Annotated in this window: 230 protein-coding genes (2 of these 230 cut by a window edge); 110 read left to right on the forward strand and 120 right to left on the reverse strand. The window is 64.3% G+C overall.

Going from position 1 to position 222,917, the window contains the following annotated elements:
- On the forward strand, positions 1 to 166 hold the 3' end of the coding sequence (locus BLT08_RS18350; protein WP_090310883.1) for a heavy metal translocating P-type ATPase. It extends 2,543 nt beyond the left edge of the window; 166 of the gene's 2,709 nt are visible here — the last part of the coding sequence; its start codon lies beyond the left edge, outside the window; the stop codon is at positions 164 to 166.
- A 417-nt stretch (positions 167 to 583) separates the two neighbouring features.
- A complete protein-coding gene (locus BLT08_RS18355) occupies positions 584 to 1,123 on the forward strand; it encodes a flavodoxin domain-containing protein (RefSeq protein ID WP_090310884.1) in 540 nt (179 codons plus the stop codon).
- Between the two features lie 291 nt (positions 1,124 to 1,414).
- Here the strand turns inward: BLT08_RS18355 and BLT08_RS18360 are convergent, their stop codons facing one another.
- Positions 1,415 to 2,776: a restriction endonuclease gene (locus BLT08_RS18360; RefSeq protein ID WP_090311341.1), complete on the reverse strand. Its 1,362-nt coding sequence runs from the start codon at positions 2,774 to 2,776 to the stop codon at positions 1,415 to 1,417.
- Positions 2,777 to 2,897: 121 nt separating this feature from the next.
- Here BLT08_RS18360 and BLT08_RS18365 point away from each other — a divergent pair, with 121 nt between their 5' ends.
- Positions 2,898 to 3,299, forward strand: coding sequence for a hypothetical protein (locus BLT08_RS18365; protein WP_090310885.1), 402 nt, complete (start codon positions 2,898 to 2,900; stop codon positions 3,297 to 3,299).
- A gap of 115 nt (positions 3,300 to 3,414) precedes the next feature.
- A complete protein-coding gene (locus tag BLT08_RS18370; protein WP_090311343.1) occupies positions 3,415 to 4,353 on the forward strand; it encodes a hypothetical protein in 939 nt (312 codons plus the stop codon).
- A gap of 30 nt (positions 4,354 to 4,383) precedes the next feature.
- Here BLT08_RS18370 and BLT08_RS18375 read toward each other — a convergent pair whose 3' ends face one another.
- The 3 genes from BLT08_RS18375 to BLT08_RS18385 all read right to left on the reverse strand — a co-directional run bounded on the left by BLT08_RS18375 (position 4,384) and on the right by BLT08_RS18385 (position 8,685).
- Positions 4,384 to 5,307 (reverse strand): LLM class oxidoreductase, encoded by a 924-nt coding sequence (locus tag BLT08_RS18375; protein WP_090310887.1) that lies wholly within the window; start codon positions 5,305 to 5,307, stop codon positions 4,384 to 4,386.
- Between the two features lie 249 nt (positions 5,308 to 5,556).
- Entirely contained in the window at positions 5,557 to 6,618 is a 1,062-nt protein-coding gene (locus tag BLT08_RS18380; protein ID WP_090310890.1) for a zinc-binding metallopeptidase family protein, read from the reverse strand.
- A 96-nt stretch (positions 6,619 to 6,714) separates the two neighbouring features.
- A complete protein-coding gene (locus BLT08_RS18385; RefSeq protein ID WP_090310892.1) occupies positions 6,715 to 8,685 on the reverse strand; it encodes an aconitate hydratase in 1,971 nt (656 codons plus the stop codon).
- A gap of 363 nt (positions 8,686 to 9,048) precedes the next feature.
- Here BLT08_RS18385 and BLT08_RS18395 point away from each other — a divergent pair, with 363 nt between their 5' ends.
- Positions 9,049 to 9,531 carry a deoxyuridine 5'-triphosphate nucleotidohydrolase gene (locus BLT08_RS18395; RefSeq protein ID WP_090310895.1) on the forward strand — a complete coding sequence of 161 codons (483 nt, stop codon included), beginning with the start codon at positions 9,049 to 9,051 and terminating at the stop codon, positions 9,529 to 9,531.
- 22 nt (positions 9,532 to 9,553) lie between these two features.
- On the opposite strand, the gene BLT08_RS18400 is transcribed toward BLT08_RS18395, so the two are convergent.
- The gene (locus BLT08_RS18400; RefSeq protein WP_217636387.1) at positions 9,554 to 11,758 is read right to left on the reverse strand and encodes a hypothetical protein; all 2,205 of its coding nucleotides are present in this window, start codon (positions 11,756 to 11,758) and stop codon (positions 9,554 to 9,556) included.
- A 187-nt stretch (positions 11,759 to 11,945) separates the two neighbouring features.
- Here BLT08_RS18400 and BLT08_RS18405 point away from each other — a divergent pair, with 187 nt between their 5' ends.
- From BLT08_RS18405 to BLT08_RS18425, 5 genes are all read left to right on the forward strand, one after another.
- A complete protein-coding gene (locus tag BLT08_RS18405) occupies positions 11,946 to 12,500 on the forward strand; it encodes a hypothetical protein (protein ID WP_090310897.1) in 555 nt (184 codons plus the stop codon).
- Between the two features lie 75 nt (positions 12,501 to 12,575).
- Positions 12,576 to 13,040 carry a CopD family protein gene (locus tag BLT08_RS18410; protein WP_090310899.1) on the forward strand — a complete coding sequence of 155 codons (465 nt, stop codon included), beginning with the start codon at positions 12,576 to 12,578 and terminating at the stop codon, positions 13,038 to 13,040.
- Positions 13,041 to 13,236: 196 nt separating this feature from the next.
- On the forward strand, positions 13,237 to 13,674 hold the full coding sequence (locus BLT08_RS18415) for a hypothetical protein (RefSeq protein WP_090310901.1): 438 nt from the start codon (positions 13,237 to 13,239) through the stop codon (positions 13,672 to 13,674).
- Between the two features lie 272 nt (positions 13,675 to 13,946).
- Entirely contained in the window at positions 13,947 to 14,846 is a 900-nt protein-coding gene (gene gnd / locus BLT08_RS18420) for a phosphogluconate dehydrogenase (NAD(+)-dependent, decarboxylating) (RefSeq protein ID WP_090310902.1), read from the forward strand.
- Positions 14,847 to 15,014: 168 nt separating this feature from the next.
- Positions 15,015 to 15,326 (forward strand): HalOD1 output domain-containing protein, encoded by a 312-nt coding sequence (locus tag BLT08_RS18425; protein ID WP_175529378.1) that lies wholly within the window; start codon positions 15,015 to 15,017, stop codon positions 15,324 to 15,326.
- Positions 15,327 to 15,382: 56 nt separating this feature from the next.
- On the opposite strand, the gene BLT08_RS18430 is transcribed toward BLT08_RS18425, so the two are convergent.
- Positions 15,383 to 15,796 carry a hypothetical protein gene (locus BLT08_RS18430; RefSeq protein WP_090310904.1) on the reverse strand — a complete coding sequence of 138 codons (414 nt, stop codon included), beginning with the start codon at positions 15,794 to 15,796 and terminating at the stop codon, positions 15,383 to 15,385.
- Positions 15,797 to 16,050: 254 nt separating this feature from the next.
- On the opposite strand from BLT08_RS18430, the gene BLT08_RS18435 reads away from it, so the two are divergent.
- Positions 16,051 to 17,535, forward strand: a complete 1,485-nt coding sequence (locus BLT08_RS18435; RefSeq protein WP_090310905.1) for an HNH endonuclease — start codon at positions 16,051 to 16,053, stop codon at positions 17,533 to 17,535.
- 16 nt (positions 17,536 to 17,551) lie between these two features.
- Here BLT08_RS18435 and BLT08_RS18440 read toward each other — a convergent pair whose 3' ends face one another.
- Positions 17,552 to 18,799 (reverse strand): hypothetical protein, encoded by a 1,248-nt coding sequence (locus BLT08_RS18440; protein WP_090310906.1) that lies wholly within the window; start codon positions 18,797 to 18,799, stop codon positions 17,552 to 17,554.
- A 208-nt stretch (positions 18,800 to 19,007) separates the two neighbouring features.
- Here BLT08_RS18440 and BLT08_RS18445 point away from each other — a divergent pair, with 208 nt between their 5' ends.
- Together BLT08_RS18445 and BLT08_RS18450 are read left to right on the forward strand one after the other, a co-directional pair.
- A complete protein-coding gene (locus tag BLT08_RS18445; protein ID WP_245724275.1) occupies positions 19,008 to 20,690 on the forward strand; it encodes an FAD-binding oxidoreductase in 1,683 nt (560 codons plus the stop codon).
- A gap of 158 nt (positions 20,691 to 20,848) precedes the next feature.
- Complete coding sequence (locus BLT08_RS18450; RefSeq protein WP_090310908.1) at positions 20,849 to 21,244, forward strand: thiol-disulfide oxidoreductase DCC family protein; 396 nt, start codon at positions 20,849 to 20,851, stop codon at positions 21,242 to 21,244.
- 235 nt (positions 21,245 to 21,479) lie between these two features.
- On the opposite strand, the gene BLT08_RS18455 is transcribed toward BLT08_RS18450, so the two are convergent.
- A complete protein-coding gene (locus BLT08_RS18455; protein ID WP_090310911.1) occupies positions 21,480 to 22,271 on the reverse strand; it encodes an HpcH/HpaI aldolase family protein in 792 nt (263 codons plus the stop codon).
- A 92-nt stretch (positions 22,272 to 22,363) separates the two neighbouring features.
- Between BLT08_RS18455 and BLT08_RS18460 the strand changes: the two genes are divergently transcribed.
- On the forward strand, positions 22,364 to 22,885 hold the full coding sequence (locus tag BLT08_RS18460; protein WP_090310913.1) for a cupin domain-containing protein: 522 nt from the start codon (positions 22,364 to 22,366) through the stop codon (positions 22,883 to 22,885).
- A 28-nt stretch (positions 22,886 to 22,913) separates the two neighbouring features.
- Here the strand turns inward: BLT08_RS18460 and BLT08_RS18465 are convergent, their stop codons facing one another.
- From BLT08_RS18465 to BLT08_RS18480, 4 genes are all read right to left on the reverse strand, one after another.
- Positions 22,914 to 23,327 carry a PIN domain-containing protein gene (locus tag BLT08_RS18465; RefSeq protein WP_090310916.1) on the reverse strand — a complete coding sequence of 138 codons (414 nt, stop codon included), beginning with the start codon at positions 23,325 to 23,327 and terminating at the stop codon, positions 22,914 to 22,916.
- Position 23,328: 1 nt separating this feature from the next.
- Positions 23,329 to 23,589, reverse strand: a complete 261-nt coding sequence (locus tag BLT08_RS18470) for an AbrB/MazE/SpoVT family DNA-binding domain-containing protein (protein ID WP_090310919.1) — start codon at positions 23,587 to 23,589, stop codon at positions 23,329 to 23,331.
- Between the two features lie 40 nt (positions 23,590 to 23,629).
- Complete coding sequence (locus tag BLT08_RS18475) at positions 23,630 to 24,844, reverse strand: MFS transporter (protein WP_090310922.1); 1,215 nt, start codon at positions 24,842 to 24,844, stop codon at positions 23,630 to 23,632.
- 629 nt (positions 24,845 to 25,473) lie between these two features.
- On the reverse strand, positions 25,474 to 26,772 hold the full coding sequence (locus BLT08_RS18480; RefSeq protein WP_090310923.1) for an MBL fold metallo-hydrolase: 1,299 nt from the start codon (positions 26,770 to 26,772) through the stop codon (positions 25,474 to 25,476).
- 227 nt (positions 26,773 to 26,999) lie between these two features.
- On the opposite strand from BLT08_RS18480, the gene BLT08_RS18485 reads away from it, so the two are divergent.
- A complete protein-coding gene (locus tag BLT08_RS18485; protein WP_090310925.1) occupies positions 27,000 to 27,458 on the forward strand; it encodes a response regulator in 459 nt (152 codons plus the stop codon).
- Positions 27,459 to 27,596: 138 nt separating this feature from the next.
- Here BLT08_RS18485 and BLT08_RS18490 read toward each other — a convergent pair whose 3' ends face one another.
- The 8 genes from BLT08_RS18490 to BLT08_RS18525 all read right to left on the reverse strand — a co-directional run bounded on the left by BLT08_RS18490 (position 27,597) and on the right by BLT08_RS18525 (position 33,277).
- Positions 27,597 to 28,010 (reverse strand): hypothetical protein, encoded by a 414-nt coding sequence (locus BLT08_RS18490; RefSeq protein ID WP_090310927.1) that lies wholly within the window; start codon positions 28,008 to 28,010, stop codon positions 27,597 to 27,599.
- Between the two features lie 74 nt (positions 28,011 to 28,084).
- Positions 28,085 to 28,423, reverse strand: a complete 339-nt coding sequence (locus tag BLT08_RS18495) for a hypothetical protein (RefSeq protein ID WP_090311351.1) — start codon at positions 28,421 to 28,423, stop codon at positions 28,085 to 28,087.
- A gap of 10 nt (positions 28,424 to 28,433) precedes the next feature.
- Positions 28,434 to 29,336, reverse strand: coding sequence for a hypothetical protein (locus BLT08_RS18500; RefSeq protein ID WP_245724276.1), 903 nt, complete (start codon positions 29,334 to 29,336; stop codon positions 28,434 to 28,436).
- A gap of 1 nt (position 29,337) precedes the next feature.
- Positions 29,338 to 30,816, reverse strand: coding sequence for an MATE family efflux transporter (locus BLT08_RS18505; protein WP_090310931.1), 1,479 nt, complete (start codon positions 30,814 to 30,816; stop codon positions 29,338 to 29,340).
- Positions 30,813 to 31,550 (reverse strand): TetR/AcrR family transcriptional regulator, encoded by a 738-nt coding sequence (locus BLT08_RS18510; protein ID WP_090310933.1) that lies wholly within the window; start codon positions 31,548 to 31,550, stop codon positions 30,813 to 30,815. The genes BLT08_RS18505 and BLT08_RS18510 overlap by 4 nt, the downstream gene beginning before the upstream one ends.
- 109 nt (positions 31,551 to 31,659) lie before the next feature.
- A complete protein-coding gene (locus BLT08_RS18515; protein WP_090310935.1) occupies positions 31,660 to 31,944 on the reverse strand; it encodes a WNWW family protein in 285 nt (94 codons plus the stop codon).
- Between the two features lie 160 nt (positions 31,945 to 32,104).
- Positions 32,105 to 32,722: a GTP-binding protein EngB gene (gene engB, locus BLT08_RS18520; protein WP_090310937.1), complete on the reverse strand. Its 618-nt coding sequence runs from the start codon at positions 32,720 to 32,722 to the stop codon at positions 32,105 to 32,107.
- 84 nt (positions 32,723 to 32,806) lie between these two features.
- The gene (locus BLT08_RS18525; RefSeq protein ID WP_090310940.1) at positions 32,807 to 33,277 is read right to left on the reverse strand and encodes a DUF7994 family protein; all 471 of its coding nucleotides are present in this window, start codon (positions 33,275 to 33,277) and stop codon (positions 32,807 to 32,809) included.
- Positions 33,278 to 33,431: 154 nt separating this feature from the next.
- On the opposite strand from BLT08_RS18525, the gene BLT08_RS18530 reads away from it, so the two are divergent.
- Positions 33,432 to 34,724: a TIGR00341 family protein gene (locus BLT08_RS18530; protein ID WP_090310942.1), complete on the forward strand. Its 1,293-nt coding sequence runs from the start codon at positions 33,432 to 33,434 to the stop codon at positions 34,722 to 34,724.
- A 140-nt stretch (positions 34,725 to 34,864) separates the two neighbouring features.
- Here BLT08_RS18530 and BLT08_RS18535 read toward each other — a convergent pair whose 3' ends face one another.
- Together BLT08_RS18535 and BLT08_RS18540 are read right to left on the reverse strand one after the other, a co-directional pair.
- On the reverse strand, positions 34,865 to 35,209 hold the full coding sequence (locus tag BLT08_RS18535) for a hypothetical protein (RefSeq protein WP_090310944.1): 345 nt from the start codon (positions 35,207 to 35,209) through the stop codon (positions 34,865 to 34,867).
- A gap of 61 nt (positions 35,210 to 35,270) precedes the next feature.
- Positions 35,271 to 36,266 (reverse strand): NOG1 family protein, encoded by a 996-nt coding sequence (locus BLT08_RS18540; protein ID WP_090310945.1) that lies wholly within the window; start codon positions 36,264 to 36,266, stop codon positions 35,271 to 35,273.
- A gap of 98 nt (positions 36,267 to 36,364) precedes the next feature.
- Here BLT08_RS18540 and BLT08_RS18545 point away from each other — a divergent pair, with 98 nt between their 5' ends.
- Positions 36,365 to 38,590: a PAS domain-containing sensor histidine kinase gene (locus BLT08_RS18545; RefSeq protein WP_090310947.1), complete on the forward strand. Its 2,226-nt coding sequence runs from the start codon at positions 36,365 to 36,367 to the stop codon at positions 38,588 to 38,590.
- A 64-nt stretch (positions 38,591 to 38,654) separates the two neighbouring features.
- Positions 38,655 to 39,068, forward strand: coding sequence for a DUF5518 domain-containing protein (locus BLT08_RS18550; RefSeq protein WP_090310949.1), 414 nt, complete (start codon positions 38,655 to 38,657; stop codon positions 39,066 to 39,068).
- A 136-nt stretch (positions 39,069 to 39,204) separates the two neighbouring features.
- On the opposite strand, the gene BLT08_RS18555 is transcribed toward BLT08_RS18550, so the two are convergent.
- The 11 genes from BLT08_RS18555 to BLT08_RS18610 form a co-directional block, all read right to left on the reverse strand.
- A complete protein-coding gene (locus BLT08_RS18555; protein ID WP_090310951.1) occupies positions 39,205 to 39,552 on the reverse strand; it encodes a four-helix bundle copper-binding protein in 348 nt (115 codons plus the stop codon).
- A gap of 294 nt (positions 39,553 to 39,846) precedes the next feature.
- On the reverse strand, positions 39,847 to 42,504 hold the full coding sequence (locus BLT08_RS18560) for a PQQ-dependent sugar dehydrogenase (RefSeq protein WP_090310953.1): 2,658 nt from the start codon (positions 42,502 to 42,504) through the stop codon (positions 39,847 to 39,849).
- Between the two features lie 405 nt (positions 42,505 to 42,909).
- The gene (hisE, locus tag BLT08_RS18565) at positions 42,910 to 43,194 is read right to left on the reverse strand and encodes a phosphoribosyl-ATP diphosphatase (protein WP_090310956.1); all 285 of its coding nucleotides are present in this window, start codon (positions 43,192 to 43,194) and stop codon (positions 42,910 to 42,912) included.
- Entirely contained in the window at positions 43,195 to 43,662 is a 468-nt protein-coding gene (locus tag BLT08_RS18570) for a bifunctional nuclease family protein (RefSeq protein ID WP_090310958.1), read from the reverse strand.
- 82 nt (positions 43,663 to 43,744) lie between these two features.
- Positions 43,745 to 44,077 carry a HalOD1 output domain-containing protein gene (locus BLT08_RS18575; RefSeq protein ID WP_090310960.1) on the reverse strand — a complete coding sequence of 111 codons (333 nt, stop codon included), beginning with the start codon at positions 44,075 to 44,077 and terminating at the stop codon, positions 43,745 to 43,747.
- Between the two features lie 46 nt (positions 44,078 to 44,123).
- Positions 44,124 to 45,266: a bacterio-opsin activator domain-containing protein gene (locus BLT08_RS18580; RefSeq protein ID WP_090310962.1), complete on the reverse strand. Its 1,143-nt coding sequence runs from the start codon at positions 45,264 to 45,266 to the stop codon at positions 44,124 to 44,126.
- Between the two features lie 278 nt (positions 45,267 to 45,544).
- Complete coding sequence (locus BLT08_RS18590) at positions 45,545 to 46,510, reverse strand: acetamidase/formamidase family protein (RefSeq protein ID WP_090310964.1); 966 nt, start codon at positions 46,508 to 46,510, stop codon at positions 45,545 to 45,547.
- 74 nt (positions 46,511 to 46,584) lie between these two features.
- Positions 46,585 to 48,621, reverse strand: coding sequence for a TRAP transporter large permease subunit (locus tag BLT08_RS18595; RefSeq protein ID WP_175529379.1), 2,037 nt, complete (start codon positions 48,619 to 48,621; stop codon positions 46,585 to 46,587).
- A gap of 262 nt (positions 48,622 to 48,883) precedes the next feature.
- A complete protein-coding gene (gene pdxT / locus BLT08_RS18600) occupies positions 48,884 to 49,513 on the reverse strand; it encodes a pyridoxal 5'-phosphate synthase glutaminase subunit PdxT (RefSeq protein ID WP_090310967.1) in 630 nt (209 codons plus the stop codon).
- Between the two features lie 44 nt (positions 49,514 to 49,557).
- Entirely contained in the window at positions 49,558 to 50,415 is an 858-nt protein-coding gene (locus tag BLT08_RS18605) for a VOC family protein (RefSeq protein ID WP_090311353.1), read from the reverse strand.
- A 124-nt stretch (positions 50,416 to 50,539) separates the two neighbouring features.
- Positions 50,540 to 50,701, reverse strand: a complete 162-nt coding sequence (locus tag BLT08_RS18610; protein ID WP_006089640.1) for a preprotein translocase subunit Sec61beta — start codon at positions 50,699 to 50,701, stop codon at positions 50,540 to 50,542.
- A gap of 1,259 nt (positions 50,702 to 51,960) precedes the next feature.
- On the opposite strand from BLT08_RS18610, the gene BLT08_RS18615 reads away from it, so the two are divergent.
- Positions 51,961 to 52,713: an IclR family transcriptional regulator gene (locus BLT08_RS18615; RefSeq protein WP_090310970.1), complete on the forward strand. Its 753-nt coding sequence runs from the start codon at positions 51,961 to 51,963 to the stop codon at positions 52,711 to 52,713.
- Between the two features lie 39 nt (positions 52,714 to 52,752).
- Here BLT08_RS18615 and BLT08_RS18620 read toward each other — a convergent pair whose 3' ends face one another.
- Together BLT08_RS18620 and BLT08_RS18625 are read right to left on the reverse strand one after the other, a co-directional pair.
- Positions 52,753 to 53,736 (reverse strand): LLM class flavin-dependent oxidoreductase, encoded by a 984-nt coding sequence (locus tag BLT08_RS18620; protein ID WP_090310973.1) that lies wholly within the window; start codon positions 53,734 to 53,736, stop codon positions 52,753 to 52,755.
- A gap of 51 nt (positions 53,737 to 53,787) precedes the next feature.
- The gene (locus BLT08_RS18625; protein ID WP_090311355.1) at positions 53,788 to 54,576 is read right to left on the reverse strand and encodes an enoyl-CoA hydratase/isomerase family protein; all 789 of its coding nucleotides are present in this window, start codon (positions 54,574 to 54,576) and stop codon (positions 53,788 to 53,790) included.
- Between the two features lie 161 nt (positions 54,577 to 54,737).
- Here BLT08_RS18625 and BLT08_RS18630 point away from each other — a divergent pair, with 161 nt between their 5' ends.
- On the forward strand, positions 54,738 to 55,862 hold the full coding sequence (locus BLT08_RS18630; protein WP_090310975.1) for an acyl-CoA dehydrogenase family protein: 1,125 nt from the start codon (positions 54,738 to 54,740) through the stop codon (positions 55,860 to 55,862).
- Positions 55,863 to 55,898: 36 nt separating this feature from the next.
- Here the strand turns inward: BLT08_RS18630 and BLT08_RS18635 are convergent, their stop codons facing one another.
- The gene (locus BLT08_RS18635) at positions 55,899 to 56,753 is read right to left on the reverse strand and encodes a 3-hydroxyacyl-CoA dehydrogenase family protein (protein ID WP_090310977.1); all 855 of its coding nucleotides are present in this window, start codon (positions 56,751 to 56,753) and stop codon (positions 55,899 to 55,901) included.
- A 120-nt stretch (positions 56,754 to 56,873) separates the two neighbouring features.
- On the opposite strand from BLT08_RS18635, the gene BLT08_RS18640 reads away from it, so the two are divergent.
- From BLT08_RS18640 to BLT08_RS18655, 4 genes are read left to right on the forward strand one after another with little or no spacing between them, the layout of a single operon-like run.
- The gene (locus tag BLT08_RS18640; RefSeq protein WP_090310979.1) at positions 56,874 to 58,043 is read left to right on the forward strand and encodes a thiolase C-terminal domain-containing protein; all 1,170 of its coding nucleotides are present in this window, start codon (positions 56,874 to 56,876) and stop codon (positions 58,041 to 58,043) included.
- Positions 58,040 to 58,438 carry a Zn-ribbon domain-containing OB-fold protein gene (locus BLT08_RS18645; RefSeq protein WP_090310981.1) on the forward strand — a complete coding sequence of 133 codons (399 nt, stop codon included), beginning with the start codon at positions 58,040 to 58,042 and terminating at the stop codon, positions 58,436 to 58,438. The genes BLT08_RS18640 and BLT08_RS18645 overlap by 4 nt, the downstream gene beginning before the upstream one ends.
- Positions 58,422 to 58,838 carry an acyl-CoA thioesterase gene (locus BLT08_RS18650; protein ID WP_090310983.1) on the forward strand — a complete coding sequence of 139 codons (417 nt, stop codon included), beginning with the start codon at positions 58,422 to 58,424 and terminating at the stop codon, positions 58,836 to 58,838. Before BLT08_RS18645 ends, BLT08_RS18650 begins: the two co-directional genes overlap by 17 nt.
- A gap of 50 nt (positions 58,839 to 58,888) precedes the next feature.
- Entirely contained in the window at positions 58,889 to 59,278 is a 390-nt protein-coding gene (locus BLT08_RS18655; protein WP_090310984.1) for a MaoC/PaaZ C-terminal domain-containing protein, read from the forward strand.
- Positions 59,279 to 59,305: 27 nt separating this feature from the next.
- Here BLT08_RS18655 and BLT08_RS18660 read toward each other — a convergent pair whose 3' ends face one another.
- Positions 59,306 to 60,940, reverse strand: a complete 1,635-nt coding sequence (locus BLT08_RS18660; RefSeq protein ID WP_090310986.1) for an acetate--CoA ligase — start codon at positions 60,938 to 60,940, stop codon at positions 59,306 to 59,308.
- A gap of 189 nt (positions 60,941 to 61,129) precedes the next feature.
- Here BLT08_RS18660 and BLT08_RS18665 point away from each other — a divergent pair, with 189 nt between their 5' ends.
- The 5 genes from BLT08_RS18665 to BLT08_RS23150 all read left to right on the forward strand — a co-directional run bounded on the left by BLT08_RS18665 (position 61,130) and on the right by BLT08_RS23150 (position 65,143).
- Positions 61,130 to 62,014 carry a halocarboxylic acid dehydrogenase DehI family protein gene (locus tag BLT08_RS18665; RefSeq protein WP_090310988.1) on the forward strand — a complete coding sequence of 295 codons (885 nt, stop codon included), beginning with the start codon at positions 61,130 to 61,132 and terminating at the stop codon, positions 62,012 to 62,014.
- 93 nt (positions 62,015 to 62,107) lie between these two features.
- A complete protein-coding gene (locus tag BLT08_RS18670) occupies positions 62,108 to 62,791 on the forward strand; it encodes a haloacid dehalogenase type II (RefSeq protein WP_090310990.1) in 684 nt (227 codons plus the stop codon).
- Between the two features lie 207 nt (positions 62,792 to 62,998).
- On the forward strand, positions 62,999 to 63,301 hold the full coding sequence (locus BLT08_RS18675) for a hypothetical protein (RefSeq protein WP_090310991.1): 303 nt from the start codon (positions 62,999 to 63,001) through the stop codon (positions 63,299 to 63,301).
- Positions 63,288 to 64,964 (forward strand): sodium:solute symporter family transporter, encoded by a 1,677-nt coding sequence (locus tag BLT08_RS18680; protein WP_090310993.1) that lies wholly within the window; start codon positions 63,288 to 63,290, stop codon positions 64,962 to 64,964. Before BLT08_RS18675 ends, BLT08_RS18680 begins: the two co-directional genes overlap by 14 nt.
- Before the next feature lie 14 nt (positions 64,965 to 64,978).
- Complete coding sequence (locus BLT08_RS23150; RefSeq protein WP_162832107.1) at positions 64,979 to 65,143, forward strand: hypothetical protein; 165 nt, start codon at positions 64,979 to 64,981, stop codon at positions 65,141 to 65,143.
- A 239-nt stretch (positions 65,144 to 65,382) separates the two neighbouring features.
- Here BLT08_RS23150 and BLT08_RS18685 read toward each other — a convergent pair whose 3' ends face one another.
- The gene (locus BLT08_RS18685; RefSeq protein ID WP_090310995.1) at positions 65,383 to 65,817 is read right to left on the reverse strand and encodes a universal stress protein; all 435 of its coding nucleotides are present in this window, start codon (positions 65,815 to 65,817) and stop codon (positions 65,383 to 65,385) included.
- Between the two features lie 150 nt (positions 65,818 to 65,967).
- Here BLT08_RS18685 and BLT08_RS18690 point away from each other — a divergent pair, with 150 nt between their 5' ends.
- Positions 65,968 to 67,668, forward strand: a complete 1,701-nt coding sequence (locus BLT08_RS18690; protein WP_090310997.1) for an acyl-CoA mutase large subunit family protein — start codon at positions 65,968 to 65,970, stop codon at positions 67,666 to 67,668.
- A 36-nt stretch (positions 67,669 to 67,704) separates the two neighbouring features.
- Here BLT08_RS18690 and BLT08_RS18695 read toward each other — a convergent pair whose 3' ends face one another.
- Positions 67,705 to 68,229 carry a GNAT family N-acetyltransferase gene (locus BLT08_RS18695; protein WP_090310999.1) on the reverse strand — a complete coding sequence of 175 codons (525 nt, stop codon included), beginning with the start codon at positions 68,227 to 68,229 and terminating at the stop codon, positions 67,705 to 67,707.
- Between the two features lie 153 nt (positions 68,230 to 68,382).
- Between BLT08_RS18695 and BLT08_RS18700 the strand changes: the two genes are divergently transcribed.
- Positions 68,383 to 68,799: a cobalamin B12-binding domain-containing protein gene (locus tag BLT08_RS18700; RefSeq protein WP_090311000.1), complete on the forward strand. Its 417-nt coding sequence runs from the start codon at positions 68,383 to 68,385 to the stop codon at positions 68,797 to 68,799.
- Positions 68,796 to 69,869, forward strand: coding sequence for a methylmalonyl Co-A mutase-associated GTPase MeaB (gene meaB / locus BLT08_RS18705; RefSeq protein ID WP_090311002.1), 1,074 nt, complete (start codon positions 68,796 to 68,798; stop codon positions 69,867 to 69,869). The genes BLT08_RS18700 and meaB overlap by 4 nt, the downstream gene beginning before the upstream one ends.
- A gap of 83 nt (positions 69,870 to 69,952) precedes the next feature.
- Here meaB and BLT08_RS18710 read toward each other — a convergent pair whose 3' ends face one another.
- Positions 69,953 to 71,095, reverse strand: a complete 1,143-nt coding sequence (locus tag BLT08_RS18710; protein ID WP_090311004.1) for an acyl-CoA dehydrogenase — start codon at positions 71,093 to 71,095, stop codon at positions 69,953 to 69,955.
- A gap of 194 nt (positions 71,096 to 71,289) precedes the next feature.
- On the opposite strand from BLT08_RS18710, the gene BLT08_RS18715 reads away from it, so the two are divergent.
- The 4 genes from BLT08_RS18715 (at position 71,290) to BLT08_RS18730 (ending at position 75,423) form a co-directional block, all read left to right on the forward strand.
- Complete coding sequence (locus tag BLT08_RS18715) at positions 71,290 to 71,769, forward strand: MaoC/PaaZ C-terminal domain-containing protein (RefSeq protein WP_090311006.1); 480 nt, start codon at positions 71,290 to 71,292, stop codon at positions 71,767 to 71,769.
- Positions 71,770 to 71,835: 66 nt separating this feature from the next.
- On the forward strand, positions 71,836 to 72,729 hold the full coding sequence (locus BLT08_RS18720; protein ID WP_090311009.1) for an MBL fold metallo-hydrolase: 894 nt from the start codon (positions 71,836 to 71,838) through the stop codon (positions 72,727 to 72,729).
- 107 nt (positions 72,730 to 72,836) lie between these two features.
- Positions 72,837 to 74,357: an amidase gene (locus BLT08_RS18725; protein ID WP_090311011.1), complete on the forward strand. Its 1,521-nt coding sequence runs from the start codon at positions 72,837 to 72,839 to the stop codon at positions 74,355 to 74,357.
- Positions 74,358 to 75,153: 796 nt separating this feature from the next.
- Complete coding sequence (locus BLT08_RS18730) at positions 75,154 to 75,423, forward strand: thioredoxin family protein (protein WP_007110841.1); 270 nt, start codon at positions 75,154 to 75,156, stop codon at positions 75,421 to 75,423.
- Positions 75,424 to 75,505: 82 nt separating this feature from the next.
- On the opposite strand, the gene BLT08_RS18735 is transcribed toward BLT08_RS18730, so the two are convergent.
- A complete protein-coding gene (locus tag BLT08_RS18735; protein WP_090311013.1) occupies positions 75,506 to 76,099 on the reverse strand; it encodes a hypothetical protein in 594 nt (197 codons plus the stop codon).
- Between the two features lie 92 nt (positions 76,100 to 76,191).
- Positions 76,192 to 76,935, reverse strand: coding sequence for an SDR family oxidoreductase (locus BLT08_RS18740; protein WP_090311015.1), 744 nt, complete (start codon positions 76,933 to 76,935; stop codon positions 76,192 to 76,194).
- Between the two features lie 447 nt (positions 76,936 to 77,382).
- On the opposite strand from BLT08_RS18740, the gene BLT08_RS22680 reads away from it, so the two are divergent.
- Positions 77,383 to 77,790, forward strand: coding sequence for a hypothetical protein (locus BLT08_RS22680; RefSeq protein ID WP_139171333.1), 408 nt, complete (start codon positions 77,383 to 77,385; stop codon positions 77,788 to 77,790).
- Here BLT08_RS22680 and BLT08_RS22685 read toward each other — a convergent pair whose 3' ends face one another.
- The 3 genes from BLT08_RS22685 to BLT08_RS18745 all read right to left on the reverse strand — a co-directional run bounded on the left by BLT08_RS22685 (position 77,791) and on the right by BLT08_RS18745 (position 81,064).
- The gene (locus tag BLT08_RS22685) at positions 77,791 to 78,606 is read right to left on the reverse strand and encodes a hypothetical protein (protein ID WP_139171334.1); all 816 of its coding nucleotides are present in this window, start codon (positions 78,604 to 78,606) and stop codon (positions 77,791 to 77,793) included.
- A 42-nt stretch (positions 78,607 to 78,648) separates the two neighbouring features.
- Positions 78,649 to 78,837 carry a hypothetical protein gene (locus tag BLT08_RS22690; RefSeq protein ID WP_139171335.1) on the reverse strand — a complete coding sequence of 63 codons (189 nt, stop codon included), beginning with the start codon at positions 78,835 to 78,837 and terminating at the stop codon, positions 78,649 to 78,651.
- Positions 78,838 to 79,486: 649 nt separating this feature from the next.
- Positions 79,487 to 81,064 carry a carboxypeptidase M32 gene (locus BLT08_RS18745; RefSeq protein WP_090311017.1) on the reverse strand — a complete coding sequence of 526 codons (1,578 nt, stop codon included), beginning with the start codon at positions 81,062 to 81,064 and terminating at the stop codon, positions 79,487 to 79,489.
- 264 nt (positions 81,065 to 81,328) lie between these two features.
- On the opposite strand from BLT08_RS18745, the gene BLT08_RS18750 reads away from it, so the two are divergent.
- Positions 81,329 to 81,685, forward strand: a complete 357-nt coding sequence (locus BLT08_RS18750) for a hypothetical protein (RefSeq protein WP_090311019.1) — start codon at positions 81,329 to 81,331, stop codon at positions 81,683 to 81,685.
- Positions 81,686 to 81,835: 150 nt separating this feature from the next.
- Here the strand turns inward: BLT08_RS18750 and BLT08_RS18755 are convergent, their stop codons facing one another.
- Positions 81,836 to 82,972, reverse strand: a complete 1,137-nt coding sequence (locus BLT08_RS18755) for a M20 family metallopeptidase (protein WP_090311023.1) — start codon at positions 82,970 to 82,972, stop codon at positions 81,836 to 81,838.
- 136 nt (positions 82,973 to 83,108) lie between these two features.
- Here BLT08_RS18755 and BLT08_RS18760 point away from each other — a divergent pair, with 136 nt between their 5' ends.
- Positions 83,109 to 85,892, forward strand: coding sequence for an efflux RND transporter permease subunit (locus BLT08_RS18760; protein WP_090311025.1), 2,784 nt, complete (start codon positions 83,109 to 83,111; stop codon positions 85,890 to 85,892).
- 102 nt (positions 85,893 to 85,994) lie between these two features.
- Positions 85,995 to 89,327: an ATP-binding protein gene (locus BLT08_RS18765; RefSeq protein WP_090311028.1), complete on the forward strand. Its 3,333-nt coding sequence runs from the start codon at positions 85,995 to 85,997 to the stop codon at positions 89,325 to 89,327.
- Here the strand turns inward: BLT08_RS18765 and BLT08_RS18770 are convergent.
- Complete coding sequence (locus BLT08_RS18770) at positions 89,274 to 90,389, reverse strand: ATP-binding protein (RefSeq protein ID WP_090311030.1); 1,116 nt, start codon at positions 90,387 to 90,389, stop codon at positions 89,274 to 89,276. The two genes, BLT08_RS18765 and BLT08_RS18770, sit on opposite strands and share 54 nt — an antisense overlap.
- 87 nt (positions 90,390 to 90,476) lie before the next feature.
- A complete protein-coding gene (locus BLT08_RS18775; RefSeq protein WP_090311032.1) occupies positions 90,477 to 92,114 on the reverse strand; it encodes a globin-coupled sensor protein in 1,638 nt (545 codons plus the stop codon).
- Between the two features lie 201 nt (positions 92,115 to 92,315).
- Here BLT08_RS18775 and BLT08_RS18780 point away from each other — a divergent pair, with 201 nt between their 5' ends.
- Entirely contained in the window at positions 92,316 to 94,199 is a 1,884-nt protein-coding gene (locus BLT08_RS18780; RefSeq protein ID WP_090311035.1) for a PINc/VapC family ATPase, read from the forward strand.
- A gap of 591 nt (positions 94,200 to 94,790) precedes the next feature.
- Here BLT08_RS18780 and BLT08_RS18785 read toward each other — a convergent pair.
- On the reverse strand, positions 94,791 to 96,002 hold the full coding sequence (locus BLT08_RS18785) for an outer membrane protein assembly factor BamB family protein (protein ID WP_090311037.1): 1,212 nt from the start codon (positions 96,000 to 96,002) through the stop codon (positions 94,791 to 94,793).
- The gene (locus BLT08_RS18790) at positions 95,999 to 97,039 is read right to left on the reverse strand and encodes a M48 family metalloprotease (RefSeq protein WP_245724279.1); all 1,041 of its coding nucleotides are present in this window, start codon (positions 97,037 to 97,039) and stop codon (positions 95,999 to 96,001) included. The genes BLT08_RS18785 and BLT08_RS18790 overlap by 4 nt, the downstream gene beginning before the upstream one ends.
- Positions 97,040 to 97,351: 312 nt before the next feature.
- Here BLT08_RS18790 and BLT08_RS18795 point away from each other — a divergent pair, with 312 nt between their 5' ends.
- On the forward strand, positions 97,352 to 98,245 hold the full coding sequence (locus BLT08_RS18795) for an NAD+ synthase (protein WP_090311038.1): 894 nt from the start codon (positions 97,352 to 97,354) through the stop codon (positions 98,243 to 98,245).
- Between the two features lie 118 nt (positions 98,246 to 98,363).
- On the opposite strand, the gene BLT08_RS18800 is transcribed toward BLT08_RS18795, so the two are convergent.
- The 6 genes from BLT08_RS18800 to BLT08_RS22700 form a co-directional block, all read right to left on the reverse strand.
- Positions 98,364 to 98,768, reverse strand: coding sequence for a hypothetical protein (locus tag BLT08_RS18800; protein ID WP_175529380.1), 405 nt, complete (start codon positions 98,766 to 98,768; stop codon positions 98,364 to 98,366).
- Positions 98,769 to 98,816: 48 nt separating this feature from the next.
- Positions 98,817 to 99,110: a winged helix-turn-helix transcriptional regulator gene (locus BLT08_RS18805; RefSeq protein WP_090311042.1), complete on the reverse strand. Its 294-nt coding sequence runs from the start codon at positions 99,108 to 99,110 to the stop codon at positions 98,817 to 98,819.
- A 307-nt stretch (positions 99,111 to 99,417) separates the two neighbouring features.
- Entirely contained in the window at positions 99,418 to 100,593 is a 1,176-nt protein-coding gene (locus tag BLT08_RS18810) for a DUF5305 domain-containing protein (protein WP_090311043.1), read from the reverse strand.
- Positions 100,594 to 100,776: 183 nt separating this feature from the next.
- The gene (locus BLT08_RS18815) at positions 100,777 to 101,946 is read right to left on the reverse strand and encodes a signal peptidase I (RefSeq protein ID WP_090311045.1); all 1,170 of its coding nucleotides are present in this window, start codon (positions 101,944 to 101,946) and stop codon (positions 100,777 to 100,779) included.
- Positions 101,947 to 102,070: 124 nt separating this feature from the next.
- A complete protein-coding gene (locus BLT08_RS18820; RefSeq protein WP_090311047.1) occupies positions 102,071 to 103,213 on the reverse strand; it encodes a CARDB domain-containing protein in 1,143 nt (380 codons plus the stop codon).
- A 96-nt stretch (positions 103,214 to 103,309) separates the two neighbouring features.
- Complete coding sequence (locus BLT08_RS22700; protein WP_139171336.1) at positions 103,310 to 103,846, reverse strand: hypothetical protein; 537 nt, start codon at positions 103,844 to 103,846, stop codon at positions 103,310 to 103,312.
- Between the two features lie 401 nt (positions 103,847 to 104,247).
- Here BLT08_RS22700 and BLT08_RS18825 point away from each other — a divergent pair, with 401 nt between their 5' ends.
- The 4 genes from BLT08_RS18825 to BLT08_RS18840 all read left to right on the forward strand — a co-directional run bounded on the left by BLT08_RS18825 (position 104,248) and on the right by BLT08_RS18840 (position 109,480).
- A complete protein-coding gene (locus BLT08_RS18825) occupies positions 104,248 to 104,853 on the forward strand; it encodes a hypothetical protein (RefSeq protein WP_090311048.1) in 606 nt (201 codons plus the stop codon).
- Between the two features lie 166 nt (positions 104,854 to 105,019).
- Positions 105,020 to 108,118, forward strand: coding sequence for a DUF7289 family protein (locus BLT08_RS18830; RefSeq protein WP_090311050.1), 3,099 nt, complete (start codon positions 105,020 to 105,022; stop codon positions 108,116 to 108,118).
- A gap of 169 nt (positions 108,119 to 108,287) precedes the next feature.
- Positions 108,288 to 108,758: a hypothetical protein gene (locus BLT08_RS18835; protein WP_090311051.1), complete on the forward strand. Its 471-nt coding sequence runs from the start codon at positions 108,288 to 108,290 to the stop codon at positions 108,756 to 108,758.
- A 197-nt stretch (positions 108,759 to 108,955) separates the two neighbouring features.
- The gene (locus tag BLT08_RS18840; protein WP_090311359.1) at positions 108,956 to 109,480 is read left to right on the forward strand and encodes a DUF7344 domain-containing protein; all 525 of its coding nucleotides are present in this window, start codon (positions 108,956 to 108,958) and stop codon (positions 109,478 to 109,480) included.
- A gap of 115 nt (positions 109,481 to 109,595) precedes the next feature.
- On the opposite strand, the gene BLT08_RS22705 is transcribed toward BLT08_RS18840, so the two are convergent.
- Positions 109,596 to 110,330 carry a hypothetical protein gene (locus tag BLT08_RS22705; protein ID WP_139171337.1) on the reverse strand — a complete coding sequence of 245 codons (735 nt, stop codon included), beginning with the start codon at positions 110,328 to 110,330 and terminating at the stop codon, positions 109,596 to 109,598.
- 450 nt (positions 110,331 to 110,780) lie between these two features.
- On the opposite strand from BLT08_RS22705, the gene BLT08_RS18845 reads away from it, so the two are divergent.
- From BLT08_RS18845 to BLT08_RS18860, 3 genes are all read left to right on the forward strand, one after another.
- Entirely contained in the window at positions 110,781 to 111,110 is a 330-nt protein-coding gene (locus tag BLT08_RS18845; protein WP_090311053.1) for an EMC6-like membrane protein, read from the forward strand.
- 2 nt (positions 111,111 to 111,112) lie between these two features.
- The gene (locus BLT08_RS18850; protein WP_090311054.1) at positions 111,113 to 112,927 is read left to right on the forward strand and encodes a ribosome biogenesis/translation initiation ATPase RLI; all 1,815 of its coding nucleotides are present in this window, start codon (positions 111,113 to 111,115) and stop codon (positions 112,925 to 112,927) included.
- Between the two features lie 292 nt (positions 112,928 to 113,219).
- On the forward strand, positions 113,220 to 113,732 hold the full coding sequence (locus BLT08_RS18860; protein WP_090311058.1) for a response regulator transcription factor: 513 nt from the start codon (positions 113,220 to 113,222) through the stop codon (positions 113,730 to 113,732).
- Positions 113,733 to 113,849: 117 nt separating this feature from the next.
- Here the strand turns inward: BLT08_RS18860 and BLT08_RS18865 are convergent, their stop codons facing one another.
- Positions 113,850 to 114,680: a hypothetical protein gene (locus BLT08_RS18865; protein ID WP_245724280.1), complete on the reverse strand. Its 831-nt coding sequence runs from the start codon at positions 114,678 to 114,680 to the stop codon at positions 113,850 to 113,852.
- Positions 114,681 to 114,892: 212 nt separating this feature from the next.
- Positions 114,893 to 115,414, reverse strand: coding sequence for an archaemetzincin family Zn-dependent metalloprotease (locus BLT08_RS18870; protein ID WP_090311061.1), 522 nt, complete (start codon positions 115,412 to 115,414; stop codon positions 114,893 to 114,895).
- A 39-nt stretch (positions 115,415 to 115,453) separates the two neighbouring features.
- On the opposite strand from BLT08_RS18870, the gene BLT08_RS18875 reads away from it, so the two are divergent.
- The 3 genes from BLT08_RS18875 (at position 115,454) to BLT08_RS18885 (ending at position 117,836) form a co-directional block, all read left to right on the forward strand.
- Positions 115,454 to 115,861, forward strand: a complete 408-nt coding sequence (locus BLT08_RS18875) for a UPF0146 family protein (protein ID WP_090311063.1) — start codon at positions 115,454 to 115,456, stop codon at positions 115,859 to 115,861.
- Positions 115,862 to 115,933: 72 nt separating this feature from the next.
- Positions 115,934 to 116,593 carry a metalloprotease family protein gene (locus BLT08_RS18880; RefSeq protein ID WP_090311065.1) on the forward strand — a complete coding sequence of 220 codons (660 nt, stop codon included), beginning with the start codon at positions 115,934 to 115,936 and terminating at the stop codon, positions 116,591 to 116,593.
- 367 nt (positions 116,594 to 116,960) lie between these two features.
- A complete protein-coding gene (locus BLT08_RS18885; RefSeq protein ID WP_090311066.1) occupies positions 116,961 to 117,836 on the forward strand; it encodes a TIGR01548 family HAD-type hydrolase in 876 nt (291 codons plus the stop codon).
- Between the two features lie 179 nt (positions 117,837 to 118,015).
- Here BLT08_RS18885 and BLT08_RS18890 read toward each other — a convergent pair whose 3' ends face one another.
- The gene (locus BLT08_RS18890; RefSeq protein WP_245724281.1) at positions 118,016 to 118,471 is read right to left on the reverse strand and encodes a response regulator; all 456 of its coding nucleotides are present in this window, start codon (positions 118,469 to 118,471) and stop codon (positions 118,016 to 118,018) included.
- A 135-nt stretch (positions 118,472 to 118,606) separates the two neighbouring features.
- On the opposite strand from BLT08_RS18890, the gene BLT08_RS18895 reads away from it, so the two are divergent.
- Together BLT08_RS18895 and BLT08_RS18900 are read left to right on the forward strand one after the other, a co-directional pair.
- Positions 118,607 to 120,217, forward strand: a complete 1,611-nt coding sequence (locus BLT08_RS18895) for an FAD-dependent oxidoreductase (protein ID WP_090311067.1) — start codon at positions 118,607 to 118,609, stop codon at positions 120,215 to 120,217.
- 105 nt (positions 120,218 to 120,322) lie between these two features.
- Positions 120,323 to 120,928: a hypothetical protein gene (locus BLT08_RS18900; RefSeq protein ID WP_090311069.1), complete on the forward strand. Its 606-nt coding sequence runs from the start codon at positions 120,323 to 120,325 to the stop codon at positions 120,926 to 120,928.
- Positions 120,929 to 120,976: 48 nt separating this feature from the next.
- Here the strand turns inward: BLT08_RS18900 and BLT08_RS18905 are convergent, their stop codons facing one another.
- From BLT08_RS18905 to BLT08_RS18915, 3 genes are all read right to left on the reverse strand, one after another.
- Positions 120,977 to 121,810: a glycerophosphodiester phosphodiesterase gene (locus tag BLT08_RS18905; RefSeq protein ID WP_090311071.1), complete on the reverse strand. Its 834-nt coding sequence runs from the start codon at positions 121,808 to 121,810 to the stop codon at positions 120,977 to 120,979.
- Between the two features lie 81 nt (positions 121,811 to 121,891).
- Positions 121,892 to 122,782, reverse strand: a complete 891-nt coding sequence (locus BLT08_RS18910) for a hypothetical protein (RefSeq protein ID WP_090311073.1) — start codon at positions 122,780 to 122,782, stop codon at positions 121,892 to 121,894.
- Positions 122,783 to 122,902: 120 nt separating this feature from the next.
- Complete coding sequence (locus BLT08_RS18915) at positions 122,903 to 123,940, reverse strand: LLM class flavin-dependent oxidoreductase (protein WP_090311075.1); 1,038 nt, start codon at positions 123,938 to 123,940, stop codon at positions 122,903 to 122,905.
- 166 nt (positions 123,941 to 124,106) lie between these two features.
- Between BLT08_RS18915 and BLT08_RS18920 the strand changes: the two genes are divergently transcribed.
- The 4 genes from BLT08_RS18920 to BLT08_RS18935 all read left to right on the forward strand — a co-directional run bounded on the left by BLT08_RS18920 (position 124,107) and on the right by BLT08_RS18935 (position 126,937).
- Complete coding sequence (locus BLT08_RS18920) at positions 124,107 to 124,364, forward strand: hypothetical protein (protein WP_006089566.1); 258 nt, start codon at positions 124,107 to 124,109, stop codon at positions 124,362 to 124,364.
- 131 nt (positions 124,365 to 124,495) lie between these two features.
- The gene (npdG, locus tag BLT08_RS18925; protein ID WP_090311077.1) at positions 124,496 to 125,164 is read left to right on the forward strand and encodes an NADPH-dependent F420 reductase; all 669 of its coding nucleotides are present in this window, start codon (positions 124,496 to 124,498) and stop codon (positions 125,162 to 125,164) included.
- A 373-nt stretch (positions 125,165 to 125,537) separates the two neighbouring features.
- Positions 125,538 to 126,497, forward strand: a complete 960-nt coding sequence (locus tag BLT08_RS18930; protein WP_090311079.1) for a cobalamin-binding protein — start codon at positions 125,538 to 125,540, stop codon at positions 126,495 to 126,497.
- On the forward strand, positions 126,494 to 126,937 hold the full coding sequence (locus BLT08_RS18935; RefSeq protein WP_090311080.1) for a desampylase: 444 nt from the start codon (positions 126,494 to 126,496) through the stop codon (positions 126,935 to 126,937). Before BLT08_RS18930 ends, BLT08_RS18935 begins: the two co-directional genes overlap by 4 nt.
- A gap of 197 nt (positions 126,938 to 127,134) precedes the next feature.
- On the opposite strand, the gene BLT08_RS18940 is transcribed toward BLT08_RS18935, so the two are convergent.
- Positions 127,135 to 128,643: a sulfatase family protein gene (locus BLT08_RS18940; protein ID WP_090311082.1), complete on the reverse strand. Its 1,509-nt coding sequence runs from the start codon at positions 128,641 to 128,643 to the stop codon at positions 127,135 to 127,137.
- Between the two features lie 194 nt (positions 128,644 to 128,837).
- Between BLT08_RS18940 and BLT08_RS18945 the strand changes: the two genes are divergently transcribed.
- Positions 128,838 to 129,032, forward strand: a complete 195-nt coding sequence (locus BLT08_RS18945) for a hypothetical protein (RefSeq protein WP_090311084.1) — start codon at positions 128,838 to 128,840, stop codon at positions 129,030 to 129,032.
- Between the two features lie 137 nt (positions 129,033 to 129,169).
- Here the strand turns inward: BLT08_RS18945 and hisS are convergent, their stop codons facing one another.
- On the reverse strand, positions 129,170 to 130,468 hold the full coding sequence (gene hisS, locus BLT08_RS18950; protein WP_090311086.1) for a histidine--tRNA ligase: 1,299 nt from the start codon (positions 130,466 to 130,468) through the stop codon (positions 129,170 to 129,172).
- Positions 130,469 to 130,635: 167 nt separating this feature from the next.
- Here hisS and BLT08_RS18955 point away from each other — a divergent pair, with 167 nt between their 5' ends.
- A complete protein-coding gene (locus BLT08_RS18955; RefSeq protein ID WP_090311088.1) occupies positions 130,636 to 131,676 on the forward strand; it encodes a sensor histidine kinase in 1,041 nt (346 codons plus the stop codon).
- Positions 131,677 to 131,691: 15 nt separating this feature from the next.
- On the opposite strand, the gene BLT08_RS18960 is transcribed toward BLT08_RS18955, so the two are convergent.
- The 4 genes from BLT08_RS18960 to BLT08_RS18975 form a co-directional block, all read right to left on the reverse strand.
- The gene (locus BLT08_RS18960; RefSeq protein WP_090311089.1) at positions 131,692 to 132,078 is read right to left on the reverse strand and encodes a DUF7987 family protein; all 387 of its coding nucleotides are present in this window, start codon (positions 132,076 to 132,078) and stop codon (positions 131,692 to 131,694) included.
- A gap of 155 nt (positions 132,079 to 132,233) precedes the next feature.
- Positions 132,234 to 132,830: a DUF7411 family protein gene (locus BLT08_RS18965; RefSeq protein WP_090311091.1), complete on the reverse strand. Its 597-nt coding sequence runs from the start codon at positions 132,828 to 132,830 to the stop codon at positions 132,234 to 132,236.
- Positions 132,830 to 133,186: a DNA-binding protein gene (locus BLT08_RS18970; RefSeq protein WP_090311093.1), complete on the reverse strand. Its 357-nt coding sequence runs from the start codon at positions 133,184 to 133,186 to the stop codon at positions 132,830 to 132,832. The genes BLT08_RS18965 and BLT08_RS18970 overlap by 1 nt, the downstream gene beginning before the upstream one ends.
- A 105-nt stretch (positions 133,187 to 133,291) precedes the next feature.
- Positions 133,292 to 133,744 (reverse strand): 30S ribosomal protein S19e, encoded by a 453-nt coding sequence (locus tag BLT08_RS18975; protein WP_090311095.1) that lies wholly within the window; start codon positions 133,742 to 133,744, stop codon positions 133,292 to 133,294.
- Positions 133,745 to 133,939: 195 nt separating this feature from the next.
- On the opposite strand from BLT08_RS18975, the gene thiL reads away from it, so the two are divergent.
- Positions 133,940 to 134,836, forward strand: coding sequence for a thiamine-phosphate kinase (gene thiL / locus BLT08_RS18980; RefSeq protein WP_090311097.1), 897 nt, complete (start codon positions 133,940 to 133,942; stop codon positions 134,834 to 134,836).
- 18 nt (positions 134,837 to 134,854) lie between these two features.
- Here the strand turns inward: thiL and BLT08_RS18985 are convergent, their stop codons facing one another.
- The 3 genes from BLT08_RS18985 to BLT08_RS18995 all read right to left on the reverse strand — a co-directional run bounded on the left by BLT08_RS18985 (position 134,855) and on the right by BLT08_RS18995 (position 137,880).
- Positions 134,855 to 136,018 carry a site-2 protease family protein gene (locus BLT08_RS18985; RefSeq protein ID WP_090311365.1) on the reverse strand — a complete coding sequence of 388 codons (1,164 nt, stop codon included), beginning with the start codon at positions 136,016 to 136,018 and terminating at the stop codon, positions 134,855 to 134,857.
- Between the two features lie 516 nt (positions 136,019 to 136,534).
- Positions 136,535 to 136,780 carry a DUF7123 family protein gene (locus tag BLT08_RS18990; RefSeq protein WP_006089550.1) on the reverse strand — a complete coding sequence of 82 codons (246 nt, stop codon included), beginning with the start codon at positions 136,778 to 136,780 and terminating at the stop codon, positions 136,535 to 136,537.
- Between the two features lie 251 nt (positions 136,781 to 137,031).
- Complete coding sequence (locus BLT08_RS18995; RefSeq protein WP_090311101.1) at positions 137,032 to 137,880, reverse strand: molybdopterin synthase; 849 nt, start codon at positions 137,878 to 137,880, stop codon at positions 137,032 to 137,034.
- Positions 137,881 to 138,087: 207 nt separating this feature from the next.
- Between BLT08_RS18995 and pyrH the strand changes: the two genes are divergently transcribed.
- The 3 genes from pyrH (at position 138,088) to BLT08_RS19010 (ending at position 142,375) form a co-directional block, all read left to right on the forward strand.
- Positions 138,088 to 138,813 (forward strand): UMP kinase, encoded by a 726-nt coding sequence (gene pyrH / locus BLT08_RS19000; RefSeq protein ID WP_090311103.1) that lies wholly within the window; start codon positions 138,088 to 138,090, stop codon positions 138,811 to 138,813.
- A complete protein-coding gene (lysS, locus tag BLT08_RS19005) occupies positions 138,810 to 140,474 on the forward strand; it encodes a lysine--tRNA ligase (RefSeq protein WP_090311105.1) in 1,665 nt (554 codons plus the stop codon). Before pyrH ends, lysS begins: the two co-directional genes overlap by 4 nt.
- 71 nt (positions 140,475 to 140,545) lie before the next feature.
- A complete protein-coding gene (locus BLT08_RS19010; RefSeq protein ID WP_090311107.1) occupies positions 140,546 to 142,375 on the forward strand; it encodes a site-2 protease family protein in 1,830 nt (609 codons plus the stop codon).
- A gap of 90 nt (positions 142,376 to 142,465) precedes the next feature.
- On the opposite strand, the gene BLT08_RS19015 is transcribed toward BLT08_RS19010, so the two are convergent.
- Positions 142,466 to 143,047 carry a PadR family transcriptional regulator gene (locus BLT08_RS19015; protein ID WP_090311109.1) on the reverse strand — a complete coding sequence of 194 codons (582 nt, stop codon included), beginning with the start codon at positions 143,045 to 143,047 and terminating at the stop codon, positions 142,466 to 142,468.
- A gap of 170 nt (positions 143,048 to 143,217) precedes the next feature.
- Here BLT08_RS19015 and BLT08_RS19020 point away from each other — a divergent pair, with 170 nt between their 5' ends.
- Together BLT08_RS19020 and BLT08_RS22710 are read left to right on the forward strand one after the other, a co-directional pair.
- Positions 143,218 to 144,768, forward strand: coding sequence for a heme-binding protein (locus tag BLT08_RS19020; protein ID WP_090311111.1), 1,551 nt, complete (start codon positions 143,218 to 143,220; stop codon positions 144,766 to 144,768).
- A 138-nt stretch (positions 144,769 to 144,906) separates the two neighbouring features.
- On the forward strand, positions 144,907 to 145,329 hold the full coding sequence (locus tag BLT08_RS22710; RefSeq protein ID WP_139171338.1) for a hypothetical protein: 423 nt from the start codon (positions 144,907 to 144,909) through the stop codon (positions 145,327 to 145,329).
- Positions 145,330 to 145,484: 155 nt separating this feature from the next.
- On the opposite strand, the gene BLT08_RS23155 is transcribed toward BLT08_RS22710, so the two are convergent.
- A complete protein-coding gene (locus BLT08_RS23155; RefSeq protein WP_175529381.1) occupies positions 145,485 to 145,652 on the reverse strand; it encodes a hypothetical protein in 168 nt (55 codons plus the stop codon).
- An 85-nt stretch (positions 145,653 to 145,737) separates the two neighbouring features.
- Here BLT08_RS23155 and BLT08_RS19025 point away from each other — a divergent pair, with 85 nt between their 5' ends.
- The gene (locus tag BLT08_RS19025) at positions 145,738 to 146,193 is read left to right on the forward strand and encodes a hypothetical protein (protein ID WP_090311112.1); all 456 of its coding nucleotides are present in this window, start codon (positions 145,738 to 145,740) and stop codon (positions 146,191 to 146,193) included.
- A 97-nt stretch (positions 146,194 to 146,290) separates the two neighbouring features.
- Here BLT08_RS19025 and BLT08_RS19030 read toward each other — a convergent pair whose 3' ends face one another.
- Both BLT08_RS19030 and BLT08_RS19035 read right to left on the reverse strand, forming a co-directional pair.
- Positions 146,291 to 146,680 (reverse strand): DUF5611 family protein, encoded by a 390-nt coding sequence (locus tag BLT08_RS19030; RefSeq protein ID WP_090311113.1) that lies wholly within the window; start codon positions 146,678 to 146,680, stop codon positions 146,291 to 146,293.
- A gap of 187 nt (positions 146,681 to 146,867) precedes the next feature.
- Complete coding sequence (locus tag BLT08_RS19035; RefSeq protein WP_090311115.1) at positions 146,868 to 147,911, reverse strand: DUF7093 family protein; 1,044 nt, start codon at positions 147,909 to 147,911, stop codon at positions 146,868 to 146,870.
- Positions 147,912 to 148,057: 146 nt separating this feature from the next.
- On the opposite strand from BLT08_RS19035, the gene BLT08_RS19040 reads away from it, so the two are divergent.
- The 4 genes from BLT08_RS19040 to BLT08_RS19055 all read left to right on the forward strand — a co-directional run bounded on the left by BLT08_RS19040 (position 148,058) and on the right by BLT08_RS19055 (position 150,410).
- The gene (locus BLT08_RS19040; RefSeq protein WP_090311116.1) at positions 148,058 to 148,357 is read left to right on the forward strand and encodes a DUF6432 family protein; all 300 of its coding nucleotides are present in this window, start codon (positions 148,058 to 148,060) and stop codon (positions 148,355 to 148,357) included.
- A 39-nt stretch (positions 148,358 to 148,396) separates the two neighbouring features.
- On the forward strand, positions 148,397 to 149,488 hold the full coding sequence (gene ygfZ, locus BLT08_RS19045) for a CAF17-like 4Fe-4S cluster assembly/insertion protein YgfZ (protein ID WP_090311118.1): 1,092 nt from the start codon (positions 148,397 to 148,399) through the stop codon (positions 149,486 to 149,488).
- A 103-nt stretch (positions 149,489 to 149,591) separates the two neighbouring features.
- Positions 149,592 to 149,834 carry a hypothetical protein gene (locus tag BLT08_RS19050; protein WP_090311121.1) on the forward strand — a complete coding sequence of 81 codons (243 nt, stop codon included), beginning with the start codon at positions 149,592 to 149,594 and terminating at the stop codon, positions 149,832 to 149,834.
- A gap of 240 nt (positions 149,835 to 150,074) precedes the next feature.
- Positions 150,075 to 150,410, forward strand: coding sequence for a hypothetical protein (locus BLT08_RS19055; RefSeq protein ID WP_090311123.1), 336 nt, complete (start codon positions 150,075 to 150,077; stop codon positions 150,408 to 150,410).
- Between the two features lie 77 nt (positions 150,411 to 150,487).
- Here the strand turns inward: BLT08_RS19055 and BLT08_RS19060 are convergent, their stop codons facing one another.
- On the reverse strand, positions 150,488 to 151,318 hold the full coding sequence (locus tag BLT08_RS19060) for a class I SAM-dependent methyltransferase (RefSeq protein ID WP_090311126.1): 831 nt from the start codon (positions 151,316 to 151,318) through the stop codon (positions 150,488 to 150,490).
- 113 nt (positions 151,319 to 151,431) lie between these two features.
- Complete coding sequence (locus tag BLT08_RS19065; protein WP_090311128.1) at positions 151,432 to 152,250, reverse strand: helix-turn-helix transcriptional regulator; 819 nt, start codon at positions 152,248 to 152,250, stop codon at positions 151,432 to 151,434.
- 180 nt (positions 152,251 to 152,430) lie between these two features.
- On the opposite strand from BLT08_RS19065, the gene BLT08_RS19070 reads away from it, so the two are divergent.
- Together BLT08_RS19070 and BLT08_RS19075 are read left to right on the forward strand one after the other, a co-directional pair.
- Complete coding sequence (locus BLT08_RS19070; protein ID WP_090311130.1) at positions 152,431 to 152,850, forward strand: hypothetical protein; 420 nt, start codon at positions 152,431 to 152,433, stop codon at positions 152,848 to 152,850.
- A gap of 81 nt (positions 152,851 to 152,931) precedes the next feature.
- The gene (locus BLT08_RS19075) at positions 152,932 to 154,272 is read left to right on the forward strand and encodes a TIGR00341 family protein (protein ID WP_090311132.1); all 1,341 of its coding nucleotides are present in this window, start codon (positions 152,932 to 152,934) and stop codon (positions 154,270 to 154,272) included.
- Positions 154,273 to 154,279: 7 nt separating this feature from the next.
- Here the strand turns inward: BLT08_RS19075 and BLT08_RS19080 are convergent, their stop codons facing one another.
- Positions 154,280 to 154,471: a glycine zipper domain-containing protein gene (locus tag BLT08_RS19080; protein ID WP_090311367.1), complete on the reverse strand. Its 192-nt coding sequence runs from the start codon at positions 154,469 to 154,471 to the stop codon at positions 154,280 to 154,282.
- A gap of 209 nt (positions 154,472 to 154,680) precedes the next feature.
- Here BLT08_RS19080 and BLT08_RS19085 point away from each other — a divergent pair, with 209 nt between their 5' ends.
- Positions 154,681 to 156,114 carry an FAD-binding oxidoreductase gene (locus BLT08_RS19085; RefSeq protein ID WP_175529382.1) on the forward strand — a complete coding sequence of 478 codons (1,434 nt, stop codon included), beginning with the start codon at positions 154,681 to 154,683 and terminating at the stop codon, positions 156,112 to 156,114.
- Positions 156,115 to 156,170: 56 nt separating this feature from the next.
- Here the strand turns inward: BLT08_RS19085 and BLT08_RS19090 are convergent, their stop codons facing one another.
- The 3 genes from BLT08_RS19090 to lrp form a co-directional block, all read right to left on the reverse strand.
- Positions 156,171 to 157,598 (reverse strand): MATE family efflux transporter, encoded by a 1,428-nt coding sequence (locus BLT08_RS19090; RefSeq protein ID WP_090311134.1) that lies wholly within the window; start codon positions 157,596 to 157,598, stop codon positions 156,171 to 156,173.
- A gap of 482 nt (positions 157,599 to 158,080) precedes the next feature.
- Complete coding sequence (locus BLT08_RS19095) at positions 158,081 to 159,172, reverse strand: geranylgeranyl reductase family protein (RefSeq protein ID WP_090311372.1); 1,092 nt, start codon at positions 159,170 to 159,172, stop codon at positions 158,081 to 158,083.
- Between the two features lie 278 nt (positions 159,173 to 159,450).
- A complete protein-coding gene (gene lrp, locus BLT08_RS19100; protein ID WP_090311136.1) occupies positions 159,451 to 159,912 on the reverse strand; it encodes an HTH-type transcriptional regulator Lrp in 462 nt (153 codons plus the stop codon).
- A gap of 126 nt (positions 159,913 to 160,038) precedes the next feature.
- On the opposite strand from lrp, the gene BLT08_RS19105 reads away from it, so the two are divergent.
- Together BLT08_RS19105 and BLT08_RS19110 are read left to right on the forward strand one after the other, a co-directional pair.
- Positions 160,039 to 160,887, forward strand: coding sequence for a cyclase family protein (locus tag BLT08_RS19105; protein WP_090311138.1), 849 nt, complete (start codon positions 160,039 to 160,041; stop codon positions 160,885 to 160,887).
- Positions 160,884 to 161,873 (forward strand): fumarylacetoacetate hydrolase family protein, encoded by a 990-nt coding sequence (locus BLT08_RS19110; protein WP_090311141.1) that lies wholly within the window; start codon positions 160,884 to 160,886, stop codon positions 161,871 to 161,873. The genes BLT08_RS19105 and BLT08_RS19110 overlap by 4 nt, the downstream gene beginning before the upstream one ends.
- 49 nt (positions 161,874 to 161,922) lie before the next feature.
- On the opposite strand, the gene BLT08_RS19115 is transcribed toward BLT08_RS19110, so the two are convergent.
- The 6 genes from BLT08_RS19115 to BLT08_RS19140 form a co-directional block, all read right to left on the reverse strand.
- The gene (locus BLT08_RS19115) at positions 161,923 to 162,690 is read right to left on the reverse strand and encodes a class I SAM-dependent methyltransferase (protein ID WP_090311143.1); all 768 of its coding nucleotides are present in this window, start codon (positions 162,688 to 162,690) and stop codon (positions 161,923 to 161,925) included.
- Positions 162,691 to 162,766: 76 nt separating this feature from the next.
- On the reverse strand, positions 162,767 to 163,375 hold the full coding sequence (locus BLT08_RS19120; protein ID WP_090311145.1) for a GTP-dependent dephospho-CoA kinase family protein: 609 nt from the start codon (positions 163,373 to 163,375) through the stop codon (positions 162,767 to 162,769).
- Between the two features lie 2 nt (positions 163,376 to 163,377).
- Complete coding sequence (gene spt4, locus BLT08_RS19125; RefSeq protein WP_090311147.1) at positions 163,378 to 163,575, reverse strand: transcription elongation factor subunit Spt4; 198 nt, start codon at positions 163,573 to 163,575, stop codon at positions 163,378 to 163,380.
- A 2-nt stretch (positions 163,576 to 163,577) separates the two neighbouring features.
- Entirely contained in the window at positions 163,578 to 164,147 is a 570-nt protein-coding gene (locus tag BLT08_RS19130; protein WP_090311149.1) for a DNA-directed RNA polymerase, read from the reverse strand.
- The gene (locus tag BLT08_RS19135) at positions 164,148 to 164,540 is read right to left on the reverse strand and encodes a PIN domain-containing protein (protein WP_090311151.1); all 393 of its coding nucleotides are present in this window, start codon (positions 164,538 to 164,540) and stop codon (positions 164,148 to 164,150) included.
- A gap of 16 nt (positions 164,541 to 164,556) precedes the next feature.
- Positions 164,557 to 165,789 carry a translation initiation factor IF-2 subunit gamma gene (locus BLT08_RS19140; protein ID WP_090311153.1) on the reverse strand — a complete coding sequence of 411 codons (1,233 nt, stop codon included), beginning with the start codon at positions 165,787 to 165,789 and terminating at the stop codon, positions 164,557 to 164,559.
- Between the two features lie 304 nt (positions 165,790 to 166,093).
- Here BLT08_RS19140 and BLT08_RS23160 point away from each other — a divergent pair, with 304 nt between their 5' ends.
- Positions 166,094 to 166,249: a hypothetical protein gene (locus BLT08_RS23160; RefSeq protein WP_175529383.1), complete on the forward strand. Its 156-nt coding sequence runs from the start codon at positions 166,094 to 166,096 to the stop codon at positions 166,247 to 166,249.
- A gap of 157 nt (positions 166,250 to 166,406) precedes the next feature.
- Here the strand turns inward: BLT08_RS23160 and BLT08_RS19145 are convergent, their stop codons facing one another.
- The 6 genes from BLT08_RS19145 to BLT08_RS23295 are packed head-to-tail and all read right to left on the reverse strand — an operon-like array spanning position 166,407 to position 171,940.
- Positions 166,407 to 167,411, reverse strand: coding sequence for a phosphate signaling complex PhoU family protein (locus BLT08_RS19145; RefSeq protein ID WP_090311155.1), 1,005 nt, complete (start codon positions 167,409 to 167,411; stop codon positions 166,407 to 166,409).
- A gap of 3 nt (positions 167,412 to 167,414) precedes the next feature.
- The gene (gene phoU, locus BLT08_RS19150; protein WP_090311158.1) at positions 167,415 to 168,092 is read right to left on the reverse strand and encodes a phosphate signaling complex protein PhoU; all 678 of its coding nucleotides are present in this window, start codon (positions 168,090 to 168,092) and stop codon (positions 167,415 to 167,417) included.
- A 2-nt stretch (positions 168,093 to 168,094) separates the two neighbouring features.
- Entirely contained in the window at positions 168,095 to 168,922 is an 828-nt protein-coding gene (pstB, locus tag BLT08_RS19155; RefSeq protein ID WP_090311160.1) for a phosphate ABC transporter ATP-binding protein PstB, read from the reverse strand.
- A 1-nt stretch (position 168,923) separates the two neighbouring features.
- Complete coding sequence (pstA, locus tag BLT08_RS19160) at positions 168,924 to 169,841, reverse strand: phosphate ABC transporter permease PstA (protein ID WP_090311163.1); 918 nt, start codon at positions 169,839 to 169,841, stop codon at positions 168,924 to 168,926.
- On the reverse strand, positions 169,838 to 170,848 hold the full coding sequence (gene pstC / locus BLT08_RS19165) for a phosphate ABC transporter permease subunit PstC (RefSeq protein WP_090311166.1): 1,011 nt from the start codon (positions 170,846 to 170,848) through the stop codon (positions 169,838 to 169,840). Before pstC ends, pstA begins: the two co-directional genes overlap by 4 nt.
- 15 nt (positions 170,849 to 170,863) lie before the next feature.
- Positions 170,864 to 171,940, reverse strand: a complete 1,077-nt coding sequence (locus BLT08_RS23295) for a substrate-binding domain-containing protein (protein ID WP_217636388.1) — start codon at positions 171,938 to 171,940, stop codon at positions 170,864 to 170,866.
- Positions 171,941 to 172,395: 455 nt separating this feature from the next.
- Here BLT08_RS23295 and BLT08_RS19175 point away from each other — a divergent pair, with 455 nt between their 5' ends.
- The 3 genes from BLT08_RS19175 to BLT08_RS19185 all read left to right on the forward strand — a co-directional run bounded on the left by BLT08_RS19175 (position 172,396) and on the right by BLT08_RS19185 (position 175,463).
- On the forward strand, positions 172,396 to 173,391 hold the full coding sequence (locus tag BLT08_RS19175; protein ID WP_090311168.1) for a phosphate uptake regulator PhoU: 996 nt from the start codon (positions 172,396 to 172,398) through the stop codon (positions 173,389 to 173,391).
- An 82-nt stretch (positions 173,392 to 173,473) separates the two neighbouring features.
- Complete coding sequence (locus BLT08_RS19180) at positions 173,474 to 174,379, forward strand: winged helix-turn-helix domain-containing protein (protein WP_090311172.1); 906 nt, start codon at positions 173,474 to 173,476, stop codon at positions 174,377 to 174,379.
- Between the two features lie 67 nt (positions 174,380 to 174,446).
- Positions 174,447 to 175,463, forward strand: coding sequence for a DUF5787 family protein (locus BLT08_RS19185; RefSeq protein ID WP_090311174.1), 1,017 nt, complete (start codon positions 174,447 to 174,449; stop codon positions 175,461 to 175,463).
- A 323-nt stretch (positions 175,464 to 175,786) separates the two neighbouring features.
- Here BLT08_RS19185 and BLT08_RS19190 read toward each other — a convergent pair whose 3' ends face one another.
- From BLT08_RS19190 to BLT08_RS19230, 9 genes are all read right to left on the reverse strand, one after another.
- Positions 175,787 to 176,293: a cupredoxin domain-containing protein gene (locus BLT08_RS19190; protein WP_090311176.1), complete on the reverse strand. Its 507-nt coding sequence runs from the start codon at positions 176,291 to 176,293 to the stop codon at positions 175,787 to 175,789.
- 60 nt (positions 176,294 to 176,353) lie between these two features.
- A complete protein-coding gene (locus BLT08_RS19195; protein WP_090311178.1) occupies positions 176,354 to 177,448 on the reverse strand; it encodes a sensor histidine kinase in 1,095 nt (364 codons plus the stop codon).
- Positions 177,449 to 177,488: 40 nt separating this feature from the next.
- Entirely contained in the window at positions 177,489 to 178,979 is a 1,491-nt protein-coding gene (locus tag BLT08_RS19200) for an ATPase domain-containing protein (RefSeq protein ID WP_090311181.1), read from the reverse strand.
- Between the two features lie 147 nt (positions 178,980 to 179,126).
- Positions 179,127 to 179,951, reverse strand: coding sequence for an MBL fold metallo-hydrolase (locus BLT08_RS19205; protein WP_090311183.1), 825 nt, complete (start codon positions 179,949 to 179,951; stop codon positions 179,127 to 179,129).
- A gap of 90 nt (positions 179,952 to 180,041) precedes the next feature.
- Positions 180,042 to 180,371, reverse strand: a complete 330-nt coding sequence (locus BLT08_RS19210) for a hypothetical protein (protein ID WP_090311186.1) — start codon at positions 180,369 to 180,371, stop codon at positions 180,042 to 180,044.
- Between the two features lie 101 nt (positions 180,372 to 180,472).
- Positions 180,473 to 180,901: a DUF2237 family protein gene (locus BLT08_RS19215; RefSeq protein WP_090311189.1), complete on the reverse strand. Its 429-nt coding sequence runs from the start codon at positions 180,899 to 180,901 to the stop codon at positions 180,473 to 180,475.
- Between the two features lie 147 nt (positions 180,902 to 181,048).
- Positions 181,049 to 181,855 carry a PHP domain-containing protein gene (locus tag BLT08_RS19220; RefSeq protein ID WP_175529384.1) on the reverse strand — a complete coding sequence of 269 codons (807 nt, stop codon included), beginning with the start codon at positions 181,853 to 181,855 and terminating at the stop codon, positions 181,049 to 181,051.
- A 129-nt stretch (positions 181,856 to 181,984) separates the two neighbouring features.
- A complete protein-coding gene (locus BLT08_RS19225) occupies positions 181,985 to 182,413 on the reverse strand; it encodes a VOC family protein (protein WP_090311202.1) in 429 nt (142 codons plus the stop codon).
- Positions 182,414 to 182,516: 103 nt separating this feature from the next.
- The gene (locus tag BLT08_RS19230; RefSeq protein WP_175529385.1) at positions 182,517 to 183,986 is read right to left on the reverse strand and encodes an ATP-binding protein; all 1,470 of its coding nucleotides are present in this window, start codon (positions 183,984 to 183,986) and stop codon (positions 182,517 to 182,519) included.
- Positions 183,987 to 184,189: 203 nt separating this feature from the next.
- On the opposite strand from BLT08_RS19230, the gene BLT08_RS19235 reads away from it, so the two are divergent.
- Positions 184,190 to 184,558, forward strand: a complete 369-nt coding sequence (locus tag BLT08_RS19235; protein WP_090311206.1) for a universal stress protein — start codon at positions 184,190 to 184,192, stop codon at positions 184,556 to 184,558.
- Between the two features lie 2 nt (positions 184,559 to 184,560).
- Positions 184,561 to 185,121, forward strand: a complete 561-nt coding sequence (locus BLT08_RS19240; protein WP_090311208.1) for a GNAT family N-acetyltransferase — start codon at positions 184,561 to 184,563, stop codon at positions 185,119 to 185,121.
- Positions 185,122 to 185,220: 99 nt separating this feature from the next.
- Here BLT08_RS19240 and BLT08_RS19245 read toward each other — a convergent pair whose 3' ends face one another.
- Positions 185,221 to 185,682 carry a universal stress protein gene (locus tag BLT08_RS19245; protein WP_090311210.1) on the reverse strand — a complete coding sequence of 154 codons (462 nt, stop codon included), beginning with the start codon at positions 185,680 to 185,682 and terminating at the stop codon, positions 185,221 to 185,223.
- 168 nt (positions 185,683 to 185,850) lie between these two features.
- Here BLT08_RS19245 and BLT08_RS19250 point away from each other — a divergent pair, with 168 nt between their 5' ends.
- Positions 185,851 to 186,327 carry a universal stress protein gene (locus BLT08_RS19250; protein WP_090311212.1) on the forward strand — a complete coding sequence of 159 codons (477 nt, stop codon included), beginning with the start codon at positions 185,851 to 185,853 and terminating at the stop codon, positions 186,325 to 186,327.
- Positions 186,328 to 186,421: 94 nt separating this feature from the next.
- Positions 186,422 to 187,699 (forward strand): DHH family phosphoesterase, encoded by a 1,278-nt coding sequence (locus tag BLT08_RS19255; RefSeq protein WP_090311214.1) that lies wholly within the window; start codon positions 186,422 to 186,424, stop codon positions 187,697 to 187,699.
- Positions 187,700 to 187,851: 152 nt separating this feature from the next.
- On the opposite strand, the gene BLT08_RS19260 is transcribed toward BLT08_RS19255, so the two are convergent.
- The 5 genes from BLT08_RS19260 to BLT08_RS19280 form a co-directional block, all read right to left on the reverse strand.
- Complete coding sequence (locus BLT08_RS19260; RefSeq protein ID WP_090311216.1) at positions 187,852 to 188,310, reverse strand: MaoC family dehydratase; 459 nt, start codon at positions 188,308 to 188,310, stop codon at positions 187,852 to 187,854.
- Between the two features lie 104 nt (positions 188,311 to 188,414).
- Positions 188,415 to 189,113, reverse strand: coding sequence for a hypothetical protein (locus tag BLT08_RS19265; RefSeq protein ID WP_090311218.1), 699 nt, complete (start codon positions 189,111 to 189,113; stop codon positions 188,415 to 188,417).
- A gap of 76 nt (positions 189,114 to 189,189) precedes the next feature.
- Positions 189,190 to 189,618, reverse strand: coding sequence for a DUF5807 family protein (locus BLT08_RS19270; RefSeq protein ID WP_090311221.1), 429 nt, complete (start codon positions 189,616 to 189,618; stop codon positions 189,190 to 189,192).
- A gap of 145 nt (positions 189,619 to 189,763) precedes the next feature.
- Positions 189,764 to 190,207: a DUF7500 family protein gene (locus BLT08_RS19275; RefSeq protein WP_090311223.1), complete on the reverse strand. Its 444-nt coding sequence runs from the start codon at positions 190,205 to 190,207 to the stop codon at positions 189,764 to 189,766.
- A 78-nt stretch (positions 190,208 to 190,285) separates the two neighbouring features.
- Positions 190,286 to 191,068, reverse strand: coding sequence for a DUF8159 domain-containing protein (locus BLT08_RS19280; RefSeq protein ID WP_090311224.1), 783 nt, complete (start codon positions 191,066 to 191,068; stop codon positions 190,286 to 190,288).
- A 133-nt stretch (positions 191,069 to 191,201) separates the two neighbouring features.
- Between BLT08_RS19280 and BLT08_RS19285 the strand changes: the two genes are divergently transcribed.
- Positions 191,202 to 191,462, forward strand: a complete 261-nt coding sequence (locus tag BLT08_RS19285) for an AbrB/MazE/SpoVT family DNA-binding domain-containing protein (RefSeq protein ID WP_090311227.1) — start codon at positions 191,202 to 191,204, stop codon at positions 191,460 to 191,462.
- Positions 191,459 to 191,872: a putative toxin-antitoxin system toxin component, PIN family gene (locus BLT08_RS19290; RefSeq protein ID WP_090311229.1), complete on the forward strand. Its 414-nt coding sequence runs from the start codon at positions 191,459 to 191,461 to the stop codon at positions 191,870 to 191,872. The genes BLT08_RS19285 and BLT08_RS19290 overlap by 4 nt, the downstream gene beginning before the upstream one ends.
- A 202-nt stretch (positions 191,873 to 192,074) precedes the next feature.
- On the opposite strand, the gene BLT08_RS19295 is transcribed toward BLT08_RS19290, so the two are convergent.
- Genes BLT08_RS19295 through BLT08_RS19310 form a run of 4 tightly spaced genes read right to left on the reverse strand, consistent with a single transcriptional unit; the run spans position 192,075 to position 194,299 of the window.
- Positions 192,075 to 192,413: a DUF7500 family protein gene (locus BLT08_RS19295; RefSeq protein WP_245724282.1), complete on the reverse strand. Its 339-nt coding sequence runs from the start codon at positions 192,411 to 192,413 to the stop codon at positions 192,075 to 192,077.
- Between the two features lie 29 nt (positions 192,414 to 192,442).
- Positions 192,443 to 193,030: an archaellin/type IV pilin N-terminal domain-containing protein gene (locus tag BLT08_RS19300; RefSeq protein ID WP_090311231.1), complete on the reverse strand. Its 588-nt coding sequence runs from the start codon at positions 193,028 to 193,030 to the stop codon at positions 192,443 to 192,445.
- Positions 193,031 to 193,033: 3 nt separating this feature from the next.
- The gene (locus BLT08_RS19305; protein ID WP_090311233.1) at positions 193,034 to 193,663 is read right to left on the reverse strand and encodes an archaellin/type IV pilin N-terminal domain-containing protein; all 630 of its coding nucleotides are present in this window, start codon (positions 193,661 to 193,663) and stop codon (positions 193,034 to 193,036) included.
- Positions 193,664 to 193,666: 3 nt separating this feature from the next.
- Positions 193,667 to 194,299 carry an archaellin/type IV pilin N-terminal domain-containing protein gene (locus tag BLT08_RS19310; RefSeq protein WP_090311378.1) on the reverse strand — a complete coding sequence of 211 codons (633 nt, stop codon included), beginning with the start codon at positions 194,297 to 194,299 and terminating at the stop codon, positions 193,667 to 193,669.
- Between the two features lie 439 nt (positions 194,300 to 194,738).
- On the opposite strand from BLT08_RS19310, the gene BLT08_RS19315 reads away from it, so the two are divergent.
- From BLT08_RS19315 to BLT08_RS19350, 8 genes are all read left to right on the forward strand, one after another.
- Positions 194,739 to 195,869, forward strand: a complete 1,131-nt coding sequence (locus BLT08_RS19315) for a FlaD/FlaE family flagellar protein (RefSeq protein WP_090311235.1) — start codon at positions 194,739 to 194,741, stop codon at positions 195,867 to 195,869.
- 23 nt (positions 195,870 to 195,892) lie between these two features.
- Positions 195,893 to 196,396, forward strand: a complete 504-nt coding sequence (locus BLT08_RS19320; RefSeq protein WP_090311237.1) for an archaellum stator protein ArlF — start codon at positions 195,893 to 195,895, stop codon at positions 196,394 to 196,396.
- Positions 196,386 to 196,859, forward strand: a complete 474-nt coding sequence (locus BLT08_RS19325) for an archaellum stator protein ArlG (protein WP_090311239.1) — start codon at positions 196,386 to 196,388, stop codon at positions 196,857 to 196,859. The genes BLT08_RS19320 and BLT08_RS19325 overlap by 11 nt, the downstream gene beginning before the upstream one ends.
- Positions 196,856 to 197,584, forward strand: coding sequence for an archaellum protein ArlH (locus BLT08_RS19330; RefSeq protein WP_090311241.1), 729 nt, complete (start codon positions 196,856 to 196,858; stop codon positions 197,582 to 197,584). The genes BLT08_RS19325 and BLT08_RS19330 overlap by 4 nt, the downstream gene beginning before the upstream one ends.
- A 1-nt stretch (position 197,585) precedes the next feature.
- Positions 197,586 to 199,265, forward strand: a complete 1,680-nt coding sequence (locus tag BLT08_RS19335; RefSeq protein ID WP_090311243.1) for a type II/IV secretion system ATPase subunit — start codon at positions 197,586 to 197,588, stop codon at positions 199,263 to 199,265.
- 28 nt (positions 199,266 to 199,293) lie between these two features.
- Complete coding sequence (flaJ, locus tag BLT08_RS19340) at positions 199,294 to 201,066, forward strand: archaellar assembly protein FlaJ (protein WP_090311245.1); 1,773 nt, start codon at positions 199,294 to 199,296, stop codon at positions 201,064 to 201,066.
- Between the two features lie 124 nt (positions 201,067 to 201,190).
- Complete coding sequence (locus BLT08_RS19345; RefSeq protein ID WP_090311247.1) at positions 201,191 to 201,649, forward strand: FlaD/FlaE family flagellar protein; 459 nt, start codon at positions 201,191 to 201,193, stop codon at positions 201,647 to 201,649.
- Positions 201,650 to 201,996: 347 nt separating this feature from the next.
- Positions 201,997 to 202,497, forward strand: coding sequence for a helix-turn-helix transcriptional regulator (locus tag BLT08_RS19350; protein ID WP_090311249.1), 501 nt, complete (start codon positions 201,997 to 201,999; stop codon positions 202,495 to 202,497).
- 112 nt (positions 202,498 to 202,609) lie between these two features.
- Here BLT08_RS19350 and BLT08_RS19355 read toward each other — a convergent pair whose 3' ends face one another.
- The 6 genes from BLT08_RS19355 to BLT08_RS19385 all read right to left on the reverse strand — a co-directional run bounded on the left by BLT08_RS19355 (position 202,610) and on the right by BLT08_RS19385 (position 207,741).
- Positions 202,610 to 203,047 carry a DUF7112 family protein gene (locus BLT08_RS19355; protein ID WP_090311251.1) on the reverse strand — a complete coding sequence of 146 codons (438 nt, stop codon included), beginning with the start codon at positions 203,045 to 203,047 and terminating at the stop codon, positions 202,610 to 202,612.
- Between the two features lie 27 nt (positions 203,048 to 203,074).
- The gene (locus tag BLT08_RS19360; protein WP_090311253.1) at positions 203,075 to 203,488 is read right to left on the reverse strand and encodes a 30S ribosomal protein S6e; all 414 of its coding nucleotides are present in this window, start codon (positions 203,486 to 203,488) and stop codon (positions 203,075 to 203,077) included.
- Between the two features lie 314 nt (positions 203,489 to 203,802).
- The gene (locus tag BLT08_RS19365; RefSeq protein ID WP_090311379.1) at positions 203,803 to 204,273 is read right to left on the reverse strand and encodes an NUDIX hydrolase; all 471 of its coding nucleotides are present in this window, start codon (positions 204,271 to 204,273) and stop codon (positions 203,803 to 203,805) included.
- A gap of 70 nt (positions 204,274 to 204,343) precedes the next feature.
- Positions 204,344 to 204,856: a GNAT family N-acetyltransferase gene (locus BLT08_RS19370; RefSeq protein WP_090311255.1), complete on the reverse strand. Its 513-nt coding sequence runs from the start codon at positions 204,854 to 204,856 to the stop codon at positions 204,344 to 204,346.
- Positions 204,857 to 204,858: 2 nt separating this feature from the next.
- Positions 204,859 to 205,788, reverse strand: a complete 930-nt coding sequence (gene ddh / locus BLT08_RS19375; RefSeq protein WP_090311257.1) for a D-2-hydroxyacid dehydrogenase — start codon at positions 205,786 to 205,788, stop codon at positions 204,859 to 204,861.
- A gap of 570 nt (positions 205,789 to 206,358) precedes the next feature.
- Positions 206,359 to 207,741 carry an eIF2B alpha/beta/delta subunit family protein gene (locus tag BLT08_RS19385; protein WP_090311261.1) on the reverse strand — a complete coding sequence of 461 codons (1,383 nt, stop codon included), beginning with the start codon at positions 207,739 to 207,741 and terminating at the stop codon, positions 206,359 to 206,361.
- A 231-nt stretch (positions 207,742 to 207,972) separates the two neighbouring features.
- Between BLT08_RS19385 and BLT08_RS19390 the strand changes: the two genes are divergently transcribed.
- The 11 genes from BLT08_RS19390 (at position 207,973) to BLT08_RS19435 (ending at position 218,456) form a co-directional block, all read left to right on the forward strand.
- Positions 207,973 to 208,527 (forward strand): metallophosphoesterase family protein, encoded by a 555-nt coding sequence (locus BLT08_RS19390; protein WP_090311264.1) that lies wholly within the window; start codon positions 207,973 to 207,975, stop codon positions 208,525 to 208,527.
- Between the two features lie 91 nt (positions 208,528 to 208,618).
- The gene (locus BLT08_RS23165; protein WP_175529386.1) at positions 208,619 to 208,768 is read left to right on the forward strand and encodes a hypothetical protein; all 150 of its coding nucleotides are present in this window, start codon (positions 208,619 to 208,621) and stop codon (positions 208,766 to 208,768) included.
- Positions 208,769 to 208,799: 31 nt separating this feature from the next.
- Positions 208,800 to 209,345, forward strand: a complete 546-nt coding sequence (locus BLT08_RS19395; RefSeq protein WP_090311266.1) for a ribbon-helix-helix protein, CopG family — start codon at positions 208,800 to 208,802, stop codon at positions 209,343 to 209,345.
- A gap of 155 nt (positions 209,346 to 209,500) precedes the next feature.
- The gene (locus BLT08_RS19400) at positions 209,501 to 210,745 is read left to right on the forward strand and encodes an Nramp family divalent metal transporter (RefSeq protein WP_090311268.1); all 1,245 of its coding nucleotides are present in this window, start codon (positions 209,501 to 209,503) and stop codon (positions 210,743 to 210,745) included.
- A 28-nt stretch (positions 210,746 to 210,773) separates the two neighbouring features.
- On the forward strand, positions 210,774 to 212,891 hold the full coding sequence (locus BLT08_RS19405) for a hydantoinase/oxoprolinase family protein (RefSeq protein WP_245724283.1): 2,118 nt from the start codon (positions 210,774 to 210,776) through the stop codon (positions 212,889 to 212,891).
- Positions 212,888 to 214,570: a hydantoinase B/oxoprolinase family protein gene (locus BLT08_RS19410; RefSeq protein WP_090311271.1), complete on the forward strand. Its 1,683-nt coding sequence runs from the start codon at positions 212,888 to 212,890 to the stop codon at positions 214,568 to 214,570. Before BLT08_RS19405 ends, BLT08_RS19410 begins: the two co-directional genes overlap by 4 nt.
- The gene (locus BLT08_RS19415) at positions 214,567 to 215,328 is read left to right on the forward strand and encodes a maleate cis-trans isomerase family protein (protein WP_090311274.1); all 762 of its coding nucleotides are present in this window, start codon (positions 214,567 to 214,569) and stop codon (positions 215,326 to 215,328) included. Before BLT08_RS19410 ends, BLT08_RS19415 begins: the two co-directional genes overlap by 4 nt.
- Positions 215,329 to 215,548: 220 nt before the next feature.
- Complete coding sequence (locus BLT08_RS19420; RefSeq protein WP_090311277.1) at positions 215,549 to 216,115, forward strand: DoxX family protein; 567 nt, start codon at positions 215,549 to 215,551, stop codon at positions 216,113 to 216,115.
- A 161-nt stretch (positions 216,116 to 216,276) separates the two neighbouring features.
- Positions 216,277 to 216,534: a hypothetical protein gene (locus BLT08_RS19425; protein WP_090311279.1), complete on the forward strand. Its 258-nt coding sequence runs from the start codon at positions 216,277 to 216,279 to the stop codon at positions 216,532 to 216,534.
- Positions 216,535 to 216,657: 123 nt separating this feature from the next.
- Positions 216,658 to 217,428 carry a coenzyme F420-0:L-glutamate ligase gene (locus BLT08_RS19430; RefSeq protein WP_090311281.1) on the forward strand — a complete coding sequence of 257 codons (771 nt, stop codon included), beginning with the start codon at positions 216,658 to 216,660 and terminating at the stop codon, positions 217,426 to 217,428.
- Positions 217,428 to 218,456, forward strand: a complete 1,029-nt coding sequence (locus BLT08_RS19435) for a 5,10-methylenetetrahydromethanopterin reductase (protein ID WP_090311283.1) — start codon at positions 217,428 to 217,430, stop codon at positions 218,454 to 218,456. The genes BLT08_RS19430 and BLT08_RS19435 overlap by 1 nt, the downstream gene beginning before the upstream one ends.
- Positions 218,457 to 218,476: 20 nt before the next feature.
- Here the strand turns inward: BLT08_RS19435 and BLT08_RS19440 are convergent, their stop codons facing one another.
- A complete protein-coding gene (locus BLT08_RS19440) occupies positions 218,477 to 218,677 on the reverse strand; it encodes a DUF8024 family protein (RefSeq protein WP_090311285.1) in 201 nt (66 codons plus the stop codon).
- 208 nt (positions 218,678 to 218,885) lie between these two features.
- Here BLT08_RS19440 and BLT08_RS19445 point away from each other — a divergent pair, with 208 nt between their 5' ends.
- The 5 genes from BLT08_RS19445 to BLT08_RS19465 all read left to right on the forward strand — a co-directional run.
- Positions 218,886 to 219,227, forward strand: a complete 342-nt coding sequence (locus BLT08_RS19445; RefSeq protein WP_090311288.1) for a DUF7573 domain-containing protein — start codon at positions 218,886 to 218,888, stop codon at positions 219,225 to 219,227.
- A 96-nt stretch (positions 219,228 to 219,323) separates the two neighbouring features.
- On the forward strand, positions 219,324 to 219,518 hold the full coding sequence (locus BLT08_RS19450) for a cold-shock protein (RefSeq protein WP_006088631.1): 195 nt from the start codon (positions 219,324 to 219,326) through the stop codon (positions 219,516 to 219,518).
- A 255-nt stretch (positions 219,519 to 219,773) separates the two neighbouring features.
- Positions 219,774 to 220,745 carry an AAA family ATPase gene (locus BLT08_RS19455; RefSeq protein WP_090311291.1) on the forward strand — a complete coding sequence of 324 codons (972 nt, stop codon included), beginning with the start codon at positions 219,774 to 219,776 and terminating at the stop codon, positions 220,743 to 220,745.
- 3 nt (positions 220,746 to 220,748) lie between these two features.
- Positions 220,749 to 221,861, forward strand: coding sequence for a DUF58 domain-containing protein (locus BLT08_RS19460; protein WP_090311293.1), 1,113 nt, complete (start codon positions 220,749 to 220,751; stop codon positions 221,859 to 221,861).
- A protein-coding gene (locus BLT08_RS19465; RefSeq protein WP_090311294.1) for a transglutaminase TgpA family protein crosses the window boundary here: on the forward strand, positions 221,858 to 222,917 show its start. The gene runs 1,256 nt beyond the window's last position; only the first 1,060 of its 2,316 coding nucleotides appear in the window; its start codon is at positions 221,858 to 221,860; the stop codon falls past the right edge of the window. The genes BLT08_RS19460 and BLT08_RS19465 overlap by 4 nt, the downstream gene beginning before the upstream one ends.

The following is a 222,917-nucleotide window of genomic DNA, read 5'->3' on the forward strand; positions in this document are numbered from 1 at the left end:
CGTAATGCAGAATCTCGGGTTGGCGCTCGCCTACAACGCGATCGTGATCCCCGTCGCGCTTGCGGGCCTGTTGAGTCCGGTGGTGACCACTCTTGCGTTGGTTCTCAGTGCGGCGTTGATCGTCGGAAACTCCTCGCGGGCGCTGCTCGAGGAGCAATTCGCGTAAATCGTTCAGAGACGGCTCGATACGGGTCGACCGAGCGACTGCTTCTCGGTGGACGCCCGAGAAACAAAAAGTGCAGGCTGAGGCGTTACCACTCGACTGACCGAGCCACGTGCGGTGGCGCGCACTGAGCCGCGGTGAACCAACAGTGAACCGCGGCTCGAAGATGTGCGAGGGATGAGCGAGCGACCCCGGAGCGAGCGAATCGGCTGGGGAGGATGTGGTACTCATCGCCGCCAGCGATAGCAACACGTTCGTCCTCACCAACACCTCAGCAACAGAGCTCCGTTCACTACGCCCACCAAGTGACCGACTCGAGCGGGTCAGTTCAGGTACAACGCTCAATACCCACATCGTCGAACAGGGACTCGAGATGTCTCTGTTCGACCCCGAATCCGCGGCCGCTCGAGGCGGTCACCGATGACCCGCGTGCTCGTCGCCTACGGCTCGAGCGAGGGCCAGACGGCCACGATCGCCGAACGAGTGGGTGACGTCCTCGACTCTGCGGGCCACGAGCCAGTGCTGATTCACTTAAAACATCCTCCGTCGGGGCTCGACGTGGCTGCGTACGACGGCGTGATCGTCGGCGCGTCGATCCACGCCGGCTCCCATCAGGGGTACGTCGCCGAGTTCGTTCGCGACCACCGCGAGACCCTGAACCGGAAGCCGTCAGCCTTTTTCTCGGTGAGTCTGACGGCGGCGAACGCGGATCCGGTCGAGCGAGAACCCGCACGGGAGTTGCTCGAGGCGTTTCTCGAGGAGACGGGCTGGGAGCCGGACGGGACGCTCACCGTGGCGGGCGCGCTCAAGTACAGCGAGTACGGACTGGTAAAACGGTTCGTGATGCGTCGAATCGCGGGAAAGGCGAGCGGCGATACCGATACGTCACGGGACTACGAGTATACGGACTGGGACGAAGTCGAGGCGTTCGCACTCGAGTTCTCATCTCAGCTCAGCTGAACGACTGTATTGCTCTCTTTCCGACGGACATGGCGAGTCGAGCGTTCTGCTGACGCTGGCGGCGATGAGTGCCACGTCCTCCCCAGCCGATTCGCTCACTTCGTCTGCTCACGGGCGCGAAGCGCCCGTTCGCATGGTATGCGGGACCGGAGGTCCCGCACTATTCGCTCATCCCTCGCACGATTTTGTGCCGTGGTTCGCCCCCTGGCTCACCACGGCCCAGCGCGCGCCACCGCACGTGGACCGATCGGTCCGAAGTGACGCGTGGGAAGTTCTCCTCGTCGGGCGAATTTACACGAGACCGAGCGAGAGGACGACCAAGAACGCCGCAAACAGCAGACAGAGGACGGTGCCCGCGGCCAGTCTCACGTTCTCCTTTGCCTTCTCGTGGATCGGCATCTCGGCGTACTCCTCGCGGAAGGCCTCGAGGTTCTCCTGATCGTAGAAGTACTTGGTATCGAACGCGAACCGCTCGGTCACGGCGCAGCCAGTACAGACCGGTTCGCCCACGAGTCGCTCCGTCTCGATGTGGTCGTCGCAGTTGATGCTCCCGCAGTTGGTACAATAGGTGTAGGTCTCGTTCGCGCCGTCGGCGCCGCAGTGGACGCACTGGCGAAACTCGTTCGTCGTGGTCGCTCTCGAGGGACCCGCGGCGTAGTGGCCGTACCGATACTCGTACTCGCCCAGCGAGACGCGCGAGCGAACGTGGGGCACGTAGACCGGGTCGATCGACCAGATCGAGATATCCGACGGTCTCGGGGTACAGGTCTTCTCGTAGTCGACGTTGTTGCCGCCCGTGTACTGGACCGTCGTGGTGTGGACCTGCTGGAGCCGATCGATCGCCCACTGTTTGTAGGTCGTCTCGGTCCGGCCGAATCGCCGCCGTTCGACGCCGTCGAAGGTTTCCTCGAGATTTCGATCCTCGAGGTCGATGCGGGGGGCCGACGGGTTCGCGACCAGTTCCTTGACGTCGCCGGTCTCGATCCGCGGCGTGTCGCCCTCGGCGCGGATCACGAGGTCGTCGGACTCGTCGACCTGGTGGACGATGCCGACGCTCGTCTCGAACGTCGCGTTCGTTCTCGTGTGGACGGTCACCATCGGCTCGAGCGAGACGGTCGTCTCCGGCGTCGGGATCATCGCGGGCTCGAGGTTCTCGATCTCACGGGACGCTTCGAAGACCGGCGCGTCCCGCCCGCAGGTCGGGTTGGTCGGCCGGAGGGCCTCCTCACAGAGGATCTCGATCCGGCCGTTGTAGAGGTCCATGCCGATCTCCTCGCCGATCTCCCGAAGGTCCGCGCCGTCGAGCAGTTCCATCCCGCCGTCCCGTCTGGCACCGAGGTCCTGTGCGTACTCTCGGGCGGGAGCAGTGAAGCGTCCAGTCGTCACCACCATCCCCCGGACGGGCCCGTCGTAGTCGTAGGTCGTGACCGCCGAGTGGAGCTTCTGGATAACCGGACGGCTGACGGTCTCCGTGTGTTTGCACTCGACGACGACCGCACGTCGGCTCCCGTCGACGACCTCCTCCATCAGAATATCCCGCCCCTCGTCGGCCGTCCGCCTCGATTGGCGGACGTTCTCGTAGCCCAAGTGGCGGAACACGTCCTCCATCAGGTCCTCGAACTCGTAGCCCGAGAGGTCGTCGAGTATCGCCATCGCGTTCACGGAATCTAGATAGTCAGGGAACCATAGCGTTTCGGGTCGAGTATCGGATTCGAGAATCGGCAGCCGTTGCCGAGCCTGAAACGTCTTTTGTCGCGTTCGTGGTCGCAGGCCTATGACAACTGACCCCGACGATCTCGAGTTGACCGACGCCGAGGAGCAGGCCCTCCACGAACTGCAGCTGGGCATCGAGCACATCCACCGGGCGTACGGGACCCTCCTCGAGTTCCACCACGATCTCGGCCACGCAATGGATCGGATGAGCAGCGCCGAGGATGCCCTCCGCGAGGCCGGTCACGACGAGTGGGCGGACGATCTTCGCGACGAGCACCTCCCCGCAGGGGCGATCAGCGACCAGTGGACGTTCGAACTCGTCGAAGAGTTCTCGACCGAGTTCCTCGATGAGGTCGACGACTTCGAAGCCGCGGTCAGGGACGAACTGGCCGACGGACTCGATCACGTAACCGAGCGCCGCCAGAAGCGACGGTTGCGCGACCGCGCGACGGACGAGCGGTAACGGCCGGCGAAACTCTACGCGTTCGATACAATTATTTGATGGGACGCCAGATAGTTGATCGAATGGGGGATTCGGAAATAGCGACGGCTGGGGACGCCGTCGGGCTAAGATGGCCATGAATCGAACACGACGAACGATCGTCGCGACCATCGGCGGCTCGATCGGCGTGCTCACTGCGGGGACGCTCGCGGCCTCGTACTGGTCCAGCGACGGATCCGGCGAGTCGGCGGTCGACGGCGAGAGCGCGGTCCTCGAGTTGACCGACGATGGGGTCGAGGCCCACGGCGACCTGTTCGACGGCGAGGTCCAGCGTCCGCCAGTCACGTTCGACGTCGTGAACGGGCGTTCCGAACCCGTCTCCGTCACGCTCGCCGCCGACGCGTTTCGACTGAACGCGACGGACGCCACGACGACCGACGACGGCCGACTCGTCGTCGGAGACGGCTCGAACGACCGACTCCAGCCCGGTGATCGACTCGCGAACGTGGTCGTCGAACTGACGTTGGACGCCGCCACGCGAGCGAGAGAGCGAACGATCACGGTGCCGATTGCGGTCGCTATCGACGGCGAGGGGTCGAGCGAGACCGGACCGAAACTCACCCTCGAACGACCCGGATTCGTCGTCGAGGAGGCGGCGCTGGCGCTGCGTCGAGTCGACGACGACACCGTCGAACACCGATGGACCCTGTCGAATCTCGACACCGGCGGCGTCGCGCTCGAGGCGCTTCGGTTCGATTACACTGACCTCGAGGCGGGCTCCTCGCATCGGTTCGACGACGCGAAGTCGCTGTCGACGACGGTCGTGGTCGACGGCACCGAACGCGAGGCCGAGATCGAACGCCGGACGGCGGATCGGATCGACGTCGCGCTCGCGGAGCCGCTCGAGACCGACGATGCATCGTTCGAACTTCGACTCGTGAAATCGGAATCCGAATCGGCGTCGTCGGCGACCCAACCGCCGGACGGAAAGCCAGGAACCCGGAGCGGGGCGACGCTCGAGTTCGTCGGCGACGGGTACAGCGGGCGCGTCGAGGGCGTCTGGAGCGATTCCTGAATCCGAGGTGAACGGACGAGTTCGAGTGCGTTACAGGCCGTCGATAATCTCGTCGGCGAACGTCGCCAGCGCCGCCTCCCGATCGTCGTTCTGGATCCCGACGATCGCGTGATCGAGCCCGTACTCCTCGAGCCGTCGGAAGTAGTCCCGAAACCACTCGATCCCCGCGTGAAAGCCCAGATGTAGCGGTTCGGGCTCAGCCGTCGGCTCGTCGGCCAACTCGACCCGGACGGCGATCGAGAACGGCTTCTCGTCCGTCCGCTCCCGCCAGTCCGCGAGGTAGCTCTCGAGCGTGCGTTCGGGAAGGTGGTAGAACAGCCAGCCGTCGCCGTGCTCGGCGATCCACTCGTCGGACTGCCGCGAGTTGCCGGTCGGGAGGAGCGGGATCGTCTCCTCGACGGGGTTCGGCACCACCTCGAGGTCGCCCTCGAGTCGCCCCCACTCGCCCTCGATAGTCGGGTACTCCTCGCGCCAGACGGTTCGGATCGCCTCGTACCGCTCGCGAAACGCCCGGCCGCGCTCCTCGCGGTCGACGTCAAAAGCAGGGTACTCGGGGTCGCGGTCGCCGGAGGCGACGCCCAGGACGAGTCGGCCGCCCGAGAGCTGATCGACCGTCGCGGCCGATTTTGCGACGTGGATCGGATGACGGAGCGTAAGCACGACGCTCGAGGTCCCCAGCGCGATCTCGTCGGTGTGGGCGGCGACGTGGGAGAGCCACGGCCAGGTGTCGAACGTTTGGCCGGCATCGCCAAATTTGGGCCAGTAGGTCGGCACGTCGCGCGCCCAGAGGCCGTCGAAACCGACGGCTTCCGCGTGTTTCGCGAGCCGAATCTCTTCGGCGACGTCCGGCGTCGAGCGATTCGCGCCCGTGAGCGGAAAGCCCGCGCCGAAGGTCAGGCCGTCGCGGTCGAACAGTCGTCGGTAGCCCTCGTTTTCGTGTCCCCGGGTCGGCATTCGCTCGAGCTATCGGCTCTGTTCGGATGTCGGTACCGGTTCGGACCCGAGATCGGCTGTCGGTACCGGTTCGGACCCGAGATCGGCTGTCGGTACCGGTTCGGACCCGAGATCGGCTGTCGGTACCGGTTCGGACGAGACACCAGTTCGCGTGCGAGCGCCGAGAGTCATACTGTTTGCTGTAAGTCATTTCCAGTGGGACCGCGACCGTCTTGCGAACCCACCGGTACATCGGTACAGCAAACCGTATCAGATATCGACGGCGAACGGCGCGAACTCGTGTGCGTCGCTCGCGAACGCGCCGAGGAGGGCCGCGATCTCCTCGAGGTCCTCGGTGTCGATCAGCTCCACGGGGGTGTGCATGTACCGGTTAGGCACGCTGACGACCTGCGAGGGGATGCCGCCGGCCGCCGTAAAGAAGCCGTCGGCGTCGGTTCCCGTTCCGAGCCCGAGCGCTTCGACCTGCACGGCGATCTCGCGGTCGTCGGCGACCGACCGCAGCGCCTCGAAGAGCACCGGGTGGTTCGTACTCCCGCGTCCCAGCGCCGGCCCCTCGCCGAGTTCCATCTGACTCGTCTTCTCTTTCGGTGCCGAGGGGTAGTCGACCGCGTGACCGACGTCGACGACGACGACGGCGTCGGGCTCCAAGTCGAAGCCGACCATCTGGGCCCCCTTGATCCCGACTTCCTCCTGGACGGTCGAGACGGCGTAGACGGTCGCCTCGGTGCCGGCTTCGACGGCCGACCGAAATCCTTCGGCGGCAGCCCACGTCCCGACGCGGTTGTCGAGCCCGCGGGCGGCCAGCCGCGTCTCCGAGAGCCAGGAGACCGTCGACGAGAACGTGATCGGATCGCCGACTGCGAGGCGCTCGCTCGCTTCCTCCTCGTCTTCGGCCCCGATATCGATCCAGAGGTCGGAGATCTCGGGTCCGTCGCCGTCCTCCTCCCGGAGGTGGATCGCCGTCTGGCCGACGACGCCCTCGACGGGACCGTCCGCGGCGTGAATCGTCACGTGTTGACCCTGCGAGACCGACGGATCGCTGCCGCCGATGCGGCCCGGCCTGACGAAGCCGTCGTCGTCGATCGATCTGACGATGAACCCGATCTCGTCAGCGTGTCCGGTGAGGACCACTTCGGGCGCGTCTGGATCCCCTTCGTGAACGGCGATAGCGTTCCCGTAGGCATCCGTTCGCACGTCGTCCGCAAACTGTTCGACGTAGTCCAGCCAGACGCGCTGACCGCGCGTTTCGTAGCCCGACGGGGAGGGCGTCTCGAGCAGTTCGACGAGGAAGTCACGCGATGAAGCGTCCATAGCCGACTCTTACGGGCGATAAATAAATATCATCGGCTATCGAGTTCTCGCGGACAACAAAAAATCGAACCGGTGTCGCTCGCTGCAGCGAGTCGATCAGTCGTCAGCGGGAGTTCCGGCGCTGCCGCCTTCGGCCTGGTCTTTCGTCCAGGAGAGCTTGCCACCGGCCGCGAGGATTGCACGTTCGCGTTCGGAGGCGTCCAGCGTCGCGGTGTACTCGTCGCCGTTGACGAGGACCGTGAACTCCTCCTGACCGCTGGTGACGGCGTCGTAGACGTCGTCGTCGATCTCGATCTCGTCGCCCTGATCGATCGCGTCGTAGGTGTCCTCGTCGATCGTCAGCGGGACGATCCCGAAGTTAAAGAGGTTCGCGCGGTGGATCCGGGCGAAGCTCTGTGCGAGGACGCCTTCGATGCCCAGATACATCGGACAGAGGGCGGCGTGCTCACGCGAGGAGCCCTGGCCGTAGTTCTCGCCGGCGACGAGGAAGCCGCCGTCGGCGTCCAGCGCGCGCTGTGCGAAGGTGTCGTCGACGCGCGAGAGCGTGAACTCGCTCAGTTTGGGGACGTTCGACCGGTACATCAGGATGTCCTGGGTTGCAGGGATGATGTGGTCGGTCGTGATGTTGTCCTCCATCTTGAGCAGCGCTTCGCCCTTGATTTCGGAGCCGAGCTGGTCTTTCAGCGGGACGTCGCCGATGTTCGGACCCTTGATGAGTTCGTCGTCGACGGCCTCGTCGGGGGCGATGAGGTCCGTCTTGGAGCCGTCGTACTCGTCGGGAAGCTCGACGCCGGGGGCCTCGAGGTCGCCGAGTTCGTCGGCGAGGTTCCGTGGATCGATGATCTCGCCCTTGAGCGCGGCCGCGGCCGCGACCTCCGGCGAACAGAGGTAGACGTTGTCGTCTTCGATCCCGGAGCGACCCTCGAAGTTGCGGTTGAAGGTTCGCAGCGAGACGGAGTCCGAAGCCGGAACGTGACCGATGCCGATACACGCACCACAGGTGGCCTCGGAGAAGTTGACGCCAGCGGCCATCATCTCCGCGACCCAGCCCTCGCGGGCGAGCATCTCGGAGGCCTGCTTGGAGCCGGGCGCGACGATCGTCTCGGTCTCCATCGAGGTCTCGCGACCCTCGAGCATCTTGGCGACGGGGAGGATGTCCTCGTAGCCGCCGTTCGTACAGGAGCCGACGATGACCTGCTCGACGGATTCGCCTTCGACTTCGCTGACGGGGACGACCTTGTCGGGCATCGAGGGCTGTGCGATCAGCGGCTCGAGGTCCGAGAGGTCGACGACGATCTCGTCGTCGTACTCGGCGTCGTCGTCGGGCTGGAGTTCGACGTACTCGTCGCCGCGGCCGACGCGCTCGAGGTAATCTTCGGTCTGGTGGTCGGTTGGGAAGATCGACGTCGTCGCGCCGAGTTCGGTTCCCATGTTGGTGATCGTCATCCGCTCGGGTGCGGTGAGCGACTCGACGCCGGGACCGGTGTACTCGAGGATCTTGCCGACGCCGCCTTTGACGGAGAGGCGACGGAGCAGCTCCAAGATGACGTCCTTCGCGGTGGCCCACTCGGGGAGTTCGCCCTCGAGACGGACGCTGACGATCTCGGGCATCTCGATGTAGTACGGTGCGCCGCCCATGGCGACGGTGACGTCGATGCCGCCGGAGCCGATGGCGAGTTCGCCGATTCCGCCGGGGGTCGGGGTGTGGCTGTCGGAGCCGAGCAGCGTCTTGCCGGGGGCGGCGAAGTTCTCGCGGTGAACGTTGTGACAGATACCGTTACCGGGGCGAGAGAAATGAGCGCCGTAGGTGCCGGCCGCAGAGCGGAGGAAACGGTGATCGTCGGTGTTCTTAAAGTCGAACTGGTAGGTCTGGTGGTCGCAGTACTGGGCTGCGATCTCGGTCTGTACCTCGTCCAGTCCCATCGCTTCGAACTGGAGCCAGACCATCGTTCCGGTCGTGTCTTGGGTAAGTACCTGGTCGATCTCGATCCCGATCTCCTCGCCGGTCTCGAGTTCGCCCTCGACGAGGTGGTCGTCGAGAATCTTCTCGGTGAGAGTTTGTCCCATAGCACCCAGAACTCGGCTTTCCGTCGTGATAAATCCAGCGTGTTTTGGCGAGGCGTCGTCCGTTTTCGGGCCAGGAAACAGCTACTCTTCGAGTAAATGTTACCACGCGAGTGGACGTTCGTCCGGGGGATTCCGATTCGACGATACTAACGTTCCAATACCGACGATTTTCTCCGTCTCTTGGATGTCACGCGTTCGAGTCGGCGTTCGATCGAGTCGCTCGTACTCGTGTTCGATCGATTCGCTCGAGTCCCGACAGCCGACACGAGTACAGTCCCACGCTCGGTTGCACAGCCCGCCTGTGTATCCGCCCCCTGCTCCCGAACGGATACGCTTTTCTCGGTTCCGTGGCGTTGTCAGCACATGTTCCGCTCCGGTGCATTCGTCGCCGACCATATCTCGCCGACGTCCGACGATCAGATCCAGCCCAACGGCGTCGACCTGACGCTCGACGTCGTCTTCGAACAGCTCGAACCGGGTCGCATCGGCCGGGACGGGAAAGAGGTCGGCGACCGCATCGCCCGTCCGCTCGAGGAACTCGAGAAGAAAGATCCCGACACCTACTATCTCCCGGAAGGAGCCTACGTCGCCCGCTACGGCGAGCGAATCGCGATCCCCGAGGGCCACATCGGCTTCGTCTACCCCCGCTCGTCGCTGATGCGTAACTCGTGCATGCTGAACACGGCCGTCTGGGACGCCGGCTACGAGGGCCGCGGCGAGGGCCTGTTGCAGGTCCACCACGACGTCGAGATCGAGCGCGGCGCACGGATCGCCCAGCTCGTCTTCGCCGAAGCGAACCACGAGGACGTCTACGACGGCAGCTATCAGCGCGAGAACCTCGAGTAGTCGATCACCGACGGTTTTGTTTTTACGCGTCTGGGTCGAACGCCGCCTGGACGGTCTCGTAGCCGCGTTTCAGCCGCTCCGTGTACGCCGGTTCGGTCCATGTCGGCGGCTCGTACGCGCCCGAACGGAGCCGGTCGCCCTCGAGTCCCGGAACGGCGTGGGTGAGGTTCGTTTCGCCGTCGATCGACGTCGCAGTCCCGTCCTCGCGCGGCCGGTAGGTCGTCGCGGCGACCGAAATCTCTCGAAACGACGCGTCGGTCTCGAGCGATTCCGCCCAGACGTCGCCGAGTCGCCGCCGCTGGCTCGGATCAGAGACGTTGAGCAGGAGCCAGGGAAGTCGAAGCTCGATCGCGTTCGTCGACGGCGAGACGTGAACGTCGGTGAGCGAGTCGGAGTCAGGAGCGTCGGGGTTGCCGTTTCCGAACCGGAGGCGGCCGGTTTCGACGGCGTCGAAGGGGACTTCCTTCCCGGTCGGCGGAACCGTGTACCCGCGGTTGAGAACCATCCGAATCGGCGTGAACCGACCGCTATCGTGCTCGCGGTAGGCGTCCACGTCGAGTCCCGCTTCTTCCCCATAGCGGGCCGCGAACGCGTCGTAGTACGCGTCGACGGTTACCCGGGAGTCGTCCGGGCCAGCCAACCGGACGAGGAAGTCCATCGGCGCCGTGCGGGCCGCGGTTCCGTGGGGGAGCGTCGTATTTCCGCGGCCAGTGAGCCCGAGGGCGACGAGGACGGTCGTTTCCTCCCAGTCGATAGCCGACCCGAGGTCGGCGAACTCGAGTCGGATGGAGAGATATGCCTCGTCGCTCGTGACCCGGACCGCAGTGAGTTCGCGGGACGCGTCCGCGCCGTCGTCGAGTCGCCGCGGCGAGTCGGCGGGAGTGAGCGTCGTCGCGTCCACCCAGTCGTCGCTCGAGCCGTCGAGGGAGACGGCAGTCGCCGGATCGAACGCCAGGAGACCGAACCGCTGCTCGGGCGTCTGGACGTTCGACCAGAACGGCCGCCGGTCGGGATCGGAGAACTGCTGGAGGTTCCAGGTCCGTTTGAACCACTCGTCTTGCCAGGTAAAGACGAGCGCGCCAGCCGCGCCGACCGCTCGAATATCTTCGTACATGTCGGCGACGATTCGGCCCTGTTCCCGTTCGGTGTGGGCACCCTGATCGCGCCCGTGAACGTCTCGGTGAGCGATCCCTCGAGAGGCGGGCACGCCGAACTCGGCGACCACTAGCGGATGCTCGGTCGTCTCGACGAGGTCGTCGAGGTAACCAGCGTAGCTGTTCGGATCGCCGCGGTGATCGACGTAGTCGACGTACTTCGGGGTCTCGTTCAACAGGTCGGGATAGTAGGGGTAGACGTGGTAGGCCGCGAACGTTCCCGCCTCGAAGTCGGACGTCGGGACCAGCGCGTCGGGATCGATCGTGACCGCGTCTTCCATCGGGAACGGCTCGTAGGGGTGCTCGAGCGGATCGGTCGTCACCCAGTTGGTGAACGTAACCGGCCGCTGGACCCCGTACTCCGCGGTTTCGTAGGCGACGGTGGCATCCAATCCACCGGCGAGCCAGCGCTCGAACGGCCGTTCGGTCGTCGACCGGAGGTACGTCCCCTCGTACTTGCCGGGTTCGTTTCGGTCGTTCGTCTCGAGGACGACCGCAGGCGGCCACTCGATACCGGCGATGTAGCCCAGCACGTAGTTGCTGACGTCGGTATCGAACGTTCCGTGAGCCAGCCCCGGCCGGTCGGGGAGCGTCGCCGCGCCGTGAACGACGTCGACGACCGTTCGAAGGCCGTCCGCGAGTTCGTCCGAGAGCCGGAACGCGTCGCCGGCGTCGTGGAGTCGCTGTTCGCCGATCCAGTTTCCGTGAAGCAGATAGAGGGGATCGTCCGCGCGGCGGTTGTACGCGGCAAGGGCCTCGTAGAACGCCGGCGGATGGATGGTGTAGACTCGAATCGCGGTCGCGTTCAGTTCGCCGATAGCCTCGAGCCAGCGATCGTACTCCTCGCGGGTAATAGCGGCTTCGCCGGGGAATCGGCCCGGTTTGCCCATGCCGAGGTTGACGCCGCGGACGTCGAGGGGTTCGAACCCATCGCCCGTGTCGAACTCGAACCCGTCGTCGCCGATTCGAAATCGGCGGTCGACGGATCGCCCCATCCTCCGCAACCGTCCACAGCCTGCAATCGAGACGGCACCGCCTATCCCTGCCAATCCGAGCAGGCTCCGTCGTCGCATACTGGGTACGGCGACCGAAAACGCATAAGCCTACTGTCCTGTCGACTCGAGAAACGGGACTCACAGGGTCGGCAACGGGATACGTTCTGGAAGTCAGACGAAGGCGACAGAACCAGATTCCGTGACGAACGCCATCGCGCTTCGCATACGTTTTGACCCCTGGGGCCGTCGGTCCGGACGAACCGCGATGATGGCGACTACCCACGTGTTTACCGGGCTCGCCGTCGTCGCTCCCGTCGCCGCGTTGGCTCCCGAGTTCGCGGTACCGCTGGCCGTGGGGGCGATTCTCGGCGGACTCGCGCCCGATTTCGACCTCGTCTTCGCCCACCGGCGAACGCTGCACTTTCCCGTCGCCGGCGTCGCACTCGCCGTTCCGGCCGTCGCGTTCGCAGTCGCGTTTCCCTCGAGTGTTGCGGTCGCCCTCGCGACGTTCGCCGTCGCCGCCTGGCTCCACGCCGCCAGCGACGCGCTCGGCGGCGGGCCGGAGATGGATCCGTGGAACGACCGGAGCGAACGCGCCGTCTACGACCACGTTCGGAGCCGCTGGATCCGGCCGCGGCGTTGGATTCGCTACGACGGCGCGCCGGAAGACGCCGCCCTCGCCGTCGCGCTCGCCGTCCCCGCGCTGATCGTCTTCGACGGCTGGATCAGCGCAGTCGTGGTCGGCGGCATTGCCGTCTCGCTGGCCTACGCGTTGCTCCGGCGGCGGCTGGTCGCGTGGGTGCCCGACTGGCTCGAGTGACGGCGTACGGAGCCGCTGACACGACGGGAGCCGCGAGTCGGAACGCTGATACTGCCGCTTACCAAGCAACTCCGTATGGTTGATACGTTCCTCGCCCAAGCGTCCCATCTCGTCTTCGCCGCGCTCTGGGCCGGCAGCGTCTGTTTCGTCGCGTTGGTCGTCCTTCCGCTCGCTCGAGACGGCGCCTTCAATACGACGAAACCACTCGAGGTCATCTCGGGCAAACTGACGACCATTACGCGGGTGAGCGCGCTCGTCTTGCTCCTCTCGGGCGGCCACCTCGCCGGAACGCGGTACACGTCCGAGAGCCTCTTCGAGACGACGAACGGCCAACTCGTCCTCCTCATGGTCGTCCTCTGGGCCGTCCTCGCCGCGCTCGTCGAGATCGGCGCGAAGCGACTCGAGGCGGGACTCAACGGGAAGAAGCTGCGCGAGCCAGCGAGCAAGGCGCTCCCGATGTACCGCGCGGCGGCGGTCGTCTCCATCGCGTTGCTCGTCGTCGGGGGCATGATTTCGACGAACGTCGTCCGACTGCTCTGACGACCTGGGGCCCGCTCGCGGCGGCAGCGGGCCGCGTGAGCGTTCGACGAGTAATAGACACTCTCGGTCGACATACGTCCGCGAACGCGTCGAATACCGTCGTGAAACTGGCGACAGAATGGTTTTTCGGCCGGAAACGTCTTAGGAACAAATATTCTTGCGAAAGATACTTAGTTGGTTACTGTAACGTACTCCCATGATGATCAGGGGCAAAGAACTGGCGCTGTCGGTGCTCGCGGTCGGAACCGCTGCAGTCGCCGGATACGTGCTACACGCGGGCCAGCGGACCGACCGCCCGTCGCGATCGAAAGCCGACCTCGGCGCACGAGTCATCGGCCACGAGGAGGTCCCTCGCGGGGCCACCGTCGTCGATATCAGTTCCCAACGGCTGGGCGACATCCCCGGCGCGCGCCGCGCTATCGACCGCGCGGTTCGCAACGACGCACGGGAGGAGTGGGAACACCTCACGATCGATCACGAGGGCGCCTGGTCCGTCGTCGACGCCGTTCGCGGCTCGCTGCCGTATCACGACGGAAACGGCTGCGAGTACAACGGCGTCTACGTCCGGTACGACGACCGCATCGTCGTCCTCGACGCGATCGGCTGGGCGCGTCTCGAGGAGCCGCTCCACTAGCCGTCCTAGCGTCCGATCGAACGGTTTTCTCGCTTACCCGTCGCCGAATCGTTGGTTTTTGAGCCGTTCCGAACCTGCACAGTGGGCACTGCTCGACCGGCACGTGTGGGTCGAGCGGATAGCTAGCGCGTGCCGACCGACCGGACAGCCAGCGCGTGCTGACCGGATGGATCACCCACGCGCCACTCGAGCGGAGGGTCGGCCGAACTCGAGCATCGAGTGGCGTAGCACGAATCACAACCACTACCTCACACCCCCGCCGAGTGAACCCCATGCAACTGGGCGTAATCGGACTCGGACGTATGGGACAGATCGTCGTCGATCGCACGCTCGAGGCGGGCCACGACGTCGTCGCCTTCGACCTCGAGCCGGAAGCCGTCGCGACGGCTGCGGACGCGGGTGCCGAGCCGGCCGACTCGGTGGCGGATCTCGTCGACCGGCTCGGCGCGGACAAGCGCATCTGGCTGATGGTCCCCGCGGGCGGGGCCGTCGACGCGACGCTCGAGGAACTCGAGGACCATCTCGACTCGGACGACGTCGTGGTGGACGGCGGCAACTCCTACTTCGAGGACTCCGTTCGGCGAGCCGAGAGCTGTCCCGCGGCCTACCTCGATTGCGGGACCTCCGGCGGTCCCGCGGGCGCACACCTCGGCTTCTCGCTGATGGTCGGCGGCCCCGAGTGGGCCTACGACGAACTGACGCCCGTCTTCGACGCCGTCGCGACGGGGCCCGACGGCCACGAGCGCATGGGACCCGCGGGTTCGGGTCACTACGTGAAGATGGTCCACAACGGCGTCGAGTACGCGCTGATGCAGACCTACGGCGAGGGCTTCGAGCTGCTCCACGAGGGGCGATACGATCTCGATCTGGAGAACGTGGCGTCGGTCTGGAACAACGGCGCGGTGATCCGCTCGTGGCTGCTCGAACTCTGCGAGGAGGCGTTCCGCGAGGAGGGCTCCGATCTGGGCGACGTCGCGGACCGAATCGAGGGCGGCTCGACGGGGACGTGGACCGTCCAGGAGGGACTCGAGCAGGAGGTGCCCCTCCCACTGATCTACACCGCGCTGTCCGAACGGTTCGGCTCGCGGGCCGACGACGGCCGCTTCTCGCGGCGGCTGGCGAACCGACTCCGATACGGCTTCGGTCGACACGAAGTGCAGCGACGGGAGTAGCGGCGTCCCGATCCCGAAACCGGGCGTAGAAGGTACTGACACGCGACAAAACCGACCGGATCGACACCGATCGCGACATTACACGGGGTCGAACTGTGATTTTGCCTGTCCGACCCGGGTCGAAATATTGGGTCATTTTCTTTACTCCCGGTCTCGACAGCATGAGTTATGAACGCTCACAACTCGACGACGGTGTCAGCTGACGACGACCAGCAGCCGAGTATGGCCGTCGTCGACCTCGTCAGTGAGGTAACCGGCACCGACGCACTCGAGCTCGATCCCCTCTATAACGCCATCGATCCCGACGTTCTCGACACGCTCTGTACGTCCAGTTCTGGCTTCACGAGCCTCGAATTTCAGTACGCGAGTCACACCGTCGTCGTCGAACAGGTCGAGGAGGGGTTAGATATCTCGCTCGAGCCGGTGACGATCGGCGCGGCGGGGTCGTCGGGTGTTGCGGATAGCGGACCATCGGTATAGGCTGAACTTTCACCACGTCACAAACGAACGGTCGCGACTGCAGCCGGGTTCCGCCCTTAGTTGCAGACTTCTTCCTCGTATTCGCGCTCGAGCGTGAGCACGATATCCCACTGACCCGACGTCATCAGTGCCTCGTTCTCGAGCGTGATGTAGTAACGGTCGTCGGCATCGATACTGAGCGTCCGCCGAATGTTGCTGCTGGGACCGATATCAGCGATCATGGTTCCGGACGAATCCTCCACCTCGAGTGCGGGCCGTGCACCGTCGATTTCGGTAACGTCGATGGTCAGTTGGTCCCCACGCTCCAGGTCGGGATTCCACGTGAGCGTCCCGCCGGCGTTGATAGACTGTATCTCGTCGTACAGCGTGTCTGTTCTGGTCTCGGTAACGGTTCTGCAATCCGAATCGCTGTCGGACGACGCCGTCGCTGTCGTCTCACCGTTCCCTTCGTCTGCACAGCCAGCGACCACACCGACTCCGCCAGCACAACAGGCCCCAATGACAGTACGTCGTGTAACCATACGTCCTACTGGTACGACATCGTGAAAAGACACTCGTTTATAGTTATCATTAATGGTATTATTCCCTATCGAGAGTAGACACAGCTACTACGTCGAATCTCGTCGATCGTCTCACGTTTCGGACCGAAACGCGGTTCGAGCCGCTCACTGCCACTCAATTTATACTGTTCGTTTCACAATAGTATCGATGGTACCACTTACAGATGGGGGAGGAGAAACTCACAATCGCAGTTCGATTCTTCGGCGGCGCAGGAAACTATGCGGACGTCCTCGAACGGTGTTTCACGTACATTCTCACCGATACCCCGGACGAGGCTGCGCTCTTCGAGTGGGTGAGATCGAACACGCGAGCGACGAGCGACGACGGCATCCGCGATCGACTCCGCTTTCTCGAGGCGATCGGACTGCTCGTCCTCGAGGAAGACAAAGTGGAATTGACCGAACGCGGAATTCAGTGGCGGGCCGGTACTGAGCCGAAGGTGCTGTTCGAGGCGCTCACGGAGAACGTCCGTGGCTTCGAAACGGCGCTCGAGACGTTGCTCGACGGCCCGAAAACGGACGAGGAGTTAGGTGAGGCGATCGCAGCCGCCCATCCAGAAATCGGCTGGAACGACCCCTCGGGACCCGCCCAGCACCGCGGCTGGCTGCAGAGTCTTGACTACGTCGAGCGCTCGGATGGGATGAACTCGCTGACGGAGACCGGACACGACTTGGCTCGACAACTCGCGTCCGATGGCCCGACGCTCGAGCGCGGCGAGTACTATTCGCAGACGGAGCTCGAATCGGCGTTCGACACGAGTTTCGGGTCGTACATCAAGGGAATCAGTCCGCGAACGGACGATGACGGCGCGCTATCGTACATCATCGTGAAAGCGAGAGAGGACGGCCCGTACGGCGACGACCTCGAGGGTGAGCGGTTCACCTATATCGGCGAGGGCGTCCCCTCGAAGGGCGATCAGTCGCCGACCGGGGCGAACAAGGCGCTGCTCGGACAGGCCGACGGATCGACCGTGCCGATATATTTCTTCTACCAGCCGGCGGACAGCAGCGAGCTTCGGTACGAGGGGCTGGTCGCTGTCGTCGACGCCCGATACGTGTTCGACGACGACCAAGACCGAATGGTCTACCAGTTCACGATGGAGCGGCTGGAACTCGACCATCCGGCGGAGTTCGAGACGCTCGCAGCGTCGGTGACCGACGGCGGTGCTGCGAGTGGGATGGAGACAATGGGCGGTAAAGACTCGGAACCGGCGCTGACCGACGACGATGCCGAGTTCACCGAGACCCAACGACGGGTGCGCTCGAGTGCGTTCGCGAGCCGAGTCAAATCAGCCTACGACTCCCGCTGTGCGATCTGTGGAACGTCTCGAGAGTCACCCGCGGGAACCGTCGACATCGAGGCAGCACACATCTATCCGAAACGGGACGACGGCCGCGATGTCGTACAGAACGGGCTCGCACTCTGTCGACTGCACCACTGGGCCTTCGACGCCGGCTGGCTCGCCGTATCGGACGAGTATCGAATTCTCGTGGCGGATCGACCGGACCTCGAGGGCTACGAGGAGTTTTCGCGACTCGAGGGGGAGACCATCACGGTGCCGACTAGTGAGGAAGAACGACCGCACGCGAAATTCCTGGCGGCACACCGCGAGCGGTACGGGTTCGAATCGATCGAAGAACCCTCATAAGCAGCGGGTGCTCGAATCAAACCGGCTCTCGAAGCGCCCAGACGTCTTCCGTCGGCTCGAGTCGATTCGGCTCCCGTCCGCGCTCGGTCAGAATCCCGGCGTGGTAGAGCATCGCCTTCAGCTGAAACACGGTCGGTGAGTGGTAGACGTGTCCGTCCGCGAGCGCCTCGCGTCGCAGGTCCCCGTCTTCGGTCAACACCCGCCGTCGAACGTTGTCGTCACCGCGAACGAACAGCTCCACCGTAAAGGTCGGGTGGACCGCGTGCAGGTGCTCGACGAGATCCACGAGCGACGGTTCCGGCTGCCAGTCGTCGTGCATGACCTGCAACTCCGTGACGAGTAGCTCCGTCGCGGGGTACTCGAACACCACTCGCCGAGCCAGCTGGCCCCACTCGGGTGCGAGATCGACGAACCGTGTTCGCGATCGATACCAGTCCGCGAACTCCTCGAGCGCGCTCTCGACGGAGCCACAGCGGGCGTTCGCGAACCGGACGACCTCCTGGCCCAGCGACGTGAGTTCGATTCCGCGCGGCTCGTCCTCGACCAAACCAAGAAACGCGGCTCCCTGTCTGGCGCTCTCGACGGCGCTGACGACCGTGTACTCCGAGAGCAACGCGTCCGTGTCGCCGTCCGCGTAGTGGGCCAGCGGATAGCCGAGGTAGTTCTTCGGGTGGTTCAGCCCGAAGGATTTGTCCGCGACGCCCTGTGCGCCGGCCTGAAACCGCAGCGCAGTCGCCTCGCTCGAGGTCCGATTGCCGACGACTCGCGGGACCTCGAGCGCGTCGACGCTTCCCGTCGCATCGACGCCCAGCACGCCCACGTTCAGCTCCCGCGCGAGCGTCCGATCGGTCTCCGTGATCGCGGCCGCGGGCGCGGCGAGGTACGCCGCGTTGGCCTCGTGCAGCCGATCGTAAGCCTGGACGATTCCGAGCTGGGTATCGACGCCGCTACTCGTCTCCCCCTTCGCTTCGATGGCGATCAGCGGCGGCTCGTCGCCCACCCGTTCGACGGCGAGGAGGTCCGACTCGAGGGCGCGGACGCCGACGAGATCCGGATAGCCGCCGCCGATTCGGACGTGGTTGAACGGCGCGAGACACTCCCGAACGGCCGGCGTAACGGGCTGGCCGGGGAGCCACTCGTCTTTCGAGAACTGCGTGTCCGCCACCACGTAGGACGGCCCGTCGTCTTCCGCGGCCGGAAAGAGCCGCCGCTTCGTGTGGGCCAGCACCTGCGGTTCCGAAAGCGGCCGCGCCGCGCTACTCATGGGTCTCGATTAGTCACGGACACCAATAATGTTCTGGCGAGTCGACGGTGCCGTCGAACCCGAACCGAACGCCTGCGGGCTCGAGGGGGAGGGGATGAAGTGACACGCAGTGAGACCGCCCACCGCCGGGAGCGGCCCGCCGAACGCGGCACAATAGTTAATTCAACGTGCGTAGACGTGCTCCCATGTCGTATGATGTCATGCCACAGTGCACGAACGGACGCGCCACCGATTCCTCGAGCGGGGGCCACCCGTGAGTTCGACGCCGCGAGGCCGCTGGGGATGGGGCTTCGAGAACGAACTGATCGACGAGGACGGCCTTCGGGATCGGAAGGCGTTCCTCGAGTCCGTTCTCGACTTCCCGGAGCGGCCCGTTCTCGAGCCGACGCCGATAGCCGAGGCGACGATCCCCGAGCCGGAGATCGAACCGCCCGCCCACCTCGAGGACGTCTGCTCGATGGATCCGGCTGCCCGAGCCAGACGAACGTACGGCATGGCCCCGCCGGAGAACGTTCGGGCGTTCCACGGCGACTTCTCGCCCGCGCCGGACGTCCTCGCCCGGCCGCGGACTGAGACGGACGTCGAGGCGGTCCTCGAGTGGGCCACCGACCGGCGAATCGCCGTAACGCCGATCACCGGCGGGACGGGCGTCGCGGGCGGCACGGGGCCGCCGGCGGGAGACGTTCGATCGAACTACGCGGGCACGCTGGCGCTCGACCTCCGAGAGCTAAACGACGTCCTCGAGGTCGACGAGACCTCCCGGACCGCGCTGATCGAAGGCGGGACTATGGGCCCAGATATCAACGACCAACTCGAGGCCCACGGACTCCACCTCCGGCACTATCCCCAATCCTACGAGCTCTCGGGACTCGGCGGCTGGATCGCGACGCGATCCGGCGGCCACTACGCGACCAGGTACACCCACATCGACGAACTCGTCGAGAGCGTCCGGATGATCTGTCCGGCGGGTACGTTCGAAACCCAGCGGCTCCCGGCCCACGGCGCCGGACCGGACGCGAACCGGCTCGTCTGCGGCTCCGAGGGCAGCCTCGGGGTGATCACGCGAGCGTGGATGCGGGTCGAACCGCGACCGGAGTACCGTTCGGAGGCCGCGGTCTACTTCGACGGGATCTTCGAGGCCGCGGAAGCGATCCGGCGGATCGTCCAGGCGAAGCTCTACCCCGCGAACTGTCGCCTCCACGATCGCGTGGAGACGACGATGTACGGCCTCGAGGACGTCGATCGCGACATGGTCGTCCTCGGGTTCGAGTCCACCAACGGACCGACGGAGGGAGCGATCGAGCGCGCCCTCGAGATCTGCGAGGAAGAAGGCGGCGACTGCCCGGACGGACCGGATCACCACGGGGAGGGCTACGGCAGCAACCGCTCGCCCGACAGCGACGTGGTCCGGTGGGGACGAGCCTTCCAGATGGGTGGTGCGGGCAACGCGGCGATTCCGCTCTGCGTCGTCCGCGGCACCGTCGAGACCGCGGTGACCTGGGATCGGTTCCCCGCGTTCCACGAGGCGATGCTCGCCGCGTTCGACGAGGTACTCGAGGCGGAGTGCGGGATGGGACACGTCTCGACCCGCTTCTCGCACGTCTATCCGGACGGGCCGGCCGTCTACTACACCTTCCAGGCACCCGGCGACGCCGACCCTGATCGTCGGATCGAACAGTGGCAGCGAATCAAACGCGCCGGGCTCGACACCGTCATGGAGTACGACCTGTCCCCGACGCACCACCACGCAGTCGGGCGAAATCACAGGGAGTGGTACGCCGAACAGATCCCCGAGAACTACGGCGAGTCGCTGCGCGCCGTGAAGGGCGTCCTCGACCCCGCGGGCGTGATGAATCCGGGCGTGCTCGTCGATGTACCCGAAAAGGGGTAATCGACGACCGTCGCGCTACGCGGTCGATCGTCCCCTTTGAGTCCACCTCCCGACTCGAGAATCCGCCGTTCGAGACGACGTCTCCGGCGCTCGAGCGCTCTCATCACGAGACGCGAAACCGGGCCAAACGTTACTGTCTCGAAGACGTACGTCGACCCATGATCGAGCCGACCCTCGTCTACGACGACGACTGCGGCTTCTGTACGTGGTGGGCCGACTACTTCGACGACCGGACCGAAATCAGGATCGTCGGCTTCAGCGATCTGCCGGACCACCCCGACCTGCAAGAGCGACTGCCGGAACAGTACGAGGAGTGCTCGCACTTCCTGACCGAAGACGCCCGCTACTCCTGTGGCGCGTCGATCGAGGAGGCGCTGCGCCGGTACGACGATGGCGGCCCCGTCGGCAACGCGATCGGTTTCCTCCGAAATTTCGAGGACTACGGCCAGATTCGCGAGTGGGGCTACCGACAGGTGGCGGACAACCGCGACAAGTGGGGACAGGTGATGTCGAAGACGCCGCCGGCGCGCCAGAAAGCCGACGGCGATCGCTGAGATTGAGTCGGTCAGTACCGACGCTCCTCGGAGCGCCGACTCGCCAGCGACTACAGCCCCGGTCCGCGATCGTCTACAGCCCCGGTCCGCGATCGCCTACAGCCCCGGTCCGCGATCGACTACAGCCCCGGTCCGCGATCGACTACAGCCCCGGTCCGGACATCCGTCGCTCCTCGAGCCACCCGCTCACGTGACGCGAATGAGCGACTCGCGTAACACGAACACCGCACGCACGTTACTCGAGTCCCTCGTACTCGGCGAACCACGAACGCACCACGCCCTGTAGGGCCCCCGTCGTGGTCCCCAGGTTCAGGAGCTGATACCCCGACCGCGCCTTCTCGTTGACGTCGTCCATCCCGAAGCCGAGCCCGCCGAGGGGGACGTCGGCCTCGAGCGCCGCCTCTCGAATCTCCTCAATCTGTTCCTCGACCGCCTCGTGGGTCGGCTCCCCGGGATGACCCAGCGACACCGCGAGATCGAGCGGGCCGGCGAAGACGAACCCGAGTTCCGGAACCGCCAGAATCTCCTCGATGTTCGCCACCGCGGTCGGGTTCTCGATCGTCACGCCGACGACGATCTCGTCGTCTTCGGTGCCGGCGTAGTCGTCGGTCGTCCCCCACCGACTCGCGCGGGGGCTCGCGAACCCCCGCTTGCCGGGGTCGCCGTCGTACTCGAACCGAGACGCTTCCACCGCTTGCCGGACCTCCGCGGCCGTCTCGATCCGCGAGACGAACAGGGTCCGAACGCCGGCGTCCAGCGCCTTCCGAATCATCCCCGGATCGGGTTCGGGTAGTCGAACGAGCAGTTCCGTGCCCGTCACGTTCGCCGCGCGGAGCAGGTCCTCGAGTCGGTCGCCGTCGAACGGGCTCGGCCCCGCGTGCTCGAGGTCGATCCAGACGAAGTCGAGACCGAGTTCGCCGTAGAACTCGACGAGGGTAGGGCTGTACGTGTTCTCGAGGATGCCGAGCGCGACGGCGTCGTCCTCGAGCGTCCGTCGGAGCAGGTTGGTGCGTGGTGACGTCGCCATAGCACAGTGACACCTGCAGGAGTGATAACGCTTCGCAGACTAGAGCATCGCTTCGAGGAAGCATCTTTGTGCCGACACGTCGAACGGCACCCATGAACCGCGTCGCGATCGGCGACCTCGAGCCGAAACCGTACGACGACGAGTTACACGGGGATCGACGCCCCCTGACCGAACCCCTGGGAACCGACCACGTCGCGATCACGCGCTACGTCCTCGAGCCCGGCGAGCGGTTCAGCGGCTCCGTCCACGCCCACTTCGATCAGGAGGAGGTGTTCGTCGTCCTCGAGGGCGAGGCGACGTTCGAAGTCATTCCGAACACTGGAGATAGAGGCATCGAACCCACCGATATCACCGTCGCCGAAAACGAGGTGATCCGCTTTGCGCCAGGCGAGTTCCAGTCCGGTCGAAACGACGGCGAGGATCGGGTCGTCGCGCTGGCGCTCGGTGCGCCGCGCGACACCGAGGATATTCGCATCGCTCGGATTCCCGTGCTCGAGGACAGGGACGTGAGCTGTCCGGACTGTGAGGCAGATCACATGCGCATCTCGAGCGACGAGGACGCCGATTTCGAGTGTCCGGACTGCGAGGCGACGCTGTCGCTCGAGGAAGCGTAGCGTTGGCGCCGCAACGCGACCGATCGCGTCACTTCCAGATCGTCTCGACTCCAGCGTCCTGAATGGTTCTGTCGGACGTGATCACGGCGTCGGTTTCTCGAGCGGAATGACTCGCGACGACCAGTGCGTCGTGAATACTGAACGCATCGACGACTGACGCATATTCCACGAGTTCATCATCGTCGATTGGAGCAAGAGCTATCGGACCGTTCGCGACGAGCGCCTGCCGAGCGTCCTCGGGCGTCCCGGTCAACTGTACTCCACGAACGTCTTTGTCTCGGGAAACTGCATACAACACTTCGGCGAGCGCCGTACTCGGCGCTTGAATGACGGCTTCGCCAGCCTCTGCCTGTGCGAACACGCTATCAGCGCGCTCCGGAAGTCCGTCGACCAGATACACGAGCAGCGCGACCGCATCGGCCGTGTACGTCGGCGTCGCCACGTCAAGCTTCCTCGTAATTTCGATCGCGCCGGTCGCGAACGCGCTGTGTGAGTTCCTCACCAATCGCTTCGCGCTTCTCCTTCGGCGTCTCGTCCGGGACGAGCAGGCCTCGGGCATCGGTTCGCGTACGCTTTTTTACGACGATCCCGTCGTCGGTATCCACCCAGACGACCTCGTCACCGGGGTCGAGGTCGTATTTTTCACGAAGTTCCTTCGGGATGGTCGCCTGTCCTTTTTCCGTCACTCGCGTACTCTTGCTCATATCGGGTAATACGTCCCGTAATACCAAAGTGTTGTGGACGTCATTCAGCCCGTCGTTGCAGCCCCCCTCCGGCGAGAACAACGACCAGCGCGCCGCCCGCAAGCATCGCCAGCCCGGGGACGAACGACCCCGTCGCATCGTGGAAGACGCCGATGAGCATCGGGCCGAAGAAGCCGCCGATCTCGCCGACGGCGAAGATGAAGCCCACCGCGGTGCCCGTGAGTCGCGCGCCGATTCCCTCGAGATCCGGCGGGATCGCCCGGACGAGCGGCGAGACGCCGCCGACTCCCAGCCCCGTGACGACGATGCCGACGACGACCAGCGCTCCAGTGTCGCCGACGATCACCCCCAGGAGACCGAGGAAGGCAACAGTGCCACAGCCCATCAGCGCAGGTCGTCGTGCCTCGAATCGGTCCGCCAGTTCGGGAACCGTGAGGACGCCGACGACGTAGGCGCCGATCAGCAGGCTCGTCGCCTGCCCGGCCAACCCGGGTGAGAGCCCGCGGGACTCGAGCACCGTCGGCAGCCACCCCTGCAGCCCGTGATTGAGCAGCAGGTACATCGTCCCGACGACGACGACCAACTGGAGTTCGCGATGCGAGAGCACCAGTCGGAGGTCGGCGACGACCGACTCGAGCGAGAAGGAGTCATCGTCGGCCATCCGGGCGTCGATCCGCGCTCGGCGGGCGACGAGCAGCCAGCCCAGTCCGTAGGCGACGGAGACGACGCCGCTCCAGAAAAACAGCGCTCGCCAGCCGCCGAGCCACGGGCCCAGCACCGGCCGGCCGACCGCGAACACGAGCGCCGACCCCGCCGACGCGCCGACGAGGTAGATCGCGGACGGGCGACCGGTCTTCGCCGGCGGAAAGAGCACGCCGACCAGTTTCGGGAGCCCGAAGGTGATCGCCGTCGCGCCGACGCCGAGCAGCAGCGTCGCGGCCAGCAACGACGGAAACCCGGGGGCGACGCTGCGACCGACCTGGGCGAGTCCGTAGATCACCACGCCGACCGCGAGGCTCCGTCCGGGGCCGATTCGGTCCACCGCGATCCCGGAAAAGAGCGCGAGCGGGATGTAGGTCAACGGCACCGCGCCGGCGAGCATCCCGGCCTGCGTACTCGAGAGCCCCAAATCGTCGATGATCACCGGCAGATACGCCGGCAGCGAGAACCAGACGAACATCAGGCAGGTGTAGCTCAGCGCCGCGACGGCGACGAGCCCGTACTCCTGACGGTACTCGGCACTCGAGCGACTCATTCAGGCGAATCGAGTGCGAGGACGTTCGAGTAGTTTGCCGTCCCGGTCGATACGACCGGGTTTGATGCGACTCCGTTCACGCGCTGGGCGAACTAATCACCGAAGCATCTACAAGTTGGAATAACTATTATTTTAGTGAGTTTTCTTTCTCCGACTATATTTAGAATGGTAGAAATATCAATAGAGAGATAACGCATACGGAATCGCTGTAACGGCAAATATAACATAGATAGTACGGATGATCCCAGCCACATATGTACGCTCTCTTGGAAGAACCTCTGGAACCGCCATCAGGAAAAAGAGGATTCCCGTAACCGGTAACACGAACAGTTCACGGCCAGAAAATAGAAAAAGACCAAAAAACATGAGTCCGAAAAGAACCCAAAGGGCTCCGATTCGATATCCATCTGGTTCTCGAAAGACCCGCCCTTGAAGGCCCCCGTTCATGTTACCCGATACCTATTAAAAACTAATAATGCTTTGGGTACTAATTGACGTTGGAAATCCGCCCCCTAAATTGTAATTTCCTATACATAGAGCGCCTGTACTAATTGCGGAAGGGGCGAATTAACATATCCTGAATATGTCGACAGCAGCCGCGTTCTCGAGCACAGAATCCGACCGACTCGTCACACCGTCACGGTCTCGCCGAGTTCGGGTGCGCTCGAGTCGAACCCCTCCCCCCGCAGTTCCTCGGCGAACGCCTCGCACCGATCACCGTGATTGACCAGCACCGGACTCTCGCGGTACGATTCCAGAAACTCGAGCACCCCGTCTCGATCCGCGTGCGCCGAAAAGTCGTACTGCTCGACCTGCGCGCTGACGGGCATCACGCGGCCGTCGATCTCGGCGCGGCCGGTCTCGAGGAGGTCGCGGCCCGGGGTCCCCTCTACCTGATACCCCGTCATCGTGATCTTGTTCGTCGGGTTCCCGCGAATTTCGGGGATGTAGGTCATCGCCGGGCCGCCCGAGAGCATCCCGCTGGTAGTGATGATCGCCGCCGTCTGGTCGACGATCCGCTTGCGCTGTCCGTCGCGGCCGGTCACGAACCGGGCGTGTGAGATTGCCCGTTTGAACGCGTCGGAATCGCGGACGAACTCGGGGTGCTGTCGGAGCATCTCCGTGACTTCCGTCCCCATGCCGTCGACGTAGCACGGGATGTCGTGGGCCGCACAGACGAGCATCAGCTCCTGCGTGCGGCCGATCGCGAACGCGGGGACGACGACCGTGCCACCCTCCCAGAGCGTCGTCTCGACGCTCTCGACGAACTGCTCCTCCACGACGGCCCGGTCATCGTGTTCGACATCGGAGTACGTGCTCTCACAGAGGACGACGTCCGCCCCGGGGCGCGCGCTCGAGCCCGCGACCAGTCGCTGGCCGCTGACGGCTTCGCCGGAGTCGTCCCCCCGATTCGAGGCGACGTTACCGTTCGTGCCTGACGGCTCGTCGATGTGGAAATCACCCGTGTAGAGGAGTCGGGTCTCCCCGTCGTCGACGAGGACGTGTGCACTACCCGGAATGTGGCCGGCGTTGTAGAAGGTGACCTCGTGGCCGGCCGCCTCGAACGTCTCGCGGTAGCCGTGGGTCTCCGAAACTTGCGTGACGCGTCGGAGGTCGGTTTCCGTGAACGGGCAGTGGAACGATCCCCCGTGGAGTTTGAGCGTGTCTCGAGCGAGCGTCATCGTCAGCTCGTACGTCGGCGGCGTCCAGTGGATCGACGGCCGGGCGTCGCCCGAAAGCAGCGCCGGCACCGTGCCGACGTGGTCGAGGTGACCGTGGGAGACGACGACCGCCTCGGGGGTCGGCGTCTCGACCGGAAACTGCGGCGGATTGGCCGTCAGCATCCCGAAATCGAGGAGGAGGGCGTCGTTCACGAGGATCGCACTGCGGCCCACCTCGCGAGCGCCGCCGAGAAAACGGAGTTCCATTGGGAGAACTCAGTGCTCGAGCCGTTTTCCTCCATCGGTTCCCGGTGCTCGGTCGTGGCGGCTCCGCCACCGGCAGTGACAGGCTGCTTTCGAGTGTACGTGCACTATTGCAGGTCTCGAAACGTGCTGTGGAGAAGCCTCCTGTCGTGAGTTCAGCCCGTTTGTATCGCAGATCGAGCGGTTTGACAACCGGGATACTTAAACTCTCCACCAACATACATTGGCCAATGGATTCTCAACCCTCCGCTCCCGGTCAGGAGGTGGAGATTCTCCTGGTAGAAGATAATCCAGGAGACGCTCGGCTCGTAACAGAGCTGTTCTCGGATGCACACATCGTGAACACGCTTCACGTCGCCACCGACCACCGGGAGGCACTCGATTTCGTCAATCAGCGCGGCGAGTTTACGGACGTTCCGCGACCGGACATCGTCCTGCTGGATTGGCATCTTCCGCGAGCGACTGGCGACGAAGTCCTCCGAGCGATGAAAGAGGATTCAGCACTGAGTCAGATTCCCGTCATCGTGTTAACGGGCTCTGACGTCGGCGAAGAGCTCATCCAGACGTCCGAGTTCGAAGCCAACGCCTATCTCACGAAGCCGGTCGATCCTGACGATTTTATCTCGCTCGTGCGCTCGTTCGAGTTCTTTTGGCTCAGCGTTATCCGTTCACCGCCGCCCGAATTGTAGCACTCGGACGTTTTCACGCCGCTCGTGACTGCGGTGACCGACCGCTCTACAGGCGGCACAGGCCGAGGTAAGTCACGAGTGTGCTGTTCGAAACGCTCCGTTTCGACAGTGCGTTTCGTTGCAGACGACTGCTGACCGTTAGCGATCCCGGAGTCGCGTTCGATCGGTCGACCCGCGAGCGCTCGAGCCATCGTGACTGAGATCGTCCTCGAGCAGTCGGTCCAGTTCGCGCTCGAACTCGTCCTCGCTGAGTGTCCCGTCGACGTACTGGGAGCGAATTCGGTCCGCCGGCGCCTCGGTCTTGGCCGACTGCTCCGGACGCTCACTGCTGTACGCCGCATCGACGGTCGCCCCGTCGTCGCGGAACAGCGAGGCGAGACCGACGACCGCCAGCACGACGACGGCCAGAATCGCGAGCGTCACGACGGCGGCGACGACGGTCGCGACGATCGAGAGGACGATACCGACGACGGCCGCGATCACGCTGAGCACGACGAACGCGAGGAGGAGGGCTCCGGCCCCCTTGAGCAGGAGTGTCCCGAGACGAGCCATACCTGTCGTTCGTCTCACACGGCAAAAAAGGTGTAGCAATCGGCCGGCTACCGGACCGGCCCTCGAGGCCCGCCTCAGGAGCCGTTCGATGCCGGCGGCGGCGTCGTCTTCGCGGCCGTCCGTCTCGTGAGTCCGATGAGGTAGACGTCGAGTAGGCAGATCACCAACACGGCGAGCGGAACCGCGACGTCGACGTAGGCGACCGACTCGAACTGCAGCGCCGTCACGACGAACGGCTCGCCGAAGTCGAGCGCACCCGACAGCGTCCGGGCGGAGAGGAAGGCGAGCGCGAGCGCGTAGCACGCGAACCAGATCGCTCCGCGTTTCCACTGGCCGAGATAGCAGTGGCCGAGCCCCGCGACGAACGCCGACAGCGGGTAGGCAGGCCAGATCGGTCTCGAGAGCCCACTCATCGGTCGGACCTCACTCCCGGTGGAACGGAACGCGCGTCGCACGCTCGAGTCGACCGAGCGGTGACGAGACGTCGGTACCAGCGGCGTCGTCGGCGAGCGCCTCGAGTGCCGTCCGCGCTCGCTCGAGCGAGCGCTCGACGGTCGGGGTCGCGTACGCGAGTTCCTCGTCGGTCACGACCGCGTGCTGGCACGTCGGGTCGAAGAGTACGCGAGCGGCGCTCGCCCGGGGATCGTCGTCGTCGGACGTGGCCGACGACTGGGACGCGAGTGCGGTCATCATCGCGTGACTATAGCGGCGCAGCGCCGTCCGTGTTTCGGCCGAGGCGCCGACGACCGTCGCACCGATCGCACCCGCCGTTTCGGCGAGCGTCGCTGGCGCCTCGAATCGGCCGTCGCTGGCCCCGTTCGCATCGGCGCGCTCGTCCGCGTCGGCGCGGGCCAGACACTGCCGGGTGAGCGTCGTCGAACCCCCGAGCAGAAGGCGGTACAGCTCGAGGCGCCGTCGGTCGGGAACCGGCGTCTCGGCGACCGTCGCGTACGCGCTGGCGTGAAGAAAGTCGCTCGCGAGGATGGCGTCGTCGCGGTCGACCGTCGGTGCGCCCCAGTCCGCCAGCGCCTCGGCGGCGTCCACCAGCGTCAGTCGGAGTCGGACGTAGCCCTCGAGGAGCGTGACCGTCGTGACGACCGGCTCGAGAACGTCCGCGAACGCTGTCGCGTTCGCCGAATCGGTCCCGTTTGCGGTCTCGAAACCGACTTCGGCCGCCACGGTACACAGCGCGGCGGGGAGCGATCGGTCACGCGGGGTGACGGTGTCGGTGGCGAGCGTACGAATCCGCGGCGCCAGTTCGCCGCCCGGGCTGTTTGGGGTCGAACGAGCGATACGTCGGCTGGGGTGGAAATCGTGTTCGGTCACGTCAATCACCGGGTGTGGGCGTCGGCGACTCGTCGGTCACGACGTCGTCGGTCCAGGTTCCACGGAGGAACCAGGCCGCGGTGGTGATCGTCGACAGTACGTACGAGATGGCGACGGCGTACCAGACGCCAACAACGCCCATGTCGAGAACGATAAGCGCAACGGCTGCGATCGGGATGCGCCAGAGCCACAGCTCCTGTACGGAGAGCACCATCGCGGCTCGGGTGGAGCCGCTGCCGCGGAGCCCGCCCAGCAGTATCTGAAAGATGCCGAGGAAGAGGTAGGAGGGGCCGGCGATGATGACGTACGCTGCGGCGTACTCGATCACCTGATCGGCGCCCTCGGTCCCCGCCTCGATGAAGATCGAGACAATCGGCTCGGCGAACTGGTAGGCGACCGCGATGACGACCGCGAACACCGAGACGACGACGATCGAACTGAGCGTGACCGCCTGCTTGGCGCGGTCGACCTGCTGGGCGCCGAGGTTCTGGCCGACGACCGTCTCGGTCCCGCGGGCGAGCCCCAGCGCGGGCATGAACAGCAACGAGGAGAGGCGCGTGATGATCCCGTAGGCTGCAACGGCTTCGGTGCCCGCGAGCGCGATGATCGCCGTCAGGACGGTGATCCCGAACGCGCGAAAGCCCTGCTCGGTCGCGATCGGCGCGCCGATGTCGAGGATCTGCCGGACCGTCTCACCGTCGAGCCAGAGATCCGAGAACGAGGGCTGAAGCCCGACGCGGCCCGTGAACAGCAACGTGAGACCGATTGCGGCCGCGATGCCGCGGGAGAAGATCGTCGCGACTGCGGCGCCGTCGACGCCCCAGCCGTCGAAACCGGTAGCGGCGTAGAGCGTGGACTCGAGACTCGTCGCCCCGACCCAGGCGAACAGCGGGTTCCCGTCGAAGCCGAGAATCAGGAACGGGTCGATGAGCACGTTGAGCGTAACGCTGATGGCCATCAGATAGAGCGGCGTTCTGGTGTCGCCCCAGCCGCGAGAGAGCGCGTCGAAGATGAAAAACCAGAACATGAACACGATGCCGACGAACATGATCCGAGTGTAGCTGACGGCGTAGGCGTAGGCGTCGCCGCCGGGTGCGGCGCCGACCATCTGCATGAGCCACGGCGTCAGCACGTAGCCGACGGCCGCGAACGCCAGGGCGACGACCGTCACGAACGAGAGCGTCTGGCCGGCGAGATGACTCGCCGCGCCGATCTTCCCTGCGCCCTTGTTCTGGGCGATGAGGACCGTCCCGGCGACGGTGAGGCCGCCGCCGACGCTGATCATCAGGAAGACGACCGCCCAGGAGTACGAGAGCGCGGCGATGGCGTCCCCGCCGAGGCGACCGACCCAGTAGGTGTCCGCCAGATTGTAGCCGACGTTGAGGATCTGCGAGGCGACGATCGGCGCCGACAGCACCATGAGCGGCTTGAACAGTTCGCCGTCGGTGACATCCACCGATCGGTCCGTCGCTTCGCTCATTCCGTGGGATCACCCTCCGCGTTCGACGCTGTGTTTTCGGTATCGCTCTCCGCGTCCGTGGTTTCGTCATCGTCCGCTGCGTTCGTGGTCCCGTCGCTGTCCGCTGTGTCTGTGGTCCCGTCGTCGTCCACGAGCCGATCGTCGCGCGGGAACTCGAAACTCGCCTCGTCGGGAAACTCGACGTCCGCTGCGAGAACGTCCGCGAGAACGCGATCGACGGTCTCCGCTCTGACCGTCTCGAGGTACTCGTCGCGCCCGAGCGTGAACTGGCGGATCCGCGCGCCGTCGAACGAGGCGAGAAGGAGTGCCGAAACGGACTCCGGATCGTGCGCTCGAAAGACGCCCGCGTCGATCCCGTCCCGGAGGATATCCTCGACGACCGTTCGGAGGATATCGTCGCTCTCGCGGAGCTTCTCTCGGTAGACGTCGTTGTACGGCGCCTGCGCTCGGAGTTCGAGGAAGGCCGTGTGAAACGCCAGCTCGTCGTCGTCGGGATCGGCGAGGAACCAGTCGACGAACGCCGCGAGTCGCTCGAGGGGCGGCTGCTCGCGGGTTCGTTCGACCCGTGCGTCGAACCCCTCGATCAGGTACTCGATAAAGTCCGCGACGAGCGCCTCGCGCGAGTCGTAGTGGTAGAAGAGCGCGGATTTGCTGCGGTCGGTTCGGTCGGCGATCGACTGGGCGGTGAGATCACTGTAGCCCTCCTCACAGAGTGCTTCGTATGTCGCCACCATGATCGCGTCCCGCGTGTCGTCTGTACTCACTGACTAACCAGTCAGTCAGGAGCGGGAAAAGATGTTTCGGTTCGAAGGAGATGGCACTCGAAACAGCACGATCGAACCCTCACTCCTGGTTCTGATATCGACGGATTCCGAACTGTCCGTAGCCGCCGAAGGCGATCTCGAGCGAGCCGATCCACCAGTTCCACCGGTCCGTCGGGGGACCGTCGGGCGCGTCCGAAAGCTCCTCGATGACGACGTCGTTCGTCAGCGTCGCCCCGACGTCGGCCTGGTACTGGCCGGAGTCCGCGAGATCGACGGCCTGCCGCACGACGACGCGGGACTGGCCCATCGTCCCGCCGAACTCGTCGCGCAGGCGTATCTCGAGTTTTCCGGGGTCGATAAACACGGACGAACGTACGGCTTCGACCCACTTGACTGTTCGAGCGCCGGAACCACCGTGACTCTCGAGTGGCGTCGAGGAACACCGATTCCGGTGGCCGGGAGGACACAGAGCGGGCCGACGATCGATGTGGAGGGCGCGGCGTCCTCGGACCGGCGTTGCGGGTCTAGAAGAACTTGAACAGATCGTCCCGGTTCTGCTCGTGGAGGTGATCGCGAACGGCCTCCTCGAGCGAACTGATCTGGCCGTTCTTGGCGGTGATGGGAGCGATCGTCTCCTGCCACTGCTTCCACGGCGGGAGTAAGCCGAGGCGGTCGCAGAGTTCGTTCAGGCGCTCGTCGCGGTCGTCGACCTTGTCCATCTTGTTGACGGCGACGACGGTCGGCACGTCGAGTTCCCGCAGGAAGTGGAACATCTCGACGTCGTAGGGGATCTCGTCGGGGCCGGAGTGGCGGTCGATGATGTCGATGACGCTCTTGCCGTCGACGACGAGCACCGCGACGAGGACGTTGTCGGCGTACTCCTCGAGATAGTGGACGATGCCGGTCTTGATCTCCTCGCGGTAGTCCTCGTGGACGCCGCTCATGAAGCCGAAGCCGGGCAGATCGGTGATGACGAAGTCCTCGGGCGCCCAGTCGTAGTGGTTCGGCTCGCGGGTGACGCCGGGTTTACCGCCGGTGTCGAAGCTGTGGCCGGTCAACTCGCGCATGAGCGTCGACTTGCCCACGTTGGAGCGACCGACGAGGACAACTTCGGCCTCGCGGGCGGGACGGGTGTCGAACATAGGGCGTCGTAGGTGCGTCTCGGGTTTATACTCCGTGAAAGGGGTCGATCCGCGCGGGTTCGAGCACGCGACCCGGAATCGGGGTCACACGACCGTCGTAACGAGGAGTCCGGCGACCACGGAAGCGACCACGAGCGCGGCGGTTCCGACCACTCGTCCGCGCGATGGCGTAGGCTCGAGTTCGATATGGCGGCCCTCACGAGCGATTTGGAGACCGAACCAAGCGAGCGACAACCCGCCAATACTCGCCGCGACGGCAAAGAGCCCCGCGTCGGTTCCGCCGGTACCGAAGGCTCGAAGACCCGACAGGATGACGACGGCCGCGAGAACGACGTCCGCGGCGCCGAGGAGGACGTTCCACCGGAGCGTCCGCGGGCCGATCGTGATCGACTCGACAGTACCGCCGACGATCGACAGCGTCGCCGCGGCGACGAGCCCCGAAATCAGGACGGCGGTACCGGGATCCGCGATGGCGTCGCGTCCGAAAACGGCAAGAAATCCCGCGATCAGCGCCAGCAGGAGGCTACCGAACCACAGTGCGAGCCGTCGGTGCATACAGCAAATTGCGTTTCGTTGATACAAACAACTACCGGTGCGTACCGCCCGACGACCACCGACGTCGGACGCCGACAGCGCTTCGTCGCGAAAGCGACCGACTGGGGCCCGAAAGCGCCCCAAGTTATGTCCCCCGAGGTTCTCAGCCAGAGATGTGCGGCTCGTACAGCTGACGGTTCCGACGGGCAAGCGGCAAACGATCGTCGACACGCTCGAGGATCGGGAGATCGATTACGTCCTCACTGACGAGAATAGCAATCGGGACTATACGGCAGTTATCTACTTCCCGCTCCCGTCGCCGGCGGTCGAACCCGTTCTCGACGAGCTACAGGACGCCGGCATCGACGACGATGCGTACACGGTCGTCGTCGACGCGGAAACGGTCATCTCTCGCCGCTTCGAGTCCCTGCGCGCGGAGTACGAGAACGGCGACGTCGAGAGCGACCGGATCTCGAGACAGGAGCTTCAGGCCGAAGCGGACTCGCTGACGCCGACGTTTGCCGTCTACGCGATCATGACGATCATCAGTGCCGTGGTCGCGACGGCCGGGCTCTTTCTCGACTCGCCGGCCGTCGTCGTCGGTTCGATGGTGATCGCGCCGCTGATCGGTCCGGCGCTCGGACTGAGCGTCGGCTCGGTGATCGACGACGAGGACCTGTTCAAGAGCAGTCTCTACTATCAGATCATCGGCATCGTTCTCGCGATCGGTGCAGCGGCGGTCTTCGCCTGGATGGTCAGGGTTACCAACATCGTGCCGCCGGGACTCAACATCAGCGGGGTCGACGAAATCTCCGAGCGACTCGCGCCGGACTTGCTCTCGCTCGCGATCGCCCTCGGTGCCGGCGTCGCGGGGATCATCAGTATCGCGACGGGAACCTCCGTCGCCCTCGTCGGTGTGATGATCGCAGCCGCGTTGATTCCGCCCGCCGCGGCGGCCGGAATCGCCATCGCCTGGGGCCAGCCGTCAGCCGCGATCGGGTCGACCGCGCTCGTGCTGGTCAACGTCCTCTCGGTGAACCTCGCCGGACTGCTGACGCTCTGGTGGGCTGGCTACCGCCCGGAGAACCTGTTCACGCTCGGCCAGACGGAAAAGCGCGTCCGCAGACGGGTGCTCGGACTGGCCGGAATCGTCCTCGTCTTCGCGATCTTCCTCGCCGCCATCACCTACTCCTCCTACGCCGTCGCGACCTTCGAGGAGAACGCCCGCGGCGAGGTCGAGACGGTCCTCTCCGAGGAGGAGTTCGCCGAGTACCAGCTCCTCGAGTTCGAGGTCATTATGGACGACAACTATCCGTTCGTCGGCCCGGAGCGCGTGACCCTCACGATCGGGGGGCCCCAGGGGGAGATCCCCTCGGAGCTAGCCGATACGTTACACGAGCGGATCAACCAGCACGCCGACGACCCGGTCGGCGTCGAGATCAGGTCCGTCGGAATCACCGAGCGCTGAACGCGCGGCTTTCTGCCTCCTTCGGTCCGATACTGAACGCTTCGTCGAGGGCTCCAAACTGCGCGCTCGGTTTGGCGTGAGTCTCTTGAACGGCGGCTACTCGAGCAAGTTCCAGGTTCCAGAATCAGTTCGGGCCGAGCTTATCGGCGCAATCGATCGAGCAGCGTCGCGTTTCGCTCGGTTCCGTCGGCCGCGTCCGTCGGCTCGGCCGCTGCGTCGGACTCGTGTTCGGATCGATCGCTCCGGTCGTCGTCCTCGCTCGAGTCGCCGCGGCCGAGTCGTCGTCGAATCCACGTTCTCGGCCCGCCGATGCGGTTGATGAGATACGTCGGAAAGTACAGCGCCACCGCTCCGAGGGCGAAAAAGCCGATGCCGTATGCGGTCCGGCCGCTCCGGACGAACTCGAAGCCGACGACGAACATCGGGCCGGCCATCGAGAGTCCGGCGGCGGTCTGGAGCATCCAGAAGATACCCGGTCCCTTCATCGCTGTCTCGGTTCGGGTCGCCCGCCGGTATCGCTGTCGGTTCGTGCGTTCGAAGACACCGTCACTCGTCGAACGGCAGCTTGGGTTCGTAGTCGATCGCCGCGACGGCCGCTTCGACCACCGTCTCGACGTCCGCGCCGGTCTCGACGCTCATGCTGTAATCGGCCGCCATCTCGTCGATCAAGCTGTCGTCCCAGACCTCTCGCCGGTCGGCTTTGTTCGCGATCGTGAGCACGGGGACGTCCTCGAACTGGCTCGCGATCGCGTCGCGGAGCTCGAGTTGGGAGTCGAGCGGGTAGCCACACTCGGCGCTGGGGTCGATCATCACGAGCATGCAGTCGGCGAGGTGTTCGATGGCGCTGACGGCCTGGGACTCGATCTCGTTGCGTTCGTCCGCCGGTCGGTCGAGCAAGCCGGGCGTGTCGACGATCTGGTAGCGGATGTGATCGCGCTCGAAGTGACCGAGGCCGATCCCTCTGGTCGTAAACGGGTACGATGCCGTCTCGCCGCGGGCGTTGGTGATGTCGTTGACGAACGAAGACTTGCCGACGTTGGGGTAGCCGGCGACGACGATCGTCGGCTCCTCGGGGTTGATCTCGGGTAAGTCCCGCAGGTCGTTCCGGGACTTGTTGATGTAGATCAGTTCGTCGTCGATCTGCTCGACGATGTCCGCGAGGCGAGCGAAGGCCTGCTTGCGGTGTTTGCGGGCCGTGTCGACGTCCGTCTTCCGAAGCTTCGGCTGGTACTCCTCGTGGATCTCGCGAGCCTTCCGGCTGGCCCACATCACCTCCGAGAGGCTCTGGCGAAGCCTGTCGACGTCGACGATCGCGTCGGCGAGTTCGTAGTAGAACGGGTGGACGTCGTCTTCGTACGCGAAGTCAGGCCACGCCGTGACCACGTTCTCCAAGTTGTCCGAGATGATGTTCGCCGCTACCTGAAGCATCGACTGCTGGGCCTCGAGCCCGCCTTTGGCTTTCCCGGACCGGGATGCCCGCGAAAACGCCTTGTCGATCAGCTCTTCCGACGTGGGCGTTGTCGGAAGGTCTTCGAAAATCATACCCAGCACTAGATCCCCCGATCATAAAAGGCCGTTCGTTACGTGCCGGCGGCAATCGGCCGCGAGGATTATATCCCGCTCGACGGTCTAGCTGATGCATGCACGTGTGTTGTTTCGTTTCCGGCGATCTCGAGGCGGGCGAGCAGATTCGCTCGCTCGAGCGAGAGCGCCGCGAGCTAACGATCACCGTCGTGGACCCGACGGACGGGGACGAGTGGACCGACGTGGAATCGGTCGACTGCGTGCTCTATCACGACAGCGTCGATCTGATATCGATCGATCAGATTCGCTCGGAGTGGCCCGCCGTCCCCGTCGTTCACGTGATCGGCGGTCGCGACGACGAGTTCGAGGACGGAGCGATAGCCGAGTTGCGTCCCGTCGACGACTGGGTGGACGAGGACCGACTCGTCTCGGCCCCGTCGCTGGTCGTCGCTCGTCTCCGTCGAGCGGTCGAGCGCGCGGCGGAACTGTCGACCGCGCGAGAACGGGCCACTCACTTCTCCGGTCTCATCGAGAACGCGTCGGATCTTGTCACGGTCCTCGACGAGAACGGTATCGTCCGGTATCAGTCCCCGTCGATCAGCGACATTCTGGGCTACGAGCAGGACGACCTCGTCGACGAGTATGCGTTCGACTACATCCACCCGGAGGACACGGACCGCGCTGCCGAGGTGTTTTTCGACATCGTCACGTCCGAAACAAGTCGTACCGGCCGTGCCGTGTTCCGGTTCCGGCACACGGACGGCTCGTGGGTCTCACTCGAGGCGGTCGGCCAGTCGCTCCCGACCGACACCCCTACCGGATCGGACGACGACGACGGCCGCGAGTTCGTCATTATCTCCCGAGACATCACGGAGATGCGTGAGACGACCGAGGAGTTGCGGAGCACGCGCGACCAACTGCAGGTCATCCTCGACAACACACCGGCGGTCGTCTACATGAAGGATCTCGAGCGGCGATATCTCTACGTCAACCCGGCGTTCGAGGAGATATTCGATCAGCCGCGCGAGGAGATACTCGGGAAGCGATCGGAGGACATCCATCCGGCGGTCAACATCGAGCAGATCAACGAGATGGATCGCGAGGTGCTCGAGAGTGGGGAGGCGAACAAGTACGTCGAAGATTTCCGTATTCGGGGCAGGCGTCGGGTCTTTTTCAACGTCCGAGCGCCGCTGTTCGACGCCGACGGCGAGCCGTACGCGATCTACGGGATCGCCACCGAGATCACCGAACGCAAAGAGCGCGAAGAGAGCATGCAAGCGCTCGCCGAAGCCGGGCCGCGGCTGCTCGAGTGCGAGACGATGGAGTCGGTCGGCTCGGTCGCCGTCTCCGTTGCGGAATCGGTGTTGAACCAGCAGATCACCGGCATCCTGACGCTCGACGAGATGGGTGACGCGCTCCGTCCGCTCAGTATGACTGACGAAGCGATCGAGCTGTTCGGCGAAACGGCGATACCGCGCGGGTCGGGGATCGCCTGGCGGGTGTTCGACACGGGCGAACTGTACGCCTCGAGCGACGTCAGTTCCGATCAGGAGGTGTTGAACCCAGAAACCCCCATCGAGAGCGAGATCATCGTTCCGCTCGGCGAACACGGGATCCTGCTCGCGGGTTCGACTGAACCCCGCACGTTTGACGAGCACGACCTCGAGTTCGCGACGATCCTGGGGGCGATGATTCAGGGGACGATCGACCGGGTCGACAGGGAGCAACAGCTTCAGACGAAAAACCAGCGGTTAGAGGAGTTCTCGAACGTCCTCGCACACGACCTCCGGAATCCACTCGCCGTCGCGAAGGGGTACACCGACCTCACGCGCGAGACCGGCGACCTGGAGTACCTCGCTGACGTCGAAGAAGGTGTCGAACGGGCGCTATCGATCATGGACGGGTTGCTCGCGCTCGCACGAACTGGCCAGGGAGTCAGCGAGTTCGAATCGGCCCCGCTCAAGCAGCTGGCCAGCGAAGCGTGGTCGTCGATCAAGACGCGCGACGCGACGCTACGGGTCGAGTCCGATCGGACGATCACCGCCGATCTGGGCTGGCTCCAACAGCTGTTCGAGAACATGTTCCGAAACGCGATCGATCACGGCGGTGCGGACGTCTCCGTTCGCGTCGGCGCGATCGACGGCGGCATCTACATCGCCGACGACGGTCCCGGGATCGACCCCGAACAACGAGAGCAGTTGCTCGAGGGCGACAGCTCCGGCGCCGACGTCAGATTCGGCTTCAAGATCATCCGGGACGTCATCGACGCACACGGCTGGAGTCTTTCGATCGAGGAGAGCGAAGAGGGCGGTGCGAGGTTCGAAATCGTCGGTCTTCGATGAAGTCGCGACATCGCCAGCTCCCTCCGGCCAACAGTATATCCCCGCTGCTCGCGTACGTTCGGCTATGACGAATTGGCGTGCGGTTCTGGTCGGCTTCCTCGTCGCGACCGTGCTCGGACTGTTCGGGCTTGCCCTGCCCGGGTTAGGGCAACTCGCCGCGGGACTGATCGGTGGCTTCGTCGCCGGCTACATGGCCGGCGGCGGCCTCGGGCGCGGCTTCTGGCACGGATTGCTCGCGGGTGCCCTCGGCGGCATCGTCGGAGGTCTGTTGATCGCGCTGGTCGTCGGCGTCGCCGGCTGGGCGGGCGGTCCCATCGGCGGCGCGATTACCGGGATCGCCGGCCTCGGAATCTTCGCGATCGCCGTGCTCGTCTCGTTCATTATGGCGATCGAGAGCGCCATCGCGGGGGCGATCGGTGGTGTGCTCAACCCCGACCGTCCCGACCGCCCAGGTCGCGGCGGACGGAACACGTACTGATCTCGGCGAAACGAGTGCCGATGGCCGACAGTTTGAGCCGCTACGGTGTCCCGAATCGTCTCGAGTGCGCGCCGCTCCCCGGCTACGTTTGGACGCTCGACCGACCTGCAATGCGACCGGTGGGGGAGACTACGGTTCAGGCAGACGCCATCTCGCGACAGCTCTCGACACAGTTCGGGAGGATCTCCGCGCAGGCCTGACAGTGGTCGTGATCGTGCTGGTCGCACTCCTCGGCACACTCCTCACAGAGGTCCGCACAGAGTTCGCCCAGTTCCTCGTGGTAGCCCGAGCTACGAGCCATGAACCGCGCGTGTAGCGAAGCGATATCCGCCACGTCCCGACAGAGGCGGATACAGCGGGCCATTTCCTCACCTTCTCCCGCGCAGGCGTCGGCACACCACTCACAGACCTGGGCCGCCTCGAGGCAGTTGTCGATACACTCCTGCATGTGGTCGTCCGCGTGCTCGAGCTGTTGGAGCGCCATCACGCAGTTCGGCACCGAAGAGATACATCAAGATGTAACGAGCGACTGCAAGGAGGACAGACGGAGACTCCAGCGGGAACGAGCGGACGATGTCAGCAGCCGTCGACGGTCGTCTCGAGTGCAATCCGGGTGGGTTCCGAACACCTGTAGCTCGGCGCGGTCTTCGCTGCTGCGAGTGAACTCGCGTGTATGGTCGCCGCTGCGAGCCGTCTCGTTCCGGTGTGTGATCGTTCGCACGTGCCCGACCGCGTGTTCGAGGGCGCTCGAAAACCGACCGCGCTGAACCCGTCGCGGTCAGTCGTCGGCTTCCTGTGGCTCTGGGTCCGCTTCGTCGTCGGGTCCAGCTTCGTCCGCTTCAGGTTCGTCCGGCGCTTCGTCCTCCGGCATCTCGTCGTCCTCGTCTTCGGGCACCTCCTCGTCCTCTTCTGCAACGTCGTCCGGCGCTTCTTCCTCGGGATCGTCTTCGTCCATCGCTTCTTCGTCGACGACGAACGGGTCCTCGGGTTCGGGGATCTCCTCACCCTCTCCCGCCGGCACGATTCGGTAGATCTCGCCCGTCTCGGGGTCCGGTCGGAAGTCGGTGTTCGCGAGGACGTACAGTTCGCCGTTCTCGTCGCGTTCGACGCCGTAGACGTACCGGTTGAGCGACTCGTCATCGGCGCCCTCGAACTGTAGTTCCTCGAGTTCCCAGCGTTCGTCGACCTCGACGAGGTCGTCCTCGTCTTCGTCGTCTTCTAGCTCTTCATCTTCGTCCAGTTCTTCCTCCTCTTCTTCCTCGTCCAGTTCTTCTTCGTCTTCGTCCAGTTCTTCCTCCTCTTCTTCCTCGTCCAGTTCCGCATCGTCGTCCTCGTCGTCTTCGTCCTGAATCCAGCTGTCTTCCTCGGTCTCCTCAGCCTCGTCGTCCTCGAGTTCCTCCTCGTCTTCGTCGTCTTCTTCGTCTGCGACCTCGCCGTTCGGATCGACCGCCACTAACACTTCGCCGTCGGCGTCGGCGACACCCTGGCTGCTCCAGTTGCCGAAGACGAAGTTACCCTCGAGTTCGGGGATCGCTTCGCCCGCGTAGCGGTGGCCGCCGACGACGACCGAGCTGTCGATGAACGCCTCGGAGATCCGCGTGTGCTGGTACTCCGCGATCGGATCGAGGAGCGGCTCACCGTCTCGAGCGTCGCTGACGTCGCCGTCGACCTCGTCGGGACACTCATCGGCCGGTTCGAGCGGCGAGTCCGGGCTGAAGCAGAACGAGCCCTCCTTGACGTTCCAGCTGTAGTTGCCGCCCTCTTCGACGGCGTAGACGGATTCGATGGCGTGCTGGCCGGCGTCGGAGACGAACACCTGGCCGTCGTCGTCGATCGACATTCCCCAGGGGTTCCGGAAGCCCCAGGCCCAGTAGGAGTCGATGTCTTCGTCCGAGTCGACGAGCGGATTGTCCTCGGGGATGCCGTACTCGCCGTACTCCTGATCCTCCTCCTCGTCGACGTCGATGCGGTGGATCCCGCCGTGTAAATTCTCTTCCGTATCTTGGCCGTTGCCGCCCTCGTTCTCGTCGTACCAGTCCTCGACGTGGCCCACGCCGATGTCGTGGACGTTGCCGCCGTCTCCGAGCGAGACGTAGAGGTAGCCGTCAGGGCCGAACGCGAGACGGCCGCCGTTGTGGTTGTCCTGTGGCTGCGGGATCTCCATGATCGTCCGCTCGGAGTCCGGATCGACGCCCGTCAGGTCCTCTTCGGCCTGGAACTCCGCGACGACCGCGGTGTGGTTGTAACCGAGTCCGTGGCGCTCCGGCGCGCTGTAGTGGACGTAGAACAACTGGTTCTCCTCGAACTCGGGGTGGAACGCGAGCCCCAGCAGGCCGCGCTCGTCGTAGCCGCCGAGTTCGCCGATGCCGAGGCTGACAAGCTGATCCTCGATGTCGAGGAAGAGGTCCATGTCGGCGGGCGTCATCGAGTCGGCATCCTCGACCTCTTCTTCCTCGTCTTCCGCCGGTTCGACCTGAATGGCGCCTACCATCGTCCCGGGGTGGACCTCACAGAGGTACCGATCCATCTCCTCGGTCGCCTCGAACTCGAGAGTCTGGCTCTCGCCGACCTCCTGGACGATCTCCGTTCGCTCGAGGATGTCGTCGTTGGCGTCGAGGATGACGACGTTGTGCGGATCGCCGTCGCCGTTCTCCCAGGTGAACTGGTAGGTCTCGCCGGCGGTCAGCTCGAGCGTCGGGTTCTCCTCGCCGTCGATTTCTTCCGGCTCCATACCGAACCAGGCCGGGATGACGCCGTTGAAGACGAACTCCTGTGGGTCGTCCGGATCGTCCTCGACTTCCTCGTCTGGCTCCGGTTCGATCTCCTCGTCTGCGCCTTCCTCGACCTCCTCGTCCGGCTCCGGTTCGTCGACGTCGTCCTCGTCGTCGACTTCGACCGGCTCGTCGGGGTCATCGTCCTCCTGGATCAGACTACCCTCCTCGGGTCCGACAGGGTCGTCCTCGTCAGCTTCGGCTGGCTCACCTTCGGCGTCTTCCTCGTCGAGTTCGTCCTCGGCGGCTTCGTCCTCCCCGGTCGGTTCGTCTTCTACTTCATCCTCCTCGAGTTCCTCATCGACGTCCGCCGGCTCCTCGTCGAAGTTGGTGACGAACACCTGTCCAGTCTGCGTGACGACGAAGTGGTAGACCTCGCCGTCTACCTCGACGTAATCGAGGTCGGTCGGCGCGGGCAAATTCTCCGCAACCAGTTGGAGGCCGACGGTCTCTCCCGCGGGAAACTCGCCGGCGACGGGGACGTCCTCGAAGTCGGCCGCTTCGGCCTCCTCCTCGTCTGGATCTTCCTCGTCCTGTGCGCTCGCGACGCCGCCGAGTGCGGCCGCCGACCCCGTCGCCGCGAGGGCGCGAAGGATCGTTCGTCGCGATTGACGTCCGATTCCGGTGCTCTGACTGTCGGGTATCGTCTCGTTCGGTTGGCTCATAGTGTCTCACTCGTGAGTCGATTGGACGATGGAGTGTGGTCCTCCCCCACCACACGGTGACGCTCCCGCACGTACGCGGATTTGGCGGGATCGACCCGCCATGACCGTGTGACTCGCCCTTCCGTGGCTGTGCCACACAGTCGCATAAATCGGATAAACCGTTCCACGGACAATCTCGCTCTGGCCGTCCGTTTCACGTCCTAACCTCGAGTTGGGGCGACCACGTCCGCGAGCGTTGTCTCGCCGACGGCGCCCGCGGACGCATCGCTCGACGCGACTCCGTGACAATCGCTCCCAAAAACAACAGCGCTGCTCCGTGTCGTCGCCGTCCGACTCGTAATTCCCGCGTTAGCGTCGCACTGTCGCGCCGTCCGTTTCATCGACGGACGGCTCGAGTCGTCCGCTTCAGCGCCGCGCCTCGAGTTCCGCCTCGAGATCCTCCAGCTCCATCTCCTTCATCGAGAGGAGGACGAGCAGGTGGTAGACGATATCTGCGGCCTCGTAAGCGATCTCGTCGTGATCATCGTCTTTGGCCGCCAACACGAGTTCGGTCGTCTCCTCGCCGAGTTTCTCGAGCACCGCGTTCTCGCCTTTCTCGTGTGTGAACAGCGAGGCGGTGTAGGACTCCTCCGGTAGCGTCTCCTTTCGGTCCTCGATCACGGCGAACAGCGCTTCGAGCGTCTGGTCCATCTACATCTCACCCGACATGCTGCGGATGTCTTCTAACTGCTCGAACTTCTGGCTATCGTCTCGGCCGTCCTCGAAGACGGCGTCGGTGATCTCGATGGGGGCGTTGGTCCGAGCCGCGAGCGCAAGCGAGTCGCTCGGTCGGGCGTCGACGACGGTCTCGCCCCGCGCCGTCTCGAGGTGGAGGTCGGCGATGTAGGTGCCGCCCTGTCCGTCCTCGCGCGCTTTGATCTCGCTGACGACGACGCGGTCGATCCGGCTCCCCAGCTCTTCCATGACGTCGAGCAGGAGGTCGTGCGTGAGCGGGCGGCCGATATCCTCGGCCTCGAGGCCGCGAGCGATGCTCGTCGCCTCGTTGAAGCCGATGAAGATCGGAACGACGTCGTCTTCGCCGTCGACCTCGAGGACGACCACTGGCACCGGTCCCTGTGGAGTCCCCGCGACACGAACCGCGTCGATGGATGCCTGCATACCGATACCCTTGCGAGCGAGCGAGAAAACAGGTCCGGTCGCGAATGCATGCAGCTGTATCGTCGCTATCGGGACGATCGATTCAGTTCGTCGGCGGTTCGACGACGACGCGTCCGTCGTTCGACACGGTCACCTGACAGCGCTCGTAGGCGAAGGTGATATCGATGGGGCGATCTCGAGTCGATCGAAGGAGGGTCCCGAGCGCTTCGGGGTCGACCGTCTCGTACAGCGCTTCCATAGCGGTCGGATCGCGGTTCGTAACCGCACCCACGGTTTCGACGACCGCGCTGAGCACCGTCTCGGAGTCGATATCGAACTCCCTGTGAAACGTTCCCGTCGTGGGATCGTAGCCGGTACTGTCGTCACCGATCGGTCGGAACGGGGCGGAATCGGTGTGACCCGTGTTCTCGTTCATTATCGCTATTAGAACGGACATCAGCCTAAGAGGAGGCGCTGACCAGTCAGCGTGCGTCCGCGCCGGACTTCTCGAAGAGGTGCCGGAAGACGGTCCGCTGTGCCTTGCGAAGGTGCTGGTTGAAGGTCTGTCGCGTGACGCCGAACCGGTTCGCGAGTTCGTCGCCGGTGCTGGCTCGCGGCGAATCGAAGTAGCCGCCGAAGTAAGCGGTGTCGAGCACGGCCAGCTGTCGATCGGTGAGCGCGTCGGCGACGACGTCGTAGAGGAGATGCGGCGAGTAGACGAGCTTTTCGGACACCAGTTCGACCTCGGGATGGAACTCCCGAATGCCGTCCGCGGCCAGACGGGGATCGACGTCACCGGGAAGTTCGCCGCGGAACCGGACCTCGTCCGGACTGACGATGATCGTGCGGGCCTGACCGCCGAGGGACTGGAAGACGTGGGAGACCGTCGTCGTTTCCGCGTGGGCTTCGATACGGCTGTAACCGTCGATCGAACTGAGCAACCGCGCGTCGAGATAGTGGGGGACCTCCTCTACCATGGTGACGAACTCGCTCGCGGAGAGATCCGACGTCCCCATATACTGGACGGTTGTCCCGTCCGGTAGCGAAACGATGGAATCGATTTCGATCCGCGTTTCGCCGCCGTCGATGCGGAGGGAAGGGGGCACTGCCGCTTGCGTCGCGCGAAACTCGACCTGTCTGACGTGATCGCTAGTTAATCGCTTCTCGCGTCGTTTCAACGCCGTTACGTCCTCGAACGCGACGACGACGTACTCGACTTCCCCCTCGTCGTCCAGGACGGGGGACGTGCTGCTCGAGAACCATCGCTCGGAGCCGTCCGAGAGCTCGATCCAGTGTTCGAATCCGTACACCGGTTCACCCGACTCGAAGGTGCGCGTGACGGGGTGGTCGTCCACGGTGATCGGCGCTCCATCGTCGTCGTAGATATTCCACTCGGACGGATCGTACGGTCGGCCGGTGAGCCGTTCGTTCGAGAGGGCGAGCGTCTCAGAGGCGCGCTCGTTTGCGAAGACGATAGTTCCCGCCGAGTCGATCACGATGGTGCTAATCGGGCTCGAATCGAATACTCGCTCCGCGAGGTCCTCGGAGGGCGTATCTCGAAACGCGGATTCATCACCGTCAGTTGAGTCGTCGTCGTGAACGGTCTCCGTTGGCGAATCCGTCATCGTGTTAACACCCGCTCGACACACCGTCGGCTCACCTCGAGGCGGTCGAATTGCTCGTCGCACCATCCGTCGCGTCGGTAGCCGGGTGCCGATCGTCGTCCGAGTACACCGCGGCGATCGATCGACGCCCCGACGGATCGGTACCGGTTCATACCACTACTACGGTGTCGACGGGTAAATGCGTACCACTGGTACGCTAGCCGGACGGAGTTGGCCGCGCCGTCTCGGCTGGGTTCGACATGTCGTCTCACGGGATCATCGCTCCGCGCTGCCGATCGCTACTCCTCGGGGAAGATACTCTGCGGGAGATACGCGGAGACGACCCAGTTCGGGGCGTTGACCGCCTCGTTGATCTTCAGGTCGACGGCCGCCGAACACAGGATGTAGGCCTCGTTCCGATCGAGTCCGCGTTCCTCCTGGAGATGGTCGATCATGGATCGAACGGCCGCTCTGCTCGCCTCCATCAGGTCGTCGCCGATCCCCGTCGTCCCGTACATCCGCTCGTCCCGACCGGTCGGGGTGAACGGGCCCGTGGTTTCGAACTGCGGTTGCTCGATGGATAGATCCGACCGCAGGTCGAACCGGCAGGTGACGGTCATCGGCGCCTCGATGCCGGTCCCACAGACCTCGCCGTCGCCCTGAGCGGCGTGGCAGTCGCCGATGCTGAACAGCGCGTCGTCGACCGCGACGGGGAGGTAGACCGTCGACCCCGCCGTCAGCTGTTTGATGTCCATGTTCCCGCCGACCGACCGCGGCGGGAACGTCTCGTGGCTGCCGGCCTCCTCGGGGGCGACGCCGACGACGCCGGGGAACGGATCCAGCGGGACCTCGATTCCGTCGACGAACTGTGCGACGCCGTCCTCGAGGTCCCAGACGTGGAGGCTCGGTTCGGGGAACTCGTCCGACAGGAGTCCGAGCTCCGCTTCGCCCGGAAGGATCAGCGAGTGGCCCCAGCCCTCGTGTTCGAGGTCGAGCAGTTCGACCTCGAGGACGTCGCCCGGCTGGGCACCCTCGACCGCGACCGGCCCGGTCAGCGCGTGGACGCGGCTGACGTCGAGGTCGGCGAGGTCGGCGACCGTCGAGCCGGGACCGAGCTGTCCGTCGGTCGAGTCTCTGCACGTAAACTGGACGATGTCGCCAGGTTCGACCGTCCGCACCGGCTCGAGACTGTTGTCCCACATGCTGTGGACGGTATCGTCGTCGGGGCGTATCTCGTGATCCGCTGAAGCGCTCTCGTTCGACATTCGTTCTCATTCTCGGCGCGAGACGGGATAAAACACTCTCCGATCCGATCGGCCGTCCGCGGGCCCCCCGAGGCTCACCGTAGCCGAACGGTGGCCAGTCCGAGGATCACCGCGGCGGCGACGAACTGGATCGCAGTCGTCGGGTACGCCATCGCGACGACGCCGAGCGCGCCCGCGACTGTGCGGACGAACCACCGCGACCGTCGCGACTGCGAATTCTGTATCGGTGCGTTGGCCGCGTAGACGACCGCGAGCGCACCGACCAGCACGACCGCGGCAGTAGTGAGACTCTCGAGCGACGGTGACGGCGAGACGAGTTCGGGGTGGGAGACGATCGCAAACGGCAGGACGTACACCGGCGCGAGCAGTCGCATTGCAGTCAGCGAGACGGACCGGGTGTCCGTCGACCCAACTCGAGCGGTCCGCGCCGCGGCGGCGGCGACCGGCGGCGCGACGCCGACCGCGACGGCCGCGTAAAGCGTGGCGAAAAACGCGGACAGGTCCGACGGCGACCCGGCCCCGAAGACGGCGAGCGTGCCGACGAGCGCGGCGCCCACGGCCGTCGGGAGGCCGGCGGTCCCGACGGCGGCGACGACCAGCGCGAGACCGACGACGGCCAGCGGCCAGTCCTCGAGCGTCGTTCCGACGGTCGAGAGCAATTCGAGCGCCTCGACGGCCAATAGGAGATCAACGACGACGCCGATCGCGGCGACGGCGATCACGACGGGAGCGAGCACCAGCGCCCCCAGGCGAAGCCCGTGGGCGGTGTCGCCGACTGCGTCCTCGAGGGCAGCGATCGGTCGGCGGTGCCGTCCGTCCACTGCTGGCTCCCGGATCGCGCTTCTGACGACGGGGACGAGGAGTCCGAGCGCCGCGAGCAGGAGGACCGTCCACACCAGCGCCTGTGTCAGCGTCAGCGAGAGCGTAACGTTACCGTAGTACAGGCCGGCGAACGCGACCAGCGGGAGGCCGAACCGAACGCCGTCGATCGCGAGGACCCGCCGCGTCCGGCTCGAGTCCACGCCTGCGCCCGCTCCCGCGTTCCGACTCGTATCGGCCCCGTCGTCCGATCGACTCGAGTCGGTCGTCGCCGCTCGTCGATCCGCGCCGAACGGGACGTATCGGAGCGCGACGAGGAAACAACTCACGGCGATCGCCGCCGGGAGCAGCCCCGCGACGACGACGTCCGTGAGCGTGAGATCCGAGACGAGCGACGCGACCAGAAAGCCCGCGATGAAGATTGTCGGCGGCAGCACCTGGCCGATCGTCGACGCGGCCGCTTCGACCCCGGCGGCGTCCCGGTCGCTCAGTCCCAGTTCGGACAGCGCCGGCACCGACCGCGACCGCAGCAGGTCGGCGTTCGCCAGGTACGAGCCGCTGACCGAGGCGAGCAGCGCCGAGCCGATCGCCCACCTCCGAACGCTCCCGAGTCGAGACGACGCGGCGGCGGCGATCGATCGGAGCGTCTCGACGCCACCGTAGCCGACCACGAGCGCCGCGTACAACACGAGGAGCGCGATCTGGAGTCCGGTCGTCTGGACGAACTGGCCGTGGACGCCGCCGTCGATCGCGACGGTCAGCGCCAACTGCTCGACCGCGAGCCCCTCGTGGCCGAGCGGTTCGGGGAGGCCGGCCCCGAGGAGGGCGTACGCGAGCGCGAGACCGACCAGTCCGGCGGGGACGGGGCCGAGCTCTCGCCACGCGAAGTACCACACGAGGCCGAGGAGCGCGACGGCTGCCACCGTTGCGCTCAGCGGCAGTTCGGCTCCAAAGGCGAGCTCGATCTGATTTCGATAGACGTACAGCGACCCGAGGAGGGCGACGCCCGCGGCGACGGCCATTGCCCTCGCTTCCCGGTGGTCACCGGCCGCATACGCGCGGCGACACGAGTCGATCGCGTAGAACGCGAGGACGCCCCCGAGAAAGAGGGTCGCGAACTCCATCCGGTGGAACGACCCGTCTCGACCGACGGGAACCAGTCCCGGATGGGACACGTACAGTATTCCTGCCCAGAGGCAGGCGGCCGCGACAGTCACCGCGAGCGTCTCGTCCGATGGCTCGCCGTTTCGGCTCGCGGAGCCCGCGTACTCGGGTTCGCTCGGAGCGGTCACGATCGGACGTCCTCGGTTTCCCCAGCGGACAGTGAGCAGATCGGACGCCTCGATCGACATCGAATCGGGTTCCGCTCCGTTACCATCATGTCAATAATTTATTCTCCCACACGTATATGTTTTCCCTAAGTTATGTGGGAGATATTTGTGGATGAACGAGAGTACACGATTTCTTCTGCCACGTATACTGCTACGATCGAGAATGCTCGAAAAGGCCGCATAGTCTATCGGCTATCGACGGTCGTCGATCGGGCCAGTTGCGTCAGGCCGTTTCCTCGAGTTCGGGGACGTCGGCGCTCCCGTTCTCGAAGAAGGCGAGCCCGTGAATCCGGCTGTCGGGAGTCAGTTCGGGGTGGAACGCGGTTCCAACGACCGAGCCTTGCTTGACGGCGACCGGCCGGCCGTCCCACGCGGCGAGTACCTCGGCGTTCCCGTCGCCGACGTCGTCGATTGCCGGTGCGCGGATGAACACCGCCGGATACGGCTCGTCGTCGGCCAGCCCGTCGACCGCGAGCGGGGCCTCGAAGCTGTCTCGCTGACGGCCGAAGGCGTTGCGTTCGACGCTCACGTCGATCAGTCCGAGTTCGTCGACCCGGTCGTCCCCCGCGTCGCTCGAGGCGACGATCAGGCCGGCACAGGTCGCGAGCAATGGTTTTCCGGCGGCGACGTGATCCCGAATCTCGGGGGCGATCCCCTCGCTGTGGAGCAGTCGGGAGATGGTCGTCGACTCGCCGCCGGGCATCGCGAGCAGGTTGCAGTCGGGGACGATGCCCGAGTCGCGAATCTCGCGGACGGTGACCTCGCGGTCGTGGGCCTGCGCCGCGCGTTCGATGGCGGCCGCGTGTTCCTCGACGTCGCCCTGGACGGCGACGACGCCAGCGATCAGTGACATGCTCCGCCCTATGGAGGGGGCCGTCAAAAAGGTCACGTCACCGGCTACGATTCGGCGACGAGGCGAACGGTGATCCCGTCGGGATCAGCGATCTCGAAGCCCTCGTCGCGGTCGGCGACGGGAACGCCGCGGTCCTCGAGTCGCCGCCGGATCGGCGCGAGGGCGTCGCTCGAGGGGACGACGAGTTCGAACCACGCGAGTCCGCGATGGTCCGCCGTCGACGGGACCGATCGGCGGTTCCAGGTGTTCAGCCCCAGATGGTGGTGGTAGCCGCCCGCGGCGAGAAACAGTGCCGACGGCGCCGAAACCATCACGTCGAACCCCAGGGTATCAACGTAGAACTCGCGGGCGTCGTCGAGCGACGACACCTCGAGGTGGACGTGCCCGAGCGAGGTCTCTGCGGGGGCCGTCGATACCGACTCGTCGCTCGCCGCGGCCGCGAGGTCGGCGAGGTCGAGCGGCCACGAGCCGATCTCGAGGCTCCCGTCGTCGTCTCGCGGCCAGTCCTTCCGCGGTCGGTCCCGATAGATTTCGACCCCGTTTCCCTCCGGATCGGTACAGTAGAGCGCCTCGCTGACGCCGTGGTCGGACGCCCCGGTCAGCTCCCAGCCGTCGCGAATCCGCGCGAGTGCATCCCCCAGCGCTTCACGAGTTGGTACTCTGAACGCGTTGTGAAAGAGTCCAGTCGCGTCCTCGGGACGCGGATGCGCATCCGCGTCGTAGCGAACCTCGAGCAGCGACCTGCCGTCGACGCCGAGCGCCGTCGTCGACGCCTCTCGCGTCAGTTGCTCGAGTCCGACGATGTCCCGATAGAAGTCGATCACCGCCGACTCGTCGCCGACGGTCAGTGCCGCCCGACCGATCCGGCTCGAGTCCGGTAGAAGCCCGATAGCGTCGTTCATACGTCCGATACGCACCGATCGCATATAGACGGTGTGACCGATGCTGTCTCTCGGTCGACAGTGTAGAATCGTCGAGGTATCACTGGGTGACCTCGAACGTCGTGTGAGAAGCCGGGCCAGTCGATTACGCGACGAACGTCAGCAACTGGATCAGCACACCGATCATCACGCCGGTCGCGATGACCGTCTTCGGATCGATCTGGATCGCGTTCGAGTCCTCTGCGTCGAAGTACCGAACGAGTCCGGCACTGGACATCAGTCCGCCAGTGTTCTGTCCTTTATCCATACCAGATACTACGAGCGGACGGAACTAAATCTTTCGTCCGCTAGCTGGTCTGGCTGTGATGGCTCTCACCAGTGCCCCTCGACCGTCGGTTCGTTCGTCGCTCCCGTTTTCAGTGTCGGATCGTCGTCCGAGTCGCCGGGATGTCGACATATTATTAAACTGATGTAGAGTTTTTAGTAGAGTCGAGAGTGTTTATATTCTTACACTTAAATTACGCTGTGTACGCGGCTTCTCGAGATGCCACCAAATCGCCTTCACTACATGCCCACGTTTTAGGCGCACCAATACCGTTATCTCTCCGTGAGAAAGCTGAGCTGATTGTGGGAGCGCGTCTAATAGAAAGATACGAAATAATAGGGCCGAAAAGACCACAAATACAGTAATAAATAGTCATTAAATAACTGATATCTGAATGGTGTGGTCTGATTTTCATATACCACATTCAGCCGAGTGCGCTTAGCAGAAATGTGTACGTTGACATAATTGAGTGTGTAATAAATATGTGTATGTTTTAATATAACAGTGCCGTACCCTGTCAACGGGCCTACCGCTTGGTCTGGCAACCGACGTTATCCCGGTAGAAGAGAATGTGCGAACACTGGTCTCTCGAGGCAGCAGTTCCCAGCCGGCTAACGATGTTTAGTCGGCACCGTTCTCTACTCGACCCCGTAGTGGATTACGAGTGTACGTCTGTAAAGTATAGTCATTATCTCGTTCCGCTGCCATTAGACTCTTCACACGACTCATTATCAGTTCCGAGTAAGTCGGAACGTACCGAAGATCGAAAACCGGTTCGAAGGCTGCTCTCTATGGTCCATTCACCAGTTGAGGTTGCATCCGACGCGAAACGTGTTCCGACTCTACCGGAACCACATTGAGAGGTGTTGACGTAGCCCTCTTCCGGATGTACTGGTAGAACAGTCGGGCTATTCCCTCGTACAGCCATGCTCAGGGTCTCAATCGAGATCTCGGCTTTCGTTCCGAACGAACGGGTTCCTAATAATATGGTGTTAATATAATATATTCAGTGGAAGGAGATCCGACTCCTTCGAAACAGCCGTTTCCGCCATCTCCCCCTGCTAGCACCCCACATTCACGACAATCTCTGCTTTCTGGCCTACCACTAGAGTATTCCCGCTGATCTGACGCCATCGTCTTCGTTTCTCGCGCCGTCGGCAACGAATCGATCGTCAGTCTGCTCGAAAACATATCCGGTAGAGTCGAAAGACTTCTGTGGGTGGCGGTAGAGGTCGTTCAGTATGGGACGGACATCGAATCGGTCGGTCGAACGGGCGTTCGCACTCGTCGACGAACTCGCGGAGAACGGCGGCGGGAGAGTCTCCGAACTCGCTGAGCGCGTCGATATGCCGGTGAGTACGGCTCACGATCACCTGCAGACGCTCGTCGAGACCGGCTACGTGCGGATGGAGGACAAGGAGTACCAGACGACGACGCGGTTTCTGGAGGTCGGTCACCGGCAGCGACACCGACTGGAGGTGTTCAAGGCCGTTCGCGACGAACTCGAGACCGTCGCCGAGGAGACCGGCGAACACGCGACGCTCTTCGTCGAGGAGGCGGACCAGGCGGTTATCCTCGCCGTCCAGGAGGGATCGGACGCGGTCAACCTGTTCGCGTATCCTGGCGCGCGAATGCCCCTGCACGCGGTGGCACCGGGGAAGGCGATGCTCGCCTCCATGCCGACCGACCGCGTCGAGGAGATCATCGACCGACACGGGCTCGTCGAACTGACCTCTCGAACGATCACCAACCCGGACGTCCTGTTCGACCAGCTCGAGGAGATTCGCGGACAGGGGTACGCGGTCGACGAGGGCGAGCGGATCGCGGGCATGGTCTGTATCGCCGCACCGATCTTCGACAAGAACGATCGAGTGCGGGGTGCGATCTGTGTCTGCGGACCCCAGAGCCGAATCGACGAGACGCGCCGAGACGAAATCGCGGACGTCGTCCAGCGAGCGGCGAACGTGACGCAGGTGAACTTAGATTACGTGTGACGGCGGCTCGAGCGTCACCAGCCGTTCGTCGCCGTCCGATTACGAGTCAGAAACCGGCGCGAGCGCCTCGATCGTTCCCTCGGCCAGATCGTCCGCGGCCTGCTCCGGGATCGTCAGCAGCGGCCGATCGATGGCGGTCTCGGCGACGAGGTCGCGAAGCTGTTCGCGAGCATCCGCCGGTGTCCCTGCGACACCCAGGTCGTGGACCATCTCGTCCGTCACGAGCCCGGCGGCCTCCCCGCGGTTGCCGGCTCCCCACGCCTCGGCGATGCGGTCGGCCCGGTCGGGGAACCGGGTCCCGACCGCGTTCCGGTAGCCGTCGGCGCTCCCGGCGTAGTAGGCGATGTGGCCGCGAACGGCGTCGTAAGCCTCCTCTGCGTCGTCGCTGACGGCGGCAGGGACGTACGGCGCGATCGTGATCTCGTCCGGATCGCGGCCGCTCTCTCGAGCGGTCTCCTCGACGACCTCGAACGCCTCGTCGAGCGCCGAGAACGGGATGTTGTGCGGCATCCAGCCGTCGCAGAGTCGGCCGACGACTCGCCGGTTCGCCGGTCCGAGCGCCGCGTGGTAGATCGGGACGTCCCTGTCGATGGGCGGGACGCCGGTCACCTCGAGCAGTTCACCCTCGTAGTCGACGGACTCCTCGCCCGTCAGGATCTCCTGTACGATTTCGATGGTCTCGTGAGAGCGGCGAACGGGGCGTTCGAACGGCATGCCGTGGACGTTCTCGACGGCCGTCGGCGTGCTCGTCCCGACGCCGAAGGACGCCCGTCCGTCCGACACGTCGTCGAGCGTCGCCGCCGTCATGGCGAGGACGGCCGGCGTCCGCGAGAAGACGTTCACGATCGCCGTTCCGATCTCGACGCTGTCGGTGCGTGCGGCGATCTCCGAGAGTTTGACGACGGAACTCGTTCCCCAGAGTTCGCCCATCCAGACGGAGTCGTACCCCTGCGCTTCGGCGTCGATCGCGAGGTCGGTCGGGTCGTGTGCGCCAGTTCGCGGGATTACCAGGCCGAGATGCATATCCCCCTATTTGCGACTCGGTGCCATAAATCATTCCGCGGCGCGGGCTCGTTACCGACCGACGAACTCGGGATCGCCGTCGCCGAAGAAGGCCTCGAGCCCTCGCTCGTAGTCTTCCGTCCGCGTCGCGCCCGCGATGGTGTCCGCCTCCGCGGACAGTTGGGACTCGAGGCTCCGCTCGTAGCTGTCGGTCAGCAGTCGCGTCGTCGCTCCGAGGGCCTGAGTCGGGCCGGAGGCGATCTCTGCGGCGACGGTCTCGAGTCGATCCTCGAACTCGTCGCTGGGGACGGCTTCGGTCGCGAGTCCCATTTCGACGGCCTCGTCGGGCGCGATCGGCTCGTCCCGGAGGACGATCTCCTTCGCGGTTCGAAGCCCAACGAGTCGCGGCAGGAAGAAGGTGGCTCCGCCGTCTCCCGTCAGCCCGATTCCCGGATAGGCGAATTTGAGGGTCGCGCTCTCGCCGAGGACGACCAGGTCGGGCATGAGCGCGAGACTGAAGCCGATTCCGGCAGCGACGCCGTCGATACCGCCGACGACCGGCGTCTCGGTCCGGTGGAACTGGACGATCGCCTCGTGGGCGCGGCCAGCCAACTCGCGGAGCAGCGGCGCGTCGGACTCGTCGCCCGAAAATTGGGAGAGGTCGGCGCCCGCACCGAAGAAGTCGCCCTCGTGGGTCAGCACGACACACCGAACGTCCGGATCTTCGCCCAGCGTCGTCGCCGCCGAGACCAGTTCGTTCGCCATCTCGAGCGTCAGCGCGTTCCGGCCGGCCGCGCTGTCGAGCGTTACCGTCGCCACGCCGTCGGTCCGATCGACGGTCAGGTTGTCGTAGTCGTCCATGTGTGCGGCCGGTTCGACACGATTCCGGTTAACGATTCCGTTCATCCGGCACTCGCCGCCCGAGCTCTCTTCTCACTCGTCGCTCGAGGTTCCACATTCGGGACGTATCCGACGGCTGTCGAATCGCACACTTTAGTAGCAGCCTCGAGAAGAGGGAGGTAATGACGCTGACAGACGAACAGGAGCTCATTCGGAACACGGTACAGGAGTTCGTCGAGAACGAGGTCGGAGTCGACGTCGACGAGGCGGACGCGAACCAGGCGTTCCCGGAGGACGTCTGGGACGGCCTCGCGGAACTCGACCTCACGGGGCTGACGGTCCCAGAGGAGTACGGCGGACTCGACGTCGACACGCTCACGTACAGCATCGTCAACGAGGAGCTCGCGTACGGCCACCTCGCCGTTGCGACGGCCCTCTCGGTCCACTGTCTCGCCACCTCCTGCATCCGGCAGTTCGGCTCGGAGACACACCGCGAGGAGTGGCTCCCGGAGATGGTGTCGGGCCGGCCGGTCGGCGCGTTCGCGCTGTCGGAGCCCCACGCCGGCTCGAACCCCGCCGAACTGTCGACCGAAGCCCGCCTCGAAGGGGACGAGTACGTCATCAACGGCAAGAAACAATGGATCACGAACGGCGAGCGCGCGGGCGTCGTGATCCTCTTCGCCAAGACCGACCGCGACGACCCGGGAAGTGTCACTCAGTTCCTCGTCCCAAAAGACGTCGAGGGGCTCGAGGTCGGCAAGAAGGAGGACAAACTCGGCCTGCGCGCGAGCGACACGACGACGCTCATCTTCGACGACGTCCGCATTCCGGCCGAGAATCGACTGACGGAGGTCGGGGAGGGACTCAGCTCCGCGTTCTCGATCCTGACCGGCGGCCGGGTCGCGATCGCGAGTCAGGCGGTCGGCGTCGCGCAGGCGGCGCTCGACGACTCGATCACCTACGCACACGACCGCGAGCAGTTCGGCAAGCCGATCGTCGAACACCAGGCGATCGGGCACAAACTCGCCGATATGCAGACGGACGTACAGGCGGCCCGCCTGCTCACCCGCGACGCGGCCCGCCAGAACGAGGGCGGCGTCGCCCCGAAAGCGGCCGCGATGGCGAAGTACTTCGCCAGCGAGACGGCGGTGGACGTCGCGAGCGAGGCGGTCCAGATCCACGGCGGCTACGGCTACACGAAGGACTTCGACGTCGAGCGCTACTACCGCGACGCCAAGATCACGACGATCTACGAGGGTACGTCCGAGATCCAGAAGAAGATCATCGCCCGGCACTTGAAGCGGTAGGCGGCCGGGCAGCGATTCGGACTCGAGCGAACGAACTCAGTCGTACTCGTAGAAGCCGACGCCAGTTTTCTTCCCGAGGTCGCCCGCTTCGACCTTCCGCTTGAGGAGGTAGGCGGGTTTGTAGCGGTCGCCGAGCTCCTCGTACAGCGTTTCGGTCGCGTGCAGACAGATGTCCAGACCGATGTGATCCGCGAGCGTCAGCGGCCCCATCGGAACGTTCGTGCCGAGTTCCATGCCCGCGTCGATATCCTCCTTCGTGGCGACGCCCTCGTCGAACGCGCGGATCCCCTCGTTGATCCACGGCATCAGGATCCGGTTCGTAACGAAGCCGGGCTTGTCGTCGGACTCCCAGGTCGTCTTCTCGAGGTCCTCGGAGAACTCGTGGGCGAACTCGACGATCTCCGGGTCGGTCTTCTCGCCGACGACGACCTCGACGCCCTCCATGATCGGCACGGGGTTCATGAAGTGCAGTCCGACCACGCGCTCGGGCGCGTCCAGGTCGCCCGCGATCGAGGTGATCGAGAGCGTGCTCGTGTTCGTCGCGAGCACGCACGCTTCGTCACAGACATCCTCGAGGTCCGCGAAGATGTCCCGTTTCACGTCGAGTTTCTCGAGGGCCGCCTCGACCACGATATCGCAGTCGGCGAGGTCCTCGAGACTCGTCGTGCCGTCGATTCGCTCCCGGATGGTATCGGGGTCTTCCTCGAGGGAATCGCGTCCCTCGAGCCGCCCGAGACTGTCGTCGATCGTGTCGAAGCCGTTCTCGACGAACCCCTGCTCGATGTCCCGCATCACGACGTCGTAGCCGTGCGTGGCGGCGACCTGTGCGATACCGCTGCCCATCGTTCCCGCGCCGACGACGCCGACGCGGTCGATCGTCTCGGCGACCACCGAGAGAAGGTGTTTCGACCACGCTGATAAGTGTAGCGCCTCGAGCGGCCGTCGCTCCGTGCTTCGGGCCGCTGTCGATACACCTAAATCGTCGTCTGTGCAATCGTGTCGTGGTAGCTAATGACGAAGGCATTCATCGCCGGATCAGGGACGACTGCGTTCGGATCGTTTCCGGACCGAACCGGACGGGACATGTTCGCGGAGGCCGGACTCGCCGCGCTCGACGACGCCGGCCTCACATCTGCGGACGTCGACGAGGTGTTCTACGGCAACTTCGTCGGCACGCTCTCGGAGCGCCAGGGCCACCAGGGACCGCTCGTCGCGGAGGCCCTCGGCACGACCGCGCCGGCGAGACGCGTCGAGAGCGCTTGCGCCTCGAGCGGCGTCGCGATTCGGGACGCGGTTCGCGCCGTTCGGGCCGGCGACGCCGACGTGGTCGTCGCGGGCGGTATGGAACGGATGAGCAACATGGGAACCGCCGGAGCGACCGACGGGCTGGCTCGCGCGGCGGACGATCTCTTCGAAGTGCGGGCCGGCGTGACGTTTCCTGCGGCCTACGCGTTATTGGCTCGAGCCTACTTCGACGCCTACGGCGGCGACCGGACGGACCTCGCGCACGTCGCGGTCAAGAACCACGAGAACGCGCTCGTCAACGACCACGCCCACCTGCGCCAGGAGATCACCGTCGACGACGTCCTCGAGGCCCCGGAGATCGCCGCGCCGCTCGGGCTGTACGACGCCTGCCCGATCAGCGACGGCGCCGCCGCCGTCGTCCTCTGCTCTCCGTCCTACGCAGCCGAGCACGGGCTCGACTCTGGCGTTGCGATCACGGGCTCGGGCCACGGCGGCGACACGATGGCGCTGCAGGATCGCCAGTCGCTCGCGAAGACGCCCGGCACGCGCGAGGCCGCCGAAGCGGCGTACGACGACGCCGGGATTACCCCCGACGAGGTCGGCATCGCCGAAGTCCACGACTGCTTTACGATCGCGGAGGTGCTCGCGCTCGAGGGACTGGGCCTCTACAGCTACGGCGAGGCGCTCGGCGCGGCCCGCCGCGGCGAGACGCGCCGCGACGGCGCGCTGCCGGTGAACCTCTCGGGCGGACTGAAGGCAAAGGGCCACCCCGTCGGCGCGACCGGCGCGGCCCAGATCGCGGCCGTCAGGACCTTGCTCGAGGGCACCCATCCCCAGTCGGACGCCGTCGACGACGACGTCACCGTCGGGCTGGCCCACAACGCCGGCGGGACGGTCGCCAGTGCGACGGTTCACGTGTTGGAGGTGGTTGCGTGAGCGACTCTCGTAACGCCGGCTACGACGAGTTCCTCGAGGCCCTCGACTCCGGCGACGGCTACTACTACGAGTGTTCGAACGCCCACGGAACGCTTCCGCCGCGACGGGCCTGTCCCCACTGCGGGGATCGGGACCTCGAGACGCTGCCGTTGCCGGCAACGGGCGAGATCGTCACGCACACGACCGTCACCGTGCCGACGCCGGCGTTCGACGACGACGCGCCCTACGTGACGGCGCTCGCGGCGTTCGGGCCGGTCAGGCTGACCGGAATCGTCCGCGGCGTCGATCCAGCCGACGTCGATATCGGAGACGCCGTCACGGCGACCGTCAAACCGAGCGAGACGAGCGGCGACCGAACGATTACATTTCGACCGGCCGATGACACACACGACTGAGATCACCGTCGACTGGGGCGACACCGACGCCGGCGGCCTCATCTACTACCCGCGATTCTTCCACTTCGTGATCGTGGGACTGAACGACTACTTCAGGCTCGCCACCGACGGCGAACACCCGATGGAGCGGTACCGACGCGCCGGCTACGTCCTCCCCGCGGTCGAGGCCTCGGCGTCGTTTCACTCGCCGCTTCGCGCCGGCGACGAGGCCGTCATCGAGACGACCGTCGTGGACAGCGGGACGTCCTCGCTGACGCTCGCGTTCGCGATCACCCGCGCGGCGGACGACGAACGCGTCGCCGAGGGCGAGGTGTCGTTCGTCTTCGTCGACGACGCGTTCGAGGCGACGCCGCTGCCCGACGAGATTCGCGAGTGTATCCGGGCCCGCGGCGACGCGTAACCCACTCGAGCGGCAGTAGCTTGAAATCGGCTCGGCGAGAACGAACGACCATGTCGACGTCAGTTCCCGAAGCAGGCGAGGAGTATACGTACGAGCGGACGTTCACGGTCGCGGAGGTTCGCGAGTTCGGCGAGCTCTCGGGCGATCAGCAGGCGATTCACACGGAGCCGAACGAGGACGGCGAACTGGTGGTTCAGGGCCTTCTCACCGCGAGCCTCCCGACGAAGATCGGCGGCGATCTCAGCTATCTGGCGCGGCGGATGGAACTCGAGTTCGTCCGGCCGGTGTACACAGGCGATCGAATCACCTGCACCCTGCGAAACGAGTCGGTGAACGAGGGCGACGATCGCTACGAGATCGAGAGCAGCGTCGTTTGTACGAACGACGACGGAAAGATCGTTCTCGAGGGCGAGATCGCGGGACTGATCTGGAAAGAGTAAGCGGCTGCGTTCAGTTGACGGCGGGGATTAGCTGTACTTCTCCTGTTCCTGCTGGCGGAGTTCGATCCGTCGGATCTTCCCGCTCGAAGTCTTGGGCAGTTCGTCGACGAACTCGATGCGGCGCGGGTACTTGTAGGGGGCCGTCTCCTCTTTCATGAAGTCCTGGAGTTCGGTCTTGAGCTCCTCGCTGCCTTCGTACTCCTCGGCGAGGATCACGTAGGTCTTGACGACGCTGCCGCGTTCGTCGTGGGGACTGTCGACCGCGGCCGCTTCGGCGACGGCGTCGTGGCTCACGAGCGCGTCCTCGACCTCGAACGGGCCGATGCGGTAGCCCGAGGAGATGATGATGTCGTCGGCCCGGCCCTCGAAGAAGAAGTAGCCGTCCTCGTCCTGGGAGGCAAGGTCGCCGGTTCGGTAGTACTCGCCCGAGAGCTTCTGCTCGTCGAGTTCGGGCTTCTCGTAGTAGCCGTCGAAGATGGCCGGCGAGTCGACGGGAACGGCGATCTCGCCGATCTCGCCGGGCTCGACCTCTTTCTCCTCGTCCATCTCGATGATCGTCGCGCCGACGCCGGGGGTCGGTTTCCCCATGCTGCCGGTTTTGACGTCGATTCCGGGGTAGTTCGTCACGAGCGCGACGGTCTCGGTCTGGCCGTAGCCGTCCCGCGGGGTCACGCCCCAGGCGTCCTGAATGCGCTCGATCGGCTCGCGGTTGAGCGGTTCGCCGGCCGAGAGCGTGTCGTTCAACTGGACGTCGTAGGACTCGAGGTCGGCGTTCGCGAACATCCGGTACTGGGTGGGGACCGCACAGAGTTTCGTGACGCCCTCATCCTGGAGAATTTCGAGGAAGACGTCGGGTTCGAAATCGCCGTCGTATACGAGCTGGGTCGCACCGGTCGTCAGGCCGACGCCGACGGGGCTCCAGAACCACTTCGCCCAGCCGGTGCCGGTCGTCGCCCACAGCAGTTCGTCCTCGAGATCGGTGTCTTCGTCGACGCCCCACCAGTAGGGGGCGTTAACCTGGTTGAAGCAGTACTGCCAACGGTGTTTGTGCAGCACCGGTTTCGGCTGACCGGTCGTCCCGCTGGTGTAGTTGATCGACATCGGGTCCTCCGAGGAGAGCTCCGGACCGTCGTAGTCCGCCGACTGGCCGTCGGCGACCGACTGGACGGTCGACCACCGGTCGTCGTCGAGCTCGCTCTCGTCGCCGTCGAGGACGATCACGCGCTCGAGCGGCGTCTCCTCGAGCACCGGCTCGACCATATCGATGAGCGACTCGTGGACGACGATGGTCGTGGCGTTGCAGTCGTTCGCCCGGAACTCGATGTCCTTCGCTCGCAGCATCGACGAACAGGGGACCAGCAGCGAGCCGGTTGCGAGCGCGCCAAGTTGGACGGCGAACACGTCCGGATGTCGCGGCAGCAGATGCATCACGCGGTCGCCCTCGCTGACGCCGAGTTCCTCGAGGCCGTTCGCGAACCGATACATCTCGTCCCGGAGATCGGCGTACGTCCGCTCCTCGCGGTGACCGTCCGCGTTCAGAAACTTGATCGCGACCCGGTCGCCGAACGACGACGCGTGGTCGTCGACGGTCGACGTGATCGTGTACGACTCGGGAATGTCCCATTCGAACGACTCGACTATGGTATCGTAATCCACACCCATACTCGACCAATCATACCATGTCCGCTTTAATGTTTTCCTGTTTCTGCCGTTCTTGCCGCCGCCAATCTCCCCAACGTGCCGGCGATCGGTGGGCGTCCGTCGAACCGTCCGATGCGTACTCGACGGCATTCGACGCTCTCGATTTGGTCAACGAGAACACTTAACACGACACGCGGTCGCTGCTCCGGTATGGATACGAGCAAGCAGCTGTACGAGATCGAGGCGACGGGCTGGAAACGAGGGCTCTACGACGACATCAAACGGACGTTCAGGGCGCCGATCGTCAACTGGATCTTTCGAACGACGATCGCGAACTACCCCGAGTTCTGCCGATATGCGTGGGCACAGGTGAAGCCGGTGTTCGAGACCGCTCGGTTCGGCAGGCTGTCGGTCGCGTATCGGGACACCGTGCTCTCGGCACTCGAGGCCGAGTCCACCGTGCCGACCTATCGCTGCGGAGAGCTCGACGTCTCGCCGGCCGAGTACGGCGAACTCCGGGGCCAGCTCGCGACCTACGATATCGTCGCCCCCCGACTCGCCGTGCTCTTCGAACTCGTAGACCGGGGGCTCCACGAGGAGCCGGTCGGGACCGACCCCGACTCCACTCGCGAGGCGACGTCGCCCCTTCCGCCGTGGCTCGACGCCGACCGGGGACGACCGCCGACGATGATCGCGTTCGACGAGACGCCGGCCGAACTGGACGACGTGGTTACGGCTATCCAGTCGTTTCACGGCCTCGAGGACGGCCTGCCGAGCATCTACCGGACTCTCGCACAGTGGCCCGACTACCTGGCCCCGATGTGGGACGACGTCGAGCCGATTTTAGCGGGCGACGCGTTCTCGACGGCCGTCGACGACGCTCGAGCGGTGGTTTCCGAGTTCGTCGACGAGGCCGCGTACGTCCCGCAACTGGGGCCGGAGTCGCTCGCCGAACGGGGGATCGACGAAGAGGCGATATCGGAGCTGCAGACGCTGTTTCGCGACTTCAATCGAGGACCGATCGAGACCGTGATCCCGGCGCTGCCGGTGTACGCGGCGACGGTCGACGCGACGGGGAGACGCGCGTACGACTGAGGAACCGTTCGAATCGAAGGGCATTCGATCGCGAAACCGATCCGTGCCAACACACCCCACCGTATATGAGCGACGGCGTCCAACCGATAGCGTATGTCCTTCGATCCGACCGCCGTCGACACGATCACCGTCGATTCGTACGGGACGCTCGTCGATCCTCACTCCGTCGAGGCGACCCTCGAGGAACACGTCGACGAAATTCGTCCGATCTCGACGCTCTGGCGCAGTCGCTCGATCATGTACACGATGGTCGGCAACTTCGTCGACGACTATCAGCCGTTCTACGAGATGAATCGCGACGCCCTCCGGTTTGCACTCGAGAGCCACGGTGTCGATCTCACCTCGGAGACGATCGAGGAGATCCTCTCGACGTACCACGATCTCGACCCGTTCGACGACGTTCGGGACGGACTCGAGACGCTTACGGACGCCGGCTACGACGTGTACGTGCTGTCGAACGGCAACCCCGAGATGCTCGAATCGATGGTCGAGTCGGCGGATATCGAGGACGTCATCGCCGACGCGATCAGCGCACACGAGATTCGGACGTTCAAACCCGACGCTGACATCTACCGACACGCTGCGGCCCGAACCGGAACACCGATCGAGTCGATAGCGCACGTTGCCGGACCGACCTTCGACGTCCGGGGAGCGATGCACGCGGGGATGCAAGGCGTGTGGATCAATCGCGACGACGGGCCGTGGGATCCCTCCGCGACGGAGCCGGATCTGACCGTCGAGACGTTCTTCGACCTTACGGACGAACTCGCGGGCTGAGCCGGTCGCGTTCCTCTCGATGGTGAGTACCGCGAGCTGTCGACGCCGTTCGACCGAGTATCCCGGTCTGCAGAGCGTACTATCGGCCGATATTCGTTTGAATCAACGCGATCAGTTCACTCAGACGACGGTTCAAATGCATATGATGAATATTAGGTCTACCTATGCGTAAGAATTTAATAGTTGCATTATGACGGGGAGTAGTGTATGCAGACTCATACCAAGGAAGCACTCGCATCACTGATTGCTGCGTTGGCACTCATTGGTGTGATACACTCGGGGATCTGGTTCACCATGTTTGGAACACCGGACTTCAGAATACTGGGATTCCCGTTCCACTACTTCTGGATGATCGCCGGTGGACCGGCAGCGATGTTCGTCCTGTACTGGGGGTACTACCAGTACGTTACCACCTCGATCATGGACGAAAAAGCGCAGTTGAACGCGTCGGCAGGTGACGTAAGCGGAGCCGACGAGGTCGGCGCAGAGCCGGGTGATGCCGATGATTAGGCCGCTCCCGCTCCAGGAGATGGGAGAGTATCCGTTCCAGGAAACGTTCACCGACCTTCTGATCCCGCTGATCATTATCGGACTCACGTTCGTCGCCTACTACGGGATCAGCTACTACATGAAAAACAAGATCAAGGGGACGGACGACTACATGGTCGCCGGCCGGACTATCGGGCCGTTCGTCAACGGTTCCGCGATCTCCGCGACCTGGGAGAGTCTGGCGACGTTCATGGGCGTCGTCGCCCTGATGGTTACGGTCCAGATCCCGTTTCTGGCCGTCTGGACCAACTTCCTGCTCTCGATTCCGCTGATCGTCATCCTGTACGGACAGACGCTCCGTCGGCTCGGCTCGTACACGCCGGCGACGTTCTGTAAGGACCGGTACGGCAACACGATGTCCGTCGTGATGGCGCTGCTCATCGTGTTCGTCATGCTGATGTACGCGCTGGGGCAGTTCATCGGCCTCGCACAGATCGCCGAGATCCTGTTCGGGTGGGACTACACCCTCTCGCTGTTCGTCATCGCCGCGCTCGTGACGGGGTACGTCGTCATCGCCGGAATGTGGGGCGTCTCCTACAACTCCGCCCTGCAGTTCTGGATCATGCTGACGGCGGCGTTCTTCCCGATGATGATCGTCCTCCATCAACTCGGCTCGAGCGGCTGGTTCTTCCCGCCGCTCGGCTACGGTGACCTCGTTCCGGAGATGGAGGCGACCAATCCGGGCTTCTTCGACATGACGTTCGACACCCGATGGTACTTCGCTATGTTCCTGGCGATGGCGCTAGGGCCGATCGGGATGCCCCACCTGGCACAGCGTATCTTCACGAGCCGTGACGTCGAGGCCGGCCGCAAGACCGTCTTCTGGTTCGTCGCCGTGACGGGGCTCATGTTCGCGACGATCTACTCCGTCGCGTTCGCCGGCGTCATGTGGCTCGGGCAGGAAGGGTTCGAGGTCGCCGAGGCCGACTTCGACAAGATGATCTTCTACCTCAACTTCGCGTTCAGCGGCAACTCGATTACCGGCTACGTCGTCGCGGGGGCGATCGCCGGCGGGCTGTCGACCGTCAGCGGTCACATGCTCGCGATCAGTGCCGCCGTCGCGAACGACGTCATCGAGGCCTTCGAGCTCGACATCACGGAAGACCGCAAGACCCAGGCCGGCTACGCGTCCGTCATCGCGGCCGGACTGATCATCGCGCTCATCGCGCTGAACCCGCCCGCGTTCCTCGTGGTCAGTATCTTGTGGGCGTTCGCCGTCAGCGCCGCCGCGATCACGCCGGTGATCGTGCTCGGTGTCTGGTCCGCTCGCGTGAACCGCTACGGGGCGATCGCCTCGAGCGTCGTCGGTTTCGTTACCGTCGTCGCGCTCTCGCCGCACGCGATCGGCGGGCTCGGAGCGGGTGCGGAGGGACTAACCGCCGACCTGGGGATCGACGCGATCATGATCGCGTTCCCGCTGTCGATCCTGACGTTCGTCATCGTCTCCCTCGTGGCCGAACGGATCGACGCGCTGAACGTCGATCCGGAATCGAACCGCAACCTGATCAACGAGATGCACGGCTACCCCGACGACAACGTCGACCGCTTCACGAGCGCGGTGCCGCTCATCGTGCTCGCCGTGCTCATGCTCCCGATCCTCTGGTGGGGAATCCAGCCCTGGTAACCCAAACCGAGACTATGCAACTCTTTGGATCCAAATCCGGGACGGTGGTGTGGTTGCTCATCGGTATCGGGACCGCGGCGCTCGCGCTCCACAACGACAATCGGTTGACCGCGATCATCGCGATCGGGTGGATCACGCTCGCGGTGTTCAGCTGGGCCGAGTACCGAAAAGCGGACTGACGAACCGATCGCCGTCGCGTTTTACAGCCGGCTCTCGCGGTCGGGGACGACTTCGAATTCAGCGACGATCCCGGCTGCACCGACGTTCGCTGTTCGACTCGAGGTTTGCTATACCCTCTCGAGCCGTACTCGTCCGCAGAAACAGTTTGAACTCGGTCATACGGACTACTGTAAGTCGTTGACGCTGCAACCGCGAGCCGTCCTGCGGTTGCACCGGTAAAAAGTTACAGCAGGCCGTATCAGTCGTCGCTCATCAATACGGTGACGGGCCGATCCGCGCTGAGCAACACCGACTGGGTGACGCTGCCGAAGAGCACCTTTCCGGTCGCGCTCTTCTTTCGCCCGCTCATGACGATGCTGTCCGCGTCGATCTCCTCGGCAACCGCTAGAATATTTTCGGTGATGTCGCCCCGCTCCAGTCGCGTGTCGACGTCGATGCCGGCCTCCGCGAGAAGAGCTCGCGCCGCCTCGGTGCTGGCCGGCAACTCGGGCTCAGCCCGCCCCTCCGCCCGCTGGCTCTCGAACTCCTGTAGCCAGGGCTGTTTCGTCTCCTCGGAAACGTTGAGGAGGACGACCGCCTTCTCCTCGGGGCCGCCGGGCAGATCGATGACGGTTCTGGCCGCCCGCCGCGACCGCGTTTCACTCTCGTCTATCGGGAGCAGAATCGTGTGCATAGCTGACAATCGAGTCAGCAGCACTTAACGATTTGGGCGACGGAGCCAGTCGTCGGAAACGAGAGTCAATGACGTCGATATCGGCACCTCGACGATCCACCAGCGTCCCGATAACAAGACTTTAGAATCTTGGCACTGTTATCCATACTAATGTTCGACCACACCGAGCTCGAGAACATCCGCGAGCAACAGGAGCAGTGGGAAGCGGAGACGCTCGAGCCCGCACTCGAGGGCCACGGCGAGCGAAAGGACCGATTCGCGACGGTCTCGAACCACGAAGTCGATCGTCTCTACACGCCGGAGGATATCGCCGATCTGGATTTCGAGGAGGATCTCGGCTTCCCCGGCGAACCGCCGTACACGCGGGGGCCGTATCCGACGATGTACCGCGGTCGGGCGTGGACGATGCGCCAGTTCGCCGGCTTCGGGACCGCCGAGGAGACCAACGAGCGCTTTCACTACCTCATCGACGAGGGCCAGACCGGGCTCTCGACGGCGTTCGACATGCCGTCGCTGATGGGGCTCGATTCCGACCACCCGATGAGCGAGGGCGAGGTCGGGAAGGAGGGCGTCGCCGTCGACACGCTCGCCGATATGGAGATCCTCTTCGACGGGATCGACATCGACCAGGTCTCGACGTCCTTTACGATCAACCCCTCCGCGGCGGTCATCTACGCGATGTACATCGCGCTGGCCGACCAGCAGGGCGTCCCCCGAGACGAGGTCCGCGGGACCCTGCAGAACGACATGCTCAAGGAGTTCATCGCCCAGAAGGAGTGGGTGATTCCGCCGGGTCCCTCGCTGAAGATCGTCACCGACACCATCGAGTTCGCCGTCGACGAGACGCCGAAGTTCCACCCCGTCTCCATTTCGGGCTACCACATCCGCGAGGCCGGCTCGACGGCCGCACAGGAGGCCGCGTTCACGCTCGCCGACGGATTCGCCTACGTCGAGGACTGTCTCGACCGCGGGCTCGAGGTCGACGAGTTCGCGCCGCTGCTCTCCTTTTTCTTCAACTCTCACAACTCGATCTTCGAGGAGATCGCGAAGTTCCGCGCGTCGCGTCGCATCTACGCGAACGTGATGGAGGAGTGGTACGATGCGGAACGCCCCGAGTCGAAGCGACTGAAGTTCCACACGCAAACGGCGGGCCAGTCGCTGACCGCCCAGCAGCCGCTGAACAACATCGCCCGCGTCACCATTCAAGCGCTCGCTGGCGTCCTCGGCGGCACGCAGTCGCTGCACACGAACAGTTTCGACGAGGCGCTGGCGCTGCCGAGCGAGAAGGCCGTCCGCGTCGCCCTGCGAACCCAGCAGATCATCGCCGAGGAGTCGGGCGCGGCCGACATCGTCGACCCGATGGGCGGCAGTTTCGCCATCGAAAAGCTCACGAACGAGATGGAAGCCGAGATCATGGGCTACATCGAGGAGATCAAGGAGATCGGCGACGGCTCGGTGCGAGACGGCGTGCTCGACGGTATCCAGCAAGGCTACTTCCACCGCGAGATCGGCGAGGCGAGCTACGAGTACCAACAGCGCGTCGAACGCGGCGAGGAGGTCGTCGTCGGCGTCAACAAGTTCACCATCGAGGAGGACACCTCGCCGGACATCCTCAAGATCGACGAGACGACGCGCGATCGACAGCTCAACCGACTCGAGCGCGTCAAGGACGAACGCGACGACGAAGAGGTCGACGCGACGCTGTCGGCGCTGTCGGACGCCATCGACAACGAGGAGAACGTCATGCCGTACATCGTCGACGCGGTGAAAGCGTACGTCTCGATGGGCGAGATCATGCAGGTGTTCGAGGACCACCACGGCGCCTACCAGGAGGAGCTCTCGCCGGTCTGAGCGGATCGATACCGGCCCGAGCGATCTCGGAATTGACTACGCGATACCGTCGATCTCTTCGGCGTACGACTCGCGCTCGAGAACGTACGTACACTCCTGATAGTCATCGTCACCGATCGACACCGTCTCGACGTCGTCCCGCTCGAAGCCGAACGCACCGTAGAAGTCCTTGCCGAGTTCGTTCGCGTCGAGCACCATCGCGTTGACCTGCTCGACGCCCTGTTCGAAGAGCGAGCGACACGTCTCCTCGAGCAGCCGGCCGCCGGTTCCCTCGCCCCGAGCGTCCGGGGCGACGTAGACACGAAGGATGTTCCCGACTTCGGTCTCGTTGTCCCAGACGCCGTGTGCGAAGCCGACGATTTCGTCGTCCCGCTCGACGACCAGCATAAGCGCACGCGCCCAGACGATGGAATCTCGAACTCGCTCCTCGGAGTACCAGTCGTCGAGCCCCTCCTGTAACGACTCTCGGCTCAGAATCTTTGGATAGTCCTGCGTCCACGACTGCTGTGCTACGTCCTGAATCGACTCGATGTCGTCGACGGTTGCTTCGCGGATTGCCATACAATACCAACCACGCTTGGGAGATTAATCCTTTTCTCCGATTCAGGAGACCCTCCCCGCAAACGATCCAACTCGAGTTTCACCGATGAAACGGGACTGTATGTCATCCAGCGTTCCGATAGAACCATACGGGAATACGTGAAACACAGCGGTATGAGTGCTGGCAGCGATCAGCAAAGTATCCGGTGTATGGTTGCGAAAGTCGGACTCGACGGTCACGACCGCGGCGCCCACGTCATCGCGCGGGCCTTCCGCGACGCCGGCTTCGAAGTTATCTACTCCGGACTGCACAAAGGGCCAGAGGAAATCGTCCAGGCGGCCGTCCAGGAGGACGTCGACGTCCTCGGGATCTCCATCCTCTCAGGCGCACACGACACGCTCGTCCCGAAGATCATGGACGGACTCGAGGAGTACGGCGCGAAGGAGGACACCCTCGTCCTCGTCGGCGGCGTGATTCCCGAAGAAGACCGCCAACCGCTCAGAGACGATGGCGTGGCGGCCATCTTCGGGCCCGGAACGTCGATCGAGGAGACGATCGAGTTCGTCCGCGAGAACGCCCCCGAGCGATGAGCTCCGACGAGGAACTGCTCGAGGCGCTGCTCGCAGGCGAACACCGCGCGCTGGCTCGAGTGATTTCGAAGATCGAGAACCGCTCGCCGGGCTACCGGGACCTCGTTTCCGAGATATACGCCCACACCGGCGGGGCCGACGTCATCGGCATCACGGGCAGTCCCGGCGCGGGGAAATCGACCTTAGTCGACAAACTCGCCGAGACGTACCGCGACCGCGGCGAGACCGTCGGCGTCATTGCAATCGATCCCTCCTCGCCCTTTACGGGTGGCGCCGTCCTCGGCGACCGCATCCGAATGGCCTCCACCGTGGGCGATATGGACGTCTTCGTCAGATCGATGAGCGCCCGCGGCACCCTCGGCGGACTCTCGACGGCCACCGCCGACGCCGTCAAGGCGATGGACGCCTTCGGCAAGGACAAGATCATCATCGAGACCGTCGGTGCCGGCCAAAACGAGATCGACATCGTCCGGACGGCTGATACTGTCGCCGTTCTCGTCCCGCCGGGATCCGGCGACGACATTCAGACCTTGAAGGCCGGCATTCTCGAGATAGCCGACGTTTTCGTAGTCAACAAGGCCGACAGACCCGGCTCGGATCGGACGGTCCAGGAACTGCGGGACATGATCCAACTCGGCGACGGCGGCGGTGGGATGAGCGGCGGCGATGGTCACCACAGCCAGGAGGTCATCGACGCCCACGACGACTGGGACGGTGAGGTTGCGGACGTTGAGGAGACGGCGGGCTGGACGACACCGATCGTCGAGACCGTCGCGACGAAAGGTGAGGGCGTCGACGACCTCATTAGCGAGTTCGCGAACCACCGTACCTACCTCGTCGACTCCGGCGAGCACGCCGAGCAGGTTCGCGGCCGCTACGCCGAGGAAATTCGGACACTCCTACGCGAGGACGTCCATGCCCTGCTCGAGGACCGACTCGCCGAGCGCGGCGGGATCGACGACCTCGCCGAATCGGTTCGGCAGGGCGAGACCGATCCCTACTCGATCGCCGGCGAACTGCTCGATCCCGTCGAAGATTGTCTCGACGAACTCGAGACGGAAGACGCGTAGCACTCGCTCTGTCGGATCGTCATTCGTCAGAATTGCTCGGTCCACCGACGGATCGAACGAAAAACGGAGACCGCGGGCCGTCGTCAGTCCAGCAACTTCGCAGCGATCGTGTTTCGAAGTACTTCGCTCGTGCCCTCGTAGATCTCGTTGAGTTTCGCGTCGCGGTAGAACCGCTCGGCCGGGAAGTCCTTCGTGTAGCCGTAGCCGCCGTGGATCTGGATCCCCTCGTTGGCGACCTCGCGCGAGATTTCGCTGGCGTACAGCTTCGCCTGTGCGGCCTCCTTGATGAAGTTCTCGCCGCGGATTTTCTTGTCGGCGGCGTCGTGCATGAGCAGTCGCGCGGCGCGCGTCTTCGTGTCCATGTCGGCCAGTTTGTGCTGGATCGCCTGGAAGTCCGAAATCGGCTGGTCGAACTGCTCCCGATCCTGACTGTACGTCGTGGCCTCGTCTAAGGCTGCCTGTGCGATTCCAATCGACCGAGCGGCGATGGTGATTCGCCCGCCGTTGAGCGTCTTCAGCGCCTGGACGAACCCCTCGCCTTCCTCGCCCAGTCGGCGGTCCTCGGGGATCCAGAGGTCGTCGAACCGGAGTTCGGCGGTCGGACACCCTTTGTCGCCGAGTTTGTCCTCCGTCCCCTCGACGATGAAGCCGTCGTCCGCCTCGGGCCGGACGATAAACGAGGAGATTCCCTTGCTCCCCGCGTCTCGGTCGGTCTTCGCGAACAGCGTGACCGTATCCGCGACCGAGCCGTTCGAGATCCAGAGCTTGCCGCCGTTGATCCGGTAGCCGTCGCCCTCTCTCTCGGCGACCGTGTCCATCGCGGGCACGTCGCTGCCGGCTCCGGCTTCGGAGAGCGCGAACGCGCCGATATCCGTTCCCTCGGCGACCGGCGTGAGGAACTCCTCCTTCTGTGACTCGTCGCCGAACTCGTAGAGCATGTTCCCCGCGAGCGAGATATGGGCGGCGACGATCGTTCCGAGACCGCCCGAGCCCCGCGAAATCTCCTCGAGGGCCGCCGGATAGGCGTGGTAGTCGAGTCCGGCGCCGCCGTACTCCTCGGGGAACGGCATCCCCATCAGTCCGAGTTCGGCGAGTTCGTCGACGAGTTCGCGGGGGAACTCGTCCTCGTGGTCGATCTCGTCGGCGATCGGGACGACCTCGTCGTCGACGAACTCCGCGACCATCTCGACGATCTGTCGCTGCTCGTCGGTGAATCGAAACTCCATGCTAGAGGTGTTCAGTCGATCGGCCTATAGCTGTTCCTCTTCACGAACGTGACGGCTCCGTTCGGTCCGCCCTCGAGGGTGCCGCTTCGATCGATTCCACTCGCGAGCAGACCGATTCTCGTCTCCTCCCGTCTCGTCTTCGGCGGGTGACCGATCGCGACAAGGTATTTGTGGGTCGTCGAAGAGGTGCCGGTATGGCCTACAGCTACGAGCCACACCACTTCGAGGCGTTCGAGGAGGGGCAGACGTTCCGGAGCCCCGGCCGAACGATCACCGAGACCGACGTGACGATGCAGGCGGCGCTGACCGGTGACTGGAACGAACTCCACACGAACGCCGAGTTCGCGGAGGAGCGCGACTTCGGCGAGCGGATCGCCCACGGCGCGATGACGTTCAACTACGCGCTCGGGATGCTCATGAGCATCGGAATCCTCGAGCGAACAGCTTACGCGTTCCTCGGCATGGATTCCATGGAACTGCCGAACCCCGCCTCCATCGGCGACACCGTTTCGGCCGAGATCGAGGTCGCGGAGGCGAGAGCGCTCGAAAGCCGCGACGACGTCGGACTGGTCGTCTTCGAGACGGAGATGACGACGCAGGATGAGACCGTCGTCTTCCGGGGCGACCTGACGTTCTTCGTGTGTAAGACCGGGCAGGCGGAAATCGACTTCTGAGCGCGGGAGGACGGACGTGCTGAGGACCACCGAAACGGATTTGCGACTTGGCCGAACAGCTATCGTATGACCGTGTTCACCGTTACCGAGGGAGTGTACGGAATCGACGTGGAGCTGTTCGATTCGGAGGTCGCCTCCGTCTACTGCTTCGACGACGACGAACCGACGCTGGTCGACGCGGGCGTGGCCGCCACCGCCGACGAACTCCTGGACGGACTCGACGCGTGTGGCGTCTCGCCGGCCGACCTGTCGAACGTCGTTCTCTCGCACGTACACGTCGACCACACCGGCGCCGCGAGCGCGCTCGTCGACGCCGCGCCCGACTGTGACGTCTACATCCACGAATCGACCGCGACGCACCTCGAAAATCCCGCGGGGCTGATCGAGAGCAGCAGGCAAGCAATGGGCGACCACTTCGACTCGATGGGCGAGCAGGGACCCGTCCCCGCGGAGAACGTTGTCAGCGTCCCGGACGACGGGACGACGATCGATATCGGCTCGAACGGCCTCGAGTTGATCCACGCGCCCGGACACTCCCCCGACCATCTCGCGGTCTGGAACCCCGAACGGGACCTCCTGTTCGCCGCCGAGTGTCTCGGCATCTACTTCGGGCGGGCCGACCAGTGGCTCCCGCCGGCGACGCTCCCTAACTTCGACGTCGACGTGATCGCGGAGACGATCGGTCGACTCGAGACGCTCGACCCCGACCGAATCATCTTCCCGCACTTCGGCGTCTGGCCGAACGACCCTGAAGAGGCGTTCGAGACGGCGAGAACCGAACTACACCGCTACGACGAACGGATCCTCGAGCTGTTCGAGGAGACCGATTCGCTCGAGGAGACGAAGCGAGCCGTCGCCGATGAACTGCTCGACCTCTCGCCGCCGTACGATCCGGTCGTCGAGTCCTTCTTCGCGAAGCTGCTCACGGAAGGATATCTCAGACACCACGGTCGGATCTGAGTGGGAGCAGTCGGTGGATCTGAGCGGTAGCGGTCGATTCGTCTCGCTTCCGCGAGAGGTGCCCTCGGTGAATCTTTTTGTTCCTTGTTATCGACTACCGCAGTAGGATGTCCGAGTCACCACCGAACGTACAACCGCCGACGACCGAGGAAATTCGAGCGTACGCAGCCCACCACCACATCGACCTCTCCGACGAAGAAGTCGAGGAGTTCGAAGCAGCGATCGTCGAGACGCTGGCCGGCTACGAACGACTGGACGAGCTTCCGGACCCCCGGCCTCGAGTCGAGTACACCGACCGCGATCCCGGCTACAAACCGGGGCGCGACGAGGATCCGCTCAACGCGTTCGTCACTAAGTGCGAAGTGCGGGGAGCCGAGAGCGGCCCGCTCGAGGGCTACGACGTCGGGCTCAAGGACAACGTCAACGTCGCCGGCGTCGAGATGACGCTCGGGTCGAAGCTCCTCGAGGGCTACGTGCCGTCGACGGACGCGACGATCGTCAGCCGACTGCTCGACGCCGGCGCGACCATCACCGGGAAGCTGAACATGGAGGACATGGCGTTTTCGGGGAGCGGCGAACTTTCCGCGACCGGCCCGGTTCTGAATCCCGTCGACTCGGATCACGTCGCGGGCGGCTCCTCGTCGGGGTCGGCCGCAGCCGTCGGCAACGGCGACGTCGATGTAGCCATCGGCGGCGATCAGGGCGGCTCGGTTCGCATTCCCGCCGCGTGGAGCGGGATCGTCGGCCACAAGCCCACCCACGGACTGGTTCCCTACACCGGAATCGCGGGGCTCGGTCGCTCGTTCGATCACGCCGGACCGATGTGTTCCACCGTCGAGGACTGCGCACGCGTGCTGGACGTGATCGCCGGTAAAGACGATCTCGACCCCCGGCAGGGCGCCGTTCCGACCGACGACTACACGGGGGCGCTCTCCGAGGACCCGTCCGACGTGACCGTCGGCGTCGTCGAGGAGGGGTTCGGCCACGCGGTCAGCGAGCCGGCGGCCGACGACGCCGTTCGCGACGCCCTCACCGAGTTCGAAGATGCTGGTGCGACGGTGACGGGGCTGTCCGTCCCGATGCACGTCGACGGGCTCACGATCTGGAACGCCATCGCGACGGAGGAGACGGCCGCGACGGTCGACGCCGAGTGTATCGGCCACTACGGGAAGGGGTTCTACGACACCCAACTGGCGAACGCGTTCGGACGGGCGCGACGCGCTCACGCCGACGACTACCTGACGACGCTGAAACTCACGCTCGTACTCGGTCAGTACCTCTCCGAGGAGTACCGCGGCCAGTACTACGCGAAGGCGAAGAACCTCGGCCGACAGTTGGCCGACGCCTACGACGAGGCCCTCGAGGACGTCGACGTCCTCGCGATGCCGACGACGCCCCAGACCGCCCACGAAGTCGACGACTCGATCTCGCGCCTCGAGGCGATCGACCGCGCGCTCAACATGTTGCACAACACGTCGCCGTTCGACGTCACCGGCCATCCGGCGATTTCGGTGCCCGCGGGCCGGGCGAACGACCTCCCGGTCGGACTCATGCTGATCGGCGAGCGCTTCGACGACGCGACGGTACTCTCGAGCGCCCGCGCGTTCGAACGACAGCGCGGGTCGTGATCTCGGTCGCGGACGAACGCACCCAACCGTTCGGCGGGCCGCACACACGGCCCCGGTAGCTCTGTAGTGACGCGTTCGATCGACTATATGTCCATTACCATATATAGTTCGAAATACGGGTATTCGATATCAAACTACCGAATATTGTTCGATCGAATACCGACGGGATCGATACGACAAGCGCCCAATAACTTCACCAGTAGACGAACTATATGCCATGTTATTCGAATTTAGGAAGCAACCTGGGCGTGGAATCTCGTTTTTACCTCCTTGAAACCAACTATTTTCGCGGCTCGACACCGAGATGGTTCTGTTTCCCGTGCTCGGTCGGAATCCCCTTCTATCGAGGCCTGTACCGGGCTACGTCGATCTACCCAAACTGTCCTGGTTCTCCGGAGAGAACTAATCGAGATCTTCTCAAAACGTGTTTTGTAAATTGTAGGTTGAAAAAGTTACCGCATCTCTTATCTATATCTCCTCGAGACGGAACGACCGAAACAGCCCCGGATACGTCGCGCTCACGACGGGGTCACAGAGCGCGCTCGTTGAGTGACGGCGACCCGCCGCGACGCTGACTTCGATACGGGCTCTCGAGTGCACCCGCTCCCTCAGTCGACCCCGTTCTACGACCACCCGTCATATCAGCGGGCTCGGGAGTGATCACCTATCGCTCCGCAGCCCCGAATTCGGCATCCGTCGGCCACGGTAGCCCCCCGCGATTGATGCCTCCGATTGCGGCAATTCACAACCGGTGGGAAACCCTTATGCGCGACGCGTTGGAACTAGCGATGAACCGATGACTGTCACACTGAAGGACTTCTACGCAGACTGGTGTGGCCCCTGCAAGACCCAGGATCCGATCCTCGAGGAGCTCGAGGACGACTGGGAGGGCCGATTCGAAGTCGAGAAAGTAAACGTGGACGAGCAACAGGATATCGCAAACGAGTACCAGGTTCGATCGCTGCCGACGCTCATCATCGAGAACGACGACGGCATCGTCGAGCGGTTCGTCGGCGTCACGCAGCGCGACGACATCGAAGACGCCCTCGAGTCCGCGGGCGCGTAAGCGCGCTCGAACTCGAGATACCCGTTTTTGCGGTTCTACCGTCGATTAGCGGAAGCTGTCTCCCGCGAATCGCCGCACGTTGCTACGGCTCGTCCGGCTCGAAATCGTCGGTATCGGTGTCTTCGATATCGACGTCGTTGGTCGAGTGATCGAAACCGATCGGTTCGTCGTCCGGATCGGCCTCCGTTTCGCCCACCGATCCCTCCTCGATGTCGATCTCGGTCTCGCCAGTCGCTTCTTCCTCGATATCGAACTCGTCCGTGCGGAGTTCCTCGCCGTCGACGCCGACGCTGCCGTCCTGAATCTCGATAACGACCCCGTCGTGGTCCGCGCGGCGGCCGATCAACTGGTTGGTCGTCGCTTCAATCTCCTGATTGACCGACCAGACGAATCGGAGGACGCCCTCGAGATCGGTCCCCGCCTCCCGCATGCCGCGCTCGGGCGAGAGTTCGCCGAGGCTCTGCGCCCCTTCGGGGTGGAGATACTGGATCGGGTGACCGTTCGGTACTTCGTGCAGATCGACGTCGAACGACCAGAGGTACGGCAACAACTGGATGGCGTACCCCTTCGGCTTCGGCACCTTTCGGCCGGCGGCCGTCATGGCCACGCCGATCGCCGACGAGCCCGAATCGGTGTCGTAGTAGACGCCGGGAACGCCCGGGATGGAAACGCGCATACGCGAGTTATGGCGGCGATTACGGGTCAGTCTGCACCCGGCACGCGCCGGCCGCGTTTTAAGCGCGCTCGGGGTTCCAAGCGGCGGCCGCGTCAGAAGCCGTCGGCGAACTTGTCTCGGCGATTGACGTCGATCTCGCTGACGCTCGAGCCCTCCCGACTTGCAGCAAAGAGAATCGCCTCGGCGACTTCTTCGGGTTCGCTGGCCTCGTCCTCGTCGAAGTGCTCCTCGAACGTCGTCCCGTCGGCCGCCTCGAACTCCGAACGGACTTCCGCAGGGTTGACGATCGAGACGCCGACGTCGTCGTCGCCGACCTGCGCGGCAACGCTCTTGGCGAAGCCGCGGGTCCACCACTTCGTGGCGGCGTAGACGGGGTTGAACGACCGCGGATACTGGCCTGCGAAACTCCCGACGAAGACGAGGTGGCCGTCCGTCTCGCGAACGTGTGGAATCGCGGCCCGCGTCGCGTAGAAGAGCCCGTCGACGTTGGTCTCCTGCATCGTCTCGTAGTCGTCGGTGCTCATCGATTCGACGTCGCTCCCCCGCGAGAGCCCCGCGTTGTTCACCAGCACGTCGATCCCGCCGAAGGTGTCGACGGTCTCCTCGATCAGGTGGTCGACCGCGTCCTCCTCGCGGACGTTCGTCGGGACGACCAGCGTCTCGACGTCGTGTTCGGTCTCGAGTTCGTCGGCGAGTTCGGTCAGTTTGTCCTCGCTGCGGGCCGCGAGGACCACGTTCGCTCCCTCGGCCGCGAACGCGCGACAGGTCGCCGCGCCGATGCCCGAGCTCGCGCCGGTGACGATGGCGGTGTTACCCTCGAGTGACGTCTCGATCATGTCGGGAGGAGACGGCCACCGAGTCCTAAAAAACGCGGGTTGCGGAACCCGGTCGACGATGGTGTACAACTAGAGTAGTAAGGTAGGGAAATAGTGCTCCGGTACGAGGTCGGGTTCAGGCCATTTGCTGAAGCGGTAACCATACTGGCGAACTGTATTACTGATGAATTCTGTCTTATAGAATATGGACGTCTATGCCGACGATGGGAAAGAGTACGCACACGAACGTCCGCAGAAGGCTTACAGACCGGGATAATTGACCTGATGCCCGATACAGGTGGTGAAAGTCACCTGGATACAGATACACACTAATACGCAGGGAGCCATCCCCATCGGTTTGTTCTCCACGATAAATTAAAATTGTTTTTAATTATAACTTTGTCAAATATGAATGGTATTATAATTACCATCACAAGAAATATATGGGTGATGAAATACCGTAGAAATATGCCAAATTCGACTCGGCGAATTTTCGCTATGAAAGCGCTGTTTGGTCTCGGATTATTAGCTGGTTGTAGCCAAAGAGATAGTGCGACAGAACATAAATTAGATGAACTTCATTTGGTTAATAAATACTTGGAGAATCAAGAGATAGAGATAGGAATAATCGATAATGGCGAAGAGATATATGATGAGACACACACAATCTCCTCAGCCGATAATGGACGTGCAGGAAGTGAAGAGGTTAAACAAGTTTGGCCTGATAAATCGGATGAGATCAAACTAACAGCAGATCTCAAAGACAGCGATCAATACGAAGAGTTCAGGTTGGCAGATGCTGGAGAAGGAAAATTCACAGTACACTTTATGATCGAAGAAAATAGAAGAATTCACTTCTCTTACTCAATCGAATAATCAATCGTCAGTAGATGAACTAACGTTGAATGGGACATCAGCGGTGTATAACACGTCGTCTTCGTCTGCATAGTTCTCAGCAATAAATTCCTGAGAGGAAGTCATATTTTCAACATTATCCACAGGAATTTTCTTTATATTCAGGTGCTCTTTCTGCTCCTTAGACATTTCCGCAGGATCATCTGGGAAAGAGGATGTCTCTACTGGATTATCGACACCGTCATCTTCTGAACCAAATGTTTCAAATTTGACTACGATCTCTTGAGAGTAATCTCTACCGTTGTTCTCAAATCCATCGTCCAAATAAACCCTAATTTCAAATTGTGGGTTGTTGACTATGGTTTCGCTTTTAACGTAGCACCGCTGATAAAACGAGATTGCTTCGAGATTTTTCTTATTGCAATTGATACCGCCCCAGCTACAAGACTGCGGATAATGATCCATAGCAAGTCCATCGCCACCGTGACTATCAGTTGCAGTTAAATCGTTGGCTACGTCTGCTGCTGATAGTCCCAGGCCAAGAGCCGGATTTACAACACCAACTGATGCTGCAAGAACCGTCGTCGCTGCGCTTTCAACATCAACGCCATCTCCTGGACCACCTTCATCTTCTGGATAGACGCCAGACCAATCATCAATAGTGGTATCGGCAAATTCGATCCCGTTATCAACGGCTGTTAATTCGTATCCGATTCGCTCAAGCTTTTCGTCAGTTAAGCTAGTTCCTGAAGCATCCTCGCCACCGGTTCCAGAAAACCGTATATCGTGTTGCCAGTAGCCCGACGATGGAATCTCAGTGGAACCGAAGTAAGTCACTCCAAGAGCCAGTTTCTGTGGAATGTCCCAAGCAGGACTACTTCAAGTATGATCACTTTCGAACTCCCATTCTTCATTTGGAGAACTCCCACTTCCTCCCCCACAGCATGGCATGTAGTTGTCTGAATCCACTTCATCTGCCTTTGCTGTGGATACCAACGCAAGTCCTGCTGAACTTGCGCCGATCGATTTCAACATCGCCCTTCTATTCACATCCGAGTTATCAGACATACATTAATTAAAAGACGTATTACTAATAAGTGTTTTTGAGAAACAGTTATTATGATCCAATATACTCTTCTAGAGATACAATAATGATTGTAACATATGTATAAAACCTGTCAATGGTAGTGCCTAATTAGGCAAATTTAAGAAGCAAGCAGATCGTATAGTTGATTTAGAATAATGCTCGCAGAATTGCTCAGCGAGTGCTACACAGCGGAATTAGATGACTGCTAAGAGCGCGGTTGGACGGCGACACCCGCCGAGGTGTTTTTTGTCCGCCTCCACGCAACCGTTTGTTCGCTCCAAGAGATACAAGTGATTCTTCACTCAATCGACGTGGATCGCTTTTTATCAAGCAATATATTATTCTATTTACTTGTTGGCGTATGCTATATTAGTCCCGACGACTGCGAAGACATTTTGGGTTGTCATTGATGAAACTACTTCACGATTTGCGGCGACTGAACTTGGATATACGCTGTAATAGACCCATACTCACGGCCCACACCTGATACCACAGTGTTCGGACGACGAAACACCGATCCAGCCGCCACGTTCCTGCACCGTTTGACCAAGAAACACGATCACTCCGACACCGTTCGAAACTAGGCTCAAAATCGCACGTTCCACTCCTCAATTCCTGGCAACGACGTTTTCAGTACTCCTCGAGGTCGTACAGCTCGCCGTACTTCGATTTCACGTACTCGAGGAAGTATTCGGCCGTGTACTCCTCGCCGGTCGCGCGCTCGATCAGTTCGGGCGTGGTGAACTGCTTGCCGTGCTGGTGGACGTTTTCGCGGAGCCAGCCGTTGAGTTCGCCGAACTCGCCGGCGCGGATGTCGTCGTCGAACTCGCCAAGGTCGTCTTCGGCGGCGTCGTAGAGCTGCGCCGCGAGCACCGATCCCAGCGAGTACGTCGAGAAGTAGCCGAAGGAGCCGTGGGACCAGTGGATGTCCTGCAGACAGCCCTCCGCGTCGGTTTCGGGACGGACGCCGAGGTACTCCTCGTACTTGTCGTTCCAGACCTCCGGGACGTCTTCGACGGCGAGGTCGCCGCTAATGAGGTCGCGCTCGATCTCGAACCGAATCACGATGTGGAGGTGGTAGGTGAGTTCGTCCGCCTCGACCCGGATGAGGTTGTCGTCGTGGACCTGGTTGGCGGCCTCGTAGGCCGCTTCGGGGGAGACGTCCTCGAGGCTCGGGAACCGCTCCCGTGCGATCGGGAGGAAGTGCTCCCAGAAGGGCCGCGAGCGCCCGACGTGGTTCTCCCAGAGTCGCGACTGGGACTCGTGAACCGAGAGGTCCCGCGCCTCGCCGAGCGGCGTGCCGTAGCCCTCGTCGGGCAGTCCGAGGGTGTAATTCGCGTGGCCGAACTCGTGGATCGTCGACGTGATCGAACCCAGCAGATCGTCCTCCTCGAAGCGAGTCGTCACGCGGGCGTCGAACTGCGTACCCGAGGAGAACGGATGCGGTGCCGTGTCCAGTCGGCCGCGACCCCAGTGGTAGCCCAGCGAGTCGAGGACGTCCCGCGCGAGGGCCTCCTGATCGTCGTCTTCGAACGTGCCCGCGAAGGCGTCGGTCTCGATCTCCGCACCGCTGTCGTCGATCGCGTCGATCAGCGGCACGAGTTCGTCGCGTAGCTTCTCGAGTACGCGCTCGGCCGTCTCGAGGTCGAGATACGGCTCGTAGTCCGAGAAGAGCACCTCGTAGGGATCGGCGTCGGGGTCGATGTGCTCTGCGTACTCGCGTTTGAGCTCGACCAGTTTCTCGAGCGTGGGCGCGAACTGCTCGAAGTCGTCCTCCTCCTTAGCCTGTTTCCACGTCGGGTGGGCGGTGGCCGTCGTCTCCGAAATCTCCTCGACGAGCTCCTGCGGGACGCTGGTCTCGCGGTCGTAGCGTCGCCGAACTTCGCGGACGACGGCTTCCTGCTCGTCGGACAGGTCGCTACTCGCGGTTTCACCGCTCGTTTTTCGAGACGACTCCGTCGTCTCGCCCTCGAGTTCCTCGAGCAACTCGCCCGTTTCGTCGTCGGTCAAGAGTTCGTGACCGATCGAGGAGAGCGCCGAGAGCTGCTGCGCTCGGGCTGGGGTCCCCTCCTCGGGCATCACGACCTCCTGATCCCACTGCAGGATGCCGGCCGCGTTCGATACGTTCGAAATCCGCCGCACGCGCTGCTCGAACTCCTCGTAGGTGTCGCTCGTAGCCGCCTCGCTCTGAGCCTGATCGGTCGCCATTGGCGTTTCGTATGCGCGGGCATAGTATCAACGTCGTGGTTCCGGTGGTCTCGTCTCGTTGCGGTTTCGGTGGTCTCGCTGGGGTGCGTCTCCGCCTGCGGTCTCGGGCCAGCACTCGGAAATCTCTCGAGTTCGACGACAGTTCGGAGACCCGCGACGTGGCACCTGCAAGGGGTCTCCGGCCGGAAATCGCTCACCCGTGAAAGCGGTGTGGAACTCGCAAGCAGTGAGCTATTCGGCCTATCTGACGTGTATCACGATGATATGGTAGTCGCATCAGCAATCGTCTTCCTCGCCAGCCTGTTGATCGGAGCACTGGGTATCTACGTCGGCGCGCGCGTCATCGTGGGCGCCGGCGACTACGACCACGCGATCGTCACCGCGCTGATCGGGGCGGTGATATGGGCCGTCGTCGGCTTTTTCGTGGGATGGATCCCGCTGCTCGGACCGTTGCTGGCCCTGCTCGCGTACATCGCGGTGATCAACTTCCGGTACCCCGGCGACTGGACCGCGGCGGCGATGATCGGCCTGCTCGCCTGGGTGACGGTCCTGATCGTGCTCTACGCGCTCGCCGCGGTCGGCATCACCGGCTTCGAGGCCGTCGGCGTCCCCGGCGTATAGAAGACTTCGCGCGAGGGCTCCCGTCGCCACGCCGCGGGAACTCCCAATTCGACGTTTTCTGTCAACACGCCCTGAACTACCGATAGACGTGCGACCGTCCGCCATCGATGTACGATGACGTGGACCCGAGAACGCGAGTGGAGATGCGGGCTACTCGAGCCAGGACGCCGCCACCCGACGATACGTCTCCCGACACCGCTCGAGCACCTCGAGCGAGACGCTCTCGGCTTTCGTGTGGGCCTCGCCGGGCTCTGAGGCGCCGTAGATCACGCACTCCGTACCGGCTTCGGCGAGCCACCCCGCGTCGGTCGCGTGGGGTTTCGTCACCAGTTCCGGCGACCCCACCTGTGCCTCGTCGGCGGCCTCGAGCACCCGCTCGGCGAATTTCTCGTCGTCGCAGCGCATCGGCGGCAGGTCCTGATCGACGGTCCACTCGACGCCGTCGACCGACTCGACGCGCTCGAGAGCCGCTCGCTCGCCCGGAACCGTCCGCTCGTCGACCGTCAGGGCACAGCGCTCGGGGATCACGTTCATCGCCGTCCCGCCGTCGATTTCGGTGACGACGAGGCTGCCCTCGAGGGTTTCGCCCGCGACGTCGACGGCGGGTGCCTCGAGGCCCCGAACGACGTCGACGGCGTCGGTCGCCCGATAGATGGCGTTCTCGCCCGCCTCGACCTCGCTGGCGTGGGCCGCGGTGCCGCGAGCGGTGATCGTGCTCCCGCGACGGCCCTTGTGGGCGACGACGACGTCGGTGACGCCCGGTTCGGAGTAGTTGGTCGATCCCTCGCCGACGATGGCGTAGTCGGGTTCGAATCCCCGCTCGATGGCGTGGCGCGCACCGATTCCGCCGACCTCCTCGCCGACGAAACTGGCGAAGACGAGCGCGTTCGCGGCCGAATCGTCGCCGCCGACGCTGTCGACGTCCGAGAGCGCGAGTTCGGCGTCGCGAAAGGCGAGCATCGCGGCCGCGACGGCCCCCTTCATATCCGCCGTGCCGCGACCGTACAGTCGCCCGTCTCGCTGCTCGACGACGTACCCCCCGTCCTCGTCCACCTGCGACGCCGCGGGCGCGACGACGTCGTGGTGGCCGACGAGCGCCAGCGTTTCTCCGTCGGCGTGTGCTTCCTCGCGGGTTCCCGTTCTGGCGATCACGTTGCCCACCTCGTCTCGCCGCACGTCGGCGTCGGTTTCGGCGCGGAGCCACTCCTCGATGTAGTCGCCCGCGGCCGTCTCGTCCTCGTGGCTCGGGATCGAAACGAGGTCGCGGGTCAGCTCGACGACGTTCATACGTCCCCTCTCATCGCTCGGCGAGTTGATTGCACCGGTCGAATCGTCGTCACCTTCGGATAGTAACACGTATGGACGGATTGTCCCTACGTGTCCGTCATGAACGCAGCCGAGACGACGCGAGGGGCGACCTGACGTGTCGGTCGCCGATCGATTCATTCGAGCGGTTACCCAGCAAGGACGGCTCGTCGTCGCCCTCGCGCTGGTGATGACGCTGGTGATGGGAGCTGGCGTCGGCTCGCTCGAGCAGACCTCCTCGCTCGATCAGTTCGAGACCGACAGCGAGGCCGCCGAGAAACTCGAGTACATCCAGGCCAACTACGGCGAGGACGACGACACGACGACGGTGCAGGTCGTCGTCCGCGGGGAGAACGTTCTCGACCGCGAGTCGCTGCTCGCGACGCTCGAGTTACAACAGGAGTTTCGGGAGGACGACCGGATCGAGCCGACGCTGACGGACGAGCCGTTCACCGACGTCGCCTCCATCGTCGCGATGACCGCGATGCAAGGGGAGGGGGCGGCGGGCGGACAGCAGGACGCCCCGGCGGAGGGTGGTGAGAACGGTAACGGCACCGATGCCGAGGACGGTGACGCAGATGCCGAGGACGGTGACACTGAGGGTGGCGACACAGAGGACGGCGACGAACCCGCCACCGGCACGGCACAGATGGACGGCGGAGAGGACGGACCGTCGCTCGAGGCCCAGATCGAGCAACTCGAGTCGATGAGCGACGAGGAGGTCGAAGACGTCGTCGCCGCCGTGCTGGGCGAGGACGCGGATCGACAGGTGCTGGCGTTCCTGCCGACGGACTACGAGCAGGGGTCGACGCAGGCCGACGCCCGGATGCTGTTCGTGACTCAGCACGGCGATGGACAGGGCGGAATGGAGGGTGAAGCAGCCGATCACGTCGTCGACTCGCAGCTGGCGATGGCCGAACTGGTGGACGACCGCTTCGGTGACGGCGGCTTCGTCTTCGGTGCGGGGATCATCACCGACGAGATCGATCGATCGCTGACGGACAGTCTGATCATCGTGGTGCCGATGGCGTTGCTGTTCGTTTCGGCCGTGCTGGCCGTCGCCTACCGCGACCTGCTCGATATCGTGCTCGGGCTGGGCGGCGTCGCGCTGGTGCTCGTCTGGACCTTCGGCTTCCTCGGCTGGGCCGGAATCGACTTCAACCAGCTGATGATCGCGGTGCCGGTGTTGCTCGTCGGGTTGAGCGTCGACTACGCGATACACCTGTTTATGCGGCACAGAGAGGCGCGCGACGCGAGGCGCAACGCGCCTCGGAGCGGCGAGCGGGGAGCGGAGCGACCCGCGAGCGAGGACGCCACCGAGTCGACCAGATCCGCCATGGTCCTGGTCGTCGCCGGCCTCGGCGTCGCGTTCGTCTGGGTGACGGCGACGGCCGTCATCGGCTTCCTCTCGAATCTGGTCAGCCCGATCGGTCCGATCCGCGAGTTCGGGGTGGCCAGCGCGTTCGGCATCGTCTCGGCGCTCGTCGTCTTCGGGGCAGTCATCCCCGCGGCGAAAGTCGAACTCGACGCCCTCCTCGAGGCCCGCGGATACGACCGCCGCAAGCGAGCCTTCGGTACCGGCGGCGGCCGACTCAGCGGCGCACTCGCGGGCGGCCACCGTGCGGCTAAACGGATGCCGTGGGCGGTCGTCGCGGTCGCCGTCTTGCTGACGCTGGGCGGGGCCTACGGAGCCGCACAGATCGACACCACGTTCGATCAGGAGGACTTCATCGCGGACGATCCGGCCGACTGGGCGAAGTCGCTCCCCGGACCGTTCGCCGCCGGCGACTACAGCGTCAAGGAGAACATGGGCTACGTCAACGAGCACTTCCTCCGGCAGGATACCCAGGCCCAACTGCTCGTCGAGGGCGATATCACGGACGATCGAACGCTCGAGCGGACCGACGAGATGCAGGCGTCGGCCGCCGAGACGGACGTCGCCGTCGTCCTCCCCAACGGCGAGGCCCACGTTAGAAGCCCGCTGACGGCGATGGAGTCCGTCGCCGCGGAGAACGAGTCCTTTGCCGCGACGTACGACGCGGCCGATACGACCGGCGACGGCGTCCCCGATCAGAATCTCGAGGCGGTGTACGACGAGTTCTTCGAGGTCGCCCCCGAGCAGGCACGGGACGTGATCCACCGGACGGGCGGTGCGGGAGCCGACGGCGGCGAGTATCAGTCGCTTCGCGTCGTCGTCTCGACGCAGGGCGACGCCTCTGCCGGCGACGTAAACGACCAGTTGACAGGCGTGGCGTCGGCGGCCGACGGCGACGGCTTGCAGGTGACTGCGACGGGCCAGATCATCGTCTTCCACCTCATCGAACAGGAGCTGTTCGAGACGGTCATCGAGAGCATGCTCGTCGCGTTGGTCGCCGTCGTGGCGTTCCTGATGGTCGCCTACCGATGGACCCACGGGAGCGCCCTGCTCGGCCTGCTCACCATCGCCCCGATCGTTTTCGGCGTCGCGTGGATCCTCGGCACGATGTACCTGCTCGGAATTTCGTTCAACGTGATGACGGGGACGATCACGAGCCTGACGATCGGGCTCGGGGTCGCGTACAACATCCACATGACCGAGCGCTACCTGCTCGAGCGAAAGCGGGGCGACGACCCGTTCGATGCGCTCTATCGCAGCGTCACCGGCACCGGCGGTGCGCTCTTCGGCAGCGCGGCCACGACGGTCGGCGGCTTCGGCGTCCTCGTCTTCGCCATCCTCCCGCCGCTCCAGCAGTTCGGCCTGATCACCGGACTGACGATCATCTACGCGTTCCTGGGCAGCGTCTTCGTCCTCCCGAGCATGCTCGTGCTCTGGACGAACTACGTGGGCGGCGACGTGGCTACCGACGCGCCGACCCCATCGGCCGACGCGAGCAGCGCAGACGCCGGCGGCGACGGCGAGTAACGGCGCTGCTCGTCACCGTCGAAGTGGGGAGCCTCGGGCGACGGTCTCGATCGACCAGTTCTGCCAACAGGGCTTATATGATGGAGCAGTTACGAGTACGCAATGGACGAGCGTGACCTCGAGACCCCCATTTTACTCGCTCTCCGCGAACGAGAGGCGAACGACGGCCCCGTCTTCGAGGCCTCGATTCGAACGATTGCGGCCGCGGTGGCTCTCGAGGACACGCTCGCTGACCGACTCCGTCTCGCGTCGACGCTGTCGGCGCTCGAGTCGGACGGCCTCGTGACGAGCCGGGACGGCGAGCCCCGCAGCGACGAACCAACTGACGATGTTGTCGAAGTCGAAGCGCCTGCTCGGTCCGGCGAAACTGCCGATGGGACCGGTTCTAGCGGCGACAGGGCCGACGAAACGAGCTACCGACTGACCGCTGCGGGCCGCGAGCGGGCTGACGATCGGTGCGCTCGACTCGAGTCCGAGCGAGTCGACGTGATCACCGACGACGATCGCAGCGAACTGGCCCTCGGCGCGGTTCCCGACGCGTACGGTATCCCACTCTCGAGGGCGCTCGCTGCCCGAACGCCCGACGGCACGATCTCGATCGAGTCCGCCCTCGAGCCGGCGTTCGTCGGCCGCGACTCCGAACGCGAACGGCTCACGACGCTGCTCGAGGGCGCTCGCGACGAACAGTCGTCGGTCGCGCTCATCGCGGGCGAACCGGGCATCGGCAAGACGGCGCTGATCGAACGGCTCTGTGCGGACGCGAGCGATGTGGGCTTCGAGACGGCGATCGGTCGTTGTCGACGCGACGGCGGCGGTCCCTACCACCCGTTCCGCGACGCGTTCGACGACCGAGCGGACGCGGAGCCGCTCCCGTTCGTCGACTCGCCCTCGCCGCCGGTCCGCGACGACACCACCTACGACGCCCGTCTCGAAGCGGTCTACGATCGAACGGCAGCCTGGCTCGAAGACCGTGCAGCCGAACGGCCGCTCGTACTCGCAATCGACGATCTCCAGTGGGCCGATACGGCGACGGTCGAGTTGCTCACGCACCTCGTCGAGACGATCGACGAGGCACCCCTCGCTGTAATCTGTACCGCCCGACCGACGGGACCCGAGACCGACGGCCAGCTCACGTGGATCTCCGAAGCCGTCGGTCGCGAGGAGTCGACCGTCCGGCTGGAACTGGGGCCGCTCGACCGCGAGCCGATCGCCGAACTCGTCGAACGACACGTCGGCGACCGCGGCGTTCCCCCCGCGTTCGTCGATGCGATCGCCGAGGAGACGGGCGGCAATCCGCTGTTCGTCGTCGAAACCGTCGAACACATGCTCGAGGCGGGACGGATCGATCCGACGCACGACTACTACCCCGAACGGCCCGACGAGATCGCCGTCGCCGACGTCGTCCAGACGACGATCGGGGCTCGACTCGAGCGCCTCGACCCGGCGACCCGCGCGGTGCTCGAGACCGGCGCCGTCGTCGGCGACGTCGTCCCGCTTTCCCTGTTGCAGACGGTGACCCGTTACGCCCCGTCGACCTGTCGGGAGCACGTCGATCGGCTGATCGAGTCGGGACTCTGGCGACGGACGGACGACGCGACGGTTCGGTTCGAAAGCGACGTTATCCGGTCGGTCGTCCGTGACGAGATCGACGAGGAGCACGCCAGCCGACTCCACCGGCGAATCGCGGATGCGATGGCCGACGACGACCGCCGGGAGACCGACGCCACGATCGCTCACCACTACGACCGCGCCGACGAACCCGATCTCGCGCTCGAACACTGGATCGCCGCCGCGGATCACGCGACGACGCTCTACGCGCTCGAGGACGCCGTCGCGTGGTACGAGCGAGCCCTCCGACTCGCCCGCGAGCGCGGCCACGAGGAGACGATCCTCGCGGTGCTCGAATCCCTGGGCGACGTCCACTACACGCGCGGCGAGTACGAGACGGCGGACAAGCAGTTCCGGTACGTTCGCGACCGAACGACCGACCCAGACCGAATCCGTCGCACCTACCGCTATCAGGCCCGGGTTCGGTTCGAACGGAGCGAGTACGAGGCGACCGAACGGTACGCGACGGCGGGCCTCGACGTCGGCGGCGACGACGTGACGCGCGAAGTCTGCTGGCTGCACGACTATCGCGCAGGGGCGGACATGAAACGCGGCCACATCGAGGCGGCACTCGAGGAGTTTCGAACCCAACGAGCGCTGGCGGCGCGGATCGACGACGACCTCCTGCTCGGTCGCGCACACCAGAACATCGGGATCTGTTACATGCGACAGGGCGACGCCGACCGCGCAATCGGCCAGTTCGATCGAGGGGTTTCGCTGCTCGAGCGCGCCGGCGACGACCGCGAACTCGCTCGGTGTCTGAACGACCTCGGGATCGCCTACCTCCGCGACGACCGACTCCAGCGCGCGACGGAAACGTTCGAGCGCTGCCGCGATCTGGCGGCGAAAACCGGTAGCTTACGCGTGAAGATACTCGCGCTGAACAACCTGGCGATGGTCACCGTGACGCGGGCCCGGTGGGAGGAGGCCGATCCCGTCCTCGAGGAGGTCTTCGAGATCGCGACGCGAGTCGGCAACGACGAGATCGAAGCGATCACCCACGCGAAACTGGCGCTCGTCGAGCAGGCGACCGGCAATCTCGAAACGGCGACCGACACGCTCGAGCGGGGGCTGGAGATGCTTCGTGAGACCGAGAGCACCTATCACCGCGCCAAGTACCGAATCGTCCTCGGAACGATCTCCCTCCAGCGCGGCGCGTTCGACCGGGCGGCCGAGCGGATCGACGCCGGTCTCGAGTTGGCGATCGACCGCGAGTTCACGAAGCTACACGCCAAGGGGTTGCTGGCGCGGGGCGTGCTCGAACGCGAACGCGGGACCCTCGATGCGGCGCTGGAGGACCAGCGGGCGGGACTCGATCTCGCGACCGGACTCGGCAGCGACAGCGACGTCGCAACCCATCGGACGGAACTCGCCGCGACGCTGGCTCGGACCGACGGCGACGACGCCGGACGAGCACTCGAGCAGAGCCGGCGTGCGATCGACGGCGTCCCCGAGGGGTATCGACTGGTCGACGTAACCGCCCGTATCGTCCACGCCGGAGCGCTTCGTCGAAGCGGCGACACCGAAGCGGCTCGAGAACTGCTCGAAACGGCGCTCGAAGACGCAACGGGGATGTCGAACGAAGCTACGCTGCGCTGTCTGTTGGAACTCGCCTCGTGCGACCGAGTCAGCGGTGACGAACGACTGCGCCGCGAGCGACTGGAAGTGGGACGCGAACTCGCCGGAGAAATCGGCGCGACGCTGTACGCCGATCGGTTCGCGGATCGTCTCGCGGACCGGCCAGCCGACGCGGCTCCCGAGGAAACGCCCGGCTCACCCCGCCGGCGTCCTGAGCGTGACGGTAAAGCGGGCACCGCCGATCGGTGAGTCGTCGACCGCAAGGTCGCCGCCGTAGCTGCTCGCGATTCTGGCGGCGAGATACGTTCCCAACCCGGTGCCGCCCGCCTCGCCGTCGGTCTCCCCGCGCTCGAGGATCGAATCCCGCCGATTCGGGGGGACGCCTCGGCCGTCGTCGTCGACGTGGACGCGGACCGTCGACTCGTGAGGTATCGTCGTGAGTCGGATCTCCGAGGCGTCGGCGTGGATCAGCGCGTTCTCGAGCAGGTTAGCAAAGAGCTCTTTGAGCAGGGCGCCGCCCAGGATGGCGACGTCCGCGTCCGCATCGATGCGAACGTCGACGTCCTGTCTGTCCGCCAGATCCGCGTGGCGGGCGACGCTCTCCTCGAGGACGGTGTGGAGATCGACCGCAGTAATCGACTCCTCCTCCTCGAGACGGTTGAGCGTTCGGACGTTCTCGACGAGGTTCATCGACTCCTCGACGCCCTCGCGAGCGTAGCTGCAGTACTGGCGTTCCTCCTCGGTGAGATCCGTGGCCGACTCCGCGAGCAGTTCCAGATAGCCGTAGGTGACCGTGAGCTTGTTCCCCAGATCGTGGCGCAACAGCGAGTGGAGAAAGGCGGCGCGCTCCTCGGCCTCCGTCCGTTCGCTGATGTCGGTGGCGACGCAGACGACGCCCTCGATGACGCCGTCGTCGTCGCGAAGGATCGACGCCGACAGACTCGTCGGTATCTCCTCGCCTTCGGCGGTCACCAGCGCGGTCTCGTACTCGGTGATCCGATTCTCGCGCACCAGCGTCTCGACGAACTCGCCGGTGCTGACGGTCGACGATGCGGACGGACCGCGCGGGCCGTCCGCGAGCACGTGGTCGATCGGCTTTCCGACGAGGACGTCCTGCTCGTAGCCGAGCACGTCCGTCGCGGCCGCGTTCACCATCCGAATGCGGCCGTCCGGGCCGAGTTTCACCAGCACGTCGACCATCGTGTCCATCACGTTCTCGAGATCCGCCGTCCGCTGGCGAACGCGCTCCTCGAGTTCCGCTCGGGAGAGGATCGTGAGTTCGTCACTGCCGTCGAGGCCGGGGCCGTCCATCACCGATGCAATCGAGGACCCATTAGTTAAGTATCGTGGCAGTTCGTCGACTCGCGTCGACACTCGATACGAGGGCAGGCTCCAGCGTCACTCGAGCCGTTCGTACACCGGTTCCCGGTCCTCGCCGTCTTCCTCGGTGAGCCTCGAGACCGTCTCGCCGACGTTGCGGAGACTCGCGGTCTGTTCCTGGCTCGCCGCGGCGGTCGACTCCGCGGCGGTAGCAACCTGATCGGCCGTTCCGGCGATCTCCTCGACGGTCGTCGCCGCCGCCTCGACGTTGCGCGCCTGTTGATCGGTCGCCGCTGCGACGTCCTCCATCCGCACAGCCGTCGTCTCCGCCGACTCGTGGATCCCCTCGAGCGAGGCCATCGTCTCGCGGACCCGGTCCGTGCCGTCGTCGACCCGATCGACGGTTTCCTCGGTCGTCTCGACCGTCTCGAGTGCGTCGTCGCGAACGCCCTCGACGGCGGTTTCGATCGCCGCGAGGTCGCGTTTCGTCCGCTCGGCGAACGATTCGACCTCGTCGGCGATGACGCCCATCGTTCCCGAACCGGTGTGCTGTCCATCCGATCGGGCGGCCTCGATCTTCGCGTTCTTCGCCAGCACGGTCGTTCGCTCGGCGAGCGCGTCGAGTCGGTCGACGACCGCGTCGATCTCCCGCGTTCGCTCCTCGAGATCGGCGACGGATCGAGAGACGGCCGTCGTCGCGTCCTCGATGGCCTCGAGTTCCGCCAGCGCGTCGTCGGCGGCCTCGACCCCCTCGGCGGCGAGTCGCTCGGTCCGATCGCTCTCTCGGCGAACCTCGTCGGTGACGCTCGCGACTTCCTCGACCGCGGCGCTCAGTTCACCGAGTTCGGTCGCGGCCCGATTCGTCTTCGTCGCCTGCGTCGCCGTGTGACTGCTGATGGTCTCCGCGCGGGTCGCGACCGCCTCGCTCGCCTCGTGCAGCTCTTCGATCGGCTGCTGGACGTCGGCTTCCACCTCGGCGGCGAGCCGCTCGCGGCGCTCGATCGACTCCTCGAGGCGCTGTGCGTAGGAGTCGACGTACGTCTCGGTCGCGATCTGCATGTCGAGATTGATGAGTCGCAACAGCGCGAGCACGTCCATCATGCCGTCGTCGACGGCTGCTCTGACGGTCTCCTCGAACGACTCCTCGAGTCCTGTCTCCCCGCCGTCGTCACCGAATCCGAGGGCCGAGACGAGTCCGCCGAGTCCGCCGTCGTCCTGTCGTTCCTCAGCCCACGCCTCGATCGCGTCGACCACCTGCTGCTGGACGCGCTCGTCGAGTCGCTCGAGGAGTAACTCGTAGTAGACGCCGTACTGACCCACGTACTGTTTCAACGGCATATCGAGCAGTTCGTGGAGCTTTCCGATCCGTGCGCGGTTCGCGAAGAACTGACGGTCGTAGTCGCCCGTCGCGAGCGAGACCAGATACGCCCGTTGGGTTTGCTTGAGCGCGTCGACACCCTTCGGCGAGCGGTCGACGATCGCTCGCGTCTCGTCGTACTGCAACACGTTGTCGTAGAAGTCGTCCGCGATCTGGTGTTGGTTCTCCCGTAACAGCGTCTCGAGGTCGCTCAACCGTCGCTCGTCTTCCGCATCGAAGCCGATGTACGTCTTTCGCCAAGCGATCTCGTCGGCGTCCAGCCCGATACGGTCGACGAGATCGTCGGCGTCCAAAAAGCCGTTGAGTCCGCCCCGCCCGAACGATTGCTCCGGATTCATTACGTGAACGTGTTCGGTCCGAGAGTGAAGGGACAACGCGTCTTCCCATCGGCTGGGAAGACAGTACGGATTCTCGATAGGCGGGCCGCGGTCAGCCGACAAGGCCAATTCGTCGCGGATCGCGATCCGTGGCAACTCCCCACAGTCACGCCCGCTCCGGCGGTGGAACACCCTTATACGTGTCCGTCGACCAGTTGTCGTATGCACGTCGTGCCGGATACGAGCGTGGTCATCGACGGCCGCGTCTCGGCGACGATCGAAGACGGGCAGTTCGAGGGAGCGACGATTTCGGTGCCGGAAGCCGTCGTCGCGGAACTCGAGGCGCAGGCGAACGACGGGATCGACAGCGGCTGGGACGGGCTGTCGGAACTCCAGCGGCTGGCCGATCTCGCCGACGAGGGCGTCATCGATCTCGAGTACATCGGCGAGCGGCCCAACGCCATCGAGCGCGGCCACGCCTCCGAGGGCGAGATCGACGCGCTGATCCGCGATCTGGCCGAGGAGCTCGACGCGACCTTCCTCACCAGCGACATCGTTCAGGCCGAAGTCGCCGAAGCCAAGGGGCTCACGGTCGAGCACGTCTCGCCCGAGGTTCGCGAGGTCGGCAAGCTCACCGTCGAGAACTACTTCGACGATCAGACGATGAGCGTCCACCTCAGGACGGGGGCCGTGCCGAAGGCCAAGCGCGGCTCGATCGGCGAGATGCGCTACGAGCCGATCGCCGACGAACCGCTCGACGAGGAGACGATGGACGAGTACGCCCGCGAGGTCGTCGACGGCGCTAAGGAGGCCCCCGAAGGCTTCATCGAACTCTCGGAGCCGGGCATGCAGATCGTCCAGTTCCGCGATTACCGGATCGCCATCGGCCGGCCGCCATTCTCGGACGGCATCGAGATCACGGCCGTCCGCCCGATCGCTCAAACCGACATCGACGACTACGAGCACGCCGACGAGTTGAAAGAGCGACTGCTCGAGCACCAGCGCGGGGTCCTGATTTCGGGTGCCCCCGGTGCCGGGAAGTCGACGTTCGCACAGGCGGTCGCCCGCTACATTTCGGATCACGACTACTCGGTCAAGACGATGGAGAAGCCGAGGGACCTGCAGGTCGGCCCCGAGATCACGCAGTACACCGAACTGGCGGGCGACATGGCCAACACGGCCGACGCTCTCCTGATGGTTCGACCAGACTACACGATCTACGACGAGGTCCGAAAGACCAACGACTTCGAGGTCTTCGCGGACATGCGACTCGCGGGCGTCGGCATGATCGGCGTCGTCCACGCGACGCGAGCGATCGACGCGCTCCAGCGACTCGTCGGCCGGGTCGAACTCGGGATGATTCCCCAGGTCGTCGACACCGTCGTCTACATCGAAGCCGGTGAGGTCCACACCGTCTACGACGTCAAGACGGAGGTCAAGGTGCCCGCCGGACTCACGGAGGAAGACCTGGCTCGACCGGTCATCCAGATCACGAACTTCCGGACCGGCGAGCCCGAGTACGAGATCTACACGTTCAACCGCCAGGTCGTCACCGTTCCGCTCAAAGACGAAGACGGCGGCCCGGCGAACGAGTCCGGCGTCGACCGGATCGCCAAACAGGAGATCGAACGGGAGATTCGCTCGATCGCCCGCGGCTACGTCGACGTCGAACTCAGGAGCCAGGACAAAGCCGTCGTCTACGTCGAAGACGACGACATCTCGAGCGTCATCGGCAAGGGCGGCGGTCGAATCACCGACGTCGAGAACCGCCTCGGCATCGATATCGACGTCCGGACCCACGACGAGAACCCCAACTACGGTGCCGGCGGCGGTGGCGGCGGCGCTGCCAGCGCCGACGGCAGAGGCGCTGGCGGCGGACAGGCCGCCGGCCAGATGGTCACGCCCGAGATTACCTCGAGGCACATCGTCATCCCAGTCGACGGCAACCACGGCGAGACGGTCGAAGTGCAAGCCGGCGGCGACTACCTCTTCACCGCGACGGTCAGTCGCGGCGGCGAGATTCAGGTGTCGCGCGGGAGCGCGATCGCGGACGAGTTAGAGCACGCGGTCGATCGGAAGGAGCCGGTGACGGTCGTGCCGTCGTAAGCAGACCGCGAGTGAGCGACGCGAACGAGCGGACTTTTTTGGTGCAGATTTTTTCGCGGGGTTCGAACGCACCATAGGTGCGTGAGGACCCCGTTAAAAAAGGTGCGTGTGTGAAATTCAGGTGTCTCGCGGAAGTGCGATCGCGGACGAGTTAGAGCAGGCGGTCGACCGGAAGGAGCCGGTGACGGTCGTGCCGTCGTAAGTCGTTGTACCGCGAGCGACCGTGGGAAGCGAGCGGCTTTTTGGTGGAGATTTTTGCGCGAGTGGTCGCCGTAGCGACCCGAGCGGAAAAAGGTCCATCGTGAAGGAGCCGGTGACTGTGGTGCCGTCGTAGGCGAACCGTGAACGAACGCACGGTTCGGAGGCTGAAAGCCGAGAACCGCGGAAAGACGAACGGGCAACGCCCGTGAGAAAGTGAGCGAGTGGCCGTTGTTAGCGTAGATTTTGTGGAGTTGAGCGGGACCGAAGGTCCCGCACACCGTGCGAACGGGTTCTTCGAATCCGTGAGCAGAGAGTGGGTCGCGAACGGAGTGAGCGAACCCGACGAGAAAAAGTCAGTGGCCTGAAAACGAACGGCCCAACGAAGGGGTATCAAACGATCGTATACCGGCTTCCGGGCGCTTTCCGGTAGCCGTAGACGGTCCCGTCAACGACGACGACCAGTCGATCGCCAACGAGCAAGAGGGTTCCCAGACAGCCACGTCCGTCGGCCGGTGACGCTTCCCACCACCCGTCCCCATCACTCGTCACCGCGGCCAGTCCGCAGCCGTCCATCTCGGGCCCCGATCCCCAGCCGTATATTCCGTCACGGTCGGCGACCGGCGTCTCGCGGAACGAGTACTCGTCGCGTCGCCAGACGACGTCGCCGGCAGAGACGTCGATCGCCTCGAGCGTGCCGTCCGAATATTGATAACACCACTCTGTCTCCGAGACGGTGACGGGCGTAGCGCTCTCCGTCGATCCTTCGAGTGGAAGCGCGAACCGCCGGTCGCCGTCGGCCGCGACCGCCCACAGTTCGTCGTCGACGCCGAGCAGTGCGTCCGAACCGACCGTCTCGAGCCAGTGAGTGTCGACGGGCAGCGACCGACTCGCTTCGACGGTGCCGTCGTCGCCGATTCCGTACAGCGTCGGGGCCTCCGGCTCGTTGTCGGCATCCGTCTCGCCAGGACCCCTCGTGCTGAGCAGCCACAGGCGGTCGCCTGCGAGCGCGATGTCGGCGACTGCGTCAGCGGCGAGCGACTCGTCCTCGAGCGCGAACCGTTCGGTGCCGTCGTTCGCATCGAAGCCGACCACCCCGACCTCGTGGCGGCCGACGAGCGCGTCGCCGGCGGCGGACAGCGAGAGCGGTGGTCCCTCCCAGTCGGCCGTCCAGCGCGGTGTGGGATCGTCCTCGTCGTCCGCCGGCGCCTCGAGCGCCGTTACGCCGCCGTCCTCGAGCGCCAGATAAACACGACCGTCGGCGACCGCGGGTTCGCCGACGTACTGTCGGTCGGCGTTCTGACTCCAGCGCTGGTCGCCGGTTTCGTGATAGGTGGTGATGCGAGCGTCGTCGACGTCGACGAAGTTGACACCGGTATCGCCGCTTTGGAACGTACGGCCGCTACGGTTACGAATCCTGTAGCACGAGTCGCCGTCGGTGAGCCACGTCTCGTCGGACGGGCCGCCGGACGAAAGGCTACCGACATCGAACTGCCAGTCGAGTTCGCCGCCACCGGGTTGGTAGCCACAGCCGGCGAGCCCCGTCGTGAGGCCCGTTCCGACCGCTGCGAGCAGTCGGCGTCTACTGATTCGACCTCCAGTCATCTGCCCTCCCGTTCCAGTTCGCGAAGTCGGTCGATTCGCTCCGCCGTCGGCGGGTGCGTTTCGGGGAAGATGTCCGTGCTAACGAGTTCGTTCGAGCCGAAATCGCGACTCTCGAGCGGCGCGAGGTAGAGCGCCTCCGCCCCGCCGTCGAGCTTTCGTAGGTCTTTGTCTGGGACCTCGGGCATCGCCCCGTCGATCGTCTCGAGCGCGCTCGCGAGCGCCGCGGGGGAGCCAGTGATCGTCGCCGCGGCTTCGTCCGCCGCGTATTCGCGCTGTCGGGAGAGCACGCGATAGAACAGCACGCTCGCGAGCCAGAACATCGCCGAGACGGTCAGCGTCACGACGGCACAGACGACGATGACCACGATGGCGACGAGCAGTCCGCGGCCGTCGCTGTCGCCGCCACCGCCGCTCGACCCACCGGTGAATCCGCTCCCAAACAGCCGGACGAGCCCGTAGAGGACGTAGAACGCGACGACGGCGAGGTAGTAGGTGATCGTCGGCAACAGCCACGCGACGGTCATCAGGTTCGCGTCCCGATTCTTCAGGTGAGCGAGTTCGTGGGCCAGGACGGCCTCGAGTTCGTCGTCCGCGAGTTGGTCGAGGAGCGCGGTCGTGACGACGACGCGTTCGTGACCGCCGCCGGCCACGGCGAACGCATTGGGGGCCTCGCTTCGGATCACGGCGACGTCGGGTTTCGCGAGGTCGATTTGGGAGGCGAGTCGCGTGACCGTGGCGTGGAGGTCGGGGTACTCGCTCGCGTCGACGTCGCGCGCGTCGAGCGAGCCGAGAACGGTTCGCGGGCCGAACCGGTACTGGACGGCGAGACCGCCGAGAACGACGACGGAGAGGACCAGCGGATCGACGTAGAACTCGCCGTGGTACGGCCGCTCGTTGGCCCACTCGAGAAGCGCGATGCCGACCGTGTTCGCGAGAAAAACGAACGTGTAGACGAACGCGAACGGCAGGCAGACGATCAGGCCGAGCGCGACGAGCATTCGGAGTCGGAGGGAGCGGTCCGCGAGAGAGGGGTTCATGTCAACAGGGAGTTGTAACCGTCTTCGGAATCAAACTGTTCGAACATAATTGTATCCATCCGATATCGAACGGCGGTCGTGCGCCGTGAAACGTGCCGGAGGCGGCTGTTGAAGCGTGGAAAGAGGCGATATCGACGACCCGTATACTGTGGAATCCGCCACACTCAGTAATGGTAAATACTAGCACGAAATATCCCGTGTGCTGGCCGAGTGTCGTCCAATCTGACCAACTACTACTAGCTGTTTAAGGAGTAAGCATTTATACGAGACGAATGTTGAATAGAACGTAACACAACATGGTGTTTGACCTCTATGGGAGCAGATAGGAAGACAGTCGTCTACTCGGACGTCGGACAGCCGGACAGATCGTTCATTACGGACCGACCGGGACTCGAGACCGTGCGCTCGCGGATCGTGAGCGATATTCGGTCGACCGTCGAGGACGCGAGCGCCGAGGGCGCCGTCGTCGCGATGAGCGGCGGAATCGACTCGACCGTCACGGCCGCGCTGGCCGTCGAAGCGCTCGGCAGCGATCGCGTCCTCGGACTCGGTCTCCCCTGCCACAAATCCGAACAGACGGGCGTCAGCGAAGCCCGGACTATCGCGGAGGGGCTGGGGATCGAGTTCGAAGAGATCCAGCTGCGACCGATCCTCGAGGCGTTCGAGGGGACGGTCGTGGAGTCGCTCGAGCCCGCCGCCACCGATGACGACGACCGCCCACACGAGCGCACCCACGCGACCGGCAACGTCATCGCACGCCTGCGGATGATCTGTGCGTACTACGCGGCGAACCGCCAGCGTCGACTCGTCCTCGGGACGGCGAACCGCTCCGAGTGGTTGCTCGGCTACTTCACCAAGTACGGCGACGGTGCGGCCGACACGTATCCGATCGGCGACCTCTACAAGACGGAGGTGCGCGCGCTCGCCAAACGGATCGGGGTTCCGAAACGCATCGTCAGCAAGGAGCCGACGGCGGGGTTCTGGGCGGATCAGACCGACGCCGACGAACTCGGGGCCTCCTACGAGGTCATCGACCCGTTCCTCCAGCGGCTCGTCGAACTGGACGAACCGATCGGCGACGCCGCGGACGCACTCGGTATCGATCGCGAGACCGCCCGCTCGATCGCGTGGCTCTGTGCCGAAACGCAGCACAAACGGGCTACCCCACCGACGCCGGGGATCGCCGGCCGAACCGACGATCCCTGACTGTCAGTCCGTACTCATTCCCAGATACGTCGCCTGAGGCAGTTACTGCCCTGTTTGCCAGTAGAAAGCTGCACGTGTGACCGCCAATACCGAGCTGTCACGCGCGACCGCCAGCCCGTTAGAGACCGCTGTAGACCTCCGTGTTGCGCCACCAGAACAGCCCCCACGAGAGCATGAACCCGGCCGCCATCGCGATGATGTCCTGGACGATACGCGGGAGACCGAGATCGACGATCGGGACGAGGACGATCGCCGACCCGATCGCGGCTCCCGTGACGACGAACACCAGATCACCCGCGATGTGTTCTCGCGTCTGCTCCCAGTACTCCTGTCGATCCTCGTCGTACCAGATCCCGATGTAGATCAACACCGGCGCCATCGAGGTGATCACGGTGATCACCTGATACTCGTCGGGTAGTCCCGCCGGCCCGAGAACGGCAATGTTGAGCGTGTTAGCGACGATCGCCATCCCGAACAGACCGATTAGCAGCCATCCCCACCGCGGGAGCCTCTCCTTGTCCATGCAGGGGGACGGTTACGCCGTTAAAATAATCCTCCTGTTTGTCGTCCGCTATTCGGCACAGCAGGCGTCTTTTTTCGGTGACTCGTCGACGCCGTTGCCGTCGGCCGCGACAGGCTCTTCGATCCGGTAGAGACTCTGACGTGCGTCAGCAAAATAGATATCCTCGTCGACGATCCCGATCTCCTCGAGTCGCTCGAGCGCGTATCGGACCGTTCGAGCCGACAGCATCGACTCCTCGACGATCTGTTTCTGGGTCAACGGCCCATCGTACTCGAGCACCTTGAAAACGAGTTTGGCACTCGGTGGCAAATCTTCGATGTCCTCCCCGTCGGTCTCTGCCATACTACGAATCGAAAGCACCCAGCAGCATAAAAGTTGAGCCTTACGAGCCGCGACTATCGTGAAAGATTACGATAGCGTACGTCCAGTAAAGTAGGCCGTGGTGGTTCGTAACTGCCGAAATAGCGATTTGACCGGATAGTCAGGTTCTGGCGAAGCTTGCGGGAGTCGCGAGCGACTGTCCGTCTCGTTGTCAATTGCTCGGTGATCGCCGGCGTACTCCGTGCAACTCGGGGACCGTGGATCGCCGGTGGCCGTGTTGTGATCGGCTTCGCGTTCGAAACGTGTGCAGCTCGGGTCGCCACCGCTCTCACAGCTTCTGCCAGACGTCCTCGTCGTCGTCGAACCCGTCTTCGGGATCGGCGAACTCCTCGTTGCCCTCGAGTTCCATCTCGTCGGCCGAGAGCGCCGGCTCGCCGTCGGCGACCGCCGGCTGTTCCTCCAGGTTCATCTCCGGCCAGGCGGTCTCCTCCCAGAGCCCGCGTTCGCTGTAGTAGTAGACGACGCCGTCGTTGACGACGGCGAACAGACCGCGCTGCGTGTCGTGAACGACGCGCTCGTTCGTGTCGATCGCGACGTCGACGACGTCCTCTAAGGTGTCGAGCGAGACGTGATAGTCGCCGATCCACATCGGAATCGAACCGCGCGAGATCCACTCGGCGTAGCGCCGTTCGTGAACCGCACGCCGGGCGGCGTCCTCGTCGATCGGCGATCGTCGGGCGACGAACGCACCGGCTGCGAGCGAGAGCGTCCCGAGCAGCGAGAGTCCCGCGATAGCGGCGAGACTCTGTGACTCGGTCGTCTCTATCGTTCCCGTCTGGTGGGTGTGCGTGTCGGACGCGGACACCGACTCCTCGAGCCAATAGGCGGTGTCGGTCACGCGAAACATCGTCGACTCGCGCTGGGTTCCCTGATTGGTTCCGGTATCGTACTCGACGTGGAGGACGAACGCCATGTCGACGTCGCCGACGCCGCTCAGCTCGCTCTCGAGTTCCTGCTGACGATCCCGGTAGGATTCGACGTCGACCGTCGTTTCGGACGTTGCGACGCCGTCCTCGACCGCCGGCGAGCCGTCGATCACGGTGTGGCTCTCGTTCCAGAACGACTGGTCGTTTCGGGTCGCCTCGTAGCGCACCTCGAGTTCGTGGGTCACCTCGCCGTCGTCGATCGGCGTCCCGCCGCTCTCGTTTCGCAGTTCGGTCCCGGCCTCGAGCGTCAGTTCGGGCGAGGCGTTCAGCATGTAGACTTCGCTGTTCTCGAGTCGATCGCCCTCGTTCCAGAGCGTCCCGTCCTGAACGACGACGGCGCTCGTCTGCAGGTCGCTCGAGACGCGCTCTTCGCCGTACTGGGCCTCGGTCGTCGTCGACGGGTTCGCAACGGCCCAACCGCTCGCGAGGAGCGCGAGCGCACCGATCACGACCAGAGCGATCACGATCGGACGGCCGTATTCGGCGAGCAGTAGTTCGAGACGCGGATTGTCGATCACAGTTCAAATTCCCCCGGAGCCAGTCCCCCTGGCGTCCGTTCCCCGCAGCGACCGGTTCGGGCCGTTCCCAGACCGATCGGAAGACACGTATGCGTACATTCATACAAGGCAACCATTATAACGATACTGGCTGACGATGGCGTCTATTTTAAGCTATCGGCTACACCACCGTGTTACGCCCCCTCACAGCCACTCCCGAAGTTTCCGTTGGAGCCGAGTCGACAGCGAAACGTGGGATCCCGCGGATCGAACGCGCAGGTCGTTGTACCCGAAAATCGCGAGGACGATCGCGACGGTGACGCCGACGATGACGCCGTTGACCGCGGCGATCGCCGCGAGCGGGTGCAGCCCGTGGAGCCAGACGATCACGGACGGCGGGAGCACGGCGAGATACCGGTACTCTCCGAGGTGTCGCGTGTACTCGCCGGTCTCCTCGGGTGCGGTAAGCGAGACCGTCGTCTCCCCGCTCGAGCGTATCCCGACCGTCTGCGAGCCGGGGTCCGCCGCGATGTTTCGACTCGCGGCGTCGTGGACGGCCACGATCGGGAGATAGCCCGCGTTGTCGACGGTCCGCGTAAGTTCTGCCGTCTCACCGGGAGCGAGTACCTGTGGATCGTCGGACGGCGAGTCCGTGCTCACGAGTTCGTACTCGGCGGTGCCGGCGGGAACGACCATCGCCGCGGTCGCGAACGTGACGAACACGAGCAAAACGAGCCCCAGCGCCGTCCAGAATGCGATAACGTTCTCGCGGGAGCGCGAGCGGCGCGTCTCGCGTCGTCCAGGGCCGAGTCGCTCGAGGAGCGTTCCGAAGCCGAGCAGGGCCACGCCGAAGGCAACCAGCATCGCGCCGAGTCCCTCCGAGTCGGCCGTCGTCGTCAGCCCGAGCACCGACGCGACCGTTCCGTAGGCCGACTCCGCGACGCTCTGGACGCCCATGATCGCCGTGCCGAGGTACGGAAGCGTCACGGCCTCACCGTTGACTTGCCACGCCGTGGCGACGATCTGGCCGTCCGTGACGTGTGGCTCGCCGCCGTCCTGATCGGTGAAGGGGTTGGCGTCCCCTCTGGTGACGTAGCCCTCGTCGGTTTCGCCGATCACGCGATGGGTCGTCAGTTCGCCGTCGTGTAATTCACGGGCCTCGAAGACGACGATGTCCCCCTCCTCGACGTCGCCGGTCGCGATGCTCGGGACCGCGACGAAGCCGTCGCCGGCGTTCATCGTCGGCTCCATGCTGCCGGTCGCAACGTAGCCGAGCAGGATCGGCTGTCCTAATAATTGTCCGACCAGTAGGAGGACGATGCAGACGGCGACGGCCAGCCCCAACCCTCGTTTAAGAAGTGTGGCCGACGTCATCGTGTTTGTTCGGAGAATATCATTCTGTACCGACTATTCAATTACTGATTCACTTAGAAAGCAAACACCTTAAACTCCCCGAGAGTCGGCGTTTGACCCTACGGGGCAGCCCTCCGGTGATTCGCTACCGCATCGGAACGAACGCCCACCGGCGGTTCGCGGCGATACCCAGGAACAGAAAGCCCATCGCCATCGGCGGCGCGAGGGCAGCCGTCGCCGCCGCCGACAGCTCGCGGTTCTGAATCGCGATCGTGGCTGGCTCCGTGACGGTGACCGACCCCGCTTCCACGCCGCTGATCGCAATATTGTACGTCCCCGCGTCGTCGAACTGCCGCTCGAACGTCACCGTCGTCTCCCCGTTCGGGTCGATCGGCACCGTCCTCGTGTCGACGACGATACCGTCGACCGCGAGCTCGAGCGTGCGCTGCACTCGCTGCTCGGTCGGGTTCGACACCGTGGCCTCGATCGTCGCGCTGTCGCCGGCCGTGATCTCGGTGGTGGTGACGGATGCCTCGAGGACGTCGATCGGCGGTCCTTCGACGGTGACCGTCTCGCTCGCGATCCCGTCGATACCGACCTCGTACCGCCCGGGCCACTGCATCTGCCGCTCGAAGACGGCCGACTCGTTTTCGCCGGGTCCGATCTCGAGCGTTTCGGTGTCGACGACGGTGCCGTCGACGGTGAGCTGCGCCGTCGTTTCTTTGGTCGTCCGGCCGACATTCTCGTAGGTCGCGTTCGCAGTTACGTTTTCGCCTGTCTCGAGTTTGGTCGGCTCGACCTCGAAACTCGTGAGTTCAATGCCACTCGGATGGTCGTCGTCTTCCTCTTCGTCCTCGTACTCGACGTGGATCGTGAACGTCTCCGTGCCACTGTGAGCAATGTGCGTGTCGATTGCGACGCCGATATTTGTCGTCTCGGCGGCTGATGGCTCGAGAGGATTGGACTCCGTGAGTGTATCCGATTGGTCTCCGCCCTGGTAGAACTCGAGACCCGTGATGTCGTTCTCGATCCAGACCCGTTCGACTGCATTGTCGTTGACGGTGATCGAGAAGACGTCATCGAACGTGGTGTGTGCCTGGTTGTTGAGTTTCTCGAGGTCGAGTTGGAGTTCGTCGTTGTCGTCGAGTGAGGCGTATTGGGAGGTTGGCTCGAGGACGACATCATCGGATGCCGTGTTTTCACCCACCGTAATTGCTACTGTTGGGACTGCAAGCGCGAGGAGAAAGCAGGCTGCTGCAGCGGTGAGTAGGATTTTGGTGGATGGCATTCGGAATTGGCGTCTATAGCACGGATCTATAGCTGGGGGAAGAGCCGTAGCTGATTCTCGTTGCGGAAGCCCACAGATGAGCCTTCTATCTGGTCATTATGGGTCAGCTGCGTAGAGTGTTAGATCCTCAGGATCTCCTCCGCTCTCTAGCGGATCTTCTCTTGTATCAATTTCAGCATTAATCTCTACGCTCTCATTATTACTGAGGCTCTGGTATTCTCCACCATTGGTTTCGTTCAGCGTGAACTCGACAACTGCACCGTCAATATCTATTTCAGCAGTAGAGGAGTGGGACTCATCATCTCCAAAGCTCACGTGAATCTCTTCATCATCAGCAGCGTTGTTTGTTAGAGTCAATACCCCGTTGACGGTCGTGACGGCATCGTCGTTGTAGCTTTCCCCGAGATTGATTTCGGCTGCACCATCTCCACTACTATCATCAGTAGCATAGTCGCCATCAACTGAAATACCGAGGTATGCATCTCCATCACCGGTAGTTTCGACGGTTACAGATCGATCTGCTTCCACACTACTAAACGCACCCGTCCCAAGCGCAGCTCCGCCGCCCGCGACAATCGTACCCAGTCCAACTAACACGTTGCGTCGATTCATTCTCATGGTTATGATCTCCATACAACCGCGTCGATATCCACCATCTCGAGGCGGGTTCGGAACGCGGTCCTTACCCCATACCAGAAACGCTACCCACTTTGTATTAGGTTGCCAGAAGTACTGAAAGCCGATCAATACACTTGTTCAAGACAGTCCTGAACGGCTCTGTATCGACTTCTGACCCCTCGTAATCGGCACGATCAAATTCGAGGCAGAACAGGGCTCTCGAGGCCGTTCCGGCTATGATGATGAGACCGATGAAATGTACCAGGCCAGAACGCTCATATGTTAGCCGTACAGAATGTATCCAGATAGCAATTGAGTAGAATCGACGAGTTAGCACTGGTCCATCGCTGCTCCAATCGAAGTTGGACTGATCTCTGTGGACGGCGGCTCCTACCGATTGCTCGAACAGGTGTCACATGCGTACGATAACGTATCTCGGATTGGGACTGCTCGTCTGTGGGGCGCTCGTCTTCGTCGCCTCGAGCGGCGCGTTCGATTCGACGCTCGCCGACCGGGGTGTCAGTGCCGGCACTGCAGACGACGAAGATGCCCTCGTCGGGCTCGATCACTCCGATACGATCCTCTCTGCGGAAGAGGGAGAGTTCATCTGTACAGAACAGAGTGGGTTCTTGTTTTTCCAGTACTGCTCCGACGGCGAGTTCACATACAATGAAATACTGCTCTCCGTTAGTGATCAGACGGCAACAGCAGAGTTCGAGACAATCGATATCAACGAGATAGCAGGCTTCAATGATAATCCGTCGATCGAATCTACCGTGGTCGAGAGCGATGGAGACGAGTACACCCTCGAGGCTTCGATCCGGTGCAATGCAGAATGCACAGGTGGTTCCCTCGTCGGCGATGCGTGTCAGAGTCCGATTGGATCCGGCGAAGCCGTACAACATTCCGCTAGTCAAACGGGAACGGTCGATCTCGAGGCGAATGGCCAAACCGTTTCCGTCGACCTCGACCGACCAGTCGAAATCGCGTGTGAGGCTGGAACGGTCACCGAACCTGGCTAGATGTCGATTTTGTCTCTCGACTCCGTTTGGTCAGGGACTATTGATATCTGCTACCGCAACTTACCGTCCCACTTCGAAACCGCGTTCTCGAGGGTGTAGAGTCGAGACTGCCGATCAGTAAACGTTCCTGAATATATTTATAGTCACAATGTTTTAGTGGGATACAATGGCTGGTGCAGGTGGGAACAACCAGGGGTCTTGCTCTCGGGAAAAGCGGGGAGTGAGCCCCATCGTCGGTCTCGTACTCCTCATAGGGATGGTGATTGCAGCGACAGCACTGCTCTTTCTTATCGGTTCGCCGATGCTCGATACGTTCGAATCGGAGAGCGAACGCGAGCGAGCGCATCTCTGTATGGACGAAACGGATCACCAACTCGCGACGGTCGCCGGGACCGGTGAGCAGCGGTCGATGCCGTCGACCGATATTTCGGAGTGCCAGATCGACGTCGCCGACGAAGGACAGATCGAGTTCGTCTGGTACAACGACACCGAGGCTGATGATATCCCGTGGGACGACGACAATCGAACCGCGTCCGCAAAACTCGGTGCCCTCGAGTTCGAACTCGAGGACCGAACGATTGCCCACCAGGGCGGTGCGATCTGGGAGGACACCGGTTCGGAGACGCGAATCATCTCGGAGCCCGGAATCAGCTACGAAAATGAATCCGACGAGGAGAATAGGTCCGTCCAGTTCAATATTATGCTCCTCGATCAGGACGAACTCTCGAGTTCTGATCCTGTTGCGCGGGCGGACCACGAACGAAGCGACGAATTGGCCGAAAACATCACCAATGCAGCCAGCGAATCCGATGGAAATAATGTCGCGATCCGAATCGAGAGTTCCTATCACGACGGGTGGAATCGGCACCTTGAGGACACACTCGAGGGTGCCGAGATCTCGCACGATTCGGACGCCGAAACCGTCGAAGCAAAGGTAACAGGGGTTAGGGAGACATCAGATGATCCGGAACTGATTCTCGAGGAAGACAAAGGCCTGACGGACACGGTTGGAAGTAGCGATCAGCGAGTGGTCTTCGGTGACCAACTCCGCTTCGCAATGCAACTAAACAACACTGGCGGCTCAGCCCTTACACCAGATGCGACTGTCTCTATTCTCGGAACTCCAGTTTCCGAAACACAAAATTTGGGCGTCGGACCCGGTATTCGCGATCGAGACGTTCGAATCAATTCAAACGTCTATCAAAACGATCTAATCCCTGGCCAAACCTACCAGTACCAGTATTCGTTTGACATCAACGACGAGTCGCTCGACACTCCCGGCGAGTTCTACCTCGGAAAACCAGGAACGCACTTCAACGTCACCGGCAATGAAACGACATCAGACGGCGAAAACATCACGATCAGCGCGGACATCTGGAACCAGGGTGTCGAGAACGCGACGGGTGCCGACGCTCAGGACATCTCACTCGAGTTCGATCACCCTGACATCGACGGCGTAAAACAGGAACTCGAGCTCGACTACGGAGCCGAGGGGACGGTCGAGTGGACGATAAACGAGAGCGCCTGGCCAGGCGGGGAGTATCCGTTCACCATCGCAACTGACAACGACAGCGCACACGGCATACTCAACATCAGTGGCGGGCAGGAGGGAGACGGGATCGTCGTCACCGCGGACCACGGCGTGCTCGACGGACCCGGAGACACCGGCGACCAACGCGTCGACGTGACGGAGGAGACGTTCACGATCGGAACGGAGGTCACGAACACGAATCTTACCACCGAAACGCAGGACGTGGCGCTGTCACTTCCGGGCGAATCAGGTAGCGAACCCGAGCCCGAAACGGTGACGCTCGAGTCGAACGAATCCGAAACCGTCGCGTTCGAGATCGATACCGACGACTTCGAGGCCGGGTCAGTATACGAGTACAACGTTTCAACTGAAAACAGTTCGATGACCACACCCGGCACGTTCTACGCCGGCTACTCTGGCACGTACTTCGAGGCCTCGGAGACGAACGCGACGCACGACGACGACTACGTCACGGTTACGTCCAACATCACGAACCTCGGCGTCGAATCCGGCTCTCAGGACATCGGCTTCGAACTCGAATATCTTGATGACCTTCCGGAGGAGCTCGAGGGAGACAGTCCCTACGGCTATCTCGGTGAGAACACCGTCGAACGATCGTTCGGCGAATCGGACACCATCGAACTGGCACTCAATGAGAGCAACCTCATCGATGGCGAGTACGAAGCGACGATTCACACGGATGATGGGACGGACAGTGTCACGTTCGATGTCGACGCCGGAATCGACCCCGGACGAGTGGGGCTAGGTGAAATCGAAGACGCTGAAGTGACCGTCGAAGTCCTCGGCTCACAGGTGTCTGGTGACGGTACAATGTGGTCTGGCTTGTTCCCTCAATCGGTCCACAATCTGGCCCCGATGACGTTGGACATACTGGCTGACGAGAATGAGGTACACTCCTTCGAGAACCCCGACGGCGGAGATAACATCAACACCGGCCCGACTTGGCAGGACAAGAGCGACGACAGTTACCGGTACAATTTCTCCGTGGACGACGAGATCGAACTCACGTTGCGGAACACGAGACACAACACTTGTCAATCGCAGTCCACCGATCCGAACACGCTCCCGCACTATTCGGGTCCGACCGACCGGGACTTCATGTGGTGTACTGATGCACCAAGCGGCGAGGCGTTCGGACCGATCGACGCGTCCCAGGGCGAGAACTTGCAGAACGTTCGGGTTCGGAGCGCGGAAAACAACACGATTCCCGCCCTTCCCGCAGGTAACGACCAACAGCTGAGCGCAACTGAGGTCCTCGAGCAACAGGGACTGATCGCGGACAGCGGCGATGAGCTCGATCTCGGCCCCGGTGAGTTCGTGTTCCTCTTCGAGAACACGGAAACGACGGACGAGGACGGTATCGACGCGCTCTGGGACGACGCGATCGACACCTACGAGCAGTACCCCGATCAAACGTACGACCCGAACTTCAACGACCTGATCGTCTACGTTGAGGTCGAACGTGCAGGCGTCAATCCTGACACACCGAGTATTACGATCATACCCGGTGGCGGTGACGAAACTAACGTGAGTCACGGCGGCTCTGACGGTGTCGGTGAGGTCGGTGACGTCGATGTCGACCTCGGTGAGGGAAGTTCCAGTGCAGGTAACTCCCCTTCAGTTGGAACTGGGGAGTCCGCTGGCAGTACGGGAGATCATCAGTCGACCGAGACGGGAATCGACATCGATACCGATTACATTGTGATCGGCTAGCCCTGTCTAGACCCGATTTAGACGCTGTAACGGCGCACTTGACGCCAAGAGTCAAGTCAACATCGTCGAATTATGAACTATTCGACCACTCGCCACACCAGCTCAATCAACTAAAACAGATGCGACAGGTCACATATCTCGGCGTCTCCTTCTCATCAGTGGGTTGGTGATGATCGGCTCGAGCGGTGCGTTCGACACGCAGGTCGCTGACCGAGGTGTCGGAATTGAGACCGCTGACGACGCAAATGCGTTTCTCGGACTCGAGTACTCGAACGAGGCCAGAACGCTGGAACTGGCGAGCGACGATAGTGACGGTGGCGGGTTTTGCTTTCTCGCCTGTGGCCCATACGAATACACCGAACGGGAACTCGTCGAAGTGAAAGATAACATACCATCTGGCGAACTCGTCGTCGAAGAGATCTCGTTTGAGGACGATGGTGACGATATAATCGATGACCTCGAATACACCGACGGAAATTTTGTACGTGGAGATTTTAGCTGCCCTGCGAGCGGTTCTCTGTTCGGGTATGGCGATCAAGAGGATTGGTCCGCGACGATAACGATCGGTATCGAAGCAAGTGGTGGGGCGGTAACAATCGACCTCGACCGAACGGTCGATATCGAATGCGTTGGTGATTGAGAACAGCCCCGGTGGGACCATATTCTTTCTACTTTTCGCCTCTCTAACTGGTTTCATTATCCATTTTTATTGAAGAATATAATGGGCTGCTGGAAAGATCGTGGCGAGTGAGTGTAGATGCCATCCTTCGGCGAGAAGGATTATGTATCGGAAAGGCGTTCTTTCACAACAGTACGGGGTATCAGATGGCAGGCAAGATGGTTAAGGATTCGAACAGAGGTGAAATTTTCGACCTGCTGAGTAACCACCGTCGCCGGTACGCCATCCACTACTGCAAGCGCGAGGACGAACCAGTAACGCTGGGCGACCTCGCCGAACACGTCGCTGCCTGGGAGCTCGACAAAGAGGTTCAGGAACTCACCTCCGCGGAGCGAAAGCGGGTCTACACGTCCTTACAACAGACCCACCTGCCGACGCTCGAGCGAGCCGACATGATCGAGTTCGACGACCGTACGATCGAACTCACCGAGGAAGCGACAGAGCTAGACGTCTACCTCGACGTCGTCCCGTCAGACTCGATTCCGTGGGGTATGTACTATCTAGGACTGACTGTTGTCGGTGCGATTGTGATGGGAGGGCTGTGGCTCGAGGTCGTGCCAACGGAGACGGTTCCCGAACTCGGCTGGGCGACGCTGGTGTTCGCGCTGTTTGCGGTGTCTGCGATTGTGCACGTGGTAGAGAGCCGGCGGATGCGACTAGGGGAAATGGAGCGGCCTCCGTAGTTTGGCGTACTACCTACCGTTCGTTGTGGTTGGGTTGGTTGTCCCGAAAGTGATACTGGTGGCTAACGTTTCTCTTGGGTACATAGTCGAACTCAACGAGCAGAGATAGGGACCGTTAGTCAAGGTCACAGCCATCGATACACAAGTCAGTAGTGCTCGTGAATGTTTCACCAGATGCTTCGAACTGAAACGTCACGCGCAGGTCTTCTCCATCCATACTGGCTGGACTATTCCCCGGCCCGCCACCTGGTCTGAACTGACCGAACCGTCCTTCGAAGTTATCTTGGCCAGCCTCTATCGTGACACCATCGAAGGAGACTAACGGGCCATCCTCACCGATGTGTAAATCGTTTTCGACGACCGTTTGATTATTTAATTCTAATCCCGCGGACCGAGTCGGCGACTCGGCTGTTGTTTGGTCAATTCGCACCCCTGTAAACGTAATATCAACGTTTCCAACGTTTCTAAGGGTAAATCTATAGGTACCACTTCCACCGGGTGATCTCGCCTCACCAGTAAATTCGATCGATTCGGCTGGTGATACGCTGAAGTCGCGTTGTAGTGTGATCTGTCCCCTGCTGGTTCCGTTCTCGGATAAATCGGCTGTGATATCGACAAACGCGTTCTCAGAGTCGTCCGTTGCTTCTATTTCTACACTCCTGATCTCGGTAGGTGGCAACGGAAAACTAAACGGCGATGAATTGCCATCGAAAGTGATCTCAGTGTCACTCTCTTCTAACGTTACTTCCATTTCCAGTGACGTGTTGTTTATGAATACAGGATCATCACTCGAATCGACATTATCGATACCGAGGAGAGCATCTGTGCCGTCAGCGGCATTGACAGCCACACCACGACCAGCGCTAGCGGACGTAAACGCGTTGGTACTGTACAGCGCCCCGGCGGCAATAGACATCGCACCGAGGCCTAGGAACGTCCGCCGTATCATTGAGTGATGATTCACTCTCGAACGTTATAAATCCTGTGACGTTTGTCCTGTCTGATCTGTTCGGAGATCATGAAAGCGACGCTTTGAGGACCCAAAAGTCCGGAAGAGACATTTAATTACTGGTTCTTTATATGTTTGAGTGAATCGCTTGACGCTGCTCTGGAAGGTCGTTGATATGGATGGTTGCGATGGCAACCTCGAAAGAAAACGTAGCTGTTGGCTTTCCCGCTTCAATGGGTGATCTCATCGTAGAGGAACTTTCCGTATTCACACGCCCCGCCAAAACAGACTGTTGGTCTACTTCGAGACCAACCCGAACGCCTTTTTAGCCCCGCACTCGGACTTCTTCCCATGTCGACCGAATCGATCAGTGACCGACGCGAGCACATCCGCTCGATCAGCGTCACGTCGCTGTCAGCGCTGCTCGGCGTCGCCGCGGCACTCGCCTCGATGTCTATCACGGGCGACGCCGCCACGTTAGACGCGGCCGCGACCGATCTCCGCGCGCTCATGCTCGTCGCGGGGGCGATCCTCGCCCAGTTCATCCTCTTCGACTTCACGAGCATCTACGGTGAGGACGAGTTCGGGGCGAAACACTACCTGTTCATCGTCTTCATGACGTTCTCGTTCTGGTTCGTGACGTGGGGCATCCTGCTGACCACGGCGGAGGCAGCAGCGTAACCATGGCGGACGACAGCATCGCCGTCGTAGACTTAGATCGGTGCCAGCCCGACCGCTGTAGCTACGAGTGTAAGAACTACTGCCCGCCGAACCGCACGGGCAAGGAGTGTATCACGCTTCGTGGCGAGGAAGCCGACGAAGGCCAGCCCGAACAGATCCACATCTCCGAAGAGATCTGTCTCGGAGAAACCTGCGGGATCTGCGTCGAGAAGTGCCCGTTCGACGCGATCGAGATCATCAACCTGCCCAAGGAACTGCAGGACGATCCGGCTCACCGCTACGGCGAGAACGCCTTCTCGCTGTACGGGCTGCCCGCGCCACAGGAAGGAAAAGTAACCGGCATTCTCGGTCCGAACGGGATCGGGAAGACCACCGCCGTGCGCATCCTCGCGGGCGAACTCGAGCCCAACCTCGGCCGTCATGACGAGCCGGTCGACTGGGACGACGTCCTCGAGGCCTACCGCGGGACGGAACTGCAGGACTACATCGCGGACGTCCGCGACGGCGAGATGACCATCTCGCGAAAGCCTCAGTACGTCGATCAGATTCCGAACAGCTTCGACGGCAACACTCGTGAACTGCTCGAGCGAACGGACGAGCGGGGCGAACTCGACTATCTGGTCGAGCGGCTCTCGATCGGGCCCGTCATGGAGCAGGCGATCGACGACCTCTCCGGCGGCGAACTCCAGCGAGTCGCGATCGCCGCGACGCTGGCCCGCGATACGGACTTCTACTTCCTCGACGAGATCACGCCGTACCTCGACATCGGCCAGCGCGTGACGGTCGCGCGGCTGATCCGCGAACTCGCCGAAGAGGAGAACCGCTCGATGCTCGTGGTCGAACACGACCTGGCGATTCTCGATCTGCTCGCGGATACGCTCCACGTCGCCTACGGTGAGCCCGGAGCGTACGGTGTCGTCACGGCACCGAAATCCGTCCGTAACGGGATCAACGAGTATCTCTCGGGCTACCTCGACAACGAAAACATGCGGATTCGGCCGAACCCGATCGAGTTCGAAGAGCACGCGCCCCGCAGCTCGGCCCGCGGGGAGACGCTCGTCGAGTACCCCGACCTCACCAAGAGCTACGGCGACGGCGAGTTCAGTCTGGACGTCGAGGGCGGCGAGATCAGACAAAACGAAGTGCTCGGCATCGTCGGCCCCAACGGGATCGGGAAGTCGACGTTCGCGAACCTCCTCACGGGCAACCTCGAGCCCGACGAGGGCGACGCCGATCTGGACCTCGAGATCTCCTACAAACCGCAGTACGTCACCATCGACCAGCACATGCGGGTCGACGCCTTCCTCTCCTCGATCACGGACCAGTTCGGCTCCTCGTACTGGAACACCGAGATCGCCCAACCGCTCCAGCTCGAGCGGATCATGGAGCAGAACCTCTCGGATCTCTCCGGCGGTGAGCGCCAGCGGGTGGCCATCGCGGCCTGTCTCTCCGATTCCGCGGATCTCTACTTGCTCGACGAACCCTCGGCCCACCTCGACGTCGAACAGCGCGTGCAGGCGACGAGCGCGATCCGTCGGTACGCCGAACAGCAGGACGCCACCGTCCTGGTCATCGACCACGACATCTACATGATCGACCTCCTCGCGGACCGATTGATGGTCTTCGACGGCGAACCCGCCGTCCACGGTCGCGCCGGCACCCCACAGCCGATGCGCGACGGGATGAACGAGTTCCTCGCGAACCTCGAGGTCACCTTCCGTCGGGACGAGCGAACCTCTCGACCGCGGATCAACAAACCCGACTCCCAACTCGACCGCGAACAGAAGCGCGAGGGCGAGTACTACTACGCACCCTGAGGACGACTAACTGGTAACCTTGGCGTGGGCTGATTGTTTTCACGCGCGACTCGCTGGGCAACTTCTATAGTGATTCGGCCGGAATCTCCGATCGAATGGATTGGGGGCTGCTGACTACCGGTCGCCCGAGCGCGGGTGATCTCGACGACGACAGCGATCGCCACCGGCCTCGCCGGTGGCTCGTCGCCGTCGGTGCGGGTCGATTCGCTGCCGAGTTCGTCGACGGAAACGCGTTCCGTCGCGAGTCACGTCCACCCGTGGACGGACGACTCGAGACGTCTTCGAGCGGTCCATGACCGCACGAGAGAATCGTCCGAGCGGGCTCGACGGCGACACGAACGAGACGACGACCGACAGCGGATCGAGTGACGACGCTAACAAGCCGGCCGACACCGCCGCCGACTGTTCAGCCGACACCGCCGCCGACCGCTCGCCCGAGACGCCACACATCCTGCTCCTCGAGGACGACGACTCGCTTCGCGAACTGCTGGTACATAAACTCGAATCGAACGGCTACGAGACGACCGCGCTTGCCGACGGGCGGGAGTGTTGGTCGTTTCTGGCGACCGGAGAGGCGCCGGATCTGGTGCTGCTCGACGTCATGGTCCCCGGACTGGACGGCTTTCGCGTGCTCGGCCGGATTCGAAACGACGACCGACTCGAGGGCGTCCCGGTTATCGTGCTCTCGTCTCGCGGCCGGCAGGCGGACGTTCGCAGGGGGTTCGATCTCGGGGCCGACGACTACGTGACGAAACCGTTCAGTCCGGCCGCACTCGTCGCGCGGGTTCGGCGGGTGCTCTCGTGACCCGGGCATCCGTCCGTCGTCCGACGCTGACGCTGCGCTGGTACTGCCGGAACGAATCGGGCTGGTTTTCGGGAATACGATCAGAACGCGCCTCCGAGAAGGCGGTCTCGAGTGCCCTCAATCGTCGCCGCGGACGAGCGCAGCCCCACCGAGTAACGAGAGTACTACGCCCAAAAGCGCAACGCCGACGACCGTCGCCGAAAGTAGCAGTCCGCCGGTCAGTCCGTACGCGACGCCGACGGCGACGACGAGCGGCGCGAGCACGAGCAGCAACGCGCCGAGCATCGTCGTGTCGTGAGTTAGTCGGTCGCCGGCGTCTTCGTTCGACCGTCGCTCCCGTGGGTCGACCAGCCGCCACTCGGGTTCGACGTCCCGTTCGAGGCGGTATCGTCCGCCGGACAGCGAGGAGACGAGGATGTCCCAGCCGCCGGCGCGTGCCGACGACGGCCACGACCACCAGTCGCCCTCGCTCTCGTCTGTGGACTCCTCGAGGTCGACTCGGGCCAGATAGACGCGCTCGTCGACCAGGTGGCCGATCGACGACGCGTCGTAACCGACGTCCTCGACGATCCGGGCCAGCAGAAACTCGTCGGACCACGGGATCGGTTTGTCCAGCGTGAACGACACCGTCTCGCCGTGTGGCAGCGACGCGTCGAGCCGAACCGTCGTCTCGTCGATCGACTCGAGTCCGGTGACGTGTCCCTCGACGTACCCCTCGCTCGTCGTCGAGATATCGATCCGTCCGAGTTCGTCCTCGAGTCGCCGTTCGGGCGACGACTCGGCGCGATTGGCGCGGCTGCCTGCGGGCGGCGACGTTCCGGCCGATCCGCTCCGTTCCGTTCTCGGCGGCGCGTCGACGGTGTCGCGGTCGTCGCCGTCGCTCCCGCCGCGCTCCGCGCGCTCGATTTCGATCTCGATCTCGTCGGGTTCGTCGGTCGTATCGGTCACGGTTCTATAGGGTGGAAACGTCGGTGACGATGCGTCTCCGATGCGCTCGAGCGGCGAGTCGCTAATCGAGCGAGCGTTTCGGTCGGCTCTGCTCGAGTCGATCGGTTCGGTTCCGATTCGTGCCGCGCGAGCGGAGCGGTCGTCACCCGCTCGTAGGATGGGACGGAATAAGTCGTTGTTCCCGTTCGCTCGCTCGCGATAGCGGACGCCGCTCAACTAATCAGCCGCTGGCAGGAGCCACAGAGGTTCTCCTCTTTGATGTCGACCTCTCGCACCGTCGGCGAGAAGTTCATCACGCAGCGGTTGTTGTCGCAGTGCTCGAGTCCGTAGGTGTGACCGATCTCGTGGACAATCTCCTTGCGGACGCGGTCCTGGAAGATATCGTTCGCACTCTGGTTCGAGAAGCCGCCGTCGCTCGAGGTCTGGAGCCGGTATGTCGAGACGACGCTCCCGCTGCCGTCGAGGTAGGCGAGTCCGAAAACGTAGTTTCGCCGTCGGTAGAAGAGGTCGTGGGGCGTGACGGCGATGTTTTTCTCTCCGCGGCCGATCCGTTCGGCGAGCTGGATGAACGTTTCGGCGGCGTACTGATTCCGGTCGGCGTCGTACGCGCCGTTGGGGACCGACTGGGCGTCGTTGATCGTGACGTCGCAGTCGTATACCGATCGCAACGCGGAGGAAGCCGCCCGCTTGACGTTGGCGGGGACGTTGCCGACCGGCACGATATCGACGAGCATGAAAACTGCTATGGCCGCGGATGGCATAAACGTCCCGCCGTGGCCCACTCTCGCCGGAACTCGGACCTACTCGAGACGCTTTCGGAGTACGATCGGGTCGTCGAGGTCGGAATCGGCCGCCGAACCGACGTCGCGGCGGCGCTCGCAGACTGCGGCGTCGCCGTCACCGCGACGGACGTTCACGACTTCGAGAGCCCGTCGAACGTGCGATTCGTCCGCGACGATATCGTCGATCCGGACCTCGACCGCTACGCCGACGCCGACGCGATATACGCGCTGAATCTCCCGCCGGAGCTCCACCGTCCGACGCTCGAGGTCGCTCGCGAGGTTGGCGCCGACTTCCTGTTTACGACGCTCGGCGGCGATCAGCCCGCGGTGCCGGTCGAACGTCGGACCGTCGACGCCGGGACGCTGTACGTGGCTCGCTCGATGCGGGCAGATGACTGATCGATGCGCGTTCGACTCCCCTAATAGATCGGTCCGAACGAGTTATCGGGATGCGAACCCTTCCGGAAACCGATGCCCGCCGAGTACGCGTTGATCGCGGCTGCGGTCGTCGTCGCGCTCGTAGTGTTGACGGCCGCCATCGCCGGCGTCAGCTACCTGCTCTCGGCCGCGTTCGTCTGCTTCACCGCTCCCGGGGTCGTCGTCCACGAGTTCGCCCACAAGCAGGCCTGTGACCTCGTCGGCGTCCCCGTCGTCGAGGTCGTCTACTTCAGGTTCGGCAATCCGCCGGGCTACGTACGTCACCACCACCCCGAGCGCTATCGCACGTCGTTCGTCATCAGCGTCGCCCCGTTTCTGGTCAACACCGTCGTCGCGTTCGCCGCCTTCCTCGGCCTCGCGTGGCTCGTGAGCACGACGGGTGACGCCGGCTCGCCGGCCGCCGTTCTCGACACGCTCTCAGCGGCCTCGCGCGAGACGCTCGCGCTCGCAGGACTCTGGGGCTGGTGGGGGCTTTCCATCGGCATGCAGGCGTTTCCGAGCACCGGCGACGCGAACACGCTCTGGGCTCGCTCGAGGGCGGAGTGGCGACGGTCGCCGGTCGTGTTGCTCGGCGTCCCCGTCGTCCTCGTCATCTACCTCGCGAACCTGCTCTCGTGGCTCTGGGCCGACGTGCTCTACGCGCTGGCGCTGGGCGTCGCCGCGTTCTACGTGGTCGGCTCGCTGGGATTCTGACGGCGCGTCGACCCACGTGCGGTGGCGCGCGCTTTGGCACGGTGAGTCACTGACGAACCGTGCCTCAAAACCGTGCGAGGTCGTCGCGAGTGAACCGAGCGACTGCGTGGAAGACGCAAAGCGTCTTCCTGGGGATGAACGAACGATCGGAGGGAGTGAGCGTAGCGCGGAACCAACGGTTCCGCGGACCATGCGAACGGGCGCTTCGCGCCCGTGAGCAGAAATCGGTTGGGGAAGGTGTGGAAATCACTGCTGCCAGCGTGAGCAGAACGCTCGAGTTAGTCGATAACCGTTGCAACCCACTTGAGGAATTTTATCGAGAAGCGAATCCGATCCCCTTTATCCGTGGGACCCCGTCTGAACAGCCATGAACGCAGATGCTGTCGTCCTCGATATCGACGGCGTGCTCGTCGACGTCGAAGACTCCTACCGGCGCGCGATCCTCGAGTCCATCGAGCACGTCTACGATCGGACGATCCGCAAGGCCGATATCCAGCAGTTCAAAGACGCCGGCGGGTTCAACAACGACTGGGAGCTGACCTACGCCGCGGCGCTGTACGTGCTCGCGACGAGCGAGAATTACGGCCAGTCGATCGACGAGTTTACCGACGAGATCGCGACTCGAGGCGGCGGTCTCGAGGCGGCCGAAGCCGCCGTTCGCGACGAACTCGGCGCGCAGGCGACCCAGCGCGTGACGAACCGCTGGGATCGCGAGCGACTCCGGGACGTGTTCCAGCAGTTGTATCTGGGTGCCGACCTGTATCGCGGTCTCGAGGGCGGCGACCCCGACATCGAGAGCCGCGGCTTCATCCACGACGAACCGATCCTGCTCGCCGACGAAACGCGCGAGTACTTGCTCGAGGGCTACGACGTCGGCGTCGTGACCGGCCGGCCGGAAGCCGAGGCCGAAATCGCCCTCGAACGCGTCGGACTCGAGCGCGAGATCCCGCTCGAACACCGGTTTACGATGGACGACTGGGAGGAAGGGAAACCGCACCCGCACGCCCTCACGACGCTCGCCGACCGGTTCGACGCGGACACCGTGGTCTTCGTCGGCGATACGTTAGACGACGTTCGGACGGCTACCAACGCGGCCGAGGCAGACTCGGAGCGGGAGTATCACGGAGTCGGCGTCCTCACGGGCGGTCTCACCGGCGAGGCGGGCCGAGAGAAGTACGCCGCCGAAGACGCGGCGGCGGTCATCGAATCGATCGACGATCTCCCGGCGCTGCTCGAGGGCTGAGGTCAGTGGAGTGAGTGGGTTAGTAGAATGAGGAGAGGTTGGTGGAACGAGGTGAGGTCAGTGGGGAGAGGTGAGGTCGGTGAGGTCAGTGGGGAGAGGTGAGGTCGATACCGGTCGGAGATACGAGAAGACGGGACCGGCTCGAGGAGAAACGGTGGTACCGGCCGACGGACAACGGTTCACGCGTTTGCCTTAGGATACCGGACGAACTCGAGCCAGAAACGCTCGATGAGACGAACGAGTGAGTCGACCCCCTCGGAACTGTCCGGCTTCTCCAGGACCGCGTTCGCGTGAAGCTCGTACGATCGGCGAATCTCCTCGTCGTCCGGAGCCGTCAGCACGAGTACGGGGATCGATTTCAGCGCCGGCTCGCCTTTGAGCTCGGAGAGGACGGCTTCGCCGCTGATCGCCGGCAGCCGGAACGGGAGCAACACGAGGTCCGGTCGAGGACTGTCGGCGTACTCGCCGCGCCGGTGAACGAACTCGAGTGCGGTCGCGCCGTCGGGAACGGTGTGAATCTCGGCTGGAGTGGGAACGTCCGCGAACGAATCGACGTACAGATCCGCGTTCTCGGGGTCCGGTTCCACGAGTAGTATCGAAATGACGTCCTCGGGCGACGGTGTCATGACTCGCATAGGAACGTCGACACGATGAATGGCGCGGTCTTCGGGACCGACTACGAGAGCGAGGACGGTTCTCGATCGAGCGACCGACTTGCACCTCCGCCCGCCCCTTTTTTGCCTCCCGTCGGCGTAGCCCGCCGCAGATCAATGCCCGAGTTCACCCGTAGCGATCTTCCCGGCGATCCGACCTCGCCCTGGCTCGCGAGCACGCTCGAGTCCGAGGGCGACGGAGACCCAGCCGGAACCGACCCGGCGCGTGACGAATCGACGGCCGAGGAACGCGAAACCGACTCGCTCACGGGCGATCGGTCGGTCGACGTCGCCGTCGTCGGCGGCGGTATCGCCGGGCTCTCGACCGCGATCGAGCTCCGCGAGCGCGGCCGAACGGTTGCCGTCCTCGAGCGCGATCGAGTGGGGACCGGAATCACGGGCAAGTCGACGGCGAAACTGACCAGCCAGCACGGGACGATCTACGACCACCTGCGCCGGGAGTTCGGCCGCAGGCAGGCGAGCCAGTACGCGCGGGTCCAGGAGGAGGCCATCGACGAGGTCGAACGCCGGATCGACGAGTTGGAAATCGACTGTGGGTTCGAACGCCAGCCGGCCTACCTCTACAGCAACGAACCCGACGCGATGCGGCGCGAAGCCGACGCCGCGCAGGCCGCAGGGCTCGACGCGACCTACGTAACCTCGGTTCCGCCGTTCGAACGCGCCGAAGCGGGCGTCCGGTTCGACGACCAGGCCTGGTTCCACCCGCGGAAGTACCTCCTCGGAATCGTGGACGAGCTTCGGGCGGACGACGGGGCGACAGTTTACGAACACACCCGCGTGACGGACGTCGAGCCGGGATCCCCGTGTCGCGTCCGAACATCCGAGGGCTCGGTGACTGCCCGGCGCGTCGTTATCGCGACCGGCTTCCCCATCCTCGATCGAACGGGCTACTTCGCGCGGATGCACCCGAAACGCTCCTACGTGCTCGGAATTCGCCTCGACGGCGAACCGCCGGAGGGGATGTACTACCGCTCGAGCGGCAGCTACCGTTCCGTGCGAACCCACCGCGATTCCGCGGGCGACCTCCTGCTCGTCGGCGGCGAGAACCACAAGACGGGTCAGGGTGGGTCGACCGCAGACCGGTACCGGCGACTCGAGCGCTGGGCGCGCGAGCGGTTCCCGGTCGACGAAATCGCCTACCGGTGGTCGACGCAGGACTACAAGCCGGTCGACAAGGTGCCGCTCGTCGGTCGAATCGGGGCCGCCGAGAACGTCCTCGTCGCGACCGGCTTTCGCGGCTGGGGGATGACCAACGGCGTGGCCGCCGGAAATCTGCTCGCCGCGACCATCGCCGGCGAGGAACCACCGGAGCGAGACCTCTTCTCGCCGCTGCGGTTTACGCCGAAGACGTCGGCCGGGACAGCCCTCACCGAGAACGCCGACGCGGCGAGTCAGTTCGTCACCGACTGGGCGCGGACGTTACTCTCGCCCGACCTCGAGTCGCTCGAGCCAGGGGAGGGCCGGATCATCCGCCGCGGTGGGAAGCCGATCGCCTGCTCGCGCGACGACGACGGCACCCTCCACGCCACGTCGGCGATCTGTACCCACCTGTACTGTCTCGTCGAGTGGAACGACGGCGAAGCCAGCTGGGACTGTCCCTGTCACGGCTCGCGATTTTCGCCCGACGGCGAGGTTCTCGAGGGGCCGGCGAACGAGCCGTTGCCGACGCGCCGAGCGTCCTCGGATCCGGACCTGAAACGTGAGTGAGCCCCGACCGAATCCGAACTCGGCGCGACAGTTTCGTTTCACACATCCGTTCTAACCAGTCAATAAACCGAACAATTATGTAGCGGCCCGAACGAAATTGAGTCGATGTCGAACACGCGACGTGCTGGCGTCGGCGGTATCATCGTCGATCTCGGCCGCGCTATCGGGACGTTCTTCGGTCTCGCGTGGCTGTGTTTCGTCGTCGGGATCGTCCTCGCTCGAGCCACCGGCACGTCGATGGCGGCCGTCCCCCTCCCGGCCGAACTGGTCACGTTCGGGGTGCTCGCCGTCGCCTTCGTCGGCACGAGTTGGCTCGTCGACGGCGGCTACGAGCGACTCGGGGCCGATCCAAGCGGCGGTGCGACGTTCGCGTGGCTGGCTGTGTTGTTCGTTCCGCTCGCCTTTTTTCCGGCGCGGTTCGCGCTCGGATTCCTCGTCGGCGAACCCGGCGTGCTCGACGCCCTGTTCGTGCTGACGGCGACACTGTTTGCGGGCTGGCTCGCGTTTTACGGCGGGCTCGAGCGATTGGCCCTCGTGCCGGACGATTTCCTTCGCGTCGCCGTTTTCGCCGTCGCGCTCGGCTCGATTCCCGTCGCGGCGGTCCTCCTCGCCGATATCGGATGGCTGACGACCGATCTCGCCGCTGCGACTGTCGCCGCCGGCGTGCAGGGCGCAGCCTGCTGGTTCGGCTTTCGGACGGACGTTCTCTGATCGGAGTGAGTCGTTACGGCGTCGTCGCGATCGTTCTCAGCCCGGGATCTACGACGTCTGCGAGACCGTTCCCAGCCCCGGATAGTCGGCGATAATGCCGTCGACCCCCGCCTCGGCGAGTTGCGCGAACTGCTGCCAGTTCGTGACCGTCCAGACGTTGACCGTTCGTCCGTCCGCGTGGGCTTCGGCGACGATATCGATCTCCGGTTCGGCCTCCGGCGAGCCGTAGTACGGCGTCGTCGCCAGTGCGGTTCCGGCGATCGCGTTTCTGGGCGGATGGATCGCCTCGCAGTCGTACCGGCGCGCGATCTCGAGACCCGCCTCGAGGTCGTCCCAGACGAGCGTCGCGGCCGGATAGGTGGGGCCCGCCTCGCGGACGGCAGCCAGCGCGCCCTCACAGAACGAGGAGTAGAGAATTTCGCCGTCGAACGCGCGACACTCCTCGACGACGCGCTCGACGAACGGCTCCCAGATCCCGCGTCGGTCGTCGCGCTCGTCCGGGGCGAGCGACTCGGCGAATCGAAGCTCCGTCGTCCCCGGATTCTTCAACTCGACGTTGACGCCGACCGTCTCGGGAATCGCCTCGAGGAACGCGGCGAGCGTCGGAATCGTCGCATCGGTGCCGAGCACGCGGGTCGTCTGGAGGGTCTCGAGATCGGTCTGCCAGACGAGCCCCGAGGCGTCGGTGAGCGGACGGCCGTCTCGAGTGCCGTCCAATCGCTCGTCGTGAACGACGACCGGGGTTCCACAGGCCGCCGGCTGGACGTCGATCTCGAGCATGGCAGTTTCGTCGAACTCGGCCGCGGCGAGCGCCGCCGCGACGGTGTTTTCGGGGGTGACGCCCGCGAAGCCGCGGTGAGCGATGACGGCTGGCGTGGTCATGGTCGTGAGACGACGGCGAGGCTATTGGGTGCTGTGCTCGCTCGAGAACGGTGGCCGATGTGAACGCGCTGTGGCGATCGATCAGGACTCGTACGTCTCCCGGTGGACCAGCAGTTCTTCGCCGTCGACGATCACCGTCACGACGATCTCGTCACCGTCGGGATCGAACTGCGAGGAGAACCAGGTCGACGGAATCGCGTAGTCGTCGTCGCTGTCTTCGGGCTCGTAGACGGAGCTTCCTCGCCCCTGACTCTCCGAGTACGCGACGATCTCCTCGATACTGCTGTCGATCGAGTCGACGAGGTTCACCCGCACCCTTTCGTCGTCGGTGTCGAACTCGAGGTCGTCGACGACGCGGTACGTCTCGTCGTCGACGGGGTCGCCGTCGGGAAGCTCGGTCGACTCTTCGTACGGGAGGAACACGCGCCACTCACCGTCCTCGGTGAGCGCGACGAGTGTATCCGTCTTCGTGACCGTCTCGCCGGCGATGGTCGTTTCGGTCTCGACCGTCACCAGTGCGGCCTCCTCACCCTCCAGCGCGTCGTCGAGATCGACGTCCTGGAACCAGAACTCCGCGTACGGGAGGTCGTGAATCTCGTCAGTTTCGTATGACTCGTCGGCCAGTTCGACCGCGTAGTCGCCGACGGCGTCCATTTCGAAGGTCATGTCCTCGTCTTCCTCCGCCTCCGCCGCCATCTCCGCCGGATCGAACGGGTGGTGAGTATGCATCGCGTCGGCCATCGCGTCCAGGTCCTCGTCCGCCCCGGCCGCCATGTACGCCTCGACCGCCTCCACTGCGCCGTGCTCGTCGTCTTGCGCTTCGTTTCCGTCGGCGCCGTTTCCGGTATCGTCTCCGTTCCCGTCGTCATCGCCGCCGTTTCCGCCGTCGTCGGCGCCGAGCTCGCCGACACAGCCCGCGAATCCGGCCGCGGTTACCGCGCCGACGGCTGCCAGATACGAACGTCGTTCCATACCGACGCTAACCTGTAGGACAGAATAAGTTTTTTCATGCGACTGTCGCTTCCTCGGTCGCTTGTCGTGTACGAATCGACGTCGGCCCGGCGGCGGAACCGCGAACTCGCAGTCTCACCGTTACCGCGCGGAAAGCCCGACCGCGTCGGCGAGCAACTCGTGCGACCGCAGCGTGTCCTCGGGATCGGCGATCTGGTTCTGGATGATGACCTCGTCGACGCCGACCTGTGCCGTGAGCTCCTCGAGTACCGCCTGCATCGTCTCCGGGCTCCCGGAGATCGCCCGCGGCCACTCGCCGGGCTCGATCGGGAGCCGAGTCGGCTCGGGGACGTCGCCGAGAACGTCGATCGCCTCCTCGACCGAACGGATCGGCAGCTTGTCCATCTGCCCGCTTCTGAGCAGCCGCGAGGAGGCTTCCGTCGTCGCGCGGAGTCGTGCGGCCTCCTCGTCGGTCTCGGCGCAGGTGGCGTTCACCGCGAGCATCCCGTGTGGCTCGTCCGGCCCGGCGCCGTAGGGAGACGGTTGGAAGTGTTCCCGGTACACCTCGAACGCTCGCACGGCCGGCTCGGGTCTGATGAACGCGGCGAAGCAGTACGGTAGCCCCAGTTCGCCGGCGATTTTCGCGCTGGAGGGACTCGAGCCCAGCACCCACGGCTCCGGGGCGGTGTCTCGAGCGCGGGGGAGGTCCAGCCCGCTGAACGGGTGGTCCGGTTCGAAGCCGCCGAAGAGGTGTTTCGCGACTTCGTCGATCTTCTCTCGGTGGTCGCTCCCACCGCGGCGTCGCTCGCTGCGGTCGACCTGCAGGGCGTAGTCGCGCGTGGGGTTCCCCGTCGCCCGCCCGAGCCCGAGATCGATGCGGCCCGGAGCGAGCGCGTCGAGGACGCTGAACGTCTCCGCGACCTTGTACGGGCTGTAGTGGTTGAGCAGCACCGTCCCGGAGCCGACCCGGATCTCGTCGGTCTTCGCAGCGACGTGCGGGATGAGCGCTTCCGGGGTCGTGCTCGCGATCGACTGCGCGAAGTCGTGGTGCTCGGCGACCCAGAACCGCGAGTAGCCGAGCCGTTCGGCCTGTCGGGCACGTTCGACCGTCCCGTCGAACGCCTCCGTCGCGCTGCCGCCTTCCGGTATCGGTGCGAGATCGACGATCGAGAGATCCATATCGGAGGGTGGGCGCAGCGTCGGAAGTGTTTGCGGATTCGCGGCCCGTCGCCGACCAACGCTTGGGACCTGGCGCCGACCTACGCGTTCGGTGACTCGTCGGGGACCGTCGCGCCCGACCACTGACGGCCCAGCATTCACGACGCTCCCCGCCGAAGCCACTGACATGACCGACACCACGCTCGAGGACGTCGAACGAAATCTCGACCGCGCGACCGATCTCGAGGAGGAAGAGGCCCTCTCCGTGCTGCGAACGACGCGTCAGGACCTCGCGGATCTCGACACCGCCGCGGACGTCGACGAGGAGCGACGGCGGGAACTCGAGGATCGCCTCGACCAGCGCATCCGACAGGTCGAAGAGCGCGACGCCTACGATAGCGGGCTGGGCGCGTCGATGAACCCCGACGAGGACGAAGCGCCGTAGGTCAGGACGGGTCGCGCTCAGGGCGTCCGGATTCTCGCTCGCGGCGGTCGGCTTCTCGAGGGCGTCCGAGAACCCGGCGAGATCGGCCGACCTCCCACCCTTTTATTCGGATGCCGTCCCGAGAGTCGCGTATGCGAATCGCACTACTCGGCGGAACCGGCGACATCGGGCAGGGGCTGGCCCTGCGTTTTGCACACGACACGGACCACGAAGTCCTCATCGGCTCGCGCGATCCGGAGAAGGCCCGCGACGCGGTCGAGGGATACGCGGACGAACTCGAGTCGCGCGACGTCGAGGCGAATATCAAGGGCTTCGATAACGAGATGGCGGCCGATCGCGCGGACGTCGTCATCCTCAGCGTGCCGCCGTACTACGCCGGCGACACCGTCGAGGCGGTCGAAGACGTCCTCGACTCGGAGACGATCCTGGTCACCCCCGCGGTCGGCATGCAGGGCGACGAGGACGGCCTGCACTACCATCCGCCGGGGACCGGCAGCGTCACCGAACTCGTCGCCGAGCGCGCGCCCGACGAGGTCCCCGTCGTCGGCGCGTTCCACAACCTCGCGGCCGACGCGCTCTCGGATCTCGACAACGACCTCGATCTGGACACCCTGCTCGTCGCGAACGACGACGACGCGAAGGAGACCGTCCGCAACCTGTCGAACGAGATCGACGGCCTGCGCGCGCTGGACGTCGGCCCGCTCGCCAACGCCGCCGAAGTCGAGAGCGTCACCCCCCTCGTGATCAACATCGCGAAATACAACGAGGAGCTGCACGACGTCGGCGTGAAGTTCCACTAGGCGTCTCTCTGCCGTTTTTACAGCGTTTCGATCGAACCGCGTGCGGTGGCGCGCGCTGTCGAGGCACCCGAGCAGTGTGAGGGTGCCTCGACGATGCTGCGCGAGGGATGAGCGAGTAGTGCGGGACCTCCGGTCCCGCATACCATGCGAACGGGCGCTTCGTGCCCGTGAGCAGATGAAACGAGCGAGTCGGCTGGGGAGGGCGTGGTACTCACCGTTGCCAGCGCGAGCAGCGTTGCGTCCTCGGTGCTCGAGTCTCGAGTCACCGTCCCCTTTTAATTTGAATCGCTATCGTTCCCGTCCGCTCTACGAACGTAGCGTCTGAACCGAACTCGAGCCAGCCGTTTTTCATCCCTCAACACCTACGGAGACCATGCGAATCGTCACGACGCTCCCCTCGGCGACCGAAACCGTGGCCGCGCTCGGCATAGAGCCGGTCGGCGTTTCCCACGAGTGCGACCACCCGCCCGGCGTCGAGGACCTGCCGTCGGTCACCGCCTCGAGAATCGACGCCGAGGCCTCGAGCGGCGAGATCGACCAGCAAGTCCTCGACAATTCCGAGGCGGGCGTCTACAGCGTCGACGTGGACCTTCTCGACTCGCTCGAGCCCGACCTCATCGTCACGCAGGGGATGTGCGACGTCTGTGCGGTCGACGAAGTCGTAATCGAAAATGCCGTCGGCGAAATCGACGCGAACCCCGACATCATCACCACCGACCCCCACAACGTCGCGGACGTGCTCGAGGACCTCGAGCGAATCGGCCGCGCGACGGGTCGCGAGGATCGCGCCCGCGAGGTCCGCGCCGAACTCGAGTCCCGAATCGACGCCGTTCGAAACCGAACCGCGGACCTCGACCCCATCGAACGCCCACGCATGGCCATCTTCGACTGGACCGACCCCGTCATGATCGCGGGCCACTGGACGGCCGACCTCGTACAGTGGGCCGGCGGGACGTACGGGCTGGCCGACTCGGGGGAGCGCTCGAGGCCCCGTGAATGGTCGGATATTCGCGAGTACGACCCCGAACTGATCGTCGTGGCGCCCTGTGGGTTCGGGCTCGCACAGACCGCCGAAAACACGGGAGACCTGACCGAGCGCGAAGGGTGGGAGGACCTCACCGCAGTACAGGAAGGCCGCGTCTGGGCGATGGACGGCCACCACTACCTGAATCGGCCGGGACCGCGGCTGGTGGACACCCTCGAGGCGCTGGCGCCGATCGTCCAGCCCGAACTGTTCGACGAGGGAACGCCGCCAGTTGCGCTCGAGGAGGTTGCCGTCCCCTTCGAGACGCTGACGGACCGACGCGGGGCGACTGCAGAGCCGAAACCGTGACCAGTTCACCACCCGAGCTCGTCGTCCCGACCGCGATTCGCGATCGGATCCTCGAGCGCGCTCGCGAGGGGCAGCCAGAGGAAATCTGCGGGATCTTCGGCGGCGAGTACGATCCCGCCCCCGACGGCCGGAGCCGCGTTCGGTCGCAGTACCCCGCCGAAAACGTCGCCGAGACGCCGCGCACCCGGTATCGGATCGATCCCGAGGCCCAACTCGAGCTCTTCGAGGAACTCGAGGATCGCGGCGAAGAGATTGTCGGCTTCTATCACTCCCATCCCCGCGGCCCGCCGCGTCCGAGCGCGACCGACGAAGCGCAGGCGACCTGGCCCGATCGGTCGTACCTGATCGTCTCGCTCGAGCCGCTCGAGGTCGGATCGTGGCGGTGGCGAGAGCGGGGGAACGAGGGGCGGTTCGAACGGGAGCGTCTCGTTCTCGATTGAACGCCGTCGACCGCGGCGGGCGTCCGAACGCCGTCGACCGTGATGAGTGTCCTGCTATCGTGGCAACGGTGAGAGCCACTCCCTCCCCAGCCGATTCGCTCACTTCGTTCGCTCATCCCTCGCACGACTTCGAGCCACGGCTCGTGGTTCACTCGCCGTGGCACAGCGCGCGCCACCGCACGTCTTCTGGTCGGTCGTCACGACGCGTTTCTGAGCACGTCCGGCACCCAGCCTTGGTTCGTGTCGTCCGTCTTCTTCATCCACTCGATCAATCGCTCGCGCATCTTCCGGCGCACCTCGTCGTACTCGGGGTGGTCGATCAGGTTCTGCAGTTCGGCGGGGTCACCCTCGAGATCGTACAGCTCGTCGATATCCGGTCCGTTGTAGACGTACTTGAACTGCCGCGTCCGAACCATCCGCTGGGTGTAGAGACCGAACTCGTCGCCGTGGTACTGGGCGAACGTGGAGTCGGGCCATCCGGGGACGACGTCCGGGTCGCCGCCGGACTCGAGCAACGGCACGAGACTCCGCGAGTCGAAGCTCTCGGGTACCGCCACGTCGCCCATCTCGAGGAACGTCGCCGCCAGATCGTGCAGGTGGACAGGTACCTCGCAGACCGTTCCTGGCTCGACGACGCCGGGCCAGCGCACCTGTAACGGGATCCGATAGGTGTCGTCGTACATCAGCGGGCCCTTGTTGAACTGGCGGTGGCCGCCGACGAAGTCGCCGTGATCGGCGGCGTGGACGACCGCCGTTTCTTCCGCGAGCCCGTACCCCTCGAGCGCCTCGAGAATCCGCTCGAGTTGGTCGTCGATCAGCGTCACGAACCCCCAGTACTTCGCGGTGGCTTCGGCCCAGTGTTCCCAGTCGAAGCCGTCGGCTCCGCGGTAGTGCAGGTAGTTCTCGTGGACCCGCGGTTTCCCCTCGAAGGTCTCGGCGTAGCTCGCGGGCGGTTCGATCGCCTCGGGATCGTACATCGAGGCGTAGGGCTCGGGGACGACGTAGGGGTGGTGCGGGCCGTAGAAGTCCGCGCGGTGGAAGAAGGGGGCATCGCTGTTGCCGCCCTCGGTATCGGCACTGGCACCCGATCGACCCCCCTCGGCGTGCTCCTCAATCGCCTCGATCGTCCGCTCGGCGAGGAAGTGCGCGCGGGTCTCCTCGACGTCGACCGGCGTTTTGGCGGCCACGAGCGTCCCCTCGCTGGCGTCTCGAGGATCGCTACCGGTGTAGAGTTCCTCCTCGAGATCGACCTCGCCCGGGGGCACACCGCGCTCCTCGCGGTGCTCGCGGAACGCGTCGTCGATGTCGTCGTGGTGAACGTCGCTGCCGCCGAGATACGAGAAGCCGAAGTCCTCGGGCGTCTGATCGCGGCCGACGTGCCACTTCCCGGTGTAGCTACACTCGTACCCGCTCTCGACCAGCGCCTCCGAAAACGTCTCCATCTCAGCAGGCAGATTCGGCCGAATTGCGTCGGCCTCGTGGCTGTTGTTGAGCATCCCGTGGTCGTGGGGGAACCGGCCGGTCATGAGCGACGCGCGGGCGCTCGTACAGATGCTGATCGGGGTGAACGCCTGCGAAAAGTGCATTCCCTCCCTCGAGAGCCGATCCATCGTCTCGGTCTCGACCGGCGGCCCGTCGGGCGCGCTACAGTCGTATCGCTCCTGGTCAGTGAGGACGAAGAGGACGTTCGGTCGGCTGTCAGCCATCGGACGTGCTACGCCGACGCCGTAATTAATGCTGGGGGCTGCAGGAATACGACCGACGGTTCTCGAGTCGGACACGACGACCGTGGCGGCTTGGACTCGAGTCGACGGCCACCCACGCTCGACTCGATCACGCAGATAACGTCCGTCTATGTCAAGGCTGACCGTTGAGTCGATCGGCGTCGAAGTACCGAATAGTGCCGATCGCGTACTGTGCGGCGTGTGAGTGGGAGCGACGAGCGGACGAGGACTCGAGCGAAGATCTCAACCGGCCGATGATCAACCACTACGTCGAGACCGGCCACGGTCCGATCGAACGGCTCGACCTCGCGGACTCGCTCTCGACGCTATCGGCGCGTCACGACTCCTGGGACCGTCACGAACGCGAGTAGCCGCTGCCGAAAGACAGGGATCGGCTGTGAACGGCTCTGTGCTCGTGACTCCCAAGACGATCAGCGCCCGCTCGAAATCGTCGACCGGCAGCCGAGGGCTCCCTCTTCGAGACCGGTGATCGGTGACCGAGAGTGCCCTACTCGAAATCGTCGATCGTCGGTCGCTCGAGGTCCCCGGGGAAGGAGTCGACCGGCACCTGAATCTGGTCGCCCGATTCCATATCCTTGATCGTGACTTCGTCGTTCTCGAGATCCTGCTCGCCGACGATGACGACCGTCTCGGCGTTGATCGAGTCGGCGTAGTTCAACTGCGCGCCGAAGGATCGACCGGCGACGTCGGTCTCGACGACGTGGCCCGTCTCGCGCAGGTCGCGGGAGATCCGGGCTGCTTCCGTCCGCGTGTCGCCGACCTGGAGCACGTAGTACTCCGTTTGGACTTCTTCCTCGGGCCAGACGCCCGCACGCTGACACAACAGCGACAGCGTCGCGTGGCCGGGCGCGACGCCGACCGCGGGCGTCGGCTGGCCGCCGAAGCTCTCGATCAGGTCGTCGTAGCGGCCGCCACCGAAGATCGACCGCGAGACCTCGCCCGTCGAGTCGAAGCACTCGAAGACGACGCCGGTGTAGTAGTCGAGTCCGCGCGCGGTCTCGAGCGAGATCGTACAGTACTCGCGAGCGCCGAAGTCCTCCGCAGCGGCGAGCACGTTTTGCAGGTTCTCGACGGCATCGGTCACGCGCTCGCTGTCGGCAAACGCTTCGACGTCCTCGAGGTCGCCGCCCGCGATGAGGTCGGCGAACTCGGCGGCCTGATCGGCCGTCAGCCCGGCACCGATCAGCAGGTCGTGGTACTCGACCTGCGAGAGCTTGTCCGATTTGTCGACCGCGCGGATCGCGGCGTCGGTATCGAGATCCGTATCGTAGCTCTCGAGGACGCCGCCCAGAATATCTCGGTGCGAGATTCGGAACTCGAAGTGCTCGCCCGTCAGGCCGAGGCCGGTCAGCGCGTCGGCGGCCCACGCCAGAATCTCGGCGTCTGCTTCGGGTTCCGAGGAACCGAAGATGTCGACGTTGGTCTGGTAGAACTCGCGCTGGCGGCCCTGTTGGACCTGCTCGTAGCGCCAGAACGGCCGCGTCGAGAACCACTTGATCGGCTTCGAGAGCGCTTGCTGTTTCGCGACGACCATCCGCGCGACGGTCGGAGTCAGTTCCGGCGTGAGCGTGACGTGGCGACCGCCCTGGTCCTCGAACGAGTAGAGTTCGTCGACGATGTCGTCGCCGCTCTTGTCGGTCCACAGCTCGGCTCGTTCCAGGGCCGGCGTCCCGATCTCGCGGAAGCCGTAGCCGCGAGCGGTCTCCTCGACGACGTCGATGGTCGCCCGTCTGGCGGCCATCTCGCCGGGATAGAAGTCACGAAAGCCCTTGATCCGGTCGTACATGCTCGTCCGTTCGGGCACGGCGAACTTCTATCCTGTTATTCCCGAACGGCTGGGGCATCGATAGCGGTAGCCGCCCCTTTCGTACGGTGTTCTCGGCGGTTATTTCCACCTCGATCGAGATGAGATACTCCCGTAAATTGATATCTTTCTGGGTGGTCCGTGGGCCTGTGCAACCCACTGCGGACGACGACTGGGTCGCCGAGATCGGCGACCAACTTCCGGTTTCACCGCTGTCGCTCCTCGGATTCGTCCTCGCGGCCACCATCGGCGTTCGGATCGCCGGCGAGAGCGCCTCGAGCCAGGCGCTCCTCGAGAGCGTCTTTCCGCTCGTGACCGCGACGGCGGTCGTCCTCGCCGATCGCTTTCTGGTGGCGATGGACGTCCCGATACGCGACCGACTCACCGTTTTCGCCTACGCGCTCGGCGGCTTTCTCGCCGCCGTCGTCGTGACGTCGCTCCACCTCTACATCGCCTACCTCGAGGGGACCGGCGCTCACGCGCCGTTGTACTTACTGTTGATGGGCGGGACGATGGGCGTCGGTGCCGGCACCGTCGCCGGCGTTTTCGACATCAAACAGCGAGCGGCAACCCGCGAGGCGCGACGCCAGAGCGACCGACTCGAGGAGTTCGCGAGCGTGGTGAGCCACGACCTTCGGAACCCGCTCAGCGTCGCGCGCGGTCGCCTCGACGCGGCGTTTCGGACCGGCAGCGCCGACCACCTGAAAGAGGTCGACGCCTCCCTCCGGCGGATGGACGAACTGATCGACGCCTCGCTGTCGGTGGCCCGCAACGGGACGCAGGTCGAGGAGACCTACGAGGTCCCGCTGATCGAACTCGCGAGCGACGCCTGGTCGGCCACCGCGACCGACGAGGCGACCTACGAGGTCGTCGACTCTCGGACGCTGCAGGTCGACCCGCTGCGCACGAAACGGCTGTTCGAGAACCTTTTTCGCAACTCGCTGGACCACGGTCGGGACGACGTTCACGTCCGCGTCGGTTCCTGTGACGGCGGCTTCTTCGTCGAGGACGACGGTCCCGGCATCCCTGAGGACGAACGCGACAAAATTCTGGAACAAGGATACTCGACCGCGAGGGACGGTTCGGGGCTGGGACTGGCCATCGTCCGCGCCATCGCCGACGCCCACGGCTGGTCGATTACGGTGACCGAGAGCGAATCGGGCGGGGCCCGGTTCGAATTCACTGGGTAGGGCAGTCGGCGTCGATCACGTCGACGTCCCGTACTCGGTGTACGTCAAGAGGAGAAAGGGAACGAGCGCGCCGACGCCGAGGACGAGCACGTAGATGATCCCCTCGGAGAGGGCGGTGAACTCGTCGAGTCCGAACAGAAGCCCCATTCCGAGTATGACGAAGACGCCGATCAGCTTGTTTTCGGCAGTGATCAACCCCTCTCGCTTGACGGCAATATAGAGCGACACGAGCACGAGGACGACGGTCCCGGCGAGAACGGCGACGAACAGCCGAATCAACCCCGTTGCCAGGCCGACCCAGAACCCGATCCCAACCAGCAGGTAGCCGGCTGCGAGTGCCGTCGTCGCGACCCGTCCGGTTAGAAATTCGCTGTCGTTCGGTTCCGCCCGCGCAGTGCACATATTTCGAGGGCGTCGTGTAGTGTTAAATGTATTACTGTTGTAGGATTTCGCGTGAATGCATAGGTCCACACTCACGGCCGCCCTCGCGGCGTTCGCCGTTGCTCGTCTCCATCTCGACAGGAGAGCGACTCAGAACGGAGCACGGAACCAGCGTATTACTCCTGCTGGACGCCCGTCACGTACGTCTGCGTGTGGTCCGGAAAACACTCCGCGATGGCACCGGGACCGGCTTTGTCGGCGATGATCGCCCGTAGCTCCGCCTCGTAGTCCGCCCGGTCGATCTCCTCGCTCGGCCCGACGACGACCTCGAGTTCCGTCTCGACCAATCGATCGACGGCGGTGCGGCCAAAGCCCGACAGCGGGGCGATGTAGTCGACGTCGTGGCGGTCCTCGAGGCTCTGAGCCTGTGCGCGCGAGACCGTGGGGACGCGGTCGTCGCGCCGGGTGCCGTCCGCGATGGCGTCGTACTCTCGCTCGGCCAGCCGCTCTAAGGCGTGCAGGTGGACCTGCTGGATGCCGTTGCGGGGGAAACCATCCTCGCGGATCGTCCCGGCGGCGTCCCGGGCGATGTCGGGATCGAGTTCGAGGCGTTCGAACTCGAAGTCGAGAGCTGCGGCCGTCTCGCGGGCGTGGGTCCAGTCGTCACTGATGCCGAAGTGGGCCGTGACGAGGGTGACGTCGTAGAACTCCTCTAAGAGCAGCGCCGCGAGCGTCGAGTCCTTGCCGCCGCTGTAGAGAACCCCGAGCTCCATCAGCGACGCGTGATGTCGAAGCTCTTCGAGTCGGGCTTTAACTCCTGGAGGAGCTTCTTCATCTTGTCGTCGTCAATTTTGCCCTGAATGCGGCCGCTCTTGGCCAGCGTGACGACCTGTCGCTCGACCTGCTCGCCGAACTGGGGCTTGCTCATCTTGACCGTGTTGAGCCGTTTCCGGGCGTCGTCGGTCAGGTACTGACGCAGGAGCGCCTTCTTCTGGGCTTCGGCCTGCTGCTGGGCCGCTTCCTGCGAGGCACCGCCCTGGCCTTGCTGGCCCTCGGCCTGTTCCTGTAGCTGCTCCATCTTCTTCTGTCGGAGCTCCTCGAGTTTCTCTTCGTCGGGTGAACCACTCATAGGCTACTGTTGTGTTCCACGGTGGAAAATGATTACGGACGAGATGTACGACTGCCGGTGCTCGAGGGGACGTTCGGTGAGAAAAGCCGGTCTCGCGTCGCGTCGTTACGCGTAGCGCTCGAGTTCCGGACGGTCGAGCTCTTCGAGGACGGTACCAGCGGTGTCGTCGAGCAGGCTCTGACCCGCGGGCGTGATGCGTCGGCCCTCACCCTCGGCGGTCTCGACGAGGTCCTCTTCCTCTAACTGCTGGAGGATGGTGCGGATCAGGTTCTTCGAGCCGTCGGCGCGCTTGTCCGGGGCGACCTGGTAGCGGTTCGAGGTCTTGCCGCCGCCGTACTCCGTCGAGAGTCGCTCGACACCGACGGGACCGCGGTCGGAGACCTTGCGCAGGAGGCTCGCGGCGCGGGTCGCCCAGAACGTCTCCTGTTCCGGTGGGAGTTCGCGATCGACACCGCTCTTTGCGAACTTACCCCAGTCGGGTTCGTCGAGCCGTTCCTCGAGATCGTCGGCGAGCGCCTCGATGAGGTCGTCCGCCGGAACGTCGTACATCGTAGCCATTGGCGTGTGGTTTCCGTCCGCGGCATTTAAGGCCATCGTATTCTGCCGGTGTGTCGCGGTGCGTGCGGAGTGTGTACACGGGTTTCACGGACTCCGCGGGGGCGACTCGAGACTCGCTCTCCAGCGTCGAGGTCGGTTCCGCTCTCGCGGCCGCAGCCCGGACCGTTTTTCGTGCTGGACTCGAAACGCCCAGATATGGACGAACGCGCCGCGCTGGCGCTGCTGGAACGCGAACTCGAGGCCGCGGGCGACGACGCTGCCGTCGTCGACGGACTCGTGATCACGACGGATATGCTCCACGAGCGGACGGATTTCCCGGCCGGAACGACCCGCTACACGGCGGGTTGGCGGGCCGTCGGGGCCTCGCTCTCGGACGTCGCCGCGATGGGTGCCGAGGCGACCGCCGCCGTCGCGGCCTACGCGGCCCCCGAGTTCGACGCCGAGGAACTGCTCGCGTTCGTACGCGGCGCGAGCGACGTCTGCGAACGCGTCGGCGGCGAGTACGTCGGCGGCGATCTCGACGGCCACGAGGAGTTCACCGCAACGACGACCGCGATCGGCAGCACTGACGACCCCGTCTACCGCAGCGGTGCGACTCCCGGCGACGTCGTCTGCGTCACCGGGACGCTGGGCCGCAGCGCCGCCGCACTCGAGCTGTTCGAACGCGGCACGCGTCATGACGACCCGGACGTACTCGAGCGCGCGAACGAGCTGTTCCGGTTCGAGCCGCGAATCGCGGCCGGCCGAGCGCTCGCACCCCACGCGACCGCGATGATGGACTCGAGCGACGGGCTCGCCCGCTCGCTACACCAGCTCGCCGAAGCCAGCGACTGCGGATTCGAGATCGACGCCGAGACGATTCCGATCGACGACGCGTTGCGCTCCGTCGCCGCGAGCGACGACGAGGCGCTCGAGCGCGCGACGACCTTCGGCGAGGACTTCGAACTCGTCGTTACGATACCCGAGGACGCAGTTGAAACCGTACAGTCGGCGCTCGCGGTCGATCTGTCAGTGATCGGGTCCGTCACCGCGCGCGAGAACGGAATCACGATGGACGGCGAAGCGCTCGAGGATCGCGGCTACACGCACTGATAGCGGAGTCACGGTTCGTTACGGGATGATCTCGAGGGGAACGGGCATGAAACAGAGCGCACCGAGCCCGAACGTGAGAATTCCCACGAGGAGTCGGCCGGTACCGAGACGCTCGTCGGTGACCGGGCGGGCCGCCCCCGCCGAGGCGAAGAGCGCGGTCAGGATCCCCCACAGGATCCAGATGAACACCGACTGGAACCCGTAGCCGCCGACGAAGTAGAGGTAGCCGGCGAGTGCGATCAGCGCAGTCGGAACGATCGTGCTGACGAGCGCGTGGAACTCTCCGGCCATCGCCCGGAGGATGTGCCCGCCGTCGAGTTGACCCACCGGAATCAGGTTGAGGAAGGTGACGAACATGCCGACCCAGGCGCCGATGACGACCGGGTTGACGTTTCGAGTCGGGTCGTCGGCGTACATCGGCTGGTCGACCGCCCACGCGAGCAACTCGAGCATCGGCGGGATTCCGAGTCGGAACCCGCTCCCGTCGGCCTCCTCGAGGAGCGGCTCCGGAACGGTGACGGGCGGCATATGTAGCCCGATAATCGCGACGGCGATCGTCGCCACCAGTCCGGCGAGCGGCCCGGCGACGCCGATGTCGAACAGCGCTTTCCGGTCGGGCATCTGCCCCTTCAACCTGATCACCGCCCCCATCGTCCCGATGATCGTCGGGATGGGGATAAAGTACGGGAGCGAGGCGTCGACCTCGTGGTAGCGGCTCATCACGTAGTGACCCAGTTCGTGGACGCCGAGTACCCCGAGAATCGCGAGCGAGAAGGGCCACGCCTGGAGCATCACCATCGGATCCGACAACGGATCGAGCTGGGGGTACCACCAGAGTGCGCCGACGAACAGCGTCGAGACGACCGTCGCCAGCAACAATAGGACGTTCGTCCATGGGATCCCGTTGATGCCGAGGTCGATCGGCTCGGCGACGAGCACGTACTCGCCGTACCGGGTGGTCAGCTGCGGATCGTAGCCCGCCTTTCGGAACGCGGGCCACAGCTCGCGCATCGCCTCCTCGGGATGTACCCGCGGATCGCCGTAGTAGATCAGCTGATCGCCCTCGGTTCGGATCTCGTAGATCGTAAACACGGACTCGATGCGCTCGAGCGGCGGCCCGGCGTCGAGCGACGAGCCGTTCGTCCGCGCGGACCCGAACTCGGACGAGTCGACGTCGTCCATCATCGATGGTTCAAGGTCTCCTCGTATAAATCGCCTGTCGTCGGCGGCGCCGACTGGGATAGTAACAACTGAAACGATTTACACACCGATCGCATAGCTCGCGGGTCGTCGCTCCCCCTCGCTTTGCCGCGGTTCTCGCTCACTTCGTTCGCTCGCGGGTCACTGCGTTCCCCGCTCGCTTTCCCGCGGTTCTCACTCACTTCGTTCGTTCCGAACCGCGTACGCTCCGAACCGCGTACGCTCCGAACCGCGTACGCTCCGAACCGCGCTTCCCTCCTGCGATCGGATGTGCATTGACTTTCAGTGTCTACTATCGGTTGCACTACAGGGTTCGAAACGAACGGGTCGGACGGAAGGGGGTGGCCGACCCGAAAGGGGTGCTGCGGGGACTTCAGGGAACGTGCCGGATCGCGGGAGAACCGCGTTGACACGCAGGGTGTAGGTGCGGTGGGTGTAGCGGGGATCGGGGGAGATCCGTCGCGTCGTGGCTGGAACAGCCGATCGACACGATCTGCGTCAGGCGGGGGCGACGCGCCAGGTGGTCGCGCTCGTGTAGGACCACTTCTCGATCTCGAGATCGCTGACCGAGTCGGAGAGTTTGACCATCAACGCGCCGATCTCTTTGGGGGACATGCCGACGTCGTCTGCGATGAACTTGCCTTTGAAGTACAGCTCGCCGTCTTCCGCGCGGTTGCGCAGGTAGTTCGTGAGGCGACGTTCTTTGCTTTCCGTGGAGGGTTGGGCTGTCGTGCTCATCGACATCAACTGCTTGTGGGGGGAATATGTTATAAAGGGAGGATGGTTAGCGGCATTTCGTTTGTGTTCAGCGATCTGGGGGGTAATCGACGTTTTATTCTCGGTAATGATAACTTCTCTCGAGCGACGAGATCGTCCGAGACGTTTTAAAACCGCCGCTAATCTATTATCGCCGGCGAAACACTCACGGAGATTAGAATATCCTTTTTCGAGAGGCTTGACCTATTTTGAACGGAAGGTTCACGAAACCAATAGTGTTACGATCGCTCGTGAACCCAGAACTCGTCGTCGACCGTCACCTCTTTTTTGAACAGGGGAACTTCGTCTTTCAACCGGTTGATTCCGTCTTCGACGGTCCGAAACGCCTCACCGCGGTGTCCGGCTAGCACCACGACGAAAACGATATCCTCGCCGTCCTCGACGACGCCGGTCCGATGGTAGAGTTCGACCTCGAGGACGCCGTCGCGGGACTCGAGATCGGTTTTGAGGGAGGCCATGCGCTCCTCGGCGATCCCCTCGTACTTCTCGAACTCGAGGTACTGGGTGCGCGCGTCGTCCGCGTCGTCTTTCGCCCGGACGCGGCCGGTGAAGGTGGCGATCGCACCGGATAGCTCCGCTTTCGGCGAGCGTTTGACGCGGTCGACGAGCGACTCGAGGGTTTCGTGGGGATCACAGTCCTCGAGGGCGGCCAGCACGGCGTCCGAATCGAGGTCCCCGGGCGCTTCGACGGCTGCGATCACGCGGTCGTCGTTTTCGTCCGCTGAAGCCGCCGCCTCGCCGTCCGCGCCGACGACGACGGTGGGGTGTCGGAGTCCGTCGACGCCGACCACGACGGCGTAGTCGCAGTCGACCGCGAGCTGGTCGACGACGCTTTCGATCGTCATTCCGGTTCCGGAGGCCGCCCAGTCCCCGTCCGCGCCGAGTTCGTAGCTGACGTCGCCGCCGACGGTCAGCGAGTCGTGGGCCTGCATCCCGTCGGCGATCGTCGCGTCGTATCTGACGACGCCGACGCGCCCCTCCCGCTCGAGTCGATCGACGAGCCGGTCGACGACGCGCTCGAGCGCGTCGTCGCCCGTTCCGTGGTCGCAAACGCCGAGTACGTGCATGTTCCAACCGAGGTGCCCTCGGACTTTGTAGCTGTCGACGCCGAGAAGCTCGCGAGGGGTCGGCGCGGTCGTGATCGCGTTGATGCCGTCTACCGCTGGTTCACCACCGCTCTGGCTTCGGGATTCGCTCCCGTGTTCGTGTGAGACACGCGCGCTGCCTCTCAGTTGGCAACCCTTAAGATAGCAACCCGGTTACACCGGGATAGCATGAAAGTGGTCGTCTCTATCGGCGGAAGCGTGCTCGTGCCCGAACTCGGGACGGATCGGGTAGCCGAACACGCAGCCGTCGTCGAAGACCTCGTCGCGGACGGCTGTCGCGTCGGTGCCGTCGTCGGGGGCGGCGGCGTCGCACGCGAGTACATCGGCGCCGCTCGCGACCTGGGGGCAAACGAGATCGAGCTCGATCAGTTGGGAATCGACGTCACCCGACTCAACGCACGCCTGCTGATCGCCGCGCTGGGCGGCGACTCGGTGACGGCGCCGGCGAAAGACTACGAGGAGGCCGGCGAAGCGCTGCAGCGGGGCGGTATCTCCGTGATGGGCGGTGTCGCACCGGCTCAGACGACCGACGCCGTCGGCGCCGCTCTCGCGGAGTACGTCGACGCCGATCTGCTCGTCTACGCGACGAGCGTCCCCGGCGTCTACAGCGACGACCCCAACGAGAACGCCGAGGCGACGAAGTACGATCGGCTCTCCGCTGCGGACCTCGTCGACGTTATCGCCGGCCTCGAGATGAACGCCGGCGCGTCGGCACCCGTCGATCTGCTGGCGGCGAAGATCATCCAGCGCTCGGGCATGCGCACGATCGTCCTCGACGGCACCGATCCGGACCGCATCTCGCGTGCCGTCCGCTACGGCGAGCACGACGGCACCGACGTCATCCCCGAGGGTGCGGGTGAAGAACCGACTTACTGGGCGCAGGACGAACGATGAGCGACGAGAGTCCGTACACCCTCCAGCGCGAGGACGCGGAACGACACGCCTTCTGGGCGGATGTCGTCGCGGATCGAGTGGAAGAGCGCGTGGCCGACCGTCCCGGCGATGACCCGATCGTCGTCAAGGGCGGTATCTCGCCGTCGGGCGTTCCCCACCTCGGCAACGTCAACGAACTCCTGCGGGGCTACTTCGTCGCCGAAGTGCTCCGTGATCGCGGCCACGAGGTTCGGCAGGTCTTTACCGCAGACGACCGCGACCCGCTGCGAAAGCTCCCCCGGACCCTCTGTGATCTCGAGGGGAACCTCGTCGACCTCGGCGACGTCGACGCGGGCGCGCTCGGACGCAACCTCGGCGCGCCGTACACGGACATCCCGGACCCCTTCGGCTGCTGTGACTCCTACGGCGACCACTTCTCGACGATCATTCAGGACAGCGCCGACGCCGTCGACGTGCCGATCGAACTGCTCTCGAACACCGAACTGTACGAGAACGGCGACTTCGAGGACGTGACCCGATTCGTGCTCGAGAATCGCGAACGCGCACGCGACGTCCTCGCCGAGTACCAGGACAAGGTCGACGAGGACTACGTCCCGTTCAACCCCATCTGTGCGGAGTGCGGGAAAGTAACCGAGACCGTCACGAGCGTCGACCTGGACGCCGAGCCGCCGACCGTGGACTACACGTGTACCGACATGGACGCCGGCGACCGGACCATCGACGGCTGCGGCCACGAGGGCACCGCGACGCTGCGCGAGGGCAAACTGCCCTGGCGCTTCGAGTGGCCCGCCCAGTGGCAGACCCTCGGCGTCGACTTCGAGCCCTTCGGGAAGGACCACGCCGAAGGGTCCTGGCCCAGCGGACAGGACGTCGCCCGAAACGTCCTCGAGATCGAGCCGCCCGTTCCGATGGTCTACGAGTGGTTCACCCTCGAGGGCGAGCCGTTCTCCTCCTCGGAGGGGAACGTCATCCTCGTCTCGGACGTGCTCGAACTGTTAGAGCCCGAAGTGCTGCGGTACTTCTTCGCGAAGGACCCCGCGAAGGCGCGGGATTTCAGCATCGAACGGCTCGACCAGCTGGTCGACGAGTTCGACCGCATCGAGGCGATCTACTTCGACGAGATCGATGCGGACGAGGACGAGACGGCCTTCGCGAAGCGCGTCTACCCGTTCGTCGTTGAGGAACCCAGAGTAGAGCGGGTACGGCTTCCTTACACCTTCGCCGCCGTGCTCGGTATGACCGACGACCCCGACCTCCGGGAGGAGATCGCCCGCCGCGAGGGTCACATCCCCGACGATGCGCCCGACTGGGCCGTCGAGGGCGCCCTCGAGCGCGTCGAGCAGGCCCGCAACTGGGCGCGACGCACGGAAAACGAGTTCGACTACGAACTCAAGCGCAGCGAGATCCCCGACCACGAGTTCGACGCGGCGACGGAGGACGCACTCGAGGAGCTCGCCGACTTCATCGAAGCGGGTCACGAACCCGACGAAATTCAGGGCGAGATCTACGAGACGGCGCGCCGCCACGACGTCGACGTCGGCGACTTCTTCACCGCGGGCTACCGGCTCTTTTTCGACGAGGAACAGGGGCCGAAGCTCGGCTCGTTCCTCGCGAAGGTCGACCGCGAGTTCGTCGTCGCTCGGTTGCGCCGGGAACGGTGAGCCCGACCGACCCGGTTGAGTCGGTCGAATAGACAAAAGCCCTTTGAGAACCCCTCCCCGAAGTAGGACCAATGGATCACGGTTTCCCTGCTGTCGTCTCGGTTCCCGAACTCTACGGCTCGGAGACGCTTACGTGGGTCGTCGCCGGCCTGCTCGTCTACTGGTTCGGGATCATCGCCCTTCGACGAGCGGATCTGCTGCCGGAGTACGTCGGGGCGCAGGGACCCATTCTCACGTTCCACACCAAACGCGGCCGGGAGTTCCTCGACCGACTGTCGAAACCGAAGCGGTTCTGGCGAGCCTGGGCTAACCTCGGCGTCGGCATCGCCATCGTCGTGATGGTGGCGATGTTCGTCCTGCTTCTGCTCGCCGCCATCTCCGCGATCACGTCGCCCCAGCCGACCGGCGGCGTCCAGCAGCCCCGTAACGTCGTACCGTTCCCCGGCGTCAACGACTTCCTGCCGCTCTCGGCGACGCCCGGCATCGTCATCGGGCTCCTCGTCGGACTGGTCGTCCACGAGGGTGGCCACGGCCTGCTCTGTCGCGTCGAGGACATCGGCATCAAGTCGATGGGTGTCGCTATGCTCGCGATCATCCCCTTCGGCGCGTTCGTCGAGCCCGAACAGGAGAGCAGCAAAAAGGCCTCGAGAGGGGCCCAGACGCGGATGTTCGCGGCGGGCGTCACGAACAACTTCGCGGTTACGATCATCGTCTTCGCCCTCCTCTTCGGTCCGATCGTGGGGGCCATCGCCGTCGCCCCCGGTGCCGCGGTCGGCGGCGTCGCACCGAACTCGCCCGCCGCCGACGCCGGCGTCGAACCGAACGACCGCATCACGGCCGTCGAGGGCGAGGCGGTCGAGACGAACGACGACCTCGCCGACCGACTCGAGGCCCACGACGGCCAACAGGTCGAACTCGAACTCGACGGCGAACGGACCGTCACGGTCGATCGGTCACTGCTCGTGACCGCCGCGATGGAGAACGGTCCCGCCGGCGTCAACGCCGGCGACGCGATCGTCGAGGTAAACGGCGAGACGGTCGTCACCGAGCGCGAGTTCCTCGAGGCCGTCGGCGACGACGAGGTCGTGACGCTGACGATCGAAACCGAGGCCGGCGACCGGAGCGAGCGCGAGGTACCGATCGGCGCCGCGGTCGGCGTCGTCGAGGACGGCCCGCTCGAGGAGGCGCTCGGTCCGACCGACGAGACGTTCGTCATCACCTCCTTCGAGGGGGAGCGAACGCACTCCTACGACGATCTCGACGCGTTGCTCTCGGAGACCGAATCGGGCGACGAGGCGACCGTCGTCGGCTACCTCGACGGCGAGCGCGAGGAGGTCGACGTGACCCTCGGCGAGCATCCACGAGACGACTCCGGATTCCTCGGCGTCAGCCCCACTCCCGGCACGTCCGGCTTCGAAGTGAGCGATATCGGCGTCCAGCTCTATCCCGCCGAGGAGTATCTGTCCATTCTCGGGGGTAACGGTGGCAGCAGCTACGGCGGCGTCGCCGACTCCTTCTTCGGAAAGATCGGACTTTCGATACTGCTCCCGGTCATCGGCGTCGTCGGCTTGCTGCCGTTCAACTTCGCCGGCTTCACCGGCGGCGTCGAGAACTTCTACGAGGTGCAGGGATCGCTCGCGGTGCTCGGGGATAGCACCGTGTTCATCCTCGCGAACATCCTGTTCTGGACCGGCTGGATCAACGTCCAACTCGGCTTCTTCAACTGCATTCCGGCGTTCCCGCTCGACGGCGGGCACATTCTCCGGACGAGCACCGAGGCCGTCGTCTCGAGGCTCCCCGTCGAGACGACTCGTGGGCACGTACGGACGGTGACGACGACCGTCGGGCTAACGATGCTCGTCAGCTTCCTCACGATGCTGTTCCTCCCCTTCCTCCTCTAGAATCGGTCGGCCGGCTTCGGTTCGAACTGACGGTCCGCCGTCTCCGTTTTGTACTGTCGACAGAACGGTTCGACTCAACCTCGTCGAACGCTAGTCGTCTTCGTCTTCGTCCGTGTCCGCCTCGTCGTCCGCGTCCGATGTCGCCGCTTCGACGTCTTCGTCGATGCCGTGGCGCTCGTAGAACTCGTCGGGCGTCGCCTCGATTCGGTCGAACTCGGTATCGAAGTAGTGTTCGTGGTGGCGGACGACCTGTTCGACGATCCACTCGCTGAACGTCTCGTCGAACCGCCACTCGCCGTTGGATTCGGGTATTTCGAACCGTTCGTCGGTCGAGAACGCCGCATAAACGTGAAAAAAGCCCAGAATGACGTCCGCGAAGTCACGAGCTTTCTCGGTGGAGCTCTCGCGGCGCTCCAAGAGTTCCGCGTATCCCTCCTCCGTGAGTTCGAAGTACTTCCGGTCCGGTTCGTCTTCGCGTTCGATCCGCTCGGTCCACCCCTTCTCCTCGAACTTGTAGAGAATGGGGTAGACGGAGCCGTACGAGGGCTCCCAGTGACCGCCGCTGATCTCGCGAATCTCCTTCAAAATCTCGTAGCCGTACCGCGGTTTCTCCTCGAGAAGTTCGAGAACGAGATAGGCGATGAGTCCTTTCGGCGGCCCACTTTTCCGCATGTAACCCGTGATTTAAACCGCCGTACGTAAAGGGTTTCGGTCGGATCCAAATCTGCCGAGCGGCGGCTGAGACGGACGATTTCGACGGTCGGTGGCTCGGCTCCGAGTGGCGCGATCGATCTCGTCGCGAAACCCGGTCCTTCTTAGCGTCGCCGACCCAACCCGGGCACATGGAACGACGGCAGCCGCCACAGACCGAAGAGGGCTGGTACGTCCTGCACGATTTCCGGTCGATCGACTGGGACGCCTGGCGCGACGCGCCGGAACGACGTCGCTCGCAGGCGATCGACGAGGGTATCGACTACCTCACCGCCGCCGAGAACGTCTCCGACGCCGACGAGGGCGACTCGGCGACGTTCGCCGTCCTCGGCCACAAGGCCGACCTGCTCGTGCTCCACCTCCGACCGACGCTCGGCGATATCGACGCCCTCGAGCGTCAGTTCGAGCACACGGCGCTCGCCGAGTTCACCGAGCGAGCGGACTCCTACCTCTCGGTGACGGAGGTCTCGGGCTACATGTCCCAGGACTACTTCGACGACGACGCCGAGATGGAGGACGCCGGGATGGCCCGCTACATCGAGTCGCGGCTCAAACCCGAGATTCCCGACGCGGAGTTCCTCAGCTTCTATCCGATGAGCAAGCGCCGCGGTCCCGACCACAACTGGTACGAACTGCCGTTCGACGAGCGCGCGGAGTACCTCTCGAACCACGGCGAGATCGGCAAGGGGTACGCCGGCCGCGTCACCCAGATCATCTCCGGCAGCCTCGGACTGGACGACTTCGAGTGGGGTATCACCCTGTTCGGCGACGATCCGACCGACGTGAAGGAACTGCTCTACGAAATGCGCTTCGATCCCTCGAGTTCCCGCTTCGCCGAGTTCGGTCGCTTCCTCTCGGCCCGCCGCTTCCCGCCCGAGAACCTCGGCGCGTACCTCGCGGGCGACCGAGTTCCACAGGAGGGTGGCGACGGTCACGGCGGCCACCATCACGGAGAGTCGGACTCCGGCGGTCATCACGGAGACGCTGGAGGTCACCGCAGTGATTCCGGGGGCCATCACGGCGACTCCAGTGGGGCACACGGCGACTCGAGCGGCGGCCGACCCGGCTCCGACGGCGAGGACGTCCGCAGCGAACTCGAGGAGATCGGCGTCTACGCGGGCCAGCCACACGGCGAGGACGTTCACGCGGTCGTCCTCTACTCCGAGGCCGACGCCGACGAGTTGTTCGACGAGGTCGACGGGCTTCGGACGAACTTCGACCACTACGATACGCACGTGAAGACGGCGGTCTACGAACCGAGCGACGCAGGCTCTCGAGGCGACGACGCCGAGAACGCCATCGTCAGCCTCTGGGAGACCGAGCGTGCCGCGAACACGGCCGCCGGCTTCCTCGCTGATCTGCCGGATATCGTCCGGCAGGCTGGCGACGACGACAGCGATTCGTGGGGGACGATGGGCATGTTCTACACCGTCGAGCCCGACCACCGCGAGGACTTCGTCGGGACCTTCGGCGACGTCGCCGGCCTGCTCGCCGACATGGACGGCCATCGCAAGACCGACCTGCTGGTCAACCGCGAGAACGAGAACGACATGTTCATCGCCAGCCGCTGGGACTCCCGCGAAGACGCCATGGCGTTCTTCCGCAGCGACGCCTTCGGCGAAACCGTCGAGTTCGGTCGCGACATCCTCGCCGACCGGCCGCGACACGTCTTCCTGGCCTGATTAGTTCGGCTGTTGTCACGGGAGAGAACCAAGAAGACGCACCAACCCTTGTGGTCGGTTCTGTTCGAGTTATCTACAGCATTCACCAACAGAACTGTAGTCAGAAGATATTTAGTTACATTTCCGAATAATTTTGTAATGAATCGCCGCTACGTGTTAGCCTCAGCATCCGCCGGAATGATACCGAGTATTGCGGGATGTCAACGGTTTTGGCATACTTCAGCACAACCTACTTCCGTAGGAATTATTGAATTGATAAATCAGCGTTCTGGCACAGCCCGATTTCAAGTATATCTCGAGACGGAAAGCGAGGTCGTGTTCTGGGATTTTTACGAGCTCGAAGGCACCGACACAGATAGATCAACTACGCTAGTGATAGATGAGGATTTGCCGGTAGACATCAGTGAGGAACTAACCATCCGGGTTTGGATAGATGGCGTTTGGGAATCGGCCGTATTATCTGATTATGAATGTGTATACGCTGGTGCTTGGGCCAGGCACACTTCGGAAGATGATATCTCAGTAATTATCCAAGAATATGATGATTGTCCAGATGAATGATTGGCATAGCGTGTTGATTTAGATCTGTGTTCTACTATTCGTCCGCTCGTGATCGTGCCTCGAGGGCTGAGTAGCGTCAAACAGATCAACAACGGTGTGTGGCCGATCCCGCAGTCGCTCCTTTTGGAATCGACCGCCCGCCCGTTCGATTCCGCTCACTCGTCGTAGAAGAAGTAGCCGGCGAGACCCGCGAGCCCCAGTGCGAGCGTGATGTACGGCCAGTTTCCGGCGTCGGTGTCCGTCAGGTGGGCGTGGCCGGCGACGAAGATAGCGAAACCGATGTGAGCGACCAGCGTCGCGAGCAGGAACGCAGCGATATCCATCGTTCGGGTGATTTCACGGTCCGGTATTAGCCGTTTCGGAGTCTCGAGGAAAACATTCTCGAGGCCGGTCCACGATAGTTACCGTGTGAACCGACGCGCGTTCGTCGCTCTCGTCCCGTCGATCGCCCTCGCGGGCTGTCTGACGCGGCTCGGTCTCGCCGATCGCGTCGAGATCGCTCGGAAATCCGTGCGCCTCCAGCCGACGGAGACGGACGATCCGATCGACGCGGCCGTGCGGCGATACGATCCCGACGAGGGGGCGTTCTACGACGGCGAAATCCACGAGACCCTCGCCGACGAGGTCGGCGAGGACGACCCGCTCGTCCTCTCAGACGTCCTCGTTGCGGAACTCGAAGATGAGTTCGAAACCGTCGAGTACCGGATCCGTGCGTGCGAGACGGACGAGAGCGACGACTGTCGGCGCACGACGCTCGTCCGCGAGGACTTCAACGAGATCGAAGTCGGCGACGTCGCCGATTTCGTCTTCCGTAGCTCCGGCGGATTGGTCTCCGTTCACGAGCGACGGGACCAGCGCGACTGAGCGGTCGGGTGTCGGCGTCACATCGACCCCCGCGGGTAGCGCGGACGACGGGCTAGCCGTGATGTTTCGTCCGAGAAGCGCGACAGCGGTTCGCCGATCAGGCGTCGACGTCGTGGTCCGGATCGTCCTCGACGGATCGTTTCATCGAGTCGCGGCGGGACTTGGCGTCTCGGCCGGTCGCCTCGAGCAGGAAGTCGTTCTTCGCGTCGACGGCGTCGGCTGCGGCCTCTAACTCCTCGGGGCCGAGTTCGGTCGGATCGCGCTCGTAGAACTCGACGCCGAGTTTGTCCTTCTTGCCGGAGTACTCGATCGTCCCGACGACGACCTTTTCGAAGACTGGATTGTCGGGTTCGCCGATCACGAAGAGGTCGCTTCCCTTGTACTCCTCCGTGTCGGTGATGGGGCCGAAGTAGTCCACGACTGTCGACTCCATATCGGGGATTCGCTCCTCGAGATACTCACCGCGACGCATCTTGTACTCCTTCATGAATCGGAAATACACGGCGGACTGTTTACCTCTTTTCATAGCCGATCTCTCATCGCTTCGACAGACGGCGCGTGCAGCGGCTGGTGACGGGGAGTAACGCCCCCAGTTCTGCAGTCGTCGCGGACGACAGCAGTCGACCACTTCCGGTGAGCGCCAGTCAACCGCTCGGTCGCCCGTGCGGGCTGCGCTACCGCTCGCGCTCGCCGAGGTAGCCCTTCCGGCACTCGGGGCAGATGTCGCCGGCGCGGAGCGAGCTCCGATCGCTTCCCGCGACGTACTCACATCGCGGACAGTAGAACTCGGAGGGGACGTCGTCACGAGCCGTGCCGCCGCTCTGGCCGGGCGTCGGCGCGGTCGCCGCTCGCTCGATACCGGAGCCGGAACTGCCACCGGCGTCGGCCTGCGGCGTCGCATCGTCCGCGTTCTGAGCGTCCGACGGGGTCGGGGCCGACGTGGTCACCGACCGCGCGTCGGCCGCCGCGGGTGACTCGGCTCCGGTGCCGGTCGCGTCGGTGTCGTCCTCGAGGACGATCGCGTCGTCGGTGACCTCGGTGTCCGCGTCGACGAGTTCGGCGTCGTCGTCGGTCTCGGCGGATGGCACCGCGTCGTCGTCTGCCTTCGCGTCGTCCGCCTCCGCGTCGTCGCTGTCCGGCCATTCGGTCGGTTCGTTTTCCGCGCCGACGGGCGGCCCGACATCCTCCGAGTCGGGCCACTCGCCGTGTTCGCGGTCGCGATCGACCGTCGACTCGTCGTCCTCGAGGATTTCGCCGTCGTCGGTGATGGGGTCGCCGTTCTCGTCGGTCGGAACGTCGAACTCGTCCTCCTCGTCGTCGGCCGCCGACTCGGGTTCGGGTGCATCGGCAGTCGCGGCGGCCGGATCGACGTCACCGTCGTCGGCGTCGATGAACGCCGCGTCGTTCTCGCCTTCGGAGAACTCGACCTCGGTGCCGGCCTCGGCGGCCGCGTCGGGTGGTGTTTCGACGGCGTCGCCGTCGGTCGGTGCAGTCGAATCGGACTCGAGCTCGTACTCGTCGGGAAGCGCGTCGGCGGCCGTCTCGGCGGAGAGGCTCGTTACCTCGGTGTTCTCGCTGATGACGTTTCGATCGCCACAGCGCTCACACTCTTCGTACTCCTGGACGGTTACGACGACCTCACTGCCCCGTTCTTCGCGCTCGCGTTCGACGTCGGTGTCACCGTAGTCGTGACCGAGCAGCGAACATCGCAGGACCATTGTCCCACCGTACCCAGTCACGGCATAAAAAACGTACTGCCTCTCGAGACACGAGTTATACCCGTTCGGCGACGGCCGACTCGATCGCCCCTCGCCGCTCAGCGAACGACAAACGTCAAATCCCCGGTCGTCGAAGACGGAGACGGATGAGAGCAAAGCGGGAGTACCGAGACCGGGAGTCGACGGAGGTGGCGGTACTCGACGCGCTCGTCGATCGTACCGACGACGGGATGACCGTCTTCGAACTCCGCGCCGCCGTCGAGGTCGACATCGACGAACTCGAGACCGCGCTGTCGACGCTCAAGGAGGACGGCCTGATCACCGTCGAATCCGGAACCAGCGAGACCGTCATCAAGCCAGACGACCGGGTCGTCCCCGATGCACCGACCGACGAGGATGACGCGCAGACGATCGGCGACTGGATTCGCGACCGCCTCCCCTTCTGAATCGAAACGCCTGTGGGGTACAGGCTCCTGAGAGTAGGCATGAGCGTCATCGAGTCTATTCATACCGATCACGGCGCGACGTTCGGCGAGCGCGACGGCCGAACGATCGTCGAACACTTCGGCCGCCCCGAGCGGACCCACCGCGCGGTCCGCAACGGCGTCGGCCTGCTCGAACTGGCCTACGGCGTCGTCGTCGTCGAGGGCGACGACCGCCTCGAGTACGTCGACAACGTCGTCTCGAACCGCGTCCCGGCGGAGGACGGCCAGGGCTGTTACGCGCTCGTACTGGACCCGCAGGGCGGGATCGCCGTCGAGCTCTACGTCTACAACGCGGGCGAGCGCCTCTTGCTCTTCACGCCGCCCGCCGAGGCCGAACCGCTGGCCGAGGACTGGTCCGAGAAGGTGTTCATCCAGGACGTCGACATCCGCGTCGCGACCGACGACTACGCCATCTTCGGGATCCACGGACCCCACGCCACCGAGAAGATCGCCAGCGTCCTCAACGGCGCGGCGTCGCCAGACGAACGCTACTCGTTCGTCCGCGGGACGATGGGCGACGAGGGCGTGACCGTCATCCGAACCGACGCGCTCACCGGCGAGGAGAGCTACGAGGTTATCTGTGCGGCCGACGACGCCGCGGGCGTCTACGATACGCTCCTAAATCAGGGGCTCAACGCCGCGCCTTTCGGCCACCGAACGCTCGAGAGCCTCGCGCTCGAGGCCGGATCGCCGCTGTTCGAAACCGAACTCGAGGGCACGCTCCCGAACGTGCTCGGCCTGCGAAACGCGCTCGACTTCGAGAAGGGCTGTTACGTCGGCCAGGAGGTCGTCTCCCGCGTCGAGAACCGCGGCCAGCCGAGCCGGCGGCTGGTGGGGCTGACGCTCGAGGGTGAAGCAGTTCCGGACACCGGTGCGGCCGTCTTCGACGGCGACGCCTCCGTCGGCGAGGTCACTCGTGCGGGCGAGAGCCCGCTGCTCGAGGAGGTCATCGCGCTTGCCTTCGTCGACTACGGACTCGAGAGCGACGAACTGACGGTTCGCGTCGGCGGCGAGGAAGTGCCCGCGACCGTCACCGAGTTGCCGTTCGTCGAGGGATCGGACTCGTCCGATCGGTTGCCAACGTATCAGTAACGCCCGCGTTCGGCATCCAGCAGTCGAACGACGCAACGACGCGCGCCGTCTCATACTCACAGTCTCCGACATAATTACGACGATTGACAGCAAACGACCGGGTATGTCAGATCTGATTCTCGTCCTCCTGGTCGGTCTCTTCGCCATCCAGATCCCGATGGCCGTTCTCGTCTACATCGATGCGAGGCGACTCGGACTCGAGAACCCCGAACAGTACGATCTGGGGATCATACTACCGGCGGCCGGGTTTCTCGTCTTCGCTTACTATCTGTCCAAGCGAGGGTCGCTCGCACGACGAGCCGCGGAGTCGGATGACGGGCAACGAACCGAAACCGAACGCGCCTGACGGCCTCGAGTCCGTCGCCGGTACCCAACACCCGTAGCCTCCTCACTGGTGCTACTCGAACGATCGCTATGGACTCGAGAGCGCCGAGCTGACGGTTTCGTCGCCAGTGAGGAAGTGCCTGCGACGGTTCTTCGCTGCCGTTCGTTGAGGGCTCGGATCGATCGGGTCGATTGCGCGACTATCAGTAGTCTGTCCTGGGAGTGTAGATGGATTTTTGATACGTCCGCTCGAGGGGGTCGTATGATCGAAACGGTGACGATCGTCCTCTCGGTCGTCTTTCTGGTCGGCGGGCCGCTCGCCGTCGCCAACGGCTATCGGATCTACACGGCGGAACAGCGGGCCAGGGCGAACCGGCTCTGGCGGGCCTGGATCGCGATGTCGGCCCTCGAAAGCGTCGTCGGACTCGTCTGTCTGGCCTGGATCCTCACGAGAGGACTGACCACGATCTGGATCTTTACCGCGCTAACGTTCGTCCCGCTGCCCATGGCGCTCGTTCAGTGGCGCATGCACGAGCACATGGAGTTTACGGGCTGGATGGACGAGTGGTTCTCCAGTCGCGGCTCGAGTGATCCGTAGCTTTCCGGCCCGATCGGGAATCTTCGAAGGGCAGGTGAGTTTCCTTTTCAACGAGCATTGACGACCGCCCGCCGTTGCTATCCGCGCGCGGTGAGGCGGTACGATTCCATCGGGAAGACGACTCCGTCGTCGTCGGTGTACCCGTCGAGGCCGTCTTCGACCGCTCGAATCAGCTCGTCTCGAACCGTCCCCTCGGCGGCTGCGATCGGCTCGGCCAGGGGTGAGCTTGCGGCCTCTCGACGGACGAATTCCTCGATCGAGGGATAGCGCATCGTACCGATCTCGATGGTGATCGATACGTCGTCGAACCCCGCCTCGCTGGCGAGCGTTCGGAGGAACTCCCCGTCCCACGCGGGGAACGGTGAGCGCATCATCGTCCCGGCCTCGTCTCCGATATGGCGCTCCAGCGCGTCGGCCGCGACGACGTAGCCGGGCTGGTGCTCCAACGGTCGCCAGACGCTGAGCGCCACGCGCCCGCCCGGCGCGAGGACGCGGTGCATCTCCTCGAGTGCAGTGGACGGCTCGTCGACGAACTGGAGGGCCTGTTGGCAGCAGACGACGTCGAATCGTCCCTCGGGAAACGGGAGGTCGGTCGCGTCCCCACGTCGCCACTCGATCGTAGGTCGGCGGTCGTCGTCGGTCGTCTCAGCCGCCACCGCGAGCATTCCCTCGTTGGTGTCGAGGCCCACGACGGCTCCGTGTTCACCCACCCGGGAGGCGGCGCTGCGCGCCACGATGCCGGTCCCGCACGCGACGTCCAGGAGACGATCCCCCGCTTGCGGATCGGCGGCATCGAGGAGTCGTTCGGCCCACGGGGCAAACAGCGGTGGGACCAAGTACCGTTCGTAGGCTTCGGAAGCGGATTGTTCGAGCTGCCAGCCGGCGGATTGGCGTTCCTGATCACTCATGTCAGTTCACCACGAAAACGAGTACGCGACGGGCGAATGTGTATCTGTCTAGTGAAATATTTCACGACGTGAACGCAGCGGCCGGCAGAGCGAGGGTTCGATTCGGGCACCGCTCACGGGAACGATTCGACCGAGAGGAGATCGTCCGCCGCCTCGAGCGGACTGGCTTCCGCCCGAAACTGCTCGTAGTACGACGTCGCCCAGTCGTGCATCTCGTCGCTCCCCGTATCGACGAGCGATCGGAGCGTTCCGGTCTCGTACTCGTAACAACAGATGCTGACCCGGTCGTCGAAGAGGCAGATTCCACACCGTTCGTCTATCGGCAGGTCGTCGTGCAACAAGACGGTGTAGTTGGATCGCGTGGTCGCCTCAATGACGGTTTCTTTGTCCCACGCCAGGAGTTCCTCGAAGACGCCGGGCGGATAGATGTATTCACACACCAGATCGTCCAGGGCGCGCTCGAAGAACGCGTCCAAATTACTGGACTTGAGTATCGCCATCCCGAACCCGTACATCGTCGTCGTCTCCGCGAAGAGGTCCGTGAGACGTTCGACGGGCTGATAGGGATACCCGGGACCCGGAACGGAGACGACCGCGTCGGTGAACAGGTCGACGCTGAACCCGTCGGTCTCGTGTGGCAGCCACGGCCAGACGTCGCGAAGTTGTCGCTCGAGCGCCATCGCGTCGACGAACGTTCCGAATCGATCGGCGACGAACGCGCCCAACTCGGTCAGCCGGTACGTTCGTCCGTCCCGTTCGATCCAGCGGCGATCCTGAAAATCAGTAAGGATTCGTCCCATCGTCGGCGAAGAGGCCCCCGTCGCGGCGCGCAGGTCGTTCCGATCACACGGGCGTTCGGCCAGCGTCTCGAGTACGCCGACGCGGTGGTCGGAGCGGACGAGAAAGTCGATATCGTCGAGTGTCTCACCCATAGACGTGGTACGATGTGACACACGATAATCGTGCAGGTAGAGCGCTGGCCGAACGGCCTCGCTCCGCGAGCACCGGCTGACAGCGAGGCTCGCCTCACGGATGGCTCTCACTCCGCCGCACGGCTTCCTCCCGGAACTGGCCGGCCGTACCATCAAGGACGCCGACGGCGGACGCCAGCTATGGGCTCGAGCCACGACACCCCGATCGACGCCGCGACCGACTTCGAGGAACTGTCCGCGCGTCTGCGCACGCAGTCCAGCGACGCCCCCGGCTCCGACACCGCGCGCGTGACGATCCGCTCGTTCGACGAAGTCAGCGCCGACTCGCTCTCCGAGTTACTCGAGGCGGGCGAGAACGACGCCGCCGACCCGTCCGATCTCGTCTTCGTGCTCTCGCGAGCGAACGCCGAACTTCTGCTCGAGCGGGAGTTCGACATCGACGACGCGGACGAACTCGAGGAGGTGCTGGGCCGGACGGTACAGATCGAAGGCGAGATGCCCGACGACACGATCCTCCTGTTGGATCCGGACGCGGTCGACGGCGAGGAGATCCGTGACCCCGACGCCATCGCCTGCGGGATCGTCGGTGCCGACGACTGACGCTGTTCACGTGCTACTCGTCCCGTCATACCCGTCTCCTGCCGCCCCCGGGATTATCCACGGCTCGAGTGTGGTGCCCGTATGCGCTATCTCGAGATTACGGTCCCCGAGGGGAAACGTCGGGCCGTCCTCGACATCTTAGAGGAGGAGGGGATCGACTACGTCGTCAGCGACGAAACCAGCGGCCGGGGATACACCGCAGTCGTCCGGTTCCCGCTGCCGACGCGGGCCGTCGAGCCGGTGCTCGACCGACTGAAGCGAGCCGGCATCAGCGACGACTCCAGCGTCGTCGTGATCAATGCCGAAACGGTCCTCTCCGAACAGTTCTCGACGCTTCGCGACCAGTACAGCCAGGGCGGGAAGGGGGCTCGCACCTCGAGACAGGTGCTCCGAACCAAAGCCGACGAACTCACGCCGCCATTTCCGATCTACGCCGTCATGCTGCTCATCAGCGCCGTCGTCGCCACCGCGGGGCTGTTGGCCGACTCGCCGGCGGTCGTCATCGGCGCGATGGTCATCGCCCCGCTGCTCGGCCCCGCGCTCGCGGCCAACGTCGGGATCGTCACCGGCGACGCCCGGCTCAAGTCCACCGGCTTCTCCTACCAGTTCGTCGGCGTGACGATCGTCGTCGGTGCCTCGATCGTCCTCGCGGTGCTCGCCCGGTTCGCCGGCCTCGAGCCCGCGGGCGTCGACATCGTCGTCGCGACGGAACTGGGAGAGCGAGTCTCGCCGAACCTGTTCTCGCTCGCGGTCGCGCTGGGGGCCGGGATCGCCGGCATTCTGAGTCTGACGCGGGGCTTCTCGGAGGCCATCGTCGGCGTGATGATCGCCGCGGCGTTGATCCCGCCCTCCGCCGCGGTCGGGATCACGGTCGCCTGGGGGATGTACGGCGCGGCGATCGGTGCCGCCGTGCTCGTGATCGTCAACCTGCTCTCGATCAATCTCGCCGCGCTGGCGACGCTGTGGGTCGCCGGCTATCGTCCGCAGGGGTTGTTCGAAGTGTCGCCGAGCCGAACGCCGACGTACACGTACGCGACGATTTTCGGAATCGGGCTCCTGGTGCTCACCGCGCCGCTGGCCGGCGTCACCCTGCTCGATTTCCACACGACCCAACTCGAGTCGTCGGCCGAGGACGAGGTCGACGCGGTGCTCGCGGAGTCCGAGTACGAGCACCTCCAGAACGAAGACGTCACGGTCGAACTCGACGGCGACTACCCGATCCAGTCGGTCGATCGAATCGTCGTCACCGTCGGCAGCGAGGAGCCGGGACCCGAGTCGGGGCTCGCCGATCGGCTCTACGAGGCGATCGAACCACACGGCGACGAGTCGCTTGTCGTCGAGGTGCAGTACGTGGTCGTCGAACAGCGCGGTGACGAAACGGAGACACAGTCGGCGACAGTTCGCCCCTCGAGCGGGGCCTAAGCGACGCTCACTCACTCATTCCGGCGCCGAGAGCGACGCCGATGGCGACGCCGATCGGCAGCCACAGCGCCAAATTGTCCGTTGCGATACCGATCGAGACGCCGATCGCCATTCCGATCGCGATTCCGGCGCCGAAGCCCGTCTCGTCGAGACCGTTGCTATCGTCCGATTCGGATCCCGGCGCTGCAGGATCAGCCATATCGGACGATAGCGTTCCGGGGTGATAACTGTCTCCCGGGTTCGCGTTGGCCGACGAGTGGACGCTCCGACCACTGAACCGGGTGCCGTCGTCGCTCGCCGACTTAGCCGGTTCCAGACGCTTGATCGTCGGCGCCGTCATATCTACACGGTTGATCATCGTATAAATCGCCAAACTAGTTTATCGCTGCCGATAGCGTAGGTCGATCCATGGCAACGGTAGGCAAGACAGCAGGTGAGAAGGCGCTCGCCGACCTTCCGAGCGGTGCCGTCCGATCGTTCGAGGCCGACGTCTCCGGCGACGTGGTCCGTCCGTCGGATCCGAAGTACGAACGGGTTCGGCAGGTCTGGAACGGAATGATAGACCGGTATCCGGCGGTCGTCGCCCGCTGTGCCGGCGTCGCCGACGTCGTCGCGTCGGTGACGTTCGCTCGAGAGCACGACCTGCCGTTCGCCGTTCGAAGCGGCGGACACAACGTCGCCGGGACGGCCGTCTGCGACGGGGGCCTCGTCGTCGACCTCTCGACGATGCGGAGCGTCCGGGTCGATCCGGATCGACGAACCGTTCGCGTCGAGGGCGGTGCAACCCTCGGGGACGTCGACCGCGAAACGCAACTGTTCGGACTCGCGACGGCCCTCGGCGCGGTTTCGGAGACCGGCGTCGCCGGGTTGACCCTCAACGGCGGTTACGGTCACCTGAGTCGGCAGTACGGGCTCGCACTGGACAACCTTCGGAGCGTCGACGTCGTGACCGCGGACGGACAGGTTCACACCGCAAGCGCCGACCGAAACGCGGACCTGTTCTGGGGGATCCGCGGCGGCGGTGGCTCCCTCGGCATCGTCACGTCGTTCGAGTTCGACTGCCACGAGGTCGGTCCCGAGGTGTACGCGTTCTTCGCGTGGTTCCACGGCGACGACACGGCGGCCGCGATGGAGCGCTGTCTCGAGTGGGCCGCCGACGCGCCGCGCGAGGCCGGCGTGCTCGCCTTTACCGGTTACGTTCCCGACCTCGAGGAGTTCCCCGAGGACTCGTGGGGCGACCCCGCTCTGGCCATGCTCGGCACGTACCGCGGCGATCCGGCGGACGGCGACGCGGTCTTCCGACCGCTGCGCGAGAGCGCGACGCCCCTCGCCGACTTCAGCGGACCGATGGACTACGTCGACGTGCAGTCGATGCTCGACGAGGACTACCCCGACGGACTCCGGTACTACTGGAAGTCGGTCTACCTCACCGAAGTCACCGACGAGGTCGTCGATATCATGGTCCGGTACACCGAGTCGGCCCCCTCGGCGCTCTCGACGATCGACCTCTGGTGTCTCGGCGGCGCCGTCGAGGACGTCCCGGCGGACGCGACCGCGTTCTACCACCGCGAGAAGCCGTACATGCTCAACTTCGAGGCCAACTGGGGCGACCCCGCAGACGACGACGCGAACGTCGCCTGGGGTCGGGCGGGAATCGCCGAAGCGAGCGAGCTGGCGGTAGCGTCGGGGAGCTACGGAAACTTCCCGGGACTGAACGAAGACCCCGCGAAACAGCGCTTCGGGGACAACTACGAGCGGATGGTCGATCTCAAAACCGAGTACGACCCGGAGAATCTGTTCGGCTCGTCCGGGTCCGTCGCTCCGCGACCCGGTGGTGACTGACGGCGTCCGCCGGCCCGCAGAAACGACGGTCGGTATCCGCCGAGCCGTCTGCGATCTCAATCGGCATCGGCCGAGGGTCGATACCGCCGGCTCACGGCCTTCCAGCGGCCGCTTCGGAACAGCCAGTAGTTGATCCCGCCCGGGACGAACGTCTCGAGCAGCAGGGCGAGGTAGAGCGCGGTGACGCCGAGCGGCGTGACCAGTCCGAGCGCCGCCGCCGGAACCGCAAAGCCGTAGCGACCGACCAGCGAGGCGACGAACGGCCAGCGCGTGTCGCCGGCGCCGAGCAGTGCCCCCGCCGCGGCGCCGTCGATTCCGAACCCGATCGAACTGATCGCGCCGACGGCGACGAACGTAGCCGCCAGCGCGACCTCTTCGCTCCCGACGAACAGGCCCGCGATCGGTTCGGCGAAGACGACGACGAGCGCGGCCAGTCCGGTGAAACACACCACCGAGAGCCGGATGATCGCCGCGCCGTACGCGCCCGCTTCATCCTCCTCGTTCGACCCGAGCCGTTGGCCTACGAGCGAACTCGAGGCCAGCGACAGCCCCCAGTTGACGCTGTTGATGACGCTCCGGACCCGGCGGCCGACCTCGAGGGCGGTGACGACCACGGGACCGAACGTCGCGGCGATCCACAGCAGCGGGAAGACGACGATCCCCTGGGCGAGTTTGCGACCGATCTCGGGTGCGGAGATCTCGATCACCTGCCGGAGAATCGTCGGCTCGAGCCACGGCCCCGAGCGCGTGACGGGGACGGGACTGGGCTCCATCCCGAGTGCGCCGTAGGATCGGCCCACCATTCCCCAGCCGAGGACGACGGTAACGAACCCCGTCGAGAGCGTCGTGCCGATCGCCGCGCCGGCGACGCCGAGGTCGAAGCCGAAGATGAGGATCGCGCTCAGGACGACGTTGAGGATCGCCCCGCCCGCGCGGGCGACCATCTCCGTGAACGTGTCGCCGACGCCGGTGTAGGTTCGGCTGGCGATCAGGTTCAGGAGTTCGAACAGGACGGCCGGCGCGACGAACACGAGGTAGGTGCTCCCGTGTTCGAGCGAGGCCGGCTGGGCCCCGAAGAGGCCGATCAGCGAGTCCGCAAAGAGCAGGAAGACGGCGACGATCGGGAGCGCAATCGCGGTCGCGAGAAGGATGCTCTGTGTCACCACGAGCGAGGCGCGGTCGGTCTCCTCGCCGCCGTAGTTCTGGGAGACCAGACTGACGGTGCCGCCGGCCAGCCCCAGTCCGATCATCGTGACGATCTCCCAGAACGCGAGCGCGAACGCCAGTCCCGCGGTTCCCGCCGTCCCGACCGCGATACCGACCATCGCCAGGTCGGCCGTCTGCTTGGACATGATCGCGAAGCCGGTTACGATCCGGGGCCACGCCAGATCCGCGGTCGGGTGGAACCGCTCGGCGTCGATGATTCCGAGGCGCTCGAGGCTCCGCGCGACGAACTCGACCGCAGCGCGCTGCCGGCCAGTCATCTACTGGCCGTTTCGGGACGGACGCCTTCGCTCTGTCGGCTGCGGGTTCCACCGTGCGCGTCGACGATTCGGGGTTGAGCGGCTCGAGACGCCGTCGGTGCGTAGACGAACGTATTCGGCGGAAGGCTGGTGATCGGAGCGTGCCAACACGCTCTCGTGGGCACACGGACGACCGCTGGAGGCGGCGAGGTCACACCCACGCTGGAAAAACGAGTGTGCGGCGACGGACCGAATCGGCTGCTCGGTTCGGCTCTCGGCGGCGCGACGGCACTGCGAGCACGGGATGGGGTCGCTCGAGCATCAGTGCATCGCTGAGAACGGTGGGCGGATTCGTTTGGGCACACGGACGGCTCCATAGCGGAGCGTCACATCCACCCACCGATCGAATGAAAGGCACAGCTATTGTTAAACACTATGGCCATATTCTCGAAATCGTATAACCACGTTCGCCGATCTAGTTCAGATCTTGCGCTTTTCTCCAGTCAGTTCCGCGAGCGAGAGAGCATCGCCTTGAGGTGCGACGGCGAGACGAGCGATGTCGGTCGATCCATGTGGACGCCGATCTCGCCGGAGAGCGCGCCGAGGCCGAGATGCTGGACGGGCTCGGGGAGCGAGTAGGCCCGACGGAGGTAGTGGCCGAGTTCCTGCTCGCGTTCCAGGTCGTTGCGCCAGGCGTGTTCGTAGGCCGCGAGCGTGGTCGGCCGGTCGGGATCGATCTCGCGGGCGGCGTGGTCGGCGCTGGTCATGCTGTAGAGGATGCCGCCGCCGGTGAAGGGCTTCGTTTGGGCGGCCGCGTCGCCGATCAGGAACGCGCGTCGGCTCGTGACGCGGTCCGGCGGACCGATCGGAATCGGGCCCGAACAGCGGTGGGAGACGTCGATCTCGTAGCCGTCGATCAGCTCCTCGAAGTGTTTGGTGACCTGGACGCCCGGCGGCGCCGCGAGTCCGTACTCGACGCCGGCATCGCCGCGGGGGATGCGCCAGGCGAAAAAGGTCGGCGCGGTGAGGTGGACGTCGACGAAATTCTGGTGGTCCTCCTCCTCGGAGAACGCAAGCACGCCGTGGAGGAGTTCGTCTGGCTCGGGGAGTTCGAGTTCGTCCCGCACTCGCGATCGAGCCCCGTCGCAGCCGGCGAGCATCTTCGCTTCGAACTCGACGGTGCCGTCGGGACCGTTGGCGGTGACTTCGACGCGGTCGTGGTGTTCGGTGATCTCCGTAACGGTGTGTCGCTCGCGGACGTCCGCGCCCGCCTCGCTCGCGAGATCGGCGAGGTGGCGGTCGAGTCCGACGCGGTCGATGACGTTCGACGCGACCTCGTTTTTGTAAAATGGGTAGGCCTCGCTGTGTGGCCCGCCGACGTGGAATCGCGCGCCGTAGATCTCGTTCTGGAACAGCTCCTCGCGCGCGCCGTCGCCGGTAAACTCCCAGATATCCGTGCTCACGTGCCCCGAGCAGGCCAGCGGCTCGCCGATCGTTCCCTTCTCGAGCGCGAGCACGTCGGAGCCGTCTTCGGCGGCGCGGCGGGCGAAGCGCGCTCCCGGCGGTCCGACGCCGACAACGACGAAATCGTACATGTTCATGGGGTTCTCGTGAGCGTGTAAATACCTTCTCGAGATTCTCTCGAGCGTAGCGGCAATGGCTCTCGGAGCGACGCCGGGCGAATCGAGTCCTCACCGCTCTCAGGGCCGGTGCATCACTCTCCCACCTCAGCGGTTCCGGGACGACGGCTCGGCAACGTCGTGATTCGGAACGGCGCTCCGATGCTGTAGCTACCGGCACAGAAGCGATTCGGTCGCGCTATCGGGGTCTGAAGGCGCGAGAACGGGCTACTCCCGGTTGGGAGCGATTTCGTTCAGTCGTCGTCGGTCTCGAGTTCGAACTGTTCGTTCTCGGCGACGGTGTTGAGAACGATGCTCGTGTTCGACTGGTTGATGTCCGGATCGGTGATCAGCGTCTTGATCTGGTCGTTCATGTCGTCGGTGTCTTCGAACTTGCCGATCGCGATCACGTCGTAGTCGCCCGTGACCTCGTAGACCGAGATCATCTGTCGGTGGTCTCGAAGCGTCTCGGTGATCTCGGGCAGCGCGTGGCCCTCGGCTTTGAGCTGCATGATCGCGGTGACGTCGTAGCCGAGTTCGTCGTAGTTGACCTTCGGCGTGTAGCCCTCGATCACGCCCTCCTCTTCGAGATCGGAGAGGTGGTTGGAGACCGTCGTTACCGAGACGTCGAGCTCTTCGGCGAGGCTGCGGAGACTCGCGCGACCGTTGTCGAGAAGTTCGTTTACCAGATCGTCATCCAGTGTTTCGTAGGTCATTGTACAATATCAATCACTCTTTGTATTAGGAGGTTACGAATATCCAGTTCTATTCGCAGCGGAGTGTTGTCGTCACAGCCAGCACCCGCAGTCAGTTTCAAATGTATGCCCCGAAACGTAGCCCCTATGAGCGGACTGTTGACAGCCGACGATGCGACACTGATCGACCTGAGCATCGGTCTCGAGGACGACCCGCCGAGCGAGCCGATGCCGCCGTCGATCGACGCGTTCGGCCACGAAGCCGGTGCCGAACGCCTCGCGGAGAACCTCCGCGGACTCGGCCACGACGTCGAGGCGAGCGACTTCCCCGACGGGATGGGGCTGGCCTGGGAGGACCTTGAGGTCATCCCCCACGCCGGAACCCACATGGACGCCCCCTGGCACTACGGCCCCGAGGTCGACGGCGAGCCGGCGAAGACGATCGAGGAGGTCCCCCTCGAGTGGTGTCGCGGAAACGCCGTCGTCCTCGACTTTCGCTCGGTGGATCCCGGCGAGGAGATTTCGGTGGCGGACCTCGAGGACGCCCTCGACGAGCTGGATCACGAGCTCTCGCCCGGCGAGATCGTCCTGATTCAGACCGGTGCCGACGAGCTGTGGGGCCAGCCGGAGTATCTCACCCAGTTCCCCGGCATGAGCGCTGCGGGAACGAAGTTCCTCGTCGAACAGGGCGTGAAAGTGATTGGAACCGACGCCTACGGTTTCGACAAGCCCTTTACCGCGATGGGGGAACGCTACGTCGAATCGGACGATTCGGACGAACTGTGGCCGGCCCACTTCGCCGGCCGCGAGGTCGAGTACTGCCAGATCGAGAAGATGGCGAACCTCGATAAACTACCGCGCAAGACCGACGTCCCGATCGTCGCGTTCCCGATTAAGATCGAGAACGGGAGCGCGGGGTGGGTTCGTCCGGTTGCGTTCGTCGAGGCCGACGCCAACGACGGAGCTGGCGGCGAAGCCGGAGGTGACGCGGCGTGAAGCTCGCCACCTTCGAAGTCCAAACGTCGGTCGGCCCCGTCGAGCGCATCGGTGCCGTCGACGAGTCGACGGCGGACGATACGGCGGGAGAGGCCACCCTCGTCGACCTCACCGCGGCCTACGGCGCGGCCCTCGAGGCCGAGGGCGAACCCGCACCTGCCGACCTCGCCCACGCCCGCGTCCCGCCGGAGATGATCGCTTTCCTCGAGCGCGGCGATCGAGCGATCGCCGACGCCAGAGAGGCTCTCGAGTATGCGGCCGAAACGGATCGCGAGCGCGGCCCCGGCGGCGCCAAAATCCGCTACGAACCCGGCGAGTACGACCTACTCGCGCCCCTCCCACGGCCGAACTCGCTGCGCGACTTCATGGCGATCGAAGAGCACGTCCAGAACAGCATGGACGGCGAGATCGACGACGTCTGGTACGAGTTGCCGGTGTACTACAAGGGCAACGCCGACAGCGTCGTCGCGCCCGGCGAGACGGTCAAGTGGCCCGCGTACTCGTCGATCATGGACTACGAACTCGAGATCGCGGCCGTGATCGGCAAACGCGGACGGGATATCGCGGCCGAGGACGCCGAAGACCACATCGCCGGCTACACCGTCTTCAACGACTTCAGCGCCCGCGACATCCAGGGCAGGGAGATGAAGGGACGGCTCGGTCCGGCGAAGGGCAAGGACTTCGCGAACGGACTCGGCCCGTACTTCGTTCCCGCCGAAGATATCAACGTCCTCGAGGCCCCCATGACCGCCCGAATCGACGGCGAAGTCTGGTCGGAGGGCACCGTCGACGAGATGTACCACTCCTTTTCCGACATCATCGCGCACGTCTCCCAGTCCGAGACGCTCCACCCCGGCGACGTCATCGGGAGCGGCACCGTGGGTGGGGGCTGTGGGCTCGAGTTAGGCAAGTGGCTCGAGGACGGCTCGACCGTAGAACTCGAAATCGAGGGGATCGGCACCCTCGAGCACACCGTCGTCGAGTGAGGACGTCGACCCGACCACCTTCTCGCCACCTACGCTCCGCGTCGGCGCGTCAGTCGACTCGCGTCGCGCGAACGAGCGCCTTGAGGTTCGCGAACGACCGGACGGTCCCGTCTTCGGCCTCGATCTCGAAGAACGACGTCGCCTCGGGCGAAGCGTCGAGCAGTATCGACTCGAGTTCCGCCCGGCGGTCGGCGTCGACCGACTGCGCGGCGACCCAGCTATCGAACTCGAGGGTCTTCGTCAGGTGGCTGGTCTCCTCGACGACGAAACCCTGCCCCTCGAGCCACTCATACCACCGATCCGTGCGGTGCGAACGGACGTGCGTCGGATCGCGGAGCCGTTCGACGCGGTCGAGAAACGACTCGAGCGCCGGATCGGGTGGCGCGACGTTGTCCTCGAACGCGAACGTCCCGCCCGGGCGAAGCACGCGGGCGACCTCCGCGACGAACGCCTCCGGGTCGGGAAAGTGGTGGGCCGCGATGCGACAGGCGACGGCGTCGAACGAGTTCGCGGCGAACGGCAACCGCTCGGCGTCGGCCATCGCGCCAGCGACCCCGTCGAACTCCCGTTCGGCGGTCGCGACCATCGCTCGCGAGGCGTCGACGGCGACGACGGTCGGAACGCCGCGCTCGGCCACGGCTCCGGCGACGTGTCCCGCGCCCGTGGCGACGTCGAGCGCCGTCTCCGCGTCCCGACACCAGTCGGCGAGGCGCTCGAGATCGGCCCCCTGCCTGTGGACGTCGCTGTCGACGTAGTCGGCAGCGGCGACGTCGAACGACGACGCAGTCTCCCGTTTCGCCTCGGAATCGTCTCTCATCGACCTCGAGTAAACGGTCGAGAACCATAGTTGCGGTCGAACCGGCGGCCGAGCGGACGGCGTCGACTATCGAGAACTATTCGCCGTCGGCGCCTCCCTCGAGCAGGTCCCAAAACCGCTCCGTATCGCCCTCGAAACGCTCGAGCAACGCGCGCATCTCCGTCCGGTGGTCGTCGCTCACCTTCACGTGGACCATTCCCTCGCCGGGCTGGCCGTAGACGACGCTTGCCCCCTCCGGTGCGGCGACGATCGCGGGCAGCGCGACCAGATCCTCTTCGCCCTCGACGAGGATGGTCGTCGGTTCGTCGCTCGCCATGGCCTCGCGAAGCGCCTCGATCATCTCGGCCGAGAGCTCCGCGGGCGGGTTGACGGCCTCGAGATTGGTCGACTCGGTGACGGTCTCCCGAATCTCCTCGTCGACGGCCGATCGCTTGGTTCGCTCGTCGACCACCGCGACGTCGGGCGCGCGGCCGGCCTGCAGGAAGTGGTAGGTGACGACGTCGCCGACGGCGATCAGCGGGCCGTCAACGGCCGAAAGCAGGACGTCGGCGTCGGTCTCGATCGGCCCCATCGGCTCCTTGAGCTCGTGGCGAAGGTCGTCGGGAAGAACCAGTAGCTGGTCGTCGACGTCGGCGGGCGCCGCGTCGTCGGTCGAGCCGCCAGGTTTGTCGTCGTCGCGAGTCACGGCTACCGGACTTTCAGCGCGTACGCGCCGGGTTCCGTGACCTGCATCTCGGTCGCGATCTGGCTCTCCTCGGGGTGGGCGATGACGACGTAGCCGGCCCAATCCTCGGTCAGCGACGAGGAGTTACAGGCGTCGCAGGTTTCGTTGTCCGGTTCGTTGACCCGGTGGCACTCGCGACAGACGAGCCGATCCGATGCCATGGTTATTCACCCGCAGCCGCTTCCTGCTTCTCGTGGTCTTCCTCGAGCCAACCGTGCTTGCCGAGCCCCGGCTGTTTGGCCGTCAGGCCGATCTTCGAGTCGCGCGGGTTGCGCTCGTCGATGCTCTTGGTGACGATCCGTGCGCGGACGGCGTCTTCGACGCCCAGCGTCCGGTTGGATTCGTTCGAAGCGAGCTGCTGGTTCTCGCCGTCGTAGGCGAGGTACTCGTCGCTGATCTGCGAGACGTGGAGGAGTCCGTCGACGGGACCGATCCCGACGAAGGCGCCGAACTCGACGACTTCGACGACGGTGCCGTCGACCACTTCCTGCATCTGTGGATCGAACGTGACGGCGTCGAACGTGGCCTCGTAGTAGACGCCCGGCCGGTTCGGCAGTACCGTCCCTTCACCGATATCGTCGACGTCGGTGACGGAGACGATGCTGCCGACCTCTTCGTCCATGCGTCCCTCGAGTTTGTCCTGCAGCAGTCGCTTCACGAGGTCCGGCGAAACGTCGCCGAGCTCCTCGGGCGGTACTTCTACCGTGTCCGTTAGGGTGACCCGCTTGTACATCTATGGTTGAGTGATCGCTAACTTGTTTCTCCCGCGTAATGCAATTACCGGTACGCTCGCCGCGAGTATCCGGTCGCCCAGCGGACGGTCGTTCGTGACGACGTAGTCGACCCCTCCCTCGCGGGCGAGTTCGACTAACGCGTCGTCGGCGTACGACGCCTCCGTGTCGACGACGAGACAGCGTTCGGTCGCCAGATCGTGCCCGACGTTCGCGGCCGTCCCTTCGGTGCCGCCCTTCTCGGAGAGGCGTCGAAGTTCTTCCACGACGGCCTGCGGTATCGTGGGCTCGTACGAATCGACGAGTCGATCGAGTTCGTCGAACAACCGAACGTCGAGTTCGACCGGCATCATGAGGGCACTCGTATCGAGTGCGACCCGCGTCGGCGTGCTCATTCGTCTTCCGTCGGCGTTACTCCGTGAGCGTTCCGAGCCCGATCAGCCGCCAGCGCGCGCCGATGCGGCGGTTGATCGCGATCTTTGCCCCTGGTTCGGCGGCGACCGGCCGCTTGAGGTTGACCTCGCACTCGCCCTCGCGAGCGCTGGTGACCGCGCCGACGGTCGTCGCCGTCCCGACGGTCATCATCAGCGGCTCGCCGGTGCTGATCTCGTCGACCGTCTCGCCGCTTTCGGCGCCGACGACGCGCTCGAGCAGGTCGACCTCCATCGTGAACTCCTGCCACGTCGGCGGGAGCGACCCCGGCGGACCGGCCAGTCGGCCGGCCAGCGCGTCGCCTTTCGTCAGCGCCGGATCGAGTCCGGTACCGACGCCGAGCAGGCCGCCCGGGCTGACGGTGTCGACCGTCTCGCCGCCGGCTTGCAGCGAGCGGATCGTCGTCTCGATCGGGACGTACTCGGTTTGGCCCCCCTCTTCGACCTCGCGGCCGGGTTTGATCTCGATCTCGTCGTCGACCGAGAGCTCGCCCTGCACCAGGCTGCCGCCGAGGACGCCGCCGGCGAGATCCTCGTAGGTCGTCCCTGGCTTGTTGATGTCGAAACTGCGGGCGACGTGCATCCGCGGATCGGCGTCGGGATCCCGCTCCGGCGTCGGGATCTCCTCCTCGATCGCCTGAATCAGCAGGTCCATGTTGACCTCCTGGCCGGCCGAGACGGGAACGACTGGCGCGCCTTCGGCGACCGTCCCTTCGACGAACTCCTGGATCTGCTCGTAGTTGTCTCGAGCCGTCTCGCTATCGACGAGGTCGACCTTGTTCTGGGCGATGACGATGTTGTCGATGCCGATGATGTCGAGCGCCATCAGGTGCTCTTCGGTCTGGGGCTGTGGGACGGACTCGCTGGCGCTGACGACCAGCACGGCGCCGTCCATCAGCGAGGCGCCAGAGAGCATCGTCGCCATCAGGGTCTCGTGACCCGGGGCGTCGACGAACGACACGGTCCGCAGCGGCTCGCTTTCGGAGCCGTCCGGACACTCCTCCTCGACGGTGTAACACTCGGGTTCCTCGGCGCCCTCGCAGTAACGGAACGTCGCGTCCGCGTAGCCCAGCCTGATGGAGATCCCGCGTTTCATCTCCTCAGAGTGCTGGTCAGTCCAGGAGCCGCTGAGCGCCTGGACTAGCGTCGTCTTGCCGTGGTCGACGTGACCGACGAGCCCGATGTTCACCTCCGGTTGTTGAGTTCCTGCCATAAGACGGTAAGTAATCTTAGGTAGGCCTATCCCCGTGCGCTTGATAAACCTACTGTTCTGCGCTCTCCGGATCGGGGTGACGACGGTTCCTGCAGCGGATCACGGACGTCGCGGTGACTGACTGGACGAGTGACTACTCGCGTCGAACGCCGACACGAATCGCGTCCGGCATCGGGCACGTTCCTCGCTCGAACCGGTTCCGACGACGAGCGGCGTTTCGATGAGGCTATCAATAGTGCTCCGTACCCCTCGGGACGCCTCCTAGTTCGTTTTATGCGCGGTTCCGTCCATTCGTCGGCTACGCATGCCCACCATACAGGAGTACCCGCGACTGCTGGTCGTCTGCGATCGCTGTCGGAGCCCGCTGGTCGCGCGCGAACTGCCGAACGGCACCCTCAGACCGATCGGATCCGGAAAAACGTGTCCGTGTGGCTGCGGCGAGTTTTCGATCTACGAGTGAATCGGAGCGGCCGGCACCGTCGAGGACCTCGTCGGACTAAAAGCGTCGGTCTCCACTTCACTGGAGCGGTGATACGCCGCTTCTCCTTCCGATTACGTGCCGGCCAGTACGGACCGAGAGCGAGAGTCGCACTCGAGAACGCGTAACGGAGCCACTCTCACTCTTCGAGTCCCGCTTCGATCTCGGTTTCGGCGATCGTGAGACCGATCTCGGCCAGCTGGCGGAGGCTCGAGAGGAGCGGACTGTACAGACACGCGTCGGTCTCACAGCGGGCGTACGCTCGCTGGGTGAGGTCCTCGAGGCCCTCGTCGACGGCGGCGTGCGCGTCGCTCGCGGCCCGATCCTCGCCCGAGAGGGCGGCCTCGAGCAGCCGCCGGATATCGGCCGCGACGGAGTCGATCTCGTCCCGAAGCGCGTCGTCGGGCGGGCCGGACTGATCCAGCGTGACAGCGGCGATTCGGCCCGCGTGGTCGGCGAGCCGCTCGAGCTGGCGGGCCGTCCGATACTCGCGAAAGGCGACCGTTCGATCGGTCCCCAGTCGGCCGATGTCCCGGACGTCCTCGAGCCCGCGGTGAAAGCCCCGGCTCACGAACGCGAACAGCCGGTCGACGTCGTCGTCCCGGCTCCGGACTCGTCGCGCGAGTTCGTCGTCGTCACACAGGAGCGCCTCGATCGCGTCGTCGTACAGCTCGAGCGCGAGTTGGCGCGCCTGGGCGACCGTTTGCGGGAGCGAGACCTCACCGGTGTCGAGCAGGTTTACGACGGTGAGTCGGTCGTCTGTCGTCTCCTGAATTTCGATGCCGATGAGTCGACCGACGGTTCGCTCGAGTTCCCGCCGCGAGTCGGTCTCGAGATCGGCCACTCCCGTGACGGTGATTCGATCGGAGCCCGTCGCGTACGCCGCCCGAACCCGTTGCAACAGCGCTTGCTCGTCGCCGTCCGTCGCGTCGATCGTCACCGATCGATCCCGCCCCGAGACGTGCTCCGGGGCCGCGATAACCCGGTCGTCGTGCGGATAGAGGTACATCGACATGCCGGACTCGAGGCCCCGCTCGAGGGCCCACTCCTTCGGCAGCGAGACGACGAACGTGGAGTTGCCGGTCAGCTGGACCTTTCGCTCGACGGGCTCGAACGACTCGTCGGAAACGGAGTGCTGGCTCATCGCTCAGTAGATCAGTTCGTCGTCGTTCTCGACCATGTACAGCGTTCGCGCGGCGATGTTGACCGCGTGGTCGCCGACGCGCTCCAGATCGCGGATCGTCAATAACATCCGCGAGACGTCGTCGAGGAGCGCTTCGTCCTCGACGCCCTCGACGGCCCCCGTCCCGGCTTCGAGGACGCTCCGAACGACGACCTGGCTCGCGTTCTCACAGAGCGCGTCGATCTCGTCGTCCAGGGCTGCGATGTCGTGGGTCGTTCCGGGGTCGTCCTCCGCGTAGGCGTCCATCGCCATCTCGACCATCTCGACCGTCTGTGAACCGATGTAGCCGATGTCGATCTCCGAGTAGCGATCCCGCTCCGCCTGCAAGGTGTACTCGCCGAGGTTGACCGCCAAATCGGCGATCCGCTCGAGATCGGTGATGATCTTGAACGAGGCGGCGATAAAGCGAAGATCGCCCGCAACCGGCTGTTGGAGCGCGAACAGCTCGATGCACGTCTGTTCGATCTCGAGGTACAGTTCGTTGATCTCGTGGTCGCCCGCGATGATCTGCTCGGCGAGTTCGTCGTCTTTCGCCTCGAGAGCCTCGAGCGCTCGCTCGAGTCGGTGACAGACGAGGTCGCTCATCTCGAGGACGCGGTCGCGCAGTTCGGTGAGTTGCTGTTGGTAGTCGTTTCGTGCCATAGTTAGCCGAATTTGCCGGTGATGTAGTCTTCGACGCGGTCGTGTTCCGGGTCCTCGAAGATCGTCGCGGTGTCGTCGTACTCGACGAGGTTACCCCCGGTGAGAAAGACGGCCGTTTTGTCGGAGATCCGGGCCGCCTGCTGCATGTTGTGCGTGACGATGACGACCGTGTACTCTTCGGCGAGGTCGGCGATCAGATCCTCGATCTTCGAGGCGGCCACGGGATCGAGTGCGGACGTCGGCTCGTCCATCAGGATGACCTCCGGGTCCGGCGCGATGGCGCGGGCGATACAGAGTCGCTGTTGTTGCCCGCCCGAGAGGTCGAGCCCGCTCGAGTCGAGCTGGTCGTTCACTTCGTCCCACAGCGCCGCAGCCCGCAGCGATTCCTCGACGCGCTCGTCGACGTTCTCGGTCTTCCCCTGGACGGTGAGTCCGTAGGCAACGTTGTCACGGATCGATTTCGGGAACGGGTTCGGTTTCTGGAACACCATCCCGATCTTTCGGCGTAAGGCGACGGGGTCGACGTCCTCGTCGTAGACGTCTTTCCCCTGAAAGGCGAGCGACCCGTCGACCCGGCACGAGGGTATCTGGTCGTTCATTCGATTGATACACCGGAGGAAGGTCGACTTCCCGCAGCCCGACGGGCCGATGATCGCCGTCACTTTTCGATCGGGGATCTCGATGGTGACGTCGTCGAGCGCTTGCTCCTCGCCGTAGTAGACGTCGAGCTCCTCGGCTCGGAGGACCGTTTCGTCCGGGATCTCCGAGCGAGCGGTTTCCGCGGCCGATACCTCCGTCGTAATCAGTGAGTCGGATTCGTGTTGTGCCATGTTAGTACTCTCGTTCGTACCTGTTTCGCACGAAGAACGCGATCCCGTACATTCCGAGCAGGATCGTCATCAGGACCGCGATACCCATCGCAGCGAGGTACTGCAGCGCCTGCTCGGGAAGGAACGCCCACTCGTAGATCTGCGTCGGCATCGCGCCGAACCGATCGAGCGGGCCGGGAACGTGGCGTAGCCCCCAGATCGTGCCGACCATGAGCAGCGGCGCCGTCTCGCCGATCGCACGGGCGAGTGCGAGGATCGTCCCGGTGACGATTCCCGGCATTGCAGAGGGGAGAACGACCCCTCGAATCGTTTGCCACTGGGTTGCCCCGGTCGCCAAGGAGCCGTTTCGGACGCCGTCCGGTACCGCTCGCAACGCCTCCTGGCTCGAGACGATGACGATCGGCGTGACGAGCAGCGCGAGGGCGAGCGCCCCGGCGATGAGGATCGGTCCCATCCGCATCGCGTTGACGAACACGCCGAGCGCGAGCAGGCCGTAGACGACCGAGGGAACGCCCGCAAGGTTGGTCAGGTTCGCCTCGATCAGCCGGGTCGTTCGCGTGTCGGGCGCGTACTCCTCGAGGTAGACCGCCGTGCCGACGCCGAAGAAAAAGGAGAACAGGAGCGTAAAGACGAGCAGCCAAATCGAGCCGACGATCGCGGCGAGGAAGCCGGCCTGGGTCCAGTCGCTCGAGGCCGTCTGCGTGAGGAACGTCTCGATGCCGATTTCGAAGACGACGATCCCGATCAAGGTATCGAGGATCACGTCGGCGATCAGCAACGCCAGCATGAGCACGCCGAACAGGGAGGCGCCGACGAGGACGAGGTGAAAGAGCCGGTTCTTTCGCTTCACCCACGTGAGATCGACGTCCGCCGCCCAGTTTCGAGCGGAGCTGTCACCAGCATCCGTCTCGGTACTCATCGGTACACCTCCCGGTAACTCCGTTTAACGTAGTCGTTCACCAGGTTCGCCGCCAGCGTCATGATGAACAGCGCGAGTCCGACGGCAAACAGACTCTGGTACTCGACCGAGCCGACGAGCATCGTCGACCGCGTCGAGTCGACCATAAAGGCCGTCATCGTCTGAATTTCGGCTAACGGATTCGTCGTCAGCCGCGGCGTGACACCTGCGGCGAGCGCGACCGCCATCGTCTCGCCGATCGCTCGCGAGACCGCGAGGATGTACGACGCCATCACGCCGGAGATCGAGGCGGGGAGAACGACGCTGGTCGAGACCGAAAACTTCGACGCGCCGAGCGCGTACGCACCATTGCGAAGTTCGTCGGGAACCGAGGACATGGCGTCTTCGGAGATCGACGCCACCATCGGAATGGTCATGATTCCGACGACGATCGCTCCCGACAGCGCGCTGAACCGCCCGACGTCGTAGCCGAAGGCGGCCGCGACCGGGGCGATTATGTTCGGCGTGATGAACGTCAGCGCGAAGAAGCCGTAAACGATCGTCGGGACCCCGGCCAGCACCTCGAGCGTCGGCTTAAGGTACTTGCGGGTCCGCGGTCGGGCGTACTCCGAGAGGTAGAGCGCGGTGGCCGTTCCGATCGGGATCGAGACGAACGCCGCACCGACGGTCACGAGCAGCGTTCCTGCCGCGAGCGGGAGGATGCCGAAGCGCGGGTCGTCCGCGTGAGACGGCCGCCACTCCGTATCGAACAGGAACTCGGTGATGGCGACGCGCTGTTCTGGGAAGAGTCGGAACTCCGTTACCAGTCCGATCAGCCACTCGTGGAAGCGGACGTCGTAAAAGAAGTTGAACGTGTTGTCGAACAGGACGGCGAAGATCGCCACCGTCGTCAACACGGTGATGCTCGTACACCCGAACAGGAGCCGACGGATCCGGCGGTCGCGACGCCGATGCGCGTCGGCGTCACCGCCCGTAATTCCCGAGTTCGGGTCTGTTTCCGTACTCATTGTGGGTAAGTGGTGTTACTCGTCGTCTTCATCGTCCGACTCTTCGACTTCGAACTCGTCTTCGCCCGGCTCGCCGCCGAGCGCCTGGAAGTAGCCGACGCCGCCCCAGCCGAGGGCGTACTGGTTGTCGGCGACTCCTTCCATGATCGAATCCGTGTGCGTGTGAGCGCTGTAATCGGTCCGAATGGAGCCGATTTCGCCGTTGATCTCCCGGGTAAAGTAGTCGAACGTCCCGGAGTCGCTGTCGCGGCCCCAGAGTTCGATCTCCTCGTCGGGGTAGTCGTCGTCGATATCGTTCCAGTAGGTGACGTCGGATTCGTACTGCCAGACCGCGTGCAAGTTCTCGATCGAAATCTCGTCCAACCAATCGTTCTCTCCGTGTTTGACGACCGAAAGTCCGTCCCAGCCGATCTCGTAGTGGCTGTACTCGACGCCGTTTGCCTCGGCGATTTCGGCTTCCTCGTCGAGGATCTCCCGGCTCGCGCTCTGAACGTCCGAATCGCCCTCGGCGAACGCCTGGAATCCCGCACCCGTTCCCTCGGGGTCGACGAAGACGTTCGCGCCGGGGTATTCGTTCTCGAAGGACTCGCCGGCCGTGTCCGTCACCGGCGCGACGGTGTTCGACCCCGAGCAGTCGATATCGTCGTCGACGGCGTCGGGATCGGGATCGATGCCGAGGTCCTCGAGCACCGTATCGAAGGTCTCGATATTTCCGTCTCGAACCTCGTCCGTCGCGGCGTAGTAACCGGCTTCCCGCGAGAAGTCGTGCTGACCTTCGAAGTAGTGCTGGACGTACGTCGCGAGCGTATCGGGTTTCTCCTCTAAGCTCGCGTGATTGACGTAAATGAAGAGCGGTCGGGTCAGCGGCGAGTAGACGCCGCTCTCGATGTTCTCCTGCGTCGGGTGGTAGTACTCGCCGTCCTCGTCGCTTTCGACCGCGACTGTCGAGAGCACGGCGTCAGTTTCGGCCTGCCTCTCGAGGAAACTCGAGCAACCCGCGAGCGCTACGACGCCCGCTGCGCCGGTTCCGACAAGGAAGTTCCGCCGCGATGCGACCCCGGTTCGACCGGTTTCGGACGTGTTGTCCGTCATCACCCGGAGGGTAGTCCAGATCGTATAAAGAGGATACTATTATCTATATAGTTGATCACTGCTCTCGATATATCAGTACGTAACCGCCCATAGATCGCAATAGTGATCGATTCTGCCGCGCAATGTAAGCTAGATTTCTGCACATATACGCCATTTACTCCCGCTTTTGACCAGGTTCGGGCTCGAAGTTCGGGTCGTCTCCGCACCGGGATCATTCGCGGTCGACACGCTTCGAATCGCCCTTCGAACCGCGTTCCGGAGCAACCATCGCTCATTCCTCACTACCCACTACTCACTATATATCCCTACGTTCGAGTACGATTATCTGCCGAGAAATACATCTAACTATGACGACTACGTTCGGTATTATAGCTTCTTAGCGCTTTGAAGCGGAGATAAAAGTTCACCTCTATAGATCCAAGTGAATTTATAGTCCAGGCATAGAAATCCCCTGTATGGAGACCCGCAAGGTCCAGGTGACCGGTGGCTCGACGTATACGGTGTCGCTCCCGAAGTCGTGGGCGACGGAAAACGGTGTCAGCAGTGGCTCGACCGTCGAAATATATTCGGACGACGATACGTTGCTCGTCACGCCACAGCGCGAGACTGATCATCAGGAGGGGACCCTCGAGATCGCCACGCTCGAGGACGAACAGCTGATCCGAGCCGTCCTGACGATGTACGTCAGCGGCTTCGATATCATCCGTCTCGAAGCGGGGCGGATCACGACTGACCAGCGGCGCGCGATTCGCAGCGCGGTCCAGGGGCTCGTCGGCGTCGAAGTCGTCGAGGAGGGCAGCGGCTCCGTCGTCGTCCAGGACCTCCTCGACTCCGCGGAGCTATCGATCGTCAACGCCGTCAGTCGGATGCGCCTGATCGCCACCTCGATGCTCGCGGACGCCGTCACCGCCCTCGTCGAGAACGACGACGACATCGCCCGCGACGTGATCGAGCGCGACGACGACGTCGATCGACTCTTCCTCGTCGTCTCCCGGATCTTCCGGGCGACGCTGCGCTCACCCCGCGCCGCCGAGGGGCTCGGCGTCTCCCGCGAGGACTGCTTCGACTTCCACTCGAGTGCGCGCCAACTCGAGCGCGTCGCCGACCACGCCGTCAAGATCAGCCAACTCGCGCGCAAACTCGACGACGTCCCGGAGGGCGTCGCCGATGCCCTGCTCGAACTCCACGCCGACGCGTCGACGATCATCGAGCAATCGATGGACGCCCTCTTCGCCGAGGACAGCGACGAGGCGACGAAGCTGGGTCACGAGGCGCTCGAGTCCGTCCTCGAAATCGACGAACACACCCGGACGATCGACGACATGCTTCGGGACCTCGAGCCCGTACAGGCACAGTCCCTCGGCCTGATTCTCGACTCGCTGTCCCGAAGCGCGGACTACGGCGGCAACATCGCCGAGACGGCGCTGCAGAAGGCCGCGCCGCGCCCCTGATGGTCCCTTCCTTTAGTATCAACACCGTTACAAAAACGTCGTTCAGGGAACGGTTTTGTCAACTGGTCCCATACGCAAACGTATGAGTAAGTCTGACGCCTCGAGCGAACGCGAGAGCGTCCTCGCGTGCACCGACTGTCTCGATCCGGCGGACGCCTTCGCCCTGATCGGCAACGAGACCCGCCTCGCGATTCTCGAGGCGCTGTGGGCGGCCGACGACCGTCCGGTTGCGTTCTCGGAACTGCGACGCGAGGTCGGGATGCGCGACTCGGCGCAGTTCAACTACCACCTCCAGAAGCTGCTCGGCCAGTTCGTCGTCGGCTCCGAGGACGGCTACGACTTCAAACACGCCGGCGAGAAGGTCGTCCGCTCGGTGATCGCCGGCTCGTTCAACGAGCACCCGACGATCGATCCGTTTCCGGTCGAGGGCTCCTGCGTCGCCTGCGGCGGGCCGCTCGAGGCCCGCTATCGGGACGAACGACTCGCGATCGGCTGTCGCGACTGCGGACACGGCCACGGCGAGTACGGCTTCCCGCCGGGCGGGCTGAACGACCGAACGCGAGACGAAGTTGCCGCCGCCTTCGATCAGCGGGTGAAACACCTCCACTGTCTCGCGGCCGACGGCGTCTGTCCGGAGTGCAGCGGTCGCGTCGAATCGCACGTCGTCGAGGACGACGACTGCTGTCTCGGGGCCACGGTGCGCATCGATCACGAGTGCGTCCAGTGCGGTCACACCCTCTGTTCGGCGCCCGGACTCCGCCTGCTCGATCACTCGCAGGTGGTCGGCTTCCACCGCGAGCGCGGCGTCTCGCTGGACGAACGGCCCTACTGGACCCTGCCGTGGTGTGTCTCCGACGAGTACACGACCGTCGTCGACCGCGATCCGATCCGGCTCCGGGTCCGCGTCCCGCTCGAGGGCGACGAACTCCGCGCCACGCTAGACGCGGATCTCGAGGTACTGGAGACGACCGTCGAATCGGCCGACTGAACGGCGAGCCGGACGGATCGCGCCACGATTCGCGCGCTTTTTCCCGCTGGCACCCCTCTCGAGGGACGTGAGTGAGTTCGCGTTCGAACTCGAGCTGTGTGCCCACCTCGAGTCGCGTCGCGAGGGGGTCCTCGCCCGCCAGCTCGGCGCGAGCGTCGCCGATCCCGGCGGGCGAATCCTCGACGTGGTCTGCGTCGAACCGGGCCCCGCGTTCGACGACCGCGTCGCCCTCTCGAGCGCCGCCGTTCCGGACGCTGCGATCGAGGCCGACGTGGGTACCGGACGGGCGCGCTACTGGAAGGACGCCTTCGACTGTCACCCCGATCAAGCCCGACGCGCCGTCGACCGAGCCTGCGAGATCGGCTTCTTCGAACGCGAACGCCGCAAGGGTCGCGAGTACGTCCGACAGGTGGCCCGCTACCCGGACTGGTATAGTCGCATCGTCGGTATCGAGAACAAGCCCGATCTGGGTCGGCCGGGGGATCTCGAGGCCCAGCTCCGAACCGACGTCAGCCTCGCGGTGGTCGACGAAATCGTGCTCGCGACGGAGAGCTACGTCACGCGCGCCCACCTGAACCGAATCCCCGAGGCGGTCGGCGTCTGGCGCGTGCATCGCGAAGACTCGAGTGGGCAGGGCGAGGATGGAGTTGAGATCGAGGTGATTCGGGAATCCGAGCCGCTTGCCGTCGAGGATTCGGGGATCGAACCCCTCGAGTCCCACCCCGGCCGAACCGACATCGCCGTCGTTGCCCCCGACGCGAAGGCCCGCAAGCGGCGTCGGATCGGCGAGCGAGCCTACGGCAAGGGGTGGCGAACGTACGACTTTCCGGCGTGTGGGACCTGTCGTCCGGACGACTCGAGCGGCGCGACGCTTCCCTACTGTTCGTGGAAGGGGCGCGTGGTCGACGCCGGCTCGGAGTGTGGGACTTCGTGTGGGGGGTACGAGCCCGTATCGGAGTCGTGTTCGGAAACAGAGTCGCCTCCGGCGGTGGATCTCGAGGCCGAGCGCGACCGCCGAACGCCCTGGACCGCCGACCCGGACGGGAAACGGCGTCGGCAGTCGGGGTTGGATCAGTTCGGGTAGGCTGCTCGATCGTTGAGTTTAGTGAACGCTTTGTGTTGCTCAGTGGTTGAGAAGACGAGCGGTTTGCAATCGCTGGCGGCAGTGAGTGCCACGTCCTCCCCAACCGATTCACTCGCTCCAAAGTCGCTCGCTCATCCCTCACACGTCTTCGAGCCGCGGTTCACCGTCAGTTCACCGCGGCTCAGCGCGCGCCACCGCACGTGGTTTGGTTAGTCCGAACGGTAACGCCTTGCCCTGTACTGAACGACAGGGAACACTGCTACTCGCGCTACGAACGGTCCGTTTCACGGCGTCAAAGCGTCGTTATCGACTCAATACAACGATTAGTCGTCGCCCTCGAGAACCCGAAACGCGCCCGTAAACTCCTCGCCGTCCGCGTCGCGACTGCCGTAGAGATACGCGCCGTCGGCCCAGAAGAGTCGGTCGAACTGGTAGCCCGCCTCCTGCTCGTCGACGGAATCTTCGTCGACGTCCTCGTCCCAGACGCACTCCGGCGGGATGTCGATCGGATAGATACCGGTACTTGCCCCCTCCCAGGTCCACTCGAGGACGGTGTCCTGATCGATCTCGAGCGCGTCAGGCTCGAAACCGTCCCCATCGGGGTCGACCGTGATCTCGACGGTCTCTTCGCCAGTGTGGTCCTCGAGGTTGCGCGCTTCGAGGACCGACTCGGCGTCGCGGTCGTCGCCGTTCGCGCTCTCGGTCTCGTTTTCGTCCTCGTCGTCCCCCGGGTTTTCGTCTCCGTCGTCGGCACTGTCCTCACCGAGACAGCCGGCGAGCGCAGCAGCAGCCACAGTCGTCCCGACGATCCGTCGCCTGGTCCACTCCATGGCCGGAATACGGGCTCCAACATCTTGAATTCTCGACTCGGTTCTCCGTGGAGACGGCCCTTACGGGTCGTCGACCGCGGGGAGGGAGAACGTGAACGTCGCTCCCTCGCCCGGCTCGGACTCCACCCAGATCCGTCCGTCGTGGCGCTCGACGATCCGCTTACAGAGGGCGAGGCCGATTCCGGTGCCGGCGTGTTCCTCGTGGCTGTGGAGCCGCTGGAAGATCTCGAAGATCCGCTCTTGGTCGCCGGGGTCGATACCGATCCCGTCGTCGCTGACCGACAGGCGCCACCGCGAGCCGACTCGCTCGGCTCCGATGCGGATCTCCGGCGTACCGGTGCCGTTGTACTCGATCGCGTTCGACAGCAGATTTTGGAACAGCTGCCGAAGCTGGTCGGGATCGCCTTCGACGCGGGGGAGCGGTTCGACCCGGATATCGGCGTCGTGCTCCTCGATCATGACCATTAGATCCGTGAGCGCGTCCTCGAGCACCGTGTTCAGGTCCATCGGCTCGAGCGGATCTCCCTCCGAGTCGACCCGGGAGTACTCGAGCAGGCCGTCGATCATCGCGCTCATCCGATCGGCGCCGTCGATCGCGAACTCGAGGAACTCGTCGGCGTCCTGATCGAGTTCGCCGCCGTATCGCTGCTCGATCAACTGGAGGTAGCTCGAGACCATCCGCAGGGGCTCTTGCAGGTCGTGTGAGGCCGCGTAGGCGAACTGCTCGAGGGATCTGTTGGACTCCTCGAGTCTCGCGATGTAGTGGCGGAGCTCTTTCGACTGCGACCGACGGGTAAGTAGGGTGTTCAGCCGCCGAAAGAGGACGTTTCGGTCGATCGGCGCATCGACGATTTCGTCGACGAGCAGGGGTGGCTCGCGCTCGTCCGGATCCGGAAGCGAGATCCGAAGCCTGCTGTCCCGCCGGCGAACGACGACGACCGGACAGAAGACGGGATCGCTCTCTTCGACGCGCTCGCGCAACTCGCGGTGATACTCGGGAAACGTGTGATCGTCGATGAGATAGCAGTCGGCCTCGCCGACCGCCTGCTCGGTCTCGACCTCGTAGTGTCCCTCGAGCAACGCCTCGACGGCAGCACGGTTGCCCGCTTCGCCGATGAGTAACTGAATCGTTCCGCGCTGGTCGGCGGCCGTCATGGATGCGGGTCGGTGGGCCGACGGCGCGTTCCTGGTCCCATCATTCGGTTCGGGGGCTGTTCGCGGGACCGCTCGCTCTCGGAGATCCCTGAAGAATTCCGTAGAGACCCGTCAACGGTTCGCCGACGTGGATTCCGTTCGACGTGATTTCGAACTCGCGGAGACTGTGTTCGAACCCGCCGGTTCGCTTTTTCAACACGCCGATGACCTTTCGGAGGCTGCCGTCCATCTCGACGTAGCTCAGGAACATGAGATTGTCCGCGATATAGCTCAGATCACCGCTCGTCGCCCTCGAGATCCCCGTGATCTCGGAGATTTCGTTCATGATGAGCACCGTCACGCCGCGGCTCTTCAGATACCGAGTCAGCGCGTGTAGTTTCCGCACGAGTTCGGACTCCTGTCCCTGTAGCGAGACCGTGTAGCCGTCGATCCCGTCGATCATCACGATGTCTGCCCCCTGTTCGTTCACCTGCTGTTTGACCATGTGCCCGAACTCCTCGCCCGAGCGCGTGAGCGGTTCGACTTCGGTCACCGCGAGCGATCCCTCCTCGCGAAGCCTTCGGACGGGTAAGCCGATCGACTCCGATCGGTGATCGTACGTTCGTCCGTCCTCCTCGAAGAGATAGATCGCCGACTGGAGACCGTTCTCGGCCGCCTGACACAGCAACTGTGTGCCGGTCGACGTCTTTCCGGTCCCCGTCGGTCCGCTGATGAACGTCACGGTCTCTTGCTCGAAGCCGCCGCCGACCAGATCGTCGAGTTCATCGATACCGAACTGGACGCGCTCGGTCTCGAAGCGGCGGTTCTGCTTGGCTTGTTCGTCGGCCTGTTCGGGAATCAGCTGCGGAAATACCTCGATACCCTCGCCGCGGATTGCCATCCCGTGATCCCCCTCTATCTGACCGCGTGCACGGTGTTTCGCGGCTTTGATCCGACGGCCGCGCTCGCCTCGAGTGAGTTCGAGGATCCCGTCGCTGAGCGAGCGGATCTCCGAATCGTACTCCTGTCCGGTGGCGGACGTCGCCGTCGCGATCACGGTTACTTCGCGCTGCTTGAGAAAGCGCATGAACGCGAGAATGCGCTTTCGAAACTGGTGGTCGTTCGCCTCGACGTATCGTAGTTGCGTGATCGGATCGACCACGACGCGGTCGGGATCGATGTCGCGGATGGCGTCGTGAATATCCTGCGTGTACCGGTTCTGTTCGATATCGCTCGGATTGACCAGATCGTAGGAGTAGTCTTCGATGAAGAATTCGGAGTCGGGTCCCAGGTCGAGAAATTCCGCCTCGGAGATGTCGATGCCGACTGCGGCCCCGTTCGAGAGAATCTCCCCGCGAGACTCCTCGCTGTGGATGAACAGTACCGTTTCGTCCGCCTCGAGACCCTCCTCGAGAAAGTGCATGCCGAGTAACGTCTTTCCGGTACCCGGCTGGCCCTGAATGAGATACATACGGCCGGTGACGAGGCCGCCGCGGAGAATATCGTCTACCCCATCAACTCCGCTATGTATCGATGATACGTTCGATCCCATGTACCCGTACACGGAACTGGCGGTTATGAATCACACTATCCTAACTGTCCTCGAGCGTATAGGAACCGGTAACGGTCACGGATATCCCCACGGGCGTTCCTTCGAACCCACCTTCCGTCTCCAGATAGAGGACCGGTCGAACACGGGTTAGAGCACGTACTGCTCGCCGTCGATCGCCAGCGGCTCCTCGAACGCCTCATCGGCCGGATAGTAGTGTGCGAGGTGGACCAGCCGCGTTCGCTCGGCGTTCAACTCGTCGGCCAATTCGAGCGCGCCCTCTCGAGTCATGTGTTTCGTCCCGAACGTCCGGGGAACGCCCGCGTCGTTCTCGTGGCGACCCCCGATCGGGTGGTACTCACAGAGGTGTGCGGGGACGATGCCGTCCGCGAGCAACAGGTCGGGGTCGGCGAGGGCCTCGCGCGAGTCCGCCGGAACGTTGTAGCTCGTATCGCCCGAGAGCGACAGTTTCGCGCCCGTCTTGGGGTCCTCAATCGCGACGCCGTAACACAAAAGCGGCGGGTGTTCGACCGGGACCAGCGTCACGTCGAAGCCACAGACCCGAACGGACTCGAGGGGCGTCGTCGGGTGGACGTCGATCGACTCGAGGTAGTGGTAGTCCGCCCGGACCGTCTCGGCGACGCTCTTGTCCGTCTTCGGATCGGTTTCGTTCGCCGCGTAGACGTCGAGGGAGTCGAAGACGCGAAAGACGTTGCCGAGCCCGTCGAGGTGATCGAAGTGGATGTGCGTGACGATGGCCGCGTCGGGCAGCGGGACGTCGTCGCGCAGGAACTGATACCGAAAGTCGGGGCTGAAGTCGATCAGCAGCGACTCCTCGGTGCGTTCGTTCTCGACGTGAACCGAAAACCGGGTGCGCTCGACCTCGCGCTCGCGGGCGGTCTCGCAGGTGTCACAGTCGCAGCCGACGGTGGGCGTCCCGGTCGTGTCGCCGGTTCCGAGCAGGGTGACGCGCATGGTCACCGTCGTCCTCCGTGGGAGTCCGGTGAGCTACCGGCTCCCAGACCGACTACGGGTCCGCGCACGGGACCGCCGGTCCGTCGTCGCCTACACATACGACCGCCCTTCTTCGAACGCCGTCCGCACGAACGGGTGGTCCTCGCTGGCTTCGAACCGCTCGACCGGCAGCACGTACACCGAGGTGACGACCCCGTGTTCGAGACCGACGCGCTCGCCGAGTCCCTCGAGCTGCCGTTCGGCGGCCTCGTCGTGGTCCTCGAGGACGACCAGCGCCTCCCACTCGGCGCGCATGCCGCGGTCGTCACCTCGGACCGCGTCACCGAAGACGACGAGGTGACGGATCGAGTCGCCGTACTCCGCCTGCGCTCGGTCGGCGAACGCGTCCGCGGCGCTTCCCTGTGACGATCCATCGCTCATTGGCGTCCGATTAGAACCCGCCACATAAAGGGTATTCCCCCGCCGGTCGTCTCCGGTCGCTCGGTCCGACGGTCGCTGGCGATTCGACGGCCGATTGCGAACTACCGCGTTCCGAATCCGTCAGTGGATGCACCCTCGTCCGCGTCTCCCCCGCCGCGTTCGCCGCGCTCGTACTCGTGCTCTCGAAGCAGATCCGGCTCGACGTCGCGGAGGACGGCCTCGTGAGTCGCCTCGAGGACCACCGGCGGTGCACAGTCGGCCTCGACCGACTCTATCCATCGCCCGAGACAGAGACACCACCGATCCCCAGGCTCGAGACCGGGGAACTCGAACTCGGGCTTCGGCGTGACGAGGTCGTTTCCCCGGGCGCTGCTGAACCGCAGGAACTCCTCGGTCATCACGGCACAGATCTCGTGGCGGCCCCGATCCGATTCGACGCGACGACAGCAGCCGTCCCGGAGAAAGCCGGTCGATGGATCGGTGCCACAGGGTTCGAGGTCGGTCCCGTAGACGTTCCGGTCCGTACTCATACTCGGGCTATCGGATGTCGCCAACAAAAAGGCGTGTCCTCAGCGCCCGAGGCGCGAGCACATCCCATCGTTCTCGAACCTTCGCAACTGTCGGCACCAACTCTGGGGACACACCGGACACGCAATTCCTGTACGAATGGGATCGACTCAGCCTTCGGTTGGGACGCGTTGCCTGTCGAGCCCCGGCGGTTCGACCGACTCGAGATCGCGGCGCTCGAAGTACTCCTCGAGGAACGCGGCTCGGTCGCCGATCTCGCTCGGTCGGTGGGAGTCGGAGCCGACGGTGACGGCGACGTCGTGCTCCCGTAACACGTCGAGGAACGTCTCGGAGGGGTGGACGATCGCCATGTCGGCGATCGCTCGGCCGGCGTTGATTTCGGGAACCGTTCGCGAGTCCGCGAGCGCCCGGGCGACGGATTCGTAGTGGTCCGTCGTCGCTCGCCCGCGCAAGGGCGGCGTCCGTTCGATCAAATCGACGTGGGCCGCGACGTCGAACAGCTCCGACTCGATCAGCGAGACCAGGTTCTCGAAGTAGCCGTCGACGAGTTCGTCGCGCCTCGCGTCGGTTAGCTCCGCAAAATTGCTCGGCACCTGGACGTTCAGCCCGTCGACCGCGTGGACGCTGCCGATCGTGTAGTCGAAGTCGGCCACCTCGAGAAAGTCGCGAATGTCGGTCTCGTCGCGCGGGTCGTAGTCCATCTCGACGCCGTCGTAGATCTCGATCGAGACGCCCTCGCGGCCGCGAAGTTCCTCGATGGCTCGACGTCGTCGCTCGTAGGTCACATCCAGGTTGAAGCCGTAGATGGTTCGGGTGGTCGCCGGCTTCTCGCGGGACGAAACCGTACAGTGATCCGTCAGCCCGATTCCCTCGAGTCCGGCCGCCTCCGCGGCCTCGACCATCCCCTGGAGAAATCCCCCGTCGGAGTAGGTCGTGTGCGTGTGGAAGTCCTTCATACGCGGATGACACCGGGCAAACAGTTGGGCGTTTCGCTCGTACTCAACTGCTATAGTAGCCACTGAAAGTCAATGCACACCCGATCGCACGACAGCTGTGCGATCGGTGTTACATCGTTTCAGTTGTTACTATACGTCCGCGGGTTCATCCGGCGCGACGACCTCGACTTTGATCCCCTCGGGATCCTCGCAGTAGAGCGCGTAGTAGCCGCCGGCGTAGGGGTGGCGATCCTCGTAGAGCACCGTCGCGTCCGCCCGGTCGCGAACGCCGTCCGTGAGCCGATCGACCTGTTCGCGGGAGGTGCCGTGAAAGGCGAGGTGGTTCAGACCGGCGGCCCGACGGTCGAACGGCTGGTCGGCGTCGTCCGCCCGGACGAGCACGAGATACGTCGGCCCGTTGATCCACGACCGACCCCCGCCCCACTCGTTTTTCTGTTCGTAGCCGAGTTCGGCCAGCAGCCAGTCCCAGAACGCGACGGACGCCTCGAGGTCGGACGCGTACAGTTCGACGTGATGGAGCCCTCCGGCGCGGGCTGGATCGGCGTGGTCGCGGCTCATACTGGTGATCCGGCGGCCTCGGTCAATACTGTTCGGGAGCTGACTCGATACCGGTGAAAATTAACTCGGGACGGTGGACGCTGCCCTCGATCGAGTACCGGCGTTAGTGACTGTGATCGTGGGCGTGATCACCGTGAGCGTGGTCGTGATCCCCGTGGTCGTGGCTGTGATCGTGTCCCCCCTCGGAGCCGTCCGGTTCGCCGCCGTCGCTGGCCTTTCCGAGGTCTCCGCCGGCGACGAGCGCGTCGTGGTCGCCGCCCATCATGTCCATGTTCTTCAGCGTATCGCGCTCCTCGAACTCCTCGACGGCGTTGAGCAGGTCCTCCTGTGTCAGCGTCGTTCGGTCTTCCGTCAGGGCCTCGAGGACGGCCTCTCGCAACACCATTCGAAGGTCGCTGCCGGTCAGTCCTTCGGTGACCTCGGCGATGAGGTGGGGTTCGAACTCGTCGATATCCATCGTGCGGGTGATGAGCGAGAGGATGTCCGCCCGCATGCCGTGGTCGGGTTTGGGGAAGTTGATGATCTCGTCGAAGCGCCGCCAAGCGGCGTCGTCGAGCTGGTCGGGGTGGTTGGTCGCCCCGATCAACAGGACGTCGTCCTCGATGAGCGAGATGTTGTCGATGCTCTTGAGGAGCGTGTTGACCGCGCGTTTGAGGGCGGCGTGTTCGTCGCTGCTTCTGGTCTTGGCGACGAAGTCGAACTCGTCGATGAAGAGGATACACGGCGAGAGCCGTTTGGCGACCTCGAACGTCTTGTCGACGTTCTTGGCCGTCTCGCCGAGATACTGGCTCGTGATCATCGACAGTTTGACCTCGACGAACGGGAGATCCATGTCCTGAGCCAGCGCCTGCGCCGTCGACGTCTTCCCGGTCCCCGGCGGCCCGACGAACAGCAGTTTCCCGATCTCGCGAAGCCCGATATCCGCGAGGTAGTCGCGGTGTTCGATCGCCTTCGCGATCTTGTTGAGTTCGTTCTCCTGATCCTTGGTAAGCACGAGGTCGTCGAGGGACATGTCGACCTCCTCCGGCGCTCGAACCTCGACGAGGTCGAGCATCTCCTCGTCGTCTTCCTCGTCGAAGTACTCGTCGAGCAGCCCGTCGATCCAGACGCGGTCGGCCTGAATCGGCCGGTTTTCCTCCCGCGCTTCCTCGTGGGTCACGTCGAACTGGTCGCCGTGTTCCTCGTGGGTCGTGAAGTGTTTCGTCAGCGTCGGGTTCTCGCGCAGTCGCTCGTCGTCGACGCGCTCGGCGAACCACTGCTCGGCCATCTCCTCCTGTGCGAGGGTGATCGTTCCCGAAAACTCGTCGCGTTCGGTGAACATCAGCTCCGAGACGGCGTCCCAGGGTCGGTCGACGTCCGTCGCCTCTCGGGCGGTTGCGTTGGTCGCCGAGAGGGGACGACTGATGCCGGCGTGTTTGCGCCCCTCACCGCTGTCGCCCTCCTCCTCGACACTCCCGGTCCAGAAGACCCGCCGGAACGCCGGCGGGAGATCGTTCTCGTCTAGCGTCCTGTCGTCCGAATACACGCTCGTCGTGAGCAGGAACTCCACGACATCGAGCGCCGCATCACTCATTCCGTCATCGTATTCACCACACGCTCTTAACGTCGTCGTCCTGCGCAACGTCTGCGGCCGATACGCGCGGTGTTCACTCACACTCGAGTATTCGTTCGCGACACTCGAGAGCGGGGGTCGACAGCGTACGGCCACCCCGACGTACCCTCGAGAACGGTCCCAGCGGCACAACGGTTTTCGTGCATGGGTGCACAGTCATGCGTATGAACGTCTTAGTGGGAATCGTCGGCAGCGACGAATCGATCAAGACACTCCGCCGAACGATCGATCGCACCCACGAGGTCGGCGACGACCTCACCGTCGCGGTCGTCGATAAACCCGAGGCGAAACGCTCACAGGATGCGATGGCCGAACGGGCACGAGAGCTGCTCTCGGAGGCCGGCGTCGACGCGGAGATCGTCCAACTCGAGGGCGATCCCGGCAGTTCGCTGGTCGACTACGCCGAACAGGGTGAGTACGATCAGCTGGTGATCGGCGGCGGGACCCTGAGTCCGATGGGGAAAATCCAGCTCGGACCGATCACCGAGTTCGTCCTGTTGAACGCGCCGACGACCGTCAAACTGGTGCGATAACGATGGCTGACACGCGACCGTATCCGGACGAGTCAGCCGGACCGTTTCCCGCACCACCGACGACGCTCGAGGACGGAGCGGGCCGCCAGATCGAGGTTCTGGCGTCCGACGACTTCGAAGACACCCTCGAGGACGTCGTCGAGATGTACGACCAGTTCGACCCCACCGACCGAGCGCAAGGGATCCCACCGACCGGCGAAGAGCGCATTCGCAACTGGCTCGAGACGATCGCCGACGAGAGCGTCAACGTCGTCGCCCGCCACGACGAGGACGTGATCGGCCACGCGATGCTCGTCCCCGACACCGACGATCCGGCCTCGATCGAGGACAACGCCGACATCGAGTGGGAGCTCGCGATCTTCGTCCTGCAGGCCTACCAGCGCGCCGGGATCGGAACGATGCTGCTCGAGCACCTCCTCGGCCACGCGAGCACCGTCGGCATCGATCGGGTGTGGCTGACCGTCGAGCGCTGGAACAACCCGGCGATCGCGCTCTACGAGCGGGTCGGCTTCGAGTCGACCGGCACCGAGAGCTTCGAACAGGAGATGGCGATCCGGCTGTAACGGCCGGTGGCTATTCGAACGCGGCGAACACGCCGCCGTCCCTTCGCTCAATTCTCGGCGGGAGTCGCGACGAAATCGCGCCCGTTCCTTCGTATCGGATTAGACCGACAGCACGGGCTGGCTCGCGTAGGACAGCACGTACTCGGCGACCTGCTCGAGGACCTCCGCCGATGCGGTGTCGGCGACCGGTTCCCTGGGCAACACGATGAAGTCGGCGTCGATTTCGTCGGCGGTGTCGAGCACGACGTTTCCCGGATGCCGAGTCTTGCGAGTCGGCGAGAAGCCGTCGTCGACGGAGGTTCCGATCGGGACGTCCGCCTCGTCGGCGATGCGAGTAACGTCGTCGAAAAAACCCTGCGTGTCCGTCGCAACGTCGTCTTCGTCGACGGCGCCGGCGTTCATCCCCTGCACGACACCGCGGCCGAGTACGAACAGAGCGTGGACCGAGGCATCGTAGCGGTCGGCGACTGCGACGGCGTACTCGACGGCGGTGGCTGACTCCTCGCTCCCGTCGACCGGCGCGAGAACGGTGTCGACGGTAAACGGCTCGCTGTCGTCCATACGCGCTGGTGTGTGGCCCGTCGTCAAAAAGCCATCCCACGTTCCGCGAAATCGGGACCCGTTTTCACGACGAGATGCGTTCCAAAGAGCACGGACGAGACGAGACCCGCTCTCGAGGTGACGGACGAGGAGAGAGCGTTTAAGCCGCTTCGCCTGTAACCCTCGCGTATGTTCGATACGGTCGTGATCGCCACCGACGGCTCCGACAGCGTCAAACGGGCCGTCGACGTCGCCCTCGATCTCGCCAATCGCTTCGACGCGGAGGTCCACGCCCTCTCGGTCGTCGACGCCAGCGAGGTCGACGCCTCACCCCAACAGCTCCGAGACGAGCTCCAGACCGCCCTCGAGACGACCGCCGACGCCGCGCTTGCGACCGTCGAGAACCGGACGGCTGACGGGAGAGAGATCATCACGGCCGTCCGCGAGGGACGACCCGCCGTCGAACTCTGCGAGTACGCTCGCGAAGTCGACGCCGATCTGATCGCGACCGGCACCCGCGGCCGCCACGGCGAGAACCGACTCCTGCTCGGCAGCGTCGCCGAACGAGTCGTCCGCACGTCACCCGTTCCCGTCCTCTCGGTACGCCAACTCGAGACGGTCCGGGACGCCGACGCCAACGGCGAAGAAGTGACGACCGAGGCCTGAGCCGCCCCGTCGTTTTCCGGCTCTCCGTGCCAACGCGAGCCAGTGGCCACCACAGAGGGGAAGTCACTTCCCCCGCCAGCGCGCAGTTCCGGATATGTACGACGAACTCATCGATAGCGGCGAGCTCCCCATCGCCCGGAAGTCGGTCGTTCCGGGCACCGGGTTCTTTCTCCCGGACACGCTCGAAGAGGACTTAGAAGACGAGCAGACTGCGGCCGCACTCGAGGGAGCCGACGTCGCCGTCGTCGCCGATCCCGACGCCGACGGACTGGCCTGCGTCGCGCTGATTCGCGAAGCCTACGACGACGTTCGGAACGTCCCGGAGCCGGACGACGAGGACGACGACGCCGACGAAACTGCCGACGATGAGCCCGCCGCGGACGCTGTCGACGTCGCCGACGAAGCGGCCGCCGCGCTCGCTGCCGGCGATGCGGCCGAGGCCCCACTCGAGGAGCCCGAACCCACGCCCCACAGCGTGGCGTTGATCCCCGCCAGCCCGCACGACGTCGAGGACGCGCTGGCCCGCGTCGCTGAGTACGGCGACGAGGGGATCGATCTCTTCGTCTGCGACCTCGCGCCCGACCGATACGAGTACGTCGAAGACGAACTCGACGCGGCGCTCGAGACCGCGAGCGGCGTCTCTTGGTACGACCACCACCAGTGGGGCGACGACGTCGCCCAGTCGGTTCGGGACGCCGGCGTCGACCTGGTCGTCGGCGATTCGGACGAGGAGTGTAGCGCCGACGTGGTCTACCGCTCGCTCGAGTACGACTTCGCCTCGATGTACGAGGAACTCGCGGCCGTCACCCGCGATCACGACCTCTGGCTGCGCGAGGATCCCCGCAGCGACGACCTCGCGGATTACGCCTACTGGTCCGATCCCGCGGCGTACGTCGAGGTCGTCCGCGAGTACGGCGCCGACCTGCCCGACTGGGTGGGCGAGTTCCTCGAGGAGCGACGCGTCGAGAAACAGGCGCTGATCGACCAGGCGGTCGGCCGCTCGGAGCTCCGCGAGATCGGCGGCTACACCGTGGGGATCACCTACGGCCGCTGTTCCCAGAACGAGGTCGCCGAAGCGATGCGCGAGCAGGGCGCCGACGCCTCCGTGATCGTCAAGCCCGCCGGCTCGGCCTCGATTCGGGGCACCGACGAGTTCCAGCTGTGTCACGAGGTCGCGGGCAAGGTCAACGGCGGCGGCCACCCCAAGGCCGCGGGCTGCAAGCCCGATATCTACGACGACATGCTCGACTACGCGAACCACTGGGTGACTCGAGGAGCGGTGACGAAGCAGGTCATTCTGAACGCGTTCGAGGAAGTCGTCGAGAACGCTGCTGATGCGGACGACGGAGCAACCGATACGGACGACGCGTAGTCGACTCGAGGAGACGACGATCCAACGGACCGCGACCGTTTGACTCCGTTATTCTTCCTGTCTGCGCGACGTTCCGTGAACGGTCAGTACTGGCAGCCATCGGTGAGTCGCGGCTTGACGGCGGCAGTCCATAGTCGACCGGTAGAAACGGTCTACTCCTCGGCGTTTGCTCGACGGACGATATTGTGAGACGTGATCGACATGACCTCCGCGCCGTCGACGTGGACGGTACGGCGGAAGTCGACGTAGCCGCGATCCGATCGGCTCTCGGAGGGCGTCTTCTTCAGCACCTCGGCTCGAACGCGGAGCGTATCGCCGGGGCGGACCGGCTCGTGCCACCGCAGGTCGTCCATTCCGAGCCCGCCCATGTTCGCGACTCCCTCCTCGCCCTGGACGAAGTCCGTGATGAACAACCGAACCGACAGACAGAGCGTGTGCAGCCCGCTGGCGACGAGTTCTCCGAACATCGACTCCTCGGCCGCCGCCTCGTCGACGTGGAACGGCTGCGGATCGAACTGCTCGGCGAAGTCGACGATCTCTTCCTTGGAAACGGTGTAGCTCCCGGTTTCGTACGTGTCTCCGACCGTCAGGTCCTCGTAGTAGCGCGTCACGAAGCGTACTCTCTCGGGAGAAGTGATTAAATCGACCGGTTCAGGGGCTCGAGTTCCCGGCTACTCGGTAGCTATCGCGCCGAACGCTGGCCCGAAGCGCCACCTCAGTCCTGGGACATCACGTACCGCATGACGAGCTGCAGGACGTGAACGAACACACCGGCGACGGCGATGTAGACGCCGATCGTCTGGAGGGCGACGCGCGCATCGCGGTGGTCCCGAACCTGCCAGATCTCGTAGCCCAGCCGGAGGATGAAGCCCAGGAAGATGAGGACGAAGCCGACCAGGAGCAGGACATCGAGGATGAACGTCCCGACGAGGATCACGCCGAGGCCACCGAGGAACGCGTAGTTCGCGAACCGTCCCCAGTGCTCGAACGTCGTCGAGCGGGCGTAGATGTAGCCCGACACCAGCGCCGTCATCAGCGCGGTGACGACAGCCGTAATTCCCAGTACCGTGAGCTGTGTCTCCTGCGGAGCCATCGACAGGATACCGGCGCCGAAGACGCCGAAGGCCAGTTGCAGAACGACCATCCCGGCGAAGGCGATCCCCATATCGCCGCCCTCGATCCCGCGTTCGGCGATGATCTCGCCACCCATGATCGCCGCACCGTAGACGAGCACGCCCACGATCGGGGCCGCAAAGAGGTAGTCGTTGACGACCGCGAGCGGCGTCGCCGCGAAGACGTACATCAACGCGACGGTGATCGCCATCAGCCCGGTCGCGCCGCCGATCACCTGCACCTCTCGACTCGAGAGCCCGAAGCCACGGTCGGTCTTGTGCGGTGTTTCGAAGGAACTCATTGCTCGAGGGTAGCCGGCCGGATCGCAAAAGCGTGTTCCTTACGGTTGAAAAGATAGCTTTGTTGATGCGACGCAGTCAGGCGTCGGTCGCGTTCCACCGATCCGAATACGCCGTCCCGCACGTACACTTTGCGTAGGCGTGCACCACGTCACCCTCCGCGTAAATTCCCCCGACGTCCTCGTTTTGCTCCTCCGCGAAGGCGAAGACGAACTGGACCGCGTGGTCCTCGTCGTCCGAGGCCTCCGGACAGCTGCCGCTCGAGAGTTCGTCGTCGATCTCGCCCTCGAGATCCATCGCCGACTTCGCGAACTCCATCGCCTGCGTGCCGGTCGCCGCCTGAAACGCGCTCCGGCCGCGCTCGCCGTCGACGACGATCAGGACGCCCTCTTCGACCCGGTCGCCGAACTGCTCGAGGCGGTCGTCCGAGACGTACGAGTCGGCCAAAAACAGTGCGACGTCGTCGGGCCGCTCGCCGGCTAGGAATTCCTCGCGTGCGTTGGTCATAGGGCAGTATTTTCGCTCGAGGTGGAAAAAGGACGCGTCATACGGGTGACTGTGTAAGGGACTCGGGTCAGTGGAACAGCTACGAGTCGATCACATCGAAAACGAATTCTTCGCCGCGCATTCCTCGTGGCGTCCGCCTACCCTGTCAGCGTGAGGGCGGCGCAACGTCGAGATCAGACGCGGCCAGCATCACCTGCAGCGCCTCGCTGGGCGACATATCGTCGTCCAGCTGGCCCGCATACCAGGTCAGGAGCTCCACGAACACCTCGCGGACGTCGTGCGACGTGGCGCGGTGGTGTGCGAGTTCGCCGTCGGTTTTCAGCGTGATCTCGACCCCGTGGGGGTCGGCCGCCTCGGCGAGCGAGGTGTCCGCCGACTGGTCTGACGGGGTCGACTCGAGGTGCGCGGGACTCGAGTCGGCGTCTGTGATGTTCGCAGCGGCGTCGGCCGCCGGCATCTCGGCCGTCGCGCCCGCTCCGTCCGATCGAACGAGATACCGGTTCTCGCTGAGTTTGGCGACGTTGTCGTCCTCGAGTTGCAACTCCTCGGGAGTAAGGATGCCGTCGTCCTGAGTTGGGTCGGAGGTCATGGTGGATTGCTATCGTAGCAGTAGTGTGTGAACGGTCGAGGGTGCTGGTCTTGTTGGCCGGCAGTGAGGTGATCTCGATCAATCGTCGGTCTCGGCGTCACCGTCCTCACTCTCGGTGTCATCAGCTGTCTGATCCTCGGCCGCGTCGTCGCTGTCGTTCTCCTGACCGCCATCGTCGTCTCCGGTCTCGTCGGTGTCGTCTCGGTCGGGTTCCTGGTCCTGATCGGTCTCGGTTCCGCCCTCGTCGTCTCCGTCCGCTTCGAGGTCGTCCTCGTAGACCTTCGTGTTCATAATATTGTTCCAGAGCGTCATCTGGTTCATATCGATGCCATCACCGGTGCTCTCGTTCCCAGCGGTCTCGTTTCCGTCGGGAGTGGTCGAGTTATCCATATCCGACTCGTTCCCTTCGGCCGCCGTCTCGTCGCTGTCGAACTCGTGGATCCACTCGGAGTTGATCCCCCAGCCCAGCGCCTGCCCGTCGAAGGGGTTCGAGAGTTCCGTGTAGATAAACTCGATCTCCGAGCCGCGGTGGATCAGCGCCTGTTTGTAGACTTCGTAGATGAGCCAGATCTCCTCGTCGGACTCCTCGACCGTTTCGGCCTCGGAGCGGTACGTGAGGTAGAGTTCGTCGTCCTCTTCGAGGAGTTCGTCGACTTCGATGCCGTTCGACTCGAGGAAGTAGTAGAACTCGCCGGGGGTTCCCTCCCGCGGTTGGGAGGGTTCTTCGGGTTCGATTTCGGTGGCTGCCGTCGAGGTGCCGATAACCGAGTCGAGGCAGCCGGCGGTCGCGACGGTCGCGGCCGTCCCGGCGGCCGCACCGAGGAACTGCCGCCGCGAGGGTGTGGGGAACGCGTCTGTCATAGCTCTGCATCGGTGTACCACCTGCAAAAAGACCCGGACGATATCGAGTCGTGAGTCGTGGATCGACTCAGTACGCGCGGTGTCTCACCTGACCGATGGGTTCAAGCGTCTGCGTAAGGAAATCTTACGTAGAATGAGTACCGATCCGGAACTGACGACGGTGACCTCGAAGGGACAGATCACGATCCCGAGTCGACTGCGCGAGCAGTTCGGTCTCGAACAGGGCACTAAACTGATGGTCGTGCCGACCGATTACGGTCTCGTCCTGAAAAAGATCGATCTCCCCTCAGTCGAGGAGTTTCAGAACCGAGTCGAAAACCGCGCTACGTCCCTCGATCTCTCGAGTGAGGATGTCGAGCAATTGGTCCACGAGGCACGGGGCGCTGATGAATGAGGGCTGTCCTCGACACGAACGTTCTCATTTCGTCGGTGATCGCGACCGGCACGCCTCACGAGGTCGTCGTGGCAGGATTCGAAGGCGAGTATCAGATCGTCGTCTCCGTACCCACGCTTACGGAGTTCCGTGAGACGCTACTCAAATACCCCGACCGATTTCAGATGGATGCGGAGGCCGTTCAAACGGAAGTCGAAACGATCCGCTACTTTGCGGAGTTCGTCGAGCCGGACGAAAGCATTACGGCAGTGAATGCCGATCCCGATGACGACAAATTTCTCGAGGCTGCTGTCGCGGGTAACGTGGAGTATCTCGTCTCCGGCGACCAGCACTTGCTCGACCTCGATACCTTTCGCGGAGTCGATATCGTCTCTCCTCGAGTATTCTACGATGTTCTCGCCGAGCAGTAGCTGAATCGTGTTCGAGTACGCTCCAGCACCGAGTTGAGAACAGCGAACCACCGCAGTCCGCCAGAATGCAACACGCCGCGCCCTGTATTCCCTATACGGGCATGCGTGTCGAGTCGACGAGTTAGACCTCGAGATCGGATGCGGCCAGCATCACCTGCAACGCTTCGCTCGGCGACATATCGTCGTCCAGCTGGCCTGCATACTACGTCAGGAGGTCCACGAACACCTCGCGCACGTCGTGTGACGTGGCGTGATAGTGTGCGAGTTCGACGTCGGTCTTCAGCGTGATCTCGACCCCGTGGGGGTCGGCCGCGTCGGCGAGTTCCGTCGCCGGTGCCGACTGTGCGTGGTCCGACTCGAGGTGCGTGGCACTCGAGTCGGGGGTGATCGTCGTAGCACCGGCGGCCGGATCCGCGGCGGCCGTCTCCCCGTCCGACCGCACGAGATAGCGGTTCCCACTGAGTTCGGCGACGGTGTCGTCCTCGAGCTGCAACTCGTCGGGGGTGAGAATGCCGTCGTCGTGTGTTGGGTCGAGGGTCATGTGCGTGAAGTTGATTGTGTGGCTATATGTTAGACTTGGACGACAGTTGCGTCACCAAAGGTCGATGGGACGCTTACACCATAGGTGTACTGCGCTCCAGACTGATCAACCAACGCAACCGTTGCGCTTGAACCACTTTGTAACCCCTCATTTTCTTCGAGGTCTTCTAGGTTAATTGTAAGTGTCACACGTTCATCAGTGTTAGTTAATGAATCATCGTCGTAGTCTGCGACACCCTCAGTTTCGAAGTCCTCTCCATTTGCTTCTGAGCCATGTGTGAGTGTTTCAGCGGTCGAATCACTCGTGTACTGGACGGTCATCGACGTGAGGTCGATTGCACCGGACCCAGCCGACTTCTTGATTGTCATCTCAAGCGTGTCTACGTAATCATCATCTTCATCAGACACTTCTGCGACCGCATTAACGACTTCGATCTGGTTCGCCACCGCCTCTTGCGTCTCGGAGCCAGTATCGGATGCTTGACTTTGCAAGACACCTGCGGTATTGATTAGTACCCCTGCTGCAATCGCTGCGACCAGCACCATCGCGATGAACACGATGAGGGTCCCGATACCCACCTGCCCTCGTTCGTCGCTATCTGTTATTGTTTCGAACATTGATTAGACCTCCACGACGGTTGCGTCACCGAAGGTCGATGGAACACTCACACCGTAGGTGTATTGTGCACCGGACTGATCGACGAGCGCGACAGTTGCACTCGATCCACCTACCAGTCCATCATCCTCTTCAAGTTCGGCAATATCAACCGAGAGTTTGACACGCTCGTGCGTGCTCGTTAGGGAATCTCCATTATCTCCCGTCAGGTCTTCAGTAATGAATTCAGAACCACCGTCAGCCTGATCTGTACCACCACCAAATTCATCTTCATCGCTGAAAACGAGTGTCTCTGAAATAGAATCACTCGTGTATTGAACGGTCATCGATGTAAGATCAATCGGACCTGCACCAGCTGACTGCTTAATCGTCAGATCAAGCCGATCAACGACATCTACATCGTCCGGGCCACCTTCTGGCTCTATTTCACCGACTGCGTTGACGACTTCAATTTGGTTCGCCACTGCTTCCTGTGTCTCGGATCCAGTGTCGGATGCCTGACTTTGCAAGACACCGGCCGTATTGATCAGCACTCCTGCTGCAATCGCGGCAACCAGCACCATCGCGATGAACACGATGAGAGTACCGATACCCACCTGCCCGCGTTCATCACTATCTGTAATTGATTCGAACATCGTTTAGACCTCCACGACGGTTGCGTCACCGAAGGTCGATGGGACACTCACACCGTAGGTGTACTGTGCACCAGATTGGTCAACCAGCGCAACCGTTGCGCTTGAGCCACTCGCGAGGCCAACTGGTTCATCTTCCCCGCCAACATCGATTTCTTCTTCGAGCGCACCAAGGTCAAGCGTGAGTGTAACCCGTTCTTCGGTATTAGTCAACGACTCATCATCGTAATCTGCAACGCCCTCTGTACCAAAGTGGTCTTCAGTCGCTCCACCTTCGTCGTATGTGAGCGTCTCGGAGGTCGAATCACTTGTGTACTGGACGGTCATCGACGTGAGGTCGATTGCACCGGACCCAGCCGACTTCTTGATTGTCATCTCAAGCGTGTCCACGTAATCCTCATCATCAATTTCGTTATTATCGTCAAACGTTTCAGCAACTGCATTGACAACTTCGATCTGATTCGCAACCGCCTCTTGCGTTTCAGACCCGGTGTCGGATGCTTGACTCTGCAGCACCCCTGCCGTATTAATCAGTACCCCTGCTGCAATCGCTGCGACCAGCACCATCGCGATGAACACGATGAGGGTACCGATACCCACCTGGCCACGTTCTTCTTCGTCTGTTATAGTTTCGAACATAATGCGTACACCCTGCGTGCCGGACTCGCCCACGACGCGTCACACCGCACGTGACACGCTCGAGCGCCCACCTGGACACTCACCACCGACCTGACGGGCCGAGCCCGTCGCTCCCTCCGCGGGCGTGGCGACGGAACAACGGTTGTGTCCCGTCGAAGGTCGGTGTGTGGCGAGATGGTTGGCATCACAGTATCTGGGGATGCACCCCGGCGACGACAACGAATAGTCGGACTATCAAGCTCTGTACCATTTCAGCGAGCGTATCGAGACTCGACTCACGGTTCGAAACGCGGCCCGAACTCGAGGGAACCCCTTTAGGACCCGACTCGCTACTGGGGAGTAGCATGACCGTGCGACGTGGATTTAGGGGAACGTCGATCGCAGCCAACGGCGTTCTCGAGGCGGTCTCCAACCGCGTCGCGACCCCGCGTAGGTGACAATGAACTTCGGACTCCAAACCTTCCGCGAACTCATCGAAGACTTCCTCGCCAGCAGCGGCGGCCGTCGGGGCCGCGAGCGCGAGGCGCGACGTGAGGAGGGTAACGGCGGCGAGGAGTCCGAGTCGACGACCGACGCGGAGCCGTCCGATTCGGAGACAGCCGCCGACGAAACCGAGTCCGAACCCGAAGCGACCGAGAGCGGTGGCGGCGGCCTGTTCGGTCGTGGATCGAACGACGACGAGGAGGTCGACGACCTCGTCTACCGCATTCAGGAACTCGAGGAGGAACTCGAGTCCAAGGAGTCGACGCTGGGAACCGTCCAGGACTCCCAGCAGCAGGTCGCTCAGCAGGTCGAAGAAGTCAACGACACGGTTCGCCAGCTACTCGGCGTCTACGACATGGTAACCGACGACGTCAACCCGTTTACGGGCGCGGGCGAGGAGAAGAACGGCTTCGGCGTCTTCGGCGAGGACGACGACGGGACCGACGAGTCGGGCGGATTCGGTCTCGCGTCGGCCACCGAATCGGCAGCCGGCTCAAGTCCCGCAAACGAGACGGTCTCGTTCGACGATCTGAAGGGGGCGCTCGAGAACGCGGCCCAAGCCCAGGCCGACGGCGGGGAGACGATCGCGTTCGACGAGAACGAGCAGTTCGAGCGCGAGGACGACCGCGACACGCGCGTCGAGGTGCAGGCGACCGAGAGCGTCGACGAGCCGGACGACGCGACCGACCGGACCCGACCCGACGCGGGAGACGAGAACCGAACCGACGCGGACGTCGATTCGGACGACGTGACGCTCGCGACGCTCGCCGACACGTACGCGACCGACATCATCGTCTTCGAGTGGCTCACCCAACTGGTCCGGACGGGCGGCTCGGCGGCGACGCTGCGAGCCATCTCCTACTACGCCGAGATCGGCTGGATCGACGAGGAGGTCAAAGCCCATCTCGAGGGCGTGCTCAGCGGCCCGGATCTCGACATTCACGTCGATCCGGAGACGACGCCGGAGGAGCTGACCGCCGAGGATCACGCCGACAGCTACACGTACATCATGAAGCTGCAGGAGATCCACGAGACGCGACGGGAGGTCGAACCGGAGCGGACGGCGAACTCGAGGCCGGGGCCGTGACCCGACGACCGAGGTGATCGAAGATGGGATTCAGTACCAGTGGCGCGACGGCAGTGCTCCTCGTCGGACTGCTCGTGGCGGTCGGCATCGCCTACCCGGTCTTACAGGGTGCTCAGGAGGCGCGACTGACGGCCATCGACGACCGCGACGACCGGGCGCTCGACCTTCGCAACAGCGATATCGAACTCGAAGAGGCGACGTACGACATCTCGAGCGACGACGAGGGCGGAGATGACGAAGACGAAAACGGCGACGACGAGTACACGCTGATGGTGAACGTGACCAACACCGGCTCGACGACGCTGTCGGTCCCCGCGACGGACCTGCTCGTCGACGGCATCTACCAACCTGTCGGCGAGGACGAGACCGACGTAGACGGAACCGCTGGCAGAGACCTCTGGCAGCCCGGTGAGACGCTGACGTTCACCGTCGAGCTCGACGAGTCGGACGACCCGCCGAAACGAGTGAAGATCGTAACCGAACACGGCATCGCGGAGACCACGACGGAGGTGACCGATGTCGAGTGAATCGATCTCGTCGCTGATCCTCTTCATCGCCGCGATGCTCGTCGCGGCGGCCGTCGCCGGGACGCTCGTGACGACGGTAACCGATGTCAGCGGCTCGATCGATACCCACAGCGACGGGGTCAAAGAGCAGATCGACACCGATTTCGAGATCATCAGCGATCCGGGGAGCGATGCGGTGTACGACGATAGCAGCGAAACCGTCTCGGTGCTGGTCAAAAACACCGGATCGACCACGCTCGCGAGCGACGGCAGCGATCTCGACCTCCTCGTCAACGGCGAGTACGTGACCGACCAGGTTCGACCCGAGATCCTCGACGACGACGCCACCAGCTGGCGCCGCGGCGTCGTCGCCGAACTCGAGATCGAGGTCGAGAACGGACTCGCCAGCGGCGAGGAACACCGAGTCACCGTCACCGTCAACGGCCAGACGGAGACCCTCGAGTTCTACGTGCCCCAATCATGACCGACTACTACTCCATCGGACTGACCGACAGCGACCGCGTGAACACCGCCGTCGGCGGCGGCATCCCCGAGGGGAGCATCGTGCTCATCGAGGGCGAAGACGGCGCCGGAAAGAGCGCGCTCTCCCAGCGGTTTTCCTACGGAATGGCGACGGAAGAGATCCCCGTCACCTACATCTCGACGGAGCTCGAGTCCTGGGAGTTCGTCCAGCAGATGCACTCGCTGTCCTACGACGTGGTCGACCTGCTGTTAGACGAACGAATGCTCTTCCTCCACGCGAACGTCGACACGCACGACGAGGGGAGAGAACGACAGCTGCTCGCGCGGCTCGCGAGCGCGGAGACGCTCTGGAAGGCCGACGTGGTGTACGTCGATACGCTCTCCGCGCTCCTTCGAAACGACCCCAACTACGAGGCCGTCATCGAAGAGGGAGACGAGGACCACGTCATCCAGCGGCTGGTGACCTTCCTCCGGCACGTGACGATGCAAGACAAGACCGTCGTGTTGACGATCGATCCGACGAGCGTCCGCGACGACGCGTTGCGGCCGCTGCGAAACACGGCCGATATCTACTTCCAGATAGAGACGAACACGGTGGGACAGGAGATCCGACGGAACGTCCTCGTCCGTCGGTTCCAGAACATGAAAACGCCAGTCGACGACTCGATCGGGTTCAACGTCCAACAGGGACGGGGCATCTCGATCGTCAGCAGGACGGTGGCCTGAGATGTCCGATTTCGGCACCGCACGGCTCGAGAACGAACTCGACGCCTTGGCCGACGAGCACCCACACCTTCGGGAACATCTCGAATGGTTCTCCGAGGAACACGGCGAGTACCCGAAGCTCATCGACGAGCCGAGCGGCGAGTGGGAATCTGACCGGCCGAACGTCATCTACGAGGCCGAAGAACCGATCTTCTGCCACGTCCACGGCGATCTGGGGATCAGCACGACCTACTACTGCGTCGAACCGACCCTCGAGGAGGCGGACAAGGCCCTGTACGACAAGATCCGGCGGCGGATCCTCGACAAGAGCGTGACGCGACCCGCACCCAGCAACAACGAGGAGTTCGAGGAGCACCTCGACGAACTCCTCGACGGCGTCGTCGAGATCACGTCGGGGATCACCGGCCAGTCGATCGGTCGCCTCAAATCCCTCGGCGGGAACAAGATTTCGCTCTCCCAGGACCAGTTCGACCGGTTGCGATACCAGCTCCAGCGCGATATCGTCGGCCTCGGCCCGCTCGAGCCGGTGATGGTCGACACGGCGAACGAGGACATTCACGTCATCGGACCCAAACAGTGTTACCTCGACCACGGCACCTACGGCATGATCTCGGCGACGGTCGACTTCGGCACGCCCGAGGAGTTCGAACAGTGGCTGCGCAACATGGGCGAGCGGATGAACCACCCCGTCAGCGACTCCGATCCGGTGATCGACGCGACGCTGCCGAACGGGTCGCGTATCAACATCATCTACTCCGACGACGTCTCCGTCCAGGGGCCGTCGATGACGATTCGTCAGGGCGAGGAGATCCCGCTGTCGATCCTGCAGATCACGAAGTGGGGGACGGTGTCTCCCGAACTGGCGGCGTACCTCTGGCTCTGTCTCGAGAACGAGCAGACGGTGTTCGTCGTCGGGGAGACGGCGTCGGGGAAGACGACGACGCTGAACGCGATCCTCTCGTTCATCCCGCAGGACTCGAAGATCTACACCGCGGAGGACACGGCGGAAGTGTTGCCGCCCCACGACACGTGGCAGCAACTCCTCACCCGCGAGGGGTCGGGCGACGAGTCCGCGGACGTCGACATGTTCGACCTCGTCGCGGCTGCCCTCCGATCACGCCCCGACTACATTATCGTGGGTGAGGTTCGCGGAGCGGAGGGGCAGATGGCGTTTCAGGCGGCTCAGACCGGCCACCCCGTCATGCTGACCTTCCACGCCAGCGACATCGTCTCGATGATCCAGCGATTCACCGGCGCGCCGATCAACGTCCCCGAGACGTTCATGGACAACTGCGACGTCGCGCTGTTCCAGAACCGAGTCAAACAGGGCGACGACGTCCTCCGTCGGGTCACCTCGGTCCAGGAGATCGAAGGCTACTCCGACTACGAAGGCGGGGTCGTCACCCGGCAGGCGTTCAAGTGGGACCCACGCGACGACGACGTCGCCTTCACGGGGCGGAACAACTCCTACGTCTTAGAGGAGCAGATCGCGACCCTGCTCGGCTACGAGGACACGCGGGAGATCTACGACGAACTCGACCGGCGCGCGGAGATCATCCGCCAGCTCATCGACGCCGACGTGCTCGGCTACCACGAGGTCAACGACGCCATCGCCAACTTCCAGCGCGACGGACTCGAGGGGCTCCCGATCCAGATACGGGGGATCAACCAGTTCGCCTGAGCGGCGACGCGAGACCCACACACCGCCAATGTCGACAGAATCCCAATCCGCGCCCGATCTGAGCGCCCGTTCGATTCTGCAGTCGCTCAACACGGCGTACGCGAACATGGAGATGTCCCTCGAGCGGTATCTCCTGCTCGTAATCGGGCCCGCGTTCGGCTTCTTCGTCGGCGCGGCCGTCGTCGTGGTCGTCCTCGGTCTCCCGCTGTTCGTCGCGCTCCCGGTCGTGTTGCTCGGACTCCTGTTCGTGGTCGTCGCGATCATCTACCCGAAACTCGCACAAGATCGCAAGCGAAAGCAGGTTCGCCAGCGCTTTCACCTCTTTTTGACCCACATCACCGTCCTGTCGATGACGAACATCAACCGCGTCGAGATCTTTCGAACGCTCGCCGAGGAGGACGAGTACGACGCCCTCGCCGAGGAGATGGGGTATCTCGTCGCGCTGGTCGACACCTGGAACATGAGCCTGGACGACGCCTGCCGATTGCGGGCCAAACAGACCTCGAGTCCGCTCCTGACCGACTTTCTGGAGCGACTCGCGTACACGGTCGGCGGGGGCCAGGGGATCGACGAGTTCCTGGTCGAAGAGCAGGACACGATCATCCAGCAGTTCGTCACCCGCTACGAGTCGGATCTGGCGAAACTCGACGTGATGAAGGAACTGTACATGTCGATGATGCTGTCGGTGGCGTTCATCCTCGTGTTCGCCATCGTGTTGCCGATCCTGGTCGGAATCAGTCCGACCCTGCTCATCGCCGGGACGATCGCCATGTTCGCGATCGTGCAGGTGGCGTTCGTCTACGCGATTCACGTGGTCTCGCCGTACGACCCGCTCTGGTACATCGAGGAGACGGCCGGACCCGGGCCGCTGTCGCGGATTCCCCGGGCGCTCGCGATCGGGATCGGCTGCAGTCTCGTCCTCGCGGTCGTCGTCCTGCTCGTCCTGCTCGGACTCCTCCCGATCGCCGCCGATCGGATTCCGCTGCCGATCATGGCCGCGATTCCCGTGACGCCGTTGCTCCTCCCCGGCTGGCGGATGCGCCAAGAGGAGAGCAAGGTGAAGGTCCGCGACGGCGAGTTCCCCAGTTTCATCCGTGCGCTCGGTGCCGTCGAGAGCGTCAAACAGACCTCGACGGGGAACGTCCTCGAGAGCCTGCGACGGAAGGATTTCGGCGCGCTGACGGCGAACGTCGACGCGCTCTACAAGCGACTCAACATGCGGATCGACGACATCCGGTCGTGGCGGCTGTTCGCCGCCGAGACCGGCTCCTACCTCATCCAGAAGTTCGGCGACATGTACGTCGTCGGCCGCCAGATGGGTGGCGATCCGAAGGTGCTCGGAAAGGTCATTAGCCAGAACCAGAATCAGGTGCTCAAAGTCCGCGAACAGCGCCAGCAGGCGACGACGACGCTGACCGGCGTTCTCTACGGGATCACGGCCGCGAGCGTCTTCGCCTTCTTCATCGGCCTCGAGGTCGTCGAGATCATGATGGAGATCACGACCGAGATGAACCTCGACGGTGGGAGCGACGCTGCAGCGGCAGGGGCCGAGGGGGCGCAGGTGAGCGGCGGCGGCGTCGCGAGCGACTTCTTGCACACCGAGCAGTACAATCTCGGGGCCATCGAGTATCTGCTGATCATGACCATCCTGATCAACGCGATGCTCTCGTCGATCATGATCCGGATCACCGACCGCGGCCACATGATCAGTAGCCTCGTCCACTTCGTGCTCCTGACCTGGCTCGGCGCGATCATCGCCGTTGTGACGAAGTACGTCGTCAACGCCGTCATCGCCGTCTGATCGAATTCGGATGCTGACGCCGCGTTGACCCGCACTAACAGGCGACTCAGTCCTCGTAATCGGACGAAGCTTCTTGATACTGCCACCACTGTCATCGGTATAGACCGGCCTCCGGCCACCTACCATGACAGGATCACAACCGTATCTCGAGACGCTCGAACGATCGGCCGGGCGAACCGACGCGACCATCCAGTGGGCCAGATTTCTCGGCGAAACGTTCGGGACCACGGGTGCGCTGAACTGCCTGCGCTACTACGAGGATCTCGGCTGGATCAGCCCCCTCGTCCGCGAGCAGATGACCTCCTACCTGCGCGGACTCTCGCTCGGGGAAATCCACAACAAGCGCTACGACGAACCGACCACGCTCGACTACCCGCTCGAGTCGCTCAGCGGGACGCTCTTTTCGGCTCACGCCCAGAGCCTCGAGTACATCGCGACGATCAGAGGAGACGACCTGGAGGAGCACGTCATGATCGCTCGGATGGCAGAACGTCGCGTGGAGCGACGGATCGACGACGAGGAGGAGACGGCCGACGGCCCGAACGAGATGGTCAGCATCATTCGCAACGGGCCGCCGACATAGTGGTCATTCATTTCCCCATCGGCCAAAAACCTTATACAATATAACCCATTCAGTCCAAAAATCAATCATACAGTCACTATTGCAGCTGTGGCGTGAGTGAAAACTGCGGAGAATACGAAATTAGTATCGAGTTGGAAACAATGGTATAAAATACGGTTATTTTATAAATCAATAACTATTGTACTTACAGGTCCGACGTCTGTTCGACCCCTTGCCATTTAATATCTATGGGTTCCAGAAATTCAATAGTCGTGAGTAGTGGTCGTCTGTCAGCGGTTCGTCGGCAGTGCGTGGTCGACAGGTGGATCGACGATCCTTCTCACGTACCCCCCAACTGGTGATCGTCAATGCGTGAGGATATACCCGATACGGAGTCCGTCTTCGACGAGCTGTCGAGGGCGGCGACTGCAGGCGAGCAGTCGGAATCGTACACTATCTCCTTGGGAACGACCGACGAGTCGTCCAAGGACGTCGAGCGAGAGCTCGACGAGCTGATGGCGGAAGTAAACGCGGCGCTGCCGACCGAGGACGTCCAGTTCGACGAGACGATAATCAAGGAGAATCTCGACGAGATTCTGCTGATGCTCATCGCCCTGCACGAAGAGACCCACGGGAAGGAGCTGCTGTCGGATCTCACTCACCTGTTCGGTGCTCAGCTGAGCCCGGGTACCGTCTACCCGAGTCTACACACTCTGGAGGAGGAGGACGTGCTATCGATGCACGCGAAGGTTCGAACCAAGGAGTACTCGATCGACGACGAGGAGTACGTCCGCGCGACCGTCGAGCGAACGATGGTCCAGCATCTGGCCTTCGGGCTGTTGCTGTACGCGTTCCTGCCGCGCCTGTGAACCGCCTCGGGGTCAATCCCCGAGGCACTCGCTTTGTTTTCTCTGTAGACCGGTCGCTGTTTTCATCTAATTTTGCGCCCAGCGACGACTCGAGCCCGGGCCGACGGTACTGCTACTGCTCTTCGAGATCCTTCGCGATGTCGGTCAGACTGTCGCTCGGTGGTTCGTGGGCGTCGTAGTAGACCGTCTCGCCCGGTGCGCGAAGGCCGTAGAGGAACTCGGGTTCGATGACGTCGACCAGCACCGAGCCGCCGGCCGCGACGCCGTGGTCGTCGGCCCAGTCGACCAGTCGGTCCGGCGCGCCGCTCGGATCGCGGGCCTGATCGGGCGTCTCGTAGATGGCCGGGATCGACAGATCGTCGCCCGTCAGCGCCCGTTCGACCCGTCCGAACAGTTCGTCGCCGTCGAGGACGATCCGGACGACCTCGTCGGTCGGGAACGCGTCGCGTTCGTCGGCCGGTACCTCGAGACGGACGCCGGTCGCCGTCTCCGTACACGTCGACCGGACCGTCTGCACTGACGGATGGTCGCTCGAAATTCGGTCTGCCATGCTAGAACGAAAGGTCGTGTGGTCGGATTACTCGTCGTCCTCGGCGTCTTCGGCGTCGCCCTCACCGAGCAGCTCGTCGATACCGGTGCTGCCGTGCTCGACAACTGCGGCGTTGATCTGTGCGACGGCGTCGGAGACCTCGCTTCCGCGGACCGTGATACGGCGGCGCTCGCCGTCACGCGACGGCTTGTAGCCAGTCTGGCGTTCTTTCATCAGGACTTCCTGCAGGTTCGCGCCGGCGACGCCCGGGTTGAGCGGTCGGCCGGCGTTGTCCGAGCCACCGGTGATCTCGAGCGTGTAGCCGTCGAGACCGACGGCGCCGCCGTCGACTTCCTCGCCGATCGACTTGCCGATGAACCGGTTTGCGTCCTGTTCTTCCGCCTCGAGCTGGTAGGACGACCCGGAGTCGGGGTCGCCAACGACGACAGTGAAACTTGCCATGTGCGACGGAAGACGGCCGTCGCTCAAAAGAACATCGATACGACCTTTCGCGCTACGGTCTGCCCCACTGACGGCAGCGTCGGTACCCACAGCGCGTCGTTCCTCGGCAAAATCCGCAACAGAGCGCGTCGCGCTCTGCGCTCGTTCGGAGTTGGTGATTCCGACGGAGTCGCTTGCAGTTGGGCGACAACGTGGCGCAAACGGTTCGCGGGGCCATACACGGGGCGAGCGTGAGTACGGAAGACGGCTCTCGCGGCGCTCGAGACGCCTCCCGGCCAGCTGAATTTGCGATGTCGACTGCAGTTCGAAGAAGGTCACATCTCAGAGCCGGCGGCGCGAATCGCCTCCGTCCCGAGCGTGACCACGTCCTCCGGCAGCTCGCTCTCGAGTAGGTCGTTCCGCGTATACCACTCCCAGGAGTCTGCAGCCACCTCGCCGTCCGCGGGCGAGATGTCGCGACTCGAGACCGTCGCGTAGTAGATCAGATCGATGTGCTGGTGGCCGACCTGTCCGTCGTGGACGTTGATATCGTACAGCATCTGGTGGCGCGCCGGGGGGAGCGGCCGTCCGGCGGGCGCCTCGATCGAATCAGCCTCGTCGAGCAGCGTCGCCTCGAGTCCGGTCTCCTCGCGAACCTCCCGAAGGCCGGCTTCGGCGGGCAGTTCGTCCCGATCCACGTGTCCGCCGGGCGGGATCGTCATCCCGAGTCGCTCGTGCTCGTGGAGGGCAGTCGCCCCGTCGCTGACGATGTAGACGGTCGCGGTAAAGTGGCGCGTCGTTTCCATACTGGCGAGAGAGACCGCCGTTCCTTCAGCGTATTCCATCCGCGGCGAAACTAAAACTAAACGACACCGATTACAGCGCCGTTCGCATCCGCAGACACTCGAGTCCCACCCCCGCTTCCATCTCGAGCGAAACCGTCTCGACCCCCTCGTAGCCCTGCCGTCGGTAGAACTCGATCGCGTTCCGCGACGCCGTGAGTACGAGCGTTTCGAGGCCCGCATCGCTCGCGGCCGACTCGAGCGCTTCGAGAATCGCGCGGCCGATGCCCTCGCGGACGTGGTCGGGATGGACGTAGACGGCACCGATCTCGCCGGTTGAGTCATCGCGGCCGTCGGGATCGCAGTCGAGCAGGCCGAAGCCGGCGATTTCGACGCCATCCTCGCCTTCGAGTTCGGCCACAACGATGTGGTGGTCGGGACCCCCGAGCGGATAGCCCTCCGGCGGGACGTTCGAGAGCCACGCCCGAACCTGCTCGGCGTCGTACGCGGCGGGTCCGAGGTCGCGGATCGAGGCCGCGTGAACGTCGGCGATCGATTCCGCATCGGTCGACTCCGCCTCGCGAATTTTCACTCGAGCGGGAGCCATTCTTAGACGACGCGGTTGTGGAACTCGTCGTCGGCCTCGAGTCGTCCCACGTTGTCGCGAACGATCTCGCCGACGTCCCGGAAGTAGTCCCGCGTGTAAGCCGCACAGTGGGGCGTGACGATCACTTCGTCCATGCTCCACAGCGGGGAGTCCTCGGGCAGCGGTTCCGCCTCGAAGACGTCGAGCGCCGCGCCTTCGATCGAATCCGACTCGAGGGCGTCGATCAGCGCCGGTTCGTCCACGACTGGCCCGCGGGCCACGTTGACGAAGTAGGCGTCCTCGCGCATGGCGTCGAACGCCTCCGCGTCGAACAGGTGGTGGGTCTCGTCGGTCAGCGGGACCGTGGCGATCACGAACTCGGCGTCGGCGACGGCCTCGAGCAAGTCGTCGTTCGCGTAGATCTCCTCGAATCCGGGGACCGGGTCGCCGGAGCGGCGGACGCCGATGACGCGAACACCGAGCGCCCCGAGCGTCTCCGCGACGCCGCGTCCCAGGGTTCCGGTGCCGACGACGCAGGCAGTTTTCCCGGGCAGCGTGAACGCCTCGTCCCACTCGGGGCGCTCCCACCGGCGTTCTTGCTGGTTCGCGACGTGATCGTGGAGCCGTCGCGAGAACGCGAGCAGGTAGCCCGCGACCGTCTCGCCGACCGTGCGGTCGTGGATCCCCGTGCTGTTCGTGAGAATCACGTTCGCGGCCTCGAGGTCGTCGAACGGGAACCGGTCGACGCCCGCCTGGATCGAGTGGATCCAGTCGAGTTCGAGGAGCGCCTCGCGGTACTCGATGGTGACGACCGCGTCGCAGTCGGCGATTTCGTCGTCGCCGATCACGTCGACGGCGACCGGGAGGTCGGCGAGGTGGGTCGCGAGTTCCGACGGCGGAAACACCGCGTCGACCGAGTCGTGGACGCCGAGTCGCTCGAGTTCGAAGTGCATGGGTGTGGGTACGGACGAACTCGAGTTGAACCTTTCCAGAGACGACTCGTCGTCGGCATCGTTGCTGGAGTCTGCGTTAGACAGCTGATGGTGTCCATTTGATGGGCGTAGTGAACGCTCGAGCGTGTAGTGATCGGGAAGACGAGTGTTCTGCAGTTGCTGGCGGCGATGAGTGCCACGTCCTCCCCAGCCGATTCGCTCGCTTCTTCCAGTCGCTCGCTCATCCATAGGAAGACGCAGAGCGTCTTCCACGCAGTCGCTCGTCGCACTCGCGACGACCTCGCACGTTTTCGTCGACCGACCCACGCTTGTTCGGTCGGCCGACAGCGTGCGCCGCTGCACGTGGTTTGGTTAGTCCGAGCAGGAACGCCTGTACTGACGATCGATACACGAAATCGGTCGACTATTGGAATCACTGAGAGGACGGTTCAGAAACGGTGCCGTCGCTAGAAACTTCGAAAGGGCGGCTCAGGAAAAATCCTCGTCACAAGGGGCTCGGAGGGGGTAACATATCGTCACTGCCGCCTCCTTCGACTACGCACTCGAGGGGTTTCCGTCTATCGCTTTGGCTCACCGATCGCGCCACTCCTCGAGCCCCCGCAACTCCTCGACGACGACCCTCACCTCACTACCCTCGAGCGAACCCCGTTCGGTCACGATCTCGTCCACGCAGTCCGCGGGCGTCACGTCGAACGTCGGATTCACCACGTCGAGCGACGCGTCGCCGTCGTAGACGGCGGACCGGGAGCCGGACTCGAGGTTCACTTCCTCGCGCGTCGAGAGTTTGTCCGTCGCGGCGACGATCGTCACCGGAATTCCCTCGTGGGCGGCCGCGAGCACCAACGCCCGCGTTCCCGTCTTGTTCACCACGGAGCCGTCGTGGAGCACCGTATCCGCACCGACGACGACTCGATCGACGGCCTCCTGCGAGCAAACGTGTGCCGCTGCCGCGTCGGTGTGGACTGTCACTGGGCAGTCGATTGCGTCGTCCGCGGCGAGTTCCTCCGCCACGTCGATCCCCTCCTGAGCCGGCCGGGATTCGGCGACGAAAATCCGCGACGGATCGCCCCCGCGGAGCGCCTCGAGGACGGTTCCCGACCGCGAGAGCGTCGCGACGGTGCCGTCGATCAGTTCGTCGGCGGCCGCCGCGGCGTCGGTGTCGGCGGCGGTCGCGCGCTCGATTCCGGTGATCGTGGACTCGAGGACGGCGGACGCGCCGGGAACCGACTCCTCGTCCGGTGCGGCGTCCACCGCCTCGCTCATCGCCCGATTGACCCGGTTTCGGAGGACGGCCATCGAGGGGCGAGCCTCGAGCAGTCGGCCGGCGAGTTCGGCGAGTTCGTCCCACTCTTCCTCGGAGTCCAGGCCGGAATCACGGGTTCTCCGATCGTCGTCCCCAGACGACGACGCTTCGCGCTCTTCCCGTTCGGCGACGAGCAGTCCCGCGCGGTCGCGGAGCACCTCGAGAGAGCGGATCGACAGATACGCCGCCCCGTGCTCGTCGTCGGCCGCGATCGAGCGAACCGTGGGCGCGACGCGCTCGTAGGCGGTCCACAGTTCGGGCACCGTCTCGCGATCGTCGTCCGGATCGACGACGACCGTGGGCGACACCCACTCGAGGGCGTCGTGTTCCTCGCTCAGTTCGATCTCCCGGAAGTCGGCGTCGAACAGATACGGGTGGACGACCCACTCGCGATCGAGGGACGGATCAGCGAACTCGACCGGCCGGCCCGAGCGAACGAGCGAGACGGATTCTCCAGGCACGAGACCGGTCTCCTCGCGGATCTCCGCGCGAACCTGTTCGTCGGGGTCGCCTTCAGCGAAGCCGGAGACGCCGCCCCATCGGCCCTGATAGGTGCCGACTGCGTCGCTGCGGCACAAGAGCAGGATCTCGCCTCGGTGTCTGAGAAAGGCAGTGACGACGTGCGTTCCATCGGGAGTGTCGGCGCACATACCCGTCCCGACGGGGGGCGGAGTGGTGTCGCTTTCGACAGCGACTCGCCCTCCGGGTTGGTCGCCCTCGCGGCCGAACGCGTCTCTCGAAGAAGGCAGCGTCTCCCGTCACGACCTCGAGTACGTGAGACGGGCCACGGGGATCGTCCGCTGACGAACGGGTTTCGGCGTCGGTGACAAATGGTTTGGGAGAGACGAACAGTTTTCGAGACAGGCTGACAAACGGACGCTATGACCCGTATCGCGATCATTTCCGACACGCACGTCCCTACTCGAGAGTCCGACATTCCCGACTGGGTCGTCGCCGAGATCGAACGGGCAGACCACACCATCCACGCCGGCGATTTCGAGTCGATCGGGGCGCACGAGCAGATGGTCGATCTTACGGACGGCGAACTGACCGCCGTTCTTGGAAACGTAGATCCGGCGACGCTCGACGTGCCGCGGACGGCCACCCTCGAAGTCGACGGCGTGACGTTCGTCGTCACCCACGGGGACGGCTCGTCGGGCAGTTGGCGCGAACGGGTCCTCGAGACAGTTCGCACCGCAGCAGGCGTGGACGCCGAAACGACACTCGTCGCCGTCGCCGGCCACACCCACCAGGTCGTCGATACGACCGTCACGTTCGACGACCCCCACGGAGCCGACGATGAGGGCCAACCCGCCAGTCGCGTCCGGCTGCTGAACCCGGGGAGCGCCACCGGCGCTGCACCCACGACGTTCGAGACGATGTTCGTCGCGACCGTCGACGACGGAACCCTCTCGGTCGAGCATCGAACTGGATAGATCGCCCCATCTCGGAGAACGCGAGTGGGGCCCTCGGTCGCAGGCGGTAAACGAACGATAAATTACCGGCAGCACATATCCGGGACTATCGATGGGAACTCCCGAACGAACGACTATAAGGTCCGGAACGGACGCTCAGATCGGCGTCGGCGACACGTTCACCGACATCGCCCTCTCGATCGGCGAGCGACGACCGACTCGACGGGCCGCGAACGTGACTCCAATCGGACACGTGCCGTGAACTATACCCGTCTCGCGTTCGACGGAAACACATGACTCAGCGCGTCACGGTCTCGCTCGACGACGACTCGCAGGCGGCACTCGAGACGCTCCTCGCCGAGACCGGAAACGGACAGAGCGAGATCGTCCGCCGTTCGCTCGCCTTCTACGCGGCGAACTTCGAGGCGGCGAGCGCCTCGCCGAGCGACAACTTAGAACAGTACTATCAGATGCTTACCTCGGGCGAGCACGTCCTGTTGGACGTCGATTTTCTCCACGCCTTTCTCGAGCACTGCTACGCCGGCGGCGATCCCGATCCGGCGTTCGTCGCGGCGGCCGACAGGGTCTCGGACTACCACGCTCGCGAGTACGCCCAGCGCTTCGACAGCGTCGGCGAGGTCCTCGAGTGGCTCTCGTTCTGTGGCTTTCTGGACGTGCGCAGCGAGGAGGACGACGTCTACCACATCGTCTTCCCCTCGGAGGCGATCCGCTGGTTCATGACGCGCTTTCTCGAGCGCAGCACGGTCGATCTGCCGACGGAGATCGGGATCGAACAGGGCGTCTCGAAGGTGATCGTGACCGAACGATCGAGTAGCTGATTCCACGCTCGAAGCACGGATTCGTCGACGGACGGCCGACGTTCATACGATTTCATACGTCGAACATCACCCGATCAGGAATACTCGAGTCCGTGTGTTCGATTCTTAACAACCCTTTTGTGCTCTTCGGCGAGGGATGTGTGTGGACATACATCATGGGTGTTGTAGATAGACTGAAGGCGATCGGACCGGGCGCACTCGTTGCCGCGGCGTTCGTCGGTCCGGGAACCGTGACGACGGCGAGTGTCATCGGGGCAGAGTACGCGTACCTGCTCGTGTGGACGATCGCGTTCTCGATCCTGGCGACCATCGTGCTCCAGGAGATGAGCGCGCGACTGGGACTGATCTCGAAGGAAGGGCTGGGCGAGGCGTTCCGCGGCGAGTTCTCGAACCCGATCGCGAAGGGGGTGACCGTCGCCCTCGTCGTGAGCGCGATCGGAATCGGGACGGCGGCGTTCCAGACGGGGAACATCGTCGGCGGCGCGGCCGGCCTCGCGACGATCACCGGCGTCAGCGAGAACATCTGGGGGCCGCTTATCGGACTGGTCGCCGCTGCCTTGTTGTGGTCGGGTAGCTACAAACTGATCGAGCGGGTCTTCATCGGACTCGTCGTCATCATGGGACTCGCGTTCGTGCTCAACGCGATCATCGTTCGGCCCGACGTCACCGCCCTCGGCGGCGGTCTCGTGCCGACGGTTCCCGAGGGGTCGGCGTACCTGATCGCCGGGCTCGTCGGCACCACCGTCGTCGGCTACAACCTGTTCCTGCACGCGAGCACCGTCCAGGAGCGTTGGAGCGGCCCCGACGACCTCGCGGAGTGTCGCACCGACACGATCGGCATGATCATCGTCGGCGGGCTCATCACGACCTCGATCGTCGTCACGGCCGCCGCGGTGTTCCCCGAGGGCACCCAGATCGCCGACGTCGGCGAGATGGCCGACCAGCTAGAGCCCGTCTTCGGCGGCTACGCGCTGACGTTCTTTGCGATCGGTCTCTTCGCGGCCGGCTTCACGAGCGCGATGAGCGCACCGCTCGCGGGAGCGTACGCGACTGCGGGTGCACTCGGCTGGGAGCGCGACCTGAAATCGACGCGCTTTCGCGCGATCTGGATGACGATCCTCGGCGTCGGCATCGTCTTCTCGGCGCTGGACTACAACCCCGTCGAGGTCATCGTCTTCGCGCAGGTCGCCAACGGGCTCCTCCTGCCGATCCTCGCGGTCTTCCTCATCTACGCGATGAACAACGACGACCTGCTCGGCGAACACACGAACACGACCCTCCAGAACGTCCTCGGCGGCTTCATCACGCTCGTCGTGGTCGGAATCGGTCTGCAGACGCTCTACGACGTCGTGGTCGTCGGCGACGGCCTCGAGGTATTATTCGGCTTCCTGCCGTTCTAACGACTACTGACCATATCGCTCTCCACTAATGAACGAGACAGACGCACGAGACGAACGCATAGAGACGCCAGACGAACAGATAAACGCGAACCGAACTGAGAGACGGGCGACGCCCGAGACGGACGACACCAGAATCGGAGTCGACGTCGGCGGCACATTCACCGACGTCGCGCTGACCGTCGACGACCGCCTCGTCACCGCGAAGGTGCCGACGACCGATCCCCAACAGCTCGGCGTGCTCGAGGGCATCCGAAAGGCCTGCGAACGAGCGAGCATCGACCCCGGCGAAATCGACGCCTTCGCCCACGCGATGACCGTCTCGGTCAACGCCCTCCTCGAGCGCGGCGGCGCGAAAACCGCGCTCGTCACGACCGAGGGGTTCCGCGACGTCCTCGAGATCGGCCGCCAGAACCGACCGGATCTGTACGATCTCGAGGCCGAGAAGCCGGATCCCCTCGTTCCGCGCCAGCGACGGTACGAGGTCGCAGAGCGAACGACGACCGATGGCGTCGAGCGGGCGGTCGATCCCGACGAGATCCGCGACCTCGCGGCGAGCCTGCGGGAATCGGACGTCGAAGCCGTCGCCGTCTGTCTCCTGCACGCCTACGCCGACTCGGAGAACGAGCAGGTCGTCACCGAGATTTTGCGCGAGGGGCTCGCAGTCCCGGTCTCGGCCTCCCACGAGGTGCTCGCGGAGTTCCGCGAGTTCGAGCGGACGTCGACGACGACCGTCGACGCCTACGTTCGGCCGGCGATCGACCGCTACGTCGGTCGACTGGTCGACGAAGCCGAGGACGCCGAAATTCCGGCACCGCGCATCATGCAGGCCAACGGCGGCATCGCGGATCCCGAAACCGTTCGGGAGCACGCCGTGACGACGACGCTTTCGGGCCCCGCTGCGGGTGTCGTCGGTGCCGCTGCAACCGTCGACGACGCCGACGTCGAGGGACTCGTCACCTTCGACATGGGCGGCACCTCGAGCGACGTGAGCCTCGTCCGAGACGGGCAGGCCGAGCGGACGACCGACGCCGAAATCGCCGGATTGCCGATCCGGACGCCGATGGTGGACGTGAACACCGTCGGTGCGGGTGGCGGCTCGATCGCGTGGGTGGACGCCGGCGGTGCGTTGCGCGTCGGCCCCCGTTCCTCGGGCGCAGAGCCCGGTCCCGCCTGCTACGGCCGCGGCGGCACCGAGCCGACGGTCACCGACGCCAACGTCGTCCTCGGCTACATCGGCCCCGAGACCGCGCTGGGCGGCGAAATGACCCTCGACGTCGAGGCCGCTCACGACGCTCTCGAGCGACTCGCCGACGAGGCCGGCCTCGAGAGCGCGCTCGAGGCCGCGCGCGGCGTCTACCGCGTCGCGAACGCGACGATGACCCGGACGATCCGCGCGGTGACGGTCGAACGAGGTCACGATCCCCGCGAGTTCGCCGTCGTCGCCTTCGGCGGCGCGGGACCGATGCACGCCGCCGCGCTGGCCGACTCGCTCGAGGTGGATCGAGTCGTCGTCCCGCGGCCGGGTGGGGTGCTCTCCGCGTTCGGCCTCCTCGCGGCCGACGAGAGCTACGACGCCGTTCGGACGGTCGGCGTCGACTTGAATCGAGCGGAGCCGGCCGAACTCGAGTCCGTCTACGACGACCTCGTCGCGGACGTGCTCGCGGACGCCTCCGATCGAGACGCTGCGGAGGTCGAACGCGCCGCGGACTGCCGCTATGCTGGACAGAGCTTCGAGCTAACCGTTCCCGTCGACGAGTCGTTCGACGCAGATGCCGTGGCCGAGCGCTTCCACGCGGCCCACGAGCAAGCCTACGGCTACGCGATGGACGAATCGCTCGAGGTCGTCAACCTCCGAGCCACGGCGACGGTTCCGGGAACGGAGCCGACCGTCCGCCACGAGGGGACGGGCGACGCTCGACTCGGCTCTCGAGACGCACACTTCCCCGGAACCGGCGTCGAGCCCCGAGAGACGACCGTCTACGATCGGGATCGACTCGCGTCCGGCGCCTCGATTTCGGGGCCGGCGATCCTCGAACAGGCCGAGAGTACGACCGTCGTCCCGCCGAACTGGGACGGCGAAATCCTCGCGGACGGCACGCTGGTGATGAGTCGAGCGGCGAACGAGACGGAGGTGAGCGAGCGATGACGACGAATTCGACAACCGACACAGCCGACGCCGACAGCATCGATCCGGTGACCCTCGAGGTGCTGCGCAACCAACTCGAGAGCGTCGCGGAGGAGATGGGCCAGACGCTGATCCGCGGCGCGTACTCGCCGAACATCAAGGAGCGCCGGGACTGCTCGACGGCCCTGTTCGACGCCGAGGGGCGGATGATCGCCCAGGCCGAGCACATTCCGGTTCACCTCGGCGCGATGCCCGCGGCCGTCGACGCGGTGCTCGAGTACGATCCGAAACCGGGCGACGTCTTCGTGCTCAACGACCCGTTCACGGGCGGGACGCACCTGCCCGACGTGACGATGGTGTCGCCGATCGCACCCGGAACAGACGGCGAGAACGACCCCGAAATCGTCGGCTTCGCCGTCTCACGCGCCCACCACGCCGACGTCGGCGGGATGACTCCTGGCAGCATGCCCGCCGGGGCACAGGAGATCTACCAGGAGGGCCTACGGCTCCCGCCCACTCGGCTCGTCGAGGGCGGCGAGCGCCGCGAAGAGGTGCGGTCGCTGATCCTCGCGAACGTCCGCAACCCGACCGAGCGACGGGCCGACCTCCGCGCGCAACTGGCGGCGAACGAACGCGCCGAGGAGCGGTTGAGCGCGCTCTTCGACGAACACGGACGGGAGACGGTTCTCTCCGGATTCGATGCCGTCATCGACTACTCGCGCGACCGGATATCGGACGAGATCGCGGCGCTCCCCGACGGCACCTACGACGCGACAGACCTCCTCGAGGGCGACGGTATCACCGACGAAGATATCGAAATTCGCGTCTCGGTGACGGTCGACGGCGACGCGATCGACGTGGACTTCTCGGGGACCGCGGGACAGCTCGAGGGGAACCTCAACGCCCCCATCGCGGTCGCGAAGAGCGCGGTCTACTTCGTCGTGCGCTGTATCACCGACCCCGAGATTCCGCCGAATCACGGCTGCTACGATCCCGTGAGCGTCCACGCGCCCGAGGGCTCGCTGTTGAATCCGAACCCTCCCGCTGCCGTGGTCGGCGGCAACGTCGAGACCAGCCAGCGCGTCACGGACGTCGTTTTCACCGCGCTCGCGGGGGCCGCGCCGGAGCGCGTGCCCGCCCAGGGCCAGGGGACGATGAACAACCTGACCATCGGCGCGCGCGACGGCTCGTTCACCTACTACGAGACCATCGGCGGCGGCTTCGGCGCTCGAGCGGACCGCGACGGGATGGACGGCGTGCAGGTCGGGATGACGAACACGCTGAACACGCCCATCGAATCCCTCGAGACCGAGTATCCGCTCCGTGTCGAACGCTACGCGTTGCGTCCGGATAGCGGCGGGCGCGGGCGGTTCCGGGGTGGGCTGGGGCTCGATCGAACCGTCACCGTCGAAGCCGACGCGACGGTGTCGCTGCTGACCGAACGCCGTCGTCACGCGCCGAAGGGCGTCGCCGGCGGCGAGAACGGCGCCATCGGCGAGAATCTGATCGACGGTGAGTCGGTGCCCGCGAAGACGACCGTCGACGTCGAGGCCGGGACGACGGTCTCCGTCAGGACGCCCGGCGGGGGCGGGCACGGCGAGCCAAAGGAGCGCGACGAGGCGGCGCTCGAGGCCGACCGTTCGGCCGGGAAGCGAACCGACACGGACGAGGAAACGAAGGGAGGGGTGGCCGATCGATGAACACCGACACCGACGCTGACGTCGACGCTAACACCGACGACGTCCGCGGCCGACTCGGGCTGATCGTCCCTTCCTCGAACACCACGGCCGAACCGGAGTTCCGGCGGTGGCTTCCGGAGGGGATCACCGTCCACGGCGCGCGAATGGCGCTCGAATCGGTGACCATCGACGCGCTGGACGCGATGAGCGACGACGCGGCGCGGGCTGCCGAACTGCTGGGCCACGCCGACGTCGATGCGGTCGCCTACGCCTGCACCACCGGCAGCCTGCTCCACGGACCCGGGTTCGACGCCGAACTCGAGGAGCGACTGCGGGAGGCGGCCGACGCACCCGCCGTCGCGACGGCCCGCTCCGTGGTGCGCGCGCTCGAGGCGCTCGACGCCGAACGGATCGCAGTCGTCACGCCCTACACCGCCGATCTCGACGCGAAGGAGCGCGACTTTCTCGAGGCGGCGGGGGTCGAGGTCGCCTCGATCGACGGCTGGGGACTCGAGTCGAACACGGCGATCGGCGCGCTGGACGCCGACGACGCGTCTCAACAGGTGCTCGACAGCGTCGACGAGGACGAGGATCTCGGCGCGGTCTTCGTCTCCTGTACGAACTACCGGTCGCTGGCCGCCGTCGAGGGACTCGAGGAGAAACTGGGGGTCCCGGTGATCACCAGCAACGGTGCGACGCTGTGGGACGTCTGTGGCGTCGCGGGGTTCGAGACCGATCTCGACGAGCCGGGCGCGCTGTTCGACCGCGACCGGTCGTGAGCGGCGGTCGGGGTCGGCTGGGCTCGAGTACCGCGATTCGGAGATAAAGAGAGACGTGATTAGTCGTACTTACTGAAGTTGAATCTGATCGAGTGTACCCTGTTCATATCGGGGGTGAGAGTGGTGTTAGCGCACTATATGTGTTCCCGTACGGTGGGAAGATGGGTATTCGTTCAAAGGAGTAGCCACCCTTCTATCGAGTATAAGGAGGAACCCGATCATGTCCACTACCACCAAAAACGAACTCGAAAGCCGCTATGCAGGAATCAAACTCGAGGGCCAGCCACACGCGCTGTCGGCGTGGTTCGTCGTCGCCCTGCGATTCCTGCTGGGCGGCATGATACTGTTCGCCGGCCTCGGTAAACTGGCGTTCGTCAGCGGCGAGCCGTTCGACGCGAGCGGCTTCCTCGTCCACGGCGTCGATCCGGCCAGCCCCGTCAGCGGCCTCTACGCCGCGATGGCCGAAAGTGCCCTGCTACTGGACGTCATCAACGTCGTGATCCCGGCCACGCAGGTACTGATCGGCGTCGCGCTGATCGCTGGCGGCCTGCTCCGACTGGCCGCCCTCGGCGGCGCGCTGCAGATGTTCGCCTTCTACCTCGGCGGATGGGAAGGCCAGTGGCTCGCGCTGTTCGACTCGACGCTGATCTACGCCGTCCTGTTCCTGGCCCTCGCAGCCTTCGGGGCCGGACGGATCCTCGGTGCGGACCGCTACCTCGAGAACCTGCGAGTCGGCGGCCAGACGCTGGTCGAGAAATACCCGAAACTCCGGTACGTCCTCGGCTAACGCGGTTGCGAACCCCGATTTTACTTCTCGTCGCCTTTCTCGTCTCCCACGCCAGACGACGGACTCCTTGAGCACCGTTCCGTCAGTTAGGGTGGAGTATCGTCTCTCGAGTGGAATCTACAGTCCTCAACCTATTTACACCATAGCTATCGAGTGGTTGTATGAAGGCGTTCGAACCGGAACCAACACAGTCGCCTGCGGAGATTGCGAACTGGGTCTTCACTCGATCGCTGCTGATTCTCGTTTTTACCTACTTCGGAGCGATGTATGCTGTCGACTTATTCGCGCCGCTCGGTACCGTCGCTGGCAGTGTTGTCGGAATCTACGGACTGTGGTTTTCGTATCAGGTGCTGTTTCGGGGAATCGATGCCTACCTCGAGGGGAGAGCGGTCGGGCTCGAGGGCGAATCCGCTTCCTGAGTGTCGGTTGTTTCGAGATCTCGACTGCCAATCGGTGGCCATACCTCTCGTTCGACAGTCCCCGACACTGGCTCCATTCTCCGGTGACGGTGCGTTTTTGACGCCGCTGGCCCACCCTTCGGTATGGAACTCGACCCAGTGGCGGATCTGCCCGAGATCCGTCCCGGCGACGACATCGCCGAACTCGTCGCGGATCGGGCATCCCTCGAGTCCGGCGACGTGCTCACCGTCGCGAGCACCATCGTCTCGAAGACGGAGGGCCGAGTGGCGAACCTCGAGGACTACCCGGTCAGCGGGCGAGCCCAGGAGATCGCCGACCGGATCGCCGACGTGGCGGGCGAGGAGAAGGACCCACGGTTCGCACAGGCCGTCTTGGAGGAAAGCACGGAGCTGCTGATCGACTGTCCGTTCCTGCTGACCGAGACGCGGTTCGGCCACATCTGCGTGAACGCGGGGATCGATCGCTCGAACGTGCCGGACCACGATATTCTGCTGCTGCCGAAGAAGCCGACCGAGAGCGCCGAACGGATCCGATCGAGGCTCGTAGAGCGCGGTATCGAAGACGTCGCCGTGATCGTGACAGACACCTGCGGGCGACCGTTCCGTCACGGCCAGCGCGGCGTCGCCCTCGGCTGGGCGGGGATGCCCGCGAGCCGGGACTGGCGGGGCGAACTCGACCGTGACGGTCACGAACTCGGCGTCACCGTCCAGTCCGTAGTCGACGAACTCTCCTCGGCCGCGAACCTCGTGACGGGCGAGGGGGCCGGCGGGACGCCCGCGGTCGTCGTCCGCGACTGGGAGTTCGGCGACCACGAGGGCAGCGACGAGTTGTTCAGAGCGGTCGAGGACGACCTCGTGCGACAGGCGCTGCGAAACTGGAGGTTCGACGACTGATGACAGACAACACCACACCGACCGACGGCGCGACTCGAGCCATCGAACTGACACCCGAACATCCCACGGAGCGCGTCGCCGAACTGGCGGCGCAGGCGGAGGAAGAGGGATTCGACATCGCGTTCGCGAGCAGCCACTACTTCAACCGCGATCCGTTCGTCGCGCTCTCGCGAATGGCCGACGCCACCGACGAGATCCGCCTCGGACCGGGCGTCGTCAACCCCTACGAGAGCCACCCCGTGAAACTCGCCGCGCAGACGGCGACGATCGACGAAGTGAGCGACGGGCGGGGGGTCTTCGGCGTCGGGGCTGGAGATCGCTCCTCGCTCGCGAACCTCGGAATCGAGCGCGACAGTCCGCTCCGGCGGGTCCTCGAGACGTTCAAACTCGCGCAGGATCTCTGGGACGGCGAGACGGTGACCCACGAGGGAACGTTCACTGCGCGAGACGCCTCGCTCAACATCGACCCACCCTCGGAGGAGATTCCGACCTACGTCGGCGCGCAGGGGCCGCACATGCTCCGAATGAGCGCGAAACACGCCGATGGCGTGCTGATCAACGCTTCCCATCCCCGGGACCTCGAGTGGGCCGCGGGCGAAATCGAGCAGGGGTTGGACGAGCGACCGGACGAGTACGGCCCGTTCGAATCGCTCGCGTTCGCCAGCGTCAGCGTCGCCGGCGACGAAACCGAGGCCCGCGAGGCGGCCCGGCCGCCCGTCGCGTTCATCGCCGGCGGGGCGGCCGAACCCGTCCTCGAACGCCACGGTATCGACCGCGAGGCCGCGAGCGCGGTGAGCGAAGCGTTAGAGCAAGGGAATCTGCACGAGGCGTTCGGTCACGTCACGCCGGCGATGATCGACGCCTTCTGTATCGCGGGGACGACCGAGACCGTCGCGGATCGGTTCGAAGCCGCCCTCGAACACGTCGACGGTATCGTCGTCGGCTCCCCGCTCGGGCCGGATCTCGAGGACGCGGTCCGACGGGCGAGCGAAGCGCTCGACAGCGTCGAAGATCGACGATCCGAGTGAGAGTTCGGTCGGTCAGACCGTTAGCTCGAACTCGAGGAGAAGAGGCTACCGATGGCGCCGAGGGTGAGGATACCGAAGACGCCGAGCGAGAAGACGATCAGCAGCGTCCCAATCAGGACGAGCAGCGGGGCGAGTCCGTCGCCCATCGCGACGTCGGCAAAGTATTCGTTCATCTCGATGATGTTGTCGACGATCACGTTCATCGGTGTGGCGGTGTCCATGTACGGGGGTTGTCACCGATCCTACTTGGCCGTGCCGGTCCATCGTGACGGAGCGGCCGCTGCCGGACCGTTACTGGCGCCGTCGCTGGCACTGATCGCAGCGGGGAGACGGACGGCTGGCAGCCGACGGCGTACTGGGTTGGACGGTACCAACGACTCTCGCGAACGGTCACAACAATATAAGCCATCGCCGGCCGTACCCTCGAGCGTGACCGACGACGCGACGCTCTCGGACTTCGATTCGGGCGAGACGACTGACGACGACCCCGACGACCCCGACGAGCAGCGATCGAACTCGAACTCGAATTCGACAACCGGGGTCGAGACGGGCGAACGGGCGCCGGATGACGGTACCGACGACGGAGAGCCAGTCGACGGCGAGACGGCCGACGACAGCGTCCGCGAAACGCGCGGAGCGGACGCGGACGGCGAAGCCGCACGTTCGACGTACGCGTGGGGAACGTACACCTGCGGTCGGTGCGATGCCGAAACCGAGCGCGTCTGGCGTGACGAAGGTGATTTCGTCTGTCCAGCGTGCAAACCCTGGTAATCGGCACTCTCAGCGAGTGTAACCGAGTTTTTGCGAAGGTGCCTGCGAGTGTACTCCCGAAGCTTTATATCTCTGTCGCGGATTGATACACTTGCAATGGCGAAAGGTACGGTCGACTTCTTCAACGACACTGGCGGCTATGGATTCATCGAAACCGACGACGCAGACGACGACGTGTTCTTCCACATGGAAGACGTCGGCGGCCCTGATCTCGAGGAGGGACAGGAGGTCGAGTTCGACATCGAGGAGGCCGAGAAGGGCCCACGAGCGACGAACCTCGAACGCCTGTAAGGCGAATTCACGGAGTGGTATCGTTCTCTGATTGTTACGTCGCTAGCAGCGGCTGTCTCGGATCCGAGGCCGTTCCGATCCGAGACACGCCGCTCGAGCGGAACAACGTCCGGAGGTAGTAGCACTGGCGCTCCACAAACCGAGCAGCGACAGCTGACATTCGGGTAACGTGACGCAAAGCCTATGGTCCGGAGCCACTACTGACGTACTGATGAGAGGTTCGACCGGTCCCCGCTTTCCAGACGTGTACGAACCATGACTGACGTGAACCCGCCGACGCAGACCGCCAGCCCGGATCGGGCGGCCCTCGACGTCTCGACGGTCGCCGACCTCTGTGCCGAGATCGAGGCGAACGTCGCCGACGTGATCGTGGGCCACGAGGAGGCGATCGAACACGTCGTTACCGCCATGCTCGGCCGCGGCCACGTCCTGCTCGACGACGTCCCCGGCGTCGGCAAGACGATGCTCGCCCGGTCGATCGCGACGTCCGTCGACTGTACGTTTCGCCGGGTTCAGTTCACCCCCGATCTCCTCCCCGCCGACGTCACCGGCGTGAACGTCTTCAACCAGCAGAGCCGCGAGTTCGAGTTCCAACGCGGGCCCGTCTTCGGCAACATCGTTTTGGGCGACGAGATCAACCGCGCCCCGCCGAAGACCCAGTCCGCGCTGCTCGAGGCCATGGAGGAAGAGCAAGTAACCGTCGACGGAACGACCCGCGACCTGCCCGACCCCTTCACCGTGATCGCGACGCAGAACGCGATCGAGCCGAACCGGACCTACGACCTGCCGTTCGCCGAACTCGACCGGTTCATGAAGAAACTCCAGTTAGGCTACCCCGAGCCCGAGGAGGAAGCCGAGATGCTGGGCCGCACGGTCGGCCACCACCCGATCGAGGACCTCGAGTCGGTGACCGACCTCGAGACGATCGTCGCCGCCCGCGAGACCGTCGCACAGATACGCGTCGAAGCGCCGGTTCGAGAGTACGCGACGCGACTGGCGGGCTACACCCGCGAGCACGCCCGAATCGGCGTCAGTCCCCGCGGAACGATCGCCCTCCTGCGGGCCGCACAGGCCCGAGCCGCCACCGACGCTCGCGACTACGTGATTCCGGACGACGTCCAGGCCGAAGCCCCCGTCGTCCTCCCCCACCGGATCAGGACGACCGATCACGACCGCGACGGCGAGGCGGTCGTTTCGAACGCCCTCGAGCGCGTCTCCGTGGAGTAACAGATGCGACCGACGATTCGCGGCTGGACTGCCATCGGCATCGTCGCGCTCTCGTTCGCGATGGCGTGGGAGTTCGGTCCCCGTGCGCTGAACGCCGTCGTGACGCCGCTGCTGGTCGTGCTGGTCGTCGGTGCGCTGACGACCGCACGAGCCACGCGGCCCGAAGTGAGACGTGCCCCCGTCGCCGCGGGGTTCGTCGACGACCGCCGAACGGTCGAGATCGGGCTCGAGACCGCGTCCGCCGTCTCGGCGACCGTTCGCGACGCCGTCGGCGAGGGAGCCGCGGTTACCGACGTCGAGTCGGTCAGTGGAGCCGAAACCGAGATCGACGGGAGCGGCGCGCCCGCCGCGACGACGACCCTCGAGGGCGACGACCGGTTCGAATACGCAGTGCGACTCGAGCGACGAGGCGACCATCGACTCGGGCCCCTGACGATCACCGTCACCGACGTCTTCGGACTGTTCAAGCGGCGGTTCGACGACGCGGAAACGACGTCCGTGCTCGTCTATCCGCGCGTTCACGACCTCCGGAGCGGCCCCGGAAGCGACCTTCGGGCGTTCGTCGAGCGCGAGCGCGGCGACCGAGAGGAGTTCGACCACCTGCGAGAGTACCAGCGCGGCGACTCGTTGCGCGACGTCCACTGGAAGTCCGCCGCCAAGCGACCCGACTCGGATCTCGTCGTCACGGAGTACGCCGCCGACGAGGAGACCGGGTCCGTAACGATCGCCGCGGAGTGTGCTCCCGGCCGGGACGACGACCTGGCGACTGCCGTCGCGAGCGTCGCGACCTACCTGCTCGAGGCCGACGTCGGCGTCGGCGTGACCGTCCCCAACGGCGAGTACCCGCCTGGATCCGGACCGGACCACCGCCACACCCTGCTGGCGGCGTTCGCCGTCCTCGAAGCCGGCGACCTCGAGGACGAGCAGCGACGGGCGGCGGATATCGTCGTCCGAGCCGACGGCGACGGAACGACGGTCGTCGTCGACGGCCGATCGATCCCGTTCGACCGGCTCGTCGAGACTCGTCGGGGGAACCGGCAGAGCCAACGACCCAGCCCGATCGGCCAGGCGACTCGTGAGCGGGCCGACGGCGACGAGTCGGGGGTGGCCTCGTGAGCGCGAAGTCGGAGTCCCACGCCGGCGACCGGACGGCGGATCTCGGTCTGGACGGGTCGATCGGTCCGGACACGTTCCGGCTGCTCGCGCTGGGGTGCGTGCTGGTCATGACTGCCTCGTACGTGAGCGTGCTGCGCGAGGTGACCCGCGTCGTCGGCGGCACCCAGTCGCTGTTCGCCCTCGTCGGGGCGGTGATCGTCGTCGCGACGGTGCTCGCCTGGACCATTCGCCCCCGAACGGCGGTCGTCGCTGCGCTCGTCGCCGGCGCGGTCGGCTTCGGCTACTACCTCGAGATCACCGGCGTCGGCGTCGACGTCGTGTTCTCGGCGAGCGACGCGATCCTCTCGGACACGGTCACGCTCGTGGCCGGCCTCCCGCTGCTCCGAATGGTCGAAGCCGGCGTCTGGACGCTCGCGTTCGTCCCCGCGCCAGTCTTCCTCTCGTGGTATCTCGCCGTTCGAAGTCGGTACGCACTCGCCGTGATTCCCGGCGGCTTCGCGCTGATCTTTCTCGTCCTGACCGGCGACGCCGGGACGACGGTCACGCTGCTCGGGACGCTGGCCGCGGTCGGGGCCGTCGGCTTCGGCGAACTCGAGCGACGCGGCGGCTCCGTCGCCCAGGCCGACCTGCTTGCGGTCTCCTTTGCGCTGATCATCGTCCTCTCGCTGTCGGTCACGGTCGTTCCCGACGGCTCGGGCTCTTCGGACCACCTCTCCGGCGGCGATCCCAACACGCTCGAGGGCGCGATCGACTACTCCTCCGAGCGGTCGGGGATCGGCGGCTCCGTCGATCTCTCGCCGGAGGTGCGGTTCACCGTCGAGTCCGAACGAGGAGCCTACTGGCGAACGGGCGTCTACGACCGCTTCGCGGGCGACGAGTGGGTCCGAACTGGCGACGCCAGCGCCTACGACGGCCCGCTCGAGGAACCGCCCGGCGAGCACGAGCGAGTCCGACAGGTCGTCACCGCCGAAACCAACCTCGGCGTCTTGCCGGCCGCGGGGCAGCCACTCGCCATCGAAGGCGATCTCGCCCAGCACACCGAGGTCAGCGCGCACG

This window comes from Natronorubrum texcoconense (assembly GCF_900100335.1).
GTDB classification, from domain to species: Archaea; Halobacteriota; Halobacteria; order Halobacteriales; family Natrialbaceae; genus Natronorubrum; species Natronorubrum texcoconense.

Bases quoted from the DNA above. Each gene is read 5' to 3' on its own strand.
- BLT08_RS18355 (WP_090310884.1), top strand. From the start codon at position 584: ATGACCCGCGTGCTCGTCGCCTACGGCTCGAGCGAGGGCCAGACGGCC.
- BLT08_RS18360 (WP_090311341.1), bottom strand. From the start codon at position 2,776: ATGGCGATACTCGACGACCTCTCGGGCTACGAGTTCGAGGACCTGATG.
- BLT08_RS18365 (WP_090310885.1), top strand. From the start codon at position 2,898: ATGACAACTGACCCCGACGATCTCGAGTTGACCGACGCCGAGGAGCAG.
- BLT08_RS18370 (WP_090311343.1), top strand. From the start codon at position 3,415: ATGAATCGAACACGACGAACGATCGTCGCGACCATCGGCGGCTCGATC.
- BLT08_RS18375 (WP_090310887.1), bottom strand. From the start codon at position 5,307: ATGCCGACCCGGGGACACGAAAACGAGGGCTACCGACGACTGTTCGAC.
- BLT08_RS18380 (WP_090310890.1), bottom strand. From the start codon at position 6,618: ATGGACGCTTCATCGCGTGACTTCCTCGTCGAACTGCTCGAGACGCCC.
- BLT08_RS18385 (WP_090310892.1), bottom strand. From the start codon at position 8,685: ATGGGACAAACTCTCACCGAGAAGATTCTCGACGACCACCTCGTCGAG.
- BLT08_RS18395 (WP_090310895.1), top strand. From the start codon at position 9,049: ATGTTCCGCTCCGGTGCATTCGTCGCCGACCATATCTCGCCGACGTCC.
- BLT08_RS18400 (WP_217636387.1), bottom strand. From the start codon at position 11,758: ATGCGACGACGGAGCCTGCTCGGATTGGCAGGGATAGGCGGTGCCGTC.
- BLT08_RS18405 (WP_090310897.1), top strand. From the start codon at position 11,946: ATGATGGCGACTACCCACGTGTTTACCGGGCTCGCCGTCGTCGCTCCC.
- BLT08_RS18410 (WP_090310899.1), top strand. From the start codon at position 12,576: ATGGTTGATACGTTCCTCGCCCAAGCGTCCCATCTCGTCTTCGCCGCG.
- BLT08_RS18415 (WP_090310901.1), top strand. From the start codon at position 13,237: ATGATGATCAGGGGCAAAGAACTGGCGCTGTCGGTGCTCGCGGTCGGA.
- gnd (WP_090310902.1), top strand. From the start codon at position 13,947: ATGCAACTGGGCGTAATCGGACTCGGACGTATGGGACAGATCGTCGTC.
- BLT08_RS18425 (WP_175529378.1), top strand. From the start codon at position 15,015: ATGAACGCTCACAACTCGACGACGGTGTCAGCTGACGACGACCAGCAG.
- BLT08_RS18435 (WP_090310905.1), top strand. From the start codon at position 16,051: ATGGGGGAGGAGAAACTCACAATCGCAGTTCGATTCTTCGGCGGCGCA.
- BLT08_RS18440 (WP_090310906.1), bottom strand. From the start codon at position 18,799: ATGAGTAGCGCGGCGCGGCCGCTTTCGGAACCGCAGGTGCTGGCCCAC.
- BLT08_RS18450 (WP_090310908.1), top strand. From the start codon at position 20,849: ATGATCGAGCCGACCCTCGTCTACGACGACGACTGCGGCTTCTGTACG.
- BLT08_RS18455 (WP_090310911.1), bottom strand. From the start codon at position 22,271: ATGGCGACGTCACCACGCACCAACCTGCTCCGACGGACGCTCGAGGAC.
- BLT08_RS18460 (WP_090310913.1), top strand. From the start codon at position 22,364: ATGAACCGCGTCGCGATCGGCGACCTCGAGCCGAAACCGTACGACGAC.
- BLT08_RS18470 (WP_090310919.1), bottom strand. From the start codon at position 23,589: ATGAGCAAGAGTACGCGAGTGACGGAAAAAGGACAGGCGACCATCCCG.
- BLT08_RS18475 (WP_090310922.1), bottom strand. From the start codon at position 24,844: ATGAGTCGCTCGAGTGCCGAGTACCGTCAGGAGTACGGGCTCGTCGCC.
- BLT08_RS18480 (WP_090310923.1), bottom strand. From the start codon at position 26,772: ATGGAACTCCGTTTTCTCGGCGGCGCTCGCGAGGTGGGCCGCAGTGCG.
- BLT08_RS18485 (WP_090310925.1), top strand. From the start codon at position 27,000: ATGGATTCTCAACCCTCCGCTCCCGGTCAGGAGGTGGAGATTCTCCTG.
- BLT08_RS18490 (WP_090310927.1), bottom strand. From the start codon at position 28,010: ATGGCTCGTCTCGGGACACTCCTGCTCAAGGGGGCCGGAGCCCTCCTC.
- BLT08_RS18495 (WP_090311351.1), bottom strand. From the start codon at position 28,423: ATGAGTGGGCTCTCGAGACCGATCTGGCCTGCCTACCCGCTGTCGGCG.
- BLT08_RS18505 (WP_090310931.1), bottom strand. From the start codon at position 30,816: ATGAGCGAAGCGACGGACCGATCGGTGGATGTCACCGACGGCGAACTG.
- BLT08_RS18510 (WP_090310933.1), bottom strand. From the start codon at position 31,550: ATGGTGGCGACATACGAAGCACTCTGTGAGGAGGGCTACAGTGATCTC.
- engB (WP_090310937.1), bottom strand. From the start codon at position 32,722: ATGTTCGACACCCGTCCCGCCCGCGAGGCCGAAGTTGTCCTCGTCGGT.
- BLT08_RS18525 (WP_090310940.1), bottom strand. From the start codon at position 33,277: ATGCACCGACGGCTCGCACTGTGGTTCGGTAGCCTCCTGCTGGCGCTG.
- BLT08_RS18535 (WP_090310944.1), bottom strand. From the start codon at position 35,209: ATGAAGGGACCGGGTATCTTCTGGATGCTCCAGACCGCCGCCGGACTC.
- BLT08_RS18540 (WP_090310945.1), bottom strand. From the start codon at position 36,266: ATGATTTTCGAAGACCTTCCGACAACGCCCACGTCGGAAGAGCTGATC.
- BLT08_RS18545 (WP_090310947.1), top strand. From the start codon at position 36,365: ATGCACGTGTGTTGTTTCGTTTCCGGCGATCTCGAGGCGGGCGAGCAG.
- BLT08_RS18550 (WP_090310949.1), top strand. From the start codon at position 38,655: ATGACGAATTGGCGTGCGGTTCTGGTCGGCTTCCTCGTCGCGACCGTG.
- BLT08_RS18555 (WP_090310951.1), bottom strand. From the start codon at position 39,552: ATGGCGCTCCAACAGCTCGAGCACGCGGACGACCACATGCAGGAGTGT.
- BLT08_RS18560 (WP_090310953.1), bottom strand. From the start codon at position 42,504: ATGAGCCAACCGAACGAGACGATACCCGACAGTCAGAGCACCGGAATC.
- hisE (WP_090310956.1), bottom strand. From the start codon at position 43,194: ATGGACCAGACGCTCGAAGCGCTGTTCGCCGTGATCGAGGACCGAAAG.
- BLT08_RS18570 (WP_090310958.1), bottom strand. From the start codon at position 43,662: ATGCAGGCATCCATCGACGCGGTTCGTGTCGCGGGGACTCCACAGGGA.
- BLT08_RS18575 (WP_090310960.1), bottom strand. From the start codon at position 44,077: ATGAACGAGAACACGGGTCACACCGATTCCGCCCCGTTCCGACCGATC.
- BLT08_RS18580 (WP_090310962.1), bottom strand. From the start codon at position 45,266: ATGACGGATTCGCCAACGGAGACCGTTCACGACGACGACTCAACTGAC.
- BLT08_RS18590 (WP_090310964.1), bottom strand. From the start codon at position 46,510: ATGTCGAACGAGAGCGCTTCAGCGGATCACGAGATACGCCCCGACGAC.
- pdxT (WP_090310967.1), bottom strand. From the start codon at position 49,513: ATGTCACTGATCGCTGGCGTCGTCGCCGTCCAGGGCGACGTCGAGGAA.
- BLT08_RS18605 (WP_090311353.1), bottom strand. From the start codon at position 50,415: ATGAACGACGCTATCGGGCTTCTACCGGACTCGAGCCGGATCGGTCGG.
- BLT08_RS18610 (WP_006089640.1), bottom strand. From the start codon at position 50,701: ATGGATAAAGGACAGAACACTGGCGGACTGATGTCCAGTGCCGGACTC.
- BLT08_RS18615 (WP_090310970.1), top strand. From the start codon at position 51,961: ATGGGACGGACATCGAATCGGTCGGTCGAACGGGCGTTCGCACTCGTC.
- BLT08_RS18620 (WP_090310973.1), bottom strand. From the start codon at position 53,736: ATGCATCTCGGCCTGGTAATCCCGCGAACTGGCGCACACGACCCGACC.
- BLT08_RS18625 (WP_090311355.1), bottom strand. From the start codon at position 54,576: ATGGACGACTACGACAACCTGACCGTCGATCGGACCGACGGCGTGGCG.
- BLT08_RS18630 (WP_090310975.1), top strand. From the start codon at position 54,738: ATGACGCTGACAGACGAACAGGAGCTCATTCGGAACACGGTACAGGAG.
- BLT08_RS18640 (WP_090310979.1), top strand. From the start codon at position 56,874: ATGACGAAGGCATTCATCGCCGGATCAGGGACGACTGCGTTCGGATCG.
- BLT08_RS18650 (WP_090310983.1), top strand. From the start codon at position 58,422: ATGACACACACGACTGAGATCACCGTCGACTGGGGCGACACCGACGCC.
- BLT08_RS18655 (WP_090310984.1), top strand. From the start codon at position 58,889: ATGTCGACGTCAGTTCCCGAAGCAGGCGAGGAGTATACGTACGAGCGG.
- BLT08_RS18660 (WP_090310986.1), bottom strand. From the start codon at position 60,940: ATGGGTGTGGATTACGATACCATAGTCGAGTCGTTCGAATGGGACATT.
- BLT08_RS18665 (WP_090310988.1), top strand. From the start codon at position 61,130: ATGGATACGAGCAAGCAGCTGTACGAGATCGAGGCGACGGGCTGGAAA.
- BLT08_RS18670 (WP_090310990.1), top strand. From the start codon at position 62,108: ATGTCCTTCGATCCGACCGCCGTCGACACGATCACCGTCGATTCGTAC.
- BLT08_RS18675 (WP_090310991.1), top strand. From the start codon at position 62,999: ATGCAGACTCATACCAAGGAAGCACTCGCATCACTGATTGCTGCGTTG.
- BLT08_RS18680 (WP_090310993.1), top strand. From the start codon at position 63,288: ATGCCGATGATTAGGCCGCTCCCGCTCCAGGAGATGGGAGAGTATCCG.
- BLT08_RS23150 (WP_162832107.1), top strand. From the start codon at position 64,979: ATGCAACTCTTTGGATCCAAATCCGGGACGGTGGTGTGGTTGCTCATC.
- BLT08_RS18685 (WP_090310995.1), bottom strand. From the start codon at position 65,817: ATGCACACGATTCTGCTCCCGATAGACGAGAGTGAAACGCGGTCGCGG.
- BLT08_RS18690 (WP_090310997.1), top strand. From the start codon at position 65,968: ATGTTCGACCACACCGAGCTCGAGAACATCCGCGAGCAACAGGAGCAG.
- BLT08_RS18695 (WP_090310999.1), bottom strand. From the start codon at position 68,229: ATGGCAATCCGCGAAGCAACCGTCGACGACATCGAGTCGATTCAGGAC.
- BLT08_RS18700 (WP_090311000.1), top strand. From the start codon at position 68,383: ATGAGTGCTGGCAGCGATCAGCAAAGTATCCGGTGTATGGTTGCGAAA.
- meaB (WP_090311002.1), top strand. From the start codon at position 68,796: ATGAGCTCCGACGAGGAACTGCTCGAGGCGCTGCTCGCAGGCGAACAC.
- BLT08_RS18710 (WP_090311004.1), bottom strand. From the start codon at position 71,095: ATGGAGTTTCGATTCACCGACGAGCAGCGACAGATCGTCGAGATGGTC.
- BLT08_RS18715 (WP_090311006.1), top strand. From the start codon at position 71,290: ATGGCCTACAGCTACGAGCCACACCACTTCGAGGCGTTCGAGGAGGGG.
- BLT08_RS18720 (WP_090311009.1), top strand. From the start codon at position 71,836: ATGACCGTGTTCACCGTTACCGAGGGAGTGTACGGAATCGACGTGGAG.
- BLT08_RS18725 (WP_090311011.1), top strand. From the start codon at position 72,837: ATGTCCGAGTCACCACCGAACGTACAACCGCCGACGACCGAGGAAATT.
- BLT08_RS18730 (WP_007110841.1), top strand. From the start codon at position 75,154: ATGACTGTCACACTGAAGGACTTCTACGCAGACTGGTGTGGCCCCTGC.
- BLT08_RS18735 (WP_090311013.1), bottom strand. From the start codon at position 76,099: ATGCGCGTTTCCATCCCGGGCGTTCCCGGCGTCTACTACGACACCGAT.
- BLT08_RS18740 (WP_090311015.1), bottom strand. From the start codon at position 76,935: ATGATCGAGACGTCACTCGAGGGTAACACCGCCATCGTCACCGGCGCG.
- BLT08_RS22680 (WP_139171333.1), top strand. From the start codon at position 77,383: ATGCCAAATTCGACTCGGCGAATTTTCGCTATGAAAGCGCTGTTTGGT.
- BLT08_RS22690 (WP_139171335.1), bottom strand. From the start codon at position 78,837: ATGTCTGATAACTCGGATGTGAATAGAAGGGCGATGTTGAAATCGATC.
- BLT08_RS18745 (WP_090311017.1), bottom strand. From the start codon at position 81,064: ATGGCGACCGATCAGGCTCAGAGCGAGGCGGCTACGAGCGACACCTAC.
- BLT08_RS18750 (WP_090311019.1), top strand. From the start codon at position 81,329: ATGGTAGTCGCATCAGCAATCGTCTTCCTCGCCAGCCTGTTGATCGGA.
- BLT08_RS18755 (WP_090311023.1), bottom strand. From the start codon at position 82,972: ATGAACGTCGTCGAGCTGACCCGCGACCTCGTTTCGATCCCGAGCCAC.
- BLT08_RS18765 (WP_090311028.1), top strand. From the start codon at position 85,995: ATGGACGAGCGTGACCTCGAGACCCCCATTTTACTCGCTCTCCGCGAA.
- BLT08_RS18770 (WP_090311030.1), bottom strand. From the start codon at position 90,389: ATGGACGGCCCCGGCCTCGACGGCAGTGACGAACTCACGATCCTCTCC.
- BLT08_RS18775 (WP_090311032.1), bottom strand. From the start codon at position 92,114: ATGAATCCGGAGCAATCGTTCGGGCGGGGCGGACTCAACGGCTTTTTG.
- BLT08_RS18780 (WP_090311035.1), top strand. From the start codon at position 92,316: ATGCACGTCGTGCCGGATACGAGCGTGGTCATCGACGGCCGCGTCTCG.
- BLT08_RS18785 (WP_090311037.1), bottom strand. From the start codon at position 96,002: ATGACTGGAGGTCGAATCAGTAGACGCCGACTGCTCGCAGCGGTCGGA.
- BLT08_RS18790 (WP_245724279.1), bottom strand. From the start codon at position 97,039: ATGAACCCCTCTCTCGCGGACCGCTCCCTCCGACTCCGAATGCTCGTC.
- BLT08_RS18795 (WP_090311038.1), top strand. From the start codon at position 97,352: ATGGGAGCAGATAGGAAGACAGTCGTCTACTCGGACGTCGGACAGCCG.
- BLT08_RS18800 (WP_175529380.1), bottom strand. From the start codon at position 98,768: ATGGACAAGGAGAGGCTCCCGCGGTGGGGATGGCTGCTAATCGGTCTG.
- BLT08_RS18805 (WP_090311042.1), bottom strand. From the start codon at position 99,110: ATGGCAGAGACCGACGGGGAGGACATCGAAGATTTGCCACCGAGTGCC.
- BLT08_RS18815 (WP_090311045.1), bottom strand. From the start codon at position 101,946: ATGACGTCGGCCACACTTCTTAAACGAGGGTTGGGGCTGGCCGTCGCC.
- BLT08_RS18820 (WP_090311047.1), bottom strand. From the start codon at position 103,213: ATGCCATCCACCAAAATCCTACTCACCGCTGCAGCAGCCTGCTTTCTC.
- BLT08_RS22700 (WP_139171336.1), bottom strand. From the start codon at position 103,846: ATGGAGATCATAACCATGAGAATGAATCGACGCAACGTGTTAGTTGGA.
- BLT08_RS18825 (WP_090311048.1), top strand. From the start codon at position 104,248: ATGCGTACGATAACGTATCTCGGATTGGGACTGCTCGTCTGTGGGGCG.
- BLT08_RS18830 (WP_090311050.1), top strand. From the start codon at position 105,020: ATGGCTGGTGCAGGTGGGAACAACCAGGGGTCTTGCTCTCGGGAAAAG.
- BLT08_RS18835 (WP_090311051.1), top strand. From the start codon at position 108,288: ATGATCGGCTCGAGCGGTGCGTTCGACACGCAGGTCGCTGACCGAGGT.
- BLT08_RS18840 (WP_090311359.1), top strand. From the start codon at position 108,956: ATGGTTAAGGATTCGAACAGAGGTGAAATTTTCGACCTGCTGAGTAAC.
- BLT08_RS18845 (WP_090311053.1), top strand. From the start codon at position 110,781: ATGTCGACCGAATCGATCAGTGACCGACGCGAGCACATCCGCTCGATC.
- BLT08_RS18850 (WP_090311054.1), top strand. From the start codon at position 111,113: ATGGCGGACGACAGCATCGCCGTCGTAGACTTAGATCGGTGCCAGCCC.
- BLT08_RS18860 (WP_090311058.1), top strand. From the start codon at position 113,220: ATGACCGCACGAGAGAATCGTCCGAGCGGGCTCGACGGCGACACGAAC.
- BLT08_RS18870 (WP_090311061.1), bottom strand. From the start codon at position 115,414: ATGCTCGTCGATATCGTGCCGGTCGGCAACGTCCCCGCCAACGTCAAG.
- BLT08_RS18880 (WP_090311065.1), top strand. From the start codon at position 115,934: ATGCCCGCCGAGTACGCGTTGATCGCGGCTGCGGTCGTCGTCGCGCTC.
- BLT08_RS18885 (WP_090311066.1), top strand. From the start codon at position 116,961: ATGAACGCAGATGCTGTCGTCCTCGATATCGACGGCGTGCTCGTCGAC.
- BLT08_RS18890 (WP_245724281.1), bottom strand. From the start codon at position 118,471: ATGCGAGTCATGACACCGTCGCCCGAGGACGTCATTTCGATACTACTC.
- BLT08_RS18895 (WP_090311067.1), top strand. From the start codon at position 118,607: ATGCCCGAGTTCACCCGTAGCGATCTTCCCGGCGATCCGACCTCGCCC.
- BLT08_RS18900 (WP_090311069.1), top strand. From the start codon at position 120,323: ATGTCGAACACGCGACGTGCTGGCGTCGGCGGTATCATCGTCGATCTC.
- BLT08_RS18905 (WP_090311071.1), bottom strand. From the start codon at position 121,810: ATGACCACGCCAGCCGTCATCGCTCACCGCGGCTTCGCGGGCGTCACC.
- BLT08_RS18910 (WP_090311073.1), bottom strand. From the start codon at position 122,782: ATGGAACGACGTTCGTATCTGGCAGCCGTCGGCGCGGTAACCGCGGCC.
- BLT08_RS18915 (WP_090311075.1), bottom strand. From the start codon at position 123,940: ATGGATCTCTCGATCGTCGATCTCGCACCGATACCGGAAGGCGGCAGC.
- BLT08_RS18920 (WP_006089566.1), top strand. From the start codon at position 124,107: ATGACCGACACCACGCTCGAGGACGTCGAACGAAATCTCGACCGCGCG.
- npdG (WP_090311077.1), top strand. From the start codon at position 124,496: ATGCGAATCGCACTACTCGGCGGAACCGGCGACATCGGGCAGGGGCTG.
- BLT08_RS18930 (WP_090311079.1), top strand. From the start codon at position 125,538: ATGCGAATCGTCACGACGCTCCCCTCGGCGACCGAAACCGTGGCCGCG.
- BLT08_RS18940 (WP_090311082.1), bottom strand. From the start codon at position 128,643: ATGGCTGACAGCCGACCGAACGTCCTCTTCGTCCTCACTGACCAGGAG.
- hisS (WP_090311086.1), bottom strand. From the start codon at position 130,468: ATGTACGACCGGATCAAGGGCTTTCGTGACTTCTATCCCGGCGAGATG.
- BLT08_RS18960 (WP_090311089.1), bottom strand. From the start codon at position 132,078: ATGTGCACTGCGCGGGCGGAACCGAACGACAGCGAATTTCTAACCGGA.
- BLT08_RS18965 (WP_090311091.1), bottom strand. From the start codon at position 132,830: ATGGAGCTCGGGGTTCTCTACAGCGGCGGCAAGGACTCGACGCTCGCG.
- BLT08_RS18970 (WP_090311093.1), bottom strand. From the start codon at position 133,186: ATGAGTGGTTCACCCGACGAAGAGAAACTCGAGGAGCTCCGACAGAAG.
- BLT08_RS18975 (WP_090311095.1), bottom strand. From the start codon at position 133,744: ATGGCTACGATGTACGACGTTCCGGCGGACGACCTCATCGAGGCGCTC.
- thiL (WP_090311097.1), top strand. From the start codon at position 133,940: ATGGACGAACGCGCCGCGCTGGCGCTGCTGGAACGCGAACTCGAGGCC.
- BLT08_RS18985 (WP_090311365.1), bottom strand. From the start codon at position 136,018: ATGGACGACGTCGACTCGTCCGAGTTCGGGTCCGCGCGGACGAACGGC.
- BLT08_RS18990 (WP_006089550.1), bottom strand. From the start codon at position 136,780: ATGTCGATGAGCACGACAGCCCAACCCTCCACGGAAAGCAAAGAACGT.
- BLT08_RS18995 (WP_090311101.1), bottom strand. From the start codon at position 137,880: ATGCACGTACTCGGCGTTTGCGACCACGGAACGGGCGACGACGCGCTC.
- pyrH (WP_090311103.1), top strand. From the start codon at position 138,088: ATGAAAGTGGTCGTCTCTATCGGCGGAAGCGTGCTCGTGCCCGAACTC.
- lysS (WP_090311105.1), top strand. From the start codon at position 138,810: ATGAGCGACGAGAGTCCGTACACCCTCCAGCGCGAGGACGCGGAACGA.
- BLT08_RS19010 (WP_090311107.1), top strand. From the start codon at position 140,546: ATGGATCACGGTTTCCCTGCTGTCGTCTCGGTTCCCGAACTCTACGGC.
- BLT08_RS19015 (WP_090311109.1), bottom strand. From the start codon at position 143,047: ATGCGGAAAAGTGGGCCGCCGAAAGGACTCATCGCCTATCTCGTTCTC.
- BLT08_RS19020 (WP_090311111.1), top strand. From the start codon at position 143,218: ATGGAACGACGGCAGCCGCCACAGACCGAAGAGGGCTGGTACGTCCTG.
- BLT08_RS22710 (WP_139171338.1), top strand. From the start codon at position 144,907: ATGAATCGCCGCTACGTGTTAGCCTCAGCATCCGCCGGAATGATACCG.
- BLT08_RS23155 (WP_175529381.1), bottom strand. From the start codon at position 145,652: ATGGATATCGCTGCGTTCCTGCTCGCGACGCTGGTCGCTCACATCGGT.
- BLT08_RS19030 (WP_090311113.1), bottom strand. From the start codon at position 146,680: ATGAAGGAGTACAAGATGCGTCGCGGTGAGTATCTCGAGGAGCGAATC.
- BLT08_RS19035 (WP_090311115.1), bottom strand. From the start codon at position 147,911: ATGGTCCTGCGATGTTCGCTGCTCGGTCACGACTACGGTGACACCGAC.
- BLT08_RS19040 (WP_090311116.1), top strand. From the start codon at position 148,058: ATGAGAGCAAAGCGGGAGTACCGAGACCGGGAGTCGACGGAGGTGGCG.
- ygfZ (WP_090311118.1), top strand. From the start codon at position 148,397: ATGAGCGTCATCGAGTCTATTCATACCGATCACGGCGCGACGTTCGGC.
- BLT08_RS19050 (WP_090311121.1), top strand. From the start codon at position 149,592: ATGTCAGATCTGATTCTCGTCCTCCTGGTCGGTCTCTTCGCCATCCAG.
- BLT08_RS19055 (WP_090311123.1), top strand. From the start codon at position 150,075: ATGATCGAAACGGTGACGATCGTCCTCTCGGTCGTCTTTCTGGTCGGC.
- BLT08_RS19060 (WP_090311126.1), bottom strand. From the start codon at position 151,318: ATGAGTGATCAGGAACGCCAATCCGCCGGCTGGCAGCTCGAACAATCC.
- BLT08_RS19065 (WP_090311128.1), bottom strand. From the start codon at position 152,250: ATGGGTGAGACACTCGACGATATCGACTTTCTCGTCCGCTCCGACCAC.
- BLT08_RS19070 (WP_090311130.1), top strand. From the start codon at position 152,431: ATGGGCTCGAGCCACGACACCCCGATCGACGCCGCGACCGACTTCGAG.
- BLT08_RS19075 (WP_090311132.1), top strand. From the start codon at position 152,932: ATGCGCTATCTCGAGATTACGGTCCCCGAGGGGAAACGTCGGGCCGTC.
- BLT08_RS19080 (WP_090311367.1), bottom strand. From the start codon at position 154,471: ATGGCTGATCCTGCAGCGCCGGGATCCGAATCGGACGATAGCAACGGT.
- BLT08_RS19085 (WP_175529382.1), top strand. From the start codon at position 154,681: ATGGCAACGGTAGGCAAGACAGCAGGTGAGAAGGCGCTCGCCGACCTT.
- BLT08_RS19090 (WP_090311134.1), bottom strand. From the start codon at position 157,598: ATGACTGGCCGGCAGCGCGCTGCGGTCGAGTTCGTCGCGCGGAGCCTC.
- BLT08_RS19095 (WP_090311372.1), bottom strand. From the start codon at position 159,172: ATGTACGATTTCGTCGTTGTCGGCGTCGGACCGCCGGGAGCGCGCTTC.
- lrp (WP_090311136.1), bottom strand. From the start codon at position 159,912: ATGACCTACGAAACACTGGATGACGATCTGGTAAACGAACTTCTCGAC.
- BLT08_RS19105 (WP_090311138.1), top strand. From the start codon at position 160,039: ATGAGCGGACTGTTGACAGCCGACGATGCGACACTGATCGACCTGAGC.
- BLT08_RS19115 (WP_090311143.1), bottom strand. From the start codon at position 162,690: ATGAGAGACGATTCCGAGGCGAAACGGGAGACTGCGTCGTCGTTCGAC.
- spt4 (WP_090311147.1), bottom strand. From the start codon at position 163,575: ATGGCATCGGATCGGCTCGTCTGTCGCGAGTGCCACCGGGTCAACGAA.
- BLT08_RS19130 (WP_090311149.1), bottom strand. From the start codon at position 164,147: ATGTACAAGCGGGTCACCCTAACGGACACGGTAGAAGTACCGCCCGAG.
- BLT08_RS19135 (WP_090311151.1), bottom strand. From the start codon at position 164,540: ATGAGCACGCCGACGCGGGTCGCACTCGATACGAGTGCCCTCATGATG.
- BLT08_RS19140 (WP_090311153.1), bottom strand. From the start codon at position 165,789: ATGGCAGGAACTCAACAACCGGAGGTGAACATCGGGCTCGTCGGTCAC.
- BLT08_RS23160 (WP_175529383.1), top strand. From the start codon at position 166,094: ATGCCCACCATACAGGAGTACCCGCGACTGCTGGTCGTCTGCGATCGC.
- BLT08_RS19145 (WP_090311155.1), bottom strand. From the start codon at position 167,411: ATGAGCCAGCACTCCGTTTCCGACGAGTCGTTCGAGCCCGTCGAGCGA.
- phoU (WP_090311158.1), bottom strand. From the start codon at position 168,092: ATGGCACGAAACGACTACCAACAGCAACTCACCGAACTGCGCGACCGC.
- pstB (WP_090311160.1), bottom strand. From the start codon at position 168,922: ATGGCACAACACGAATCCGACTCACTGATTACGACGGAGGTATCGGCC.
- pstA (WP_090311163.1), bottom strand. From the start codon at position 169,841: ATGAGTACCGAGACGGATGCTGGTGACAGCTCCGCTCGAAACTGGGCG.
- pstC (WP_090311166.1), bottom strand. From the start codon at position 170,848: ATGAGTACGGAAACAGACCCGAACTCGGGAATTACGGGCGGTGACGCC.
- BLT08_RS23295 (WP_217636388.1), bottom strand. From the start codon at position 171,940: ATGACGGACAACACGTCCGAAACCGGTCGAACCGGGGTCGCATCGCGG.
- BLT08_RS19175 (WP_090311168.1), top strand. From the start codon at position 172,396: ATGGAGACCCGCAAGGTCCAGGTGACCGGTGGCTCGACGTATACGGTG.
- BLT08_RS19180 (WP_090311172.1), top strand. From the start codon at position 173,474: ATGAGTAAGTCTGACGCCTCGAGCGAACGCGAGAGCGTCCTCGCGTGC.
- BLT08_RS19190 (WP_090311176.1), bottom strand. From the start codon at position 176,293: ATGGAGTGGACCAGGCGACGGATCGTCGGGACGACTGTGGCTGCTGCT.
- BLT08_RS19195 (WP_090311178.1), bottom strand. From the start codon at position 177,448: ATGACGGCCGCCGACCAGCGCGGAACGATTCAGTTACTCATCGGCGAA.
- BLT08_RS19200 (WP_090311181.1), bottom strand. From the start codon at position 178,979: ATGGGATCGAACGTATCATCGATACATAGCGGAGTTGATGGGGTAGAC.
- BLT08_RS19205 (WP_090311183.1), bottom strand. From the start codon at position 179,951: ATGCGCGTCACCCTGCTCGGAACCGGCGACACGACCGGGACGCCCACC.
- BLT08_RS19210 (WP_090311186.1), bottom strand. From the start codon at position 180,371: ATGAGCGATGGATCGTCACAGGGAAGCGCCGCGGACGCGTTCGCCGAC.
- BLT08_RS19215 (WP_090311189.1), bottom strand. From the start codon at position 180,901: ATGAGTACGGACCGGAACGTCTACGGGACCGACCTCGAACCCTGTGGC.
- BLT08_RS19220 (WP_175529384.1), bottom strand. From the start codon at position 181,855: ATGAAGGACTTCCACACGCACACGACCTACTCCGACGGGGGATTTCTC.
- BLT08_RS19225 (WP_090311202.1), bottom strand. From the start codon at position 182,413: ATGAGCCGCGACCACGCCGATCCAGCCCGCGCCGGAGGGCTCCATCAC.
- BLT08_RS19230 (WP_175529385.1), bottom strand. From the start codon at position 183,986: ATGAGTGATGCGGCGCTCGATGTCGTGGAGTTCCTGCTCACGACGAGC.
- BLT08_RS19235 (WP_090311206.1), top strand. From the start codon at position 184,190: ATGAACGTCTTAGTGGGAATCGTCGGCAGCGACGAATCGATCAAGACA.
- BLT08_RS19240 (WP_090311208.1), top strand. From the start codon at position 184,561: ATGGCTGACACGCGACCGTATCCGGACGAGTCAGCCGGACCGTTTCCC.
- BLT08_RS19245 (WP_090311210.1), bottom strand. From the start codon at position 185,682: ATGGACGACAGCGAGCCGTTTACCGTCGACACCGTTCTCGCGCCGGTC.
- BLT08_RS19250 (WP_090311212.1), top strand. From the start codon at position 185,851: ATGTTCGATACGGTCGTGATCGCCACCGACGGCTCCGACAGCGTCAAA.
- BLT08_RS19255 (WP_090311214.1), top strand. From the start codon at position 186,422: ATGTACGACGAACTCATCGATAGCGGCGAGCTCCCCATCGCCCGGAAG.
- BLT08_RS19265 (WP_090311218.1), bottom strand. From the start codon at position 189,113: ATGAGTTCCTTCGAAACACCGCACAAGACCGACCGTGGCTTCGGGCTC.
- BLT08_RS19270 (WP_090311221.1), bottom strand. From the start codon at position 189,618: ATGACCAACGCACGCGAGGAATTCCTAGCCGGCGAGCGGCCCGACGAC.
- BLT08_RS19275 (WP_090311223.1), bottom strand. From the start codon at position 190,207: ATGACCTCCGACCCAACTCAGGACGACGGCATCCTTACTCCCGAGGAG.
- BLT08_RS19280 (WP_090311224.1), bottom strand. From the start codon at position 191,068: ATGACAGACGCGTTCCCCACACCCTCGCGGCGGCAGTTCCTCGGTGCG.
- BLT08_RS19285 (WP_090311227.1), top strand. From the start codon at position 191,202: ATGAGTACCGATCCGGAACTGACGACGGTGACCTCGAAGGGACAGATC.
- BLT08_RS19290 (WP_090311229.1), top strand. From the start codon at position 191,459: ATGAGGGCTGTCCTCGACACGAACGTTCTCATTTCGTCGGTGATCGCG.
- BLT08_RS19295 (WP_245724282.1), bottom strand. From the start codon at position 192,413: ATGACCCTCGACCCAACACACGACGACGGCATTCTCACCCCCGACGAG.
- BLT08_RS19300 (WP_090311231.1), bottom strand. From the start codon at position 193,030: ATGTTCGAAACAATAACAGATAGCGACGAACGAGGGCAGGTGGGTATC.
- BLT08_RS19305 (WP_090311233.1), bottom strand. From the start codon at position 193,663: ATGTTCGAATCAATTACAGATAGTGATGAACGCGGGCAGGTGGGTATC.
- BLT08_RS19310 (WP_090311378.1), bottom strand. From the start codon at position 194,299: ATGTTCGAAACTATAACAGACGAAGAAGAACGTGGCCAGGTGGGTATC.
- BLT08_RS19315 (WP_090311235.1), top strand. From the start codon at position 194,739: ATGAACTTCGGACTCCAAACCTTCCGCGAACTCATCGAAGACTTCCTC.
- BLT08_RS19320 (WP_090311237.1), top strand. From the start codon at position 195,893: ATGGGATTCAGTACCAGTGGCGCGACGGCAGTGCTCCTCGTCGGACTG.
- BLT08_RS19325 (WP_090311239.1), top strand. From the start codon at position 196,386: ATGTCGAGTGAATCGATCTCGTCGCTGATCCTCTTCATCGCCGCGATG.
- BLT08_RS19330 (WP_090311241.1), top strand. From the start codon at position 196,856: ATGACCGACTACTACTCCATCGGACTGACCGACAGCGACCGCGTGAAC.
- BLT08_RS19335 (WP_090311243.1), top strand. From the start codon at position 197,586: ATGTCCGATTTCGGCACCGCACGGCTCGAGAACGAACTCGACGCCTTG.
- flaJ (WP_090311245.1), top strand. From the start codon at position 199,294: ATGTCGACAGAATCCCAATCCGCGCCCGATCTGAGCGCCCGTTCGATT.
- BLT08_RS19345 (WP_090311247.1), top strand. From the start codon at position 201,191: ATGACAGGATCACAACCGTATCTCGAGACGCTCGAACGATCGGCCGGG.
- BLT08_RS19350 (WP_090311249.1), top strand. From the start codon at position 201,997: ATGCGTGAGGATATACCCGATACGGAGTCCGTCTTCGACGAGCTGTCG.
- BLT08_RS19355 (WP_090311251.1), bottom strand. From the start codon at position 203,047: ATGGCAGACCGAATTTCGAGCGACCATCCGTCAGTGCAGACGGTCCGG.
- BLT08_RS19360 (WP_090311253.1), bottom strand. From the start codon at position 203,488: ATGGCAAGTTTCACTGTCGTCGTTGGCGACCCCGACTCCGGGTCGTCC.
- BLT08_RS19365 (WP_090311379.1), bottom strand. From the start codon at position 204,273: ATGGAAACGACGCGCCACTTTACCGCGACCGTCTACATCGTCAGCGAC.
- BLT08_RS19370 (WP_090311255.1), bottom strand. From the start codon at position 204,856: ATGGCTCCCGCTCGAGTGAAAATTCGCGAGGCGGAGTCGACCGATGCG.
- ddh (WP_090311257.1), bottom strand. From the start codon at position 205,788: ATGCACTTCGAACTCGAGCGACTCGGCGTCCACGACTCGGTCGACGCG.
- BLT08_RS19385 (WP_090311261.1), bottom strand. From the start codon at position 207,741: ATGTGCGCCGACACTCCCGATGGAACGCACGTCGTCACTGCCTTTCTC.
- BLT08_RS19390 (WP_090311264.1), top strand. From the start codon at position 207,973: ATGACCCGTATCGCGATCATTTCCGACACGCACGTCCCTACTCGAGAG.
- BLT08_RS23165 (WP_175529386.1), top strand. From the start codon at position 208,619: ATGGGAACTCCCGAACGAACGACTATAAGGTCCGGAACGGACGCTCAG.
- BLT08_RS19395 (WP_090311266.1), top strand. From the start codon at position 208,800: ATGACTCAGCGCGTCACGGTCTCGCTCGACGACGACTCGCAGGCGGCA.
- BLT08_RS19400 (WP_090311268.1), top strand. From the start codon at position 209,501: ATGGGTGTTGTAGATAGACTGAAGGCGATCGGACCGGGCGCACTCGTT.
- BLT08_RS19405 (WP_245724283.1), top strand. From the start codon at position 210,774: ATGAACGAGACAGACGCACGAGACGAACGCATAGAGACGCCAGACGAA.
- BLT08_RS19410 (WP_090311271.1), top strand. From the start codon at position 212,888: ATGACGACGAATTCGACAACCGACACAGCCGACGCCGACAGCATCGAT.
- BLT08_RS19415 (WP_090311274.1), top strand. From the start codon at position 214,567: ATGAACACCGACACCGACGCTGACGTCGACGCTAACACCGACGACGTC.
- BLT08_RS19420 (WP_090311277.1), top strand. From the start codon at position 215,549: ATGTCCACTACCACCAAAAACGAACTCGAAAGCCGCTATGCAGGAATC.
- BLT08_RS19425 (WP_090311279.1), top strand. From the start codon at position 216,277: ATGAAGGCGTTCGAACCGGAACCAACACAGTCGCCTGCGGAGATTGCG.
- BLT08_RS19430 (WP_090311281.1), top strand. From the start codon at position 216,658: ATGGAACTCGACCCAGTGGCGGATCTGCCCGAGATCCGTCCCGGCGAC.
- BLT08_RS19435 (WP_090311283.1), top strand. From the start codon at position 217,428: ATGACAGACAACACCACACCGACCGACGGCGCGACTCGAGCCATCGAA.
- BLT08_RS19440 (WP_090311285.1), bottom strand. From the start codon at position 218,677: ATGGACACCGCCACACCGATGAACGTGATCGTCGACAACATCATCGAG.
- BLT08_RS19450 (WP_006088631.1), top strand. From the start codon at position 219,324: ATGGCGAAAGGTACGGTCGACTTCTTCAACGACACTGGCGGCTATGGA.
- BLT08_RS19455 (WP_090311291.1), top strand. From the start codon at position 219,774: ATGACTGACGTGAACCCGCCGACGCAGACCGCCAGCCCGGATCGGGCG.
- BLT08_RS19460 (WP_090311293.1), top strand. From the start codon at position 220,749: ATGCGACCGACGATTCGCGGCTGGACTGCCATCGGCATCGTCGCGCTC.